Here is a 206,694-nt window from a genome sequence, read left to right on the forward strand (position 1 = left end):
GACGGCTGAACTATTAATTAGGGGGTTAGAAGAAGGACTAATAGATTGGAGAAATATCGTCAAAGAAAATGGTGGAAGCAATGGAAAATAAGAAGCTGCATGTTTTGGCATTTGGAGCCCATGCTGATGACGTTGAAATCGGCATGGGGGGTACGATTGCTAAACTAGCATCTGAAGGTAAACGAATTGGCATATGTGATTTAACAGATGCAGATCTTTCTTCCAACGGGAACGTAACCTTAAGAAAAGAGGAAGCAGCACAAGCGGCAGAAATACTGGGCGTAGAGTTCCGAACTTCATTGGGATTTCCGGATCGGGGCTTATTCCAGACGGAACAATACATACGTGAAATTGCAGGATTAATTAGAGCATACAAGCCTCGACTTGTCTTTGCACCTTATTTTGAGGACCGGCATCCCGATCACGGGAATTGCGCCCGCCTTGTCGAAGAAGCGGTTTTCTCTGCGGGGATTAAAAAATATCAGACAGATAAAGAAAATATACCCCACCGAGTGGAAAGGGTTTATTTTTATATGATCAACGGTTTCCATAATCCCGAATTTACGATTGATATTTCAACATTTATGGATAAAAAGCTTTCAGCTTTACGAGCCTATAAAAGTCAATTTGAAAAAACGGACGATAGCGTCGATACACCTTTGGTGAACGGTTATATTGAAACAGTAGAGGCTAGAGAAAAAATGTTTGGCAAGCTGGTAGGCGTAAATTATGCCGAAGGCTTCAAAACGAAAGTTCCTATCCTTTTGAATCGTGATTTGATAGGAGAATAAACAATGAAGAAACTAAAAATTGGAATAACATGCTATCCAACTGTTGGCGGTTCTGGTGTTGTTGCAACGGAACTTGGGAAAATGCTTGCGGAAAAAGGTCACGAAATTCATTTTATCTCATCGAGCATTCCCTTTCGACTAAATAAAATGTACCACAATATATACTACCATCAAGTAGAAGTGAACCAATATTCCGTTTTCCAATACCCTCCCTATGATATTGCACTTGCAAGCAAAATGGCTGAAGTAGCAAATCGTGAAAAATTGGATATCTTACATGTTCATTACGCCATTCCTCACGCTGTTTGTGCAATTTTAGCCAAACAAATGGCAGGAAGAGATCTTAAAATTGTGACAACCTTACATGGAACGGATATTACAGTTTTAGGATATGACCCCTCACTTACTGATGCCATTAAATTTGGTATTGAAAAGTCAGATTCTGTCACAGCAGTATCAAAAGCTCTTGTAAATCAAACATATGAACTTATTAATCCAGATAAACAAATTGAAACGGTTTATAATTTTATTGACGAACGAATCTATCAAAAGAGCAATTCTGACATTTTAAAGTGTGAATTTGGGATTAAGCAAGAAGAAAAGGTCATTATCCATGTTTCGAATTTCCGTGCTGTTAAAAGAGTGCAGGATGTCATAAAAACCTTTGCAAAAATTTCAACGTCAATGCCTGCTAAATTATTGCTGGTCGGAGATGGCCCGGAAATGACAATAGTTTGCAAACTAGTCAGGAAGTTAGGAATTGAGGACCAAGTTATTTTCCTTGGCAAGCAAGAGAATCTTGAGGAATTGTACTCGATTAGTGATTTAATGCTTCTTTTATCGGAAAAGGAAAGCTTTGGCCTAGTTGCTTTAGAGGCGATGGCTTGTGGTGTGCCTTGTATTGGAACCAATGTGGGCGGATTACCGGAAGTTATTAATCATGGTGAAACTGGGTATATTTGTGAGGTAGGAGATATTGAGGATATTGCTGCAAAAGCGATTGCCTTATTAAAGGATACCAAACTCCATGAACAATTATCCAATCGATCAGTGGAAACCGCAACAACAAAATTTAAAGCGGACAACATCGTAGAACAGTATGAACAAATATACTTTAAGTTGCTGAATTAAGGTGAAGGAAATGATTGAACCATTTTTATCTGCCGTTCCAGTACTAATGAGACTGGAAGAGGCGGGCTATGAAGCTTACTTTGTTGGGGGATCGGTTAGGGATTTTCTTCTAAATAAACAAATTAGTGATGTCGATATCGCTACATCCGCGACACCGGAAGAAGTGAAAAGGGTCTTCTCAAGAACTGTGGATGTTGGGATCGAGCATGGAACTGTCCTTGTTTTATTTAATAATGAATCGTATGAAATTACCACTTTCAGAACCGAAGCTGAATATTTGGATTTTCGAAGGCCAAAAGAGGTTGCGTTTATCCGGAGTCTAAAAGAAGATCTGCAGAGAAGAGATTTTACAATGAATGCTATGGCGATGGACCGGCAGGGCAAATTAATTGACCCTTTTAATGGCCAGCTGGCAATAGACGAAAAGGTCATTCAAACCGTCGGTTCAGCTATGGAGCGGTTCCATGAGGATGCATTAAGGATGATGAGAGCTGTCCGCTTTGTCAGCCAGCTCTCTTTTACGATTGAAAGTCAAACCGTTACGGCGTTAACTAACTTGATTCCCTTACTTGACAATATTGCTGTGGAACGAAAAAGAGCAGAATTTGAAAAACTTTTAGTCGGCGAAAATCGGAAAAATGCATTCAGCATCCTGTTAGATACTGAATTATATTCTTATTTGCCGGGCCTTAAAAATCAAAAGAATTATTTAGAGCTTTTATTAACCTATCAGTGTGAAAATCTGAATGTAAAAGAAATGTGGTCGTTACTTCTATTCTGTATGGAAATAAAAAATAATGAAGTCGATGCTTTTTTAAGAGCCTGGCGACTGCCGATTAAAGAGGTTAGGGATATTCAAATGACCTTAGCATACTTAGCCAAAAGACTTGAACAGAATTGGACGGTTTATGATTTGTATTCTGCCGGGTCGGATACCATTCAATCAGTAGAGAAGCTTTATCTAGTTTTAAAAGGAATAGAAAAAATTGAGTCTATTCATTATTGGCTGAAGGTTTATCAGGGGCTGCCAATAAAAGAGCGTTCAGAAATGAATGTAACAGGCAATGACCTAATGCAGTGGTTCGATAAAAGTGGAGGACCTTGGTTGAAGGATACCCTTTTTGAAATTGAACATGCAATTTTAATAGGAAAAGTAGCGAATAATCATCAACAAATTAAGGAGTGGCTTGTAGAGTGCAGTCAGAATTAAGAAAGGAACTGCTTGATGCTTTTACAAATGCTGGGGAAGATTATTTATCAGGGCAGCATCTAGCTGATTTAATTGGCTGTTCCAGGACGGCAGTCTGGAAGCATATTGAGGAATTGAGGAAAGAGGGCTTTGAATTAGAAGCTGTCAGAAAAAAAGGGTATCGGATTGTAAAAACACCCGAAAAAATAACGGCTGATGAAATTAGACTTGGATTAACAACGGATTTTATTGGACGGAACATTCATTACGAGGAAAGTGTAGAATCGACACAAAAGATAGCACACCGATTTGCGTCAGAGGAAGTACCAGAGGGTACGGTCATCATTGCTGAAGAGCAAAGGTCTGGAAAGGGAAGAATGAGCCGTAAATGGCATTCACCAAAATATACCGGTATTTGGATGAGCGTTATCCTTCGCCCGAATATCCCTTTGACAAAAACACCGCAATTAACCCTTTTATCGGCGGTTGCCATTGTTCAGGCAATTGAAGAATTTACGGGACTTACCCCTGAAATAAAATGGCCTAATGATATTTTAATCAACGGGAAAAAAGTGACAGGTATCTTAACAGAATTACAGGCCGAAGCCGACCGGGTTCATTCGATCATCGTTGGTATTGGGATTAATGTAAACCAAAAGAAAGAAGATTTCCCAGCTGAACTACATGAAACGGCCAGCTCCCTTTATATTGAAAAAGACGAACCAATCTCCAGGGCTGGTTTAATCAGAAGTATCTTTAAACACTTCGAGAAATTATATTTACTTTATTTAGAACAAGGTTTCCTCCCAATCAAGCTGCTTTGGGAAAGCTATGCAATCAGCATTGGGAAAATCCTAAAAGCGAGGACCCTGACAAATGTAATTGAAGGAAAGGCTTTAGGAATTACTGATGAGGGTGTATTAATGCTCGAAGATAAGTTAGGTACCATTCATCATGTATACTCTGCTGATATTGAGCTTTAAACAGTTCGATTATAATAAATATCCTTGTACACTTTTTAAATAATTTGTTATAATTTCTTTGGGCAGTATCCTAAGGAACTGCACCTTTTATGTAATACTAAAATTAAAAAGGTATCTGCCTAGATCCGTAGTACGGACCGGGACAGAGGGATGGAACAGTAATAAGAGTAACGTAGATCCTCTGCCTTCAGAAGGATCTTTTTATTTGCTCTTTAACTGTGTTTTATCACCTCTCCCAATTAAAAGGAGGGAATAAGGATGAAGCAAACAACAGATTTCTTAAAAATGAAGGAAAATCACGAAAAGATTGTGATGTTAACGGCTTATGATTACCCATCTGCCAAACAAGCAGAACAGGGAGGAATCGACCTTATTTTAGTTGGTGATTCACTTGGTATGGTGGTGTTGGGTTATGATTCCACTGTCCCAGTAACACTAGAAGACATGATTCATCACACAAAAGCTGTTAAACGTGGAGCAAAAGATACGTTTATTGTGGCGGATTTGCCCTTTTTAACTTACCATTTATCGGTTCGAGATACATTAATGAATGCTGGACGACTCATTCAGGAAACTGGAGCCCATGCTGTAAAACTCGAAGGGGCTGATGAAGTTCTGGAGAAAATCTCTGCACTTACTAAAGCAGGGATACCTGTCTGTGCTCACCTAGGACTAACCCCGCAATCAGTCGGTGTGTTAGGCGGGTATAAGGTACAAGGTAAAGATGCCGGGGCGGCTAAGAAATTACTGGATGATGCCATCAAATGCGAAGAAGCAGGCGCTTTTGCTGTTGTGCTTGAATGTGTTCCAAAACAGTTGGCAGAAGAAGTAACAAGGGCGTTATCTATTCCGGTAATTGGCATAGGGGCAGGTATTGATGTTGACGGCCAAGTTCTTGTCTATCATGATATTTTAGGCTATGGCGTTGAGCGTGTTCCAAAGTTTGTGAAACAATACCATTCAGTCAATCCTTTTATGCTTGAATCTATTCAAGCATATGTGTCTGAAGTAAAAAATAAACAATTTCCCGAAGATAAACACTCTTTTACCATGAAGGAAACGGAGTTAAAGGTTTTATACGGAGGTATAGAATGAAGGTCGTAACAACCATCCAAGAAATGCAATCGGAAATTCAGCAACAGAAGGAAAAAGGACATTCAATTGGTTTTGTTCCAACAATGGGATTTCTGCATGAAGGTCATTTAACATTGTTAAATAAGGCACGCAAGGAAAATGATATCGTGGTATTAAGTATTTTTGTCAATCCTTTGCAATTTGGCCCAAAAGAGGATTTTTCTACCTATCCCCGTAATTTTGAGCGTGATTGTGCTTTAGCTGAAGGTGAGAAGGTCGATTATATCTTTTTCCCCTCTGTAGAGGAAATGTATCCAGCTTCTCCTTCAGTAAAAGTGGTCGTTCAAGAACGTACAGATGTATTATGTGGAAAGTCAAGACCCGGCCATTTTGACGGAGTGGCCACGGTCATCACGAAACTATTTAATATCATGATGCCGACTCGGGCTTATTTTGGCATAAAAGATGCTCAGCAGGTGGCTGTCATTCATGGGCTAATTTCTGATTTTAATTTTCCAATTGATTTAGTTGCAGTTGATATCGTCCGTGAACATGACGGTCTTGCTAAAAGTTCCCGCAATGTCAACCTACTCCCTGAAGATAGACTTCAGGCAACCGTTTTATATAAAAGCCTGCAGGCTGCCAAGGAAGCCATTTCACTAGGTGAACGAGATTCTGGCAGATTATTTTACTTAATAAAAGAAATGATAACAAGTGAATCAAAAGGGGAGATCGATTATGTCGAAATTTTCTCCTATCCAGAGCTAAAGCCTTTGGAAGAATTAAACGGTAGGATTATCATTGCACTTGCGGTAAAATTTACGAAGGTTCGATTGATAGATAATTTGATTATTGATATAGAGTAACAATCAGGGGAGGAAAATAAATCAATGTTTCGCACCATGATGAACGGAAAAATCCATCGCGCAACGGTTACAGAAGCTAATTTAAACTATGTTGGCAGTATAACGATAGATGAAGATATTTTAGATGCTGTTGGCATGATTGCCAATGAAAAGGTGCAAATTGTCAACAATAACAATGGTGCCCGTTTAGAAACCTATATCATACCGGGAGAAAGAGGTAGCGGTGTGGTTTGTTTAAATGGTGCTGCAGCCCGCCTTGTACAGCCAGGCGATATCGTCATTATTATTTCCTATGTCTTTGTGGCTGAGGAGAAAGTGTCGGAGCATACACCTAAAGTGGCGATTATGGATGAGAATAACCGGATTAAAGAACTAATTCATGCAGAACCAGCACTAACCGTTATGTAGTAATCCCCGATATTTTTTCGGGGATTTTTCTTTTTTACTTTTTAGTCTTTTTGTGATACCGTTTAATGAACAGAAGTTCGGGGTGTTTATCAAATGTCAAATAAATTTGTTGTTATCGATTTGGAAACTACAGGGAACATTCCCAAAAAAGGCGATAAAATCATCCAATTCGCAGCTGTAGTCATCGAAAACGGAATAGTCCAAAATGCTTATTCATCACTTGTCAATCCACAAAAATCCATTCCAGTTTTTATCGAAGAGCTAACTGGAATCAATGATGATATGGTTAAGGACGCTCCTTTATTTTCTGAAATTGCCGGGCAAGTATCGGAACTTTTAGAAGGGGCATATTTTGTCGCGCACAATGTTTTGTTTGATTTGTCCTTCCTTCAGGAGGAATTAATTCAGGCAGGCTTCGAGGGATTTTATGGCCCAGTTCTGGATACGGTCGAAATGGCCAGGATTTTATATCCCACCGCAGATGGCTATAAACTAACTGATTTAGCAGAAAGAGAAAATCTTAATCACGACCGTCCTCATCAAGCTGATAGCGATGCCGAGGTAACTGCAGAACTCTTTCTAATTTTTTTGAAAAAATTATCTCAGTTGCCTTTAATCACAATGGAACAGCTTACACAACTTTCTGGAGGTTTGAAAAGTGACCTCCAACAGCTTCTTGATGACCTTCTGGAAAATAAAAAGATGGAACATGAGGAGCTTCCAAAGGGTATTGAGATATTTAAGAATCTTGCCTTAAAAAAGGATTTAAAGCATGATCAAGAAGAAAGCGAAAGTGGAATCGATTTCAAGTTTCCTTCTGATGATGTAGAGAAAATGGAACTGATTAAACATGGTTTTAATGACTTTGAGAATCGAACGGGCCAATTTACGATGATGGATGAGGTTCATAAGTCTTTATTCAATATGCACCATACTTTAATTGAAGCGGGAACTGGTGTAGGCAAATCATTAGGTTATCTCTTGCCAAGTGCCTATTTTGCCAAACAAAAAAATCTCCCAATTGTTGTTAGCACACATACCATACAGCTGCAAGAGCAGATTTTAAAGAAAGAAATTCTAATTTTAGACAAAATTCTTCCGTTTAAGATTCGTCCGGTATTGCTTAAAGGGAGGACCCATTATATTAGTTTAGAAAAGTTCTATCAAACACTTTTGGATGAAAACGATAATTACGATACCACGTTAACTAAAATGCAAATACTTGTTTGGTTGACGGAAACAGAAACCGGAGATAAGGATGAGCTTAATATTTCGAGCGGCGGGCTCATTTACTGGAATAAAATAAAGAATGAACCGACAGTATTTTCCCAAAACCGCGAATGGCAAGAGAAGGATTTCTACCAAAAAGCAAAAAGAGCGGCCTCGTCAGCTGATATAATCATAACCAATCATTCTTTATTATTAAGCGACATAAAGGGAGATAGCGCCATTTTACCCGAATATGACTATGTGATTATTGATGAGGGACATCATCTTGAAAAAGTCGCATCTCAGTTTTTCGGTTTAACCTTAGATTATTTATCAACAAGACTGTTATTAGGCCAATTTGGACTTTATGAGCAGAAACAGCTTTTTTATGAACTAGAAGGCTTGGTATCTTCTATTCGTATTACAAATGAGAAACTTGCTTCCCGACTTGAGCTGAATCAGCTAATCGTGGACCTAACCTATGAAATGGATGAATTCTTTAAGCTAATCGGTCTTTATACGAAAAAAATGCTGGCTAACAAAAAAGGTTTTTATCGTGCTAAAGTCCGCTTTTCTAAATCTGATGGAGGGAAAGAAACAAAGGGAATCCAACACAGTGCTGAAAGGTTTTCCTTTTTACTTAAAGACCTGCATGGATCTATTATGGAACGGCTTCAATTTTTAGAAAAACAGACAAATTTCTTATCAAATTCACAGAAAAGTAAAATGGAAGAAATCTTACTGTTTTCAAATGACTTAGCTATGCTAAGGGAAACGGTCATAAAGTGTTTTATAATTGATTCTCACGATGTTAAATGGATTGAGATGGATATCCGCTCGCCACAAAACGTAACAACCTTTTTGGCGCAGCCTGCATCCGTGGCCAATGCTCTAAAAGAGCAATTATTTCAAGTTAAAAAAGGGGTAATCATCACCTCTGCCACCTTAACGGTAAATAACTCATTTAACTATATAATTAAAGAAATCGGATTAGATCCAGTTTTGACGAAACAAATTATGATTCCTTCGCCATTTGAATATAAGCATCAAGTCAATCTTTTAATTCCTGAGGACTTACCAGAAATTAATGCGGTTACTTTGGATGAATATGTCATTGCAATAACTGAGCATATTATTACACTTGCAGAAGCGACAAATGGAAGAATGATGCTTCTTTTTACGGCCTATGATATGTTAAAGAAAACCTATGAATTAATTAAAGAAAGCGGTTTTCTAAATGATTATGTCATGATAGCCCAAGGTATTACGAGCGGCAGCCGTACGAGATTGACGCGGAATTTCCAGCGATATGACAAAGCTATTTTATTAGGAACCAGCAGTTTTTGGGAAGGGGTAGATATTCCTGGGGAGGATTTAACCTGTCTGGTGATTGTGAGACTTCCTTTTAGCCCGCCAGACGAACCGCTGACGGAAGCAAAATGCCAAGTGATCAAAGACCAGGGTGGGAATGCTTTTTCCGAATACTCACTTCCTGAAGCCATTTTAAAATTTAAGCAGGGCTTTGGGCGTTTGATCCGCACAGAGAACGATAGGGGAATTTTAGTTGTTTTTGATAGAAGGATTGTAACGACAAAATACGGAAGGGCGTTTTTGAAATCAATTCCTTCCGTGCCGGTTAAAAAAGGGCCAATAGATATGCTTGTAGAATTTATTCACGCTTGGTTATGATAAATAATGGTAAAATTGTACATTCTATTAGTATCTATGGGAGGAATGTGCATGAGAATTTTATTGCTTTTAATTACTATCATATTTCAAGCCACCTCGACTGTTTTTGCGACAAGTAAAATTGAAAATATTGATTTGAAACTGAAAGAACATGAGGTTGCCATTACCTTTTTGGGATTGTCTGCTGGAGAAGCAACACTTATACAAGGACCTAATGGCGGAAATGTTTTAGTGAATATCGGGAGAGAAGAAAGCAAAGCAGAATTGGAAAAATGGCTTAGCTTATATGATGTCAAGGAAATTTCTACGCTCATCCTTACTAATGATGAAGCTGAACCTCCAATTAATCTGATCAATCAGTTTCTTATAAAATATAAGATCCAAGAGCTCATTACAACACCTAAAATGGCAGCACTTCTTTCGAGAAGTTTAAATCCAGCACATCAGGTTTCAATTGTGGCTTGGGGAGTGGGCACGAAAAAAGAAATTCTACCTGAGTTGACAGCCCAAGTTCAATTTTTAGGAAGTATGCAGAATGAAGGTTTAGATTTTACTTTGGAGTTTTTTAAACATCGTATTTTCATGATGAATTCTTTTAGCAAACGCGCTGAACAAGCTCTTTTAACGCGGAACCTCGAGAATCTAAACGTTTTTAAAACTCCCCTTTTCGCTAAAGAGGATGCAATAACAGAAAAATTAATCGAATTTTTTAATCCGCAAATTTCGATTCTTAATGCTGATGAAGGTGAACTCTTTGATAATGATATCATTCACGATTTACATGATATTTGGTCAGAGATATATTTTACAAAAAAGCACGGTACGGTGACAATTAAATTTACAGATTCAAGCTATGAAGTAATTCCCCTGCCAGTTGAAGCAGGTGAGTAAAAATATTCATTTAATTCTTCTAGCATTTCAAGTACGTTTCTCGCTTTAACCTGTTATAATAATTGAGTAGAATTTTTTATCGATTTTGTTTTATGGAGGAATTGGATGGAAAGTAAAATTGAAGTTTTATCAACTGTAAAAATCCAGCATAGTCCGGATTTATATAAAGTAGTTGATGCTCTAAATCGTACTTTGAAAGAAAATGACCTTATGTTTGGATTAGCCCTTGATCAGCAAGATAAAAATAAAGCGATTTTTACCATATATCGTACATAAAGAAGTGAATGAAAGTGAAAAAGTGGTTATTTGTTCTGGCATTATTTGTAATTGGTATTTTGGGTATCTTGATTAAGGTATATTTCTCAGCGGTTGAACCTGTAAAAGCGGCTGAAGAAAAAGCACTATTACTTGCTAATAAAAAGGTTAAAATCAGTAATGTAGAGGACTTTCATATTTACAATGGTTTAGAGACAGTAAATGTAATCGAAGGGAAAAATAATGAAGGCGAAAAAATCATTGTGTGGATTCCCGAAAAAAGTAAAAAAGTTATTGTAAAAAAAGCAAAGAATGGACTCACTAAAAATGAGGCCATAAAAAAATTATTACAAGAAAAAAAACCTAAGAAAATTATTTCAGTTCGGTTAGGTATGGAAAAAAATATCCCTTTATGGGAAATTTATTATCGTTCTGAAAATAATTTAATAAATTATTATTATGTACACTTTGAAACAGGCGAATGGCTGAAAAAAATTGAAAATCTATAGAGTGGATGGAGAATGGAGGAACAGGCATGGTAGTGGAGCTGGCTAATAGAGTAATGGCACTTACACCTTCTACCACTTTAGCAATCACCGCTAAAGCGAAGGAATTAAAGGAAAAGGGAGAAGATGTAATAGGTTTAGGGGCAGGCGAGCCTGACTTTAATACACCTAAACATATTTTAGATGCTGCAGTAGAATCGATGAATGTAGGCTATACAAAGTACACCCCTTCAGCTGGTTTACCGGCATTAAAAAAGGCTATTATCAAGAAATTTGAACAAGACCAGGGATTAACGTATAAACCAAATGAAATAATTGTAGCCAATGGAGCCAAGCATGCTCTTTATACATTATTTCAGGTAATTCTCAATGACGGTGATGAGGTTATTATCCCTACTCCCTATTGGGTAAGCTATCCAGAGCAAGTCAAATTAGCAGGCGGTGTCCCTGTATATATTGAGGGTTTTGAAGAAAATCAATTTAAGATTACACCGGAACAACTACTAAAGGCTATTACGAATAAAACTAAGGCAGTGATTATCAATTCACCTAGCAATCCAACTGGCGTTCTTTATACAGCTGAAGAGCTTTTAGAATTAGGTAAAATTTGTTTGGAAGAAAATATCCTTATCGTTTCAGATGAGATTTATGAAAAGCTTGTATATGGCGGCGTCAAGCATGTATCGATTGCCGAGCTATCACCTGAGCTTAAAGAACAAACGATTGTCATTAACGGAGTTTCCAAGTCACATTCCATGACAGGATGGAGAATTGGTTATGCTGCCGGAAATAAAAATATCATTGAAGCGATGACAAATCTTGCCAGTCATAGTACATCGAATCCTACTACAACTGCACAATACGCTTCAATTGCAGCCTACAATGGTCCGCAAGAACCAGTAGAAGAAATGCGTCAAGCATTTGAAAAAAGATTAGAAATCATTTATGATAAGTTAGTTGCAATTCCTGGCTTTTCTTGTGTAAAACCACAAGGTGCATTTTACTTGTATCCAAATGTGAAAGCTGCTGCTGAAATGACTGGTTTTAATCAAGTTGATGACTTTGTAGATGCATTGCTTGTAGATGCAAAAGTGGCTGTCGTTCCTGGTTCAGGGTTTGGAACACCAGATAATATTCGCCTTTCCTACGCAACTTCGCTCGAGCAATTAGAAAAAGCCGTAGCAAGGATTCACCAGTTTGTACTAGAAAAAGCAAACGTTAAAAACTAATATAGTTACAACCTTTGATATTAACAAAAAGTCTGCTTTCTGCAGGCTTTTTGATTTCCTTTCCAATGCTGGATACCTAATACTCTTACTCGGATAAAATGTTCATGATATACTTATCAGGAGGTGTCCAAAAGATGAAAACAACATTATTATCATGGCTACAAGAGGGCAATATTTCGATACCAACACTATTATTTTCTGAATACCGCAATCTTAATTTAAACGAAACAGAGCTCGTTCTTTTACTAAATATACTTACTTTTTTAGAAAAAGGGAATGAATTTCCAACACCGGAAGAACTGTCGGCACGAATGACTATTTCTATTTCAGATTGTAATGAAATGCTAAGAAGGCTAATCCAAAGAGGTTTTATTGAAATCATGGATGAATATTCACATGAAGGAATCCGATTTGAAAAGTATTCCCTAAAGCCTTTGTGGGAGAAACTCGTCGAACAATTTTTAATCCAAAATCGAAATATGAGCGAAATGAACAAGAAGGCAGAAGAGACTGATTTATATACATGTTTTGAAAAGGAGTTTGGCCGGCCTTTATCACCTTTTGAATGCGAAACCCTTGGGATGTGGATGGATGATGATCACCATGACCCAGTTATTATTAAAGCAGGATTAAAGGAAGCTGTAATGTCAGGCAAATTAAATTTTCGCTATATTGATAGAATCCTTTTTGAGTGGAAGAAAAACGGTATTAAAACTATAGAACAAGCGAAAAATCAGGGACGAAAGTTTCGTCAAAAACAATCTCTGAAACCAAATGTTAAAGATGAATCTCAGTCTTCATCGGTTCCCTTTTACAACTGGTTAGAACAATAAAAGTTTTACGGACAAGCAGGTGAAATGTTATGCTGAATAATACTCAAATCCGATATTGTTTAGATCAAATGGGAGAGATGTTCCCAGACGCCCATTGTGAATTAACCCATTCAAATCCGTTTGAACTTATAATTGCTGTCTCATTATCGGCACAATGTACAGATGCACTAGTAAATAAGGTCACAAAGGAATTATTTAAAAAGTATAAAACACCGGAAGATTATTTAAAGGTTCCGCTTGAGGAATTACAAAATGACATACGATCGATTGGACTTTTCAGGAATAAAGCGAAAAATATTCAAAGTCTCTGCAGGATGATCTTAGATGAATATAGCGGAGAACTTCCAAAGGACAGGGACGAGTTAACTAAACTGCCGGGTGTAGGTAGAAAAACTGCAAATGTCGTGGTTTCAGTTGCCTTTAATGTCCCTGCAATCGCCGTTGATACACATGTAGAAAGAGTAAGTAAGCGTCTTGGAATTTGCAGGTGGAAGGATTCCGTATTGGAAGTGGAAAAGACTTTAATGAAGCGAATTCCAAAAGATGAATGGTCGGTAACCCATCATCGTTTAATCTTCTTTGGAAGGTATCATTGTAAAGCTCAAAATCCACAATGCCCATCTTGCCCATTATTAGAAATATGCCGTGAAGGTAAAAAAAGAATGAAGGGCAGTGCAGTTTCCCATGGATGATGGAGATCAAGACGTAACGAGGATCCTTAAGGAATGGGAGATAGTAAAAGGAAGACTGGATGAATTATTTTGCAGCCGAAGCCTTAAAGATACGAAAGAATGGATGGAGAAAGGGATTGAGCTATTCATTCAATTTATATTGATAACAAATGATAGGTCCTTTTTTCAAGGGCCGCTGCCATTTGACCAACTAGAGATAAAACCGGTTAATCTTGAAGAAAGATTGGCGTTTATTAAAGCGAGGCCCAATTTATATCATTCGTACCGGCAGCTCACAGAGCTGATGCATGAACAGGAAAAACATTTTGTGAAGAGAACCATCATAAAAAAATCGTCTAAGCCAAATAGCTAGACGATTTTTTTATGATAATATAAAATTTTATGTTCCACTTCGTGGTCCAGTACTTTGACCGCTCGACGGAGTCCCTGGAATGGTTATTGGCGGAATTGTTCCACCTGGATCTCCGGCATTTCCGTTACCACTACCATTTCCAGTATTATTTCCATTTCCGTCGCCATCCACATTCCCATTTCCATTTCCATTCCCATTCCCACCTTCATTGCCATTACCATTATCATTTCCATTGCCATTCCCATTGCCATTGCCATTGCCTTGATCATTTTCATTGGCAGGCTTTTGAATTTCAATGGAGGCTGTTACTGGGTCACTCTTTTTATTTCCGCTAATGGCAACAATAGCAAAAGTATATTTTGTGCCAGGTGCAGCAGGAATGCTCAATGTGTTCGTTTGAACAGGGAAATGGTTCACTCCTGTACCGTTATCGACGGATACGTCGAAACTAACATTTTCGGTTGCATTTTTATAGTCCCATGTCAATACAATATTTTGACCAGATTCATCTAATTTGGCAACAGGATTCGTTGGTGCTTCAAGTTTATTATATTTCTGAGATACTTTTTTAGGCGCATACCCTTTAAGAGCATATTCGGTCGTGATTTCACTATCTGGTGTGAATTCACTTGCCAAAACTGGAGGCATTGAGCCTTTTTCAATCCCAACCTTTTGGACACTATTTGGCATCGAAAAATCAGGTGTATCGATATCCTTAGAAACATAGGCCATTAAATTTTTAAAGATTAATTGCGCTAATCTTTGATTATTGCCAACAGCTGTTATTGGCGTGGTTCGATCCTTGTACCCGGTCCATATAGAGGCAGTATAGTTTGTCGTATATCCTGTAAACCAGGCATCCGGTACAGAACTGCTATTAATATTATATTTATTCATTTCATCAGTTGTATAATTTGTAGTTCCTGTCTTACCAGCAATTGGAAGTCCTGGTACTTTCGCTCTTACCCCAGTTCCAGGTGAAACCAATACACTTTTTAACATATCTGTGACCATGAAAGCTGTTGAGTCCTTCATTACCACTTTTGGTTCTGGAGCTGTATTAATCATTGTTCCGTCACGGAGCTTGATTTTAGTAATCGCATGCGGTTTTGTGTAGATACCCTTATTACCAAAGGCACTATAGGCACCCGCCATTTCAAGTGGCGAAACACCAATTGTTTTCCCGCCAAAGCCGCCAATAGCATAAGACTCATAAATTTCTTTCAATGGAATCCCTAAATTTAACGCAAAGTCTTTTGCTTTATCTAAACCAACCTGCTGAAGCGCTTGAACGGCAGGAGTATTACGTGATAACTGTAAGGCAGTTCTAATTGTCATAGGACCTTTGTATTTTTGATCCCAGTTTCCGAATTTCTTCCCGGTTGAGTAAGTAATTGGTTTATCCTCAATCATTTCATAGGTGCCCCAATTTAAGTATTCAATGGCAGGGCCATAATCGAGAACTGGCTTTATGGTCGAGCCTGGCTGGCGCTTTGTATCGATTGCATAGTTAAATCCGCGTTTTACCTTTGGATTCCGTCCACCGCCAATTGCCCGAATTTCACCAGTTTTCGTATCAAGGAGAGCGATTCCAGCTTGAATATTTTCATCAGGATAGGGGATGATATCTTTTGTGTTTAAAATCTTATCAACATAGGTTTGGGCATTTGGATCTAAGGTTGTATAGATGGTTAAACCATCTGTATTGATATCAAGATCGGTTGTTTCTTTTACTTCATCAATAACTGCGTCGACAAAAGAGTCAAATGGCTTTTCATCAATTTTCCTTTGATCTTCTTTCAAAACAGTAGAGGCAACAGATACCTTTTTAGCCTCTTCCATTTGTTGCTTTGTAATATATCCATGCTGATGCATTAATGATAAAACGATGTTACGTCTTTTCTCGGCTAAATCCGGATGATCAAACGGATTATAATTATTAGGACTTTGCGGCATTCCGGCAATTTGCGCAGCTTCTCCCAGGGTTAAATCTTTTAATTCTTTTCCATAGTAGATTTTTGCTGCTGTAGCAATACCGTGGCTATTTTCGGAAACATACACTTTATTGACATACATTTCGAAAATTTGGTGTTTCGTGTATTGCTGCTCTAGCTGATAGGAGAGCCAGGCTTCTTCCACTTTACGTTTTAACGTTTTTTCAGGGGTCAAAAATGAATTTTTAACAACCTGCTGTGTAATTGTACTAGCCCCTTCAGAACCAAATCCATGGCGAATATTAGCCAATACGGCACCGCCTAAGCGAATTGGATCGATACCATGGTGCTTATAAAAACGATAGTCCTCTGTGGCTAAAATGGCATTCTCGACTTGCTTAGGAATGTCCTTATAGGTTACATATTCACGATTTACGGCTCCTACCTCAGATATTAATTTTCCATCTTTATCTAAAACCTTAGAGGGGATTGGATCTTTTAATAATTTAGGATCAAGTTTGGGAGCATCCTTCACTAAATAGGCGAAAGTACCAACTCCAGCCAGAATACCAACGATACCAAGGACAACGAGAGATAGAAAGATTTTCTTAAATAATCCGCCTGGTTTTTTCTTGGCTTTTCCTTTTTGTGTTCCTTTGGCTTGGAGATTCTTTCGGCGCTCCTCTCGTGATTGATATTGGTCTGCCATAATGAAATTCCATCCTTTCAAACCTTTCAAAAAAGGTTAAAGTGTTTCTATTAATTTAATATAGTCAATTCTTGGCTGAAATCCAAGCGGTATGTAATGCCCTAGCTGTTCGATTTCTTCCATTGTAATTGATTTTCTGCCGCCATTAGCCATTCTTTTCCAAAAAGAAAAAAGATGTTTTGCTTCAAGCAAATAAACTTTCTCATATCTTGTAAAACGAAGGATAACGAAACAAATTCCTCCTTGGTTCATGACTTCTTCCATATGAGTAATTTGATGCTGATGGAAATTTTTTAATGGAAAAGAAGTTGGATTTTGTGTTTCTTTCGCTTCAAAATCGATATATTTTCCTTTATAAACGCCATTATAGTCGGTAGTGGAGGCTAGTTTAAAATAAGCCTCTTTTATAACAGCGGCACTTCTTTTCGGGTAATCCACTTGTACAATTTGCACTGGTGTTGGCTTTTTATGAATGACTGCTATTTTTCTTTCCCGATAATAATCATTTGTTTCATTTAGATCTTCCTCCAATGTCATACCTCTATTACTATAGGAGCCGTTTTTTTTATTGTCTGCTGTCTTTTCTTCTGGCAGCTCCCTAGGGGTATACTTCTTCCCATTTGGATAGTTAAAATTCATGATAAACACCTCACAAGCTAAACATATCATATCAAATCTTGGAGAAAATGGGGTGAATAAAATGAATTATCAAGCACAAGCTAATAGCAATTGTACCTTGATTGTCAAACAAAAAGCAGGATTCCATTTACGGATTGATTAAGGCTGCATTAGCTAATAATCTATTAAAACTCGTTAAGGGAAGATGAGTATGAATCATCTTACAATACAGGAACAAACCATCATTCGTCAAATTCGAAGTGAAACAAACAAGCGAAATATTGATAATATATCTAGAACCAATGCCTACTTTTCTTATTTTAATAATAATACGGATATTAGGTGGTCCTTCCTTGCCAGTATGGTTTCTCGAAATGGAGGATGGAATATGTGTGACTTGGAGGGGTCAGTTCTCCCTCATTTACTTACTCCGCAGGTTAGGAAACAGCTTTTTTTAACGTATGAAAAGGCCAATTGGCTTATTTTCCATGATGTTTTCCCCCAGTTATTGCTCTATCAATATTCGACGAAAATCAAACAGCCGATGTTTCATTTACTTCCTTTTTTTAATGTTTCCACATTTATTCAAAAGGAATGGTGGCGTTATTGGAAAGAAAGAGACAGAAAAAGGATGACCACGGCGTTAATTATTAACGAGCAAAATGTCATCCAAAAGCCTGTCATTGAACACCCAGTGTATAAGAAGAAGGTTTTTCGTTCGCTTATCTTTTCATTTCAAGACTGGCTGCATTTTAGCTGTGTATTGTTTCCGACATGCGGGGGAGAGGTTTATGGGGCTAGTGTGAACGGATTTTCTTCTCTTTCCAAGCGGATTGATTTAGGAAAAAGGCTTGCCAGCATTCTGTTTCATCCTCGTTTATTTCCTTATTTCTATGAATTTGCCGAAAAAACAACACATACTGGTTCAAGATTTGACTATGAACAGTATTTTAAAGTTAAAACGAAACGAAATACCCCCTTACTAAGGGCAGCCTTTCCCGTAATTGAACATGATCAGCATACATGCACTGATTGGAGTCAGCATCGAAGGATTTCTCCGACCTGGATGTATTTTCCGGCCCGTCATCGCCATCCCATTCATCTAACTGATTGGTATTTTGTTAAATCAAATCAACTGCAATTATTGCTATCCCTCCAAAAAGTACTCAACTTAAATAAATTCGAATAAAAAAAGCAAGGTGTTCCTTGCTTTTTCTTCGAAAATATTATGTAGAAGGACGATCAGGACCCTCTAGCTTTTTATCACCGTAGCCAACACTTTTACCCGATGCTGCTTGCTTTTGCTTGTTGGTTGGTTTAGTCTTTTTTGGCATCTTAACACCTCCATGCTTAGCTTGTGCCGTTTTTTATTTTTCATGCGAAATTGGGAATGTGTCGAAAAAATCTAAGTAAATTGCTATTTTGACACTTTCTTTGACGAATAGCTTCTAGTTTTGTCAAGGGGGGAGGAAGCCAAAAAAAGAAAGAGAATTATACCTTATAGATTAAGCGAGGAGGGTTTTAATTTAATGAATAAGCCAATGTCTGAAAAAGAAAAGCTGGTATCGATGCTGACTGAAATATATGATCAATTGGAAGAATTGGATTCTGTTCTCGAGGCATCTTTCTCCGACCTTCGCATTAGTTTAAACAAGGATGAGCAAACTAAAATAAATGACTCTGCATTGAAACTTTCATTCATAGAAAATAAAATCGATCAAGTAAACTTAGCATTTTTTGAAAACAGTCTTGAGTCAAGCAAAAACCCTGCTGCAAAACGGTTAGAACTTGAATTAGGTTTTTAAATACCGTTAAAATAATAATGAAGTAAAGTGGCAGCGAATATCAATGCTGCTTTTTTATTTGTAGAATGGGCTGTGTTAAGGTTATTGTTGTTTTTGAAACTCTGTTGATTGGAGCGAACCGCTCGCGCCTGGAGGGCAAATCAACAGCCAAGTTTAATAGCCATTGAATAAATAAGGGGAATTGGAAAAATGAAGACAGAAATTATCGACTTAACAGAAACACTTTTACAATATAATCGCCTCTTTCTTAAATACTACCAAGAAGGAAGGGAGCGAGGCATAAAATACGATTTTCACGAAACCATTAAACCGTTTGCAGATGAGGTAAAGATGGTTAACGATCAGTGGAAAGATGCCATTAAAGCATGGCTGAAAAAGGGGTCTCATAAACATATACATGTAAAGCAAATTGACACAACTTCAGAACACATTGCTCAACTCTCGATTCAATGTTTTTTTCCCGAATCAAGCAGGACAAGGTTTTTAAATACACATCGAACGATTGAATATTTTCTTTTGGAAATTTTAAAAGTAAACAAATAGAAAAGAGATGCCTTTTGCATCTCTTAAGTTAAGAGTTTAGGAATGTTCGATGAGGGAGTTTTCCTTATCAATTTCAGGAACAACCGCGCCTTGACTTTCAAGTTCGCGGACAAGAAGGCGATATTCTTTAATGCTAATTTCGTTATAAATATAGGTTTTCTTAGCAAAATCCATTAGTGCATTAACGTCATCTGTGGTGTAATCCCGACTTTGAATAAATCTGCTTTTTAATTCACGAATGTTCATATAAAGCTCCTCCTTCACCATTTTTTATATCGTATCACGAAAAAAAGAGATTTATAGTTTTTAAAATATTTAAACTTTAGACAAAATTCACGGGATTTTGACATAGATTGTCCTTTCCAATTAATCACCTTTCACGATATTCTTCATAAATTGTAGGAGAGATAAATGCGGAGGAGATGTTTGCCCATGTTTGGTAAAAGGCGGCCAAACCAAAACTTTCAAAATGGATATTCGGGGCAAATGATGCACCAGGGCCCGATTGCTCAGCAATGGAATCAGCCAATTAATGTACGTAATCAACCATTTCCATATCAGACTCCACCTGGAAATTATAATTGGAATGGATATCAACAACAAATCCCTTATAACCCGCAAGTTTTTCAGCAAATGGCCCAAAACTATCAGCCTGGATTCGCCCCACAAAATATCCCATATCCGAACCACAATTATTCACAAAAAGATTCACAATTCTTGTTTCAGAATCCATTGCAGCCACAGGATGATATGTATCATCAATATCAACCCATGGATGGATATCCAATGATGAACCCCTACCCAAAACAAAATGTTATACCTAAACAGCCTGGCGGAATGCAATCCTTTATGAATTCCTTTAAATCGCAGGATGGATCCGTTGATTTTAATAAGATGATGAGTACAGCAGGTCAAATGATGAATGCAGTAAACCAAGTTTCCTCACTTGTCAAAGGATTTGGAGGAATATTTAAAGCGTAATGAAAGAGACGGCTAATTTGTAGCCGTCTCTTTCATTACGCTGTTAACTTACTCTTCAATCTCAATTACTTTACCTTTTTCTTGTGGTATACGAATTTGTAATAAACCATCTCGATAGGATGCTTTAACCTTTTTTTCATTGATTGTCTGGGGGAGGGGAATCGTTCTTGAGGATTGCTGCCTAAACATTTTACGTGAATACATTTGGTTAACATCATCTTCCTGGGTTTCAATCTGGTTATTTTCAACAGAGATTGTTAAATAGTTGTCCGTCAAATTTAAATGAATCTGCTCTCTTTTTACACCAGGAAGTTCAGCTGTGATAATATATTCACCGCCTGATTCTAATGTTTCAACATGAAAGCCTCCCGTTGGAGGAAATGGATGTTTAAAAAACTCATCGATGGATTGTAAAAACCCCCTAATCGGTTTTTCGGTGAATAAGTCGTTCATTGATTTCACTAATTCACTAAAAGGTTCAGGTACGGGCTTTTTAGAGTTATTATTTTTATCACTCGGAAGCTTTGATGACATTTTGATACCCTCACTTTCGAAATTTCACATGATATCATATGAAATTAAGCATGGGTGGGTGCGGTTTAAAAAACAACCCGCAGCATTTTATTTTTGCTCCGGGCTGTTTTTTTAGATCAAATTAATTTCTTCCATTAGAATTTCGACATCTACAATCATATTTCCATCGTCGTCGACTTCAATTAATTCGTCTTTTTTCATTTTTGTCAGTGTCCGGCTAATGGTTTCTCTTGTTGTCCCAATCATATTGGCGAGATCCTTATTCGTGAATTCGGACCTTAGAAGGATCGTCCCGTCCTCCAGTTCCTTTCCATGCTTCTGGGCAAGCCGAATTAACAGTTTGACAATTTGTTCATATGTGTTGTTAAGAATTTGCTCCTCAAGCCGATTTTGCAGATCAACAATCTTCTCACCAAGCACTTTAAAGACCTTAATACAAAGTTCCGGATTTTCAATTAAAACGGATTCGAATTTTGATATGGGAATAGCAATAAGTGTCGATGGCTCAAGAACTTCCGCATAGGCAGGATAATCGCCTTTTCTAAAAAAGCCGACATGGGGAAACATCTCACCTTTCTTCGCGATGGCTACTATTTGTTCCCTTCCATTGACATCACTTTTGTAAATTTTGATTTTTCCATCATTAATAAAATACACATTTTCTAGAGGATCACCCTGAAGAAAAACATGGCTTTGCTTTTTCCACTCTCTAGCAATGGCTATATCGGTAATCTTGGTTAATTCGAAATCATTTAATTCACGAAAAAGCGAAAAATCAGAAAGGACCTGTTTTATTTCATCTATTTTCATTTGATCACCTTCAAATTAAATTCAATTACTATCATTGTATCAAATTAAGGGTTCAAAGTAATCTCTTTCTATTAAAGGAAAAAAATTCAGACCAGGACTTAGAAAAAATTTTGTATAAAATCTTTTGCAGCGAACGTTTATTCGCTAAAATAGAAGTAATGAGGTGAGAGTCATGTTGTTAAAAAAAAGCCTGCAAGATATTCTATCAGAATTAAAAATAAATAATGACATTAAAGAGAATATTGTTAAATGGCACACAATGGATGAAAAGCCTGCACAAACAGTTTCACTTCCCGAAGATTTACACCCTGTCTTAATACAATCTCTTCAAAGTAAGGGGATTGAGAATCTTTATACACATCAAAAGACTGCCTATGAAAAGATTATGATAGGTAATAGTATCGTAGCCGTTACCCCGACTGCTTCAGGAAAAACTCTTTGCTATAATCTTCCAGTGTTGCAAACGATTCTTTCAAATCCAAATGCGAGGGCCTTATACATGTTTCCTACAAAAGCGCTCGCACAGGATCAAAAAAGTGAAATCAATGAAATTATTCAAGCGGCTGGTGTAGATATCAACAGCTATACGTATGATGGAGATACACCGGCAAACATTCGTCAAAGGGTAAGACAAGCTGGGCATGTCGTTATTACAAATCCTGATATGCTTCATTCGGCCATCTTGCCACACCATACGAAATGGGTTTCTTTGTTCGAAAATCTTAAATTTGTCGTGATTGACGAACTCCATACCTATCGAGGCGTGTTCGGCAGTCATGTTGCTAATGTCATTCGACGGTTAAAACGGATTTGCCGCTATTACGGAAGTAATCCATTATTTATTTGTACATCCGCAACGATTGCGAATCCACTTGAGCTTGCGGAAAACTTAACAGAAGAAAAAATGCACTTAATCGATAATAATGGGGCTCCGAGCGGCAGAAAGCACTTCCTCTTTTATAATCCGCCAATTGTGAACAAACCGTTAAATATAAGAAGAAGTGCAACACTTGAAGTTCGAAAACTCGCTGGTCAACTGTTAAAAAATAAAATTCAAACAATTGTTTTCGCAAGAAGCAGGGTCAGAGTGGAAATAATTCTGACTTACTTGCAAGAATTAGTGAAAAATCAATTAGGCCCCAAATCGATTATGGGCTATCGCGGCGGCTATCTGCCTACGGAAAGAAGAAGGATTGAAAAAGGTCTTCGTTCTGGTGAAATATATGGCGTTGTTAGCACAAATGCTCTTGAATTAGGAGTTGATATTGGACAACTGCAGGTTTGTATTATGACTGGCTATCCAGGCACAATATCAAGTGCATGGCAGCAGGCAGGTAGAGCTGGAAGACGGCATGGCGAGTCCCTGGTTATAATGGTTGCCAGCTCAAGTCCGCTAGATCAGTATATTATTCAGAACCCAGACTATTTTTTTAATAAGAGTCCAGAAACGGCAAGGATTAATCCAGATAATTTGATTATTTTAATTGATCATATGAAATGTGCGGCCTATGAGCTTCCGTTTAAAGCGGATGAACAATTTGGCAGTGTAGGTACAGAGGAATTATTGGAGTATTTGACAGAGGAACGCGTGCTTTATCGAAATGGTGACAAATGGTATTGGATGAATGATTCTTTTCCAGCCCATAATATCAGCTTGCGCTCAGCTTCGCAGGAAAATGTAATTATCGTCGATCAATCTGATGTGGCCAATGTGAAGGTTATTGGTGAAATGGATCGTTTCTCCGCGATGACCCTTCTCCATGATGAAGCCATCTATTTACATCAAGGAACCCAATTCCAGGTTGAAAAATTGGATTGGGAAGAGAAAAAGGCGTTTGTGAGAGAAGTAGACGTTGATTATTTTACCGATGCAAATTTAGCTGTCCAATTAAAAGTGTTAGAGGTAGACAAGCTTAAGACTTTGGATGATGCTGAAATTGGTTATGGCGATGTCAGCGTCAGGGCAATGGCAACGATTTTTAAGAAAATCAAGTTTGAAACACACGAAAATATTGGTTCTGGTCCTATTCACCTCCCTGAGGAGGAACTTCATACGAATGCAGCCTGGATATCATTAAATAGCCCATTACAAGATATGGGCCATGATAGACTTGAGCAAGGACTTGTGGGTACTGCCCATGCACTTGGGTCTATCGCTCCTCTCTTTGTAATGTCCGATCCACAGGACATCCATGTGATTCCACAAGTCAAGGCCGACCATAATGAAAAGCCGACCATCTTTTTTTATGATCGCTACCCAGGCGGGATTGGCTTAAGTGAAAAAATCCACAGCGGAATGGCAACGGTTTTAGCAGAGACAAAAAAGATGATAAATCGTTGTCAATGTGAATCCGGATGTCCGTCATGTATCGGCACAGATACAGTAAGTGAAACAGCGAAAAAGGATGCCTTAAAAATTATTGATTCCTTTTTGCAGCCTTCAGTAAGTGACAAGGAAGTGTAACAATGTCATTAAAAAATAAATTAAATCGGCTAAAGCCGCATCTTACTGGAGGGAAACAGCCGGAAAAAATAGAAAAGCCACAGGTAGTTCCCACAATCGATGTTCCATTCCGGGAAAAATGGGCGAGCGAAAACATATTTCCATATTATATAGATCACGATTATTGCTTAATCAGGGAAGTGAAATATCCAATTTCCGAGAAGCATGGAATATATTATTTTCATGACTTTCTGACTGCAGTGGACGTATGGAACAAGCGGCCAGTCAATCATCCGTTATCCGCACAAGGCCATCAGCCAGGGGAATTATTCTTCTTTGATACGGAAACAACTGGACTTGGGGGAGGAACCGGAAATACTATTTTTCTATTAGGGTATGCAAGTATCGTCGGGGAAGAATTAATCTTAAGACAGCATATTCTACCGCACCCAGGGGCGGAGGTTCCTTTATACCAAAGTTTTTTAGAAAAAGTGAATTATAAAACGCTAGTAACATATAATGGAAAATCCTTCGATTGGCCTCAGGTAAAAACGCGCCATACTCTTGTAAGGGAACATGTCCCAAAACTTCCGGCCTTTGGACATTTTGATTTATTCCATGCTGCCAGAAGGCTTTGGAAGCACAAATTAGAAAAGATGAAGCTGGCTGTCGTGGAGAAAGAGGTTCTTGGGGTTGAAAGAGTAAATGATATTCCTGGATTTTTGGCTCCTATGATCTATTTCGATTTTGTTGAAAGTAAGGAACCAGAAGGGATGCTGGGAATATTAAAACATAATGAAATCGATATTTTGTCATTGATTACTTTATATACCCATCTAACTTTTCAAATCTGCGGAATTGACGAGAAGCAAACGCGAACAGAATCCTTTGAAGTAGGCCGATGGTTTTCGGGCTTAGGGGAGAAAAGGGAAGCGGAGAAGGTATTAAGAAACCTTGTTGAGGGCAGTGATTTCCCTTCGTATCAAGCAAAACTCATTCTCGCTTTGCAACACAAAAAAGACCATGATTGGGAAACGGCTCGGAAATTGTTTATCGATGTTGTCGATTCCGGGGATGAAAAATTAAGGCTTACGGCATGCTTAGAGCTTGCTAAATTTTATGAGCACAAAGTCAAGGATTATAAGAGAGCAATTTATTATTGTCATGAAGCGATTTTAATTGTTACTCAAGCTTCCAAACTAACTAAATTAAGCGGTGAGTATTCCTATGAAAAGCTCAAAAAAAGAAGTGAACGGTTAGATCGAAAATTCGCAAAATTTCCTGGGTAAGCGCAATTTTCGGCAAAAAATGTAAAAACTCTGCTTTTTTCGTCATGCTTCAAAATGTTGTCACAAAATCTTAATAATTTTTTATAAAAAAAACATATTTCCGTATTGTTAAACATAATTGAACACGGTAAAATGTTAAATTGTGTTGAGTTAAAACACGATAGAAACAATATGGAGTGGTAATATGTATAAAGCAATTTTGTTTGCCTTTTTTCTTGTTGTTTGTTTGACTGCCTTTGTTTTTACGAATTTAAAAGATAGCTTTTATTCGTTTTTATAAGATTAGCAAAAATAGGTATTTTCCTTAGTACAAGAGTAATCCCTTTAACATAGGCTGTTAATGTAAACAGAATATTTGAAGGGAGAGTAAGAAATGTTTTTAGGAACTAATTTTTTGCCGCCAGTTATTCATCCTACTCAGAACATTGTGAACCATACGTTCTCAAACACAGTGGTACCGCACATTCATCCAGTACACACTACAACTATAAATCATCATCTGTTTCAACATAAACACTATTGTCCGCAGACTGCATCATGTGCTGAAGAGGTATGCAATCAACAAATTAATTGCTGCAACCCATGTGCACCAGTAATGCCAGTATCGAATGCATTACCAAATGTTGTACCGGGCTATGGAGCAGGTGCTCCAGGATTTGGTCCAGGAGGTCCAGGATTTGGTCCAGGAGGTCCAGGATTTGGTCCAGGAGGTCCAGGGTTTGGCCCAGGAGGTCCAGGGTTTGGCCCAGGAGGTCCAGGATTTGGTCCAGGGTTCGCTCCAGGACCGTTTATGGGACCTAGACCTTAAAGGGGTTAATGTTAATTACAGGGGCTTTTTAGCCCTTGTTTTTTTATTGTTTACTATATGTTATGCTTTTAAAAAAAAAATGTTTGTCCATTTTTTAAATTTTTTAATGAGGAGAACTTCCTTGAGTAAAGTATTGGCAATATCAGGTTACAAGCCCTTTGAATTAGGTGTTTTTAAAAAAGACCATCCGTCAGTTTTCTATATTAAAGCGGCCATCAAAAAGACCTTAATGCCCATGGCAGAAGAAGGACTAGAATGGGTGCTAATTAGCGGCCAGCTTGGAGTGGAATTGTGGGCAGCCGAAGTTGTGCTAGAAATACAATCAGAATTTCCTGAATTAAAGCTTGCAGTCATTACACCATTTTTGGACCAACAAGCATCATGGAATGAAACTAATAAGGAATGGTATGAATCCGTACTCGCTCAAGCTGATTTTATTGATTCAGTTACAAAAAAAGGCTATGAAAAACCTTGGCAATTCCGTCTGAAGAATCAATTTTTCATTGAAAAAAGCGATGGCCTTCTTCTCCTTTATGATAATGAGAAGGAAGGAAGCCCAAAATATTTATATGAATTAGCTCAGCAATATCAAAAAAATCATTTGTATTCCATTACCCTGATTACCTTTTATGATTTGCAAATGATCGTGGAAGAAGAACAATTAAATCTAACGGATTATGAATGAAGATTGACAAAAACACTTATTTTTGAAAAAATAATAGGTAATGATTGGCTAAACTTGAGGTGATTTGAATGCTGTCAGATAAAGTGAAATTAACAGCAAAGGATATTTTAGAAAAAGAGTTTAAGACTGGAGTACGCGGGTACAGGCAGGAAGATGTTGATAAATTTTTAGATTTAATAATTAAGGATTATAGTACGTTTCATCAGGAAATTGAAGATCTTCAACAAGAAAATTTGCGTTTGCGTAAACAGCTTGAGGATACATCCAAAAGACAGCCTGTTGCCCAACCGGCAGGGACAACCAATTTTGATATTCTAAAACGTCTGTCCAATCTTGAAAAGCATGTTTTTGGCAACAAACTTTACGATTAACAGATTGTACCGACATTTCCTAATAAAAACCATTGAATAAACAGCATGAAATACATATAATAAGAAATGTCATCATTAATGACGTTCGGGTAATCGCTGCAGGAAGCTTTTGCGACTTGTAGAGGAAAGTCCATGCTCGCACGGGCTGAGATGTCCGTAGTGTTCGTGCCTAGTGAAATCATAAGCTAGGGCAGCAGGGTGTAACGCCTTGTTGACGGCCGGAAAAATACCTAAGTCCAATTGGATATGGTATGAGTACCTATAAAAGTGCCACAGTGACGATGCCTTTCCTGAAATGGAAAGGGTGGAACGGGTAAACCCCACGAGCGAGAAACCCAAATAATGGTAGGGGCACTTTCTCTGAGGAACTGAACAAGGAGAAGGACAGATTCATTGGAATCTGTAGATAGATGATTACCACCTCAGTACGAGACGTAACGGTCGCTTGAAGTACTCTGGTACAGAACATGGCTTACAGAACGTTATTAATGGGAATGTAAAGAGCATAAATAACGGCCTTCCTTTTAAGGAGGGCTTTTTATGTGTTCGATAGGACTCTGAATTTTTCAGCGATTTTTGCCAATAATGGATACTGTATAATTATGTGAGAGAGTTAAGGGTGAAAAAATGGGTAAATATCAACTAATAGCAACTGCTGCCATGGGGCTCGAGGCATTAGTAGCGAAAGAAGTGCGAGCCCTTGGATATGATTGTCAAGTAGAGAATGGGAAAGTTACATACACGGGGGACGAATCCGCCATTGTCAGAAGCAACTTATGGCTTAGAACCGCTGACCGGATTAAGATAAAGGTTGGTGAATTTAAAGCCTTTACCTTTGATGAATTATTTGAAAAGACTAAGGCCTTGCCATGGGAACAATTCCTTCCGGAGGATGCGGAATTTCCAGTCATTGGGAAGTCGGTCAAATCAAAGCTCTTTAGTGTTTCGGATTGCCAGGCGATTGTAAAAAAAGCCATTGTTGAACGGATGAAAAATCATTATAAAAGGAATTCCTGGTTTGAGGAAAGCGGGGCATTGTATCGGATTGAAATCGCGTTATTAAAAGATGTGGCAACTATCACGATTGATGCTAGCGGTCAGGGGCTGCATAAACGCGGCTACCGTACGGATCAAGGGGAGGCACCACTCAAGGAAACACTGGCTGCAGCCTTGGTTATGTTGACGAATTGGCGGCCTGATCGGCCCTTTATTGACCCGTTCTGCGGATCGGGCACGATTCCTATTGAAGCAGCAATGATTGGTCAAAATATTGCACCGGGTTTTAATCGAGAGTTTGTTTCAGAAGGGTGGAATTGGATTCCAGCCCAAGTTTGGGATAATGCCCGAAATGAAGCGGAAGATCTGGCCAAATACGATCAGCCGCTCGACATTACCGGATCAGATATTGATCATCGTATGGTAAAAATTGCTCAAGAGAATGCTTTTGAGGCAGGTTTTGCTGACTTAATTCAATTTAAGCAAATGCAGGTTAAGGATATATCTACAAATAAAGAATATGGTACGATCGTCGGCAATCCTCCGTATGGTGAAAGACTTGGTGATAAAAAAGCAGTCGAGCATATGTACAAAGAAATGGGACAGGCGTTTCAAAAACTCGATACGTGGTCTATTTATATCCTAACTTCAAATGAAGAGTTTGAGCAGTTTTATGGGAAGCCGGCAACAAAGAAAAGAAAACTGTTTAACGGTTTTATCCGAACAGACCTTTATCAATATTGGGGAAAAAAGCCTCCGCGTCCAAGTGAGGCACAAAATTAACAAACAACTTTTATAAGCGTCGTCTATGGCGCTTTTCTTTTTGGAGGGTTAACATGCAGCAAGGACTACCGTTTGGTGTTTCGAAATCGGAATCATTTTATGATAAATTGAGTGAATGGATTGGCGATTTATTTTATGATATTTTGCCGGAGGCCGGCTTTGAGCTTCGTGATGAACAAATTTATATGGCTTTCCAGCTTGAAAAAGCTTTCAAGGATAAAAAGGTGATGTTTGCTGAAGCGGGTGTAGGAACAGGAAAAACGATTGTATATTTACTTTACGCAATTATGTATGCACGCTATACAAATCGTCCTGCCATTATTGCCTGTGCGGATGAGACTTTAATTGAACAGCTTGTCAAAAAAGAAGGCGATATTGCAAAATTGGAAAAGGTCCTCGGTTTAGAGGTCGATGTGCGTCTGGCAAAATCCCGGGACCAATATTTATGTCTAAAGAAACTAGACCTCGCAAGGAGCGACGACTACTCAGAAAATATTGCAAATATTTATGAGCAATTGCCTGATTTTGTTCATGCCAGCGGCACCATGCAGAATTTTGAGAAGTACGGTGACCGACGGGATTATCCTGCATTATCAGATGAGCATTGGGGAAAAGTCAATTGGGATGCCCTTCAGGACTGTTTTTCCTGTGAAAAACGCCATCGCTGCGGCCTGACATTACACCGAGAATTTTACCGGCATGCTAAGGATTTAATAATCTGCTCCCACGATTTTTATATGGAGCATATATGGACTAAAGAGTCACGTAAGCGTGAAGGACAATTGGCCCTCTTGCCAGAGCATTCGGCAGTCGTTTTTGATGAAGGTCATCTTTTGGAATATGCGGCACAAAAAGCATTGAGCTACCGTTTTACTGATTATACTTTAGAGACGCTGCTTACCCGGTTAATGGAAAATGAAGTTCGGGAAAAAACCTTATATACGATTGAAGAAGCATTACTAGAAAACGAAGCATTTTTTGATGCGATTTCAAGCTTCTCCTCCTATTCCCAAGGTTCTGAAAAACAAATGATTACCAAACATTCATTAGTTTTAAAAACTTGCCGGAAATTACTTTCTACCCTTCAATCATTAGAAGAAGAGTTAGTGTTTGAGAGTGAATTATATGTAATCAATGAATATGACTTAAAAATTGTTGAGGAATATTTAGAGCAGATTACTCATTCACTAACGCTTTTTCTCCAAGAAGTAAATGGAATTACATGGTATGAAGAAAATGCAGGGGAACGGACGCTTGTCATCATGCCTAAAATGGTTGAAACGGTGATGAAGGAAGAAGTTTTCTCGCAGAAAAAACCATTTATTTTTTCATCGGCAACCTTGGCTAATCAAAAGTCGTTCGATTATATAGCTGCAAGCCTTGGAGTTCAGGATTATTTATCCTTTTCGGTCGCTTCGCCGTTCGATTATGAAGAGAAAATGAAGGCATATCTCCCAAAATTCAAAAATGAATCAATCAATGGAAAAATAGATTATCTAATCGCTCAAATTATGGAATCACAAGGTCGCGCATTGATTCTTTTAAATACGAAGGAAGAAATGCAGCAGATAAAACAAAGATTAAAAGGAGTAATTCCATATCCCGTTTATTTCGAAGGGGATGAAGAAATCAGCACCCTTGTTTCAAAATTTCAAAATGAAGAACATGCGGTCCTTTGCTCTATTCATCTCTGGGAAGGGCTCGACATACCAGGAAGATCACTCGAAAATGTTTTGATTTTTTCACTTCCCTTTCCTCCTCAAGATCCTGTCTTTACGGCAAAAAGAGAAGGTGTCGCGGATCCTTTTTCAGAGGTAGATTTACCCTACATGCTGCTGCGCGTTCGTCAGGGAATTGGGCGATTAATAAGAAGTGAACAGGATCAAGGGACGGTCCATATTTTATTAAATGAAAATATCGATTACAATGTACTAACGAAAATAAAAGAGGTTTTTCCAACTAAGGTAATTCAAGAATAAGAAAACGGAAGCACCAAATTAACGGTGCTTCCGTTTTTCTTATTACCGTCCGAGTAATCTAAGTCCTTCTGGTGTCATTTTTTCAGGGGACCAGGCTGGCTCCCAAACGAGATTAACCTCCACATTTCTTGTTTCCTCGATGCCATTTATGGAGTAGCGTACTCCGCTTGTTATACTGTCATGCAGCGGGCATCCAGGTGTTGTTAGTGTCATGGTAATCGTGACATCATTTTCCTCTGTAATCTCGATATTATAGATTAAGCCTAAATCCACAACGTTAATGTTTAATTCAGGGTCATAAACACTTTTTAACTGACTTTCAATCTTTTCTCTTAAATTCATTTTCAACACTCCTATTTTTTTACGACTCTTAATATACAAATGGCAATTAATATAAATATAATAGAAAGAATACACTGCCCAATGTTAATAAGCAGCGCAGATTTAAAAGCTAGTGAAGAAAATATAGCGGTCACTGCGATAATAAAACTTGAAAATAATGGAACCACAATTTTCTCATCCATCATTTCCTTCAAAGAAGGAACTTTTGATTTTCCGATTTCCTTACTATATTTGTAGGTCCACCATAAAAATGGAATAATTTTAAATAAGTACCCGACAATACTTAATACAATCCATAGGAGCAGATAAGCATATACAAGCGGTCCAACCAGAGTAGAAAAATGCGTGCTCCATATTAGGATAAAGGCAGCAAGATGAATGAGATTTCCAAAAATGATCGCTGTTAATGCAAAGGTAAACGGTTTATCGAGTTTTTTCTTTAAACGTTTTTTGATGATAATGCTGATGTGCCAGCTGAAAATCGAAAATCCTGCAAAAAGTAGGAAAAAACCAATTTTTAATAGAAAAGTAGAATCGTTAAAAAAGGAAATAGCTGTAATGGCTAAACCTGATACATAAATTCCATAGACGTATTTTGCATGAACCATTGGAAAGCCATGGGATAAAGAAAACATTGGGACCATTTTATAAGAAAACCCGAATATTAATAACGTAAACCAGCCAGTTACGCCCATTAATAAATGGGTTTTAAAAATGGATTGATAGTGATTGGCACCAACCCCTGTTTTTAAACAATAAATCAATGTTATCCCCATAAAGATAGTACCGAATAAACAAAACAAGGCAGTGCCGACAAAGGCAGTCAGGATATTGGGTTTTGCCTGCCTCCGTAATGTCATGACCATTTGGAATAAAAACATTAATATGCCCAAAAGCGTTAGAATTCCGGGTATTAGCGCTTTTTGCGGGGCCAAATAAAGCATGCCTGAAAAGCTTATTATTCCTGCTGCTGTAATGAAAAACTGTAAAAATCCGAATTTCTCATTCCAAATTTTTGTTAAGAAGGCAACAGGTACGAGCTGATACATGGCTCCCATAGCCGCCATTAATGCCCATCCGAGGACTAAAAGGTGAGCAGCTGACCAAATGGCAGGTATTCTAAAGCTGCCTCCTATCATCATTTGCCCCTTTATTAATAAAATAGACTGTGAAAGTACTAAGGCAATTAAACTAAAGAAAATAAATGAAAAAGGAAGCTTAATATTCGTTTCACTTCCCATGGTTTGAGGAAGCATAATATTCACCTTCTTAGCGGAAGATTTCGATTTTATAACTTCCGTCGTTTTGTTGTTCTGTTCGCTGCTGGTAACCAAGTTCTTCTAACTGCTCGTAGAGAAACATTGGTCTTCGGTCATTAATAATGGTCAGGACTTCGTCTTCGGCTAAGGTTTCTAAGGCTGCTAACGTTCGCATCATCGGCTGTGGCGGCTCTAAACCCCGATTATCTAATATCATCGCAAGCTCTCCTTTCTAGCTTTTTTTCCTAAAAATTACTTTCCAATGCTTTAATTCAAGTTCTTCTTCTTCATGTGTAAAACCTTTTGCTTTTAATACAGCAAAAAGGGGAACTGGTTTAAAGGAGGCATGCAGGATAAAAATATCATCATTTTTTAATTCTTTAACAGCTTCCATTATTTTTTGGAAGGGTTCGATTTTATTTTTTAAATCCTCACGGACATCTAATTCAATTATTCTTTGTTCCATTTAGAAAACAACTCCTTTTTATTATTGCTTTTATAAAACTAGTCTGTTGATTTCCGCTCCAGACACTTCGCTTTCCGCGGGCGGGACGGGGAGCCTCCTCGGCGCTTTGGCGCCTGCGGGGTCTCCCCAGTCCCGTACTCCCGCAGTAGTCTCGCGTCTTCCGCTCCAATCAACAGGGTGTTAAAAAATAAAAATGAGCTTTAACAAAGCCTTATTATTAATAAAATAGTTCCTGTTGGAGGGCATCACGGTTAATGTGATAAAAGCCGTCAAGGTCTTGGCTGATATATTCCTTCTTCTTAACATGATTAATGGCTCTGCTCACGGTCTCTCTGGAGGTTCCAATCATATTTGCAAGTTCACGGTTCGTAAATTGTGTCGTTAATTTATAGCGCTCCCCGATTTTTTCACCATTGGATTTACACAATCTAATAAGAAGTAAAATGATTTGTTCATAGGTATTATGAAGAACCTGTGCTTCTAATCTTCCTTGCAAGTCTACAATTTTCTCACCCAATACTTTAAATAACTTCACACAAAGCTCTGGATATGAAATGAGAATTTCTTCAAATTTGTCAATCGGGATAACAATCAAATTTGCTTCTTCAATGACTTCTGCATGTGCCGGGAAATTTCCCTGCCTGAAAAATCCAGCATGCGGAAACATTTCACCAGGCTCAAGTACCGAAATAATTTGTTCTTTGCCGGAAAGATCCGTTTTATAAATTTTGATTTTGCCGCTATGAATAAAGAAAACTCGATCTAGCGGGTCTTCCTGCATAAAAACATACATCTTATTCTTATAAAAACGGGTCTGAGCAATCTTAAGGAATGAAGCCAGTTCCTCGCTGGATAATTCTTTGAAAATGGGAACAGCAGCTAATCTTTTTTCAATGTCCTCTTGTTTCATTAACATCACCTTCATGTTAGTAATCTATTTAGTTACATTGTAGCAGTGATTTAACATTTAAAATGTGACCTCCGTCATAGCTGGGAAGATCCTTGTGAAAATAATTCTCAGTAGTGTGTTAAAAATCACAGTTCAAAGATGAGGAGATTCACTTTGTTACAGCCTTGTGAAAGTTACAATACGGACTGTAATAACACATGAGAGGATGAAGGGAATGGAATTACAGCGGGCGACCTCACCACAACAAGCGGTGAAGGCAAATAAAAATGCACTTTTGAAATCCGTATTAATTATTACTATTTTACTTAGCTTCACTGTTCTCCTAGCAGGCGGCTATTGGATCTTTAAGGAGCAGGCTCCTAGACCGTTAGAGGTTACGAATGAAAATGGTGAAGTGTTATTTACAAAAGCTTCAATTATGGGGGGCCAGGCAGTTTTCCAAAAATACGGCTTAATGGATTATGGTACTGTTTTAGGACATGGTTCTTATATGGGGCCAGATTATACTGCTGAAGCACTAAAGATTTACACTGAAGGAATGCAGGACTATAAAGCAAATGAAGAGTACGGCAAAACCTATGCATCATTATCAGCGGACGAAAAAACAATTATTAAAAATAAAGTAATAAAAGAAATGCGCAAAAACCGCTATGACAGCAGCAAGGATACAATGGAGCTGACAGCTGCTCAAGCTTTTGGTCTTGAAAAGGTAAGAGCATATTATAAGGAAGTATTTACAAATGGTGACGGATGGGGGTTAAAGGCCAATCTGATTAAAGAATCAGATCTCCCAAAAGGTGACCGTTCCTATGTAGCAAAAGGTGATCAAATCACGCAAATCTCAGATTTCTTTTTCTGGACAGCTTGGCTATCGAGTACCGTTCGTCAAGGCGACAAGATCACTTATACAAATAACTGGCCATATTATGAAGATGCAGGAAATCAATTATCGTTCTCTGCTATTTGGTGGAGCGGTGCTAGTATTACGATACTTATTTTAATGATTGGTGTTATCCTTTACTTCTTCTATCGGTATCAATTTGGGATGCAGGAAGCGTATAAGGAAGGAAAATTTCCGCATATTGATTTACGGAAAATGCCTGTAACTAGTTCACAGGTAAAAACAGGAAAGTATTTTACTGTTGTATCTGTACTATTCTTTGTTCAATGTATGTTTGGCGCGTTACTCGCACACTATTATATCGAGCCAGATAGTTTCTTTGGCATTAAGTGGATCCACGATATTCTTCCATTTAATATCTCAAAAGGCTACCACTTACAGTTAGCGATTTTCTGGATTGCCACAGCATGGCTTGGAATGGGGATTTATGTTGCACCGCTAGTAGGCGGCTATGAACCAAAAAAACAAGGCTTATTAGTAGATATTTTATTCTGGGCATTAGTTGTTCTCGTTGGCGGTAGTATGGTAGGAGAATGGCTTGGTGCGAATGGTAAATTAGGGAACCAATGGTTCTTATTCGGCCACACTGGCTGGGAGTACATTGAATTAGGACGTATTTGGCAGCTGATCCTAATTGTCGGCATGTTAATCTGGCTGTTTATTGTCTTTAGAGGTGTTAAAGCAGGTCTTAAGAGAGAAACCGATAAGGGCGGTCTTATCCATCTATTATTCTACTCTGCGATTGCAGTGCCAGCTTTCTATATTTTTGCGCTATTTATCAATCCAGGTACAAGCTTTACCTTTGCTGATTACTGGCGCTGGTGGATCATCCATCTATGGGTTGAAGGTATTTTTGAAGTTTTCGCCGTTGTAGTAATTGGTTTCTTATTAGTTCAATTAGGCTTGGTAACGAAAAAATCAACAGTCAGACAATTGTACTTCCAATTAATCCTATTATTAGGCAGCGGGGTTATCGGAATTGGACACCACTACTACTATAACGGTTCTGCAGAAGTTTGGCTTGGACTTGGTGCCGTGTTCTCAGCATTAGAGGTAATTCCATTAACATTGTTAATTTTAGAAGCATATGAACAATATAAAATGATGCGAGATGGCGGTGTTAACTTCCCGTATAAAGGAACTTTCTGGTTCCTAATCTCGGTTGCGATTTGGAACTTAGTAGGTGCCGGTGTACTTGGATTCCTCATAAACCTGCCGGCAGTAAGCTATTTCGAACACGGACAATTCTTAACACCAACACATGGTCATGCTTCCATGATGGGTGTATACGGAATGTTTGCCGTAGCCGTACTTCTTTACTCTTTAAGAAACATTGTAAAACCAGAATCTTGGAATGATAAATGGATCAAAATCAGCTGTATTTTATTGAACATTGGTCTAGCAGGAATGGTATTCGTTTCGTTACTTCCAGTCGGCTTCATGCAAATTAAAGAAGCGTTCTATCATGGTTATGCAGCCAGCCGTTCAAGCAACTTCCTCCAGAAGGATATTGTTCAAACCATCTTAACGTGGCGTGCGGTGCCCGACACCATTTTCCTTATTGGTGTATTGATTTTAGTTTTATTCTGTATAAAAGCATTGTTTAATTTACGGAAACCGACTCACAAAGACGAAGAAAGACTTCCTGTTAAGGATCTTTCCATTGACGAAGATTAATTAATAGAAGTAATCCGCAAAGGTTTAGCTTTGCGGATTTTTTTCCGTATTGGCAGTTTTAGCAAAACAATCAAAACAATAAATCTCTTTCTCCTCTGTTACGACACCGTTCAAGAATCCATCCAAACAATAAATCTCTTTTTTACAGCTAGTACAGTTTCCAACCAGTTCTGTCATATTTATCCTCCTTAATTAAATTTCAAGGACTATTAACAAAATCATGTATAAGGTGTGATAAGGTTCACTAGTTGTTTGTCATGCTGGTACTATAATAAAAGAGAATTAACAAACTAAAAGGAGTGATAATGATGCAAACTTACTCAAAAGTTATTCACGTTCCAGATTATCCGCCGCGTGAAAAACATCCAACCATCTTTAACGCATTTGACGAATTAGCATCTGGAGAGATAATGCAAATTGTAAACGATCATGATCCAAGACCGCTCTTATATCAGTTCATGATGGAAAGGACCGAGCAATTTACCTGGGAATACCTTGAAGAAGGTCCAGAAGTTTGGAAAGTCGTAATTAGCAAGAAGTAATTTTTTTAAACACTACACTCTCTCATTATCCATTTTATTTATTTTTCATTGAATCATCTCTATTTTCCTATAATCTTATTTTACAACAGAATTCGATTCTGTTGTTTTTTTTATAAACCTTAAAAGACTATTTTTCAGAAAAATATGATAAAATTTATCTGAAGGAAAAGGGGGAGTTACCATGACTGCACATTTAGAAAAAGAATTTTTAGAGCATGTAAAAAAAATGTCTGCCTACAATGAGACAATTGGCTTAATTTATTGGGATTTACGGACTGGTGCTCCAAAGCAGGGAGTGGATCAAAGATCAGAAGTAATTGGAATGTTATCATCCGAAGTCTTTAAAATGTCCACTTCCGAAGAAATGGCCGCCTACATAGCAAGGTTAACAAATGCGGAAATGTCTGAATCGACAAGAAAAATTCTTGAAGAATGTAAAAAGGAATATGAACGCAACAAAAAAATTCCTGCTGAAGAGTATAAAGAGTTTGTTATCCTTCAATCAAAGGCAGAAAGCATTTGGGAAGAGGCAAAAGAAAAGGCAGACTTTGATTTATTTAGGCCCTATTTGGAGAAATTGGTAGAAATGACAAAACGATTCATTTCCTATTGGGGAAATGAAAGCAATAAATATAATGTGTTACTAGATATGTTTGAACCGGGGGTTACTACTGATGTATTGGACAAAGTATTTGGTGAACTAAGGGAAAAAATTGTTCCCCTGGTCAAGGAAATTTCAGAATCTCCCAATAAACCTAAAACCGATTTTTTATTTAAAAACATTAAAAAGGAAAAGCAGCGTGAATTCAGTTTGGATATCCTTGCAAAAATGGGTTATAACTTTAATGCAGGCAGGCTGGATGAGACTGTTCATCCTTTCGCCATCGGTCTAAATCCTGGCGATGTCCGCGTTACAACAAAATATGATGAACAGGATTTCCGGACAGCGATTTTTGGAACAATCCATGAAGGCGGCCATGCTTTGTACGAACAAAATATTTCAAAAGACTTGGTCGGTACTCCGCTATGTTCAGGAACGTCTATGGGAATTCATGAGTCGCAATCTCTTTTCTATGAAAATATCGTAGGACGGAGCTTTTCTTTTTGGAAACAAAATTATGAACTGTTAAAGAAATATGCAAGTGGTCAGTTTGATCACGTTGAAATTGAAGAGTTTTATCGTGCGATAAACGAATCAAAGCCTTCATTTATACGAATTGAAGCAGATGAATTAACTTACCCGCTGCATATCATCATACGATATGAAATTGAAAAAAGGTTATTTAATGATGAAATCGAAGTGGGTGACTTGCCGAAGGTTTGGAATGACATGTATGAGGAATACTTGGGAATCCGTCCTATAAATGATGCCGTTGGAGTTCTTCAAGATGTTCATTGGGCAGGAGGAAGCTTCGGATATTTCCCATCCTATGCATTAGGATATATGTATGCGGCTCAATTTAAGCATAAAATGCTCGAGGATCTTCCAAATTTTGATCAATTGCTGGAAGAGGGAAATTTGCTTCCGATTAAAGAGTGGCTGACAAAGAATATCCACCAATTCGGGAAAATGAAAAAACCTTTAGAAATCTTGCATGACGTGACTGGTGAAGGGCTGAACGCTAAATATTTAATCGAATATCTCTATGAGAAGTATGGAAAGGTTTATCAGTTAAATTGACGAAGTCGCTTCCGATTGTGCTGATATCCACCAGTGCAGCATTATGGGGAATCATTGCAATTTTTATTAGAAAACTCTCTAGTTTTGGCTTTTCCCCAATGGAAATTGTGACATTGCGGGTTATCACTGCAGCGGCATTACTTGGGTTATTTGGGGCATTTAAATATCGCAGCCAATTAAGAATCGCCTTAAAGGATCTCCCGCTGTTTATTGGCACAGGGATTTGCAGCATTGTCTTATTTAATTGGTGTTATTTCTCTGCTATTAATCAAATGAATTTATCCATTGCTGTAATTTTACTGTATACCGCTCCTGCCTTTGTTACAGTTTTATCCTATTTTTTCTTAAAGGAAAAAATGAATTCAATAAAGCTCATTTCAGTTGCAGGGACGATATTGGGCTGTATATTGATAGCAGGTCTTAATTTAAATGATACGGCATCGATGAGCGGTGCGGGACTCTTAACGGGGCTAGGTGCTGGCTTCGGCTATGCACTTTATAGTATTTTTGGGAAGTTTGCCCTGAAGAAATATCCGCCCTACACTGTTACGTTTTATACCTTTGTTGTTGCCGCAATCACTTTGCTGCCTTTCACAGGATTATGGACTAAGGTAGATATCCTTTTTAATGGTGATGTTTTCTTTTATGCTATAGGATTGGGAATGTTTCCAACCGTACTCGCCTATTTACTTTATACAAAAGGCCTTGAGAAAATCGAAACAAGTAAAGCGGCCATTATTGCCACAGTTGAGCCAGTTGTCGCGACGCTTTTAAGCGTTTTTGTATATAATGAAAGTTTTGGTGCCGTTCAAGGCATAGGCTCTACAATTATTCTATTATCTGTTTTATTTATTAATCTTCCTGTCGGCTTCGAACGACGGATTCTAAAAGAAAAAGGCTTCAATCAAAAATGATTGAAGCTTTTCTTTTGAATTTACCACGTCTTGAAACCTTTAGATCCAGGTGGTGCATTTTGAATAATATCAATAAATGGTATTGTGTAAGCGAAAAGGATGAGGGCGGCAGTGATGCCAAGCCATAACTTCCAGTTTTCAAATACCATTGGTGCTGTTTCCTGTGGATTTTCGGCTTCACCTACAGGGAATTCTTCCTCGCCTTTTGGAGCAAAGAATGCTAGATTAATGAAGATAATTAAAATTAAGATAATGCCTAAGAATAAAATCGATCCGCCAACTGCCTGGGCAATTTGATAAGGGATCCATTCAGCCGCCTGCTTTGCTCCTCCATAAGTGGAGAAGGCAGAACGTCTAGGACCGCCAAGCAAGCCTTCGAAGTGCATTGCACCGGACATGAAGACCATACCAATAAACCAAACCCAGCCCTGGATAATTCCTAATTTATTCATCGCTTTGGTTAATTTGCGGCCTGTTAAATGTGGAATTAGCCAATAGGAAATTCCAAAGAAAGTTAATACAACAGAGGTTGCTGCTGTTAAATGAAAGTGTCCCGTAATCCAAATCGTATTGTGAACGACTTGGTCCATCTGGTTTGAAGCATTGATGATACCGCCTGCACCCGCAGGGATGAAGGAGGCCATTCCGATGAATGGAACAGTAAAACGTGCATCTCCCCAAGGAAGAACTCTAAACCAGCCAAAAAGCCCTTTTGCCCCTTTTGAACGTCCATACCTCTCAAAAGTAGCAAATAACGAGAAAGCTGTCATTAAGGATGGAATAACAACCATAAAGGTTAAAACTACTTGGAAGAACTTCCAAGCAGGATCAATTCCCGGTTCTGTTAATTGGTGATGGAAACCAACTGGAATAGAGAAGAGCAGGAACAAGATAAACGATAATCTAGCTAATGAATCTGAGAAGATTTTTCCGCCAATAATTTTTGGAATAATAGTATACCAGCACATATAGGCAGGCAATAACCAGAAATAAACTAACGGATGTCCGAAATACCAGAACAAAGTACGGCTGACTAAAACATCAACTGTATCAACTAATCCAAGTGACCATGGAAGTAATTGGAATAAAACGGTTGCCGCTACCCCTAAAGTAGCTACGATCCAAAGGACGGTATTAATAACGGCCATAAAGCTTAATAACGGACTAGGTTTTCCAGGATTATTTTTGCGCCATTTTGCATAGGTCATAATTTGTGCGGCACCATCAATCCAGCTGCCGACCACAACTAGCGTCAATCCTAAGTAAAAAATCCAATGTGCCTGCAACGGAGCATAGAAAGTATATAAAACAGTTGCTTTATTTAGTAAAACCATAGTCGCAGCCATTGCTGTTCCTGTAGTCATGGTCCAAAAGCCAATCCATCCCGTCCGTCTAGCTGCATTGGAATGAGTACCTGCTGTACGGCTTACTGCAGCGTATTGAAACCCCATAATAAAGAAGGTTGTTAATACTAGACCCATCATGACTCCATGAACGGTTAAGATTTGATAATAACCGATACCGCCAGGAAGTTCATATTTACCGGAACGGACTAGAGTTTGCAGCAACCCCATTAGCCCGCCAAGTGCAAGGGCTATAAAGGCAACATAAAAATGTGCCATTGAAAGCTTTGCATCACGCGGGTCAACTTTAATTTTTGTAACTGCTAAGTTTACCATTATTCTACCACCTCAATCTTCGAGCTCATTAAATGGTGACCTGTACCACAATATTCGTTACATACGATTAAGTACTCACCAGGTTTGTCAAACGTTGTTGTATATTCACTGACATAACCAGGTTCAAGCATCATGTTAATATTTGTTCCTGCCACTTCGAAGCCGTGAACGACGTCTTTAGTGGTAGCGATAACTCTTACCTTTGAGCCAAGCGGCACTTTAACTTGTGCAGGATTATAAGAGAAAGCTTGTGCTACATAGACTAATTCATAATCCCAATCTTTTCCCTCTACTTTATGTAGGCCTGGTTTGTCGAAGGGTTTAGTTTGATCCACTTTTTCTGGATTAACAGTTGTCAAACAGCTTGGCGGCTTATTCCCCAAATAGAAGGCGCTTACCCCCACGACTGATAAGAAAAAAATAAGACAGGTAATCCCGAAAATCAGCCAAATTTTTTCAAATTTATGCATATGCATAATTGTTTCCTCCTTAAATTTTAAAAACGTTCAACGAATAAATAGTAGACACTAACCCAAGTGACAATAATGAAGATTCCCAAAAAGAAAACAGATGCGAGTGTCCCCTTGAGAGAAGAGCTGTCTTCCATTTCAGTTTTATGTTTTGTCTTTAGTTCCGCCTTCGCCATCCCCTTGCACTCCCTTCAGAAAATTAAATAATAAATTTATTAGTTCTCTTTCATAATACAAAACAATTGTGAAAGGAAAATATGAAATATCGAAGTTCACAAATTGTTCATTCCTGAGATATCTACTATGTTAATGTTATAAACTTGATGCAACAGTGATTTATATCACAAAAGCCCGCTTGCAATTGTGAATAAAATGTGAATTATCACATCTAACCTGTGATAAAAGTAATTGAATATAGGGTATATGTGAAAGAATGAACAAATTCGAATAATAGTCACAAATTGGAAAATTGAAAATAAGATAAAAATAAATATCTAATTTTCCTTCAGAAAAGAGCGTGTTTTTTGTGGAAAAATATTATTGCGAGAATTGCCGTCTACTATACGATACGGTCGAAATTTGCAAGGTTTGCGGATCAGTGGCCAATAAGAAAATTAAAATTGAAGTTCAAAAACAACCGGATAAACAGTAAATTGGAAATGTTTATGCAATGTACGAAAACGATTTCCGAGTTATAATAAGAGAGCACAACAACAACCTTCAAAACGTTTGCTTCTCCGTATAGGGGAAGCTTTTTTTTATCTTTTTTTCTCTTCGCATAATTTTCTCTCTGCTGGAAAAAATACCCTTACATATGTCGAAGGAGAATGATAATGCCTACGATTATTTCCATTGCAGAGGCAATTCCCCCGTTTGAAATTAAACAAGAACAAGCATCAAAATTCGCGCGAGAACTCTTTACCGATTCATTTAGGGATATTGAACGATTATTAAAAGCGTTTCAAAATGGTCAAATTGAAAAAAGGCATTTTGTGAACAATATTGATTGGTTCCAAGAGGACCATTCTTTTGAGGAAAAAAACAATGCTTATATCGAGTCTGCCACCACACTTGGAATCGAAGCCATTGAAAAGTGTTTAAATAATAGCGTTTTTCTATCTGAAAATATCCCTTATGAAGAAATCGACGCAATTTTTTATATTTCCACTACTGGTATCGCTACACCAAGCATTGAAGCGAGAATTATGAATACCTTGCCCTTCCGTTCCCAGACAAAGCGGGTGCCAATCTGGGGGTTGGGATGTGCAGGCGGGGCTGCAGGTTTATCTCGGGCATTTGAATATTGTCTGGCCTTTCCAAAAGCAAAAGTTCTTGTTCTTTCTGTTGAGTTATGCAGCCTGACTTTCCAACGTAACGACCTATCAAAAAGCAATTTAATTGGTACTTCTCTATTTGCCGATGGCATTGCTTGTGCATTGGTTTGTGGTGATGATGTGGAAATGGAGGTTATTAGGAAAAAGGCGGCATCACCAATGATCCTCACTACACAATCCACGTTGATGCCTAATTCTTTGGATGTGATGGGCTGGGACCTTAAAAATACTGGCTTGTATGTCGTATTCTCACGTGATATCCCCCATATCATTGAAGATTGGCTTAAACCAAATGTTAGTGGGTTTTTGCTGGAAAACGAATTGACGCTTGAGCAAATTGACTATTTTATCGCCCATCCAGGTGGAAAAAAAGTTATTGATGCCTATGTAAAGTCATTAGAAATTCCCCCTAAAATGACGGAAGTATCTCTTGAAGTATTAAAACAGTATGGGAATATGTCCTCTGCAACCATTTTATACGTTTTAAAGCGTTATATGGAGATGGATATTTCTGAAGGATCCATTGGGCTCTGCACCGCCCTTGGTCCAGGATTTAGCTCAGAATTACTTCTATTGAGGTGGAATTAAATGAAGGATATCCTTCCTTTTTCACTGTTATTTAGCTTCATCATATTTCAACGGATTGTGGAACTCATGGTTGCGAAAAACAATGAATCTTGGATGATGCAGCGTGGAGCCATTGAATTTGGTGAAGGACATTACCGTTTTATGGTACTAATGCACAGCTTGTTTTTTATCAGTTTATTTTTGGAAAAGCTGTTATTCAATCGAGGATTGTCTATTGTTTGGCCGTGGATACTCATTATATTTGTTCTTGCCCAGTTTTTTAGAATTTGGGTTATCGCTTCATTAGGAAGATTTTGGAATACAAAAATAATTGTCATGCCTGATGCTCCAGCTATTCGGAAAGGGCCTTACCGTTATATGAAACATCCGAATTATTTTGTTGTCACAGTCGAATTATTAGTTATTCCAGCCTTGTTTTCTGCCTATTTGACAGCTTTTCTTTTTATGATTTTCAATGCCATTATGCTGGCTATACGAATTCGCGAGGAAGAAAATGCTCTAAAAAGTTTAACAGAATATGAAGGAACCTTTAAGGACTGCCATCGTTTCATTCCAAAGTTTGTTAAATAATTGTGACAATTCATAAGAGATATTGAAAATCATTATCAGCTATGCTACTATTTAATTAACGATGAAAATCATTCTCAGCTGAGAGTCTGTTAAGGAAGGTGTCACAAATGACTTTTGCTTTTGTGGGCGGAACTGTTTTAATTTATGCATTTGTCATGAAGCACGTTTTAAAAAATGTTACACATTAATAGGATTTAAAAGAAAGCCAAGGTGTTAGCCTTGGTTTTTTTTGTTTTTTCTAGTGTCAAGATAGGAAAAGTTTGAATTATCGTATAAAATAAAACTTATCATCATGATATTAAGGGGTATATAAGAAATGATTAAAACAGCTAATCCAAATGAAACGATGCAAACACTAAAACAAAAAATTGTTTCTATATATGAGTATTTATTGGGACAAGAGGAACTGCAGCATGCAGAAAAGGTGAAACAACTGGCCAACAAATTAGAAAATCGTGAGTTTACGATTGCCTTTTGCGGTCATTTTTCTGCCGGAAAATCGACGATGATCAACCAGGTCGTCGGCGAAAATTTGCTTCCATCAAGCCCAATACCAACAAGCGCTAACCTAGTGAAAGTAAAATCTGGGGAGGAATACGCCAAAGTCTTTTTCAAAAATGAAAAGCCAAGGCTTTATTTAGCCCCGTATGATTATGAATTGGTCAAAAACTATTGCAAAGACGGAGACAAAATTGAGGAAATTGAGATTAGCCACAGTGATTCCCATTTACCGCCTAATACGGTGATTATGGACACTCCTGGTATCGATTCAGCTGATGATGCTCACCGAATAGCAACCGAATCAGCGATTCATCTCGCCGATCTTATTTTTTATGTGATGGACTATAATCATGTCCAAGCGGAGTTAAACTTTTTGTTTACAAAAGAGCTTACCGAAGCTGGTAAAGAAGTATATTTGGTCATCAACCAAATCGATAAGCATAAAGATGAAGAATTAAGTTTTTCAGAGTTCCAAAAAAGTGTTGTCGATTCGTTTGCTTCATGGGGTGTAAAGCCTGCGAGGATTTTTTATACTTCCTTAAAGTATAAGGACAACCCATTAAATGAATTTCTCGATCTTCAGGAATTCATTGCTGAAAGATTAGCGGCAAAGGATCAATTTCTGCTCCCATCTATTTTTCATTCTTTGAAAAAAATCACCCAAGACCATCTTGAAGACTTAAAAAAAGCAGAAGAAGAGAAGCTTGCTCCGGCAATGGAATTATTAAGTGAGTTACCCGATCAAGAAAAACAGACATTGTCAGCATCCTATCAAAATATCACTTCCGATTTAAAGAAAATAAAAGGAGGAGTGGGTGATAAGGATGATGATTTCGATCATGAAATAGCCCAAATTATGAAAAATGCCTATCTCATGCCGTTTCAAACAAGGCATTTGGCCGAAGGCTATTTAGAATCGTGTCAGCCGGAATTTAAGGTTGGATTCCTCTTCTCCAAACAAAAAACCCAAGAGGAGAGGGAAGCAAGGTTGAACCGCTTTTATCAAGATATTCTTGATAAAACGAAATCCCAGCTTGAGTGGCATTTACGGGAATATTTACTGCGGACCTTGAAGGAAACCAAGCTTGATCATGGGGAACTTCTAAGTTTGGCTCAGGGATTTTCGGTCCCAGTCCCGCTTGAAAGTTTACAGAAAACAGTTAAAGCAGGTGCCCGTTTATCAGGAGAATATCTTCTCCATTATACAGAGGATGTCGCAAATGAAATTAAAAAGATTGCGAGAAATCAATTAAGTGAATTTAAGGCTCGTTACTTGGATTCTTTAACAGAACAAAATATCAAAATAAAGAACCAGTTCGAAAAGGAATATAGCAATGTTGAGAAATACGTAAACGCCTTATCAGAAATAACCAATTCTGAACAAACCTTGATGAGTATCGAAAAACTCATTTCAGAGAAGCTAACCCAATCAGAAGACCTAAAGGAAGATTTTTATCACTTGATTAGCCAAAGGGAAGTAGAAGAATACGAATTGATCAAATCTGAAGGAGAAACCATCGTTGTAAATAACAACACCAAGCCTGTCCCTTCAGTCCAGGCAGAGAATCTTCCTCTTAAGGAAGCAAAATCGTTTCAGCCAATTGCAGAAAATCGTTTGCAAGTTACCATTGATCGCTTGCACCATACTTCAAAGCTGATTCAAAATCTGCCCGGTTTTAACAAGCTCTCACTAGAATTAGTCGAAAAAGCAAATAGATTAAATAATAAGGGATTTACAGTAGCCTTGTTTGGTGCATTTAGTGCAGGAAAATCTTCTTTTGCCAATGCCTTGATGGGTGAAAAAGTGCTGCCCGTTTCGCCAAATCCGACAACGGCTGCCATTAATAAAATCAAACCAGTAACAAATGAAAACCCACATGGAACAGTATTAGTGAAATTTAAAGAAAAAACCACCATGCTCGATGATGTTAATCGCTCATTGAAGGTTTTTGAGTTTCATGCTGACAGTTTTGCAGAGGCCTCTAAGAGAATTAATCAAATTATGCTCGGAGAAGGTCAAGTAGGAGTTTTGGAAAAGACTCATTTTGCTTTTCTGCAAGCCTTTAATAAGGGCTATGATACATTTGTTAATCAACTTGGGACTATCATGGAAACAGATTTATCCGAGTTTCAAGAGTTTGTTGCAAAAGAGGAAAAATCCTGCTACGTCGAATGGATAGAGCTTTATTATGATTGCGAGTTAACACGGAAAGGCATTACTCTTGTGGACACTCCAGGAGCTGATTCCATTAATGCCCGTCATACAGGTGTCGCTTTTGATTATATTAAAAACTCAGATGCTATCCTGTTTGTCACTTATTACAATCATGCTTTTTCAAAAGCAGACCGTGAATTTTTGATCCAGCTCGGGCGTGTCAAAGAATCATTTCAGATGGATAAAATGTTCTTCTTAATTAATGCCATCGACCTTGCTGAAAATGAAGCAGAAAAGGAGGCAGTGGCCGCTTATGTAGGAGAACAGCTTGTTAAATATGGCATAAGAAATCCGCACCTCTATTCTTTATCGAGTCTGTTGGCTTTAAAAGAGAAAACCAATCCAACACATGATGGAAGCTCTGGAATGGCAAATTTTGAAGAAGCGTTTTATCAATTCATTACAAATGACTTAACAGAAATGACTGTTTCTTCTGCAGAAACGGAGTTATCTCGTGTTCAGAGTTTAGTGAACAAGCTCATTCAAAATTCAAAAGAAGACAAGTCAATTAAGGAACAAAAACGGCTTGAGATCGAAAAACAAAAGACAGTTATTCAGGGATTGTTTGAAAAACAAACAAATGAGGCTATTCAAGGCCGATTAAACCAAGAAGCGGATGAATTAGTTTATTACATCAAACAACGAGTATTCTTAAGATTTGGCGATTTCTTTAAAGAAGCATTTAATCCTTCAACTCTAAGAGACGATGGCCGCAATTTGAAAAAGGCATTGCAGGGTGCACTGGATGAATTTCTAGAAAGCCTTGGCTTTGATTTAGCACAGGAAATGAGGGCAACAACCGTAAGATTAGACAGGTTTATCGAAAAACGTTTTGTTGATTATCAATCAGCAGTTACCAGGAAGTTTCTTGAAGTAAATCAAGACCTTTCTTTTTCAACGTTTGAAATTGTGCATGGAGAGGATATTGATTTTCAAACAGCTTTTTCTCGCTTAAATAATCAGCAGCTTTCTAAAGCAATGTCGTATTTTAAAAATCCAAAATCATTTTTCGAAAAAAATGAGAAGAAGTTGATGAGTGAGGAGCTTTATAATACTTTAAATCCTCTTGCAGATGAATATCTAAAGCAGGAAACAATTCGTTTAAAGGGACATTATGATAGAAAATTAGCAATTGAATTTAGCCGTTTGTTAAGTCAAATGGAGGAGCAGGTAAAGGATTATTACCAAGGCCTCCTTGCAGCATTAGAAGGTGGAGTCTCCATTGAACTTTTGACCAGAATTCAGGAGCAATTACAAAAATAATATCAAAATGGGGGGAAGATCTTGAAGTTTATCCTGGATAAAGAATGGTTACAAAAAAATTTACAAGCTAGTAATGTAAGAATTGTGGATTGCCGGTTTTCATTAGCTGATACTGAGAAAGGAAGAGCAGAATATTTAGCTGGCCATTTACCTGGAGCTGTCTATTTTGATCTGGAAAAAGATCTATCAAGCCCTGTCTGTGAGCATGGCGGGCGACACCCACTGCCAGATTTAACTGAATTTGTCGATAAACTGGAAACTGCAGGAATTGATGGTGAAAAGGTGATTGTCGCCTATGATAATGGGGAAGGTGCATATGCTGGCCGGTTTTGGTGGCTTCTCCGTTATCTAGGACATGAAAAGGTTTATGTCCTAGATGGGGGCTATAAGCAGTGGCTGGAAGTTAATTATCCAACAACTACGGATCTGCCCTCATTTGAGAAAGAAAAGTTTCAAATCCAATTAAAGCCGGAAATAATGGCGGACATTGAGGAAGTGAAAGAAGTAGCTTTAGGGAAAAACGGAAAAGTCGTTTTAATCGATTCACGTGAAGAAAAGCGGTATTTAGGCATTGAAGAACCCATTGATAAGAAAGCAGGCCATATTCCGGGGGCAATAAATAAACCTTGGATGGCTGGTTTAAATAATGGAAGCTATAAAGGGGAGGAAGAACAAAAAGAGCGGTTCTCGGATGTTGGGGCAGACAAGAAAATTATTGTTTACTGCGGCTCTGGGGTAACTGCTACACCAAACTTTCTTTCTTTAATGGAAGCCGGGTATAACAATGTAAAGCTTTACGTTGGAAGTTATAGCGACTGGATTTCCTATGAAGAAAATAAAATAGAATAAATTTTGACCTTAGATTATGTTATAATGGTGAACGTGTTGTTTTTCTACCAACAATTTTAGGAGGTCAAAAATGAACAATATTCAAAAACCTTCACTTATGCTAGTTGATGGAATGGCCTTGTTATTCCGTGCTTTTTATGCAACGTCGGTTACAGGGCAATTTATGATAAATTCTAAAGGAATTCCGACAAATGGAATTCATGGCTTTGTTAAGCATTTATTTACCGCCGTATCTTCTTTTAAACCAACCCACCTTGCCATTTGTTGGGATATGGGCAGTAAAACCTTTCGAACAGAGTTATTTGATGCATATAAAGGGAACCGCGGCGAGGCTCCTGTTGAACTTATCCCGCAATTTGATTTAGTAAAAGAGGTCGTTGCCTCATTTGACATACCTAATATTGGACTAGAAGGGTATGAAGCAGATGATTGCATCGGAACCATTGCCAATCAAACCAAAGAATATGCACAGGTTTCGATTTTGACGGGTGATCAAGATATCCTTCAACTCCTTGATGAGAGAATCTCCGTCGTCCTGTTGAAAAAAGGCTATGGGAATTACCATGTACACACGCCGCAAACCTTTTGGGAAGAAAAAGGAATTACTCCAAGGCAGATGATTGATTTAAAAGCTTTAATGGGTGACCCTAGTGATAATTATCCAGGAGTTAAAGGAATTGGTGAAAAGACGGCATTAAAGCTATTGCAGGAATTTGAACATGTTGAGGGAATAATCGCAAACTTGGACAGGCTTTCTAAATCCAACAAAACGAAAATTGAACAGGATCTTGAAATGCTTCATCTATCGAGGAAGCTCGCAGAAATTAAATGCGATGTTCCTGTAAGCTGTACCCTAGAAGAAGCTGGACTGAGAATTGAAAAAGAAAAAGCTTTAAATAAATTAATGGAATTAGAGCTTCGTGGCGTGCAGCGTTTGCTTCCGCTTGATGAAGCATATGTTTCCTAAAAACAAGTAAGATTAATCTGGCTGCCTGTATGTGGGCAGCCAGATTTTTCATTATTTTGTATTTTTCTTCTTGGCTGCATTTTCTAATTTACTTTTCGGTTCCTCAGCAAATTCTGCATCCTGACCGTATCCTTGTGGATTCACACCGTGTGCTTTAACACCTCGACTTGCCCCGACTTTTTTACCCATAAACAATCACCTCCCATTTTGTTAGTATTTCCATAAGGAATAATAAAACTCAGGCTTCCTAACAATAAGGGCAGAGGTGATAAAATGAACAAAGGTGTTTATTTAGCCCTTTTTAGCATTGGACTAGCACAGGGTGTGAAAATTCCTATCCACTATTTTAAAAAGAAGGAATGGCGTCCTGAGCTTTTTTTTGGGACAGGCGGGATGCCTAGTTCTCATTCAGCGGGCGTATCAACCTTAACAACGTATATTGCCTTGCAGCGTGGTCTTCCTACGGTTGATTTTGCTTTATCCCTTGTGTATGGGCTGATTGTCATGTACGATGCCCAAGGGGTAAGACGGCAAACTGGGGAGCTAACCTTAAAGGTGAACTCAATGAATGATTTAATTGAAAAGATTCAAAAAGATGAAAGTGTAGAATTTAAAGAAGAGAAACCCAAGAAGCTGAAAGAAGTGTTAGGTCATCAGCCAGAAGAAGTAATTGGCGGAGCACTTCTAGGGGTATTAGTGGGAATTTTAGGCCATAAATGTACAAAAAAGAATAGAAAAATCCCCAAATTTACGTTAAGATTCTAAAGGGACGCTTTTAGACTGCAGGGAGAGGGATGGAACGTAAATGCGGACGGTGGAAGATTATTTACACTTCTTGAAAGGTAAGGGATTTCAGTTTCAAGAGGATGCCATTGGCTTTATTTTTTTCGGGAAACATTATACAAATGCTTCCGATGAAATCATCAATACGGCTATTGAAATGACTTTAAAAGCGCAAAAAAGCTTTGATGGCAGTTTTTATGTTTCATTGCTGGAAACATTAGCTTCAAATAGGATTAAAACCAGAAGCGGTGCCATAAAGTTTATTAAAGAAAAAGAACTGCTTGCTTTATAAAGAAAAAAACTCCCTTCCGAAATGGAAAAGGGAGTTTTTTCATCCTTCAATACTCTTATTCTTTTTAAGAAAAGGGATTTTGTTAACCGGCATCTCCGCAAAGATCATTCCCATAAAAATAAGTATGCAGCCAAACAATGCACTAACGGAGAGGCGTTCATCGGCCCATAGATAGCCAGCAATTGCAGCAAAAACCGGTTCCATTGCGAAAATTAGAGCAACCCTTGTTGCTGAGGTATATTTTTGGAAATTGGTTTGAATGAAAAAGGCCATAGCAGTGGCAAAAACACTTGTGATAATTAAAGCAAGGATCACTGAATTCGATAATAAACTAGTCATGTTAAAGGAATTTTGCCAATCCTCAAAAAGAAATGAGGAGATCATAGATAAAACGGCAACGGTTGTAATCTGAATGACAGTTAATAAAAGTGATGGATACTTGCTTGAAAATTTACCAGTAAAAATGATATGCATAGCAAAACTAATCGCACAAATAAAAACAAATCCATCGCCGATATTTAATGAACTTACATCCGTCATGGTCAGCAGAAACAATCCAAGTGTGGCGGTAATCACACCTAATAACGCATTCCGGCTGGGCATTTGCTTTAATAAAAACATTGAAAATAATGGAACTAATACGACGCTTAATCCTGTGATAAATCCAGCCTTTGAGGTGGTCGTATATAATAGGCCGATTGTTTGGGTCACATAGCCAAGGAACAGCCAAAAACCAATAAGAACCCCTGATTTAATTAATTTGAAATTCAAAAATTGTAATTGTTTTCTCTCAAAAATAAGCAGGCAAATAATGAGTAATATTGCTGCAATGAAGAATCGGATCCCGTTAAAAGCAAAGGGGGCGAGAAAGGTGATGGCATTTTGCACTAAAACAAAAGTAGTTCCCCATATTAATGTGACAAGAAGCAAACTTAAATCAGCATAGATAGGTTTTTTCATGGTGTTGATTACTCCCAAATTTCATTTTTTTGAATGCCCTGTCTGGCAAGCTCATCAGCTGTTTTGTTTTCAGCACTTGGTATCCACTTCATAAAAAATAAATCAATCCGTTTAGCTAATTGCAATGCCGTTTCAAGCAAAGGAGAATAAAGTTTGTTTTTGACAAATTCCTTTTCAACAGCCTTGTTAACTAATTCGGAGTCAGTCCGAAAGGAAACAACAGAGTCGGCAAATCCCTTTTCTAAGCAAACCTCTAACGCTTTAATAAAAGCGTGAAATTCCGCTTCATGATTTGACATAACTCCGAGGGGAATTGAATATTTTTCAACTATTCCGTTTTCTTTAATGAAAATACCTGCACCGCTAGGACCAGGATTACCGGCACTGGCGCCATCAATGTAGACCTCAATCAATTTACGATTCCTCCATCAATGTAATAATGAAATTTTACCATATATTAAAACAGTTCTGCAGGAAAATATTTTTTATATGGCACAAGTGGGTATGATAAAAAGGAATATATATAATGGTAAATGAAAATTTCATGAAGGACTGAAAACAATGAAATATAGGCTCGAGTGGTATCATAAATTAAAAAGTAATGAAAAAGTCCAATTCTCATCTGATTGGGTTTCTGGAGAAAATGCCATTGAGATAGGAGAGGATTTGGAGCGCTCTGGGAAAATAACGGATTTGTATTTTTATGATGAAAAAGGAACGTCTTGGATTTTAAAGGAAATGAGAAAACTGTTAACAGAAATCGAAGAGGATCCACATGATATTACTGTGTTTTTTGACGGCGGCTTTCAAAAGGAAACAAATGAAGCAGGTCTCGGAGCGGTTATCTTTTTTAATCAAGGGAAGAAGAAATATCGGATTCGCGCTAATGAGCGATTTAATGAAATGGAAACTAACAATGAAGCCGAATATGCTGCCTTTTATTATGCTTTAAATATTTTAGAGGATTTAGGCGTTAAACATTTATCCTGTGAATTCAAGGGGGACTCCCAGGTTGTGATAAAACAGCTTGAAGGGGAGTGGCCGTGCTATGAACCATCGTTAAACCGCTGGCTTGATCGAATCGAGGAAAAAATCAAAGCACTTGGTCTTATGCCAAGATACACGGTCATTCCAAGAAAAGATAATAAAGAGGCAGATAAACTGGCTACTCAAGCACTTGAAGGAAAAGAAATCTTTGCCAAAACATTAATCCTATAAGATTGGGGGTGCACGGAATTAGTGAAGGATCAAGCTAGAAAAGAGCTCTTAATTCAGGTCGAACACATGATAAATCATTACTGTGAAGGCTGTTTTTTGCATCATTATATGAAAAAAGAAGGCGGTCGGAGGGCAGCACACCGTTTTTGTATATCACAATGCACCGTTGGAGAAAAGCTGAAGGAGTATGGGAAAAAACTGACGAATTAAAAAGGCTGACGAAATCGTCAGCCCTGAATGGTTATTATTAGGATTATAGTTTTACAACGTTAGATGCTTGTGGTCCACGGTTTCCTTCAACGATTTCGAAAGAAACTTCTTGGCCTTCTTCTAATGATTTGAAGCCTTCGCCTGTGATAGCGCTGAAGTGTACGAATACATCGTCGCCGCCTTCAACTTCGATAAAACCAAAACCTTTTTCATTGTTAAACCATTTTACTTTACCGTTTTGCATGTACTTCTTCCTCCTAAGCCTTTCAAGACACCCCTATTGGTGCCAAAGATGAATATTATCATGTTCGGTTCATGATGCTTTAAATATACAATAAGGGAAATGGACAGTCAAGGAATGGCAGCGGTTTTTTATCCAATTCATAACATAAAATTCCTACTTTTTCATATGTTTAATTAATAAATTATACATGTTTGGTGGGGATGTCATGTATCGATTTTCGATTGACGGAGACGAATGGATCTTAAGATTCTCACCACAGATCACGATTGAGGCAGCTGAAAAACAGGCAGTTTTGATGTCCTTGCAGCAGATTAGTGATAAACTTGGAAATTTCTCGCATGGGGATGCATTTATTATGTTTAACAGGAATATCGGTGCGATTGTCTTTAATGTAGAAAGAATTCCATCATTTATATTAACCGTTTCAAATATTATTTCAGAAGAAAATTGGTATATTCAGTAGATCATGGATAAACGTAAATCTTTCCGGCTATCTCACCGGAAAGGTTTTTTTATGGATATGATTATTACTTTACGGGGATAGTTCGATATAGGTAAAATGAAAGCGGAGATGTTTAATCAAAAGGGGACAATTATTATGAAGCTAATTATTGCTGAAAAACCAGATCAAGGTTCAACGCTGGCTTCCATCTTTAAGCATAAAAAACAAAGCGGCTTTATTGAAATTTTTCCAAATGAACTTTTTTCAAATGGTGCCTATGTAACGTGGGCAATTGGCCACATTTGCCAATTAGTTCCTCCGGAAAAATATCAGCCTAGCTGGAAAAAGTGGTCCTTGGATAATTTGCCGATCATTCCAGAACAGTTTGAATATGAAGTTACGAAAGATAAGGCTAAACAATTTGCGGTTATTAAAAAGCTAGTTTCAAATCCTGCGGTAACGGAAATTATTCATGCCGGTGATGCTGGGCGTGAAGGGGAGTTGATTATCCGCAATATTTTAAGAATAACAAAATGCCATAAGCCAATGAAAAGGCTTTGGATTTCATCCTTAACCGCGAATGCCATTCGAGAAGGATTTAATAAGCTGCTCGATGAAAACGATACACGAAGCTTATTTTTTGAAGCCTATACACGTGCATGTGCAGACTGGGTGGTTGGGATGAATGCATCCAGACTTTACAGTCTGCTTCTTCAAAAACAAGGTTTTTCGGATGTATTTTCGGTTGGAAGAGTTCAGACACCTACATTAGCTTTAATCGTTAAGAAGGAATTAGAAATAGAAAATTTTAAGTCTGAACCGTTTTGGGAGGTTCTGGCTCATTTCTTTATAAATGAAAAAAGGTACATTGGGAAATGGCAGAATGATGGTGAAACTCGTGTAAATAAAAAGGATCTGGCCGAAAAGGTTGCTGCATTTTGCCAAGGCAAGCCGGCTGAAGTTGCGGACGTGATCTCCGAGCGAAAAGAATTTTTCCCGCCTTTGTTATATAATCTTTCTACTCTCCAGGCAGAGGCCAATAAATTATTTAAGTTCCCGCCGAAAAAAACGCTGGATGTTTTGCAAAAACTCTACCAAAAAGGAAATGTTTCTTACCCACGCTCTGACTCACGTTATGTGACAAAGGAGGAAGCGGGCACCTTCCCGGAAATTCTCAATAAATTGGGTCAGCTAAAAGATTACCAAGGCTTTTTCCCATTGCCGATTTCCTCAATTGCAGATAATAAACGATATGTAAATGAAAAAAAGGTGACAGATCACTATGCCATCATTCCAACAGAGCAAATTCCAAATATTGAAAAGTTAGACCCGGACGAGCGAAAAATATATGATTTAGTGGTTAAAAGTATTCTAGCAATTCATTACAAGAAAGCCATTTTCGAATATACCACCGTTTCAACCCTTGTAGATGGACGAGCAGAGTTTATCTCGAAGGGAAAGGTTCAAATTGAAGAAGGCTGGAGAAAGGTCCTAAAACCGAAAGACCATGATGATGACCCTGCCCTGCCGCAGCTAGCAAAAGGGGAGCAAGGAATTACCGAAAAAGTAGAAGTGAAAGAAAGCCAAACACAGCCTCCAAAGCGTTATACAGAAGGGCAGTTAATAACCTTAATGAAAACGGCTGGCAAACATATTGAGGATAAAGAATTAGAGAAAATTTTGGCGAAGACGGAAGGACTCGGGACTGAGGCAACTAGAGCAGGTATCATTACGATGCTGAAGGACCGGCATTATATTGAAGTAACCAAAAATTTAGTGTATGCCACTGCCAAGGCTAAAATATTAATCGGTGCCATTGGTCAAGAGGTACTTGCCTCACCGGAAATGACAGCAAAGTGGGAGCAAAAGCTAAAAGAAATATCAGACGGCTCCGCTTCACCGAAGCAATTTATGGAACAGACAAAAAAGATGGTATTGCACTTAATAACATCCGGAACTGGTCAAGCTAATAATTGGTCCTTTTCAGATGACGTGAAGGAAAATTTTACCCCAGGGAAGAAAACAACAAAGACCCGAAGTTATACAAAACTAGGTCCTTGTAAGAAATGTGATGGGTCGATTGTCGATAAAGGCAGCTTTTATGGCTGCTCTAATTATAAAAATAATAAGTGCGATTTTACCATTTCCAAAAAAATTCTTGGAAAGAACATAACCCAAAAGAATATTAAAATGCTTCTTAAAGAAGGCACAACAGAACTGATTGAGGGATTTACAACTAAAGATAAAACCTTTAATGCAAAGCTTTATCTCGATGAAAAGGAGCAAAAAATTAAATTTATTTTTGCTGAGCCTGCACCAAAATAAATGACCGTGGGATTTGTTTCAGAGATAAATAGCCTTGTCACTCGTTTTTATCTATAGTAAACTTTTAATGATGATGGACAATGGAGGGTAAGGGATGCCAACACCGAGCATGGAAGATTATATTGAACAAATTTATAATTTGATTGAAGAAAAAGGATACGCGAGAGTCTCTGATATTGCCGAAGCGTTATCTGTACATCCCTCCTCAGTAACAAAAATGGTTCAAAAGCTGGATAAAGATGAGTATTTGGTGTATGAAAAATATAGAGGACTCAGTTTGACCCCAAAAGGCAATAAAATTGGCAAGCGGCTTGTTTTTAGACACGAACTGCTTGAACAGTTTCTAAAAATTATTGGAGTTAAAGATGAAAACATTTATGTTGATGTCGAGGGAATCGAGCATCATTTAAGCTGGGATTCCATCGACCGAATCGGGGACTTAGTTCAGTTTTTTGAAGAGGATTCGAACCGGATGGAAGCATTGAAAGAAATTCAAAAACAAAACGAACAAAATTAAAAGAAGCACCTGGCCGAAGCCGGGTGCTTTTAAAATAAGTTCGGATAATCGTCGAATGACTGAGAGGACTCTGGTGTTAACGATATTGTTCCATCAGCACCTTGAACGGATGATATTCCATGGATTTGACCCGTTTCTGCCTCCAATAAAGCCTTCCGATAGGATATTATCCGTCCTTCAGAAGTGACAAAGCTGATAATCTCACCAGAATGATTACGATGCAATGCGACTATTGTCTCCACGATTATTCCTCCTTTTCGATATATTCTTTCTATATCTTACGCAAAATAAACCAAAAAGCACCGGCAAACGCCGATGCTTTCTAATCCCAATTAAATGGGGTTTCCTGATAGACATAATAATTAAGCCAATTTGAAAAGAATAGGTGGCCATGGGAACGCCAGCGGTTGATTGGCGGCTGGGTTGGGTCATTATTTGGAAAGTAGTTTTCAGGCATATGAATCTCTAATCCTTTGTGGAGATCGCGATCGTATTCCTGTGCAAGTGAATCAGATTCATATTCTAAATGACCAGTAATCATAACATGCTTTCTATCTCTTGAAGCAATTAATAAGGCCCCTGCCTGCTCGGAAGCAGCTAGCAGCTTTAGTTTCGGATTCCTTTTAATCGCTTCAATAGATACATCTGTATACCGTGAATGAGGGGCATAAAATTGATCATCAAACCCTCTAAGTAAAATATCATTTTGTTCGAAAATTCGATGAGCATAAATGCCAGAACATTTACGAGACAATTCAAATTTATCAATCTCATAATGGTGGTAAAGTGCTGCCTGCGCGCCCCAGCAAATATGTAAAGTGGAAGTTACATTTTTATTAGTCCAATCCATAATTTCTTTTAGTTCAGACCAATACTTCACTTGATCAAACTCTAAAAGTTCAACTGGGGCACCAGTAATGATCATCCCGTCAAATTTCTGGTTTTGAATTTGCGGAAAGGTAGTGTAAAACTGTTCAAGATGCTGTTTACTTGTGTTTGTAGATTCATAAGAGTCTGTTTTTAAAAATTTAACATTCACCTGAAGGGGTGAATTACCCAATAATCTTAACAGCTGTGTTTCCGCTTTTTCCTTTTCAGGCATTAAATTTAAAATGAGTATATTTAATGGCCTGATGTCCTGACTTGTAGCACGCTCATTGTCCATGATAAAAATATTTTCCTGCTCTAAAATTTCCCGTGCAGGCAGTTGCTGTGGAATGTTAATAGGCAAGTGACCAACCCCTTTATTATTAAAATAATATATTTATTATTACAACGGTTCACCGTTGTCCGTCAATGAATATTTAAAAAATTCATTATTTTTTATTATAAACATTATTATATATTCAGCAAAGATAATAATTTGTTCATAATTAACATTCGGTATGAAAACGCTTTTTTGATACAATATAGTCGTAGTTATTCTAAATGCTGAAATGTGGGGGATTATGGTGGTAATGAAAACAACAGTTAAGTCCGATATTGAAATTGCCCAAGAATCAAAAATGCAGCCAATTATCGAGATCGCCAAAAAAATTGGTTTAGAAGAAGATGATCTTGAGCTGTTTGGAAAATATAAGGCGAAAATTTCGAATGAAGCTTTAGCCAAAATCAAGACAAAAGAAAGCGGAAAAATTATTCTTGTGACCTCGATTAATCCTACACCGGCGGGTGAAGGTAAATCGACCGTAACTGTTGGATTGGGGGATGCCTTCAATCGTATTGGCAAGAAAGCAATGATTGCGATGCGCGAGCCATCATTAGGACCAACAATGGGAATAAAAGGCGGGGCCACTGGCGGAGGATATTCACAGGTTCTTCCGATGGAGGACATCAACTTGCATTTTACGGGAGATCTACATGCGATTACGACGGCAAATAATGCCCTTGCAGCTCTTATAGATAACCATCTCCAACAAGGAAATGAACTTGAGATCGATCAGCGGAGAATTGTTTGGAAACGGGCTGTTGACTTGAACGATCGGGCCTTAAGAAAAGTGATAATCGGCCTTGGCGGTCCTCTGCAGGGTGTACCGAGAGAAGATGGCTTTGATATTACAGTTGCCTCGGAAATTATGGCAGTCCTTTGTTTAGCTACTGATTTAAAGGATTTAAAATTACGCTTATCACGAATGGTCGTTGCCTATAAATACAATAGGGAACCTGTTACAGTGGGTGATTTAGGTGTTGAAGGAGCCTTAGCCTTGTTATTAAAAGATGCGGTAAAACCAAATCTTGTCCAAACCATTGAACATACTCCTGCCCTAATTCACGGCGGGCCGTTCGCAAATATCGCCCATGGCTGCAACAGTGTGATTGCTACAACGGCTGCGACCAATCTTGCCGATTATGTCATTACCGAAGCGGGCTTTGGTGCTGACTTAGGAGCTGAGAAATTTTTACATATAAAATCCAGAAGTGCCGGCATAAAACCGGAAGCGGTTGTCATTGTGGCGACAATCCGGGCTTTGAAAATGCATGGCGGTGTTGCGAAAACGGAATTATCGAAAGAAAACATTCCTGCTTTAACGCTTGGATTTGCGAATTTGCAGAAACACATTGAAACCATTAAAAGCTTTGGACTGCCAATTGTGGTGGCAATTAATAAATTTGTCTCTGATACTGACCAAGAGGTGGAGACTTTATTAGAGTGGTGTAAACGCGAAAACGTTCCGGTTGCCTTAACAGAGGTTTGGGAAAAGGGCGGGGAAGGCGGTATTGAGCTTGCTGAAAAAGTTTTATCCGTCATTGATAAGGAGGAAAATAAGTTCCACTCTTTATATGACCTCTCTGATTCCATCGAAAAAAAGGTAAGGGCAATCGTCCAGCAGGTATATGGGGGAAGGGATGTTGAGTTCTCCCCAAAAGCGAAAAAACAATTGCTGGATTTTGAAAAATTCGGCTGGTCCAGTTTAGCTGTCTGTATGGCAAAATCACAATATTCCTTATCTGACGATCCTTCCAAGTTAGGGAGACCAACGGATTTCACTGTAACGGTCCGGGAATTTAAACCATCAATTGGCGCTGGATTCATCGTTGCCTTAACAGGAGAAGTAATGACAATGCCGGGACTTCCCAAAAAACCAGCAGCATTGAATATGGATGTGGATGAAAACGGCAATGCGTTAGGCCTTTTCTAAAGGAGAGAAATGAGATGTTTGATCCTACTGCCTTTGATAATATCAAAGTAGTTATTGAAGGTGCGCTTTATGACTTTGACCTAAGCGGTGAAATCATTATTACAGACCGAAATGATATCATAAACATGGCAAAAATGTCGCGTTCGTTTGACCTATCCTTTCAATTGCCAGCAGGTACTGTTACTGCCAAAATTGAAATGGAATCCAAGCTTGTTAATCTGGCAGCTGAGCTCTTGCCCAGCTCACTGCCAGAAAAGCTTGCCGGAAGCTATGTTAAATTGCAATTTTTCCTCGAACATTTGGAAAATCCCTCAGATTTTCAAGCGATTGAAACAATATTTTTAGATATTTGGGGCGAAAAGAGGAAAATTACTCAATCTGTAGAATATAATCCTTTAAACAAACCTAGAAAAATCAAAAATACTATTGCGATTGATTTTGAAAGAATAATTGGTGAAGAGCAAATGGATGATTTGATTGAAATGACTGATTTTATGGTCACCACAATGGAACAGCTGCAGGCATTTGTGGTGACAGGAAATAGGGGGTAAAGGATGACAATTTATCAGTTTAGCGCTAAAACGATTGATGGACAAGAGATTTCGCTTAAGCAATATGAAGGGAAAGTTGTACTTATTGTAAACACGGCAAGCAAATGTGGTTTCACCCCTCAATTTAAGGACCTGCAAGAACTTTATGAAACCTATAAGGATAAGGGGTTAGAAATTCTTGGGTTCCCTTGTAATCAATTTATGAACCAAGACCCTGGCAGTGAGGAAGAAATTAAATCCTTTTGCGAATTAAATTATGGTGTAACGTTCCCAATGTTTGCAAAGGTGGATGTTAATGGGGTTTATACCCATCCATTGTTTAGATACATAAGGGAGCAAACTCCTGGTTTGTTAGGCCTTAATACCATTAAGTGGAACTTCACCAAATTTTTAGTCGATGCAAATGGAAACGTCATTAAGCGTTTTGCCCCTCAGACAAAACCAAGTGAAATTGCAAAAGATATAGAGACATTACTTTCAGTAAAACCGGCCTAATCAGCCGGTTTTATTTTTTATTATTGGCTGTGTTAAAGGTCACTGTTGATTTTTTAACACTGTTGATTGGAGTGGAAGGCGCGAGACTCCTGCGGGAGTACGGGACAGGGGAGACCCCGCAGGCGCTAAAGCGCCGAGGTGGCTCCCCAAACCGCCCGCGAACCGCTCGCGCCTGGAGCGGAAATCAACAGATTAATTTAACACATTAAATATTTACAATATTCAAAAATAAAGGTACGATGGTTTTAACTTAGTATTATGACCACATACTAATAATAGGGGGAGATGGCCTTGGTCAATACAGCATGGGTAACAGATAGCACTGCTTATTTAGATAGTGAATTAATAAATCATCCAGATGTGTATTCCATTCCATTATCGATTGTATTGGATGGAGAGGTGTATGCAGATGGGATTGATTTGACTCCAACACAGTTATTTGAAAGATTAAAACATTTAAAAAATCCTCCCACCACCTCACAGCCATCTATAGGTGCATTCCAGGCTTTGTATGAACAGCTTGAAAAGGATTATGATCAAATCGTCAGTGTCCATCTTTCAGGCAAACTAAGTGGTACAGTATCCTCAAGTGAGCAGGCAGCAAGCCTTGTAAATATTCCAGTAACAACCTTTGATTCGAAGATTCTTACTTATCCTATGTCGGCTTTACTCAAAAAAGGGATGAACCTGCTTGAAACGGGCACCGTGCTTGAAGAGGTCATTGAGGAAATGGAACGGATTAGGGATACGAATGAAACCTATGTTCTGGTTGGCAGCCTGGAACAGCTTCATCGCGGCGGCAGGATGACAGGCGTCCAATTTTTCCTGGGAAGCTTGTTAAACGTAAAGCCGATCATATCGATTGAAGATGGTGCGCTGAACGTAAAAGAAAAGGTCCGTAGTGAGAAAAAGGCAAAGGAAAAAATCCTCGATTACTTTAGGATGGCGTATGAGAAGCAACAATTTAAAGAGGTGTATATTCTTTATGGCCTACATGAAGAACATGCGGAGGAATGGAAAACTGAAATTGGTAAGCAATTTCCTGAATTAAACGTGGTTGGTTGCCCATTAGGTGCAGTCATTGGTGTCCATGCAGGTGAAAATACCTTGGGCATCAGCTGGCATAATGGTTTCAAATAAGATTGGATTGATAACCTCGAGCATTCGGGGTTATTTTTTATGGTTTATTCATGATAAAATAGCAAGGATGAAGGTAGGTGCTTTAAATGGTCATAAAACAAACCGAAGAATTTGTTCGACATGAATTAGGTGAAGATGCAACAGGCCATGATTGGTTCCATGTTGACCGTGTCCGTCGAAACGCTTTACATATTTGCACGGAAGAAAAAGCTGGAGATCCGTTTATCATCGAAATGGCGGCGCTTCTGCATGATATACCAGATGAAAAATTAAATGAAAGTGCGGAAAAAGGCAATCAAAAACTTGAATCCTTTTTAAGCTCAGTCTCAATAACGGATGCGGATAAAAATCATATCGTAAAAATTATTGAATCGATTTCATATAAAGGCGGAAGAAAAACCACGCTAGAATCTATCGAAGCAAAGATTGTTCAGGATGCTGATCGATTGGATGCCATTGGGGCAATTGGAATTGCCAGAGCGTTTGCATATGGCGGGAAAAAAGGACAGCCTATTTACGATCCTAACATTTCGGTAAGAAAAGAAATGAGTTTGGAAGAATATCGAAAAGGAAAATCGACAAGCATCCATCATTTCTACGAAAAACTATTGAAATTAAGGGATCTTTTAAATACAGAAGCTGCCAAAAATATGGCCTCAGGCCGTCACCAAATGATGGTCTTATTTTTAGAACAATTTTACCAAGAATGGGATGGGCAAGACTCATGAAAATGCTAACAGTTGAAAATGTGTCAAAAACCTATGGGGAGAAACAACTCTTTAATGATATTACCTTCACGATTAGTGAAAAGGAACGGGTAGGCTTGATCGGGATAAACGGGACAGGCAAATCCTCTTTATTAAAAATAATTGCAGGTGTTGACGTTGCTGACGAAGGTAAAATTATCACTGCAAAGGATTATTCCATTTCTTATTTAGACCAGCAGCCCGAATTGGATGCGGACAAGTCTGTCCTCGAACAAGTCTTCCATGGTGATGCGCCCATTTTAAAGTTAATGCGGGAATACGAAAAAACATTAATGGACCTGGATCAATCTCCAGCAGATACAAAGGTTCAGGAACAACTTTTTCAATTGCAAAAGCAAATGGATGCGCTAAATGCTTGGGATGCGAGTACGAATGCTAAATCGATTTTAATGAAATTGGGAATCGAGGATTTTACAAAGAAAATTGGTGAGCTTTCTGGTGGTCAGAAAAAACGTGTCGCCTTAGCACAGGTATTGATTGCTGAACCTGATTTACTTATCCTTGATGAGCCCACTAACCATCTGGATTTTGATTCCGTTAAATGGCTGGAGGATTATTTGAGCAGATACAGTGGTTCGATTTTGCTGGTCACACATGATCGCTACTTTTTAGACCGAGTTGCCAATCGGATGTTTGAATTAGATGGCGGCAATATATATAGCTACAAAGGAAATTATGCGGCTTTTTTAGAAGCAAAGGCGATTCGTGAAGAAAATGAAGCAGCTACCTTTGAAAAAAGAAAAAACCTGTTCCGGCGTGAGCTAGAGTGGATCCGGCGCGGCGCCAAAGCAAGAACAACGAAGCAAAAGGCGCGTATTCAACGCTTTGAAGCACTGGATGAAAAGCTTGCATCAGGTAAGCCTTCAAGCGAGAAACTTGATATTTCGTTAAATGGCAGCAGACTTGGCAAACAGGTTTTTGAACTGAAGGATGGATCCAAACGGTATGCGGAAAAAACAATCTTAAATCATTTTGATTTATTAGTGAAGCCGGGCGATCGAATTGGTATCATTGGCAGGAATGGTGCGGGGAAATCAACCCTTTTAAATATTCTCGCTCAAAGAATTCCCCTTGATAAAGGTGAGTTCATCATGGGACAGACCGTGAAAATCGCTTATTATACGCAGGAAAGCGAAGACATGGATGAAAATAAACGGATGATTGAATATATTAAGGAAACTGCTGAGATTGTGGAAACATCGGATGGCAAGACAATCTCGGCGGCCCAAATGCTTGAACGGTTCCTGTTTCCTCCGTTTACACATGGAACGCCTATACGTAAGTTGTCTGGAGGGGAAAAGCGTCGTCTTTACCTGTTAAAGCTTTTAATGACTGCACCAAACGTTCTCTTACTGGATGAGCCGACTAATGATTTAGATACACAAACCTTGACCGTCCTTGAAGACTATCTCGAAGAATTCCCTGGAGTGGTGATTACCGTTTCCCATGACCGCTATTTCCTTGATAAAGTAGCTGAGCAGCTGCTTGTTTTACGTGGTGAAGGGATCATTGATTCCTTTTATGGAAGTTACACAGAATATCTTGAGAAAGAAACGGCTCTTGAAGCAGAGAAAGCTGTGAAAGTTTCGGCACCAGCTCCTAAAGCTCCTGAAAAGGAAAAAAAGAAAAGAATGACCTTTAAAGAGAAAAAAGAATGGGAAGAAATTGATGAGGTCATTGCTAAAACCGAGGCAAAGATCGAAGAAGTTTCGGAGGAATTAGGGAAGTCGGGCAGCGATTTCACAAAAGCTCAGGATTTAATGAAACAGGAAGCAGAATTGAACGAAAAACTCGAATATTTAATTGAACGATGGTCATATCTAGCTGAATTTGCGGAAAACGAATAAAGAAATTTTACGAATAAGGTGATTTTGTTGAAAATAAAGGCGATTGAACCAACGCCAAGTCCGAATACAATGAAAATTATTTTAGATCAAGAACTGCCAATGGGGAAAAGCTATAATTTTAAAAAAGAAACGTCTACAGAGGCTCCTCCTGTCATTCAGGCAATCCTTCAAATAGAAGGAATCAAAGGTGTGTATCACGTTGCTGATTTCTTGGCTGTTGAAAGGAATGCCAAATTTGATTGGAAAGTATTGCTCCCTCAAGTCCGTCAGTCGTTTGGAGAAGCGGCAGGCGAATCTAACGAGACAGAAAACCGGGTAAACGAGCATTTCGGTGAAATTAAAGTAGAAGTCCAAATGTTTAAAGATATTCCCCTCCAAGTGAAGTTAACCGATGGCACGACCGAAAAACGCTTCGGAATGCCTGAATACTTCTTAAAGGCAAGAGAAAAGGCGCAGCTCCATGACGAAAACTATATTTTGTTAAGAAAATGGCGAGACCAGGGTGTCCGTTACGGAGACTTCGACCAAATAGGTCAGGACGTGGTGGAAGAATTAATTGCCGCCTATCCTCAAGAACGATTAGAAGCACTCGTTGAAAGTGCTCAGCAAAAAGATTCTATTACAAAAGCAAAACCAACCCTCACCCGGAAAAAGGTAACACTTGAAGCGCTGGCTAATCCTGACTGGCAGGTACGCTATCAGCTGCTAGAGCAAATGGATGATCCTGAGCTCGAGGATTTACCGGTCCTCGAAAAGGCATTAGCGGATGAGAAGCCATCCATTCGCAGGCTAGCCACGGTCTATCTCGGAATGATAAAAGACCGTGCAGTATTGCCGCTATTATTTAAAGCCCTGAAGGATAAGACTGTCACGGTCCGCAGGACAGCGGGAGATTGTTTTTCGGACTTGGGATTCCCTGAAGCAGCCGATGAAATGATATCGTCCCTTAAAGACTCAAGCAAACTTGTCCGCTGGCGGGCTGCTATGTTTTTATATGAAGAAGGGGATGAAAAGGCTCTGTCAGCTCTAAGAGCTGCTGAAAATGACCCGGAATTTGAAGTCAGCATGCAAATCAAAATGGCGATTGAACGAATCGAAGGCGGGGAAGAAGCCAAGGGGTCTGTCTGGAAACAAATGACCGAAGCAAGAAAATCAGAAAACTGATTTCAAAATTGCATTAGAAAGAGAAAATATAGTATTCTAACACTGGAAAACTTATAATTGGAGGGATTATTATGTCAATGGCATATGAAGAATACATGAGACAAATGGTTTTACCGATGCGACAAGAGTTAACACAGGCAGGTTTTCAGGAGCTTTCTACACCAGAAGAAGTAGAAAATTTTATGGAAAATGTTAAAGGTACATCACTAGTGGTTGTTAATTCTGTCTGTGGATGCGCGGCAGGCTTAGCACGCCCGGCAGCAACTCAGGCTGTATTAAATAGTGACAAAAAGCCGGATCATTTAGTGACAGTATTTGCAGGACAGGATAAGGATGCAACGGCAAAAATGCGTGAATATTTCGAAGGGATTGAGCCTTCCTCACCTTCAATGGCCCTGCTAAAGGACAATAAGGTCGTTCACTTCATCCCGCGTCATGATATCGAAGGTATGCCGCTCGAATTCATTATGGAAAATTTAAAGTCTGCTTTTGAAGCAAACTGCTAATGTGGATGTCAATTGACATCCTTTTTTTATAATTTAACCATTACGAGGTAAGAAATGTTTGTTACTACTTCAGGAAGACCAACACAACAATTAAATGAAAAAGCAATGAACATCGCCACTCGGCTCGAAGTTCCCTATATTCCAAGAAAGAAAAGGTCCGTCCAGCTTTTACAAGGAAACTTGGACAGCGATTGCCTGGTGGTTGGAAAAGAGCGTCTGGAATTATTTCAAAAAGGGGAACATGAACCTTTTTTCTTTCATCCAAATTCAGCGATGTTTCGGATCAAACGACTACTGCGAGGTGAACATGATCCATTTGCTGACGCAGCTAAGCTATCAAAGGGTATGACCGTCTTGGATTGCACATTAGGACTAGCCTCCGATTCGATCGTCGCAAGTTTTCTTGTAGGCAGAGAAGGTTCTGTTACGGGAACAGAAGGGCAAAAATACTTGGCCTATATTGTAAAAGAAGGGCTAAAAACCTGGGATACAGGGATTCCTCAAATGAATGAAGCAATGGAAAGGATCAATGTCATTCAAGCAGCTTCACTTGACTATTTAAAAGGTCTAAATGATGCCTCTGTGGACTGTGTATATTTTGATCCTATGTTTGAAGAGAGTATTATTGGGTCAGTTGGAATCAAGGCGCTAACCCATTTTGCCATTTATAACGATTTGGATGAAGAAACGATGGAAGAAGCTTTACGGGTGGCCAAATTTCGCGTGGTCCTTAAAGACCATTTTAGAAGCAGCCGATTCGAAAGATACGGCTTTCAAGTGTTTCGCAGACAAAATGCCAAATTTCATTTTGGTTATATTGAAAAATAAAACTGAGACAAAAGCCGGTCTCAGTTTTTCTATTTTTATTAACAATCTGTTCTTTTCCATTTTTGTGAAAATGGAAGTATAATAGTTTGTATAGGCAAATTTTAAATCAACAAAATTCTCAATAGAATTTAGGTGAAAGAATATGAAAAAATGGCTCCGTAAATCACTTTTTGTCACGGTATCTATTTTAACTTTCGGTCTCGTCACGCCAACACAGCTGATGAATGCCGTAAATGCAAACAACTTGAGCGAGCGGGATGTCTTCCAGACACCGGCCCCAGCCAACAGTTTCTCGCAAACTACCGCCTACCTAGAAGAATCAGAGTTTGATAGAGAAAAGTTTATGCAAAATTTATTGAAGCAGGCAGAATTACAATCATACCAAAAGTTTGGCAGCAAAATTAAACCAGTTATCGAAGATGAATTTCGTGAAATCATTTTACCTAATATTGAAATCGCCTTGAATCAAACAGCTGGCCAATTTCCTGAAGAGGATTTAATAAATCTCACAATCACTGAGCATCCCGGAACGGGACATTCGGAAAAAATATTTAATATAAAAAATGAAATTGATGGAAAAGATATTCTACGATTTCATGTTCGAAGAGATAATCCGCCGCAGGCAGGCTACTGGTTTAATTTTCATTACCATACTTATCATGATGAGTTTCAAAATCATAATGAACTAGGATCCATCTATTGGGATAAAAATACTCCGCCAAAATGGATGAGTTAACTCGAGTACATTTGCTAAATGGCAAAAAAAATATTTATATTATAAATGAAACTTTTTTAAGAAAGACTCGTAAATAGACTATTACCTAAAATGGAGGAATGAAAAATGGCAGTAAGTTTATCAAAAGGGCAAAAGGTTGATTTAACAAAAACAAATCCAGGACTAACAAATGTTGTGGTTGGACTTGGATGGGACACGAATAAATACGATGGTGGAAATGATTTTGACTTAGACTCTTCAGTATTCTTGCTCGGGGAAAATGGAAAAGTGACGAATGAAACCGACTTTGTTTTCTACAACAACCCTAAAGGTGCAAATGGTGCCGTTGTACATACAGGAGATAACCGTACAGGTGACGGTGATGGGGATGACGAACAGGTTACCATCAATTTAACGGCTATTCCTGCAAACGTTCAGCGTATCGCATTTACGATTACCATTCATGATGCGGCCAGCCGTAACCAAAACTTTGGCCAGGTTTCTAATTCATACGCCCGCATTTTTAATGAATCTACAGGTGAAGAACTTATCCGTTATGATTTAGGGGAAGATTTCTCAATTGAAACAGCTATCGTTGTCGGTGAATTATACCGTCACAATGGTGAGTGGAAATTCAGTGCCATTGGCAGCGGCTATCAAGGCGGTTTAGCAGCACTGGCAACAGACTTTGGATTACAGGTTGGTTAATTTTAAAAATTAAGAGACCCGGCGTTCGGCTGGGTCTTTTTACAAAATTTCGCATATAAACTAGGAGGAATTTCTTTAATGTCAGTTTTGCAGGGGATTATTGACACATATGCTCAATTTTTTGATTTGGATATGTGGGGAAAGGTATTAACCGATCCGGTCAGTTGGGGACTTATTGGTACACTTATTATATTAGAAGGGTTACTATCAGCGGATAACGCCCTTGTTTTAGCCGTCATGGTCAAGCATTTGCCGCCTGAAAAGCGGAAAAAGGCATTATTTTATGGTTTAATTGGGGCTTATGTTTTCCGTTTTATCGCAATTGGAATCGGGGTTTACCTCATTGAGCTATGGTGGGTGAAGGTCCTTGGCGCCGCATACCTTGCATGGTTATCAATTAAGTATTTTATTGATAAACAAAAGGGTGGAGAAGATGCCGGTGATGAGGAGGCAGAAGGAATTAACCAAAAAGGGTTATTGATTCGCCTGTTTGGTACTTTCTGGGGAACAGTAGCATCCGTTGAATTAATGGATATTGCCTTCTCCGTAGACAGCGTCCTTGCCGCATTTGGAGTGAGTAACGAAGTGTGGGTATTATTAGTTGGCGGTATGCTCGGTGTGTTAATGATGCGAGGTGTGGCCGGTGTATTCTTAACCTTGATTGATAAGGTACCTGAGCTAGAAACATCTGCTTATATCTTAATTCTGATTATTTCCGTTAAGATGTTCCTCGGTGTCTTTGATATTCATATTGAGTCACTTTACTTCTTTATCATCTTACTGTTAACATTTGGAGCGACATTTATTGTACACTTCATGAATAAGAATAAAGAAGGCAGCAAAGAAAGTAATTCATAACATAGTTGCTTTAATATTAGGGAGCTGACGAGAGTCCGTCTCCCTTATTTTTTACCTTTAAAGAGAGGTATTTAAAAATGAGGTTTTTTACATATTTTTATGATAATGAAATGGATCATTATTTTTATCAAAAGCCGCAAAGTTTTAGTAAATATTCAGAGCGTGAGCTGTTATCCTATGGTTTGGGAGCCACCCTCTATATGCCTGCAACCCGGCCGAATATACATCAGGAAATTCTCTCAAAAAAGCACGACGGGTTAACTTCGCTTGTGATTGACCTTGAGGATGCGGTAGGGGACAAGGAAGTTCATCGCGCTGAAAGACTGCTGATTAGGGAGCTGTTACATTTATTCGGAGAGTTGAATAAAGGGTTTTTAAACTTTGAAGATTTGCCGCTTATGTTTGTGCGGATTCGGGACCTTGAGCAGCTCAAACGAGTGACGGAACAGCTGGGCGATGCTATACGTCTTTTGACAGGAGTTGTACTCCCAAAATTTAATGCTGAGAATGCTGAAAACTTATTAAGCGAGGTGCAGCAGCTTCATACCGAGCAGCATCCATTTTATGCAATGCCCATCCTTGAAACAGCAAAGGTTATTCAAAAAGAAACAAGGATGGAAGAATTATTATCGATAAAACAGCAGGTCGACCGTTATAAGGAAAATATTCTAAATATTCGCATTGGTGCGACCGATTTTTGTGGATTATATGGGATCCGCCGAAGTGCTGATACGACAGTTTACGATATTGCGGTATTAAGAGATTGCATAACTGATATTATCAATGTTTTTCAACGATTCGACAGCTCTTATGTTGTTTCTGGTCCTGTTTGGGAATATTTTTCTGCAAAAAATAGAATGCTGAAGCCGCAGCTCAGACAAACTCCATTTCGTGAACGCTTTGGGGATGAAGGGCTTAAATGGAGAGCTAAATTAATCGATAATCATTTGGATGGACTGATTAGGGAAACGATAATGGATATCGCCAACGGCTTGACGGGAAAAACAATTATTCATCCCTCCCATATCAAGATTGTCCAGTCGCTAAATGTGGTTTCCTACGAGGAGTATATTGATGCAAGTAATATTGTAAAGGCGGCCACCGGTGAAATTGGCGTCATGAAAAGCGAATTCGCTAATAAAATGAACGAGATTAAACCTCATTATTATTGGGCAAAGAAAATCCTATTAAAATCACAGCTTTACGGGGTGTTACATGAAGAATTCACCAACATTGACCTTATTAAAAAAGAAGTATACGTTTCACGTCCTTGACGCCATTAATACGGAAATTGAAGTCACAGAAAATCCCTATCAACTACCTATTGATGCCCTTTTTACGATGGCAGCAAGGATAAATAAAAAACGCTCGTTTTTGTTTGTAAGCAAAGTACTTGGCAAACATTTGCCCATTGATGCAAATAAGGGGCTGGTCACAGCTGCACTTCTAGCAGCCAGATTTATAGAATCTATAAAAGGTTTGGAATTCCGTGAGAAGGAACGGCTTCTTTTCTCCTTTCAGCAGTGTGGAGACTTCGAGGATCATCCCTTTATACCGCCAAATATTAACCCGATTGTGATCGGGTTTGCGGAAACGGCCACTGCCCTCGGACACGCGTTTTTTTCATGCTTTCAAAATGCCGATTATTTTCATACGACGAGAGAAGAACTAGTAGGTCAAACACCTGGGATTACCTTCGAGGAAGAGCACTCACATGCTACTTCACACCGCTGTTATGTAGCGCGGGAACTACTTCAAAATAATAGGGAAATCATTCTTGTTGATGATGAAATGACGACCGGTAAGACGGCAATCAATATTATTCGATCGATTCACGAACAATTTCCACGTAAGGAATATACAGTTGTATCGATTTTGGATTGGCGTTCAGACGAGAACAAAGTGGAATTTTTTCGGTTCGAGAAAGAACTTGGAATTACGATTAAGGTGGTAAGTCTTTTATCCGGAACCGTAAAGGTCCAGCAGTTGATGGGATTGGAAGAACAATCCCATGATTTTAATCAGACTAATCAAATTAAGATGTCGATTGAAGAGGTACGACTAGCCCAACATTTTACATCAAGCCCATTTCATGATAGAAACAACGTTCCATATATAAACGAAACGGGTAGATTCGGGTTAAACAGTGCCGAGCACCTTTCGAATCAACAAAAAATGGCCAAAGCAGCTAAGTTTTTAAAAGAAAAACGGTCAGGTCAAAACACGCTTTGTCTTGGAACGGGAGAATTCATGTACCTGCCAATGAAATTAGCAGCGGGTATGGGGAAGGGCGTCTCCTATCATTCCACTACCAGAAGCCCTATTTATATTGAAGATAGAAAAGGGTATGGAGCAAGATTCGGCCTCACCTTTCCTAATCCTGAAGAATGGGATGTCACACATTTTGTTTATAATATACCGCCAGGATATTATGATGAATTATTTTTATTTTTTGAAAGAGAAGTAGATATTAAGAATCTTCAGCCGTTCTTGGATGCATTAGCACCATTACAAATAGAGTCTGTTAAGCTCGTCTTTTTTTCTAATGCAAGAGGTGAATAATATGCAAAAAACGATCAAAAAGCCAGCGCTTATTGGAAGTTATCGTGAAGATGATGTTCTTTTCTTATTAAAGGATTTAAGTGCCATTAAGCTTGAGGATTCGACCAAAAACCGGGAAGTTAGGATGCAATCAGGCGGTCATTATAGCGAATCGTTGCCAATTGAGTACCAGCCGCCAAAAGAGTATGTTGATTTATTTTGGAAAACCCTTCATGAGTATAAGCGGAAAGTAGCGTTATGTATCGGCATTGTGGCGGAGCAAATCTATCAATTAAAGGGAGAAAGAACAGTTCTTGTTTCCTTGGCCCGTGCCGGAACACCAGTCGGAATCCTCATCAAGCGGTATTTAAAAAGGCGTTACAATCTGTCCCTAAGGCATTATAGTATTTCAATTATCCGTGACCGCGGAATTGACGAAAATGCCATTCAATATATCCTTAACGAACATCCCGATGGAATCATTCAATTCGTGGATGGCTGGACCGGAAAAGGCGCGATTTCAATCGAACTGACAAAGGCCTGTCAGGAATTTGGACATAAGTATGGAATTACCCTAGATGATACGCTCGCGGTTATGGCAGACCCAGGATATTGCACCAAGCTTTTTGGAACAAGAGAGGATTTTTTAATTCCGAGCGCTTGTTTAAACTCAACTGTCTCGGGTCTTGTTAGCCGAACCGTTCTAAATGATCAATATATTGGTCCAGAAGATTTTCATGGGGCAAAGTTTTACAGGGAGCTTCAAGCAGAGGATGTATCAAATGAATTTATTAGGTTAATAGATGAGGAGTTTGCGTATATTGTTGCTGAAGCATATGAACTCTTTATGCAAAAAAGAGATGAGGAAATTGAAGCTGATTTTTTAGGGATGAAGGATGTTAAGAAAATCCAGGCTGAATTTGCGATTGAAAACACCAACTATATAAAACCAGGAGTTGGGGAAACCACCAGGGTATTGCTTAGAAGAGTCCCATGGAAAATATTGATGCGTGATTCTTCCAGTCCTTACGTCCAGCACATTCTCATGCTGGCAAAAGAAAAGGGTGTCGAAGTTGTCGATTACCCTGACTTAAATTATTTGTGCTGCGGTCTAATCAAATCAGTGAAGGAGAAAAATAGATGATTTTTGCCTCTGATCTTGACCGGACGCTTGTTTATTCAAAAAGAGCGCTTGATGAGCTTGGGATTCCGGAAGGGACTCTACTTAAACCTGTCGAAAAAAAAGATGGCAGGTGGGTTGCCTATATGACGGAATCCTCTTTTTTTACGTTAAAGGAGCTTTCCAGTCATAGTTTATTTATCCCAGTGACCACAAGAACGACAAAACAATTTAATCGATTTACAATTTTTACCGAAGATATTTCGCTAAAATATGCGATTACCACAAATGGTGCCAATATTTTATATCAAGGGGAACTTTTAGAGGAATGGTCAAATCATATTTTTCAAACGTTAGCAATGGAGTCGGCATCTCCGGAAGAATTGTTATCGATTGTCGAGAGTGAGGGGTACCATTTTGAGGGGCAATTAAAGCAAGTGGAAAATCTATTTTTCTATTACATATTAAATGGTTTCCCCGATTCCTTTATCAAAAGTGAATTAAATGAATTGGCCGCAAAGTATGGCTGGAGAATTTCCTTACAAGGGAAGAAGCTTTACTTTATGCCGATGGCCATTCGCAAAGGCGCCGCCCTAGAATATATTTGTCAGCTGGAAGGAATGAAGGCGATTGCTGGCGCTGGTGACTCGCTTTTAGATATGGACTTTTTAGATATCTGCCAATATCGTTTTGTCCCTAACCATGGTGAATTGGCCAGCGTGTCCAAGAAACCCGGACTTTCGTTAACCGGAAACTCAGGTGCTTTGGCAGGGGAAGAAATTCTCCAACAGTTTTTAAAGCACTGTTTTACTTTAATATCCGAGTGAAAACAAAATAATAGAGGGAAGAAAAAAGAATAAAGCAAGCAATAAAAAATATTATGGACAGTCCAATCGAATGGAGTACGGGTACCATCAGAAGTGTAAAGATTAAACTGAACACAAGTAAATCCAGATAAATAAAAGCGCTTGCACTCATCACTTCGAGGACGTCATTTATTTCCTCATCGATTAGTTTCATCTTCGGCCGCTTATATAAAAATCGCATTCGTGTCACCTACTTAAGTTTGAGTACTCAAATAATATGTAGGGACAAGGAAAAAGGTGAAAAAGGTGGAAATTGCTCTAAAAATGAAACATTTTTCGAACACTTTCGTATAAAGAAATGAACCATTTTTATAACTGTGATATGATGAAATAGTAACCTTACATAATTTACTAAGTTTGAAAAATCTTTCGCTTTCAGAGGAAGGGATCATGAATGCACCCATCATATAATCAGTTAATCGTCCGACCAATTGGGGCCCTTTCATTTGAAAATTGGCACGGATTATTAAAAAAAATGTTACCGGAACGGCCGGAATACTCATTAGAAAATGGAACAATTCAAATTGGGCAGGTCCTGGGGAAATTCTTTGGCGTACCCATTGATACAGATGAATACTATAACCAGCTTTTTGATTATGTGAATGCAAAGGAATGGGGCTTACAGTTGTTAAGTGAGGATTCACTTGATAAATCCATTAACAACGCCCACTTTCAAGCGATTCAAAAAGTGCTGAATATTCATCAGGAACAGAAGCTATCGATCAATCGCTTTACTGCTTTTCTAGATGGCGACCAGCTATTACTAAAATCACTGGTCCCGGCTATTCATCGAAAGCTGAGAGAGGCCATGATAGCAATGCTGGAATTATACGCAAGCATGGAGAATGACGGATTGAAAAATCACGAGCTAAGGCGGGTTCTCGTAGATGTGGTCAAGTGGTCAGTCAATCATTTGCAGCCCCTTCTCGAAACCGCCAATCCTGAAAAAGAAATGCCAAAGTTTTTGTGGTACGGTGATTTTAAAAAGAGTCATCAATATTTTTTATTTTATTTAGCAAAACTTGGCTGTGACATTGTTATTTTTCATCCGGAGGGTAAAGATGTTTTGGGAGGAATGATTCACGAACCCGTCTTCACCCATCAATATCCAAATCAGCAGCCGGCGGAACCCTTCCCTAAAGAAAAACGGAGCCGGAAAACGACAGTGGCATACAGGGCTTCAAAAGAGATTGAAACGATTCTTAATCAGGAGGGATCGGGTCTTTACAAGCCTTGGCAGTTAAGGGAGTATACTCCCTCATCCATTACGCTGAAGACGACCTATGATGAGCTATTTATCCTTGGTAAGGAACTGGCGATGATTCGACCAGATTTTTCTGTCGAGAATGGACATGTCAAGATCCCGTCCGTTTTTGCCAAAGTACTTGGAGTTAGTAAAAATCGAAAAGAATATTGGGACCGGTTGCAATCGCTTAGCCAATTCGATCAAAGTTTTCTCATTCGCCAGCTTCCTTTTGCGATATCCAGCAATAGCGATTTTCGCTACCATTATCGAAATGCATTGGGCCGGGATGGCTTAATTAGCCCGGATAAGATAATGCACTCCCATTATTGGCCATATTCTTTTTTACCAACAGGACTGCAAAAAGGAATGGCAAATGCAATCCGCGAAATATGCCATGAACCGGATTTAAAGCCATTGCCAATGGAAACCATGGAAGATGTTAAAATTTTTCTGTTTACTCAGTCAATGTTTATCCCGAAGAACGTGATTCAGTTATTGGAGAAGTTTGACTATTCCCAGCATGTTCCTAAATTAATTATTTTCAACAATGAATTAACTGGTATGCTTTCAAGGGCAGATGCAGCCTTATTACTTTTACTCAATCAATTTGGTGTAGATATCGTTTTCTATAATCCCACCGGGCACAATGATATCGAAAATTATCTTGATGACCGGTTATTTGATAAACACTGGCTCGAAGACATGGTATTTGATTTGGAATATAAAGAGCCTTCTCTTTTTAAAAAAGGTCTATTTCAAGGAATCTTAAAAAATTTAAGGGGAGATTAATGAGTGAATCTATCGCCAAATCCTTCAAGCGGCTTAACGCCGGCAGGAACTGATGACGTATTAACAGAAACAAAAGTATCGGATATAAAGCTGGCTCTTCGCAAAGAGCCTGAAATTCAAAATTTAGCACGCACCATCGATGAACGCGACCAGATTCAAGTTTTAGAGTTTGGGAAAGAACCAGCTGTACAAGTCTCACGGTTTTCCGATCAAATCCTCGCAAATATGCGGACAACAAAGGTGGAGGATTCCGGGGAACTTCTCAAACAGCTGGGCCGCATCATGGACCGTTTTGATCCAAAGGATTTTCAAAAATCATCTCCCGGACTTTTTGGCAAGCTGTTCAAAAAAGGCGAAAAGATGATCGAAAAGATTTTTGGCAAATATCAAACCATGGGTTCAGAAATTGATAAGGTCTATGTAGAAATTTCAAAATACCGTCAAGAGATGGTCGAATCGACTACAATGCTCGAGCAAATGTATGAACAAAACTATCAATTTTACTTAACGCTGGAAAAATACGTAGTGGCTGGCGAAATCAAGGTGGAGGACCTGAAGAACAACCAGCTGCCGCAGCTTGAAGCCCGCGCAGCCGCAGGCGATCAGCTAGCTTCCATGCAGCTCGATTCCCTTCGGAATGCCATCGAGCTTTTAGAACAGCGTATTTATGATTTAGAAATGGCCAAAATGGTAGCGCTGCAAACGGCACCGCAAATCCGGTTATTACAAAGAGGAAATACGAAGCTGATTGGAAAAATCAATTCAGCCTTTGTGACAACGATTCCAATTTTTAAAAATGGTTTAATTCAGGCAGTGGCGGCAAAAAGGCAAAAGCTTGTAGCAGATTCAATGAGTGAGCTTGACCGCCGCACCAATGAAATGCTCCTGAAAAACGCACAAAACATTTCCCAGCAAAGCACGGATATCGCAAGGCTTGCCGGCGGCCCAAGCATCAAAATTGAAACGATTGAAGAATCCTGGAACATCATCATAAAGGGCATGCAGGAAACAAAAGCGATTGAAGAAGAAAACAAACGCATGCGTTTAGAGGGAACAAAGCGGTTAGAGCAGCTTCAAGATAATTTCAAGAAAATGAAACAACAATAATTTAATGAGGTGATTGATGTGGCAATTAATTTACAAAAAGGTCAAAGAGTAGATTTAACAAAAGGGAATCCAGGGCTTGCGAAAATCATGGTAGGATTAGGCTGGGACCCTGTGCAAAGCGGCGGTGGCGGCGGTTTGTTAGGTTCTTTATTTGGAGGCGGCGGCAGCTCGGCTAACGTAGACTGCGACGCATCTGTAATCATGCTTGGTGCCAATGACAAGTTGCAAAATAATAAAGACGTGATTTATTTTGGCAATTTAAAAAGCAATGACGGCAGCGTTCAGCACTCTGGCGACAACTTGACAGGAGCTGGCGATGGCGATGACGAGCAAATTATGATCGACTTAAGCAGAGTACCTGCTCATATTCAAAAGTTGGTTTTTGTTGTAAATATTTATGATTGTGTAAAGAGAAAGCAGCATTTTGGCATGATCCGCAATGCTTTTATCAGAGTTGTAAATCCAACGAACAATCAAGAGTTAATCAAATATAATTTATCCGATAATTATAGCGGCCTGACATGTCTTGTTACCGGAGAAATTTATCGCAATAACAATGAGTGGAAATTTGCAGCAATCGGCAGCGGCACAAATGCAGCAAGCCTAAGTGAAGTAGTTCGAACATATTCATAATGAGGTGATACTTTTGGGCATCAACTTATCTAAAGGACAGAGAATTGACTTAACGAAAACGAATCCGGGCCTAACGAAGGCCATTATCGGTCTTGGCTGGGATACAAACCGTTATCATGGCGGCCATGATTTCGATCTGGATGCTTCGGCGTTTTTAACGGATGCAAACAGCAGGGTGACACAGGATTTAGATTTTATTTTTTACAATAATTTAGTTCATCCTTCCGGTTCTGTTGAACATACCGGCGATAACCGCACCGGTGAAGGTGACGGCGATGACGAACAAATCAAAATTGACTTCAGTAAAGTCCCATCGCATGTAAGCCGAATTGCAATTACGGTCACGATTCATGATGCCGAGGCAAGAAACCAGAATTTCGGGCAGGTCAGCAATGCCTTTGCCCGCGTTGTCGATGAAGAAACGAATCGCGAGATCCTTCGTTTCGACCTCGGCGAGGATTTCTCCGTAGAAACGGCTGTCGTCATTTGCGAGCTTTATCGCCATAACGGTGAATGGAAATTCAACGCAGTCGGCAGCGGCTTCTCAGGCGGCTTAGCTTCACTATGCCGCAACTTTGGGTTGGAAGTATAATTTTTTGAAAAGGAAAGCTGCCGAAATGGTAGCTTTTTCTTTTTGTAGATAATGACTGGAGGTTCATTTCCTGAGAGAGCAATATTTTAGTTGGTACGGTAAATGAAAGGGACTTTCATTGCCCAAGGGAGCTAAATTTTAGAGGGTATGGTAAATGAAAAGCCGATTCATTGCCCGAGAGAGCTAATTTTTTGTTGTCATGGTAAATGAAAAATCTCTTTAAAACCAAAAAAAATAGAAAAAACCTCCATTTTTACCTATGGAATTCCGAATCTACCATACTATTTACCATGTTATAATTCTCCTAATAACAAAAATAGACAAATTGGGGGAATCTGCATGCGTAAATGGGTCATTACTATCATGATGATGTGCTTGTTCCTATCCATAAATACCACATCCCAGGCGGCAATAGACGGTGTTAGACTTGTGGATTATCCGAGAAATTCTATCCTCTATCAATCTCTTACTACAAATAAATCGCTAGACCAACTTAATCAAATTATCATACTTCCAAAACAGCCCTTCGACCAAAAAGAAGCTGCGGCGATCATAAGAAGAATCGGTTCGCTTCCAGGTACTATTTTAGATAAAATCAATAAACAAGGCATTAATCTAAAACTTTTCAAAGGGAAACTAACCGACAACCCAACAGCAAGCAATCTAGCGGGACAAACACCGCGAGGCTATCAAAACAACGTTACGTGGGATGATGTCCCAGGAATAGGTGGTTCGAAAGTTGTTCTCGTGAAAATCGGTGCAAGCGAAAAGGGGAAAGGACACGGATCCGTTAACCTAGAGCTCCATGAAATGGCCCATTCCATTGACCGATATGTTTACAATGACATAAGCGGAACCACCCAATTTCATTATATTTGGGAAAAGGAACACAATCTAATTTTCCCTGATAACAGTTATTTCTTATATCCGGAAGAATATTTTGCTGAAAGCTTCGCGATGTATTATTTAAATTATGAAACGAAAGAGCTCCTGCGAATCAAAGCTCCACAAACCTATCAATTTATAAAAAATCTAGATTAGTATAGAAACAAAAGCCACTTTTTGGTAACCAAATAGTGGCTTTTTAAGTTCCTAATAGTTGTTACTTAAGCCTAATCAAGTAACGGTTGTTCAATAAATAAAATTATTGAAAGCTATCAATCCTATTTATTTAAGGAATTTGATCGCTTTTTATTTTTATATTGATCATCCAAAAAATTACAAGCGATTTTCCTCATGAAACTCTAATTTTCCCCAATTTACGATTTTTCTAATCTCAATTAAAATTTATATATATTTAAGTATTAAGAATTTGCATGTCTTCAAATATTATCACTTTTTAATATTAATACGAAATGTGGGATTACACTCATTTTATAATGATTTTACTATGTATTTCTTTATAAACAAACAGATTCCAAGGATAAACGGAATGATAAATTGTAAAGGTATGTGGATATAAAGCGGAACAATTTTCAATCCGATGTACAAATGCTCGATAAGGTTTTTCGATAATATAAATGTAAATAAAAAAGTTAAGATCGCCGCTGCCATAATTCGTCGATTCCGATTTGTTCTTGGAAAAAAGTGGGCCATAATCATCAACCCGCCGTACATAAAAACAAAAATTTTAATAAATCCGCCAATAAGGTTGAGAATGACAGCAAAAGTTTCAAAGTGCGGCAGAAATTCTAAGACGGTGGTAAGTTCCAAAGCCTTCACAAACGGAAATACATACATGGTAACTGTTTCTGAATTTAACAATCCAAGTATCATTTCTCCTGCTATGAGCAGGAGCACTCCTGTCGTACACACAGAAATAATACCATATTTCCGTAAAGATTGTTTATCGTTTGCAAACGGAAATAGCATTGTAAATACGATGAGTTCACCATAGGGAACGGTTAATCCGGTTGGGAAAACAGAAGAGAAAATATTTTTCCAGCTTGTTCGGAATATTGGTGTTAAATTTCTGAATTCAAAATAAGGAGACAGGTATCCAAAAACCATCAGAATCAAAATGAAAACGCCTGTAAAAACACATAAAATTACTGAACTTCTTGCCGCAGCCTCGATGCCAAGATAACAACTAAATGACACTACTAGAAGAAGCGTAAAAGAAATTACCACATAAGGGATGTTGTGAAACAGCACTTGACCGACAAAAAAAGAGAAATCTTTTAACACTTTTCCAGCGATGTATATAAAGTACAGACAATAAATGAATCCAAGTAGTTTCGAGATCCATCTTCCAAATCCAAGTTCTAAAAGTTGGATCAAATTTCCCCATTTTCCGATTGAATGAAGCATTAGGTAAAAATATAAAATCCCCACTCCAAAGACTAACGACAACAAGATGGTAATCCAAATATCTTGTTTCGTTTCGAAGTTCCAGCCTACGACAATAGCACTTCCCAGCAAAAAGTTGATCATTAAGGAAAATATTTCAATTGGCGCTAATTTGACCATCATTTCACCTTAGTCCTTTCAATGCAAAGAGTCCATTTTATTGCGATGAAATTTCTCCTGTATCTATAATATCAACCTTTACTTTTGTCCGAATAGGTAGAGTTGAATAGACGGAATCCCAATTATGTTTAAGGTGGTTCCACCGGTGTGGTTGTTTTCGATACAAAATATCTGCAAATCCATCGATATCGGTTTTTTTCTTTTGCGTTTTTGCTATCAGTTGATTAATCTGATTTTGAAGGTCAAGTTCTGCATCATGTTCCAATTGGGCAATAGCTTTGACTGTAGAAGAGTCCATATTGCACGACACATCCTCCAATTTACCCTTAATATGAACCTGAAGAAGATAAGAAGGTTCTCCCTTTTTATCCAGTATACGGATATCTTGTTTGCTTTGAACGTCTTTCCATGTCACAAATCCCGCTTTTTTTTGGCATTTCGTTACCAAAGAGGTATCGCGTATTTTCCCTCGGGTTAGTGCATACAGGTTGCTTTCCGAAGATGATAGCCAGTAGGATAATCGTTGATGCTGAAAAACGGCTAATCCATTTATCTCTAATATTGCATCAGGAGTCGCCTTTTCGATATTGCTTTTTGAAAGTCCCTTTGAAAGATTTCCCTTTAATGTGATATAAGGAATGGTTAGCTCTGTCCTATTCTGTTTTAGCATTCCTGCTACTTTATCGGCGGTCATGTTCGGCAGGTCTCCCCAGGATTCCCGTTTTCGATTCAGAATTTCTTCGAATCTGCTTCCTGAAATTTTTTGAACAGGCGTAAAGATTCGAAGCAGTTTATCCGGTTTTACTCCCTTCGATATGATAAACCTTATATTGGAAGGGAAGCTAGGTTCGCGCATTAGATAATGAGTAATAGAAGAAATTCCTTCGGATTTTGCTAAAGATTCCCCGATTAATGCCACTTCCGTATCATCTAAGAAAATAGACCGTGGTAATCGATTTTGAATACGGTCGATGGCTTCAGGTATCGTTCGACCATGTACACTGTACGTATACTGACCTTGTTCCTTTAATCCTTCTTTACTATTGGATGCTGGATTATAGATTTGTACGGTTGTGACGTAGCCTTTTTTACTTTTATCAATCCCGATTGCGGAAATAACGTATATTTTATCCAACATACTGTCTTGGGCAAATTTACCGACAATATTAGCGATGATTAGTCCAACAATGAGTAAGACGGTAATGTTTGAATTTCTATTTTTTCTTTTCATTCGTCTCCTCCATCGTTTCCTCCTTCATGAAATGAGACTCGTCGTTTGTCATTTCTTGCTGTGACAATTGAATCGCGCTGTCTTTTAAATCATGAGCAACAACTGGAGCAAAAGGCGATAAATAGGGGACACCGAAACTGCGCAAGGAACTTAAATGAAGCAGAAATACAATTGACATTAAAGCAATACCGTAAAACCCGAGAGCAGCGCCTGAACTAATAAAAATAAGACTGATCGTTACTGCAGGTATTCGTAAAGAGTAAATTGGGACGACACTCACTAAAATGTAGGTGATACAAACTACCACTAAGCTTGCTGGTTCGACTAATTGGGATTCAATCGCCGACTGGCCCAATACGATTCCTGCGAAAATGGACACCGTAATGGCAACATTTTGCTGCAATCGATTGGAACTTTCGTTTATCGCTATCACCACAATCATCAAAACAGAAACTTGTAACGATGTTGGAAATGGCACCAATTCCCGTTGTGAAACAAAGCCCAATAACAGTTTAACTGGCAATAAGTTTGCATGGTAAGTTAAAAACGCTACATAGAGCCCCGGAATATATAAAGCAATAAAATAGAGAAAGCAACGGAGAAGGCGCTGATTGATAAGACCTGTTTTCCCTATGTAATAATCTTCGGGTGTTTGGAAAAATTGGATAAGAACCGCAGGAGCGATTAGTACATAGGGAGTGCCGTCTACAAATATCGCGATTTTTCCTTCCAACAATTCGCCTGCTACTACGTCAGGTCTATCGGTATTCAACATAAGTGGAAAAAAAGACCTTGACTCCTTTGTCAGAACCATCTCAATGTAATTTGCTTCTAGTACTGCATCCAATTGTAGGTGTTCGAGGCGCTCATAGATTGTCTTCAATATTTGTTTATCCACGATATTCTCAATGTACATGACTGATACGTCTGTATGTGTATGTGTTCCATATTGCTTGGTCGTTATTCTTAAATCCGGATTTTTAATAATTTTACGTACAAGAGAGAGGTTTGTGGTTCTATTTTCCGAGAATCCAACATCAGGTCCCTTCGCGACACGTTGTCCCTTTGGGCTTTCTATGCTCCGCACGCTCCATTTGGTTGTATCAGTTGAGAGAAACGTATGAATTCCTTCCAATATGACAAGTGTTCTGCCTGCCAGCAAGTCATTTGTAGCAAGCGTAATATTTTCAACACGTGTAATATTTTTAGATTGAATCACAGCAGATTCCATAAAAGCAATCAGTTTTTCATCGGTTGTAAAATGCGGCAGATTGGATGTTAATAATGGTACTATTACGTGTTGCTGAACAGCATTGGAATCCACGATTTCATCGATGAATAGAACTGCTGCTTTTTTATTTATACTGTTCAAGTTGATTTCTCTTACTTGAAAATCAGAACTATTACCCAAAATAGCCTGTAAGGTTTGTATATTATAATGTAGCACATCTGAAATCTCGTTCATTTTTACCACCGGATTTTGTTGAAGTAGATAACTTATTTTTCCTCTAAAGGTAAATTTGTATGCAAATGAAGTTTACTAATGAAACCTTAAATTCAGGAGAGATTTCTTGATTGTAATTTTTTGTTTATTAAAATAAAATCTAATGTAAAATATTTTTTAATCTAATTATGTGATCAGTTGTCTAGGGGTGAAATAATGAATTTTGAACAAATGGAGTATATTGTCAATGTTGCACACGAAATGTCTATTACAAAAGCAGCTGAAAAATTATTTATTTCTCCTTCCGGTATGAGCCAATCCATCACACAACTGGAAAATGAGCTGGGCATTAAAATCTTTAACCGATCCAAACACGGAGTGACTCCTACCTTTGAAGGGAAATTGGTTATTTCCAAAGCAAGGACATTCCTAAACACCCTAAATGAACTAAAAAAAGAAATTTATGAATATAAAAATAGCAATCAAACCCATTTAAAAATCCTTACCGCGCCTACGTTTACTTTTTTACTTGAAGAAACAATAGTTAAGTTCAATCTGAAAAATCCAGAGGTTACATTTGAATTAGAGGAGCAAAAACGAACAAATATTATCCAGAATTTCAATCAAGAAAATTATGATTTTGCACTAATCCCTGCAACTGAAGATGAGTTGAAAAAAGAAAAAAATATTCGTTATGAACATATTCATAATGGGCATATATGTGCAGCTGTTGGCAAAAAATCACCAATTTGTTCTAAAAATTATGTAACGCTTAGTGATTTAAAAGATTCAAAAATAGCTTTGTATAATACATCCGATTATAAAATGATATTAAAACATATAAAGTTCGATCCAAATCAAGTATTAGTAAAATCGAATAGCAGCAGCCTTCTTTTCGAGTTGGTAAAAGGAAGCGAGGCCGTTTTATTAGTGCATGATTTTTCAATTAAAAATAGTTTTATGGTCAAAAATGGAGATATAAGTATTATCCCTTTAAAGGAAGAGAATCAATTTCTTATTGATTTCTGGCTTATTTATTTAGAAACGAAAGGGTTAACAAAGATAGCAAAGCAATTTATTAATGAATTGTTATTCAATTTTAAGAAAATTATTTAAACAGCCTGAGTTCATCTCAATGAATTCAGGCTGTTTAACGCTATTATTTTATTTGAGGTTAATTCGTATAAAACGTTAATAAAGATAGGAGAAAGGATGTAATGAGAATGGCTATTAGAGGGCGAATGGCTTTGGTACGCAGTTCTTTTAAACTAATATTTAATCCTAAGCCGGTCATAGACATGGTTAATATAAATGAAGTGACAGCTGAAATATCAGACATAATCTTCTTGGATAAAAAAACCTCGCGATCAATAATATAGCTCCCCATAAAACTCATAATGACAAACCCAATTAAAAACCATGGAAACTTAAATTTTGTCTCTCCCTCTAATTTTCCTTTCTTTTTCATCCAAAGCATGAGGATAAAACAAACCGGAACTAATAAGAATACGCGTACGAGTTTAGCAAGTAATGCGTGAGCTAGCGCATCCTTGCCTGCAGGGGCTGCGGCTAAAGCTACATGGCCAATCTCATGCAAACTGATTCCTACCCAATTACCGTAGTCTATAGGACTAAACGATAATATAGGAATTAATAATGTATAGATAATTGAAAATACTGTGCCAACTAATGCGATGATGCCGACACCCATGGCGGTATCATCATCTTTTGCTTTAATAATGGGCGAAACAGCGGCAATTGCAGCAGCACCACAAATCCCTGTTCCAACTCCTAATAATAAAGATAGATTAAAATCTGCTTTCAGCCATTTTGCAAGGATCATCAGGACAACAATGGAAAAAACAATCGTTCCGGCACCTCTTAGCAAAAGGGGCAATCCCTGATGGAAAATGACGGCCATATTAAGCTTTAAGCCATAAAGGATAATGGCCACCCTTAAAAGTCTTTTTGATGAAAATTGAATACCAGTACGCAGTCTTTCAGGATATCCAAAAACCTGTCGATAAATCATTGCAAGTAAAATGGCACACGCGAGTGATCCAATATGATTAAGACCTGGCAGTGCTGCCAAAATGAAGCCTAACAAGGCTATGATCAACGTAAAACTTATTCCTAATATCAAAGAAACATTTAGCTTTTTTGCATCTTTTTTATGCTCTTTAGAACTGGAGACGATTATAGCTTTTTGTTCCAATTTTTTTCATCCCCTCATTTTATTATCTAATATTATCGTATCGAATGATGTACAATAAGGAAAATAAATAATTGTTATATATATAATAAGTAAATACGATATAAGAGAGTGGAAAAATGGATCAACTATTAGCTGTATTTATATCTGTAGCCGATAAAAGAAACTTTTCCAGAGCCGCGGAAGAGCTTCATTTGACTCAGCCTGCCGTCAGCCAGCAAATACAACAATTAGAAAAATACATTGGCAGCAAACTTCTATTGCGAACAAACAAAAGTGTAGAGATTACTAAAGCGGGTAATATTGTCTACAAACATGCGAAAGAAATAACTGCTTTATATAAACGAATGACGATGTTGGTGAATGAATTAAATAACGAGCCAACGGGTCCATTAAAAATCGGTGCGAGCTATACATTTGGAGAGTATGTGTTACCACATATACTTGCAAGAATGAAAAATCTTTTTCCTAATATCATCCCTTCGGTGCAAATTGGCAACACAAGGGATATTGCCAAAGCAATCACCAGTCATGAGATCGATGTAGGGATTGTGGAAGGGGATATATCTCAGCGAAATATAGCTATCAAAACAGTTTCAACAGACCAAATGTATATTGTGGCAGGGGGAAATTATCAAAATTTCTCCAATATGGAAGTTTCACTAGAACAGTTGGAACAAGAAGATTGGATTGTCCGTGAAGAGGGTTCTGGTACAAGAGATGCAACAGAAAAATTATTTCAAGCTTTACAAATAAGTCCTCCGAGGTTGATGGAGTTTGGCAGCACTCAGCTTATTAAAGAAGCAGTTGAAGCAGGGCTTGGGATTAGTTACTTATCTGATCTTACTTTTAAAAAAGAAAGACAACTGGATACCATTCGAGCATTAAAGGTTAAAGGGACACCAATTAAGAGAAATTTTTCGGTTATAACTAATTCTCCTGAACTGCATACAAAATCTATCAATTTATTTATTGAGTTAATAGAAAATTATTTAAAAAATCAATAATAACTAGGGACAAAGCCTTTGCTACTGGGGATTTGTCTTTTTATTCAGATCTAAGGTAGATTTCGTATTTTGTTTCAAAATGTTATACTCTTTTTTTAGACATTTATCTTGAATTCATTTGGGTTAATAATCTAATATCATAAATATAAAATTTTTTACTGAATGCTATTTAAACTAGTTGTAAAAAGAAGAATACATACAGAGGGGAAATTATAAATGAGAGATTATCTAGAGTTGCTGGAAGATTTATTAGAAAATGGTGTGCAAAAAGGGGATCGTACAGGAACTGGTACTTTGTCTGTATTTGGCCGGCAAATCCGATTTGATTTAAGCAAAGGATTCCCGCTCTTAACAACGAAACGTGTGCCCTTTCGAATGGTAGCTAGTGAACTATTATGGTTTTTAAAAGGCGACACCAATATCCGTTATTTACTTGAACACAATAATAATATATGGAATGAATGGCCGTTTAAGAAATGGGTTGAAAGCGATGAATATCAAGGACCTGATATGACTGACTTTGGATTAAGAAGTCAGGAAGATGAAGAATTTAAAAAACTGTATGATCAAGAGATGGAAAATTTTAAGAAACGAATCATAGAGGATGATCAGTTTTCCGAAAAATATGGAGAGCTTGGCCCGGTATATGGATCCCAATGGAGAAAATGGGAAAAGAAAAATGGAGAGTTTGTCGATCAAATAGAACAGGTTGTGAACGAGATTAAACAAAACCCAAATTCTAGAAGACTGCTTGTCAATGCCTGGAATGTTGGTGAAGTGGATGATATGAAACTGCCTCCTTGTCATTATGCCTTTCAATTTTATGTTGCAGATGGCAAGCTATCGTGTATGTGGCAGCAAAGATCGGTCGATACCTTCTTAGGTCTTCCTTTCAACATTGCAAGTTACGCCCTTTTAACACATATGGTAGCCCAGCAATGTGACCTCGAAGTGGGAGAATTGATTTTTACTGGCGGAGATGTTCATTTGTATCTAAATCATCTTGAACAGGCGAGATTACAATTATCCCGTGAAGTGCGATCCTTGCCACAACTAAAGATACAAACCAGACCTTCATCGATTTTTGATTATAAGCTAGAAGATTTTGAAATCACAGGGTATAACCCGCATCCACATATTAAAGCAGAGGTAGCTGTTTAACGTGATTATCTATAACAAAGGAGGGGACAGCGCTTGATTTCATTTATTGTCGCCATGGACGAAAATAGAGTAATCGGCAAAGACAATCAATTGCCTTGGCACCTGCCAGAGGATTTAAAGTTTTTTAAACGGGTTACAATGGGGCATCCGATTGCTATGGGCAGGAAAACGCACGAATCCATTGGCAGGGCACTGCCAGGCCGGGAGAATATCATCATTACCCGTCAAAAAGGTTACGAATCCGAGGGGTGTACCGTTTTTTATTCAGTCGAGGACTTTGTTAAATACTGCCGCGAACAAAGCGATGAAATTTTTGTCATCGGCGGGGCCGAAATATTCAAAGAAACATTTCGATATGTAGACCGTCTATACCTTACCCACATATACGAAAACTTTGCCGGAGATACTTTTTTCCCTGAATTTGATCATGAAAAGTGGGTACTTACTTCCCGTGAAAAAGGGATAAAGGATGAAAAAAATCCTTACGATTATGAATTTCGGATTTATGATAGAAAAGAATAGCATAAAAATAAGCATCAGCTCATCGCTGATGCTTTTCTTAACCTTTATTTTAAAAATAGGATCCATTTATTTCATACTCTGTCAGTTTTGCAAGCATGCCTCTAAATTCATGTGGATGGCAAAATTCTTCTTCACGGAAATGTGCTTTGACCCAGGCGATTAATTCTTTTGGGCTATTAAAATATTCTCCACTCCGATCGCTTTTACGAATGGTGTATCTACCATTGTCATCATCAATGGTCACTTCCACTGGCAGGGCTCCGTCAAAACTACAAAGTGAAAATTCCAACCAACTCACATCCATTCCCTTACAAATTTCCATTAGTATATGTTCCTGATGCTCAAATTATATGCAAAAATAAAATAGTTGCCAAAATATTTTAAAAATTCTATTAAATAAATTGCCATTGACTATAAAACTGGTTATTGTTAAATTGTCTAAGGAGAGCTTTAAAACTTAGCAATTGGTAATTTTCACAAATATATTTTTTTTGTGGATTATGTGAATTTAATATGAAATATTGCATAAAATTTACCCAAATTGATTTTTCAGTACTATAATCGTAGTAGAAATTACAAAAGTTAAAGGGGATGTAGATCCATGTTTTCGAATATCGGCGTTCCAGGATTAATTTTAATTTTAGTGTTAGCACTGATTATTTTCGGACCAAAGAAACTTCCGGAGATTGGTCGTGCTTTTGGACAAACACTAAAAGAATTTAAAAAATCAACACGTGAATTAACAGAAGATGTAATGGAAGATATTAAGGATGATAAAGAAAAGTTGACTAAATAAGGTGTAAGATATGTGTCTTGCACCTTTTTCTTCTCGATATTTATTAAATCATATTTACCTTTAAAATTGGCAGGGGAAGTATATGGAAGATAAAGAATTACACTTAGTTGACCATTTAGAAGAATTGCGCAAAAGGATTATCATTACGGTAGTCTCCTTCGCCGTTTTTTTTATCGGTGCCTTTATTTACGTTGAGGATATCTATAAATGGTTTGTCGGAGATCAAAAACTGCAGGTTCTTGGACCAAGTGACATCATGTGGATTTACTTTATGCTCGCTACAGTTGTGGCCGTAGCTGTAACGATTCCTATTTTAGCATTACAAATTTGGTTATTTGTAAAGCCAGCGCTAAAACCGAATGAACAAAGAGTTACATTATCTTATGTGCCGGCATTATTTTTCTTATTTATAAGCGGACTAGCCTTTGGCTATTTTGTCATCTACCCGATGGTTTTAAAATTCCTAGTGAATATGGGACAGGGCATGTTTGTCACGAATTTCACTGCGGAACGGTATTTTAGTTTTATCATGAATATGACCCTTCCATTTGGGGTATTATTTGAGCTCCCAGTGGTCGTTATGTTTTTAACTTCATTAGGAATCATCAATCCGTTTGTGTTAGCAAAAATCCGAAAGTACGCGTATTTCGTTTTAATTATTATAGCGGTTGTAATCACACCGCCTGACTTTATGTCTGACTTTGTCGTAACGCTGCCGCTTTTATTGCTTTACGAGGTCAGCATCAACTTATCTAAGTTTGTTTATCGGAAACGGTTGAAAAAGCTGCAGGAAGAAGAATTAGTGGAAGCATAAATAAAAAGACCTTAAGAGAGTGGAATACCTCTCTTAAGGTCTTTTTTCACGTTCTATTACTTACTCATTTGTTCCTTCATCCAGGCTTGATATTTTATATAGTTAAGATATTCCCGGAAGTCTTCTTTTTTTAGTCCATCCTCCACAGCCCCTCTTATTAGCACAACCCATTCATCATCTAATTCAATGAGGGCCCCTTTTTCGGTGTGATCCTTCTCCAATAAATATTCAAGATTTGTCCCCAATGCTTTTGCGACCTTGTATAAGAATTGGAGCGAAGGATTGGACTGTAATCCTCGTTCGATATGACTTAAATACGATTTCGAAACATCTGCTATATTCGCCAGCTCACTAATAGAATAACCCTTTTCCTGCCTCATCTCCTTAATCTTAATCCCGATCATAATCCCAAACCCCTTTGATATTAATCCAATTTTAATCTTGATGTAAGTACATTATAGAGAACAATATACTCTTTATAAAACACAATTGCAATTAGTAAAAAAGAGAAAACAAGAGAAAAATCGTTAAAAACGGTTGAAATTAAGGGGATTTGCCATTTTACAAATATTTTTATAGTAAGAGATAATACTTTGTAGGTTTGTTCTTTATTAAGAATAAAAATGATTGAAGAAAAAATTTAAAAGGGGGAGAGAATCAAAACAATTTTTACAACTAAATAAGCCTAGTCAATGTGAGGGATGAAAGTGCGAAAGTACAAACTCATTTTCATGGGTGTTACCATCATAATATCAGCAGTCCTTTTAATTACTTTATTTCAGATAAAGAATATTAAAGCTAACGAAGAGTATAAAGTGGATATTTCCACATCCCCATCGGAAGTATTCTTTAATGTGGGCAATATGAAACCCGGGGATATGGTAACATCCATTTTAAAGGTAAACAATGATGGAAACCTGGATTTTAATTACTCAGTAAGCACTCGAAAGATATCTGGAGATGATTATTTATATAATCAGTTTATTTTAAGGGTATCAAATGCTGCTGGACCACTATTTGAAGGAAAATTCAAGGATTTCATTAATTTCCCATTAGGAACAATCGCTGCTTTTGAAAACAATGATTTAACTTTTTCGATGGAACTTCCTTATGAAACAGGAAATGAAGTTCAAGGAAAAGCATCAGAAGTAGCCTTCGATTTTACAGCCATTGGTCATGAGGAAAAGATTCCCATCGATGGACAATGCTTTGAACCACCTTTTAGCAATCGTGATTTTACCTTACACCAAAAGTCAACGGTGCCGATTAAATTTCATTTACGTGATTCCCATGGGGATCTAGAAAATGAAATATTACAAAATGTTCGTTTAGTAGTCACAGGCCCATCTGTAAACGGCGGGAGCGTTAACTATATATTTACTCCAAAAAATGGAACTATAGATTTTCAACGGGTAGATCCGCCTCACTATCATGCTCAATTCTCTACATTTGATTATCCAGTAGCAAATGATCAATGGTATACGGCGACAGTTTATGTTGAAAACAAGGAATACTGTAAAAAAACCTTCCAAGTTTTAGATCAAGGCAACCGTTCAAATGCACCTAAGTAAATTAATTAATCCCTAAAAACCTTGAGCCAAACCTCAGGGTTTTTTTATGTAAAAAAACACATTAAATATTAATTAGAGAGTCGTACATTAATAAGAACGAAATATTCGTTAATAAAAACGAAATAGTAAGGAAATAGGAGAAATATTGAAGAAAACTAGTAAAATCGTTCTATATTAAGAAAATTTCGCGGAATATGAGGTTTTTCAAGTTCTTTATTTTGGCATATACTCAACTTATAAGTTCGTTATAAGGAACGAAACGATGCTCAAAAGGAAGTTGATGAACATGTTAAAAAACGTCACCAACTTCGTTCTTAATATCCTACCTAAGGGGCTTATTCCATTTCATAGAACGAGTGAGGGAGGGAATACCATACGAAACACACGTTTGAAAAAGTTCAAGAAGAGAGGAAAAAATCTTGCCATAGCTGCTCAGTTAGTTGCCATTTGGTATCTTCTGATCCTATCAAGTTCGTATCTTACCTCCGATACTGGAGCTTACTTTAATGATGAAGAGCAGATTAGCGGCACCATTGGTGTTGCAGAAGACTTTTGTAAAGATGTAAAAAATGGCTCAGACTTCTGGCACAAATATTGTAAAGATAACTCCGGGGGAGGAAATGGTCCTGACTCACCTGATGAAAATACTGGGGAGGCAACTGATCCAGATAACCCTGGACATAATAAAGACGGTTGTGATGATCATACAAATGCACCTTGTTCTGAAGTAACCAAAATAAAAGAATCACATACTAGCAACTCTGTTACCTTAACTTGGGAAAATCCAAAATGGTCTGATGCAACATTTTCATCCGTTAAGATTTACAAAAATGATAGTAAAGATCCAGTCGGAAACAACATAAAAGACGGTCAATTTAAAGAAGAAAACTTGCAGCCTGATACCAAATATACCTACAAAATTACAACTGTAGATAGTTCAGGGAAGGAATCCTCGGGAATATCGATTGCTGTAACTACAAGCAAGAAATAAACAATTTAAAAAAGTGGTGGTGTTTTTATGACCGGAAAAAAAGTTTGGAAAATTACTAGTAATATAATTACCGGAATATTGTTTCTCGTACTAATCTTTATGATTGTTGTCGTAGTTTCATCAAAGGCTTTGGGAGGGGAGCCGAACTTCCTAGGGTACCAGTTGAAAACAGTACTATCTGGTTCCATGGAACCTACCTTTAAAACGGGCTCAATAATTGCAGTGAAGCCACTAAAGGATACTGAAAATCTTAAAAAGGGTGACATTGTTACCTTTAAAATGGATGAATCGAAACTTGTAACACATAGAATCATTAAAGTTATTAAAAATGAAAATCGAACCATGTTTGAAACAAAAGGCGATAACAATGAGGATAAAGATGTTAATCCTGTATTAGCCCAAAATGTTGTAGCTGAATATTCAGGATTCACCATTCCATATGTTGGGTATTTTATGGACTTTGCAAAGTCAAAAAATGGAACAGCATTATTGCTTATCCTTCCAGGATTGTTCCTTCTAGCGTACTCAGGTATAACGATTTTTAAGGCTATAAAAGCTATTGATCAGGGAAAAGGAGCACAAGTTTAACGGTTGCACTCCTTATGTAAAGCATAAGGGTTCAATATAAAAATACTACATACCTCAAAAAGAGGGAGAAAACAAGGAGGAATAATAATGGGTATTAAAAAGAAATTAGGTTTGGGAGCAGCATCAGCAGCACTTGGTTTATCATTGATTGGTGGAGGAACTTTTGCATACTTCAATGACACTGCTACAGTAAATAATCAGTTTGCTGCTGGAACTTTAAACTTGGATGTGTTAAAAGATAGTGAAGGTGCAATTAATTTTGATTTAAGAAACATGAAGCCTGGTGATACTGCAAAAAGATATTTTGTTCTAAAAAATAGTGGCTCTTTATCAATTAAGGATGTATTAATGGAGGTAACATCTTCTGATTTCGTAGACGGAATGGTGGCTAAAGGTAAACCAACTGATAGTAGTGTTACCCAATTTTTATCTCAATTTAAAGTAGAATTCTTCAGAGTTCAAAATCCAGAAAATGATCCAACATGGGCGGATCGTGTTGATTTGATAAATGGTAATGTTACATTAGCGGATTTAGTTGCTCATACTTATACTAATATTAAGCCTGGATATGCTGATGGTAATAGATTAAATATTGCACCAACAGGACTTCCTGTTAATGATTCTGATGGAATTGGCATACAAATTACCTTTATTAACCCAACCAATACTAATCAGAACCAATTCCAAGGCGATAGTGTAAAAGTTGCTTTTAATTTAGAAGCTAGACAAGAAGATGGTGTTGAAGTTAATAAAAATGGATATATTAAAACAAATGGAAACCATCCTTCAACTCCAGCAGATACTGATAATAGTGATAACAAAAATGTAACTGAAATTACTGATGCAAAAGACAATCCAAACGAATAATTTTTTTACGATTTAAAGTTAGATGGGCGGGGAGAGCACTCTCCGCCCTTTATAAAAATAAACTAACGTATTTAAACAATAACTTATTATTTTGAGAATAAGTTTTAAAATGAGGGAATGTATGAAAAAATATTTCATTTGTTTATTAATCCTTATTATCGTGCTCCCTAATAAAGTTTTTGGTTCAACAGAAGAAAATTTATTAGACTTAACGGTAGCTCCCAAAAAAGTCTTGTTTGATATACGTAATATAAAACCTGGTGATAGTTTTGAAAGAAAAATTATGGTTATGAATAATGGAGAGGAAAATGATTTTAGATATATTGTAAAAAGTAATTTTACAGAGGGCTCAAAAGAGTTCTTTGATCAATTAACCTTAAGGATTTATGATAGTAGGTTAGTAGTTTTTGAAGGTCGACTTCATGAATTTGAAAAACTGGATCCACGTTTACTTAAAAGTAAGTCAAAAGAGGATTTATATTTTTATATTACTGTCCCTTATGAATTAGAAAACAAATATCAGGGTTTGAATTGTAAATTTGTCTTGAAATTCTATGTTGAAGGTACTTTAGGCGGTGTCCTACCTGCAGATGGGCCAAAACTTCCAGTAACCGGAACTAATAGGTTTAATATTCTTATAACTGGTGTTGCCCTTATATTGACAGGATTATTCATACAATTTTTTCTAAGATGGCAAAGAAAGCTTGAGAAGCCTGTGTAAAAGGCCTTGAATTATGAACGTTGTCAATCAAGGTCTTTTTAAGCATTTTGAAAGATCCCCAAATTCATCTTCAAACAATTTAATCCTCTTCTAAATACCAGAAATGATTCCTTGACAAAACAATTTTATGTGCCAAGTTAGTCAGTACGTTTTTTATCGTTTAAATAGTAAGGTACAAAATCTCATAAAGAAAATGTCATTTAAAATGTTCACAAATTATTTTTCCACACAAGCATATTTAGACACATTTCGAGAAGTAAAAGATGTATAATATAGCCAAACGGGTGAAAAAGAGGATTGATATTTTGTTATTCAAAAGCCTAGAGTTCAAAAATGATATTGGACAGAAGGTTAAAGTCGTCGAAATTCCTGTATTGGGGGAAGATAGTGCTTATAAATTTATGATCCAAGTCCGTTTACAGACGTATATTACGTCAATCTGCAAGGAGCCAAGCCCGAAAAAATGCTACTCCTTTAAAGACTACTTGAAGAAGGTCATGAGATGGCCGGATTATGAACAATTATTTAAAGTGGCAGAATTAAAGAATAATGCTTAATGTAAGGGGAGCACCGGGAAACCGGTGTTCTTTTTGTTATTGGCTATATTAATGAGAGCTGACCCTTAGATCCAACTGCCCGCGAACTTTAGTAAAGGGAAATATTAGCTTGGCATAATGCCTGATAGCCTCCAAAAATTATAAAATGGTAATTAAGAATGGGCCATAATTCCCTGGAGTTCATAAAAAATGAAAAGACGGTAAATAAGAGACGCTCCTAATGCCCACAGGTTCATAAAAAATGAAGTGACGGTAATTAGGAGACGGTCCTAATGCCCAATAGCCTGTAAAAAATGAAGAGACGGTAATTAATAGTTGTTCCAAACACCGGGGTTCCATATCCCCTGTTTTAACAAAATGAATAACGAAAACCCTTGATTTTGTTCCAATCATTCCCCCAAACCTGTATAATACAAAGCAGTAACATTAGGGAAGTGAACATATGAGCAAGATTAAAATTGTAACCGATTCAACGTTAGATATCTCCAAAGAAACGGCCGAAAAATTAGGGATTGTCATCGTGCCGTTATCGGTAACGATAAATGGAGAAACCTATTTGGACCGAGTGAATTTAGATCCGGCGGAATTTATTGTAAATATGAGCGCTGCAGATGAATTGCCGAAAAGCTCCCAGCCTTCAACGGGTTCTTTTTTAGAAGTTTACGATCGCCTTGGCCAAGAAGGCTATGAAATCCTGTCTATCCACATGACCGGAAAAATGAGCGGTACGGTTCGCTCAGCAGCAAGTGCGGCCCAAATGTCAGAGTCAAAAGTGACCGTAGTCGATTCAAAATTTATTTCCAAGGCCCTTGCCTTTCAAGTTAAGGAAGCAGCTGAAATGGCAAAGCAGGGGAAAAGCATGGAGGAAATCCTTGAACGTTTAGAATCGATTCGCGATCATACGAAATTATATTTAATGGTGGATACGTTAGAGAATTTGGTTAAAGGAGGGCGGATTGGAAAAGGTAAGGCCTTCATCGGCTCTCTCTTAAATATCAAGCCGATTGCTTCACTTGAGGGTGCGGAATATACGCCCGTTACCAAGGTGCGCAGTCATTCCCAGGTTGTCAAATTTATGGTCAAGCAGTTTGCCGAGGATGTAAAAGGGAAGACGATTCGCGGCGTTGGAATTGCTCATGCCGAAGCATATGAACTGGCGGTAAAAATAAAAGAAAGTATTATTGAAATAACCGGCCTTCAAGACATCGAAATTGATTGCACTGGTCCAACTGTCAGTACCCATACCGGACCAGGTGCATTAGCCTTAATGTATTACGTCGATTAATAAAAGGATGGTGCCATCGGCGCCATCCTTATTTTGTCTTTACTGCTTTTTTGGGAGCTTCGAGAACCGATAAGCCTAATCTGTCCAGGTGTTTGCGGATGCCGCTCCGTTCCCATGTTTTAAGAATGGTATTTTCCAAACTTTTTTTGGGATAGAAAATTCCGATGCTTGTGAGTTCTTCAAACGAAAGTCCATCGCGGACATATTTCTCAATAGTTTGATCGCGCCGGTCAACGATTCCAAGAAATTTATCCATCGCCATATGAAAATCCTGCTTTGAAAAAATCCCTTTTTGGTGGCCGGTAATATAGGTTTCTGCATCAAGGGACAGCAGACGTTTACCGGAAGTGATAAAATCCTCAATATCCCCATCCGTACCGTTATACCATGGACCAAAAGAGGTCATATCGTAATCACCAGCAAATACAACGCCTTGCTCCGGGAAGTAAGGGCATGACAGCCCGCTTGTATGACCAGGTGTATGAAGAAAATGTACCTTCACGTTTCCAAAGCGATATTCCACTTCATAATCATAGGTTCCCGTTATTTCTCCGAGGTTTTTCACCCATTCCTGCGGGATATTCTTTTTCCATTCCTCCACACCAATCGGGCCCCATTCCTGATAAACGCCATTCGCCTTAGCCACCCCTTCAATAGAGCGTGACGTTTCAAATTCGATGGGGTTTATCCATTTTGTGATGTCCGTAAAAAAGTGGTTAAAGCGAGTGTGATCGGGATGGTAATGTGTATTGATAATTAAGTCCAGTCCGTAATCCTCATAAATCTCTTTTAATAGGTTAGGGTCTGCTCCCGTATCGATCAAAAGCTTTTCAGAATCATTGATAAATAAGCTTCGGGAATAAGGGACCTTGCTGTTATTTGGGCCTTCTAAAACCATGATTGGTCCAAAACGCTTCATGATAAACACCTCCATTAGTTAAAAGGTTCCAATTATTAAAATATGAATGAATACTCATTCATTGTATCATATCCATTTTCTGAATGAAACCAATGTATGCGCGGTTTTCTTTTGGGTATAATTTGGTTTTTTGGTAAAAATAAAAAAAACAGTCGGATTAAAGGTGTTGAATATGTTCAAGTGGAGATTAGATAAAAAGCAGGCAGAGGAACATAAATCGCATAGTTTAAATGTCGATGAACTTAAAAAGCAATTAGAAGAGGCACTTGCATCCTGCTCAGATGTCAGCTTTCGAACCATTAAAAAAGATGGGAAAAAGATTTTAACAAGCTTTTTAAGTAGTTTAATTGATAAATCCAGCCTTGATGAATTTATCCTTCAAACCTTGCAAACCAACTTTTCAAAGAATATGACGGTTGAAGAGGTTGCCCAAATTCTTCCGATTGCTCAATTATCTGCTTCCAATCAGCTTAATGAAATTGTCGATTCTATTATCGAAGGAAGTGTCTACATCTATGTTGATGGTGAACCATGCGGACTGCTGGCAAATGTAAGCAAGACAGCTGAAAGGTCCCTGGAAAAGGCAGAAACAGAAGCGCTCGTTTACGGACCAAAAATATCGTTTACAGAGTCTCTTCCGATTAATGTGAATATTTTGCGGAGTAATGTTAAGGATGGGCAATTATGCTTTGAGGATGTTGAAGTTAGTACAAGGGTAAAAGCAAGAATTAAGATTGTCTATATTAAAGATATCGCTGATCCAAACAATGTAGAAACCTTTAGGCAGAGAATTTCAAATTTAAAGGTTGACTATATTCCTGATACTACGGTTCTTGGGCAATTGATTGAAAACAATAGCTGGTCAGTATTTCCGCAATTAATGACCACGGAACTGCCGGACAGGATTTCTATTGCCTTATTAAGTGGTAAGGTTGCAGTGTTAATGGATCGCAGTCCTGCAGCTCTTTATGGGCCTACTCCTTTTTTTACCTTTTTTGAATCAACCGAAGATATATATATGCGTTGGAATATGGCTTTTTTCTTACGGATGCTCCGTCTAACAGCTATTTTTTTATCTGTGCTTTTGACCCCAGCATATGTATCCGTATTAACGTACCATTATGAAGTCATTCCTTCTCCATTGCTAGTTTCTTTAGGGCAATCACGGTCCAATGTCCCTTTCCCTCCTGTATTTGAGGCATTGCTGCTGGAATTTATTATTGAGATGTTAAGAGAAGCGGGTGCAAGGCTGCCTACTAAAGTAGGTCAGACGATGGGTATCGTTGGTGGTATCGTTATTGGGCAGGCGGCAGTGGATGCGGGATTTACGAGTAATATTTTAATTATTATTATTGCCCTTAGTGCCCTTGGGTCGTTTACAACACCGAGTTATTTAATGGGTACGGCCATTCGGATCATCCGGTTTCCGATTATTATTCTGGCCGGCTTTTGGGGTGGGATTGGTATAATGGTTGCCTTTTGTTTTTTCCTGATTCATCTATTAAGACTAGATTCGTTGGGACGGCCCTATTTATCTCCAGCATATCCACTGAGACTTTCGGATTTAGGATACAGTATGTTCAGGTATCCCCTTGAGTATCTTTCCAAAAGGCCTGCAACAAATCAGCCGATTGACAATGATCGGTTTCCTGTCAAAAAGGCAAAACAAAAGAAGGATGTAGATGAATAGGAGCGGGACGAAATGAAAGTGAATTTACATCCACGAGTAGGGCTTTTATTTAACGCTTATCTCCTTATTTTTTTTATTCATAAAGTGCAAACAGGGGTGGGAATAGTTGGACTTCCACGAATTGTTTATTTAGAGTCTAAACATGATGGCTGGATCTCCGTCTTTCTCGCGGGGGTGATTACGGGTATTGTCATATGGGCCATGTTTTTAATGCTTAAACAATATGACAGTGCAGATTTGTATGGAATTCAAGTTGATATGTTTGGAAAATGGTTGGGCAATTTTTTGAACATCATTTATATGATCTACTTATCAGCCTGCTTTTTTACTATTTTTATGAATTATATCGAGATTGTCCAGGTTTGGATCTTTCCAAATTTACCGACCTGGCAGCTCTCCCTTGTCCTAATTGCTTTGTCTGTATATGCTGTACAAGGGGGAGTTAGAATTGTGATCGGATTAGCTTTTCTTTCAGTATTAGGAACACTTTGGCTTGTCACCATTCTCATCGTACCGATGAAATATGCTGATCCGACGCACTTATTTCCTATTTTAAACGTTGATATCAAGCACCTAGTAAAAGGCATGTACGGTTCCTGCCTATCAATGATGGGATTTGAATTATTAATGTTTTTCTATCCCTTTATAAAGGATAAAAAAAATTCTCTGCTGTATGCACAATTAGGAAATTTATATACAACTATCCTTTTTAGCGTTGTCACACTGGTTTCCATTATTTTCTTTGCCGAAGATAGTTTGGCTCGTACCATATGGCCTGTTTTATCGATGTTTAAAATTGTTCGCCTTCCTAATTTAGAGAGATTTGAATTTATTGCCGTTTCCTTTTGGATGTTGATTATTTTACCCAATATGAGTGCGTATCTTTGGGCGGCATCAAAGGGATTTAGCAGGGTCATCAACATGAAGCAGAAATATGGAATATGGATCATTGGGATTCTTGGTTGGGCTCTGGCTTTTTTCGTACATACTCGGAGTCAAATGAATACAGTGACAGATTATGTCGCAAAGATGGGATTTGGCCTGGCATTTTGTTATCCGGTGATGCTGTCTGCCATGGTATTAATGAAGAAAAGGTTTATGAGGAGGAAAGCAGCCAATGCTCAAGGTTCATAAACGAATTTTCTTCTCTTTCTTGATTTTATTTGTTTTCAATGTTTCCGGCTGTGTCGAGCAAAAACAGCTTGAAAAATTGGGTCTCATAACAGCCGTAGGCTATGATTTGGAAAAGAAAAATGTGATTAAAGGAACTGTGGTGGTTCATCAGTTTGATCCAGTGGCACAAAACATTACAAAAATGATTACCACAACAGCAAATACGAGTAAAGGTTTAAGACAAGGTCAGAATCTGCAATCCAATCAAAAGCTAGTTTCTGGACAACTGCGCTGTGTTATTTATAGCAAGGAATTGGCAGAGAAAGGAGTCATCCAGCTAGTTGATGCACTCAATCGGGATTCAGCCGTCGGAAATATGGTATACCTAACAGTTGCTGATGGCTCAGCTCAAGAGATTATGGAAGTGGACAAAACAAACTCTAAAATCAGCCTTGGAACTTACCTATACAATTTAATCAAACAAAATGTTGAAAGTGAGCAGATACTTTCCCCCACGCTGCAGGAATTCAATCATAATTATTATGATATCGGAAAAGACCCGGTGCTGCCTGTTTTAATGGTAAAAAATCAAGATGTAATCATTAAAGCTTTAGCCCTTTTTAAGGATGACCGATATGTTGCCGAACTTGGCCCAAAAAAGCACTTTTATTTAAAAATTTTAACTGATAAGTATAACGCAGGGACCCATGAACTTGGTTTTAAACGTTCTGATTTTGAAAAGATTCGAATGAAAAAAGGAGAGCATTCGATTCGAGATGTGTACAGCAAATTGTTTATTGACATTGATAATATAAACAGTCATGCTAAGCTCAAACTAATTGACAAGAAAAATCTAAAATTCAAAGTAGAGGTAACGTTGGATTCTCGCTTATTGGAATCCACGGAAGCATTGGACTATTCGAATCCTGCCTCAGTTAAGTTTATTGAAAAAAAACTAAATCACGCGATGGAGAAGGACATCAAAGGATTAATGAAGTACTTTCAAAAACTAGGTGTGGACCCTGTGGGAATCGGAAATGAATATAAATCACATTTACGCGGGAAAAATCTGTCCAAAAAGGAATGGAGAGAAATATATAAGCGAGCAAGCTTTGAGGTGCATGTAAAAAATAGGATTGTTAAAACAGGAGTCATTGATTAAAGCGCCTTTTTCTTTCTTCTTTTTCTAATCTTTGTTAAACTATTCACGTAATGGAAAAGAAAAGGTTGTAGGTGAAAATATGAAGCTCCGATTGTCATTTGTCGTACTACTTATGTTAATGCTTTTACTTTCAGCATGTGGAAAAAAAGAAATAGAGGGTGCTGTTAACTGGCCAGTAAAAGATTTTTCTGCTACCAGCAATGACAATAAGTCATTTGGTTTGAAGGATTTAAAAGGGAAGATCTGGGTTGCGGATTTTGTGTTTACAAATTGTGCAGATGTTTGCCCGCCAATGACGGCAAATATGACCAAGCTGCAAAAAATGGTTAAGGACGAAGGCTTAAAAAATGTCGAGTTTGTTTCATTTAGTGTAGACCCAACGGTGGATACACCTGAAAAGCTTGGAAATTATGCAAAACAATATGGAGCGGACCTTCATAACTGGACACTATTAACAGGTTATTCTCAAGAGTATATTGAAAAATATGCCATGAATTCCTTTAAGACATTGGTGAAAAAACCAGTTGAGGGTGACCAAGTTATCCATCAAACGTATTTTTACTTAGTGGGTCCAGATGGAAAAATCAAAAAATCGTATTCTGGTTTTAAGGATGTTCCGTATGATGAAATCATCGATAATATCAAAACGTTGCAATAGATCTCTAAGGAGGTCTATTTTTTTGCCCTAAAAGGAAATTAGGGCATATTTGTTTTGAATTTTTCTCATCGTGTTATAATAACAATAATTTAGAAGGAAGGTGAATAAAGATGAAAAAGTTTTTCACCCCTCTAATTCTCTCGGCCTTATTTTTATCTTCTTGTTCTGGGTCTAATCACTTGACTCTAAATCCGGCAAAGCAAACGGCGGCGCAAGTCTTTGAGCCTGTTCCCGCTGATTTTTTACCGCGGAAATTAACGGTATTGTCAGCTGGAGATTCATTAACTCAAGGTGTCGGGGATAGTACCAATCAAGGTGGTTACCTGCCTTATTTAGACACTTTGCTGGAAAAAGAAAAAGGAATCCAACAAGTGGATTTCTATAATTATGGTGTCAAAGGCAATCGGACTACCCAATTGTTAAAAAGGCTCCAATCACAAGAAATGAAGTCTGACCTGCAAAAGGCAGATGTGGTGGTCATAACGATTGGCGGAAACGATATTATGAAAGTGGTTAGGGACAATTTATCTAATCTGCAACTTTCTGTTTTTGATAAGGAAGAAGAGACTTATCGGAAGCATTTAACCCAAATTTTCGAAACCATTGTCCATGAAAATCCAAATGCCTCAATTGTGTTAGTCGGATTATATAATCCTTTCTCAAAATGGTTTCCTGATATTGAAGAAATGGATACGATCGTAGCAGATTGGAATAATGCTGGAAGAACCGTGATAGCCAATTACCCCAATGCCTATTTTGTCCCCATTGAAGATGTGTTTTTAAATGCGAATGAAAATTTATTGTATACTGATAATTTTCATCCAAATGACAAAGGCTATGAATTGATTGCCGAAAGGTTGAACGATACCTTCGGTGAACAGGTAATCCCTGATCTTGAAAAGAAGCCCTATATGGTTAGTACAGAGGAGAATTAGATTTTATGAAAAATAAATGGAAAATAGGTTTTCTCCTCTTGTTAGGAATTAACCTTCTGTGCGTTATTATCGTGCTGTCGCTGATAATGATTCCGCCAGATGATAAAGAAAATGGAAAATTAAAAGGCCCAAGTGGAGATTATGTTTCCTTCGAGGTCAATTCAAACAAAAACGATTTAAATCGGTTGATCAATCATTATTTGCAGGAGGAAGCTGCCGATTCGAAGATTGATTATCGGGTTGTGTTAGGTGATGAAGTGGAGTTATACGGAATTCTGCCATTTTTTAGTGAAGAAATTAATTTGAAATTAACTTTTGAACCGAAGGCGCTTAAAAATGGGGACTTAGTCTTAAAACAAAAAACGATGTCCATCGGACGATTAAATCTCCCTATTTCCTATGTGCTAAACTTTATTCGTGAAAACTATAAGCTTCCTATGGGAGTAGACATTCGCCCGAATGAAAAAAAAGTGTATGTGAACATGCAAAATTTGAAGCTTAAGAGTGATCTCAAAATTAAAGTGAAAAAATTCAATTTAAAAAAGGATGATATCGCCTTTACGATATTAGTTCCCGTGAAATAGGTGCCTTGTTTGAGGCACCTTATTTTGTGTTCATGCATCTTTTAAAGTGATAAATTGTAGATCGGGCTCTTCCTTTAATCCGCCAACAAAAACAATCGTGTAGCTTTCATTTCCTTTAAACTGGACACTAGGCATTGGTAAAAGCACCATCCTGCTGCCTGCTTCTCTCACCTCTAGATCTACTGTCATTGGTGTTAGCCCTAAATACTCCGTTGCCTGCTTATAAGATACATTCGGGAAAATTACATCCCGATCTTTGACAGCAATATCAAGTCCCTTGGTATCCTGTGATAAGTGGATAAAGCGGACCTTTGCTTCATTTGCTGGTACTTCAGGATGATTTTCAAACATAAGAAGACGCATTTTTTTGACCGAGTCAATGGCAGCAAGGGTATAGGATTTACCCGGCTCGACCGTAATTGTTTTATTTAGGATGCTTTCCACTAAATTTCCGGCGGGATAAATATCTATATGGTATTTGCCAGCTTTTAAGGAATGTGGGTTACTTGCACTTTTGAATCCAAGCTCTCGGACTGCCCGTTGTCCATTAATATAAATATCAACTTCAGGGGAATCATAGGAAGTATGAACGAAACGGACCATAGCTTCTTCATGAGAATGATTCCTCATCATGTACAATGCTTTGTTCATGTATTTCACATGTTTTAAATAGTAATGAATATGAAGGCTTGGGTCAGTGTATTTATAAAACTGCGCCAGCATATCATACATCGCGGCCTTTTGAAGGTAATCGAAATGTGTTCGTTCTTCATACATACGATTCAGCTCCCAGCTAATTAATTACATCTTAATTTATTCAAACTTTCCTAGTCAGGTGCCTATCATCAAATTCCGCAAAATGGATTTTTTGCATTTTTTATAGACAAATGGATAATTTAAACATATACTAGTATCAAATATGCTGAAAGTGGGTGATGTGCAATGTTAATTGAAGTGAAGAATGTAATCCGTGATTTGAATATTGTTTGCACAGCCCAACACCAATCCATTTAGGTATTTATGTCTTTATTTTCGTATGCGAATAAAGCCATGGGCTGTGTGTGCCTATGGTTTTTTGTTTTGGAAAAATATTCGCTGGAGGAATAAAGATGAATTTAGAAATGATTGGATTAACCGAATCGATTAAAAAGAATTTTGAACTATTAAAAACAAATGACGAATGTCTTCTTGGCCGAGTGGCGCTGGAACATAAACGAATGTACAGAGTATGGACTGAGCAGGGAGAATTATTATGTGAGGTATCCGGGAAGTTCAGTTTTAATGCTCAGTTGAGAGAGGACTATCCTGCTGTTGGCGATTGGGTCAGCTTGAAGCCTAGATTTGCGGAAGGTAAAGGAACGATCCTGGCAATCATGCCGCGAAATAGTAAATTTTCACGAAAATCGGCAGGAGGTACGGCGGAGGAACAAATAGTGGCCGCCAACGTGGATACTGTTTTTCTTGTCAATTCTTTAAACGAGGATTTAAATTTACGTAGAATAGAACGTTATCTCTTATTAACATGGGAAAGCGGGGCAAACCCGGTTATCGTATTAAGTAAAGCCGACCTTTGCTCCAATGTAATTGAGAAAGCGGCTGAGGTCGAAGCGATTGCCTTTGGCGGGGTTCCGGTGATTCCCATAAGTGTTGAAGCGAATGAAGGCTTAGAAAAGCTGGAACCCTTTTTGCAGCATGGAAAAACGATTGCCTTGCTCGGCTCCTCAGGGGTTGGAAAATCGACTTTAACGAATCGATTGCTGGGTGAAGAAAAGCAATTGGTCCAAGAGATACGTACGGGCGATGATAAAGGGCGCCATACGACGACACACAGGGAACTGGTCTTATTACCGAATGGCAGTGTGTTAATCGATACTCCCGGAATGAGAGAGCTGCAGCTTTGGGAGAGTGCGGATGGCCTATCAGAAACCTTTTCAGATATTGAAGAATTAGCAGATTTATGTAAATTTCGCGATTGCCAGCATAAAGATGAACCAGGCTGTGCTGTTGTGCATGCCATTCATGAAGGAACCCTTTCTTTCGAACGCCTGACGAGCTATAACAAGCTGCAAAAGGAGCTCGCGTTTATTGAACGAAAATCAGATAAACGAGCACAAGCGGAAGTAAGAAAGCAATGGAAGAATATTAATAAGCAAATAAAGCAACGAAGTAAATATTAAGAGACTTTCAGCCGGATCAGCAATATGACTGATCCGGTTCTTTTTTATATTTCAGTCAGGGAATTTTATTTTTGGATTTGGATTTTGTATACTTTTAATCAAAGTAAATAAAGGGGTGGGCACATGGAAAGGACTAACCAACTAGCTACATTTGCTGGCGGCTGTTTTTGGTGTATGGTAAAACCGTTTGATGAACAGCCTGGCATTAAAAGTGTGATTTCCGGGTATACAGGGGGGACCGTGGCAAATCCGACGTACCAGCAGGTGTGCAGTGATACAACCGGGCATTATGAAGCGGTTCAAATAACCTTTGATCCTGAGGTTTTTCCGTACGAAAAATTGCTTGAGCTATTTTGGCAGCAAATTGATCCAACCGATCCTGGTGGTCAATTCTACGATCGCGGTCAATCGTATCAGACAGCGATTTTCTACCATGATGAGCAGCAAAAAAGACAGGCGGAAGAATCCAAACAAAAATTGCAGGAGAGCGGCCGCTTCAACAAACCGATTGTGACACCAATTTTACCGGCACAAACCTTTTATTCGGCTGAAGAGTACCACCAGCATTATTATAAGAAAAATCCAGCCCATTACGAACGGTATCATATTGGCTCAGGACGCGCCGGATATATTCAAAGTCACTGGGGAGGGAAACACGAATGAAGAATAAAGATTTGAATCAGTTAAAAAAAGATTTAACACCGATGCAGTTTGAGGTGACCCAAAATAGTGGGACGGAGCCTCCCTTTCGCAATGAATATTGGAATGAAACAAGAGAAGGCATTTATGTCGATATTGTTTCCGGGAAGCCGCTGTTCAGTTCCCTCGATAAGTTCGATGCCGGCTGCGGCTGGCCGAGCTTTACTAAGCCGATACATGAGGATGAAGTGACCGAAAAGCAGGATTTAAGCCATTTTATGATTCGCACCGAAGTGAGGAGCAAATCGGCAGATTCCCATTTAGGCCATGTGTTTAATGATGGTCCAAATCCAACAGGATTACGGTACTGCATTAATTCCGCTGCTCTTAAATTTATTCCGAAAGAAAGATTAGCAGAAGAAGGCTACGGGGAATATTCAAAACTATTTGAAGCAAAATAAAAAGCCGCGAGGAGCGGCTTTTTTTATGCATTTTTTCCATTTTGCTTACTTGATGAGGTCATCCCGCCAGATAGGACAAATTTCATCGCATCCTCCGCCTTCACATCAATCACTTCAACCTGCTCCTTTGGAATTAAAAAAGTAAAGCCGGCAACTTGAAAAGTTTGCGGAATATAAACCGCTACATGGTCTTTAAGCGGGTTATGGAAGGTTTCCAATTGATCAGATGTAATAAAACCAATGCTTTTCATTTCCGTTCCAGGAAGCGTGACAAGGGCAACCTTCGAAAAAGATTTCTTATCACCTAGAAACGATTGGACGGTGTCTTTAATCACGGAATAAATTGTTTTGACGACGGGGATTTTTTCGAGAAGCTTATCAATTAGTTTAATAAACTTCCCAGTTATATATTTCGTAGACATCCAGCCTAAAAGAGTTATTAATACGATAGTAGTCAGTAAGCCGATTCCAGGTATGTAATCATCTTTAAAATAAGGCTTAAGCGTATTTCCAAGCAGACTATCTAAAAACATAAAGGTTTTATAAATCACATAGACCACAAGAATGATCGGCACAATCGTTAATATGCCATTAATAAAATTTTTCAATATCGATTTCATCAATTCACCTACTTTATTTTCATCGTCTTTCATAATATAGGCGAATGCACAGACAGGTCAAGTACCCAGTTCATAAAGTAACAGAGGAAAGAATAATTTAGAACAATTTCTCAAGGAGTGATTCTTATATGTATTATGGTCATGGATATGGATATGATGGCTGCTGCGGTTATCCCGGAGTAGGTTATGGAGGAGTAGGATTTGGAGCAGGATGCGGGTTTGGAGGCTTTGCCTTAATCGTTGTTCTATTTATCTTGTTAATCATCATCGGCGCAAGCTGGGCTTATTAAAATGGAAAAAGGCTGACTCGAGGAGTCAGCCTTAGCTTTTGTTCTAACATTCAGATTAATAACCGAAACACGAACATTGTATACATAATATAAAAAATAGTTCGTATTTAATGTTGACGGAAGAAAAAATGCATGCTATATTTACCAATGTTGAGTAAAACGACTTTGGAGGTAATTGGACAATGAATACGAGATATGATGTGATTGTAGTGGGTGCCGGCCCTGCAGGGATCTTCGCCTGCTATGAACTTACACTAAAAATGCCGAACGCAAAGGTTTTATTAGTTGATAAAGGACATGATATTTATCGACGTAATTGCCCAATTTTACAAAAGAAAATTGAAAAGTGTCCACCGGCTGCTGGGAGGAAGGATTTTGCCGGATGCTTGCCTGCCTGTTCGATTACGAATGGGTTCGGTGGTGCCGGTGCATACTCGGACGGGAAGTTTAATATCACAAGTGAATTTGGCGGCTGGATGACGGACTATTTGCCCGACTCTCAAGTAGTGGATTTAATTCGCTATGTAGACGAAATCAATTTACAGCACGGGGCTACCCAAAGCATAACTGACCCGTTAACCGAAGAAGTAAAGGATATCGAACGCCGCGGCTTTGCTGCAGGACTTAAGCTGTTGCGAGCCCAGGTTCGCCATTTGGGTACAGAACAAAACCTCGAAATCTTGAAAAGAATTTTTGAATATTTAAAAGATAAGATTGAGATGCAATTTAAAACTGAAGTAGAAGATTTACTTACAGAAAAAACTCCTGAGGGTCATGTGGTTAAGGGAATTAAGCTAAAAAGCGAGCAAAATATTTACGCTGATAAAGTGATTATTACGCCAGGAAGAGATGGTTCTAAATGGCTTACCGATATTTTGAAAACCCGCAGATTAAAAATGATTAGCAACCAAGTGGATATTGGTGTCCGCGTGGAAACTTCTAATATTGTCATGCAGGAAATCAATGAGCATTTATATGAAGGAAAATTTGTTTTTAATACATCTGTTGGAACCAGGGTGCGTACTTTTTGCAGCAACCCATCAGGCCATGTCGTTGTTGAAAACCATTCCGGCATCATGCTGGCAAATGGTCATGCCTACAAGGATCCAAAGCTAGGCAGCCCGAATACGAACTTTGCCCTTCTTGTCTCGCACACGTTTTCCGATCCGTTTGATAAGCCGAATGAATATGCGCATGAAATTTCCCGCTTAGCAAACAGCCTATCGAATGGCGGACTAATCGTCCAAAAATATGGCGATATCTTAAAGGGCAGAAGATCAACGGAGAAACGGATTAAAGAGGGATTCTTAGAACCAACATTAAAAGAAGCGGTACCTGGTGACCTTGGATTAGTCCTTCCATATAACACATTAAAAAGCTTAATTGAAATGACAGAGGCATTGAATCAAGTAACACCTGGTCTTGCATCTGAACATACCTTGTTTTATGGTGTGGAAGCAAAATTCTATTCTGCAAGACCAAAATTAAATGACCGATTTGAAACAGAAATCAGCGGCTTGTATGTTGGCGGCGATGGTGCCGGTATTACAAGGGGTCTCGCCCAGGCAAGCGCCTGCGGTGTCTGGATTGCAAGGGACATTATCGAAAAAACAGCAACAGAACAAAAGAAAGAAACAGTAATGGCTTAAGCCCGCTTTTTAGCGGGTTTTTATTTTTTTTCTGGAATTCTCTAGGAATATCTAACATTTTTTAATATGCTAGACTAAAAGAAAAGGTTTCGAATGCAGAGGTGTACAATGACGATTACTAATCAACTTAAAGCCCTTTATGAACAAAAACAATTCTATCAGGCCCTTGAGGTATTAAATGGCGAAATTTCTCGTTTGAAATCTTTACGATACACTGATTTGAAAAAGGAACTTGAAAAAATAGAGTCCGAAGAGGATTTTAAAATAATACTTAAGTGTACTGACCATTTTTTAATGTACAACTATAGTGCCTTTATCGTCCGTTATGCCTACCGGCGCCTTCGGAATCTGTTAACGGCCTCCTGGTATTGTGAGGAATTATTGGATGGCGGGAGACCCCTTGAGGCAGAAGAAATTATTACACATGTCATAACTGAAAGTAAGGAAGATATTAGCGAAAGTGAAAGCCTGGAAAGCGCGTATTTTTCCAAGATTCGTTGTTTACTAGAAATGAAACGCTTCAAGGAGATTGATCCGTTACTTGAAAAACTCCAAGAATCTTCGAGGCCTATTGAGGATAAGCTTGGGTATATTCACTTGCAAATGGGGAATCGAGAAAAGGCAGAGGAATACCTGAAAATGGGCTTAAAGGATCCAGACCGTGGCCGTTACTGTTACTTACTATTATCCGATTTATATGCTGCCAATGGCCGCCCCATGGAGGCTTTAAAACTTATAGAGGAAGGGGAAGCACTGTATCCAGAAACGCCTACCTTCCTGGTGGAGAAAGTAAAACGCTACCGCGACCTTGGAAAGCCAAGGGAAATGCTAGAAGTAGTTAAGCAATTGAACAATCGCATTCCTGAGCATGTCTATCAAAAGTATTTCAGCCATTTGACAGGGAATGCTTTCTATCAATTAGAGGATTTTACACGGTTGGATGCCTTTATTCAAGAGGAAAACTTAAAATCTTCACTTTTTATACGGAAAAAAGAAGCTGGAGAGTTAATCAGGCTAAAGATTAGGCCCATCGTTCAAAAGAGCAATTATTGCGTCCCGGCCAGTTTAGAAATGATCCTTAATTATTACGGGATGACTATTACCCAGGATGAAATTGCCAGCCACATTTTTGATTTTACGGGCTCTAGATTGTCGACCACTGTTGCCTATCTTGAAGAACTTGGGTTTTCCTGCCGATACTTTATTGGTAACAAAGAGAGGTATGTACAGTTATTAAAGCAGGGAATTCCAATCCTTTTGAGTGTTGATTTTGAACATTCATCCCATGTACAAGTAATGACGGGCTATGACAGCCGCTTTGACTTTTATCATATCCAGGATCCAAACATGCTGGAAGGGATGTATGTTTCGAGCGAAGAGCTTCAAAAAGCCAATCGCGCAACCAGTTATATGTCAATTGTTGCAGTGCCTAATGAAAGAGCTAAGGAGATAGCCTTTCTTTCTCATGAAGAGGACACCTATTTTCGGACACTTCATGATTTCGGTGAAAAAATGGAAGAGGACGAAAGTAAATACAAGGAATCCTTTTTTCAATTCTTGCAAGAAAACATTGAAGTTCCGTACACTCCCATCTATGTTGTAAAGCATTTTTCTTTTGATGAATATGGAGATTTTATCATTGCATGTGCAGAAAAGCTTTTACTTGAATATCCAAAGAGTGATTTCTTCAATCTCCATATTGCACAGGCCTACTTAAGATTGTCGAAAATGGAACTTTCAGAGGGTCAGCTGGCCAAGACAACCCGGAAAACATTTAGTACCTTGTATCATTTTTTAAAGGGCAGAATTTCACTCTATTTTGACAAATCTGAAGAGGCCGCCCGTTCTTTCAGGAACTCGCTGCAGCTTGATCCAGATCAATATTATATTTGGAGCTATTTAGCACTTTCCTATCTATATCAAAAGGATATCGTCCAAGCCGAGTTTTTTTCAAAGATTAGTATGATGCTTGCTCCTGACGACCGTTTTATCCGAATGAACCATGCAGCAGTCTTAAAGGAAAAAAACGAGTATGAAAATGCCCGGAAGTTATATAATGCGCTCATAAAAGAGGAGCCCATGGATGCCCATGCATGGTATGAGAGAGCAAATCTGGATCAAAAATTAGGTAAACTCCGGAAAGCATTAAGAGGATACTTAATGTCTATGAAATTAGACAATGAAACCCCGTTTGCCTATCTTGCTGCCGCAGACCTGTTAGAGTTGGAATTTGATCAGTGGGAAAAAGCGGAGGAAATACTGTTATCTGGCATACATTCGGCAAAATCCTCTCAAGTATATGTCCGGCTGGGGGATTTATATAAGGACCAAGAAGAATGGTCAAAAGCTATTAATATCTATCAAACTTGTATAGGTTTATTTCCTGATGAGCGATTTGCCTATTTTGGAATGGCAGAATCGATGGCAAATGACGACCATAAAGAAGATGCTGTTCAATATTTAAAAAAGAATGAAGGACGTTTCGAAAAAGACAGTGAATTTTTAATTAACTGTGGCAGGATATTTGCTGACTGGGGAAAAGAGGAGGAAAGCCTTCCATTATTAGAGGATGGGTTAAGGCTTTTTGAAAAGGGAATGGAATTTATACACTCTAACCTGTATGATGCATTAGAAATCTATGTAGGTTTGGTGGAAGAAACAACCCTTGTCGACCGGGCGATTGAATTCCTCGGAGAAAAATCAGCCCAACATCCTAATATTATTGAATATACATGTTTTCAAGGGACTTTATATGAAGAAAAACAGCAATATGCTCAAGCGATTGATGCCTACAAATCCGCTTTAAAAGTTAGAGTAGATTCCTTTCCTTATTACCGTCTAGGTGCGGTTTACTTTAACCTGAATCAGCTTGATTTGGCAGAGGATGCCTTTAAAAAGTGTTTAGAGCTGGATGCAAAAGTCGTTCATGCCTATCTGAAGCTTGCGGAAATAGCATTATACCAGGAAAAGCATGAAGAAGAGGCGGACTATTTACTTCGTCTCTTGGAAATTGCCCCGATAAATGTAAATGTGGAATACTTGACATCAATTTTGGATGAGGATGGATTGCATAATTTATTAAGCAAGCTTGAAAATTTGCAAGGCTCATCCCCAGAGTCGTGGAGACTCGACATGCTTGCCTACACACACGGGGCACTTGGAAATATAGAAGCGGAAGAGAGTACTTTAATGGCTGCATTGGACATAGAACCAGAACAGCCAGAACTGCTTCACCACCAAGCCAAGCTGTTTATTAAACTGAAAAAGTGGGAAAAGGTATCTTTACGACTGAAACAACTTTTAAATAAGTATTACGAGGATGAAGATTTATTTAAGACGCTTATCCAATTTACCGCTGCTGCTAATCGATGGACGGCACTTGAGGAGTTCCTTCATCAATTTATCGGAACGAGCGAAGAAAAGGCTTTTATGTTCCAGCTGGCTGCAGAAGCTGTAGAGGAACATTTCAGGGAAGTTGACTGGTTTGAAGAGGATGAAGGGAATGTATTTACTAGGTTTGTTCGAAAGTTGAAAAATCGATTTAAACAAATGAAAATATTTGGAACAGCGATTGGGTTGTACGAAACGGCTATAAAATTGGATCCTCACAATCTGAATCTTGTAAGCCAATTTGCAAAGTTTTATGAGGATTTTGATTTAATGGATGACTCAATTAAGGTGTTGCGGAAGGCAATATCCACTGCATGGGATGATAGGCTTGCCTATCAATTAGGGCTGATCTATTTGGATTCCAAGGACTATCAAGCTGCATGGCCGTTGTTTGAAAAATGTTTACAGGAGGATCCTGAAAATTCCCATCTTCAAGCGGTTGCCGCCTTTATTATTGGTGAACAGGGAGACGTAGCAGAGGCTGAAAATAGAATGAGACAGGTAATTGCTGATAATCCATTTGAAAATCATGCCCATTCCCATTTAGGCGGATGGTTAAATAAACAAAGCAAATATGCTGAAGCTAAGGAATTACTGGAAAAAGGCATGGAAATTCATCCCTTCGACCCCTCCATTAAATTGCAGCTAAGTGTTACTTTGAGTTATTTAAATGAAAATGAAAAAGCTTTAGAAATGATTAATCGAGTTTTGGAAATGGAAGATGAAAACCTACTTGCTTATTACAACAAGGCTTGTTATTTAGCGTTACTCAACCGTACCTCTGAAGCGCAGCAAGTCCTAGACTTCGTAATCGAAAATGAAGAGACAGACTATTTCCGTCAGTTAGCAGAACAGGATGAAGATTTAGTTAAGTTAAAAATAGGATGAAACTAAAACTGTACTAAGTTAAATATCTATGGAAACAAATTATTATTTTGAATTGAGGGTGTCCCAAATGTATAACATATAGGGGCACTCCTTTTTTTGTATCGTTCTTTTAATTATGTCTGTTGATTTACGCTATAGGCGCTGCGCCTTCCGCCTCAATCAACAGATCGCTTAAAATTAATATAAAACGTTAACAAAAACAAGGAAATCACCCTTCATGAGGACAGAAATCTATGAACTCCAAAGAAAGTTGTCCACATGAACCCTCCATGAGGACAGAAATCTATGAACTCCAAAGAAAGTTGTCCACATGAACCCTCCATGAGGACAGAAATCTATGAACTCCAAAGAAAGTTGTCCACATGAACCCTCCATGAGGACAGAAATCTATGAACTCCAAAGAAAGTTGTCCACATGAACCCTCCATGAGGACAGAAATCTATGAACTCCAAAGAAATATGTCCGCATGAACCCTCCATGAGGACAGAAATATCTGAATTCCAAAGAAATATGTCCGCATGAACCCTCCATGAAGACTATCTTCACATAAATGTACAGAATCCTGACCTCATGGTGTCTGTTTTTTTTTCCAAAACGATTACAAAATAAGATGAAAGAAACAAATAGATGTTTCATACAATTTCTATGAGGCCTGACTTATTTTAAGAAGAAAGTGGTGTCCGCCCCATGGAGCGTTCTTTTTTAATTAAACCAATTCTTGATGAAACATACCCAGTGATTGATTATGGCAAAGGGGTCTATTTATTTGATAAAGATGGAAAAAAATATTTGGATGCTTCGTCTGGTGCTGTTACAGCTAATATTGGCCACGGTGTAAGAGAAATTATTGACGCGATGAATGAGCAGGCCAATAAAGTTTCCTTTGTCTATCGCTCGCAATTTACCAGTGAAGCGGCCGAAAAGCTGGCTGAGAAAATTGCTGAGCTAACACCTGAAGGGCTTAATTGGAGCTTTTTTGTCAACAGCGGCTCAGAAGCAACCGAGACAGCCATGAAAATGGCCATCCAATATTGGCAGGAAAAAGGAATTCAAACCAAAACAAAAATATTATCCCGCTGGGTCAGTTACCATGGAATCACACTTGGAGCCCTTTCGATGTCGGGGCATACTGGAAGAAGAGCAAGATTTGTCCCCCTCTTAGAAGAATTTCCCGTCATCAACCCTCCTTATTGTTATCGTTGCCCCTACAGCTTAGAGGCACCTTCCTGTAATTATTTATGCGCTCGCGAACTAGAAACCGCCATAACACGAATTGGTGCGGATAAAATAGCCGCTTTCATCGCTGAACCTGTGATTGGTGCTGCAGGCGGAGCCATCACGCCGCCAAAGGATTATTTTAAACAGATTAAAGAAATATGCGAAGCCAATGACATTCTCTTTATTGCTGATGAAGTGATGACAGGGTTTGGACGAACCGGGACAATGCTTGCTTGCGACCAATGGGGAGTTACGCCGGATATAGTCGCTTTAGGAAAAGGAATGGGTGCTGGATATGCACCAATAGCTGCCGCCGTTGCAAGCGAAAAGGTAATGGAGCCAATATTGGCTGGCTCTAAATCCGTGATGAGCGGCCATACCCTAAGCGCTAACCCCCAAACATGCGCTGTCTCCTTAGCCGTTCTGGAATATTTAGAAAAAAACGAGATTTTAAAAGAGGTAGATTGTAAGAGTACCTATTTAAAAAATCAGCTCGAAAAATTAAAAGGCCAATTTTCGTTTATTGGTGACATACGAGGTAAAGGATTGCTGCAAGGTATAGAATTTGTCGAAGAGGTTGGCGCAAAAACTCCTTTCCCAAGAAGTGCGCAAGTCACACAGAAAATCGTGTCCCTCGCCAAAGAAAAAGGGCTGCTCATTTATCCAGCAGGTGCGGGTATCGACGGTGTAAACGGTGACGCTATCATCGTCTCCCCGCCTTTAACAATCTCAAAAAGGGAAATCGAGGAACTTGCTGCATTATTAAAAGAAACATTTGAAGCTTTTTCAAACCAAATGAATCCATGAATGGCTGGTGATATGTAAATGGAAAATCCTTTCGGCAAAATTACGACGCTTGAGAATGTCATGGAATTATTCCATGACGGTATGTCATTGATGTTTGGAGGTTTTGGCGGGGTTGGATCGCCGCCGACCTTAATTGATGGAATTCTGGAAAAAGGTGTTACAAACCTTACCTTAATTGGAAACGACACTGGTTTTCCAACCATAGGAATCGGTAAATTGGTCAAAGCGGAGCGGGCCAAAAAAGTAATTGCCTCCCATATCGGCTCTAATCCCTTTGCCGGCCATCAGATGCACGAGGGAAAGCTCGTAGTTGAGTTTTCACCACAGGGAATCTTGGCTGAGAGAATTCGTGCCGGAGGAGTAGGTTTGCCGGCAATCCTTTCCGATATTGGCATGGATAATGAGATTGTGGCAAAGAATAAACCTCTTTTTACACTAAATGGAAAGAACTATCTTGTTGAAACCGCCTTAACTGCAGAGGTTTCAATCGTGTTTGCGAAAAAGGCAGATGAGTACGGGAATTTGATTTATGACAAAAGTGCCCGCAACACTAATCCACTTGTAGCGATGGCTGGGGACATTACGATTGCGGAAGTGGAAGAAATTGTTCCAATGGGAAGTCTGGCCCCGGATGAAATCATTACCCCAGGAGTGTTCGTCAATTATGTCATACCGTCGAAGGGGGTGAATTGGAAATGGGCATGGGAGTAGATATTCGGAACCAAATGGCTAGAAGGGCATCCGAGGAAATTCAAAATGGAATGGTCGTGAATCTGGGGATCGGCATCCCCTCTCTTGTCCCCAACCACCTATCTGAAGAAACAAAGGTGATGTTTCATGCTGAAAATGGCATAACCGGCATGGGACCAAGTCCGACTAAGGGTGAAGAGGATGAAAATTTATGCAATGCCGGAGGATTTCCTGTCACCCTCACCTGCGGAGGTTCCTACACAGATAGTGCCATTGCATTTGGGATGATCCGTAGAGGAAAAGTCGATATTACCATTTTAGGTTCTCTTCAAGTCAGTCAGAATGGCGATTTAGCGAATTGGATTGTACCAGGAAAAAAGGTTCCAGGAATGGGAGGGGCGATGGAACTTGCTCAAAAAGCAAAAAAAGTCATTGTAGTCATGAATCATTGTGATAAGAATGGCAATCCCAAAATTGTTCCAGCCTGTTCTTTACCGTTAACCTCATCCAAGTGTGTCGATCTGATTATAACGGAAATGGCCGTATTCAAAGTAACGGCAGATGGGCTGCTTCTGTCCGAATTATTTGCGCCATATAGTTTAGAAAATGTCGTCAATAAGACGGGCTGTGAATTTAATAAAAGTGAAAATATTCGTAGAATACCATACTAGCAAAATCTGTGCAAAAGGAGTGAATCACATGGAAAACAATAAAGTCCGCATTAAGCAGTGGCTAAAGGAAAATCGGGCTAGGGGAGCAAGACTGCTACAAATCCTTGTTCAAGAGGATAGTATAAGAGGAAATGAAAGCGGGACGCAGGCAATTGTTATCGAAAAATGCCGTCAGCTTGGCTTAACACTAGATATATGGGAGATTGGCGGCGATGAGCTTAAGAATCATCCAGCCTATTGTTGTGACAGGGAAAGTTTCGAAGGAAATCCTAATTTAGTCGCCGTTCTAAAAGGAACAGGTGGAGGTAAATCAATCATTCTGAATGGACATATCGATGTAGTGCCAGTGGGAAATGTAAGTAACTGGAAGCAGGACCCTTTTAGTGGAATGATAGAGTGCGGCAAGCTTTATGGAAGAGGAGCAACCGACATGAAGGGTGGGAATGTTGCTCTTATTATGGCGATAGAATCGTTAATAGCCAATGGAATAAAGTTAAAGGGCGATGTTATTTTTCAAAGTGTTATAGAGGAGGAAAGCGGCGGTGCCGGAACACTTGCTGCCGTACTCCGGGGATATCAGGCAGATGGGGCAATCATTCCGGAACCGACAAATATGAAAATCTTCCCAAAACAGCAGGGGTCGATGTGGTTCAGAATTACCGTTAAGGGAAGGGCTGCACATGGGGGCACGAGGTATGAAGGTGTCAGCGCCATTGAAAAATCCTTAATTGTTATTCAAAGATTACAACAATTAGAGAAAGATAGAAATTCCAGGATTTCCGATCCTCTATTCGAAAAAATTCCGATTCCTATTCCGATCAATATTGGAAAAATCAAAAGTGGTGAGTGGCCATCTTCTGTGCCTGACACCGCGATCATCGAAGGAAGAATGGGAGTGTCTCCCGAGGAAACGATTCAAACTGCCCAATTAGAAATGGAAACTTGTTTACGAGAATTGAATGAGAAGGATGAATGGCTTTGCCAAAATCCTTTGCAAATTGAGTGGTTTGGCGGCAGATGGCTGCCAGGAAGCCTTGAGGGTGATCATCCTTTGATAAAAGAGCTTACAAAGAGTTTCATAGAAGTTAAAGGAAATCAACCGGCCATAGAGGCAAGTCCATGGGGAACGGATGGAGGAATCCTATCAAATATAGGGAATACACCTGTCGTTGTCTTCGGGCCGGGAATTACGGAGACAGCCCATGATGCTAACGAACATATTAATTTAGAGGATCTATTTGCTGCTAGTGAGATTATTGCTTTTACTTTATTAGAATGGTGTGAAGTGGATGAGTAGTAACCAAAAGGAAACAAAAAAGAGCTCCATTCAATTGAACACAAAAATTCCCGGTCCGAAAGCAATTGAACTATTAACAAGGAAAGAACACAATGTACCAAAAGGACCCTTTAATACCATCCCAACCTTTGCGGTAAAAGGGGAAGGTGCATTAATTACCGATGTTGATGGCAATACCTTTATTGATTTTGCTGGTGCGATTGGCTCATTAAATGTCGGCCATTGTCCGCCAAAAATCGTTGAAGCACTACACCGCCAGATTGATGCCTATCTTCATCCGTGCTTTCACGTGATGATGTATGAGCCCTATATTGAGCTCGCTGAAACTTTAAACCGGATTACTCCCGGGAATCATAAAAAGAAAACCTTCTTTTTAAACAGCGGGGCAGAGGCTGTTGAAAATGCTGTGAAAATAGCTCGAAAATATACCGGTCGAAAAGCGATCATCTCATTTGAAAGAGGCTTTCACGGACGAACATATATGGCGATGTCCTTAACAAGCAAGGTCAAACCATATAAATATGAGTTCGGTCCTTTTGCACCCGAGACCTATAAGTGGCCATACCCTTATTATTATCGCTCAGAATTTGACTCCTCAGAACAGTTAGATGCTGCACTTCTCCAGCGTTTTGAAACCTTTTTCCAAAGTGAAGTTCCTCCAGAAGAAATAGCGGCTGTGATCATGGAAACGGTACAAGGTGAAGGGGGATTTGTTATCCCTTCTAAAGACTTTGTGAAAGGTGTCAAAGCAATATGTGAAAAGCATGGAATTTTGTTTATTGCTGATGAGATTCAAACTGGATTTGGCCGAACTGGAAAAATGTTTGCCATCGAACATTTTGATGTTGTACCGGATCTTTTAACGATGTCTAAATCAATCGCAGCAGGATTGCCGATTAGTGCCGTGACCGGCCGCGCTGAAATTATGGATTCTCCTAACGTTGGAGAAATTGGCGGCACATATGGCGGCAGCCCGCTTGGCTGTGTTGCCGGACTTGAAGTGGTGAAAACCATCGAGGACGATGGCTTATTAAGTAGAGCGGAATTAATTGGCAAGACCTTCCAGACTAGGTTAGATAAACTTAGAACCCATTATCCACAAATTGGTGAAGTTCGTCATCTCGGCGCAATGTGTGCCATTGAATTTGTCACGGATTCTAAATCCAAAACACCTAATAAAGACCTTGTTCAGGAAATCATTAAAATGGCCCATCAAAATGGACTTATTATCATGACAGCGGGATTATATGGCAATGTCATCCGCTTATTAACTCCACTTGTTATAACAGATGAGCAGCTGGATGAGGGGATGGAAGTGCTAGAAAAAGCCATTCGCCATTGTTGTCAAAAAAGTAAGACAATATAATTCCGCTTCTTTCAAATAGATTGGTGAAATAATGGTAAAGCAAGGGAATGGAGGATAATATTTTGAAACAGTCACTATGGATTGGCGGAAAATATCGTCCCGCAGCAACCTATTCGGAATTAAAGAACCCTTATAATCTTGAGCATATTGCGGATATCGCAGTTGCCGGAAAGGACGATGTCCTGGATGCTATCGCGTCGGCTGAGCAGGCTTTAGCAAAATTAGCATCGCTGCCAGCATTTGTCCGGGCGGAAATTTTAGAAAAAGTAGCAGGATTTCTAAAAGAAGAAAGAGAGGAATGTGCTAAGATCATTTCTCAAGAGGCTGCAAAACCGCTTAAAGCTGCCCGCGCCGAAGTGGAGCGGACAATCATGACCTATACCTTCGCTGCCCATGAAGCAAGAAGAATCCATGGGGAAACAGTTCCGATGGATGCAGCCCCAGGTGGGGAAGGAAGGCTTGCTTTTACGGTTAGAGAGCCCATTGGTGTCATCGCAGCGATTACGCCATTCAATTTCCCTATGAATCTTGTTGCACATAAAGTAGGACCAGCGATTGCAGCAGGCAATCCAGTGGTGTTAAAGCCAGCGAGCCAAACACCATTGTCGGCATATAAAATTGCTGAATTATTTCACCGGGCAGGGTTGCCGCAGGGAGCCTTAAACGTGGTTACCGGAAGCGGACGCAGTGTCGGCGATATTTTAATAAAAGATGAAAGAATAAAGATGATCACGTTTACGGGAAGCCCTGAAGTTGGCAGATATATCCGGGAAAACTCCGGTTTAAAGCGAGTAACCCTGGAATTAGGTTCAAACTCAGCTGTAATTGTCGACGAAGGGGTCAACCTTGAAAAGGTCATCCCAAGGATTGTCACAGGCTCGTTTTCCTACCAGGGGCAGGTTTGTATTAGCATCCAGCGGATATTTGTTCATGAAAACCTATTGGAAGTATTTACGGAACAGTTCGTAGAAGAAGCTAAAAAACTCAAAACCGGAAATCCATTGGATGAAGATACGGATATCTCCGCATTGATTTCAAGAGGAGATGTTGAGCGTACGAAAGAGTGGGTGGATGAAGCAGTTGCAAGCGGTGCAGGGATAAAAATTGGCGGCAGTATTACGGATGGAATTTATCAGCCAACCGTTTTGGTCGATGTAGACGCAAGCGAAAAAGTTTCTTGTGAAGAAATTTTTGCTCCTGTTGTTCATATCAATCGGTTTAGGACAATGGATGAAGCTATTGAGATGGTCAATGACTCAAAATATGGCCTGCAGGCAGGAATTTTTACCAATGACATCCATCATGGATTTCAGGCTGCGAAAAGATTGGAAGTTGGCGGTGTAATGATTAATGATATTCCTACGTTCCGCGTTGACCAAATGCCATATGGCGGAGTGAAGTTAAGCGGCATGGGACGAGAAGGAATCAAATATGCCGTTGAGGAAATGACCGAATTAAAATTAATTTGCTTTAAGATGGAATAATATCAAGATGTCTGGCTTAATTCTAGGCCAGACTTTTTTTCAAATAGTTTCAGGGTGTTAAAGGAGGGGATTGAATGAATCAAACATCAGAAACGATTTATTTGGAGGACAGACATTTTTTCCTGGAGGTCTATCTGGATCCTTTTAATAAACGAATTCGAGTGGATGATTATCGGGGGAATTTGAACCTGCTAGTAGCAAAAGCAGAAGAACTTGTTAAACAGCACCAAGCGGAAAAGCTGATATTTAAGGCGCGTACAGAAGATTCACTGAAATTACTCGAACATGCTCTTCAGCCTGAAGCGGTCGTCGATCGTTATTTTCTTGGATCCGATGCTCATTTTTTTTCAAAGTTTTATACACCAGAAAGAAAGAAAAACGACCATTGGATTACAGAAGACGGGATGATCCACAGTATTTATCAATTAGATACATCGGTCGAAAAGGCGATTCCTCCCAAAGAATATGAACTGAAAAAGGCAGACGAAAGCTATGCGGCAGAGCTTGCTGCCCTGTATGGCCAAGTGTTTCAAATCTATCCCACTCCGATGCATGATCCGGAATATATTAAAAAGACCATGAAGGATGGAACGATTTATTATGCATTTTTTTATCAGGGTAAAATAGTCAGCGCTGCCTCTGCTGAAATCAATGGTTTTTATAAAAATGCGGAATTAACAGATTGTGCGACCCTGACAGAACACCGGAAGTATGGATTAATGAAGCTTATTCTTCAAGAGCTTGAAGCTGAATTGAAAAGAAAACGAATCTTTTGTGCCTATTCGATAGCAAGATCCTTATCCTTTGGCATGAATGCTGTTTTATACCAGCTTGGGTATTCCTATAGGGGAAGGTTAATGAATAATTGCTATATCTTTGACAAGTTAGAAAATATGAATATGTGGGTAAAGAATCTGGCAAACTGCTAAATTTTCGGCTCAGGTATGACCATTTTTCGGCACCTTATCCTATTAAAAAGCCAGGTGAAATAAATGGCCCAATTAACCGCTTTAACGCAAGAAGTTCTAAGTGCTATTCTAAAGAGTATTGATGAAGGAATTCATGTGGTCAATACGAAAGGAAAAACGATATATTATAACGAAGTGGCAGCAAAGCATGATGGTATGACAGTAAAGGAAGTATTGGGGAAGCACTTATTTGACGCCTTTCCGTCCCTTTCAGAAGAATCCAGTACCTTGTTAAGGGTCATAAAAACAGGAAGGCCGATTTACAATCAAACTCAGGAATATATGAATTTGCATGGGACAAGAATTGATACGATGAATACGACTCTGCCAATCTTTTTAGGCGAAGAAATCATAGGTGCCGTTGAAATCGCTAAAGATTATTCAAGAATGAAGCTGTTTGCAGAAAGGTTACTAGACCTGCAAAAAGGGTTAAATAAAAGCAGCAAGAAAAAGTCTGCCAAGCAGGTTAGGTATACCCTTAGGGATTTATTGACGGTTAATCCGCGCTTCAACAGCTTGAAGGAAGAGGCGAAAAGGTTAGCAAAATCGGATTCTCCAATTCTTGTTTACGGGGAAAGCGGCACTGGAAAAGAATTATTTGTTCAGGGCCTCCATCATGAGTCACTGCGCTCAGATGGTCCATTCATAGCGCAAAATTGTGCGGCAATCCCCGAAACCCTGCTTGAAAGTATTCTTTTTGGGACAGCTAAAGGAAGCTACACTGGGGCGGTTGAACGCAAAGGTCTATTTGAGCTGGCAGATGGGGGAACCCTTTTTCTAGACGAGTTACATACGATGCCGGTCGAACTGCAGGCTAAGCTCCTAAGAGTGTTAGAGGATGGAATGGTTAGAAGGGTCGGGAGTTCAGAAAACATACTTGTGAATGTTCGTGTCATAGCCGCGATGAATATACATCCAAACGAAGCACTTCATGACCAGAAGCTCAGATCAGACCTTTATTACCGGTTAAATGTGTTCACCTTTTCCCTGATGCCGTTAAGGGAGCGAAAAGAAGATATTTTGTTTCTAACAGAACACTTTATTAAGGAATTCAACATTAAATTGGCTAAAAACATAAAGGGTATTAAAAATTCGTGTGAATCCTTTTTCATTGAGTATCAATGGCCAGGGAATGTACGCGAGCTAAAGCATACGATTGAATATATGATGAATATCTCTGGAGAAGAATATCTGACGGTCAAGGATTTGCCAATGATGTTGAAGCATCTTTCTGCACCTCAAGAAAGTAGTTTGGATTCAACTGGAGAGCTTTCACTTAGGAAAAATATTGAAAAGTTAGAGAAACGATTAATAAAAAATGCACTGGAGTTAAGTGATGGAAATATCAATCAAGCTTCTAAGCTATTAGAGATCCCAAGACAAACGTTACAATATAAAATTAAAAAAGTACTAGACTGAGGGCGCCGAATTTTCGGCGCTTTTATGTTCCTCCAAACGGGCGCTCAAGCTTTTAAGCATTGGCACGTTTCTTGCATATTATTAAGTAAAGGTCACGAATGGAGGAATTGTGATGAAACAATTTTTATATAAGCCAAAAAGGTATTGGAAGGATATTGAGCTTTGGAAAGATGTTACCGAAGAACAGTGGAACGATTGGCTGTGGCAGTTAACCAATACGATTCGAACGTTAGATGACTTAAAAAAAGTAATCAATTTGACACCGGATGAAGAAGAGGGTGTAAGAATTTCGACGAAAACGATCCCCTTGAATATTACACCCTATTATGCTTCTTTGATGAATCCAGATGACCCACGCTGTCCGATTAGAATGCAGTCTGTACCAATCTCTAAAGAAATTTATAAGACCAAATATGACCTCGAAGATCCATTATACGAAGATGAAGATTCCCCCGTTCCAGGGTTAACACATCGATATCCAGACCGGGTGCTCTTTTTAGTAACCAATCAATGTTCCATGTATTGCCGCTATTGTACAAGACGGCGCTTCTCCGGTCAAATTGGCATGGGTGTTCCGAAAAAGCAGCTGGATGCCGCGATTGGATATATCAGGCAAACCCCGCAGGTAAGGGATGTATTGATTTCTGGAGGGGATGGACTGCTTATTAATGATAATATTTTGGAGTATATTCTAAAGAACCTAAGGGAAATCGACCATGTAGAAATTATTCGGATTGGTACGAGGGCTCCGGTTGTATTCCCGCAGCGGATTACGGAAAATCTCTGTAACATATTAAAAAAATATCACCCAGTTTGGCTGAACACCCATTTTAATACATCCATCGAAATCACCGAGGAATCGAAACGTGCCTGTGAAATGCTCGCCAATTGTGGCGTTCCAGTCGGCAATCAGTCTGTTATTCTAGCAGGTATTAATGACAGCGTTCCAATCATGAAAAGACTGATGCATGACCTCGTGAAAATTCGTGTACGGCCATACTATATTTATCAATGTGATCTTTCAGAAGGTATCGGGCATTTCCGCGCTCCTGTTTCAAAAGGCCTTGAAATTATTGAGGGATTAAGAGGACATACAAGCGGCTATGCTGTGCCTACTTTTGTCGTTGATGCACCAGGAGGAGGCGGAAAAATTGCCCTTCAGCCGAATTATTTAATTTCCCAAAGTGCGGAAAAGGTTGTCCTACGGAACTTTGAGGGCGTTATTACTTCGTATCCTGAACCGGAAAACTATGTTCCAGGCAGAGCGGAAAACTACTTTAAAGAGGTCTATCCAGATATGGAAGAAAAACGCTCCCTTGCCGGGATAGCGGGAATTATGAATGACCAGCACTTTAATCTCGTTCCAGAAGGATTATCAAGGCTGAACCGGCGTAAGGATTACAATCAAGACCCTGCCCATTCATCGCTTAAAGATAAACGAAGCAAACGGGATGAATTGAAGGATAAGAAATTTAAGGCACAAACTGAAAAAGAAAAGGATAATAATGAAACAACTAATTCCAGCAACACGGCAGAGGGGGTTTAGAGTTAAATGGTATGTGAGTGGTGCAGCGGCACAAATGTTAAAAGAATGACAGGTTCGGTTTATTGGGAAATCCCTGATGGAACCAGGGCAATTGAAATCTCTGAGACTCCTACCCTGTCTTGTCCGGATTGTTCGATGGTCTATCAAAGTGAGCCGATTGTAAAAGAAATTGAGAATCAATTATATTTAATTGATTGCCGTAAGGTTGGAAAGGTAATTACATTTGAAGAATTAATGGCAATCCCGAGGCTATTAAAGAAAAATTACTTTGATTTCTCATCCTAAACTTTAGCAGCCTTAATGTCAGGCTGCTTTTGTTATGTGAAACTTTACGCTGCCAACTATATCCGTTATAGTATGGGATATAAATAAAACGGATTAGAAAGGCGTTAATCATGAGTAAATCATTTTATCATTTCCTAATGAAATATCGGCATCCCGCTCCAAAGGACGCAATCAGTATATTTGCGAATCATGCCTATTTAGATCATAGTTTTCCAAAAAATTCATCTGATTACCACGAATTAAGCTCGTATCTTGAATTGAATGGTCATTATTTGGAATCGATGTCTATTTTTGATGAGGCCTGGCAGATGTACATTATTTCGGAAAATAAAGTTTAAAAAGAAAATCGTCTCCGTGTTGGAGGCGATTTTTTCATTTTATATTTGTCATGCGCTTTTATAAATAGCCGCGCATATACTATTGTAATCAAAATTCACGACTAATCATTTGAGAGGATGGGAGGACATGGCAAAACGAAAAAAACCGAAGTACAAGATCGGTGATACGGTCGTGATTACAATATATGGTACTGTTGGCAGAGTCACAGATGTAAAATGGCTCGACGGAAAGTATGTGTACGAAGTGAATAAGAGTGATGGGCTGTTCATTGAGGAAGCCTTGCAATTACTATCTGAATATGACGGCACGATAATGGAACAGGAGCAAATTGATATAGAATATAAATTTTTTATCGGTGATTTGGTTCAAGTAGCCGGTTATGGAGCGGATTTATTTAAAGTGGTTGGCTTTCGAACCGAAATATGGCGCTATAAAGATGATGCATGGGAAGATGTTATTTATGAGCTATCCAGGGTAAGTGATGGGGAGTGGCTTGAAGCAGGAGAAGAGGAACTGACGCTTGTAGCGGATGCAGAGAGTGCAGACACATTTATACAAAAACTAGGCCTCTTATACTTAGTGAATAAGCAGGAAAAACCAACAAAAAATCCTAATTTGCAAAACATGGTAAGGAAAGCGGAATATGAAGAAATTGAGCGTAAAAAGGAAAAGAAGGAACTAATTGACAACCTCTTAGATATTTTCAACGATTATCGAATTTTATATGAATTATTTCATGATCAAGAATATTATCAAGTCATGCGCGTTATCCTCAGAAAATTAGAAAGCCTTGTAAGTAACGATGGCAAAAGCCATGTGTAGCCTATAAGCGTGTAACCGCAAACAGTAAATACAAAACAAAAGGAATTCCGGCCCACTTAATCAGAAAAAACATCGCTCCGAGGAAGTTTTCCATCATTCTGACAGTGAGCCCATCTTCTTTGTTAACATCTTCCATCAATGCCTCAAACTTTGTTTGTAAATTTAACATGATATCACCTCAAGTAGGATTATTTACTTCAACATATGCCTGTCCGATAAAAAAAAGACATGTTTCTTTTTTTAATAAATTGAAATAGCATGAAAAGGCCATGTACATCATACATTCTGTAAAAAGGGGGCGATGCTATGAGAGAAATTGAAGTATTTATTGATACAGAAGAAATTGCCGAATTTTTCTTTCATGAGCTTGTAAAAAGGGGATACGTTCCTAGCGAAGAAGAATTGGAAGAACTCGCTGACATTACCTTTGAATATTTAATTGAGAAAAGTATCATCGATGAAGAAGTAGAAGATGAATAATAAACAATGAATGAAAGAAGGGGAAAAGCTCTTCTTTAAATAGATGAAAACGAAAGACGAGCATTCTGTGCTCGCTTTTTGTTTGATTCGATAAAAGGAATTATTTTTTTTGAAATAGCGAAACCATTATTTTTTTTAGTCGTATATATTGGTACGAAGATGAGGAGGGATTGGGATGTTCAAAAAAATCCTAAAATCAATTATTAAGAGCAAGCTGAGCCATGGGCATCATAAATACAGTTCATCAAGTGGTGCCTGGAAGAAGATGAACCATTATAATCACAACCATCTAGGGCACCATCATTATAAAAAGAAGCATAAAAGCGGCAGTTTTATGTCTAGTTTCTTTAGCAGTTAAATAAATGATAAAAAAATTCATTTTATTATTATCGAATCTTTTCGAAAGACCATTCGTCAAAGAAAAGATTCTGGCTGACCGCTATCAGGTGATCAGCCACCTCGGCATGGGCAGCTATGGGCACAGCTATCTAGTTTTTGATTTGGTTACTCAAACGAAAAAGGTTTTAAAAGCACTTCGCCTTCACAAAAGAATGACCAAGGCTGGAAAACAAAGCTTTGAGTTAGAAAAAGTATTATTAAATTCGATTGATAATCCAGGATTTCCAACGTATTTTGAGGACGGGACATTTAAAAGAATCCCCTATTATACAATGGAATTTATTGACGGCAAGAATTTTGAACAATTGATTTTTGCTGAAAAAATGGTCATTCCTGAAAGTGCAGCGTTTAGGAGTGCTTTCGAATTATTAGAACATATTGAATATCTTCATTGTCGTAACCTTATCCATCGCGATATCCGTATTCCTAATGTCATTTTAGACGGATCTAAGATTAGGCTGATTGATTTAGGACTTGCAAGACCTTTGAATTTTAAAAGCAAGGAGAAACGCAGGGAACTGGATTTACGTAAAGAAGTGAACCAACAGGCGGATTTCTATGGACTGGGCCATTTTCTTTTATTTTTGCTTTATTCCAATTTTACCTTTCACGAAAATAAACCGGAAAAAAGCTGGGAAGAGGAATTGGAGATATCGGATCAAGCTAAACAAATCATTCGCAGGCTCCTGCAAATCGATATAGCTTATGACAATTGCGCTCATATAAAAGCAGATATTCAACAATTTATACTTAATCAAGGGAGAGAAAAAAATGTCGTTCTTTAACAAAGTATTTGCCAGTGTAGGGATTGGGTCTGCATCAGTAGACACAAAATTAGAAAAGGATACGTATATGCCGGGGGAGACCGTTAAGGGGGTTGTAGAAATTAGAGGCGGCAAAGTAGAGCAGCAAATTGATGAAATTTATTTAGCATTAAACACTACCTATTTAAGAGAATCTGATGACCGAAAGTATACGGTCACAGCTACTATCGACCGTTTCCGCTTAACGACACCCTTTACGATTAGGTCAAATGAGCGAAAAGAAATTCCGTTTACTTTCCAATTGCCCTATGATGCTCCTTTGACAATCGGCAGATCTAAGGTTTGGGTTTCGACTGGTCTTGATATTAAAGGTGGAGTCGACCCAAGTGATCAGGATCAGTTAAAGGTGGTCCCTAATCCGTTGATGACTGCAGTATTTAATGCTATTGATAATCTTGGCTTTAGAATAAGGGAAGCTGATTGTGAAGAGGCGCCAAGAAGATTGCGGGGACGACTTCCCTTTGTTCAAGAATTTGAATTCGTACCTACTTCCGGACCCTTCCGCGGCTGCTTAGATGAACTTGAAGTCGTATTTTTCCCAGCAGGTAATGGAGCCCTGGATATAATGTTCCAAGTCGATCGCCGGGCAAGAGGTCTATCAGGATTATTCTCTGAAGCAATGGGAAAGGATGAAACGAATGTGCGTTTATCGGTTACAAATGCAGATATTCCATATTTAGCACAAAAAATCCAAACGGTTATCGGTCGATATTCCTAAGCATTCTTTGTCAATTCGCTATTATTTCACATGAATCAGCGGTAAACAAGTAAAAAAATGGTATTCGACAAAAAAAGTGGAATTTCTTAGAAGGATTCGACACGGGTTATCGACAATTATTAGAATATAAAATTAATTCTAATAATTGGAGGTATATGATGATCAAAGTATTAACTAGAAGAGCAAGTATTCAATATGATGTGACGATCTTTCAAACTCCAAAGTACCGGGAAAATAAGGGGCATAAAGAGGTATATCGAACGACGATTTTAGCAAATAGCAGAGATCATTGTTTGCAGGAGACTTTCAGCTGCTTTAATGTGACGGACAGAATCCCTGCTGATTATAGTGGGAGATTTCTAACGACCGGTGATATCATTTTAATTGATGAAGGCCGCGGTGGTCAGCACTATTATCAATTAAAGCCTGGCGGCTGGTTTCCGATTAATCGAATCATGCTTCTATAAATAAGGACAAAACCTAAGGAAAACATCCTTAGGTTTTTTTCTTAGCTTTTGCGGCCGCCTGAGGCATTATGTTCCTTTGCATGTGCTTCATGTTCAGCTACGATTGCCTCTGCAGGGATATGATTATTTTTCTTTTGTCCGTTTACGCGGCTTCGATGTTTCTTTCCCAAAAAACTCAACCTCCTTTTAATTCTAGAAATAGCTTCCCACAATTTTAAAATTTCATGTCCGCTTCTAAATAAGCTTTTCTATTGAAAATTGTTTATGTTATATTGTCAATGGTGCAGAATAATACTGTACTACTTTTTGTTAGGAGGATTTTGAATGAGTGTACATATTGGTGCAAAAGAGAACGAAATTGCGGAAACGGTATTGCTTCCCGGAGATCCGCTTCGTGCAAAATATATTGCAGAAACGTTTTTAGAGGATGCAAAATGCTATAACGAAGTTCGAAATATGTTTGGCTATACTGGTACATATAAAGGAAAGAGAATTTCTGTTCAAGGAACTGGGATGGGAGTTCCCTCCATATCTATTTATGTAAATGAATTGATGCAAAGCTATAATGTCCAAAACTTAATTCGCGTTGGAACCTGTGGAGCTATTCAAAAGGATGTCAAGGTACGTGATGTAATTCTTGCTATGACAAGTTCAACTGATTCCAATATAAACCGTCTAACCTTTGGTCATGTTGATTTCGCCCCATGTGCAAGCTTTGATTTATTAAAGAAGGCCTATGATGCTGGTTTAGAGAAAGGGCTAAATTTAAAAGTGGGGAATATTTTTACCGCTGACTCCTTCTATAACGATAATGCTGAACTGGAAAAATGGGCAAAATATCAAATTTTAGCGATTGAAATGGAGACAACCGCACTGTATACATTAGCAGCTAAATTTGGTCGTAAAGCACTTTCTGTTTTAACTGTAAGTGATCATATTTTAACAGGAGAAGAAACAACTGCTGAAGAAAGACAATTAACCTTTAACGATATGATTGAAGTGGCTTTAGAAGCAGCCATTAAAGAATAATATTCAAACGCCTCTTCCGTAAAAGGAGGAGGTTTTTGTTTTTATGGAGAATTTAATATAAAGCAAAAACTAGTGATAGTGACAAATATCATCGAAAAACATAGGATGCCAGGGTACTGTATTAATTGAGGTGAACAAAGTGAAAGAGCAGCTAAAGTTAGATATATCAGGGATGACCTGTGCGGCATGTTCAACCAGAATTGAAAAGGTTTTAAATAAAATGGACGGTGTTGAAGCTAATGTTAATTTAGCAATGGAAAGTGCCGCTATTTTATATGAGACTGAGCTTGTTACTAGTGATGACATAATCGCAAGAATTGAAAGAATTGGCTATGGAGCCAAGGAGAAAATGCAAAGAGAGGAAAAAAGGAAGTTAAAGGAAGAAGAAATAAAACATAAGAAACAATTACTTATACTATCTATTATTCTTTCTTTTCCACTACTTTATACAATGCTTGATCATATACCAGTGGAACTCAACCTCCCAATGCCACACCTTCTGATGAATCCATGGTTTCAATTAATTTTGGCAACTCCAGTCCAATTTTATATAGGAGGACCATTTTATATAGCCGCTTATAATGCATTGAAAAATAAAGGTGCGAATATGGATGTTTTAGTGGCACTTGGAACCTCTGCTGCTTATTTTTATAGTCTTTTTGAAGGTTTAAAAACGCTAAATAATCACCAATATTCCCCTCATCTTTATTTTGAAACTAGTGCCGTGCTTATCACCTTAATCCTGCTGGGCAAATTGTTTGAAGCAATGGCGAAAGGAAGAACAACGGTTGCAATCTCCAAACTGCTTAGCTTGCAGGCAAAGGAAGCCATCGTCCTTCGCGAAGGGATCGAATTCAAAATTCCAATAAATGAAGTAATGGTGTCTGACCTTATATTAGTGAGGCCTGGAGAAAAAATTCCGGTTGACGGAAAAGTAATCCAAGGTAAAACTTCTGTTGACGAATCAATGATTACTGGCGAATCAATTCCCGTGGAGAAATCCCCTGGTGATACGGTGATCGGTTCGACGATAAATAAAAATGGAACGATCACAGTGACAGCTGTAAAGGTGGGAAAGGATACAGCGCTGGCGGGAATTATCAAAATTGTTGAAGAGGCTCAAGGAAATAAGGCACCAATACAACGGATTGCTGATATTATTTCAGGGTACTTTGTCCCTGTGGTGGTTACCATATCAGTCGTTACATTTTTTATTTGGTATTTGATTATTGATCCCGGGAATATCCCATCCGCATTAGAAACATCCATCGCTGTCCTGGTTATTGCCTGTCCATGTGCACTAGGGCTGGCAACTCCGACTTCCATCATGGTTGGAACTGGTAAAGGAGCGGAAGTGGGTATTCTCTTCAAAGGCGGAGAGCACTTAGAGGCTGCCCATAAAATTGACACGATTGTTTTGGACAAAACAGGAACGATTACAAAGGGACAACCAATCGTTACGGATTTTATCGCCTACCGTGATGAAAAAAAAGTCCTCCAATATCTGGTCTCTGCTGAGAAGTCTTCTGAGCATCCACTTGCAGAGGCGATTGTTAAGTTTGGATTGGAAAATAGGACAAGTACTCTACCAGTAAAGAAATTTTCGGCCATTCCAGGTTATGGAATTGAAGCGAAAATAGGCTATGAGGAAATTTATATCGGCACCCGGAAGCTTATGAATCTAAAAAGAATCCCCTATTCAGAGGTGGAACATGACTTGCATCGGTTTGAGAACGAAGGAAAAACAGCAATGTTTATTGCTATCAATTCCACCATTATGGGCGTCATAGCTGTTGCAGATACTGTCAAAGAGACAGCAAAAACGGCGGTCCATCAATTACATCAGCTAGGGATTGAGGTTTTTATGCTGACAGGTGATAATGAGCGGACAGCAAAAGCGATTGCTGCACAGGTAGGAATCCAAAAAGTAATCGCGGAAGTCTTACCTGAGGAAAAGGCTAATCATGTAAAAGAACTTCAGCTAAAAGGCAGAAAGGTTGCGATGGTTGGTGATGGAATAAATGACGCGCCTGCCCTTGCCGTTGCCGATATTGGAATTGCAATTGGAACCGGGACCGATGTGGCCATTGAAGCGGCCGATATCACCATTTTAGGCGGAGAATTAACCTTGATTCCAAAAGCGATTTCATTAAGCCAAAAGACAATAAAAAATATCCGCCAAAATCTCTTCTGGGCCTTAGTATATAACACGGGAGGTATTCCGATCGCTGCAATGGGAATGCTAGCTCCGTGGGTTGCAGGTGCTGCGATGGCGTTTAGTTCAGTATCGGTAGTAACGAATTCGCTTCGCTTGAAAAGAGTAAAGATTTAACGTAATGAAATATGTCAATGGCACCTTCCTTATGGAAGGTGCTGCTTTTTTAAGCTTTTAAGCATTTGCTCTTTTTTCTTTACTTTTTCTTTGTTAATTTTATTAAAAAGATGTTATTCTAAACACTAAGGGTTAAAATTAAAATGCTTAACTTGGACATTCATATTTTTTACGGTTAATGAAAGTGGTGAAGGCTTTGGAGGAAGAGAAAAAAGACCTTGAAAAGGTTGAACAGGAGCAAGTGACGGAAAATAGGTCAAGTTATATCCGTTTCAAGAAATTCCATTTTATTATGCTTTTGTTTTTTATCGTTTTTCTATCTGCAGGAATTACAACTGTTGCCTTCTCGTTTGGCAAAGAAAAGGTAGTGCCGGCTGCTAGCGATAGGCAGGAATTTAATAAGCTATATGAAGCTTATGATACATTGAAAGATAAGTACTATAAGGGAACAAGTCAAAATAAGCTGATCAATGGGGCCATCAACGGAATGGTTGAAGCTCTCGATGACCCTTACTCAGATTATATGAGTAAAGATGAAGCAAAGAGCTTTCATAGCAGCATTTCCTCGTCATTTGAAGGTATTGGTGCAGAAATTCAAGAAAAAGATGGGCATATTACAATCGTTTCACCAATCAAAGGATCACCTGCTGAAAAAGCGGGATTAAAACCGAATGACATTATCCTATCAGTGGACGGTAAGAGCCTGCAGGGTATGAACTCTACCCAGGCCGTGACAATGATTCGTGGTAAAAAGGGTACGAAGGTTGAATTATCTATTCAAAGACCTGGCACTGGTGCTCCAATGAGTGTACCTATTGTTCGAGATGAGATACCAATTGAAACTGTTTATGGTGAAATGGTGGATGACCAAATTGCCAAAGTCCAAATTACCAGTTTCTCAAGCAATACATCTAACGAGCTTGTTAAAACATTGAATGACTTACAAAAGAAGGGTATGAAGGGCCTTGTTTTAGACCTAAGGCAAAATCCTGGAGGATTATTGGATCAAGCTGTAACAATCTCCAGTATGTTCGTGCCAAAGGGAAAAGTTATTGTTAAAGAAGAAGACCGTAACGGTAAGATTACCGAAATACCTTCTGAAAATAAGGGTAATCCAAACCTTCCTTTAGTTGTCTTGATTGACAAGGGAAGTGCTAGTGCATCTGAAATTCTTTCCGCAGCCGTAAAAGAATCTGCTGGTGTTCCATTAGTTGGGGAAAAGTCATTTGGCAAAGGAACGGTTCAAACTGCTTCAGATTTTGCGGATGGTTCCAACTTAAAATACACCATCGCTAAATGGCTGACACCAAACGGCAATTGGATTCATAAAAAAGGAATTAAACCAGATTACGAAGTAGCCTTACCTGAATATGCAACATTGCCAATCATTAATCCAGATAAAGAGCTAGCGCTTTCTACTTCTTCAACTGAGGTTCAAACAGCGCAAAAAATGCTAAAAGCTATTGGGTACGATCCAGGTCGCGAGGATGGTTTCTTTGATGAAAAAACGAAAGCAGCTGTTATCGCATTCCAAAAAGCACAGAAACTCCCAGAAAATGGGGTGCTAAAAGGTGACTCTACCTTGAAGCTAATGGATCTTTTAAGAGAAAAAATCAAAACGAGTGATACTCAATTGCAAAAGGCAGTTGAAGTGTTAAAAGGCATCATGAAATAGCCTAAAAAACCCGACTCCAATAGGAGTCGGGTTTTTTAAATGTTCCAGTATATTTCTAAAGGTTCTATCCTAAAATGGACAGTAAATGAATGGAAGGAAGTAATAGAACCATGAGAAAGCTATGCATAGCTGTAATTTTATTTTCCTTTTTAGGCTACGGTCCTTTAAACTCGTTTTTTCATAACGGATTCAAATCTGAAATGGATTCCGTTATTCAAAAAATAAAAGATTCGGATGGATTATCGGAAGTAACGAATAAAAAGGTCGAGAATTTTTTAAATAATGCTGACAAATCAGTTGAAGAACTAGCTGCATTAGCACCGGTTCTTTTAAAAGAAGCAATTAACCTTTTTAAAAGCGGGTGATTTTTTCATCCGCTTTTTCAGCTATAATAAAAGAATCTTAGAAGGTAAGAAGGGAATTTATGATGAAAAAAGCTGAGGTTTATATATTATCTGGATTTTTAGGAAGTGGAAAAACAACGTTGTTAAAACGATTGCTTGAGGAGGAACAGAAAACTGGAAGAAAAGTAGCAGTGATGATGAATGAGCTTGGAAAGGTCTCCATTGATTCGGATGCCATTGATGACAATGATGTGTCCTTGAAGGAATTGTTGGGCGGCTGTATTTGCTGCTCGATTCAAGACAAGCTTGAGGCACAGCTGCAAGGATTGTTATTAGATGAGAAACCTGAGGTTATCTATATTGAAACAACAGGGGCTGCTCATCCTGTAGAGGTTTTAGATGCGATCCTTTCTCCGTTGTTTGCGGATAAGCTTGACATAAAAGGAATCATTACTACTGTCGATGGTACGAGATGGCTCAACCGAAAGTCACTAAGCCCGCAGCTGCAGCAGCTCATCCTTGAACAAGTAAGACATGCAGATTTCATTCTCATTAACAAAATGAATGAACTAACGGAGGGTCAGCAGGCTAATATTACTTTTGAAATGCAGGCTGTCAATCCAAAGGCAAGATGTCTCTTGACGAATTACTCTCAGGTTTCCATAACCCAACTTAGAAATCTTACTGTTTCGTTCGATAAAGAATCGCTTAAGATTCCGTTAAATTTAACCACGTTTGTTTACCAATTTACCACTTCGATAAGACAGACTGAATTTGAAGAATTTTTGAAAGGTTTGCCTGATTCGGTTTATCGAATTAAAGGATATATCAAGTTTGATTATTCAGACCATCCATTTCTTTTTCAATTTTCCTATGGCATGCCCTTGTACATGAAGGAATATATGAATTTACCGTTAAATCTTGTATTTATTGGTGAGAATATCGATTGGCCACAAATTCAAACACAGCTTTTTATCCTTGAAAATGATAAGAAAAATCGTTAAATCCATGAATGATAATTTCTTCTTCAGGTAACTCTTTAAATGTAGAAAAATTCACATTAAGGGGGGATTTCATGAAGAGAGAATCGATATTATTCGTATTAATTGTCATCCTCCTACATGGACAAGGTGTTCAAGCTTCCACAGATATTAGCTATAAAATAGAGATGTTAAATTGGAATGAAGTCAATCATATTTTACCTAAGTATACCAAATTCACTGTCATGGACATTGAAACGGGGAAACGATTTAAAGTACAGCGCCGGGCAGGTAGTCATCACGCTGATGTACAGCCTTTAACCGCAAATGATACAAAAATCATGAAGAAAATTTATGGGGGAAAATGGAGCTGGAAACGGCGTGCGATTATCGTAATGCATAAAGACCAATGGATTGGAGCTTCCATGCACGGAATGCCTCATGGAGCTGGAGCGCTTGAGAATAATTTTCCAGGACATTTTTGTATTCATTTTTATGGCAGTACAACACACCGAACCAACTCAATGGATTTATCGCATATGCTCATGGTGTTGAAGGCATCTGGGAAACTAGATGATTATTTAGGAAAAGCGAATCCATATGACGTAATAAATGCCTACATAGCCGGCTTTAAACAGCAGGATAAACAGATTACTGCTGAGGCCTCCCTGCAAAATATTAAGTGGAAGCCCATTTTAGTCAAAGTCGAAAATGTTAGAATATCTAGGATGGAGGAGCTGCCTCCAGAGGATTTAACTGAGGAAATTAGTTTAGATGTACCAGTCGTAGTGGATTGGTTTATTAAGAATAGGGGAAGTCAATCATTCAATGGGAACATTCACCTAATTCGCTTTTCCCCAGGAGATGCTTGGAAAGTGGATTCTGAGGACTTTTTAAAAGAAAACAGCTTAAAATAAACGAAAAACACCTTAAAAATAAGGTGTTTTTCGTTTATATTGGCTGCTCGCCAAACTTTATAAAGGTTCGTTCCTCCTCAATCAGACCGCATGCAGCGCATTGAATCCGATATTCAGGTCCGTTATAGGGGATGTGAAACGGCTCTAATTCATTATCTCCATATTCCCTGACAACCGCACCAGAATGAGGGTCAAGCTTTACTGAATGAGAGACTTGTTGAATAATATTAAAGCGGCTTCGATTTGTTTTGCAATTTGGGCATTTATATGGCGTAGTCATTGTTTTCTCCTTTCTTTATATTGTTAAAATCTATTTTTTGCAATAATGATAGTAAATATGTAACAATGGCAATGGCAGGAAAGAGGAGGGATATCTTTGCCTATAAATTTTGACGCTTTATTGGAACAATACCGCTCGATTTGGAACAATCGGTTATTAGCACCAGAGGAAAAAAGTAGTGAAGAAATATTACATGAGGCCATTAAAAGGGAGCTATTTGACGAAAACTCCCATCCTAGAATAAGGAAAAGCAAGTATGAAAAATACTACTCCGCCACTAAGAGAGTTATCGATTCTACAATTGCGGAGGAAGGTAAAATACAGTTAATCGCGCTTCATATTGAATTGATGGAAGAATTAAGTTAGGAGTGACCTATAATGAAAAAGCTTGTAATCGGTATTATTTCTATTCTATTCCTGATAGTGGCAGTTTCCTGCAGTAAAGAACAGGAGCAATCAGCCGATCTGCCAGAAATGGTGGAAGTGAATTTATCAATCAATCCTGAACCGGCAAAATTAAATCAGCCTGTCACTTTTGAAGCTAAAGTTTCTCAAGGAAAGGAAGCGGTTAATGATGCTGATGAAGTGATATTTGAGATTTGGCGTTCGAAGGATGAAAAGCATCAAAAAATCGCGATTAAAAACCCGAAGAACGGCATTTACCATCTTGAGAAATCGTTTGACCAAGAAGGTACGTACTATATCATTTCACATGTTACAGCCAGGGATATGCACAATATGCCTAAAAAAGAATTTGTTGTCGGAACTCCTAGTGAAAAAGAGGATCCAAACGCGAAAGATTCCATGGAAGGAATGAACATGGAGGGGCATAATGAGGGACATTAAAAGACAGCCGTAATGGCTGTCTTAATCTTCTTTTTTAGCTTTTAGGTTTACCTTAGCCTGTTTTGAAAGCTTCTCTGCAATTTTTTCATCGACTAATTTAGTAATATCGCCTTCATAGCTTGTGCCAATATTTAATTTACCTGATAAATCTTTAATTCCCAATTGACCAAAGTTATTGGCATAATCTAAATGTTCAATAATGATTTTATCAACCTGAAGGTGTTCAATTTTAATGGTCGGCTGGTTTTCTTTTTGGTTAGTTTCATCAGGGAAAGATTTAGATTCATTCAAATTGGCTTCCAGGATGGAAATCTTTTTTTCTAATTCCTTGATTTTTTGTGAAAAAGCTTTTTTGGAAATAAAAAAGCGAAATAGAAATCGCATAATAGCCCTCTATTCAGGATTGGATTGATCAAAGGTGATAGGGATATCCTCGACTTCCTCACGGTTCATAGGCATGGTTAAGGTTAACACACCATTGCGAAGTTCAGATTTTATCTGATGAACGAATATCGGATATGGTAAGATTAATTCCTTTTTGAATGAACGGCTTACACGTTCCTTCAAATAATATTTTCGATTTTGCTGTAAGGTTTTAAATTCTCCCTTGATTGTCAAGACCTGCTGCTGCACAGAGATTTGGAGGTGTTCCCTGTCTAAGCCTGGTATTTCGGCTTCGACAATAAGGTCACTTTCCGTTTCATATAAATCACATTTTGGGAAAAATTCATTCATGGCTGATAGGGGATTTAAGGAAAGATTGTTAGTTGAAGAGGGTCTATTATTATTTTCATTAAAAATTTGATTCCAAAATTTCTCGGATTGAAATTGCTGTGCCACATCTAACCATTTTTTTAATTTATCAACTTCCATCATACCACCCCATTTTTAATCATCCCTATTCTCATCTTATTTTTCCATGTCAAAAACATGCAAAAAAAATCGACGGCTACAAGATTTCTGTTACGTCGATTTGTGAATATTGCATATCAATATTTTTAGGAATTTTAATCTCAAGGACTCCATCCTTATAATTGGCTGCTGCCCCTTTCTTTCGAACAATTGCCGGCAAGGTTATGGTATGTTTATCTTCCTGCTCAGGAATATGTTCAATAATCAATTTGTTAGAAGTGTGATAAATGCGGAGTTGTTTGAGCCACTCTTCACTTTTAAGCGGAATTCTCACAAAAACAAAATCATGTGTTTCAAACGCAGTAGAATTTAACACTCCTGTCATTTGCGGTTGCTGTGAAACGGAAGATTGAAAACCGTTCATTAGGTCCTGAGGATTCATCATTCCCATCATGTTTTGGGGCATGATTTTTCGCATTAAATCCTGGACAAAATTTTCAATTTCTTCAGGCTTCATATTTTTCATGTTATCCTTCATATTCTTATTAAAAGGGAACATATTCCAAGGAAACATCTTTGTTCATCCTCTCTAAAGTCTAGAATTGAGCCGACATTGGGAAGGAAGGGTTCGCGATTTGATCTTGATCACTTACGTCAGGATCGACGAATCCATTAAAGGAAACGGAACTTGAGGGTGAGAAGTCTCCCAGTGCTAAATTCGCACCAATCCACTTTTGGTTGGCTGTATGGCTGTTTTGGACGGCAGGTCCCAGAGAAATATTGGCGTTATTAGAAATTGAATTTGTTTTAATATTGAAAACATTTATTTGAAAGGGCATTTTTTTCAGTCCTTTATCTCGGATTGCTAAAGACGTTCGACGGATTTGCGATATCTCCCATATCATTGACATCAGGATCAATAAAGACGTTTTCCATTGCGGCGTTCGGCGGTGCAAAATCACCATAAGCAGTATTTTGACCCTGTGCTTTTGTATTGGCAGTATGGGCATTATGAAGGGATTCACCGATGTTGACAGACCCGTTGTTAGAGACACTGTTAATTTTCAAGCTGAAAATGTTGATTACAGTCTGCATCCTGTCACATCCTTTTTATTGATATCTCACACTCATACTATGCAAACTCTCGCCCATCCGTTATTAAAACTTGTGCTGATTGTTTAAGGGTACATTTGTTTAAAATTTGCATATATAAATGAATCTTTTTAACATATAGTAAAGAGAGAAATTTTTTTTATAGTGAGGTAATGGTCGTGAAAATAAAAACGGCTTTGATTACAGGCGGAGCATCTGGCATCGGAAAAATGACCGCTTATAAGCTTGCAGAAAAAGGATATCAGGTTGTGATTAATTATCGTACAAGTGAATCAAAAGCTGTTCTGTTAGCACAAAGTTTAACCGAAAAGTTTGGTACGAAAAACATCGCAGTTCAAGGGGATGTTGCAAATAAGGAAGATTGCATCCGAATGGTTAATCAAATTCTTACTGAATATGGAACTGTGGAGATGATTGTTCATAATGCGGGGCCGTATATTCATGAGAGAAAGAAAATGACCGAATATACTTTCGAGGAATGGAACTACCTGCTGCAAGGTAATTTGAGTGCTGTTTTTTATTTATCAAAGCTGTTCATTCCAGGTATGAGACAGCAAAAATGGGGAAGGATTATTACGCTCGGGTTTGACCGTGTCGAAACCGCACCAGGCTGGGTGTATCGTTCCGCATTTGCAGCTGCAAAGGCAGGTTTAGCCTCACTAACGAGAACGATCGCAATTGAAGAAGCGGAAAATGGAATAACGGCCAATATGGTTAGTCCAGGAGATATCATTAACGAATGGAAGGAAAAGAAAATAGAGGAAGCGGTGTCGTCTGCCGAACAAAATACTGGTAAAAGGCAGGGAACAGGAGAAGATATCGCAAGAGTCATAGCCTTTCTCGCTGATGAAGAGTCTGATTTTATTACAGGAAGCATCATACCAGTTACCGGGGGGATAGACGTCCTCGGCAAAATACATAAGATCTAGGACCTGTTTAAATTCAGGTCTTTTTTTAATTGTTAAAGCATTTAATCTTTTGGAATGAAAAACGGTTATTTTGTGGATAATAGGAAATAATCATCGATGAAAGGAGCAAAGAAAATGAGTTTTAATATCAATAGAATTAATCCAAATCAAACTCAAATATTTTTTCATGATGGCCGTTTTGAAACATTAACCAATGAGGAATTAGAAGAATTTTTGCTCCAAATGGGTCTTAGCGAGGTAAATGAATCGCTGGAACAAAATGTAACGGATTAATATTATAACTTTATTACTAAAATGAATGACTAGGGCGTATATTACGTCTTGGTCTTTTTTATTGAAATAATAACTAAGTTGATTGGAGCGTAAGGCGCGAGACTCCTGCGGGAGTACAGGGCAGGGGAGACCCCGCAGGCGCATTAGCGCCGAGGAGACTCCCCGGACTGCCCGCGGAAAGCGAAGCGCCTGAAGCGGAAATCAACGATCTGGTTTTTATACAAATAAAAAAGCAATCGGTGTTAACCGATTGCTATTATGCTTCCAATAAATGTGAAGAATCGTCTTGAGAAGATCCGTTTCGAAGAAAATGCAGCGTATACAAGTCTTTTGGAATTTCATATAAATCATATACTTCCTCATTAGCATTCAATTGATCATAAAGTGATTTTCTTGATTCATTCGCCTTTATTACATAAGGAAGTTTTTCGGCAGCCTTAATAGACCTAATATTAATTTTTCGAATCCGCATAAAAACAGTTTCAATACCTAACTCATAAAAGAGTTCTTGGAAAAAGGCCTCTTTAGCAGGGCTGTTATAGCCTTGACCATGATAAGGCTTTCCAAGCCAGGTTCCCAAAAATCCAGCATTCTCTTCAATATCAAACAAATTTATAGTACCAATTGGAGTACCCCACTCATCAAGAATAGTCCGGGAAATTAATTCTCCGCGCTCTTCTGCTTCAATCGTTTGTTTTGTGATAAATAAGAATTCATCGTAGGAAGCCGCTTTTTGGCGAACGAAAGGGAAGACATCTGGATGCGTCATTAATTCATATAATGTATGGCTGTCATGTAGATCACGTTTCTTTAGCATGATTATCCCTCCATTAGGGCATACCGATCCCATGTCAAAAGAAGCGGCCCACCCTCGAAATTTTTTATAAAGTTGCGTAAAAAATTTCGGGGTGGGAATCGAACCCACTAGAACCAGAAAAACTGGTGGCGCACCATTTGCCTTCCCTATATCATTTTTTTTGTTAAACCGGACTGTCCATAAACCTCCAAATTATTCAGGACTTAAACAGACTTTCTTAGTGTATGATACTAAAAATAATCAAAAAAATAAATAGGTTTTTAGCACATTTTTAACAAGATTTTATTCCAATTTTCTACAATCTTCTACAGGTCTGAATAAATCATTTCACCTGCAATCATTGTCCATTTTGGCTTTGCTAAGTAATGGAAAGGATGATGGCTCCATAACACCAAATCAGCATCCTTGCCCACTTCAATACTGCCAACATGCTGATCTATTCTTAAATTTTTTGCCGGATTAATCGTAATACCTTCAAGTGCTTTTTGCTCGGGTAACCCTTCGCGTGTGGCGATACCAGCACATATATTTAAGTACTGGATTGGTGTATAGGGATGATCAGTCGTTATCGATACTTCAACACCATGATTAGTCAATTCTTGATAAGTTTTCCAGGTTTTGTTCTTTAATTCGACTTTTGACCTTCTTGTCAGGGTTGGACCTACAGACACTTTTAAACCAATTCCTGCAAGTTCTTCTGCTATTAAATGTCCCTCGGTACAATGTTCAATTCTTAAGTCCAGATTAAATTCTTCTGCAAATCGTAACGCTGTGATAATATCATCTGCACGGTGAGCATGTATTCGAACTGGAATCTCCCTTTTTAATGCCATGATTAATGGACTGATCCGTAAGTCATCAGGGTTATCAGTATGAATCGCTTGGTAAAAGGCCTCTCTAAGCATCCCCATGATACCCATTCGTGTAATGGAGTCACTATTGCCGTGGCTGTGTATTCTTTTTGGATTTTCACCTAAAGCAATTTTTAATCCGGCAATATCTTGGACAATCATTTTTTTGATATTTTTCCCAGATGTTTTAATGACGGAAGTAGTTCCTCCAATTACATTCGCACTTCCTGGCATAATATGGACCGTGGTGATGCCGTTTTTAATAGCGTCTGAAAAAGCGGGATCTAATGGATAAACGCCGTCCATTGCACGGATATGGGGAGTTAATGCTTCAGCGGTTTCGTTGGCATCATTACCTGCCCAACCTGTACCTTCATCGTAAAGTCCTAAATGAGTATGAACATCTATAAAGCCTGGAAAAAGAAATAACTCACTACAGTCCATGATTTTAACGTTTGAATTAGTAACAATATTTTTGCCAACTTTTTTTATTTTCCCTTCTTCTATGAGAACATCACCGTATTTGATCGGTTTTGATGTTATCGGATAGATTGTTGCATTTTTTAAAAGTATGTTCGTCATAATTTAGCCTTTCTGAAACTTAATATTAGTATTTTATCTATTTTACCAACTAGTGTGCCTAAGGGAAAGTAGGGAATTTTCGGCTTTTTCAAAAAAAGAGCGGAATTTGATTTGTTTAATGAAACCTTTAAAAGTGTACAGCGTAAATAGTAAGGTAGAGAGAAAAATACTTTTCAATGGGGGAAATAAAATGGTAAAGAGTGAAGAAAGGTTATTGGCCGCAGGGATATATGTGTTAAGTTTATTTTTTCCGGTTTTAGGGCCCTTAATAATTTGGTTAATAAAGAAAGATGAATCTTCATTCATCGATTATCATGGGAAAGAATATTTTAATTTTGCTATTTCTTATTTTGTTTACTCGGTCATATCCGGAATTTTAGTACTCGTTGTAATTGGCGTAGTCTTATTATGGGCAGTGGGAATTGCAGCTTTTATTTTCACGATTATTGCAGCCGTGAAAGCGTACGAGGGTAATCAATATCAATTCCCGCTAATTTTCAGATTGCTTAAATAAACTTAAATGGTGAACCCGGCAAAAAAAATTTGCCGGGTTTTTTGAACGTTTTTATAGTTCAAACGTCATATAAATGTATTTATCGAAAACAAAGGGGGAAATAAAAGTGGATGCTTTAGCCCAATATATACCAATCTTATTGCCAATCGTCATTATTCAACTTATTTTATTAATTGTTTCTATTATTGATTTGGTAAGGATTGAAAAAACCAATGGTCCTAAATGGCTTTGGGTGATCATTATTTTGTTTGTAAATATTATTGGTCCAATCCTTTATTTTTTGATTGGAAGGAGAAATAACTAATGCCCCTTATTCAAATATCTGGATTAAAAAAGAGTTTCCAGACCACAGAGGTGATTAAAGGGCTTGATTTTTCCTTAGAAAAGGGGAGATGTATTGCTCTTTTAGGACCAAATGGCGCAGGAAAAACAACCACATTAAGAATGCTATCCGGTTTGATGACACCCACATCCGGCACGATAACTTTTACCGATGCCAAAAAAGGTGAGGACATTCGTCGTTTCATAGGTTATCTCCCGCAGTTTCCTGTTTTTTATGAATGGATGTCAGGGCTTGAATTCCTAATTTATGCTGGAAAGCTTGCTGGATTAAAGCACAAACAGGTGAAAGAACGAGCCATAGAACTATTGCAGCTTGTTGGGATTATAGATGCTAAAAATCGGAGGGTTGGAAAATACTCGGGAGGAATGAAACAGAGATTAGGTATTGCCCAGGCACTTATCCACAGTCCAGAGTTGATTATGCTTGATGAACCGGTATCTGCCCTAGACCCATTAGGCAGAAGGGAAGTATTGGATCTGTTAGAGGGGTTAAAGAAAGAGACGACCATTCTATTCTCTACCCATATTTTAAATGATGCCGAAGAGGTTTGTGACGAGATATTGTTCTTACATAATGGAGAAATCGTGGAGTCCGGGACAATGAATGAACTTCGTGAGCGCCACCAGCAAGCAAAAATTGACTTAATTTTTAAAACCAAATCGGAGGAAATTGAAAATTATTTTGCCAATCATGAATTAACTCAATCAGTGGAAATTGATGGCAAACGGAACAGTGTATTCGTTAAGGATATTGAGAGTGCAAGACAAATCTTTTTGCAAGAAATTTTAGAGAAAAAGTGGCCGCTTGAAAAATTTGAACTTAGCAGCATGACACTAGAAGATGTTTTTATGGAGGTGGTGAGGAAATGAGCCAGTGGATGACGCTTTTGCAAAAAGAGCTGTTAGAAATGTGGAGAAACTTTAAATGGATTTGGATGCCAATTACTTTTATCTTAATTGGTGTTCAGAAGCCAATAATCACATATTACATGCCGCAAATCATTGATTCACTTGGGGGCTTGCCTGAAGGTGCTGTCATTAAGATTCCGACGCCGACGGCCCGTGAAGTAATTATGCAAGGACTGGGGGAATACACTACTCTCGGTGTTTTAATTATTGTCCTTTCAACCATGGGGATTATCGCTGCGGAAAGAAAAAGCGGTGTTGCAGCAATGATTTTGGTAAAGCCGGTTTCATTTACTTCCTTTATAACATCTAAATGGGCTGGGGGAGTATTGATAATGTGGATTTCCTTTTTTATGGGTAGTCTAGCAACATGGTATTATACAGGTTTATTATTTGATTGGGTTTCGTTTGGCGAATTTTTGCAAGCCTATTTCTTATATGCCTTGTGGTTTACCTTTATATTAACTGTGACTGTATTTTTTAGTTCTATGCTTAGAACGTCGGGAACCGCTGGTTTTAGCTCATTAGCTGTTGTTATTATTGTGAGTATAGTGTCAAGCACTTTATCTAGCCGGCTTGAATGGAGCCCCGCTCAATTAACGTCCTATGCGAATGAACTTTTGTTAGATAAAGGAATTTCGGAGTATCTTTTACCAGCAGGTTTGTTGGCGGGAGCTTGTATCATCATTTTGTTGGCATTAAGTGTTATGGTCTTTCGGAAGAAAGAGCTTGCTGCATAGCAGAGTCATTTGGTTTTGCAAAGAGGTGCATATATCTTATAATGACTATTATTATAGCTATGAATGAAAGGAAGAAGCAGTGTGATAAATCAAGTCGGTTTGGTATTAGAGGGCGGCGGGATGCGTGGAGTTTATACTGCTGGAGTCCTTGAATACTTTTTAGAGCAGGAGCTGTTTTTTCCCTATGTCATTGGCGTATCTGCTGGTGCATGTAATGCCGCTTCCTATTTGTCGAAACAAAAAGGAAGAAATAAGACTGTAACGATTGAATATGCTTCTGATCCTAGATATATTTCATGGAAAAATTATTTTAAGAATCGTCAATTTTTTGGGATGGATTTTATATTCGATGAGATTCCTAACCAACATGTCCCATACGATTATGAAGCCTTCTATAACAGTTCCACCGAATTTGTCGTAGGTACAACAGAATGTATGACTGGCCAGCCTGTCTATTTTAACAAGCAAGAATACGGGAAGGACTTTTTAACGGTATTACGTGCCTCAAGTTCACTGCCTTTTATTGCTCCAGAGGTACGATTTAAAGAAAAATTATTATTGGATGGTGGCATTACTGACCCAATCCCCATCAAAAAAGCACAGCAGGATGGTTTTTTGAAAAATGTGGTTGTTCTAACTAGAAATTCAGGCTACCAGAAAAAGCCTTCAAAATTTCACTTTCTTGTTGATCGGAAGTATCCTGAGTATAAAGGATTGCAACGATCGCTTAGGGAACGATATCAAGTTTATAATGAAACGCTTGCCTATCTCGAGGAAGAAGAGAAAAAGGGCAAGGTGCTGATTATTCGTCCTACCCAGCCGCTTAAGGTTGGCCGGATGGAACGAAATCCTGGAAAACTTGAAGAACTTTATAATCAGGGGTACGAGGATGCTCGAAAATCAATGAAAACCATCTTAGAATATATCCATAAAAAAGAAGAGTCCTAATCGGACTCTTCTTTTTTATTTAGGCTCTTTTCGTAAACTTTGTTGCTTTTGGAACTTAATAAGGTTCATTTACTAAGTTTCTGGGCAATTTTCGCAAATGTTCTTACGAAAAGATGCCTCGAAGCTACTAGTTATACGGGTTGATAAACTTATACGAAAAACAACAATTTATGCGAAAATAGCCTTAATCTATTAAAATCGAAAATCTCCTATCATTTTTTTAATAGTAGATAAATAAACTAGAATTAGGAATCGATAAGGGGTTTTCAAAATGAAAATATACGAATATTACCGTGATGCCGCCAAAATCCACTTAAATGGTAGTATTGCAGCTCTGTTACCCGCCAGCTTAATTGTTTTCGGAAATATTTCTTTTGTTAAAAATCAGCAGATAATGCTATTAACCCTTCCATTTATTATTTATAGTTTATTTAGTTTTCAGTTCTATCTTTATAAAATTCATCAGTCGATTGCCATTGCTCGGAACATGTCTAACTCTAAAAGCACTACCTATTCCTTATTTGAAGCAAGTGAATTATTGGTGCTTTTTATGAATACGCAATTTTCTGAATTACAACTCTATTTTCCGAATGGTCATTTAGCGGGCAGAATTAAAAAATACAGGCGGCAGAATTATGCTCTCTATAATGCAAATGAGGAAGTAATTGGTATTTATCAGGTTAAAAGAAGAATGCTGATTACGATAAATGTGTACGACCAATACCAAAACCACCTAGGCTGCCTCGAAATTAAGAAACAGCTATGGAGGAAAGGAAAGAAAGTATTGCTCGACAAATCAGGCAGAATGATTGGCGCTGTGAAAGGCTCTTCTGTTTTTATGGATGAAGAAGTTATTAATAATAATAATAAACAATTAGGGCGTCTTAGAAGGGGCTGGATGCCCTTTGAATGGAGTCCATTGTTTCCAAATCCTAATACCCCTGTGCTTACCTTAAGTGACCTTAAATCCGAAAGGGACAAGCTTCTGGGGATGGCATTTTTAATTCATGTATTCTTTGTCGAAAGATGATATGATACAATAAAATGCTATTGTGGGGGTAATGAATTTGGAAATTAACTTTATCAAGGGGCATGGATCTGGGAATGATTTTCTCATTATCGATGAAATAACCAATAACTATACATTCTCGGAAGAAGAGAGGGCGAATCTTGCGCGGTTATTGTGTAATCGGGAATCAGAATTAGGTGCAGATGGAATCCTTTTTGTGATGAAAAGTGACCATGCTGATGGGAGAATGCGGGTCTTCAATGCGGATGGTTCTGAAGCATCTATGTGTGGAAATGGGCTTCGTCTTGTAGCCCGATACATTTGTGAACTAAAGGGGCTAAATGAAGCGGTCGTTGAAACAATGAAAGTAGATTTAAAGGTAAGTAAACAAAAGGACTTGGTTCCGGAGGTTCATACCTATCAAGTGGAAATTTCCCCAGTCCTTTTTGAATTGTCGGCACTGCCATTAAATTTAAATCAAGCTACATTACGGAACGAAAAAATTGAGGAGCTTTCAAATGAATTAAAGTTTACGGCACTTGCAGTACCGAATCCACATTTAATTGCAATCGTTGATAAGGACCAGCTTCAGCTTGATATCCAAAAAGAACTTAGTGAAAAAGTAAATGGTCCTAATGAATTGTTTCCTGACGGAGTCAATGTCAGTTTTGTTAAACCGCTCGAGACAGGTTCCATTTATGTCCGTACCTTTGAACGGGGGGTTGGTTTTACAAATGCTTGCGGTACCGCGATGTCTGCTTCCACTTTAGTCACTTGTTTGCAAGGGTTAAATGAATTCGAACAGACGATTAAGGTCTATAATAATGGCGGACGGGTCCAATGTATTGTCCATCATGACAAGGGAACCTACTCCATTGACTTAATTGGCAATGCAACATACCTATTTACGGGTACAGTCAAGGCTGATCTGGATAAAGAGTCATATTCAATAACTTCAAGAAACGACTTAACGGAGCAAAATGCATACCAGATGCTGCAAGCTGATGCACAGCAATTTATACACGAAACACTAAAAGGATAAGGGAATCACCTTATCCTTTTTTTGCTGTTCCTTTTTTTAAAATTTCCAGAACTGGGCCAAAGGGCTGAATAGTCTTCGTTTGCTGATAATTCTTGAATGGGTCGATTTGTTTACGAATTCGGGCAAGGGCATTTTGCATAGTAAAGCTTTTTGGATCGAGTTTTTCATCTACTTCTTCCCAATAAAGAGGTGTCGCCACTCCGGCGTGTTGATTTCCCCGCATTGAATAGGGGGCAACAATGGTTTTGCCCTCCCCATGTTGAACATAATCAACGTATAACCGATTTCCTCGATTTTTTTTCAGCCTTTCAATCGTAAAAGAATCAGGGGCCTTTGAGATTAAATATTCAGCAATAAAGCTGGTAAACAGCCTTGTGTCCTCATAAGTAAACTCCCCTTCAGGCAATGGCAGGTATATTTGCAGCCCCTTGTTGCCAGACGTTTTGATAAAACCGATCAAATTTAACTGATCGAGTACTTCTTTGATAAATAAAGCCGCTCTAATTGCCAAATGAAATTCATCCTGAGAAGGTGGATCCAAATCGAAAACAATTTCACTGGGGCCCTTGCTGTTTATCGTTTGAAAGGGAACATGAAATTCAATCGCTATTTGATTTCCAAGCCATATCAAGGTTTTAAGATTATTGCAAAGAATATAGTCGATTCCATCTGTTAAATGTGTTTGAACAAATTCAGGAGCATACTCAGGGCAGTTTTTTTGATAAAAGGCTTCTCCAAACATACCATGTGGATAGCGGATTACCGTTAACAAACGGTTATGTAAAAATGGGAGCATATAAGGTGAAACCTCACGTAAATAAAGAATATAATCAGCTTTCCGAATTTCGAGTTTATCCCATAAGGGCTTTTCAGGATGAGTAATTTCCATGTTATTTGGTAAGTTTTTTTGGCCAAACATAAACTTTCCATAGGAACACTGCTCCGGTTCAACATCAAAGCGAAAACAGTCAAAGTGGGGCTCACGCAATTGGTTTTCATATAATTCTAAGTATTTCACCTCAATACAAATGGCGGGTTCTACATGGATAAATTGCCCATCATCACGAATCATATTTTGTTTTATGGTTTGCTGTAGTGCCTGTTTTTCTTCAGGTTTAAACCCAAACAGAACCTGGCCGATCGCTACAACTTCTTTATCCTTATAAACGCCAACATAAAAGTACCCATTTGTTTTTTCATAAGAGGTTATAAAACAAGTGACATATTTCCAATTCTTGTATTTTAACCATTGTAAGGAACGTTTCCCTTCCTCCCAAAAACTGTTTTTTTGTTTGGCAACAATCCCTTCCCCATCATATAAAATAACTTTTTCCCATAATTTATCAAAATCCTGATGAGCAATGACCGGCTGGAGAAGCGAGTCATTTTGCAGATCAGGTTCATGAGCAAGACCCATTGTTTGAAATAATTTCATAAGCTCTTCTTTCCGTTTAAAAAAGGCAGTTGCATAAAGTGATTTGCCTTTTAATAAAAGCAAATCAAAAACCATTAGGCGGCAGGGGGAAGATTCAGCCTGTTCCGTAATTTTATTGGCTGATTTTAAGCGGCCGCGAACTTGAATGGCGGCAAAATTTGCTTTGTAGGGAGTTTCAAGCCAAACCAGCTCACCGTCAAGCTGAAGCGGTAAAAAGGGCTGGAATTGTTTTTCATATTGAAGCAAAAAATCCTCTATTTCTGGGAATTGGGGCAATAAGGATTTTCCGTTTCGGCTTATTAATTGAATCCCGCTTGAAGTCCATTCCAAAATAGCCCGGAACCCATCATATTTAACCTCATAAAGCCAATCCAATTGATTGGGCAGCTCAAAGGTCAAACTTGGCAGCATAGGTTTCATTTGAACGTTCCTTTCGTTTTCTATTTAGTTTGCTATTAAATTTTTGACTTCATCCATTTCCAATTGTTTTAGGGAATGTTTAACCTGTGGTAACGAACAATAAAAATAAAAAGAATGGAGAATTAGTTATGCATACTATGTGGAAGGGTAGTATCAGTTTTGGGCTTGTCAACATTCCCATCAAGCTTCATACAGCTACAGAGGATAAAGATATTAAGCTTCGGACCCTTCATAATAAATGTCACGCCCCGATTAAGTATGAAAAGATTTGTACAGTATGTGAGGAGGAAGTAAAACCAGAAGATATTGTCAAGGCATATGAATATACAAAAGGAAAGTTTATTGTACTTGATCATGATGACCTCGAGAAACTGCGCAAGGAAAACGAAGATAAAGCAGTGGAAATTATTGATTTTGTCAGCATGGAAGAGATTGACCCGATTTATTTTGATAGAAGTTATTATATGTCCCCGAATGAAGGGGGAGGCAAAGCTTATTCTTTGCTGCGAAAAGCGCTTCAGGAATCACAGAAAGTGGGTCTTGCCAAAATTATTATTCGTTCAAAAGAACAAATGGCCGTGATCCGTGTATATGAAAACACATTGGTGATGGAAACCATCCATTATCCAGACGAAGTACGTAATGCAGGGGATGTACCAAATGTACCTTCAGAAGATAAGGTAACAAAAAAAGAATTGGATACGGCGATCTTATTAATTGATCAATTGACCTCCAAATTTGAACCTAAAAAATACACTGATGAATACCGAACAGCATTGTTGGAATTAATTGAATCAAAACGGAACGGAAAAGAAACAGTTACAGCAGCAGCGAAGGAAGCTCCTTCCAATGTGACTGATTTAATGGCAGCTTTGCAAGCATCTATTGATCGAACGAAGCCAAATAAAGCAGCTGTTCCAAAGAAGAAAACAACAGTAAAAATAAAGAAACAAGCATAAGATATGGCAGTTGCCCGATTCGAATTTTTCGAGTCGGCTTTTTTCATTCCGTTCTTACATATAGATAAACAGCATACTTTTTATATGTATTAGTTTAACTATGAAATCGGGGGAGTGGGTAATGGCCTATAATGTCCTGATGATTGCCGACCCAGGCATCGATGATTCCTTTGCGATTATGTACGCCTTACTAAATCCGAAAATAAATCTGGTGGGAATTGTAAGCGGCTATGGAAATACACCGAAAGAGCAATCGATAAAAAATACAGCCTATTTATTAAATCTGGGCGGCAGAGAGGACATTCCTATTATTGCAGGTACTGCGGGTCCATTATCTGGAGGACTAGTGCGATATTATCCGGAAATCCATGGCCCGGAAGGATTAGGCCCGATTAAACCTCCTGATACTATCAAAAATGTAAAGGTATATGATATTAATAAAATCCTAGAAATTGTTAATCAATATAAATGCAATATTATTATTGTATCGGTCGGAAGATTAACTGAATTGGCATTAATGTTTATTCTATATGGGAACCAGGCGTTAAAGGATGTATCAGCCTTCTATATTATGGGAGGAGCTTTTTTAGTCCCTGGGAATATATCAGCTGAGGCGGAAGCCAATTTTTTTGTCGACCCCATTGCCGCAAATATGGTCATGGAAAAAGCACATAATATTTACTTACATCCCTTAAATATTACCAATAAAGCCCTTATATCTCCCGAAGTTATTCAGTTTCTAGGTGAAAATAGCCCCACCTCTTTTAGAACATTATTAGTTCCAGCATTTGATTACTATTTTAAAGCTTATCAAAAAAATGTACCTGGAATTAAAGGGGCTCCGCTTCATGATGTCGTCCCCTTAATGGCTATAACGGAACCCGATCTGGTCAAATATATACCCAGGAGAGTAAGAGTGGAGGAGTTCGGAACGGCCAAGGGAAAGAGTATTGCTGATTTTCGCCCGCGACCGGAAAAAGAACCGCTAGAATCCCTTGATAACATAGGACTGGATGCGGATTTTCAAAAATTCACAGCCAACTTTATAGAAATATTTTTAAAAGGTAATTTTAATAAAAGGTGATTTTGATTGACAAAAGACAGGATTGGGTATAATATTAAATTACGCTTTAATGTTCGTTAAATATTTATTGGATTAAGTAGTCGTAACTGCACGAATGATGTGGGTGATGTCTATTGCCCCAAAAGTGCAATTGCGTCTTTTTTATTTAAATGTAAAATTAACTTAAAGTGAACAATTTTTTGGGGGTAATATCCATGAAAAACGGTAAAGTAAAATGGTTTAATGCAGAAAAAGGTTTCGGTTTCATTGAAGCTGAAGGCGGTCAAGACGTATTCGTTCACTTCTCAGCTATTCAATCAGAAGGCTTCAAAACATTAGAAGAAGGCCAAGCAGTTTCTTTCGAAATCGTTGAAGGCGCTCGTGGACCACAAGCTGCTAACGTTCAAAAAGCTTAATTTTGTTAATTAAAAGGGTGATGCACTGTTAGGGCATCACCTTTTTATCTATATTCACTTTTTTAAAGTACTAAAAACAAGGGGTGAAAGTTGTGGCATTTGGTAGAAGAAATGACGAAGAAATCAAATTAGAGGAAACAAAAATTTGGGTTTGTAGTTCAGAGGATTGTAAATGCTGGATTCGCGACAATTTTAAAAGCAGTGAAGAGCCCCGTTGTCCAATATGCAAAAGTGAAATGAAGCAAACAACAAAAGAGCTTCAGGTCATTCATAATCATAGTAAGAATTTTATGTAAACAGATTTAAAGCAGGGTAAATTGATACCCTGCTTTTTATTATTCAATAGCATTTTCTTTACAATATGTAAAAACCAGCTCTTCCTCATCTTCCTCAAGGGCAAAGTCCATCACCTTTTCGCTTCCTTTTTCGAAAAAATGATAGGTAGAAAGCTTTGATTCATTTTGATCCACAACGAAAATGACCTTTAAACCTACACCTTTTTCTGAAAAGAGTTCATCCTCTTCATCAATATCTAAATCTAGGAAAAATTCGTAGCGATCCCCAGATAATAAGCCGAATGGATCTTCTAGTTTTTCTACTGTATGGCCAGTAATGTTCAAGGGTATCATCCTTTATTTTTTATTAGTCCTTATTATTATACACATTTTTATTGAAAAGCCGAGAAGTTATCCTAGTTAAATCTTATTTTGGTGAAATAATATTTAGTAGCACCAACTTAACTGGTGCTTTTTTTATTGCTCTTTGTAAATAATTATCAAAAAACTTTCAAAAACAATCATATGATGAGTGTTTTTGAAAGAAAATGATTGATTTTTGCAATCGGTTTCAGTAATATAAAAGCAGGAAAAGAAATTTCAGGTGGTGATAATATGTTAACACCAGAACGACATCGCATAATTCTCCAATTATTAAAAGAGAAAAGTGTCGTGAAAATCCAAGAAGTTATGGACATAACTAATACCTCGGAATCTACAATCCGCAGGGATTTATCACAATTAGAGGAACAAAAGTTTTTAAAGAGAATTCATGGCGGCGCTTCAAGATTACAGGGCAAGCTCCAAGAACCAAGCATGATTGAGAAATCCTCCAAAAACCTTCACGAAAAACGACTGATTGCCAAGTATGCGGCAAGTTTGGTGGAGGAGGGAGATTCGATTTACCTTGATGCAGGTTCAACGGTAATTGAAATGATTGAATTCTTACCGCTCAAAAATATTGTGGTAGTGACCAATGGGTTAATGCATTTAAAACCGTTATTAAATAAAGGAATTTCTACTTATCTAATCGGTGGACTAATAAAACCGAATACCAATGCTTTTATTGGAAGAGGAGCTTTAGCCAGTCTTGACCAGTATCGTTTTGACAAATGCTTTATGGGAGTGAATGGCATTCACCCACAGTTCGGCTTTACAACACCGGATCAGGAGGAAGCTATGGTTAAGCAAAAGGCTATTTCTCTTTCAAGAGAAGCATATGTTATAGCCGATAATACAAAGTTTGCTGAAATATCATTCGCGAAAATTGCTGACATCCATGAAGCATCTATTATTACAAATGAATTAGAGGCAGAAACACAAAAACAGTATGTAAATAAGACATCCATAAAGGTAGTGACTACATGATTTACACATTAACGTTAAACCCATCTGTTGACTATATTGTTCAATTGGAAAGCTTCAGTCTCGGAGAATTAAATCGCTCGGTAAGTGAAGCAAAGTTTCCAGGCGGTAAAGGGATTAATGTTTCCAGGGTTTTAAAACAATATGGAGCGAAAAGTAAGGCGTTAGGCTTTATAGGCGGTTTTACCGGTGAATATATCGCGCAATACCTTAATAATGAAAACATTGAAACAGACTTTGTGATGGTTGCCGAGGATTCCCGCATCAATATCAAGCTGAAAACAGGCCAAGAATCTGAAATCAATGCCAATGGACCTACCATTACTGACCTAGATTTTCACCAGCTAAAGGATAAAATTCGTCAGTTAGGTTCAACGGATTTATTGGTTTTGGCAGGAAGTATACCTTCCTCTTTACCAGAAACGACATATGAAGAGCTAGTGAAGATTTGTGGGGAAACGGGAGTACAATTTGTTGTCGATGCAGAAGGAGACCTGCTAAAAAAAGTTCTCCCTTATAAACCGTTTTTAATCAAACCAAATCATCACGAACTTGGAGAGCTTTTCGACACTGCTTTTACTTTTGCGGAGGAAGTTATCCCATATGGGAAAAAACTTGCTGAAATGGGTGCCCAAAATGTAATTGTATCTCTTGCAGACAAGGGTGCTGTATTGATTAGTGAGAACACTGCCTATTTGGCTGAAGTGCCAAAAGGAGAGGTTAAAAATTCCGTTGGAGCAGGTGACTCGATGGTGGCAGGATTCCTTTCGGCTTACGAGAGAACTTCTGACCTCAAAGAAGCTTTTCGTTATGGTGTTGCATCAGGAAGTGCAACGGCATTTTCACTTGGATTATGTACTAAAGAAAAAGTAGAAGAGCTCCTCTCACAGGTGTATATAAAAGAAATTCTCTAAGGGAGAGAAAAGACGATGAAAATTACTGAATTGTTATCCCAAAATACGATTCTATTAAATATTGAAGGCAATCAAAAAGAAGAGACAATTGATCAACTTGTTTCAGTTCTATTCAAAGCTGGAAAAATCACCGATCAAGCAGAATTTAAAGAAGCGATTTTAAAGCGTGAGGCTCAAAGTACTACAGGAATTGGTGATGGGATTGCCATTCCTCATGCGAAAACAAAAGTGGTTAATGAAGCTGCCATTGTATTTGGTAAATCTGCTTCTGGTGTAAATTATGAATCCTTAGATGGGAAACCAGCACATCTCTTTTTCATGATTGCTGCCCCTGAAGGTGCAAATAATACACACTTGGAAGCATTGGCCCGTCTTTCCGGAATGTTAATGAAAGCCGAAGTACGTTACGAGCTTTTAAAAGCAACCTCAGCTGAGGAAGTTTTGGATACGATTAACCGGTTTGATAAAGAAGATAAACAGGAAACGGTAATTTCCAATAAGAAGGATCTAATCGTTGCCGTAACAGGCTGTCCTACTGGTATTGCGCACACCTATATGGCCGCAGATTCATTAAAAGCAAAGGCTGCTGAAATGGGAGTGGACATTAAGGTTGAAACAAATGGTTCAGGCGGAGCAAAGAATGTTTTAACGAAGGATGAAATTGAAAATGCTGCAGCTGTCATTATTGCTGCTGATATCAATGTGGAAATGGAAAGATTCAAAGGCAAACATTTGATTCAAGCTGCCGTTGCCGAGGGGATTCGCCGCCCGGAACAATTAATTAACCGCGCAGTAAAACAGGAGGCTCCGATTTATAATGGAAATGGCGGCCAAAGTGAAAAATCATCTGAACAAAAATCTTCACGAACAGGCTTTTATAAGCATTTAATGAATGGTGTTTCCAACATGCTTCCGTTTGTTGTCGGTGGTGGTATTTTAATTGCCATCAGCTTTATGTTTGGTTATAATTCCGCAAATCCGGATGATCCATCCTACAATCCAATTGCAGCAGTAATTAAGGCAATTGGCGGTGATAATGCTTTTGCACTTATCGTTCCTGTTCTTGCCGGTTTTATCGCCCTTAGTATTGCCGATCGTCCAGGTTTCGCACCAGGTATGGTAGGCGGTATGATGGCAGCCCATGGGGGAGCAGGCTTCCTTGGTGGATTGGTTGCCGGGTTCCTTGCAGGATACATTGTACTACTCTTAAAGAAATTATTTGCAGGACTTCCACGTTCACTTGAGGGAATTAAAAGTATCTTGATTTATCCTTTGTTAGGCATTGCGATTACTGGATTTTTGATGCACTATGTTGTTAATAATCCTGTGGCTTGGATTAACAAGGAAATTGCCAATTTGTTAACTGATCTTGGAACAGGTAATGCTGTTGTTTTAGGTATTGTCCTTGGCTTAATGATGGCTTTCGATATGGGTGGTCCTGTAAACAAGGCTGCTTACGTATTTGGGACAGGTTTATTGGCTAGTGGTGTTTACGGACCTATGGCCGCCATCATGGCTGCAGGTATGGTGCCACCTCTTGCAATTGCGATTGCCACAACAATCTTTAAAAATAAATTTAATGAACAGGACAGAGATGCAGGTAAAGCATGTTATGTAATGGGTTTATCCTTTATTACAGAAGGAGCAATTCCATTTGCAGCGGCTGACCCGATTCGTGTCATTCCTTCCATTATGGCAGGTTCGGCCATTGCGGGAGCGCTTTCGATGGCATTTGGAATCGGACTCCGTGCCCCGCATGGCGGTATTTTCGTTGTCCCATTAGTAGAAAATGGTGCTTTACTGTATGCAATGGCCATTTTAATTGGCTCAGTAGTATCCGCTCTTTTAATCGGATTCCTTAAGAAACCAGTCAAATAATTTTTGTTAAAAGCCGGCAAATCATGTTTGCCGGCAAATTTTTTTATATCATAAAACTAAAGCAGCCGGAATAACATCAGATTGGTATGGGTATTTTTACCTGAGGGGGCATTATCATGAATGATGATTTTGAGAAAACAGCACGTTTTGAGCACCGATTCTGGCTCCAAATATTAGGGGATCATTCCCGCTTTATTCTAGTGGCTTTAGCACCCGTTGAAAAAGAGGAAATCGAAAAAGCTGCAGCATTTATTCAAATTTTTGATAATCTTCTTGGGCAGGCAAAAACAGCAGATGTATTACAATTAACGATTAATGCTGAAACAGAAGTCCTAAAACTCCGGGAATTTAAATTAAGTCTAATTAAAAGGCATTTAATCGGTAAGATAAAAATACATCTGTCTCCGACTTTTCTAAATCATATGGTCAATGAATTAGAAGAATATTTACGAGTCATTGCGCACTTAAAAACAGGCAAGCTTCCGCCAGTTTATCATGAACTTCATCATCATCTCGTTTGGTTATTGGATGCTGCCGGGCATGCAGGAGCAATTTCTTCCAATTTAGACGGGGTGGAAAAAAGGCTGAAAGAAAAAAGTGATAGGTATACAAAGCATTTTGAAGATTTTTATTTAAAAGCAGTTGAATTAGCTGGCTATTTAAGGACGAACATTACCTCATTCCCAGCCTTGGATAAAATGAATTCAGAGACGGTCTTAGAAATCAAATTATTTCAAAATTTCCTCCGTGAAATTGAAGAATTAGAACTAAGTGCTCAAGCTCTAGGTACGTTTTCACCACTAATGGCAGATCATATGTCACGTGAAGAATGTTATTACCTCATGAAAATAGCTGAATCAGCAAACACAGAAATGCCAAATTGTGATCCAGCCAAACCAAGACTAAAAGAATAGGCTCTATTTAAGGCATTTAATGAATATTTAACACTGTTGATTGGAGCTGAGGCATATTCCTCAGCTCTCTTTCGGTTTAATGGCTTTCAATGCGACTAGGGCAGCCAAAATACTTAAACTGCTAAGAAGGATAAAAATCCAGTGATTAGAATGCTTCATAAACAAAGCAATAATCGGAGGCCCGGCCGCTACTCCGATAAATCTCATCGAACTGTATATGGATGTAATTGTTCCCCGTTCCTCTTTCTCAACCCCTTCAGTAATTAAGGCATCGAGACAGGGGAGACCAATACCAATGCCTACTCCGCTTATTAAAAACATCGTGAGCATATACCACAGATTAATGGAAAACCAGAGGGCAGCGATAGAGAATGCAGCAGCAACCATTCCGCCAAAGGTTAACCATTTCATTAATACTTTATTTTTTTTAATAACCTTGCCGCTAATAAATGATGATAAGCAAAGTGCCCCAAGCGGTAATGCTAAAAAGAAACCTTTTTTGATATCCTTTATTCCATATTTTGTTTCAAATATTTCAGACAAGTAGAAGAGAATTCCAAATAGGACGAGCATGAGAATGCCGCCAATAAAAAAGATGGCATAAAGCCAACGTCCTTTTTCCGTAAAGGTTTTCTTGATATTAATAAAAAAATCCTTAAATGGAACTTGTTTAGCAGATGTTTTGGGACATTTAACAAGAAAAATCATCATTAAAACTGAAATACCGCAAAAAACTGGAAAAGAGAAGAAAGGTAAAAACCAAATAAATCCAGCTAAAAATGCACCCAAAATCGGACTTAAAACTTTTCCAAAGGTGTTGGAGGTTTCAATTAAACCAAGTGTACAGCTGACATCGTCGTCTTTCTTAAACATGTCGCCGACGAGCGGCATGACAATCGGGGCTGCTCCAGCAGCACCCACACCTTGAAGTGCACGTCCAATTAAAATCAGCCAATAAGCATTATCAAATTTCCATGCTGCCCAGCCAGAAAGCAGTCCGCCAATTCCGGCGATGATAAGACTTGGAATAATGACCTTTTTCCTCCCTATATGATCAGATAAATATCCGGCAACTGGGATTAAAAAAATAGCAACAATTGAATATACCGTAATGATCATACTGGTTTGAAAAGAAGAAATCGATAATTTATTTTCCATTGTTGGTAAAACTGGAATTAACATCGAATTTCCTAAGGTCATCACTAATGGAATGGAAGATAGCGAGACAATCGCCCACTTTTGGCTTGAAACCTCATTGGACCTCTTTTGCCCTGTACGAGACTGTTTCTTTTTTGCAGCTCGTGGATTTTGGCCTAACTGTTCAATATGTTCCATTAATCTTCGATCCCGCCTTAAATTATTTTCTACTGTTAATATTCACTTAATCAGTTTTAAAAAACTAATCCTTTAAATGGAAGTTGATTTAAGTATTTTAAAGATGATTTTGAAGATTAAAAAAATTTACACTTGACAATGAAGGATGCATTGTAATAATATAATAAACAATAATATGAACGTAAGGCATTGACGAAGAGTAGTACCTTTAACGGATTCTCAAGAGAGCTGATGGTTGGTGTAAATCAGTGTTGACGTTTAAGGGAATGGACTTCCGAGCCTCCAAACCGAACCTCCTTGATTGGTCAGTAGGCTTTGGCGAAGATCTCATCGTTACAAGAGACAGATATTAAAGCTTTTTGCTTCGATATCAGTAAAGTGAGCTAATTTTTTAGCTAATGAAGGTGGCACCACGGGTCTTCCGTCCTTTTTTGGATGGAGGGCCCTTTTTGTATTTATAAATCAATATTGAAATATCGTTGAACAAGAGGAGTACACATTTTTATTTCTTTCCAGAGAGTCGGGGATGGTGAGAACCCGATAAGAAAGGATTTGTGGAATGGACTTGTGAGAGGCATCTTGAACAAAAAGTAGGGATGCACGGAATTCCACCGTTAAAAGGATAGGATATCGAATGAAAATATTCTGTATCCGAAAGAGGAAGCAGGTTTGTTCCTGCTTCAAATGGAGGTGGCACCACGGTCCGAGAATCGTCCTCTATATGCGCAATTTTTCCCTGCGCATATAGAGGGCGATTTTTTTTATTCAGAAGGGAGCTTGAACATGACGACTAAATCCAAATATATCGTACAGGAAATAAAAGGAGATACTCTTACACCGATTTCGATTTTACAAAAAATTAGCGGCAACAAGAAATTCTTGTTGGAAAGTTCTCATAAATACAATGACTCGGGCCGCTATTCCTTTATTGGCTCAGATCCAGCCTTTGAGCTTATTTCAAAAGGGGATTGTAATGAGATTTTCAATAGGATTGGTGAAAGAAAAGTAGTTCAGGGAAATCCAATCGAGGTTTTAAAGGAGCTTTTACCTCGTAAAAGCCTTAAAGAGATGCCTTTTCCGTTTATTGGAGGAGCAGTTGGATATGTAGGATACGACATTATCCGGCAGTATGAAATTATTGGCGAAGAATTCCCAAATGGAATGGAAATGCCTGATGTTCACTTAATGTTTTATGAGGAAGTTATCGTTTTTGACCATCTTGAAGAAAAGGTTATGATTTGTGGATGCCAGCTTTCTGAAGAGAATCCGATAACTGAAATAGAAAAACGGATTAATCAGAGAATTGAAGAACTAAAAAAGCCTACCTTCTATCAGAATGAGGAGCCATTTAAATTTACTGGATTTGATTCTGAAACAAGTCAAGAGCTCTTTATCAAAAATGTTGAAATAGCAAAAGAGCATATTTTAGCAGGCGATATTTTTCAAGTGGTCCTTTCGAGAAGAATGAAGTCAGCCTTTGCTGGAGACCCTTTATCCCTTTACCGGAAGCATCGAGCACATAATCCAACTCCGTATATGTTCTATATCGATTTTGATGACTATACCGTAATTGGATCATCACCGGAAAGCTTAATAAAAACAAGGGGGACTACAGTCATTTCCAATCCAATCGCTGGTACAAAAAGACGTGGCAGGACCAGTGAAGAGGATTCAAAAATAGAAGAGGAATTAAAAAATGATGAAAAAGAATTAGCTGAACATAAAATGCTGGTCGATCTTGGCCGAAATGATCTCGGGAAAATCTGTGAATTCGGTACCGTTCATGTTGATAAGTATATGGCAGTTGAAAAATACCGTCATGTGATGCACTTGGTATCAGAAGTGAGCGGGGTTCTAAATTCGGATAAAACAGCGATTGATGCCTTGGCAGCATGCTTACCGGCAGGGACTGTTTCAGGTGCCCCAAAGGTTAGGGCAATGGAGATTATCAACTCATTGGAAAAGTCAAAAAGAGGATTATATTCAGGTGCGATTGGATATGTTTCAGCTAGCGGAAATATGGATTTTGCCTTGGCCATCAGAACGATGATTTTAAAGGAGGGCTTTGCTTATATTCAAGCTGGTGCAGGGATTGTGTACGATTCGAACCCGGAATCGGAATATCAAGAAACGTTAAATAAATTAAATTCCTTTTTGGAGGGTGAGAAATGATTTTACTGATTGATAACTTCGACTCATTCACCTACAACCTTTATCAGTATTTAGGTGAAATTGGAGAAAAGGTTGAGGTAATTAGAAACAACCAGGTCACCGTTGACAAAATTAATGAATTAAAACCTAAAGCGATTATCCTTTCACCTGGGCCAGGTAAACCTGAGGATGCCGGAATTTGTATTGAAGTGGTTCAAACCTATTATAATCAGTACCCAATCTTAGGAATCTGCCTTGGCCATCAGGCGATTGGAGCGGCTTTCGGAGGGAAAATTCAAAGGGCTGAGTTAATCAAACATGGTAAAACATCCATCATTTCGCACAATGGTGAAGGGGTATTTAAAGATCTGCCGGACGTATTGGAAGTCATGCGCTATCACTCCTTGATTATTGAGAAATGCAGTATGCCTGAAGACCTTCAAAGTGTTGCAGAGTCAAGTGATGACCGAGAAATTATGGCGATAAAGCATCGGGAATATCCAGTCTATGGTCTGCAGTTTCATCCCGAGTCAATTGGAACACCCGCTGGAAAACAAATATTGAAAAACTTTTTACTTGAGATCGAAAGGATGAGGACGAATGAAGAATTATTTACTCCAGTTAGCTGAGCGTGAATCATTTTCTGAAAGCCAGATGAAAGAAGCAGTCGATTTCATCTTAGGTGAAGAAGTTTCAGAATCAGAAATAGCTGCTTTTCTAATGGGGTTGAAGTCCAAAGGAGAAACAGTTGATGAAATAACGGGTATTGTCAAAGCGATGAAGGCCAATACACTGAACTTTAAAACGAGATTGCCAGGTGTAATTGATAATTGTGGAACGGGAGGGGATGGTTCCTCAAGCTTTAATGTCAGCACAACCTCTGCATTTGTAATCGCTGGCGCCGGAATCCCTGTTGCTAAACATGGAAATAGGAGTGTTTCGAGCAAGACAGGAAGTGCCGATGTTCTAGAGTACTTAGGGGTGAACTTAAATCTGTCAGCAGAAAGAACTGAAGAAATTCTTCAAGAAATCGGATTATCCTTTTTATTTGCACCGAATGTCCATCCAAAATTGAAAAAAGTAATGACCGTTCGAAAACAATTGAAAATACCAACAGTGTTTAATTTTATCGGACCACTGACAAATCCGATTGATTTAGACTATCAATTGCTCGGTGTGTATCGAAGAGACTTAATAAATGTGTTTGCCGATGTTCTAAAGAAGCTGGGCCGTAAGCGAGCCATTGTCATTAATGGGGCAGGGTTTATGGACGAAGCTTCCCTCCAAGGAGAAAACTATCTGACTCTTTTAGAGGATGGAATCATAACGAGCCAATCCTTCCATCCAGAAGAGGTCAATCTCCCGCAATATGATAATAGCTGTATCAAGGGCGGGGATTCAAAGGATAATGCCGAAATATTAGTAAAAGTGTTAAAAGGTGAAAAAGGTGCTTACCGTGATACGGTATTGCTTAATGCAGGAATGGGGATTTTTACAGCTGGCAAAGCAAATTCCATTAAGGGCGGAATTCTAGCTGCTAGGGAAATTATTGATTCCGGTGCTGCTTATGAAAAATTAACTTGCTTAATTGAAAAAACCCAAGCATCCGGTAAGAAAGAGGCGATTTAAGTGGAAACAATCTTAGATAAAATTATTGCTCAAAAGAAAAAAGAACTTCCCCTACTCCTTCAGGGAAGAGAGTCATTGCATTCCGTTGAACGTCAGAGAAGGTCGTTTATTCAAAAGCTGCAATCAGCTGAAGAAATTTCCATTATATCCGAATTTAAGCGGGCATCGCCTTCTAAAGGAATTATTAACGATAAAATTCCACCAGCGATTCAAGCTGGTTTATACGAAGAATATGGCGCTTCCGCGATTTCTGTCCTGACAGATCAAACCTTTTTTAAGGGTTCATTTTCTGATTTGCTGGAGGTTCGAAACACGGTAAACCTGCCGATTCTATGTAAAGACTTTATTATTGATCAAATTCAAATTGATTTTGCTGCAGCTCATGGCGCAGACATTGTTTTGCTGATTGTTGCAGCATTGGACGAATTAAAGTTAATAGAACTTTTTCAATACGCAAAGGGCATAGGGTTGGAAGTATTGGTGGAGGTCCATAATCTGGATGAACTGGAAACGGCCCTGAAAACTGGTGCCAAGCTTATTGGCGTAAATAATCGCGACTTAAAAACCTTTCATGTCTCGCTGGAAGTTACAGAGAAATTAGCAACTGTTGTAAGAGATGCGGGTGCCTATCTCATAAGTGAGAGTGGAATCCATTATCAAGAAGATGTGGAACGGGTAAGAAATGCTGGTGCAAATGGGGTCTTAGTCGGGGAAGCTTTCATGAAAAGTGCGGACGTGAAACAATCCTTTTTGAATTTTCGCTTACCTTTGAAAGAAGGTGCACGAAGATGAAAGTAAAAATTTGCGGTATTTCCGATGTAGAAACAGGAATTGCGGCCGCCCAATTTGGGGCTGATGCCATTGGGTTTGTATTTGCAGAAAGTAAAAGGAGGGTTTCGATTGATAAGGCAAAAGAAATAGCTTCCTTTCTACCTAAAGAAGTATTCAAAGTTGGGGTATTTGTTAATGAAACAAAAGAAGAAATCGAACGAATTGCTTCCATTGTTGGCCTTACTCATATCCAATTACACGGTGATGAAACGGCTTCTTTTAGCGAATCACTTTCATTACCAGTAATCAAAGCTATTAGCTTTCAGGGAAATGAGAACTTAGAAACCTATAAGAATTTTCCGGGTGCCTATTTCTTACTAGACAGTCCTAAAGGAAAATATCGAGGTGGAAATGGCACTGCTTTTAATTGGAGCGAGGTCAATTTAAGTCTAATAAATCGTAAACGGGTCATTCTTGCCGGCGGATTGCACGCAGGCAATGTGGTAGAGGCCATCCATATTATTCAACCCTTTATGGTTGATGTGAGCTCTGGAGTAGAAACGGATGGAAAAAAAGATCTCCAGAAAATAAAAACATTTATTGAAAAGGTAAAAGGAAGCTTAATTGGAGGGATTACAAAATGAACACATATACATTACCAAATGAAAAAGGCCATTTTGGCATTTTCGGCGGAAGATTTGTACCAGAAACACTAATGAAGGCAGTTATTGAGCTCGGTGAGGCATATGATGATGCAAAGAAAGACCCTAGCTTTCACGCTGAAATTCAAAGATTATCAAAAGATTATGTAGGGAGAGAAACCCCATTATACTTTGCCGAAAATCTTACAAAGCATGCTCGTGGAGCGAGGATTTTTCTAAAAAGAGAGGATTTAAATCATACGGGTGCACACAAGATTAACAATGCGATTGGTCAGGCACTCCTTGCAGTACGAATGGGGAAAAGAAAGATTGTAGCAGAAACGGGTGCGGGGCAGCATGGTGTGGCAACGGCAACAGTTTGCGCCTTATTAAATCTCGATTGCATTATCTTTATGGGGGAGGAAGATATCAAAAGGCAGGCGCTAAATGTGTTTCGAATGGAATTGCTAGGTGCAAAGGTCGTTAGTGTTACTTCTGGTAGTGCAACCTTAAAAGATGCTGTGAACGAGGCCTTAAGGTACTGGGTTGCAAATGTCGATGATACCCACTATTTATTAGGGTCTGTAATGGGGCCGCATCCATTTCCGCAAATGGTTAGGGACTTTCAAAGTGTAATCGGCAAAGAAACAAAAGAGCAATTTTATAAGCTTGAAGGAAAGCTTCCTGCTGCAGTTGTCGCCTGTATTGGCGGCGGAAGTAATGCAATGGGCATGTTCCATCCGTTTATTGAGAATGAAGAAGTCAAGCTTTATGGCGTAGAAGCAGCTGGTCGAGGTGTTGATACAGAATATCATGCTGCTTCATTAACGAAAGGCAAACCTGGCGTATTACATGGGTCTTTAATGTATTTACTTCAGGATCAAAATGGTCAGATTCAAGAAGCCCATTCGATTTCCGCGGGTCTTGATTATCCTGGTGTAGGACCGGAACACAGCTATTTAAAAGATATCGGCCGGGCAAACTATCAATCTATCACCGATAAAGAGGCACTAGACGCCTTTCAGCTATTATCAAAGCTGGAGGGAATCATACCGGCACTTGAAAGTTCTCATGCGGTTGCATTTGCTGTAAAACTTGCGGCAGAAATGGAAACAACTCAAAGTATTGTTATCTGTTTGTCTGGACGCGGTGATAAAGATGTGGATGCTGTGAAAAAAAGGCTTGAAGGGGAGAAATAATCATGAATCGTATCGAACAAACTTTTACTTTATTAAATAAAGATCAAAGAAAAGCGTTCGTTCCTTATTTAATGGCAGGGGACGGTGGATTGGAGTGTTTAGTAGACCGCTTGGTTTTACTAGAAAAGTTCGGGGCTTCTGCCATTGAAGTAGGTGTCCCTTTTTCAGACCCGGTAGCCGATGGGCCTACGATACAACAGGCAGGGATTAGAGCATTAGAAAAAGGTACAACCTTAAAAGGAATTATTGCTGAAATTGAAAAAGCAAGAAAGATTGTTACTATTCCGATTATCCTTATGACTTACTTAAATCCTATTTATTGTTATGGGATCGGCGAATTTGTCCGTGATATTAGCAGTGCCGGCGTGGATGCCTGTATTATTCCGGACCTGCCTGTGGAAGAAGAGGAGCTTATTGCGCCCAAGCTTGAAGAAGCACAGGTGGAATTAATTCGTCTTGTTACCCTTACAACTCCAATCGAAAGGATAAAAACGATTGCTAGTAAGGGAAGGGGATTTTTATACTCTGTAACAATAAAGGGGATTACAGGAACGAGAAATGAATACGACAGTGAGTTGCATCAATTTTTAAAACAGGTGAAAAAAGTTAGTCCGATTCCTGTTTTGGCTGGATTTGGAGTTTCTAATGAACAACAGGCGTTAGAATTAACAGCTAATTGTGATGGTGTTATTGTCGGAAGTAAAATTGTGGAGTTATTTGAAAAAAATGATTTAGTAGAAATGGAAAAATTAATGTCTGTTTTTAAGCAAGAATCAAAAATTGGATAGGAAAAAGTGTTAAATGCTAGCAGGAATTTTGAAATTCTTGATAGCGATGATTATCTCCCTTATAATATGATTATACTCGTAATATATAAAATTTTTTTCTGCTGACAAACATTTGTACGAAACTTCCCATAGCGGAAGTTTTTGTTTGTTTTGATATTTATTTTACAGGGAGTGTAATATCTATGAAGGAAATAACTGTTGAAGAACTTATGACGATGAAGAATCCGATCATCATTGATATACGCTCGCCAATTGAGTTTAACGATGGTGCGATTCCTGGAGCAATCAATGTGCCTTTATTTACTGACGAAGAACGCCAAGAAATAGGGACAATTTATAAACAAGTAGGACAGGCAGCAGCAAAATGGAGAGCGATGGAGCTTGTTTCTCCCAAAATACCCGATTTACTTCAAACCATTAAATCCTTTAATACGGACGGAGAACTGATTATCCATTGCTGGCGCGGCGGAATGCGCAGCAAGGCAGTCGTAACCTTTTTAGAATTCGCCGGTCTTTATTCATGGCGTTTGGTCGGCGGATATAAAGCCTATCGTAATTATATCCTTGAGAAATTGCCAACGATGCTGCCAGACAAAGCTATCGTATTGCATGGATTGACTGGTGTCGGCAAGACAGAGGTTTTGAAAATTTTAAAACAGAAGGGATATGCTGTTTTGGATCTTGAAGAAATGGCCGGCCATAGAGGTTCGATTTTTGGTACCATTGGTCTAGGTGAAGGATATAACCAAAAAACCTTCGACGCTCTTCTTTTTAAAGGTTTACAAGAAATCCACGGTTCTGAGTATTTTCTGGTTGAGGCAGAAAGCAAACGAATTGGCAAAGCAGTCCAGCCGGAGGAATTAATGACCAGCAAGTTTAAAGGCATTAACATTCATCTTCATTCACCAATTGAGCAGCGAGTTCGGCACCTTGTTACCGAATATGTACTGCCTTATAGAGATCAGCCTTGGTATCGGGAAAAAATATCAGTTAGTTTAGAAAAGGTGTTAAGAAGGATAAAGGATAATGATATTAAAAAAGTACTTATGCAAACATTAGAGGATCAAAATTATCCTGAAATGATACGAATTTTACTTGAACACTATTATGACCCACGCTATGATCATGCGAGAGGAGATTACGAAGGAGAATTTTTTGAAATTATTGCCGAAAACCCCATTGACGCTGTGGATAAAATTACTTCAAAGTTAAAAGACTTTTCGGTAAACCCTCAGCTCGCTCTATATAATCATTTCTAATCTATTTTTAATGATATTTTCATTTATCTTTATGATTTCTCTTGTATGATATGGTTGTATGAATAATCTTTAGGAACCAGCTTGTGAATAATTCAGATTATTTAAGTTCATTTTGCTTAGGTTTGCGTCTTTCTTGCTGCTAAGAACAAGCCTAACCAAAATGATGGTTCCTATTAGTTAGCACACGTTTCGCGCGTGTGCTTTTCTTTATCATAAACATTTTTTTATTAGATTCTCATTTTCTTTTCATACTGCTTTCCTTTTTCAGCGCTATAATGGCTTCAATTCTAGCTTAAATACTTAGACTGCTGGAAAAGGAGGAATGCAAGATGCCTTGGGTTCGTTTAGTTATTGTTGGCTTCTTTTCACTAACCGCACTTTCTCTTATGTCATACCAGTCGATTGAAATTGTACACGCAGTAATTAATTTTTTTCATGACAAACATCAGTTAAAATAAAAGAAAATACATTGTGAGCGTGGAAGTATGCCTAAAATATTAATCATTGAAGATGAAAAAAACTTAGCCAGATTTATTGACCTTGAATTGAATTATGAAGGTTATGAAACAAAAGTTGCCTCAGATGGCCGTACCGGGTTGCAATTGGCCATTACTGAAACCTGGGACGCCATCCTGCTTGATCTAATGCTGCCTGAATTAAATGGTCTCGAGGTTTGCCGAAGGATCAGACAGGCAAATAAGACCCTGCCAATCATTATGATTACAGCAAGGGATAGTGTTCTCGACCGTGTCTCCGGCCTGGATAGCGGGGCAGATGACTACATTGTAAAACCATTTGCGATCGAGGAATTACTAGCTAGATTGAGGTCGTTGTTTCGAAGGGTTGAAGCATTAGGAACAACAGAATTAACAATAGTAACTTTTAAGGATATTGTGGTTGAACTGGAATCCTGTGTGGTTAAAAAAGGGGATAAGGTGATTGCTTTAACCAAACGCGAGTATGACCTTTTAGTGATTTTTATGACCAATATTAATATAGTTCTAACAAGAGAAGTACTATTAAATAAAGTTTGGGGTTATAGCACCGGGGTAGAAACTAATGTTGTGGATGTTTACGTTCGTTATCTGAGAAATAAAATTGATGATCTAAATGAAGCAAGCTATATCCAAACAGTGCGCGGAACAGGATATGTTATGAGATGAAAAAGAAAATAGGCTATTTTTTAAAACGGCTTCCCTGGCAGACTAAATTAGTCTTAAGCAGTTCTACAGCCATTTTTCTAACCTTTTTCTTGTTTAGCCTTTTAGAATATCATACCGTGTCAAAATGGATGTTGAATCGAGAAGAAATTGCCATAAATAGAACCATCACAGATATTGCTGCCTTTTATAAAGTTAAGCCGGGTCCTTTATCTCAACAGGATATAGAAAATAGTGAAGTCTTTTTAAGAAAAATGAACGATAAAGATCAGTTAATTAGGGTGTACAATCAAAAAGGAGAGCTGCTTGTTTCTGATAAAAATGGGGACTTTTCAGTGTTAGAGCCAACTCCAGCAAAAAATAGAACGATTGAAAGAGTGTCCATCGAAGGTAATGAAGCTATTGTTGCGAGATACCCCTTAATGAGTCAAAAGTTTAAAGGAACCCTAGAGATCGTTCGGCAATTAAACAATTATCATAAAATGATGAGTAATCTCTTTTGGGTCATGACGATATTTGGGTCAGCAGCCATTCTTTTTAGTGCTATTAGCGGGTTTTTTCTTTCAAAACAGCTGTTACGACCAGTCAGGGATTTGGCACGAGCCATGAAAAGGATAAAAGAAAATGGTTTTCAAGGAAGAATGGAATTATACGTGCATAAGGATGAATTAACAGACCTTACAAACGTTTTTAATGAAATGATGGATGAAATTGAGAAGTCATTCATGAAGCAAAAACAATTTGTAGAGGACGCTTCCCATGAATTGAGAACACCCGTTTCAATCCTTGAAGGGCATCTGTCATTATTAAATCGCTGGGGGAAAAAGGATCCTGCTATTCTTGATGAATCCCTTGATGCCTCATTACAGGAACTATCAAGGTTAAAAAAGCTAATAAATGATTTACTACTTTTAACACGTGCAGAAAATCCACGTGTAAAAAGTGGGGATAAGGCGGATATCCCTGCTGTTTTACAGCACTTGATTAAAAATATCGAGATTGTTCATCCCGAGTACCAGTTTAAACTTGAAATAGATCAGTCAATTCCTAAGGCTGCGATCGCTGAGCAGCATTTAGAACAAATCCTGATTATTCTCATCGACAATTCGATCAAGTATTCACAGGAAAATAAAACTATCTGGATTTCCGCCTTTCAAAGAGGTCGTGAAATATTGATATCTGTCGCCGACAGTGGAATTGGCATATCTAGTGAACATATACCGGAAGTATTTAATCGTTTTTATCGAGTAGATAAAGCGCGTAGCCGAGAAAACGGAGGAACGGGTTTAGGATTATCGATTGCCAAACGGTTAATTATGAAATACAATGGGTCCATTTCGATCGAAAGTAAAGAAGGCGTGGGAACAAAGGTCAGCATGATTCTTCCAATCGATTAATAGAGAAAAACGAAAAATAAACTCTAAAACACATAAGCACATATCTTTAAAATAAATTTTCCTTTAAAAAGGCTCTTTTCGTAAACTTTGTTGCTTTTGGAACTTAATAAGGTTCATTTACTAAGTTTCTGGGCAATTTTCGCAAAGGCTCTTACGAAAAGATGCCCCGACGCTTCTAGTTATACGGGTTGATAAACTTATACGTAAAACAACAATTTATGCGAAAATAGCCATTAAAAAGACCGGTTCGGTCTTTTTTTGTTGTGTATATGAAATTATTTGTTCAAAATTACACACACTAAACAGGGTCGTAAACGTAAAGATATATAGATTCATTTAAAGTCCAATAGGATACATACGTTTTAAGGGGGATTGATGAATGACCAGACAGAATGCAAATAAAAAAGCCTTCCTAAATAATTTTCTTGGGCCTAATCTTGGCTATTTAATGGAACAATTTGAAAAATATAAAGAGGATCCTTTGTCGGTTGAGCAGGATATGAGAGTTATTTTTGAACAATTAAATGAGGAGGATTTTATCGAAGCAGGAATTACAGTTCCAGTATCAAATCTGAAGGCGCCGTTAATTGAGAGTGAAAAGTTCCTTGCAGCTGTAAAGCTTGCTGAAAATATCCGTACTTACGGACACCTGGCAGCAAATATTTATCCATTAGGGAATCAAAAACCAGATGTAACCCACTTAGAATTAAAAAGCCATGGAATCAGTGAGGAGGATTTAATAAATTTACCGGCTGATATCATGACAAAAAATAGCCCATTATCTTATCAAAACGCACTAGAAGCGTTTGTATATTTAAAAGAGATTTATACAAAATCGATTACTTTTGAATTTGACCATGTACATGACGTCAGAGAGAAAAATTGGTTAATGGAAAGAATTGAGGACAGCCGTTTTCGTACGACCCTAACGAATGAAAAAAGAAAAAATATTTTAAAAAGGCTTGTGGAAGTCGAAGAATTTGAAAAGTTTCTTCATAAAACGTTTGTCGGTCAAAAGCGTTTCTCAATTGAAGGACTTGATGCAATGGTCCCACTCATTGATGAGGTTATTTCTGAGGCTGTTATAGATGGTGCTGAAAATATTAATATAGGAATGGCACATCGCGGCAGATTAAATGTCCTAGCCCATGTCCTTAATAAACCATACGAAATGATATTTGCAGAGTTTCAGCATGCCCCAAATAAAGAACTTGTTCCATCGGAAGGATCAACAGGCATCAACTTTGGCTGGACCGGCGATGTCAAATATCACCTTGGGCTCAACAGAGAGTTGGATGGTGGTCATTCTGTCAGGGCAAGAATATCGCTTGCCAATAATCCAAGCCACCTTGAATATGTTGGAGCGGTTGTAGAAGGATTTACAAGGGCGGCACAGGACGATCGAACAAAGCCTGGGTATGCTGAAGAAAATAGTAAATCTGCGGTAGCAATCTTAATTCATGGTGATGCAGCATTTCCTGGTGAGGGAATTGTTGCTGAAACACTCAATTTAAGCAGGTTAAAGGGATATCGTACAGGAGGCACCATTCATATTATTTCCAATAACACAATTGGCTTTACCACGGAATCGGCGGATTCACGCTCCACCAGGTATGCAAGTGACCTTGCCAAAGGATTTGAAATTCCCATCCTGCATGTAAATGCGGATGATCCAGAGGCCTGTATCGCTGCAGCTATTTTCGCCGCAGAATATCGCTATGTATTCCAAAAAGATTTTCTAATCGATTTAATCGGGTATAGAAGGTTTGGCCATAATGAAATGGATGAGCCAATGACAACCAGCCCGCAAATGTATTCGTTAATAACTAAGCACCCTACCGTCAAAGAAATCTATGCGAAGAGTTTAATGGATCAAGGCGTTATAAAACAAGACGAGTTAGCAGAACTAGAAAAACAAATCAGGGATAGATTAGCAAATGCCAATGAAAAAGTTTCAATGATTAAGAAAGATACGGAAATAAGTGTCCCTGAACCACCAAAATTCAAGAAGGAACATGAATCAATTATCACCAAAGTTCCTTTAAAAACACTTCAAAGTCTGAACAGCGAATTGCTTCAATGGCCAAAGGAATTCACCGTTTTCCACAAGCTGGAAAAAATATTGCAAAGAAGGTCAGAGGCACTTGAAGAAAATGGGAAAATCGAATGGGCCTTAGCTGAAACCCTGGCATTTGCGACGATTTTGGCTGAAGGAACGCCTATTAGGTTAACAGGACAAGATTCAGAACGCGGTACATTTGCCCATCGTCATCTTGTGCTCCATGATAGTCAAACAGGTGAAACCTATTCACCTCTTCATCATTTTTCGTCAGCAAAAGCATCATTTGCCGTTTATAATAGTCCCTTAACGGAAGGCGCTGTAGTTGGTTTTGAATATGGGTATAATGTCTTTTCACCGGAAACATTAGTGATTTGGGAAGCTCAATATGGTGATTTTGCCAATGCTGCACAAGTTATATTTGATCAATTCATCGCTGCCGGAAGGGCAAAATGGGGACAAAAGTCTGGTCTAATTTTGTTGCTCCCGCATGGGTATGAAGGGCAAGGTCCAGAACACTCAAGCGGAAGGGTGGAAAGATTTTTACAATCCGCTGCAGAAAAAAATTGGACGGTCGCAAACCTTTCAAGTGCTGCCCAGTATTTTCACCTGTTAAGACGTCAGGCTGCTATGCTAACTAAGGAAGAGATAAAACCGCTTATTATTATGGCGCCGAAAAGCCTTTTACGTAACCCGCTTGTTTCCTCGACGGCTGCTGACTTAAGTGAAGGAGAATTTAAACCGGTAATGGAACATTTCCAAACAGATAGGGACGATAAAAAGGTTGAAAAAATTGTCCTTTGTTCTGGAAAAATATCGATTGATATTGCAGAGCAGGTAAAAAATTCTGACAATTATGATTGGCTTCAGGTCATTAGACTTGAGGAAATATATCCATTCCCAGCTGATGAATTACGAGGAATTTTTGCGAAGTACGAGAATATCAAAGAAGTGGCTTGGGCTCAAGAAGAGCCAAAAAATATGGGAGTCTGGAATTTTGTGGAGCCGAGAATTAATGAAATAGTTCCAACCGGAATGAAAGTTGACTATATTGGCCGCCGCCGCCGGTCAAGCCCAGCGGAAGGGGAACCGAATGTTCATAAACTTGCCCAATCCAAAATTCTTCAAGCAGCCTTAACAAGGGCAGAAAAAGGAGGTTTACACCATGGCTGAAATTAAAGTACCGGAATTAGCAGAATCGATTTCAGAAGGAACGATTGCGAAATGGCTAAAAAATGTTGGGGAACATGTAGAAAAAGGCGATTATCTTGTCGAACTAGAAACGGATAAAGTCAATATAGAAATTATTTCAGATTTTTCAGGAACGCTTACTGAACAGAAATTTGCCGAAGGTGACACGGTGCGAGTAGGGGAAACGATCGCTGCTGTTGATGAAACCGGTCAAAGCAATACTGTCGTTGCAACTGAACAAAAACCGCCTGAGACAATTGCACAACCACCAATACAACCTATAGCAGCGACTGCCGAAGCTCAAGAAAAGAAAGAAGAATTAATTTCCCGTCCGATTGCTTCCCCAGCAGCCAGACGCCTAGCTAGAGAAAAAGGTCTCAATCTGAATGATATTCCTGCAGTGGATCCTCTAGGAAGAATAAGAAAGCAGGATGTTTCGTCCTATCAACATCCGGCCCAAAATAATACTCAAAAAGTGGGAAAAGCTGAAGAAATGGTGTCAGGTCAAAATGATTCTAAACCCATTTTATACGAGCGAATGTCGCGCCGGCGCCAAACAATTGCTAAAAGACTTGTAGAGGTACAACAAACCGCTGCCATGCTGACAACCTTTAACGAAATTGATATGACAGCAGTCATGGACCTTCGAAAAAGGAGAAAAGATAAATTTTTCGAGGAAAATGAGGTCAGGCTTGGCTTTATGTCCTTTTTTACCAAAGCAGTTGTTGCTGCTCTAAAGAAATTTCCTTATTTAAATGCGGAAATTCAGGGTGATCAACTGTTAATTAAAAAGTTTTATGATATAGGAATTGCGGTTGCCGCAGAAGAAGGACTCGTCGTTCCCGTGGTAAGAGATGCCGATCGGAAAACATTTGCGGAAATTGAAATGGATATCATGCAACTTGCCGAAAAAGCAAGAACCAATAAACTTTCCTTAAACGATTTACAAGGGGGAACTTTTTCGATTACCAATGGCGGGGTTTTTGGTTCATTACTGTCAACTCCAATATTAAATGGACCACAGGTTGGAATTCTTGGAATGCACAAAATTCAGTTAAGACCTGTTGCGATAGATAAGGAGAAATCGGAGAACCGTCCGATGATGTATGTTGCCCTTTCTTATGATCATCGTATTGTTGATGGAAAAGAGGCGGTAAGCTTCCTAAGTAAAATAAAAGAAATGCTCGAGGACCCTGAGAGTTTGCTTCTCGAGGGATAAGGGAAATTGAAAAACCGCTGAATAATGGTTCAGCGGTTTTTGGCGTGTTACGATTCATTATCGATTCTTAAATGGTCTTAATCCACGGCGTTGAATTTCATCCTTTAATATTTTAATCCATTCCTTTTCCTTACCAGACTTCAAAGCGTCCCGATACGTCACAACCAGCTGCTCATTACTCATAATTTTCAATGTGAGAATGCCTCCTTGGAAAATGGATTGAATATTCAGTTTTTACTATTGTAATGGTTTTCTTTTATTTTGAGAACCCCTTATTCTTAAAAATAAAAAGGTTCATAAATTGTTCATAGTTCGTTCACGGAAGAGAATTATATTTTAAAAATATTGAATATTCGTATAAATATGGTAACATACTTTTGAAAGCGTTTTATTGCATTTTTATGTACATAAGGGGGATGGGAGAATGTCGGTATTATTAAATGTTACCATTGGTGAGCTTTTAGAAGAAAAAGCAAAATTACAACCCGACAATAAAGCAGTGATATACTCAGATCGGGATTTAAGATGGACTTATCGCGAATTTAATGATATTTGCCGGCTTGCAGCTAAGGGTTTGATGAAACTCGGAATAGATAAGGGAGAACAGCTTGCTGCCTGGTCGACCAATACTCCTGAATGGCTGATTACGCAATTTGCAACAGGTAAGATGGGAGCAGTTCTAGTTACCGTTAACACTAACTATCGTACAGCGGAACTTGAGTATCTTCTGCAACAATCAGATTCCACAACTATTATTCTAATGGATGCATGGAAGGAATCCTCCTATATTGATATGCTCTATGAAATTGCACCAGAATTAAGTAACTCGGAACCAGGGAACCTGAAAAGCAGCCGTTTGCCATATCTAAAAAATGTCATAGTCCTCGGGGACAAACGCTATCCAGGAACCTATTCCTGGGATGATATAATGAAGCTTGGCCAATTGGTCTCTGATGAAGAATTAAATCAGAGAATGGATTCACTAGAGCCGGATGATGTCATAAATATGCAGTATACTTCTGGGACAACGGGTTTCCCTAAAGGTGTAATGCTTACCCATAATAATATCGTTAATAATGGCTTTAATATCGCCAGTTGTATGAAGTTGACCGCACGGGATAGACTTTGTATTCCAGTGCCATTTTTCCACTGCTTCGGTTGTGTTCTAGGAACAATGGCTTGTGTTTCAGTGGGAGCGACAATGGTTCCTGTGCAGGAGTTTAGCCCGAAACGGGTTTTACAAACAGTACAGGATGAAAAGTGTACAGGACTTCACGGAGTCCCTACGATGTTTATTGCAGAATTGAATGACCCTGAGTTTGAGAAATATGATTTATCAACTTTAAGAACGGGAATAATGGCAGGCTCGAACTGCCCCATTGAGGTTATGAAGGCAGTTATTGAGAAAATGGGAGCAACAGAAATAACGATTGCCTATGGTCAAACAGAGGCATCACCTGTTATAACCCAAACTAGAACGGATGACCCGATTGACTTACGCGTAGAGACCGTAGGAAAAGCCCTTCCGAACGTTGAGGTTAAAGTAGTTCAACCAGGTACATCACAAGAAGTTCCTTTTGGGGATCAAGGAGAACTTTGTACTAGAGGCTACCATGTGATGAAGGGGTACTATAAAAACCAATCAGCTACAAATGAGGCAATTGATGCTGAGGGATGGCTCCATACAGGCGATTTGGCTGTGATGGGTGAAAACGGCTATTGCAAAATAACTGGCCGGTTAAAGGATATGATCATTAGAGGTGGAGAAAATATTTATCCACGTGAAATTGAAGAATTTCTCTACTCTAATCCGAAGATTCTGGATGTTCAGGTGATCGGTGTCCCTGATGAAGTATATGGAGAAGAAGTGATGGCCTGGATCATTTTAAAAGAGGGCGAGGAGGCAACGGCAGAAGAAATCAGAGAATATTGCAGCGGGAAAATTTCAAAGTACAAAATCCCTCGCTACGTTGAGTTCACCGATGCCTATCCAATGACGGCCTCAGGAAAAATACAAAAATATCGTTTAAAAGAAAAAGCTATCGAAGCAGTTAAAAATTAATTTCAATCTAATATGGTGAGTTGTTGCACAATACAATCCCTTTTGATTATACTAGAAAATGGACAATGACTAATAGGGACGGTGGCAGCAATGATCCATTTATCTTGGCGTGAACGTGAAACTGTAAAAAAAGTGAAGTGTGTTCATACGGATGCAAAAAAATACCTAGTTCATAACGCGTTAACTGCTGGGAAAATCTATGATGTAAAAAATGAAACAGAAGAGTTTTATTACATTATTGATAATTCCGGGAAAGTTGGCGGTTTTTACAAAGAGTATTTTCAAGATGCATAAGATAAGGACTGCAGGGTATTGCCTGCAGTCTTTATTTTATATTATCGAGCATCAGGAAAAACACGGCGAATCGTTTTGGAGAATTCATCGATTAATCCTGAAACAGGTCTTCCATTCCGAATATCATTGGCATAGGTGTTCATCCGATCATAAAAGTCGGGATTAACCGATACATATACATTGTCAATATCCGGGTCAACAGATTTTACTTTTCGCGATATTTTATTTTCGATATCACTGGTTAATTTATTGCGGGATGAATTGTTCAGTTTAGCGGCAACAAAGGCGTTATTATCTGTAACAATGATATTGGCGCTGTCAACCTCAGACAGGCTGGTTACCTTGTCAGCAGCCTTATCAGCAATCCTCATTTTTGATTGATTATTCCCAACATTGTTACGGACATTTCGCATGTTCATATTTCGGTCAAGTTCAGAGTCACTAGTATCAACACCTGTGATAGCTGGTCCGCCATGATTCGGGTTTTGATAATTAACCCGTGCAGGTTCAATCTCATTTCTGTTCCGGTTGGCTACATCATTCACATTTTTATTTGCACAACCAGTTAAATAAAGACTAAAAAGTAAGGCAGATGTTAAGAATAACCCTTTTTTCATTTGATTTAGCACCCCTTTGTCTTAGTTGTACAAGAATAGCATTCCAAAATGGAAAGAAACTATCCTTAAGCACAAATAGGGAATAAAAAAGAAGCATCGGGAATCAATGCTTCTTTTAAGGAGTGAATTATTTTTGTTTCACAGCAACTTCTGCCGTTTTTTTCGATTGATACAGATTTCGACTTATCAATGTTTGAACGATAAGGAACGTTCCACCTACTACCCAATAAAGCGGAAGAGCAGCTGGGGCGCTAAATGAAAACATAACAATCATCAACGGTGATAATAACCCCATGTACTTCATTTGCGCCTGCTGGGCAGACGGCATATTGGATTGTGAAACTTTAAACTGGAAGTAATATATAAGCCCGGCGATGATCGTAATAAAAATGTCAGGGTGTCCAAGGCTAAACCATAAAAATTTATGGTGGGCAATTTCCTTTGAACCTCGAATTGCATAATAAAAGCCTGTCAAAATCGGCATTTGAATGAGGATTGGCAAGCATCCCATATTTAATGGATTAACGCCATGCTTTTTATAAAGCCCCATCATTTCAGCTTGAAGCTCTTGTTTTTTCTTTGGATCTTTTTCAGCCTTCATTTTATTTTGAATGGCGTCCATTTCAGGCTTTAAGACATCCATTTTTTCCTTCATATGCATCTGATTTTTATATTGTCGCAACATTAATGGCATTAATACAAGTCTGATAATTAGGGTAACAAGAATAATCGCTAAGCCATAATTCCCGCCAAAAAAATCTGCCACAGAGTGGATAATCGAGGAAAATGGATTTACAAGATAGGTGTGGAAAAATCCATTGTTATTACCACTTTGACTTTGGGAAGAACAGGCAGATAGAATTAGGGTTGTTAAAGATAATAAAGCAATAAGAATAAGTGAAGAACGTTTTGTTTTCATATTTCCTCCTATAAATGTGTTTTAGTATGCTAAGTTAAAAGGAAGGAAATAGGTTCCTCGGCATCGTCCTGAGAACATTCTTTTCTACGAATATATTTAACAATTCTAATCAGGATAAAACTCCCATTTAAACGGCTTTTTTTCTTATAAAAAAACCACGGGTGAATAATTTTTGTATTTGCAGGATTTGTCTGCGAGCCAATAAAGGAATATTCCACTCCCCAAGCCCATAGGTATTTCAGCATCATTCCTAAATAAATGCTGACATAAAGAGCCGTTAAGGCATTTATATCTGAATGATCAATAAGTAATTGGAACAAAAATTTTCACCTCGCATAAACAGCCAATGATAAGAGTATATAGGAGAATAGTTAAATAATCAATTTAATCCTTGCTAAAATACCAAAAGATGAAGAGATTGCTAATAGCCTTTTGTAAAAAGGAAAAAGCGGAATTGTTCCGCTTTTAATTCCAATGGGCTGTTAACATATGGTAGGCAGAATCTACTTTTTCCTCCGTTGGAGGTTCTACATATTTTAATGGATATTCATGTCCTAGAGCCTCCCATTTGTAAACACCGAGTTTATGATAGGGGAGAATTTCAATCTTTTGGACATTTACCAGTGTACCGATGAATTCACCGAGCTTTTGTAAATCTTCTTCGTCATCCGTAACGGTTGGAACTAGGACATGTCTTACCCAAATTGGTACATTAAGGCCGGATAAATATTTGGCAAATTCGAGAATATGATCATTTGCCATTCCAGTTAATTGGATATGTTTTTTTCGGTTGATATGTTTTAAATCTAATAAAATGAGATCCGTATATTGTAATAATTCTTCAAGCTGTTCAATAAAAAGCTTAGAATGAGAGTAACAGCCGCCAGAGGAATCGATAGTGGTGTGAATCCCTTTCTTTTTGCATTCCTTAAATAATTCGATGAGAAAAGGAATCTGTAACAATGGTTCCCCGCCGCTAACTGTTATGCCGCCTCCAGAGGCTTGAAGGAAGGGGAGATAACTCATTAAATCATCCATGATTTCGGAAACGGTCATTTGCTTACCTGTACCGATTTCCCAAGTATCCGCGTTATGACAAAACTGGCACCGCAAAAGGCAGCCCTGTGTAAAAACAACATAACGTATTCCTGGTCCGTCGACTGTTCCAAGTGTTTCGATAGAATGAATATTTCCAATCATGATGATGTTCCCCTTTCGTTTAAAAGCAGGAGCTCCACTAAAAAGAGCCCCCAAATAGTTAAATTACAAAGATTCATGAAAAGTACGGTTAATGACATCCAGCTGCTGTTCTTTTGTTAATTTAATAAAGTTTACTGCATAACCAGACACGCGAATGGTTAATTGCGGATATAGCTCTGGATGTTCCATCGCATCTAAAAGTGTTTCTCTGTTAAAGACATTAACGTTTAGATGATGACCGGTTTTCATTGCATAGCCATCTAGGATGGAAACTAAATTACATATCTGATTATTTTCTTCTTTTCCTAATGCCTTTGGTACGATGGAGAAGGTATTGGATATTCCGTCCATTGCATAGCTATATGGAAGTTTGGCAACGGAAGACAGGGAAGCTAATGTACCTTTTGTATCACGGCCATGCATTGGGTTTGCACCAGGTGCAAAGGGTTCCCCCGCACGGCGGCCATCGGGTGTGTTTCCCGTTTTCTTACCGTAAACAACGTTAGAAGTAATAGTCAAAATAGACATCGAATGCACAGAATTGCGATAAGTTTGGTGTTTCCGAAGCTTTTTCATAAAACGCTCCACGATTTCGACAGCAATACTGTCTACCCGATCATCGTTGTTTCCGTATTTAGGGAAGTCACCGAAAGTTTCAAAATCAACAGCGATCCCATTCTCATCCCGGATAACCTTCACTTGGCCATATTTTATGGCGCTGAGTGAATCTGCCACTACACTCAAACCAGCGATACCAGTTGCCATTGTCCTTATTATTTCTGAATCATGCAAAGCCAGTTCTATTCTTTCATAGCTGTATTTATCATGCATATAGTGGATGACATTTAAGGTATTTATATAAAGGCCTGCAAGCCATTCCATCATTAAGTCAAATTTCCCCATTACTTCTTCGTAATTTAATACTTCTGAGGTAATTGGCTGATACTCAGGCCCAACTTGAATTTTAAGCTTTTCATCTACCCCGCCATTAATCGAATAGAGAAGTGCTTTCGCTAGGTTCGCACGTGCCCCGAAGAACTGCATTTGTTTGCCGATTTCCATCGCAGAAACACAGCAGGCAATTCCATAGTCATCGCCGTATTCGGGACGCATAGTATCGTCATTTTCATATTGAATGGAGCTAGTCTTAATCGACATTTTCGCACAATATTGTTTAAATTTTTCAGGTAGCTGCGGTGACCATAAAACCGTTAAGTTTGGTTCTGGAGCTGGTCCTAAATTGTCTAAGGTATGAAGGAATCGGAAAGAGTTTTTTGTTACAAGTGAGCGTCCGTCTTGAGCCATTCCACCAATAGATTCGGTTACCCATGTTGGGTCACCGCTAAATAACTCATTATAATCAGGAGTCCGGGCAAATTTAACAAGTCGGAGCTTCATAACAAAATGGTCAACTAGTTCTTGTGCCTCAGCCTCTGTTAAGGATCCATTTTGTAAATCCCTTTCGACATAAATATCTAAGAATGAAGAAACACGGCCAAGGCTCATTGCAGCACCATTTTGTTCCTTAATGGCAGCTAAATATCCTAAATATAACCATTGAAAGGCCTCTTGTGCATTTTGGGCAGGGTTGGAAATATCAAATCCATAGGTAGTTCCTAGCTCTTTTAATTCATAGAGAGCACGAATTTGTTCCGCGATTTCTTCACGCAGCCGGATATTTTCTTCTGTCATTACCTTGCTGGTATTCTGTTGATCCTTTTTCTTTTCCTCAATTAAGAAATCAACACCATATAAGGCAACACGGCGATAGTCACCAATAATGCGTCCGCGCCCATATGCATCAGGCAGGCCAGTGATAATGGCAGCTTTACGGGCAAGCATCATTTCATCTGTATAAGCATCAAATACACCTTGATTATGGGTTTTACGGAATTCGGTAAAGATTCTTTCAATTTCAGGGCTTAATTGATAGCCGTAAGCTTCGCAGGCTGCTTTTGCCATACGAATCCCGCCAAAAGGCTGCATGGAACGGTTGAAAGGCTTATCAGTTTGAACACCGACTACTTTTTCAAGTTCTTCATCCAGGTATCCGGGGCCATGCGAGGTAATAGTAGAAACGGTTTCGGTATCCATCTCAAGAACTCCACCTTTTTCCCGTTCCTGCTTCGTGAGTTCCATAACCTGGGCCCATAATTGCTTTGTCGATTCTGTTGCACCAGATAGAAAGGAATCATTTCCTTCATATTGAGTATAGTTCTTCAAAATGAAATCCCGAACATTTACTTCTTTTGTCCAAACTCCCTTGGTAAAACCTTTCCATTGTTCCATTGTCTTTCACCTCTAAATTTAATAGTAATTTTATATAACAGTTTGAAGTGCTATCTATACCTTAAGTATAACAGCGTTAGTTTGTGTAACGATGAGCATATGTTAAGAAATTGTGAAATCTATATTTTTAAGGGGTTTTTGGGGTTAAATTTGAACGATTTTTGAACAACGAATAGATCTGTAATATAAAAATTTTTTGTATATTTAAATCTGTTATACAAGAGGAAGTCAATGTTATCAGCATATTTATAGGAAAAAGAAAAAAACAGCACAAAAAAACAGGAGAAAGACTCCTGTTCTAATCGACAACTATATAAGCGATCATCGGCCCATTATGTGACCGGTCCGAGTGGGTCTCACAAATTAGCCTATAAGTTCCTTCTTTTTTAAATTGAAGCGTGACTACTGTTTCTTCGCCTTTTTTCACAGTTCCCTTGATCTTCGTTCTTTCAATATGAAAGGGATGTGCTTCGCCGTTTATTCCACTAATATATAGTTTAACCTTTTCCCCTTTTTCTATAGAAATGGTGCCGGGATCCCAACGGTATGCCTCAATTTCTTTACCATTCTTCATCGTTGATTTAAATTCTCCCGTGACCATATGAATTTCTCGAATATCTTTATTCGCTTGTTGATTAAACACAGTCACGTCGCCTGCTTTTAACATAAACCAAGCAGAGATGGTGGCAAGAACGACACCCACAGCTAGAAAAAATAGAAGTGTTTCTTTCTTTAACACTAAAAATTTCAATTGAAACCCCCCTTGATAATTTGTCCTATTTAATACTTATGCGTAGGTGGTATGAAAACTTGTCTCTTTTTTTACAATATTAGATTGTTTTATAAACGGTTTAACGCTAAATAAAATGTCAACAATGTAGGTAGTAAGAATTAATTTTCTTTTATTTTTCCTATTGAAAAGTTTATAGTTAGATTAGGAATGAAAAAATAGGTGGTTATTTTATTGGGGATTAAAAAAGAAAAAATCTTAAAAGTAGTAAAGTTTATTTTCCCATTATTTTTATTAATTTTTGCCGTTGTTGAAATGAAAAAATTTACTGGGGATTTAAATTTACACTTACTTAAAAATGAACTTAGTCAACTCAATATTTTTACAGTATTATTAATTTTTGCTGTCACTTTCTGTGCTGTTCTGCCGATGCTTTTGTATGATGTTGTCCTTGTAAGGATTTTACAAATAAAAGTTCCAAAAAGGGAGCTGTTAGAACAATCCTTTATTGCCAATTCCTTTTCTAATTTAATAGGTTTTGGCGGATTGGTCGGAGCCATGTTAAGAACTTATTTCTTTCATAAGTTTGAGCATGATAAACGGCGGCTTTTAGGGGTAATTGCTTCCGTTTCCCTTTTTTATTTAACGGGAATCTCCTTTCTTTCATGGATTGTAGCTCTTGGTTATCATCATTTTCAGTTGTTTATTGATACAAAATGGCTCTATTTTGCTGTTTGGGGCGTTGGTTTATATCTTCCGGTTTTTTTATTTATACATATTTTAAAATCAAAAAAGGACAATCAGTCCCAATTTACTAGCAAATTAGCAGTTGAACTTGTCATCATCTCGATCATTGAATGGTTAGCTGTATTTATTGCGATATTTGTTTTATGTAATGTATTGGGGATAGGTATTTCCTTTGAACAGCTTTTTCCTGTTTATATTGTGGCAGCCTGTGCGGGAATCATTAGTATGATTCCTGGAGGACTAGGCTCGTTTGATTTGGTTTTTTTGTGGGGAATGCAAGAATTACATATCCCTGAAGAAAAAATTTTGGTCTTACTTCTTTTTTATCGAATTGGTTATTATTTCATCCCATTTTTCACCAGTTTGATCTTTTTTATTAAACTATATTGGGAAAAGTGGAACAAATCCTGGAACTATTTACCTAAGGCAATTATTCAGGGACTAAGTCATATTATCCTGACGATGCTTGTATTTTTATCAGGGTTAATATTGTTATTATCAGCGAGTGTACCTGGCATTATGTCCCGGTTAAGAATTGCACAGGAGCTGCTTTCTTTTCCGATTATAAATGTATCCCATCAGCTTTCGGTTGCTGCAGGATTTTTACTTTTGGGATTGTCTCGCGGGATCGAATACAGTGTGAAGCGGACTTACGATTTGACGATGTTTGCGTTGATCCTCGCTGCACTATTCTCCATTTTTAAAGGGATTGATTACGAGGAAGCGATTTTTTTAATTTTTGTAGCACTGTTACTAAGAATCTCTAAAGATCAATTTTATCGGGAGAGTTATGTGCTGACTTGGGGAAAAACGATTTTTGATATGACCATCATATTAATAATAACCTCAACGTATCTCATTATCGGCTATCTAAATTTACCTGAGGCAAAATTAGCTATTCCGACAAAATTTTTGCCGTATGTAATTCTTGATTACCGTGATTTATTTAAGAGTGCGAGTATAGGGCTTGTTATTGCTTTATTAATTCTTATCTCTGGCTATTTCATAAGCTTGCCGAAGAAATGGAAATTGGAAAGGTCTTCTGATTTTGAAGATGAAATCAATCACCATTTGACGAAATATCATGGAAAAATTTTATCTCACCTAATCTTTTTACATGATAAATACATCTTTTGGAATAAACATAAAAATGTTTTAATATCATTTCAAAAATATGCTGATAAGTTAGTGGTACTAGGGGATCCAATAGGGGAAAAGAGTGAATTATCGAGTGCGATAGAGGAATTCCAGGAAATTGCTGATCTCCATGGATTTACGCCTGTTTTCTATCAGGTAAGTGACGAGATGCTACCATTCCTTCATGGTCACGGGTTTGCCTTCTTTAAATTAGGAGAAGAAGCCTTTGTAGATTTGAAGGACTTCTCACTTTCAGGGAGCAAAATGAAAGGGCTGCGCGCACTTAGAAGTAAATTTAATCGCGACCAATACTCCTTTGAATTAATTCAGCCACCTTTTTCGAATGACCTTTTTGCTGAATTAAGAGAGATTTCAAATGATTGGCTTCAAGGGAGATCAGAGAAGGGCTTTTCCCTTGGTTTCTTTGATGAAGATTATCTAAATAGGGCTCCTCTTGCAATTGTACGTGATGAAAATAAACAAATTCTTGGCTTTATGAGCATCATGTATGTATACGATGACAAAGAGACCATTTCAGTGGATTTAATGAGATTTAAGCCGGAGGTAGAACCTGGAATAATTGATTTTCTTTTTCTATCTTTAATCGATTGGGCTAAAGAACAGGGCTATCACCGCTTTAATATGGGGATGGCACCTCTAGCTAATGTTGGCTTATCGAAGTTTGCGTTTTTAAGTGAGAAAATAGCCGCCCAAATTTTCCTTCATGGCCACTTTATTTATCATTTCCAAGACTTAAGAAAGTTCAAAGAAAAGTATACGAGTGTTTGGGAACCGAAATATTTAGCTTATCGAAGAAAAGCCTCTCTACCCTTAATCATGACCCAAATTACTTTACTAATATCGAAGAAAAGAACTTAACATTTTTTGACCTGTTACGATTACGGACAGGTTTTTTTTATATCCATTTTTTGAAAATACTATTTTTTTCTAAAAGGAATCTGGTAAAATCAAATAGGAAATAGTTTAAGTTAGGGTGTTTTGTATTGAAAAAGATATTTACTTATTTCATAGTTTTCCTTGTTGTACTTTCGTGGCAAATGAAAGCCTTTGCAGCAGAGGAGTCTCCATTAGAACTTAAAAGTGAGGCTGCCTGTTTGTTGGATTCTGAGACAGGTGCCGTTTTATATGCGAAAAATGCCGAACAAAAAATGTATCCTGCCAGCATTACTAAAATTGCAACTGCCATCTATGCGATTGAAAAAGGGGATTTAAACAGTATTGCAACGGTCAGCGCCAATGCAGTCAGACAAGATGGTACGAGGGTATATCTGGTTGAGGGGGAACAGGTCCCCTTAAAAAAGCTTATTCAAGGAATGCTGATTAACTCTGGAAATGATGCAGCCGTTGCCATTGCTGAACACTTAGATGGAAGTGTTGATCATTTTGCAGAAAATATCAATCAATATTTAAATACTACTATTGGTGTAAAAAATACTCATTTTACGAATCCAAATGGATTGAATGACGAGAACCATTACACGACCGCAATGGATATGGCACTCATCACAAATTATGCGATGAAAAACCCAATATTTAAAGAAATCTTTGGCACAAAAGAACTCATGTGGGTGGGACAAGCTTGGAGTACCAAGCTCGTTACACATCACCGCATGCTAAAAGGGGAACTCCCTTATCCAGGGATTACGGGTGGAAAAACAGGTTTTACCACTGAATCCAGGCAGACTTTGGCTACAACAGCTGATAATGCCAAAATTAAATTAACGGCTGTCGTCCTGAAATCAGAATTTAAAAATGATAAATATAAAGATACTGCAGCTTTGTTTGATTTTGGATTTAAACACTTTCAAAACGCTATTCTCAAACAAGGGGAAATCTATCAAAAAGATCAGAAACAATATTACCTGGATAAAGATACGGTCATTACAGAAGAGGTAAATGGGGCAACAAAGGAAGTGGACCAAAACGGAATTTTGATGATAAAAAATACAAAGGGGCAAATGGTCCAGGAGGTTCCTCTTCATTATAAGGAGCCAAAAACTGTTTCAAAGAAAACCGATTCACCTGCGCCATCCACTAAAGCTCAAAAAGCACATAATAACCAACTAACGGAGCTTAACGCTATTATGGGAGTTATAATACTTGGGATTGCTGTAATTTATATTAGCATGCGGAGAAAATTAACGAAAAAAAATTATTCATAAATAAAGCGATGGAGAGAAGGTGCCTCTCCATCGCTTTATTTTTGGGTAAAGTTTGTGGCTAATAGCATCAAAAAGGAGAGCAGCACCATTGCAATGACTAAAAACCAGGCTAATTTCATGTTTCCGGATTCCATGGCAATATAAATTGCGGTGGGGGCGGTTTGGGTTTTACCAGGAATATTACCAGCAAACATTAAAGTTGCACCAAATTCTCCAAGCGCTCTTGCAAAGCTTAAAATGATACCGGTAATAATTGATTTTGTTGATAAAGGAAGGCTGACAAATAAAAAGACATTCCATTCGTTCGCACCATCAACCCGTGCAGCTTGTTCAATATCTTTGTCAACAGATTGAAAACCTGTTTTAACCGTTTGATACATCAGCGGAAAGGCGACAATCGTTGACGCAATTACCGCAGCCCAAGGGGTAAACATGATGGTGCTTTGGAATATTTCCTCAATCAATATACCGGCAGGACTATTTCTTCCGAAGAAATAAATTAATAAAAAGCCTATTACGGTAGGCGGCAAAACAATAGGCAGTAACAGAAAAGTTTCTACAACTACTTTTCCTTTGAAATTAGTTTTGGTTAATTGTCTGCCAATAAGGGTACCGGAAATTAATACTAAAATAACAGAAAGGGAAGCCACTTTAAGGGACAATAAAATAGGAGGCCAAAATTCATTATGTATCAAGTTTATCCATCCAATACTTTAAGCTCTTAACCATTATAGCAAAAAAACTGCCTGGCGGCAGTTTTTGAGTCATGGTTTAAACAACACTGTTTTTTACAGAGGCACTATCAATGACATCTTGGTCTGTAATCGCCTGAATTGGGATATTGACAGGCGAAACGTCACCGTTCAATTCTCCAAATCCCTGATTCCGTTTTGTTGAAACAAATAAATCGATCTGTTGATTGGGACCCATGATGATATTAGACCCCTGATCGATAACATTGACTTTGAAACCAAGTAAATTGACAACCATTGGGGCAAATAACAAGATAGCTCACTCCTTTACAGTATTGATTGGTTGAGAGTCGAAGGAGGTTGGGGAGTCAATTTGATCCTTATCATCCACAAAACTTCTAGTTGCCACAAAATCACTACCATCACCAAAATTCTGTCCGAATCCCTGATTCTTTTTATCAGAATTATGCCACTCTGCTAAAAGGTTTTGCCCAATATTTACGGCAGAAGCATTTTCAAAGGAATTAATTTTAATCATGAATATATTTATATTAATATATGGAACTGGAGTTGGCATTTTATCTCCCTCCTTATACTTGCTTATAAATATATGCGGTTCAGAAATCTTTATGAGGTATAAAGAAAAGTTGGATTAATTTCTAGAGATAAATAGTATGATGGAAATAAGGATAAGGGGGTGTGGATCGATGGAAATGGATAAATTGAAACAATGGATGGAACTTGCCAAGAATATGCATGGCGGGGAATTCTGGACCAATATTTTTGATCAGGAATTTACAAAACAATTTATGATGAGTGACCAGCAATTTAATTCCCCTAGTGATGGAATAAATAGGAAAACAGGACAGGAGGAAAAGCTTCGCACCTATCCTATCATTGATATTTTAGAAGGTGAAAGTGAAGTTATTGTGTTGATCGAACTCCCCGGTGTCACGAAAGAAAATATTGAATTAGGGCTTAACGGAAATATATTAACTATAAAAGGCACCGCCTCACCACTTCATCCGCATTTAAAAAAGACCTATACAGAAAGATTTTATGGAGACTTTCTTAGGCAGATTACCTTGCCAGATACTATTGCTCCTAATCAACTAAGTGCAAAATTTTGGAATGGGTTATTATTTGTAAGTTATCAGCGAATCATTGAAAAAGGTGAAATCATACCCATTGACTAGCCGTTATTGATAATTGCGTCTAGAATATCAGAATCCTCAACGTAATTAATTGGTACAGATATGGTAGTAAAGTCAGCCAATTGCTGCCCGAATCCTTGGTTTTTTTTGTTCGTATTTTTCCGCGATATTAATTGTGCACTTCCAATGGTAAAGGTTGAGCCTAGGCTAACTCCTGTGATTTTTATGATCCCAAGATTACCTACTGTTGGAATAAAAAACATTTTTTGCATCCTCCTTTTTAGTTTGGACATGTTAAGTTGATTTCCCCATATACTTGAAAGTAAGGCAGGAAGTAAGGGAGCGTTTGTGAGCATGTCATTAAAAGATTTATTCCATATATTCGGTAAAAATGATTACGAAAAGGAATTAAAGAAAAAATTACTCTTTTTAGAAATGAATTTGGAAGAAATGAAAAAATCGCTGCAAACAATTCAAGAACAAATTCCAGCTGAATCAAAAGGAAAAAGCCAAGAGGCGCCTATTATTATTGAAAAAATAAATATAGAAAAAATCATTTTGGATAAATATGAGTTAAATAATAATTTTGGACAACTTGGAATCAAAGAGTTAAAGGGAAAACTGAATATTGGAGCTACATATGGAAGTGAATTTACTCCTGCGTTAAACGACGAAGAAAGTGGAGAAAAGCCGGGAGAATTGAAAAAAGCTTCAACGGAAACGAGCCCGCGGGTTAATATCCAGGCGAAAAAAGAAGTGTAAGAAAAAAGACTAAAGTTGTAACCTTTAGTCTTTAAAAAAATTATTGCAGTCTGCTTTCAACTTGCTGGCATACCTCATCAGCAGACAAGCCGTTCGCATCAATTACAGACGCTTTTGTTGTCGTATCCTGCATTCCCATTACGTTAGAATCAAGGCCGGAAATGACACAGCAATCACAGTTTTGAGCGTCTGACTCCTGCTTTAGATCCACAACATCATATCCTTTTTCCCGAAGAGCCTGTGAAATATTTGTAAGAGATTGTTCAACTCCAACTTTTGCCATTCTAAACACCTCCTCCTGTAAATTATCATGTCTAAGTTTCAAAGAAATATTCCGCATAAGTTGCGATAATCTTCCAAAAGCTAAAATGGGAGGTGTTTCAAGTGGGTAAACGAAGTAAGAGGAAAGCAGATCCATCTACAATTGGACTTAACTCACCACAGGTAGAAGGGCAAGGAACAACAATGACTGAAACAGGCTCAAGAGAAGAGCCTTCCTCAAGAAAAAAGCAGAAAAGAATGTAAATGAAAAAGGCACCATTCGTGGTGCCTTTAATTATTATTTATACATTTCTGCTACTTGTTTCTGAATTTCATCGTTTTCTAGGTATTCATCATAAGTCATTTGCTTATCAACTAAGCCATTTGGTGTTAATTCAAAAATACGATTTGCAATCGTTTGTATAAACTGGTGGTCATGGGAAGAAAACAGCATAGACCCTTTAAAGTTGATCAATCCATTGTTAAGTGCTGTGATTGATTCCAAATCCAGATGGTTTGTCGGCTCATCTAATAGCAGGACATTGGCCCCATTTAACATCATTTTTGAAAGCATACAGCGAACCTTTTCTCCTCCAGAAAGGACACTTGCTTTTTTTAGGACTTCCTCACCAGAGAATAGCATTCTTCCTAAGAATCCACGTAAAAAGCTTTCACTGTCATCCTTTGGAGAGAATTGACGAAGCCAATCAACAAGGGTTAAATCACTGTTTTCAAAATACTCCGAGTTATCCTTCGGAAAATAAGCTTGTGATGTCGTGATTCCCCACTTAAAAGTGCCGCTGTCCGCTTCCATTTCGCCCATTAATATTTTAAAAAGCGTCGTTTTAGCGATTTCGTTTGTGCCAACAAGTGCTACTTTATCGCCTTTATTCATAAAGAAACTGATATTATCAAGCACCTTTACACCATCTATGGTTTTTGTTAACCCTTCAACTCTTAATAAATCATTCCCAATTTCACGATCTGGTGTAAACCCAACGAATGGGTAGCGGCGGGATGATGGTCTTATATCATCCAGAGTAATCTTTTCTAAGAGTTTTTTACGGGATGTTGCCTGCTTCGATTTAGAGGCATTTGCACTAAACCGGGCAATAAAGCTTTGTAGTTCTTTAATTTTTTCTTCTTTCTTCTTATTGGCATCAGATGCCATTCTTGATGCTAACTGGCTTGATTCATACCAGAAGTCATAGTTCCCTACATAGATTTGAATTTTACTAAAGTCCAAATCCGCAATATGGGTACAAACTTTATTTAGAAAATGACGATCATGGGATACAACAATAACAGTGTTTTCAAAGTTAATTAAGAAATCTTCCAGCCATTGAATCGCTTTGATATCCAAGTGGTTGGTCGGCTCGTCCAAAAGTAAGACATCAGGACGGCCGAATAATGCCTGAGCAAGCAGGACCTTAACTTTTTCAGACCCTGTCAACTCGGCCATTTTTTTATAATGAAGATCTTCGCCGATTCCGAGTCCTTTTAAAAGAATAGCAGCCTCTGGTTCGGCTTCCCATCCGTTTAATTCGGCAAATTCACCTTCAAGTTCAGCCGCTTTCATGCCGTCTTCATCGGAGAAGTTTTCTTTCATATAAATGGCGTCTTTTTCCTGCATGACTTGGTAAAGTCTTGTATGACCCATAATAACGGTCTTTAAAACTTCGAATTCTTCATATTCAAAATGGTTTTGTTTCAAAACGGCCATCCGTTCATTAGGGCCTAATTGAACAGTTCCAGTTTGTGCTTCAATCTCACCGGATAAAATTTTCAAGAAAGTAGATTTACCGGCACCATTCGCTCCGATTAAACCATAGCAATTACCTGGAGTGAATTTAATATTCACATCTTCAAATAATTTCCGGTCACCATATCTCAAACTTACGTTACTTACAGTAATCATAATTAAAACATCCTCCAAAACAAAATATCTATTAATTATATCATTAAAATAAGGGAAGGGCGAATTCTATTGGAATGAAATGATGAGTAAGAAAAATTTTCTAAAAAATTTTCCCCGTTTTCACACTTTATTCATAAATTTGTTGTAGAATTGGTTTAAGAAGTATTAAAGAAGGTGATAAGTATGGCAAAAAAACAGCTTACTGATCTCGTTAACAAATTAAAAAAAGCAGGAATAAAAGCGAGTTTAACAAAACCAAAGTCAAATTACCTTTTATCTTTACAGCAAATTAAAAAATTTCCTTCATCCGTGAATTAAATAGGAAAATAGGTAATAAAAAGCGATTAAACCCACCAGGATTAACCGCTTTTTTTATTACTTTAATTCTTCCATGATTTTTTCGTATACTTCTTTTTTATTAAATTCTTTTCCCATCGGAAATTTTTCAATAAATTTATTGTTTTCATCTACTAAATAGGTAAAGGTTGAATGGATGAATTGGCCATTCCCTGGGTCTTTATATTGAAATTGTAGTGCCCCCGTGACCTGCTTTATTTTTTGCTGTTCTTCTTTGATTTTTTGTTTGTCTCCAGTTAAGAACTGCCAACTGTCATCATTATTAATTTCAAAACCCTTCATATAACCTTTTAAGATTTCAGGTGTGTCACGATATGGGTCAATTGTGATGGTGATAAATTCGATATCCTTTCCAAATACACCGCTTTTTACTAAATCGTTTTTTAAGCCCACCATTTTTTGCGTCGTTGTTGGGCAGATATCAGGACAATGAGTGTAGATGAATTCAACAAGTTTTAATTTCGTTTGATCTTTGCCAAAATTATAGTTTTCTTTATTTTGGTTAATTAGGGTCACATTTGCTGGTATTTTAGCGTTTGCATCGCGTATTAGAAAAAACGATATTCCCGCAGTAATACCAAGGAATACCGCAAGACCGCAAATAAGGTAAATCTTTTTCATTTTGAATCCCTCCTATCAAAAGGATAAAGAAGTTCACGGAAAAATGATATGGATAATTTGTGAACAAAAACCTATTTTGCCGAACATTTGTTGACAATCTATTCCAAATATCTTATTCTAAAGATGAATTTAAATTTTTAATTAGAAGGAGTATGTTTTATGTTAGGTGTCGTTCTTAACTAATCCAATCAATTGGATATTTTCATTCCATGGCGCTTGTCTGTTTTTTTAAAGAACAGAGTAGGCTTATTTATGCATGTTTGGAATGAAGTTAAGAACAATGGGCAAACATATGCATACATCTTTTACCAATGATGCTGTGTACACTCGTGTAGACAGTTTTTATTTTGGATAAATTTTGTATGAAAAAAATGAGTATTTTTAAACTCGTTTATTTCAGCCGCAATGACATTGTTCATTGCGGCTTTTTTTATTATTACTTGTAAAGGCTGGTTGTTGATTTTGAAACAATGTTGATTGGAGCGGAAGGTGCGAGACTCCTGAGGGAGTACGGTACAGGGGAGACCCCGCAGACGCTATAGCGCCGAGGAGGCTCCACGAACCGCCCGCGGAAAGCGAAGCACCTGGAGCGCAAATCAACAGGCAAGTTTAACACTGATTTATTATTAGGGAGGCTATAAAATTGGATCAACATACTTTTCAAACGTTAGAATTTCAACAAATAAAAGAAACGATTGCACAGTATGCGTTAACAAAAGAAGGAAAAGAAAAAATCCTGCAGCTGTCACCATCGACAAATAAAAACCAAATTGAGGCCTGGCTTGATGAAGTTTCCGAGGCTGTTCACATTTTAAAAAAGAGTGCCAGTGTACCCATTTCTGGGATGGATGGAATCGATGCGCTAGTAAATAATTTGAATAAAGGAGCAGCCTTAAGGCCTGATCAACTATCAAAGCTGTATGATTTTTTGGATTGCTGCGGAAAAATGAAAAGATACATGAAGGATAAGGAATTTTATGCACCAAGGGTTTCCGCATATGTCGATGCAATCGATGAATTGCCAGAGCTAGCAAGCGAGATTATTCGCTGTATCCGAAATGGAAGAGTTGATGACTATGCAACTAAAGAACTGCTAAAAATTAGAAAACAAATGGCCATTCACGAGGAACGGCTTAAAGAAAAAAGCATGCAGTTGATCCGCTCAAATAAATATAAAACCTATTTGCAAGAAAATGTAATCAGTCAGCGAAATGGAAGATATGTCATTCCAATTAAGAAGGAATACCGGAATAAAATAAAAGGAACGGTGCTTGATACATCAGCATCGGGTTCCACCCTTTTTATTGAACCTGAAGAAATGGCCGTTTTTCAGGATCAGCTGACATGGCTGCAAGCAGATGAAGAGATAGAAGTGCAAAAAGTGTTGTATTTCTTAACGGGATTAGTCGAAGAAAAAGAGCAGCAAATCCGCTTTGCAATCGAAATCATGGTGCATTATGACGTTTTATTTGCCAAAGCCAAGTATTGCCGTTCAATTAATGCGGTCAAAGTGGAAGTAAATGATTTAGATGAAATTGAGATCATTGATGCAAGACATCCTTTATTAGGTGATAAGGCAGTGCCATTATCGTTCAGATTAGGGCAAAATCAAAAAGCATTAGTGATTACAGGTCCTAATACCGGAGGAAAAACGGTTACCATTAAAACTGTAGGCCTCCTAACCTTAATGGTACAATGTGGTCTCCATATTCCAGCAGCGGAAGGAAGTAATATATGTATCTTTGAAAGGATTTTAGTAGATATTGGGGACGGTCAGAGCATTTCCGAAAATTTGAGCACCTTTAGTTCAAGAATCGTAAATATTATTAACATCCTTAAAGAGACAAATAACAAAACCCTGGCACTATTAGATGAACTAGGTTCAGGCACAGACCCAGGGGAAGGAATGGGCCTGGCCACAGCGATTTTGGAAACTCTTTATGAAAAAGGGGCAATCATCCTCGCAACTACTCACTATAGTGAAATTAAGGAATTTGCTGAAAATCACCATGGTTTTATTAATGGGTCAATGGAGTTTGACCTAAACACACTTAGTCCAACGTATCGCCTGAATATTGGCAGGGGAGGGGAAAGCCAAGCGTTTGCGATTGCTTTAAAGCTTGGTATCCATCCGAAAATAATTGAAAGGGCACATAGTATAACTTATAAGGAAGAAAAAAATTATACAACTGCCATAACAGATCCATGGAAACTTAAGGAAATTGAGAAACAGGTAATTATCAATAAATATCAGAACCGAAAAAAATCCATCAGAACAGAATTGGAAATTCCAAAATATCAACAGGGTGACAATGTCAAGGTTTCACCTGCTAATGAATTTGGCATCGTTTATCAGGGGCCAGATTCCCAGGGGAATTATGTAGTTCAAATTAAAGGGGAAAAAGTGTCTGTAAACCACAAAAGGCTAACCCTTTATATAGCGGCAAATGAACTATATCCAGAGGATTATGACTTTGATATTATTTTTCAATCAAAAGAGAACAGGAAAAAAAGTAAAATTCTTTCGAAAAGACACGAGGAAAATATTATTATCGATCATACGGAATAACGAATTTTGCTAGGACTTTGTATAAAGTTCTAGCTTTTTTCATTTGACTATATTAAAGGCTAATGTTGATTTTGACCTATGTTGATTGGAGCGGAAGGCACGAAGACTCCTGCGTGGTCTCCCCGGACCGCAAATCAACAGCATGTTGTTTGAAATCGCTTTATAAACTGTCAAATATCGTTCAAGGTTTACTTATTAACAAAAGGGAAATGGAGGTTTATGATGTTTATATAAATTATATGTGAATTAATTCACAATAAGGAGGAGTCTTTCTCATGGAACTTCAACCAATGGAACAAGTGATTAGTCTTGCATTAAAAAAGAAAAAAATACTTGATGAATCGGTCATTAAGTATTTAATAAGAGCAGCTCTGTCTGGCATTTATATTGGATTTGGCATTATGTTATCATTTCGCTTGGGGGAAGGTTTTTTTGATATTCACTCACCAGTGGCATCATTGATGACTTCCATCTTTTTTGGAATTGCCCTGGTTTTAATTATTTATGGCGGTTCCGAATTATTTACTGGTAATACTATGTATTTTACAGTGAGTACATTGAATAAACAAACTTCATGGAAGGATACACTCCAAAATTGGATTGCATGCTATACCGGAAATCTCATAGGTGCTGTTTTTTTCGCCCTGCTAGTGTTGTATTCCGGGATTTTTTCAACGCTGGATAATAGTCAGCTTTTAATGGAAACAGCGGCACATAAAATGGAATATTCAACTATGGAGTTATTTTTTCGAGCCATCCTTTGTAACTGGGTTGTTTGTTTAGCTGTTTGGATCCCTATGCACGTGAAAGGGGATGGAGGCAAAATAGCTGTTATGATGCTGTTGGTGTTTGCTTTTGTTGCTTCTGGATTCGAGCATAGTGTGGCCAATATGGTGACGTTTTCACTTGCCTTAATCCTGCCGCATCCAGATACCATAACCTTTGCAGGCGCATTTCATAATTTAATTCCTGTTACCATTGGAAATATTATCGGCGGAGGGCTCTTTGTAGGAGGTACCTATGTGTTTTTATCTACGACGTCAAATCAAAAGAATCAGCTAAAACTTACGAAAAAAGAATCAGTAAAACCTTCATATTTAAAAAAGGCAAAAGCATAGCCTTCCAGTTCAGGAAGGCTATCGTTATTAAATTCTTATTCCTTTATTGATATTCTTGATGTATTGTTCGGCCAATAACTGCTTTACTTCATTGTAGCTTAAACCTGACTGTGCATTTAAACTCTTTACTTCTTCAATATCTGTACCTGCAACCGTAAATCGTTTTGAGTTCAATTTCATGTTGTTTTATTCTCCTTTAGTAAAAAATTTTCTCGAAATGAAAGGTACTTTTTAGGACATACTATAAAAAAAGGAGGCGGTTCCAATTTTTTATGGTAAACGGGCAAAAGAAGAAGAAATTGAAACAATCTTAGTGGATACCGAAGTCTATTCCTGTATGGATGATTCATGTATTGGCTGGATGAGAAAGGATTTTGTTACAGACGATTTACTTTGTCCAATGTGTGGCAATCAGATGACACAGGAAATTCGTGAGCTTCCTAAAATATAATACATGTGTTTTTAAAAAGACTGTCTGTTATCGGACAGTCCTTTCTTTATTATAGATTCTCGTTTTGCTGGCCAATTTCACCTTCTGCAATAATGGTATTTGCTTCTTCAAGTGCCTCATGCTCGTCCACTGAGTCTCCGGGGACATTTTTTAAGTTAGGAAAAACCGCACCAGTATTAACAGTAATGAGTTTTTCTTTTGGTGCATTTGTGAGGTAATCTTCTTTTTTCGCCATTCGAATCAACTCCTTATGAACAGGTTTTGCTTCTTAAAAAAGGATTATGCTTACTTATTACTATTAAAAAAGGAATTTTTTGAAAACTGCTCTGTTAATTGAGTTGGCGATTTGCTTCAGGCGCTTTGCTTTTCGCGGGCGTGCCGGGGAGTCTTAGCGCCTTCCGCTCCAATCAACAATTTTAATAATCAACAATGGCCTTTTACATTGCCTTGAAAATAAAAAAACTCTCCTTCTCAGGAGAGTTTTCATTTTATTCCTCTTTTTTAGATAAACAGTGATCGCATTCCATTAAATAAGATTCAGCCTGCTCCTCCATATGCTGGCCGCATTCAGGACATTGTTTTTTGGGCAAATTACGAAAAAATTCAACCGGGCTCTTTAACATATTAAACTCCTCCTTTAATAATACAGATATGAGATTTATATTTGTTGTAGTACAGAAAAGGCAAAAATTATTCCTCTCTTTTTGACAAACAACGATCACATTCCATTAAGTAGGATTCAGCTTGCTCCTCCATATGCTGGCCGCATTCAGGACATTCCTTTTTAGGTAATGTACGGAAAAACTCTACTGGATTCATTAACATTTAAAACTCCTCCTTTATTAATACAGTTTATTTTTGATCCCCTTGTTATAGTACAGTATAAACAAAAAAACAGAAAATGTGTAGACCTTTTTTTGAAAAATTTGAACTATTTTAAAAATAAGACTTTTATCACGGTTGAGATTACCAATGAATTGATTTAAATCATGACTAAGGAGAAAAATGTTAAAATAAATTTTACTATAGGTTTTCTGCGAATTAGGACTTCCATAACCGATTTGATTACATTACAATCATAGTAGAAATAGACTAGAATAAAGGGGGAAGCTAGTTAATGAGTGCAATGGCAGAAACGTTTCACCCTTATTTTTTTATCATTGCGATTGGTTTAACCATAATGGCTTCATATACAGCAATAGACATGTTTACCTTAATCCGGTCATCGGATCAAAATAAACGGCTGTTGTTCCTTGGTGGGACAATTTCCATGGGCGTAGGAATATGGATTATGAATTTCATGGGGCTGATTGCATCTGATACAAGTTTGCTATCCAGTTATCATATTCCGTTAACCATTCTTTCCATATTTATTGGCATAGCTTTTACAGGGTTGGCCTTTATCCCGTTCTTTAGTAGAAAAATCCATTTTTACCATTTGATAATTGGGAGCTTTTTATTAGCACTTGCTGTAATCGCAATCCATGTTATTGGTATTTATGCAATGAACGTAACGATTAAATATAATGTACTTTTATTTATTTTTTCAGGCATATTAATTTTTACTTCCTTTTTATTTTCTTTATGGATTCTTTTTTCTCCAAAAAGCAATACATTTGGAAACCTAGTCTGGTTAAAACCAGTAAGTGCCATTATCATATCTGTGGCCATTGCAGAAGGGAATATTTTGTTAAAAAAATCTTCTATTATTGCCTCCACAACTAAAGTAATAAATGGGTCCTTTAAAGATAGTTCCTTTTTTATTTATTTAGTGATAATTGTATCAGTCCTTATTATCGGCGGCCTAATTGTCTCGAGCACCTTGATCAGCAAACAACTAGCTGCCTCAGACACAAATTTAAAGGACATCAAAGCAGCATTGGATGCTTCCGCAATTGTTGCCATTACAGACCCATATGGAACAATTATTTATGTTAATGATAAATTTGAAGAAATTTCCAAGTTTTCCCAGGATGAAATAATTGGTAAAAACCATCGGATATTAAATTCAGGGTATCATCCAAAAGAGTTCTTTACTGACTTATGGAAGACCATTCAATCAGGAAAAATTTGGCGAGGGGAAATAAGAAATAAAGCAAAGGATGGCTCCTTTTATTGGGTGGATACTACCATTGTTCCATTTTTAGATAGGCGGCGGAAGCCAGTCCAATATATCGCGATTCGTTCAGATATCACACAGCGCAAATTAGCAGAGAAGAGTCTTATAGAATCAACTAAAGAAGTTCGCGATATCACCTTTTCACTTGACCAATCATCCATCGTAGCCATTACGGATGAAAAAGGAAGGATTACCACTGTAAATGAAAAATTCTGTGAGATTTCCCAGTATAACCGCAATGAATTAATTGGTGAGGACCATCGAATTCTCAATTCCGGATATCACTCAAAAGAGTTCTTTATGGAACTTTGGAGAATCATCGGTCAAGGCAAGGTATGGAAAGGGGAAATTTGCAATCGTGCTAAAGATGGCACACTTTACTGGGTCGATACCACGATTGTTCCATTTCTAAATAGCAAGGGAAAGCCATATCAATATGTAGCCATTCGAACAGATATTTCCGATCGTAAACGTGCTGAGGAGCATTTAAAGGAAACCATCAAAGAAAATAATGATATAAAATTTGCCCTTGACCAATCTTCTATTGTAGCGTTTACTGATTCTCGTGGAATCATCACTAGTGTCAATGATAAGTTTTGTGAAATTTCAAAATATAGTCGTGAAGAGATAATCGGAAAAGATCACAGAATACTTAATTCTGGCCAGCATCCTAAGGAGTTTTTCAAAAGCCTTTGGAAAACCATTGGTGAGGGAAAGGTCTGGAAAGGTGAAATTCGAAATAAAGCCAAGGATGGAACGTATTATTGGGTGGATACCACGATTGTTCCATTTTTAAATGAGCAAGGAAAACCATATCAATATTTAGCGATCCGCAATGATATTACAGAAAGAAAGAAAACAGAAGAAGTTCTTCATCGCCAAGATAAACTGGCTGCTGTGGGCCAATTAGCAGCAGGAGTAGCACATGAAATTCGTAACCCGCTGACTTCTATGAAAGGCTATACGGAATTTTTGCAGTTAGATGAGAAGGATTCTGAGCGGTTAGAGTTTTTAAACATTATTCTCGATGAAATTGAAAGGGTAAATACCATTGTTGAGGATTTTATGGTTTTGGCAAAACCAAAGGCAGTCGAATTAGAAGAAAAAAATGTTGTCCTAGTTATTAAAAATGTGGTTTCCTTACTTGAATTTGAGGCAAGAAAGAAAAATGTCCGCCTGGATTTTGACTGTAATCAAGAAATTATTCAAATTGAATGTGATGAGAACCGTTTAAAGCAGGTGTTTTTAAATTTCATTAAGAATGGAATTGAAGCAATGCCAAACGGCGGTGATTTGCACGTCAAAACGATGATACATGAAAATAATGTTCAGATTTCGATTCAGGATACGGGTGTAGGGATTCCAAAGGATAAGTTAAACAAACTTGGTGAACCTTTTTACACTACCAAAAAAACTGGCAATGGTTTAGGTCTGATGGTAAGCTTCAAAATTATTGAAAGCCACAATGGCAAAGTCTTTGTTGAAAGTGAACTAAACAAGGGAACAACCTTTAATATCTTATTGCCAGCTAAAACAGCCTAAACTAAACGAGAGAAACCATTCTCTCGTTTTTTTATTCCCATTTTCGTCATTCATAAAATGTACAATATTTTTGAAAAAAAGAAATCTACAATCGTGATAAATAGATTAATATGAATATATAGGTATGTATCTTTTTATGGGAGGGAAGACAGTGGGAGAACCTAATTTTGTAAAAACGATTTGCGGGTATTGTGGTACTGGCTGTGGTTTAGTTCTTGAAGTCCAAGATAATAAAATTATGAAAATCCGCGGTGACAAGGAAGCACCAGTCAATAAAGGGCAAACATGTGTAAAGGGTGCCTTTGCTTATGAATATGTGCACGCCAAAAATAGGTTATCGTCTCCGCTTATTAAGAAAGCCGGTAAGCTTGTTGAAGCAACGTGGGAAGAGGCTTATCAATTAATAGGAGATAAGTTATCGGAAATTAAGACCAATTGGGGTCCCAATGCGATCAGCATGTTCGCTTGTGCGAGAAGTACAAATGAATCCAATTATATTACACAAAAATTCATGAGAACCGTAATTAATAGCAATAATATCGACGGATGTAACCGAACGTGACATGCTCCGAGCGTTGCCGGTCTGGCAACTGTTTTTGGAAGCGGTTTCCCCACTAATACCCTCGAAGACTTTGATCGGGCTGAAGTATTGCTGTTAATGGGTTCTAACACGACTGAAGCTCACCCGATTATTGCTAATCGTATTAAAAAAGCTGCAAAATCACGGCTTAAAGTAATAGTGATTGACCCAAGGAAAATAGATATGGTCAAAATCGCCCATCGTCATCTTCAAATCAATGTCGGCACAGATATTGCCTTAATCAATGCCCTTATTCATGTGATCTTAAAGGAAGGACTTTACGATCCACAATTTATCGAGCAATTTACAATCGACTTTGAAAAACTTGAACAACAAGTAGAGCTTTACACCCCAGAGTATGCAGCATCCATAACAGGGCTAGAAGCTAAAGATATCGTGGAAACGGCTAGAGAGTATGCGGGTTCGAGTGGGTCTATGATCGCCTATACCCTTGGAATTACAGAGCATCACTGCGGTGTTAACAATGTATTTGATATTGCCAATCTTGCCCTATTAACCGGAAACATTGGGAAGCAAGGTACAGGAATTATGCCCCTAAGGGGACAAAATAATGTTCAAGGAGCAGGGGATATGGGCTGTTTACCAAATCAACTTGCTGGTGCAATGAGCCTAACAAATGAAGAGTTTCGCACCCGTTATGAAAAAGAATGGAACGTTGTGCTCAATCCTCAGGCTGGCGATACACAAACACGTACTTTTGATCGCTTAGAAATGGGGGAGCTAAAAGCATTATATATTATTGGAGAAAATCCGCTTCTTGCCGATGTTCATATAAATCATACTAAAACATTATTTGAAAAGCTCGATATATTAATTGTCCAAGACATCTTCCTAACCGAAACAGCAAAAATGGCGGATGTAGTCTTACCAGCTAAGTCGTGGGGTGAGGTTGAGGGAACATACACAAATACAGACCGCAGAATTCAAAGGGTTCGTAAAGCGGTTGAGGCTCATCCAAATACAAAAGAAGACTGGGAAATTCTTTGCGAGCTTTCTACGTTGATGGGTTATCCAATGCATTATAACAACAGTGAAGAAATTTGGGATGAAGTCAGAAGGATTGCTTGGGAGATGTACGGCGGTATTTCTTATGAAAGGCTTGAGAAAGAGTACAGCATCCATTACCCATGTCCTGATGAAAAACATCCAGGTACCTTCATCATGCATGAAAGGTTCCATCGAGCTGAACCACTTGCTAAAAAATCACCATTTGTACCGGTGGATTATACGGCTCCATTGGAATTGCCAGATGAGGAGTATCCGTTTATGTTAACAACTGGCAGACGATATGAGTCCTATAATACACATTCTCAGACTCGTCATTATGCCCCAGGTGTGAAAATTAAACAAACTGAAGAAACAGTTGATATCCATCCAGATGACGCTGTGGCTTTAGACATTACCGATGGGGAGATTGTACAGGTACGTTCGCGAAGAGGAGTACTTGAGGTTAAGGCAAAAATTACGGAACAAGTTGTCCCTGGTCTTGTGTTTATGAGCTTCCACTGGAGTGAAACTCCAACGAATGTACTAACATTAAATGAATATGACCCAATCTCTGGAACAGCGGAATATAAAGCATGCGCTGTTTCGATTGCAAAAATAAGTTAGTCTGTATTAAGGAGTAGTGTGGATAAAATCTGCACTATTCTTTTTTTTTGATTTCAGACTATTCAGTTAATCAGAAATATTATCGTAATATAATTGCCATGCTTGTCATTTAATTAACATCTCCCTGTTCTTTGTTTCAGAAAATTTCATGTTACTATGAGTACAAGTTAGCAACGAGAGAACATGGGAGGAACAAACAATGATAAGTAAATTAAAAACATTCATCGCAGTTGCTGCACTCTCAGGAACTGTAGGCGCTAATGTACATGCGGCAGAATTAACTGTAAAAAAAGGAGATACCCTTTGGGATCTGTCAAAAGTACATAATACATCTGTAGAAAACATTCAAAAATGGAATCATCTTTCTACTGACCTGATTCATCCAGGAGATGTGTTAACGATTGCAACAGAAAAGCAATATACGGTAATAAAGGATGATACATTATGGGATATTGCTCAAAAATTCCAAGTATCGGTTACTCAAATAAAAGAATGGAATGAATTGAACACAGATTTAATTCATCCAGGTTTAAATCTCGTAATCTATCAAGGTTTGACCAATAAGAATATAAATAAGCCTGAGCCTGTTAAAACAGCTGCAGCAGTCAGACCGGCTAAAACTGAATCAGCTGCAGTAGTTAAACCGGTCGAAGCCAAAGCAGCTCCTGCTCCGGCTCCATCTGCGCCTGCTCCTAAGCCTGAGGCTAAGGTAAGTGAACCGGAGAAGACAAAGGAAATTACTGTTAAGGCTACAGCCTATACGGCCTCCTGCGAAGGATGTTCCGGCACAACAGCTACAGGTGTTGATTTAAACGCCAACCCTAATGCAAAGGTAATTGCAGTGGACCCAAAAGTCATTCCATTAGGAAGTAAAGTATATGTTGAAGGATATGGAGTCGCTACAGCTGCTGATACAGGAGGAGCAATTAAAGGAAATCGTATAGATGTGTTTATTCCTTCTGAACAAAAAGCGATTCAATGGGGCAAAAAGCAAATTACAATAAAAATATTAGATTAATAAAAAAAGAGTGTCAGCTACCGTCGCGGTGCCTGACACTCTTTTTTATTAACCAACTTGCTTAGCAATTGTTTTGGCCACAGTTGCTTTTCTTTGATAGAAGAACCAGTTAAGACCAAAGGCGACAACATAAAAACCGATGAAGAAATAGAAAGCTGTTACTGGAGTACCAGTTGCATTTACAGACCATCCAAAAAGTTTAGGAATAAAGAATGATCCATAGGCAGCGAAGGCCGCTGAAAAGCCAATTACCGGTGCTGCTTCTTTAGGAATGAAAATGCTTGGAATCATTTGGAATGTTGAGCCAGAACCAATACCAGTTGCAAGGAACAATACCAAGAAAGCCATTAAGAATCCTGCAAATTGTTTGCCATTTAAGAAATAAATAACTCCTGCTGCACCAATTCCCATGATTACTAATACATACGCAGTGACTTTTGCCCCGCCAAGTTTGTCAGCAAGCCAGCCGCCAACAGGTCTTGCAGCTGCGGCAACAAGCGCACCAAGGAAGGCAAGTGAGATATGTTCAGGAAATTGAGATTTTAGTAAAAGCGGAAATGCCGCAGAATACCCAATGAATGAACCAAATGTTGCCACATAAAGAGCGGTCATAATCCATGTGTGCTTACGTTTTACGATGACAAATTGATCTGCAACAGATTGTTTAGCGCCTGGGACATTATCCATTTTAAATAAAGCAAGGAGTGTCATTATTACGATTGGGATTACCCAAATAAATGCTGCATTTTGTAACCATACTTCCTGGCCGTTTGCTAATACTTGTTTGTCACCGACCAATGCGAAAGTTCCTGAAGTAATAATTAAAGGTGTTACGAATTGAACGACTGATACACCCATATTACCTAAACCGCCGTTAATACCAAGGGCTGTTCCTTTTTCCTTCTTAGGAAAGAAAAAGCTGATATTAGCAGAAGAAGAAGAGAAGTTACCACCGCCAAGTCCGCAAAGAGCTGCAAGCAAAAGCATGATAGAGAATGGAGTATCTGGATTTTGGACAGCGAAACCAATTCCAATTGCCGGTATTGCTAAAATGGCGGTAGATATTACTGTCCAGTTTTTTCCTCCTATTGAACCAACTGCGAATGTATAGACAAAACGAAGGGTTGCGCCGACTAGTCCTGGAACTGCAGCGAGTGTAAATAATTGTTCCTCAGTAAAATGGAAACCGATATCGTTAAGACGTACTGCAACAACTGACCAGATCTGCCAAACGATGAATGCAAGCATCAATGAAGGTACGGAGATCCATAGGTTTCTCCTGGCATGTTTTTTTCCTTCTGCGTTCCAGAACTTTTCATCTTCTGGATTCCAATAATTAATTCGAGCCATTTTTTATTCCCCCTAAAATTCTTTTAAAAATTATCTTTGAAAGAGTTAATGTTGTTTATGTTGTTAATATAAATCAGATGGTAACATGAATTTTGTGACGTACGTCACAAAAATGGTGAAGGAATTGTGAACTGAAGTGCAATGACAAAAAGTTGTAATATTTATCACATTTTTAACTAAAAACCAATGAAAAAGAGACCCTCAATTAGAGGGCACTGCAAAAAGGGCATAAATGCTATGCACTTTTAAATAAAAGCCCCTAGCTTATGAATTTTCATAAATTA

At 38.2% G+C, this 206,694-nt stretch carries 219 protein-coding genes, 1 other RNA gene, 1 pseudogene and 2 other annotated features; of the genes and pseudogenes, 160 read left to right on the forward strand and 61 right to left on the reverse strand.

The features are described 5' to 3' along the window. The first annotated feature begins 80 nt into the window (after positions 1 to 80). The 15 genes from bshB1 to AC59HZ_RS03280 all read left to right on the forward strand — a co-directional run bounded on the left by bshB1 (position 81) and on the right by AC59HZ_RS03280 (position 14,098). Entirely contained in the window at positions 81 to 791 is a 711-nt protein-coding gene (gene bshB1 / locus AC59HZ_RS03210; RefSeq protein ID WP_496544435.1) for a bacillithiol biosynthesis deacetylase BshB1, read from the forward strand. 3 nt (positions 792 to 794) lie between these two features. Continuing rightward, positions 795 to 1,922, forward strand: coding sequence for an N-acetyl-alpha-D-glucosaminyl L-malate synthase BshA (gene bshA / locus AC59HZ_RS03215; protein ID WP_496544436.1), 1,128 nt, complete (start codon positions 795 to 797; stop codon positions 1,920 to 1,922). 10 nt (positions 1,923 to 1,932) lie between these two features. Further along, positions 1,933 to 3,132 (forward strand): CCA tRNA nucleotidyltransferase, encoded by a 1,200-nt coding sequence (locus tag AC59HZ_RS03220; protein WP_496544437.1) that lies wholly within the window; start codon positions 1,933 to 1,935, stop codon positions 3,130 to 3,132. Further along, complete coding sequence (locus AC59HZ_RS03225; RefSeq protein ID WP_496544438.1) at positions 3,117 to 4,094, forward strand: biotin--[acetyl-CoA-carboxylase] ligase; 978 nt, start codon at positions 3,117 to 3,119, stop codon at positions 4,092 to 4,094. Before AC59HZ_RS03220 ends, AC59HZ_RS03225 begins: the two co-directional genes overlap by 16 nt. Before the next feature lie 258 nt (positions 4,095 to 4,352). Further along, positions 4,353 to 5,189 carry a 3-methyl-2-oxobutanoate hydroxymethyltransferase gene (gene panB / locus AC59HZ_RS03230; RefSeq protein WP_496544439.1) on the forward strand — a complete coding sequence of 279 codons (837 nt, stop codon included), beginning with the start codon at positions 4,353 to 4,355 and terminating at the stop codon, positions 5,187 to 5,189. Then, positions 5,186 to 6,034 carry a pantoate--beta-alanine ligase gene (gene panC, locus AC59HZ_RS03235; protein WP_496544440.1) on the forward strand — a complete coding sequence of 283 codons (849 nt, stop codon included), beginning with the start codon at positions 5,186 to 5,188 and terminating at the stop codon, positions 6,032 to 6,034. The genes panB and panC overlap by 4 nt, the downstream gene beginning before the upstream one ends. Before the next feature lie 24 nt (positions 6,035 to 6,058). Then, complete coding sequence (panD, locus tag AC59HZ_RS03240) at positions 6,059 to 6,442, forward strand: aspartate 1-decarboxylase (protein WP_496544441.1); 384 nt, start codon at positions 6,059 to 6,061, stop codon at positions 6,440 to 6,442. 93 nt (positions 6,443 to 6,535) lie between these two features. Then, positions 6,536 to 9,340 carry an ATP-dependent DNA helicase DinG gene (gene dinG, locus AC59HZ_RS03245; RefSeq protein ID WP_496544442.1) on the forward strand — a complete coding sequence of 935 codons (2,805 nt, stop codon included), beginning with the start codon at positions 6,536 to 6,538 and terminating at the stop codon, positions 9,338 to 9,340. Positions 9,341 to 9,391: 51 nt separating this feature from the next. After that, positions 9,392 to 10,231: a hypothetical protein gene (locus AC59HZ_RS03250; RefSeq protein WP_496544443.1), complete on the forward strand. Its 840-nt coding sequence runs from the start codon at positions 9,392 to 9,394 to the stop codon at positions 10,229 to 10,231. Positions 10,232 to 10,336: 105 nt separating this feature from the next. After that, positions 10,337 to 10,507, forward strand: coding sequence for a YpmA family protein (locus AC59HZ_RS03255; RefSeq protein ID WP_430062658.1), 171 nt, complete (start codon positions 10,337 to 10,339; stop codon positions 10,505 to 10,507). 8 nt (positions 10,508 to 10,515) lie between these two features. Then, positions 10,516 to 10,995, forward strand: a complete 480-nt coding sequence (locus tag AC59HZ_RS03260) for a cell wall elongation regulator TseB-like domain-containing protein (protein ID WP_496544444.1) — start codon at positions 10,516 to 10,518, stop codon at positions 10,993 to 10,995. A 32-nt stretch (positions 10,996 to 11,027) separates the two neighbouring features. Continuing rightward, complete coding sequence (locus AC59HZ_RS03265; protein WP_496544651.1) at positions 11,028 to 12,221, forward strand: pyridoxal phosphate-dependent aminotransferase; 1,194 nt, start codon at positions 11,028 to 11,030, stop codon at positions 12,219 to 12,221. 134 nt (positions 12,222 to 12,355) lie between these two features. Continuing rightward, positions 12,356 to 13,054 (forward strand): DnaD domain-containing protein, encoded by a 699-nt coding sequence (locus AC59HZ_RS03270; RefSeq protein ID WP_496544445.1) that lies wholly within the window; start codon positions 12,356 to 12,358, stop codon positions 13,052 to 13,054. Positions 13,055 to 13,083: 29 nt separating this feature from the next. After that, positions 13,084 to 13,746: an endonuclease III gene (gene nth, locus AC59HZ_RS03275; RefSeq protein WP_496544446.1), complete on the forward strand. Its 663-nt coding sequence runs from the start codon at positions 13,084 to 13,086 to the stop codon at positions 13,744 to 13,746. Further along, on the forward strand, positions 13,739 to 14,098 hold the full coding sequence (locus tag AC59HZ_RS03280) for a YpoC family protein (RefSeq protein ID WP_496544447.1): 360 nt from the start codon (positions 13,739 to 13,741) through the stop codon (positions 14,096 to 14,098). The genes nth and AC59HZ_RS03280 overlap by 8 nt, the downstream gene beginning before the upstream one ends. A gap of 27 nt (positions 14,099 to 14,125) precedes the next feature. Here the strand turns inward: AC59HZ_RS03280 and AC59HZ_RS03285 are convergent, their stop codons facing one another. Beyond that, the gene (locus AC59HZ_RS03285) at positions 14,126 to 16,741 is read right to left on the reverse strand and encodes a transglycosylase domain-containing protein (RefSeq protein WP_496544448.1); all 2,616 of its coding nucleotides are present in this window, start codon (positions 16,739 to 16,741) and stop codon (positions 14,126 to 14,128) included. Between the two features lie 36 nt (positions 16,742 to 16,777). Continuing rightward, entirely contained in the window at positions 16,778 to 17,380 is a 603-nt protein-coding gene (gene recU, locus AC59HZ_RS03290) for a Holliday junction resolvase RecU (protein ID WP_496544449.1), read from the reverse strand. A 190-nt stretch (positions 17,381 to 17,570) separates the two neighbouring features. On the opposite strand from recU, the gene AC59HZ_RS03295 reads away from it, so the two are divergent. The 3 genes from AC59HZ_RS03295 to AC59HZ_RS03305 all read left to right on the forward strand — a co-directional run bounded on the left by AC59HZ_RS03295 (position 17,571) and on the right by AC59HZ_RS03305 (position 19,707). Continuing rightward, positions 17,571 to 18,548 (forward strand): DUF2515 domain-containing protein, encoded by a 978-nt coding sequence (locus tag AC59HZ_RS03295; protein ID WP_496544450.1) that lies wholly within the window; start codon positions 17,571 to 17,573, stop codon positions 18,546 to 18,548. A 340-nt stretch (positions 18,549 to 18,888) separates the two neighbouring features. Next, positions 18,889 to 19,164, forward strand: a complete 276-nt coding sequence (locus tag AC59HZ_RS03300; RefSeq protein WP_496544451.1) for a hypothetical protein — start codon at positions 18,889 to 18,891, stop codon at positions 19,162 to 19,164. 189 nt (positions 19,165 to 19,353) lie between these two features. After that, positions 19,354 to 19,707, forward strand: coding sequence for a YppE family protein (locus AC59HZ_RS03305; protein WP_496544452.1), 354 nt, complete (start codon positions 19,354 to 19,356; stop codon positions 19,705 to 19,707). A gap of 36 nt (positions 19,708 to 19,743) precedes the next feature. Here the strand turns inward: AC59HZ_RS03305 and yppF are convergent, their stop codons facing one another. Then, positions 19,744 to 19,953, reverse strand: coding sequence for a YppF family protein (gene yppF, locus AC59HZ_RS03310; RefSeq protein WP_496544453.1), 210 nt, complete (start codon positions 19,951 to 19,953; stop codon positions 19,744 to 19,746). 186 nt (positions 19,954 to 20,139) lie between these two features. On the opposite strand from yppF, the gene AC59HZ_RS03315 reads away from it, so the two are divergent. After that, entirely contained in the window at positions 20,140 to 20,688 is a 549-nt protein-coding gene (locus tag AC59HZ_RS03315; RefSeq protein WP_496544454.1) for a YppG family protein, read from the forward strand. Positions 20,689 to 20,736: 48 nt separating this feature from the next. Here AC59HZ_RS03315 and AC59HZ_RS03320 read toward each other — a convergent pair whose 3' ends face one another. Then, positions 20,737 to 21,222 carry an Hsp20/alpha crystallin family protein gene (locus tag AC59HZ_RS03320; RefSeq protein ID WP_496544455.1) on the reverse strand — a complete coding sequence of 162 codons (486 nt, stop codon included), beginning with the start codon at positions 21,220 to 21,222 and terminating at the stop codon, positions 20,737 to 20,739. A 111-nt stretch (positions 21,223 to 21,333) separates the two neighbouring features. Next, positions 21,334 to 22,032, reverse strand: a complete 699-nt coding sequence (locus AC59HZ_RS03325) for a Crp/Fnr family transcriptional regulator (protein WP_496544456.1) — start codon at positions 22,030 to 22,032, stop codon at positions 21,334 to 21,336. A gap of 172 nt (positions 22,033 to 22,204) precedes the next feature. Between AC59HZ_RS03325 and AC59HZ_RS03330 the strand changes: the two genes are divergently transcribed. The 8 genes from AC59HZ_RS03330 (at position 22,205) to AC59HZ_RS03365 (ending at position 31,386) form a co-directional block, all read left to right on the forward strand. Further along, entirely contained in the window at positions 22,205 to 24,496 is a 2,292-nt protein-coding gene (locus tag AC59HZ_RS03330; protein WP_496544457.1) for a DEAD/DEAH box helicase, read from the forward strand. Positions 24,497 to 24,498: 2 nt separating this feature from the next. Further along, positions 24,499 to 25,764: a ribonuclease H-like domain-containing protein gene (locus tag AC59HZ_RS03335; RefSeq protein WP_496544458.1), complete on the forward strand. Its 1,266-nt coding sequence runs from the start codon at positions 24,499 to 24,501 to the stop codon at positions 25,762 to 25,764. Positions 25,765 to 26,137: 373 nt separating this feature from the next. Continuing rightward, entirely contained in the window at positions 26,138 to 26,572 is a 435-nt protein-coding gene (locus AC59HZ_RS03340) for a CotD family spore coat protein (protein ID WP_496544459.1), read from the forward strand. A 121-nt stretch (positions 26,573 to 26,693) separates the two neighbouring features. Then, entirely contained in the window at positions 26,694 to 27,257 is a 564-nt protein-coding gene (locus AC59HZ_RS03345) for an SLOG family protein (protein ID WP_496544460.1), read from the forward strand. A 68-nt stretch (positions 27,258 to 27,325) separates the two neighbouring features. After that, entirely contained in the window at positions 27,326 to 27,628 is a 303-nt protein-coding gene (gpsB, locus tag AC59HZ_RS03350; RefSeq protein WP_496544461.1) for a cell division regulator GpsB, read from the forward strand. Between the two features lie 81 nt (positions 27,629 to 27,709). Beyond that, positions 27,710 to 28,108: RNase P RNA component class B (gene rnpB, locus AC59HZ_RS03355), an RNA gene on the forward strand. Positions 28,109 to 28,255: 147 nt separating this feature from the next. Then, positions 28,256 to 29,407 carry a THUMP domain-containing class I SAM-dependent RNA methyltransferase gene (locus AC59HZ_RS03360; protein ID WP_496544462.1) on the forward strand — a complete coding sequence of 384 codons (1,152 nt, stop codon included), beginning with the start codon at positions 28,256 to 28,258 and terminating at the stop codon, positions 29,405 to 29,407. Positions 29,408 to 29,460: 53 nt separating this feature from the next. After that, the gene (locus tag AC59HZ_RS03365; RefSeq protein WP_496544463.1) at positions 29,461 to 31,386 is read left to right on the forward strand and encodes an ATP-dependent DNA helicase; all 1,926 of its coding nucleotides are present in this window, start codon (positions 29,461 to 29,463) and stop codon (positions 31,384 to 31,386) included. Positions 31,387 to 31,428: 42 nt separating this feature from the next. Here AC59HZ_RS03365 and AC59HZ_RS03370 read toward each other — a convergent pair whose 3' ends face one another. The 5 genes from AC59HZ_RS03370 to AC59HZ_RS03390 form a co-directional block, all read right to left on the reverse strand. Next, positions 31,429 to 31,728, reverse strand: coding sequence for a metal-sulfur cluster assembly factor (locus AC59HZ_RS03370; protein WP_496544464.1), 300 nt, complete (start codon positions 31,726 to 31,728; stop codon positions 31,429 to 31,431). An 11-nt stretch (positions 31,729 to 31,739) separates the two neighbouring features. Continuing rightward, positions 31,740 to 32,984: a hypothetical protein gene (locus tag AC59HZ_RS03375; protein ID WP_496544652.1), complete on the reverse strand. Its 1,245-nt coding sequence runs from the start codon at positions 32,982 to 32,984 to the stop codon at positions 31,740 to 31,742. 13 nt (positions 32,985 to 32,997) lie between these two features. Next, positions 32,998 to 33,204, reverse strand: coding sequence for a DUF2249 domain-containing protein (locus AC59HZ_RS03380; protein ID WP_496544465.1), 207 nt, complete (start codon positions 33,202 to 33,204; stop codon positions 32,998 to 33,000). A gap of 15 nt (positions 33,205 to 33,219) precedes the next feature. Continuing rightward, complete coding sequence (locus tag AC59HZ_RS03385; protein ID WP_496544466.1) at positions 33,220 to 33,453, reverse strand: DUF2249 domain-containing protein; 234 nt, start codon at positions 33,451 to 33,453, stop codon at positions 33,220 to 33,222. A gap of 217 nt (positions 33,454 to 33,670) precedes the next feature. Further along, positions 33,671 to 34,363: a Crp/Fnr family transcriptional regulator gene (locus tag AC59HZ_RS03390; protein ID WP_496544467.1), complete on the reverse strand. Its 693-nt coding sequence runs from the start codon at positions 34,361 to 34,363 to the stop codon at positions 33,671 to 33,673. A gap of 214 nt (positions 34,364 to 34,577) precedes the next feature. Between AC59HZ_RS03390 and AC59HZ_RS03395 the strand changes: the two genes are divergently transcribed. Then, the gene (locus tag AC59HZ_RS03395) at positions 34,578 to 36,941 is read left to right on the forward strand and encodes a nitric-oxide reductase large subunit (RefSeq protein ID WP_496544468.1); all 2,364 of its coding nucleotides are present in this window, start codon (positions 34,578 to 34,580) and stop codon (positions 36,939 to 36,941) included. A gap of 24 nt (positions 36,942 to 36,965) precedes the next feature. Here AC59HZ_RS03395 and AC59HZ_RS03400 read toward each other — a convergent pair whose 3' ends face one another. Next, on the reverse strand, positions 36,966 to 37,118 hold the full coding sequence (locus AC59HZ_RS03400; protein ID WP_496544469.1) for a hypothetical protein: 153 nt from the start codon (positions 37,116 to 37,118) through the stop codon (positions 36,966 to 36,968). Between the two features lie 131 nt (positions 37,119 to 37,249). On the opposite strand from AC59HZ_RS03400, the gene AC59HZ_RS03405 reads away from it, so the two are divergent. From AC59HZ_RS03405 to AC59HZ_RS03415, 3 genes are all read left to right on the forward strand, one after another. Further along, positions 37,250 to 37,483: a DUF2249 domain-containing protein gene (locus tag AC59HZ_RS03405; RefSeq protein ID WP_496544653.1), complete on the forward strand. Its 234-nt coding sequence runs from the start codon at positions 37,250 to 37,252 to the stop codon at positions 37,481 to 37,483. 181 nt (positions 37,484 to 37,664) lie between these two features. Further along, complete coding sequence (locus AC59HZ_RS03410) at positions 37,665 to 39,164, forward strand: carboxypeptidase M32 (protein ID WP_496544470.1); 1,500 nt, start codon at positions 37,665 to 37,667, stop codon at positions 39,162 to 39,164. Beyond that, positions 39,161 to 40,078 (forward strand): DMT family transporter, encoded by a 918-nt coding sequence (locus AC59HZ_RS03415; RefSeq protein ID WP_496544471.1) that lies wholly within the window; start codon positions 39,161 to 39,163, stop codon positions 40,076 to 40,078. Before AC59HZ_RS03410 ends, AC59HZ_RS03415 begins: the two co-directional genes overlap by 4 nt. Before the next feature lie 20 nt (positions 40,079 to 40,098). Here AC59HZ_RS03415 and AC59HZ_RS03420 read toward each other — a convergent pair whose 3' ends face one another. Genes AC59HZ_RS03420 through AC59HZ_RS03430 form a run of 3 tightly spaced genes read right to left on the reverse strand, consistent with a single transcriptional unit; the run spans position 40,099 to position 42,403 of the window. After that, positions 40,099 to 41,757, reverse strand: coding sequence for a b(o/a)3-type cytochrome-c oxidase subunit 1 (locus tag AC59HZ_RS03420; RefSeq protein WP_496544472.1), 1,659 nt, complete (start codon positions 41,755 to 41,757; stop codon positions 40,099 to 40,101). Beyond that, positions 41,757 to 42,233: a cytochrome c oxidase subunit II gene (locus AC59HZ_RS03425; RefSeq protein ID WP_496544473.1), complete on the reverse strand. Its 477-nt coding sequence runs from the start codon at positions 42,231 to 42,233 to the stop codon at positions 41,757 to 41,759. The genes AC59HZ_RS03420 and AC59HZ_RS03425 overlap by 1 nt, the downstream gene beginning before the upstream one ends. A gap of 20 nt (positions 42,234 to 42,253) precedes the next feature. Further along, the gene (locus AC59HZ_RS03430; protein ID WP_430062755.1) at positions 42,254 to 42,403 is read right to left on the reverse strand and encodes a cytochrome c oxidase subunit 2A; all 150 of its coding nucleotides are present in this window, start codon (positions 42,401 to 42,403) and stop codon (positions 42,254 to 42,256) included. A 657-nt stretch (positions 42,404 to 43,060) separates the two neighbouring features. Between AC59HZ_RS03430 and AC59HZ_RS03435 the strand changes: the two genes are divergently transcribed. The 5 genes from AC59HZ_RS03435 (at position 43,061) to AC59HZ_RS03455 (ending at position 50,514) form a co-directional block, all read left to right on the forward strand. Continuing rightward, positions 43,061 to 44,149, forward strand: a complete 1,089-nt coding sequence (locus AC59HZ_RS03435) for a type III polyketide synthase (RefSeq protein ID WP_496544474.1) — start codon at positions 43,061 to 43,063, stop codon at positions 44,147 to 44,149. Continuing rightward, positions 44,150 to 44,719, forward strand: a complete 570-nt coding sequence (locus tag AC59HZ_RS03440) for an isoprenylcysteine carboxyl methyltransferase family protein (protein ID WP_496544475.1) — start codon at positions 44,150 to 44,152, stop codon at positions 44,717 to 44,719. It abuts the gene before it with no gap. A 316-nt stretch (positions 44,720 to 45,035) separates the two neighbouring features. Then, positions 45,036 to 48,698 carry a dynamin family protein gene (locus tag AC59HZ_RS03445; RefSeq protein WP_496544476.1) on the forward strand — a complete coding sequence of 1,221 codons (3,663 nt, stop codon included), beginning with the start codon at positions 45,036 to 45,038 and terminating at the stop codon, positions 48,696 to 48,698. Between the two features lie 21 nt (positions 48,699 to 48,719). Continuing rightward, complete coding sequence (locus AC59HZ_RS03450) at positions 48,720 to 49,547, forward strand: sulfurtransferase (protein WP_496544477.1); 828 nt, start codon at positions 48,720 to 48,722, stop codon at positions 49,545 to 49,547. A gap of 70 nt (positions 49,548 to 49,617) precedes the next feature. Beyond that, complete coding sequence (locus AC59HZ_RS03455; protein WP_496544478.1) at positions 49,618 to 50,514, forward strand: 5'-3' exonuclease; 897 nt, start codon at positions 49,618 to 49,620, stop codon at positions 50,512 to 50,514. Positions 50,515 to 50,565: 51 nt separating this feature from the next. Here AC59HZ_RS03455 and sspL read toward each other — a convergent pair whose 3' ends face one another. Then, positions 50,566 to 50,703: a small, acid-soluble spore protein L gene (gene sspL / locus AC59HZ_RS03460; protein WP_496544479.1), complete on the reverse strand. Its 138-nt coding sequence runs from the start codon at positions 50,701 to 50,703 to the stop codon at positions 50,566 to 50,568. Between the two features lie 84 nt (positions 50,704 to 50,787). Here sspL and AC59HZ_RS03465 point away from each other — a divergent pair, with 84 nt between their 5' ends. Both AC59HZ_RS03465 and AC59HZ_RS03470 read left to right on the forward strand, forming a co-directional pair. Further along, the gene (locus AC59HZ_RS03465; protein WP_496544480.1) at positions 50,788 to 51,279 is read left to right on the forward strand and encodes a divergent PAP2 family protein; all 492 of its coding nucleotides are present in this window, start codon (positions 50,788 to 50,790) and stop codon (positions 51,277 to 51,279) included. A 40-nt stretch (positions 51,280 to 51,319) separates the two neighbouring features. Then, the gene (locus AC59HZ_RS03470) at positions 51,320 to 51,589 is read left to right on the forward strand and encodes a DUF6123 family protein (RefSeq protein WP_430061564.1); all 270 of its coding nucleotides are present in this window, start codon (positions 51,320 to 51,322) and stop codon (positions 51,587 to 51,589) included. 39 nt (positions 51,590 to 51,628) lie between these two features. Here AC59HZ_RS03470 and AC59HZ_RS03475 read toward each other — a convergent pair whose 3' ends face one another. Both AC59HZ_RS03475 and AC59HZ_RS03480 read right to left on the reverse strand, forming a co-directional pair. Beyond that, positions 51,629 to 52,549: a DMT family transporter gene (locus tag AC59HZ_RS03475; protein ID WP_496544481.1), complete on the reverse strand. Its 921-nt coding sequence runs from the start codon at positions 52,547 to 52,549 to the stop codon at positions 51,629 to 51,631. Positions 52,550 to 52,557: 8 nt separating this feature from the next. Continuing rightward, the gene (locus tag AC59HZ_RS03480) at positions 52,558 to 52,962 is read right to left on the reverse strand and encodes an RNase H family protein (protein ID WP_496544482.1); all 405 of its coding nucleotides are present in this window, start codon (positions 52,960 to 52,962) and stop codon (positions 52,558 to 52,560) included. A gap of 148 nt (positions 52,963 to 53,110) precedes the next feature. Here AC59HZ_RS03480 and AC59HZ_RS03485 point away from each other — a divergent pair, with 148 nt between their 5' ends. Both AC59HZ_RS03485 and AC59HZ_RS03490 read left to right on the forward strand, forming a co-directional pair. Continuing rightward, positions 53,111 to 53,767 carry a reverse transcriptase-like protein gene (locus AC59HZ_RS03485; protein WP_496544483.1) on the forward strand — a complete coding sequence of 219 codons (657 nt, stop codon included), beginning with the start codon at positions 53,111 to 53,113 and terminating at the stop codon, positions 53,765 to 53,767. 21 nt (positions 53,768 to 53,788) lie between these two features. Continuing rightward, on the forward strand, positions 53,789 to 53,977 hold the full coding sequence (locus AC59HZ_RS03490) for a zinc-finger domain-containing protein (RefSeq protein WP_496544484.1): 189 nt from the start codon (positions 53,789 to 53,791) through the stop codon (positions 53,975 to 53,977). A gap of 43 nt (positions 53,978 to 54,020) precedes the next feature. On the opposite strand, the gene cspD is transcribed toward AC59HZ_RS03490, so the two are convergent. Further along, positions 54,021 to 54,221, reverse strand: coding sequence for a cold-shock protein CspD (gene cspD / locus AC59HZ_RS03495; protein WP_430138384.1), 201 nt, complete (start codon positions 54,219 to 54,221; stop codon positions 54,021 to 54,023). 205 nt (positions 54,222 to 54,426) lie between these two features. Between cspD and AC59HZ_RS03500 the strand changes: the two genes are divergently transcribed. The 3 genes from AC59HZ_RS03500 to mntR all read left to right on the forward strand — a co-directional run bounded on the left by AC59HZ_RS03500 (position 54,427) and on the right by mntR (position 57,505). Next, a complete protein-coding gene (locus AC59HZ_RS03500; protein WP_430061554.1) occupies positions 54,427 to 54,684 on the forward strand; it encodes a hypothetical protein in 258 nt (85 codons plus the stop codon). Between the two features lie 135 nt (positions 54,685 to 54,819). Further along, entirely contained in the window at positions 54,820 to 56,988 is a 2,169-nt protein-coding gene (locus tag AC59HZ_RS03505; RefSeq protein WP_496544485.1) for a DNA topoisomerase III, read from the forward strand. A gap of 94 nt (positions 56,989 to 57,082) precedes the next feature. After that, entirely contained in the window at positions 57,083 to 57,505 is a 423-nt protein-coding gene (gene mntR, locus AC59HZ_RS03510) for a transcriptional regulator MntR (RefSeq protein ID WP_496544486.1), read from the forward strand. Between the two features lie 29 nt (positions 57,506 to 57,534). On the opposite strand, the gene AC59HZ_RS03515 is transcribed toward mntR, so the two are convergent. Further along, the gene (locus AC59HZ_RS03515) at positions 57,535 to 57,747 is read right to left on the reverse strand and encodes a DUF3892 domain-containing protein (RefSeq protein WP_496544487.1); all 213 of its coding nucleotides are present in this window, start codon (positions 57,745 to 57,747) and stop codon (positions 57,535 to 57,537) included. Positions 57,748 to 57,827: 80 nt separating this feature from the next. Beyond that, positions 57,828 to 58,736, reverse strand: coding sequence for a homoserine O-acetyltransferase MetA (metA, locus tag AC59HZ_RS03520; RefSeq protein WP_496544488.1), 909 nt, complete (start codon positions 58,734 to 58,736; stop codon positions 57,828 to 57,830). Positions 58,737 to 58,962: 226 nt separating this feature from the next. Here metA and AC59HZ_RS03525 point away from each other — a divergent pair, with 226 nt between their 5' ends. From AC59HZ_RS03525 to AC59HZ_RS03630, 22 genes are all read left to right on the forward strand, one after another. After that, the gene (locus tag AC59HZ_RS03525; RefSeq protein WP_496544489.1) at positions 58,963 to 60,645 is read left to right on the forward strand and encodes a formate--tetrahydrofolate ligase; all 1,683 of its coding nucleotides are present in this window, start codon (positions 58,963 to 58,965) and stop codon (positions 60,643 to 60,645) included. A 14-nt stretch (positions 60,646 to 60,659) separates the two neighbouring features. Next, complete coding sequence (locus AC59HZ_RS03530) at positions 60,660 to 61,196, forward strand: hypothetical protein (protein ID WP_496544490.1); 537 nt, start codon at positions 60,660 to 60,662, stop codon at positions 61,194 to 61,196. Between the two features lie 3 nt (positions 61,197 to 61,199). Next, positions 61,200 to 61,691, forward strand: a complete 492-nt coding sequence (locus AC59HZ_RS03535; RefSeq protein ID WP_496544491.1) for a glutathione peroxidase — start codon at positions 61,200 to 61,202, stop codon at positions 61,689 to 61,691. A 29-nt stretch (positions 61,692 to 61,720) separates the two neighbouring features. Then, complete coding sequence (locus tag AC59HZ_RS03540) at positions 61,721 to 61,900, forward strand: hypothetical protein (RefSeq protein ID WP_496544492.1); 180 nt, start codon at positions 61,721 to 61,723, stop codon at positions 61,898 to 61,900. Positions 61,901 to 61,982: 82 nt separating this feature from the next. Then, positions 61,983 to 62,831, forward strand: coding sequence for a DegV family protein (locus tag AC59HZ_RS03545; RefSeq protein WP_496544493.1), 849 nt, complete (start codon positions 61,983 to 61,985; stop codon positions 62,829 to 62,831). An 86-nt stretch (positions 62,832 to 62,917) separates the two neighbouring features. Continuing rightward, positions 62,918 to 63,559, forward strand: coding sequence for an HD domain-containing protein (locus AC59HZ_RS03550; protein WP_496544494.1), 642 nt, complete (start codon positions 62,918 to 62,920; stop codon positions 63,557 to 63,559). Further along, positions 63,556 to 65,445 carry an ABC-F family ATP-binding cassette domain-containing protein gene (locus tag AC59HZ_RS03555; RefSeq protein WP_496544495.1) on the forward strand — a complete coding sequence of 630 codons (1,890 nt, stop codon included), beginning with the start codon at positions 63,556 to 63,558 and terminating at the stop codon, positions 65,443 to 65,445. Before AC59HZ_RS03550 ends, AC59HZ_RS03555 begins: the two co-directional genes overlap by 4 nt. Before the next feature lie 27 nt (positions 65,446 to 65,472). Next, positions 65,473 to 66,609 (forward strand): conserved virulence factor C family protein, encoded by a 1,137-nt coding sequence (locus tag AC59HZ_RS03560; protein WP_496544654.1) that lies wholly within the window; start codon positions 65,473 to 65,475, stop codon positions 66,607 to 66,609. 71 nt (positions 66,610 to 66,680) lie between these two features. Beyond that, positions 66,681 to 67,115 (forward strand): BrxA/BrxB family bacilliredoxin, encoded by a 435-nt coding sequence (locus tag AC59HZ_RS03565; RefSeq protein ID WP_496544496.1) that lies wholly within the window; start codon positions 66,681 to 66,683, stop codon positions 67,113 to 67,115. A gap of 54 nt (positions 67,116 to 67,169) precedes the next feature. Then, positions 67,170 to 67,943, forward strand: a complete 774-nt coding sequence (locus tag AC59HZ_RS03570) for a class I SAM-dependent methyltransferase (protein ID WP_496544497.1) — start codon at positions 67,170 to 67,172, stop codon at positions 67,941 to 67,943. A 142-nt stretch (positions 67,944 to 68,085) separates the two neighbouring features. Next, the gene (locus AC59HZ_RS03575; protein WP_496544498.1) at positions 68,086 to 68,679 is read left to right on the forward strand and encodes a YpjP family protein; all 594 of its coding nucleotides are present in this window, start codon (positions 68,086 to 68,088) and stop codon (positions 68,677 to 68,679) included. 105 nt (positions 68,680 to 68,784) lie between these two features. After that, positions 68,785 to 69,366 (forward strand): TerD family protein, encoded by a 582-nt coding sequence (locus tag AC59HZ_RS03580; RefSeq protein WP_496544499.1) that lies wholly within the window; start codon positions 68,785 to 68,787, stop codon positions 69,364 to 69,366. Positions 69,367 to 69,444: 78 nt separating this feature from the next. Next, positions 69,445 to 70,224, forward strand: coding sequence for a TerC family protein (locus tag AC59HZ_RS03585; RefSeq protein WP_496544500.1), 780 nt, complete (start codon positions 69,445 to 69,447; stop codon positions 70,222 to 70,224). 77 nt (positions 70,225 to 70,301) lie between these two features. Next, positions 70,302 to 71,498, forward strand: a complete 1,197-nt coding sequence (locus tag AC59HZ_RS03590) for an HpcH/HpaI aldolase/citrate lyase family protein (RefSeq protein WP_496544501.1) — start codon at positions 70,302 to 70,304, stop codon at positions 71,496 to 71,498. Next, positions 71,440 to 72,786, forward strand: a complete 1,347-nt coding sequence (locus tag AC59HZ_RS03595; protein WP_496544502.1) for a phosphoribosyltransferase family protein — start codon at positions 71,440 to 71,442, stop codon at positions 72,784 to 72,786. Before AC59HZ_RS03590 ends, AC59HZ_RS03595 begins: the two co-directional genes overlap by 59 nt. A 1-nt stretch (position 72,787) precedes the next feature. Further along, on the forward strand, positions 72,788 to 73,909 hold the full coding sequence (locus AC59HZ_RS03600; RefSeq protein ID WP_496544503.1) for a cysteine protease StiP family protein: 1,122 nt from the start codon (positions 72,788 to 72,790) through the stop codon (positions 73,907 to 73,909). Further along, positions 73,906 to 74,712: an HAD family hydrolase gene (locus AC59HZ_RS03605; RefSeq protein ID WP_496544504.1), complete on the forward strand. Its 807-nt coding sequence runs from the start codon at positions 73,906 to 73,908 to the stop codon at positions 74,710 to 74,712. The genes AC59HZ_RS03600 and AC59HZ_RS03605 overlap by 4 nt, the downstream gene beginning before the upstream one ends. Positions 74,713 to 75,145: 433 nt before the next feature. Then, positions 75,146 to 76,786: a YceG family protein gene (locus AC59HZ_RS03610; RefSeq protein ID WP_496544505.1), complete on the forward strand. Its 1,641-nt coding sequence runs from the start codon at positions 75,146 to 75,148 to the stop codon at positions 76,784 to 76,786. Positions 76,787 to 76,789: 3 nt separating this feature from the next. Further along, the gene (locus AC59HZ_RS03615; protein WP_496544506.1) at positions 76,790 to 77,893 is read left to right on the forward strand and encodes a toxic anion resistance protein; all 1,104 of its coding nucleotides are present in this window, start codon (positions 76,790 to 76,792) and stop codon (positions 77,891 to 77,893) included. 18 nt (positions 77,894 to 77,911) lie between these two features. Next, on the forward strand, positions 77,912 to 78,526 hold the full coding sequence (locus AC59HZ_RS03620) for a TerD family protein (protein ID WP_496544507.1): 615 nt from the start codon (positions 77,912 to 77,914) through the stop codon (positions 78,524 to 78,526). Between the two features lie 13 nt (positions 78,527 to 78,539). Beyond that, positions 78,540 to 79,118 carry a TerD family protein gene (locus AC59HZ_RS03625; RefSeq protein ID WP_496544508.1) on the forward strand — a complete coding sequence of 193 codons (579 nt, stop codon included), beginning with the start codon at positions 78,540 to 78,542 and terminating at the stop codon, positions 79,116 to 79,118. Positions 79,119 to 79,457: 339 nt separating this feature from the next. Beyond that, on the forward strand, positions 79,458 to 80,159 hold the full coding sequence (locus AC59HZ_RS03630) for an anthrax toxin lethal factor-related metalloendopeptidase (protein WP_496544509.1): 702 nt from the start codon (positions 79,458 to 79,460) through the stop codon (positions 80,157 to 80,159). Between the two features lie 333 nt (positions 80,160 to 80,492). Here the strand turns inward: AC59HZ_RS03630 and AC59HZ_RS03635 are convergent, their stop codons facing one another. The 3 genes from AC59HZ_RS03635 to AC59HZ_RS03645 are packed head-to-tail and all read right to left on the reverse strand — an operon-like array spanning position 80,493 to position 84,283. Continuing rightward, positions 80,493 to 81,590: a GerAB/ArcD/ProY family transporter gene (locus AC59HZ_RS03635; protein ID WP_496544510.1), complete on the reverse strand. Its 1,098-nt coding sequence runs from the start codon at positions 81,588 to 81,590 to the stop codon at positions 80,493 to 80,495. 34 nt (positions 81,591 to 81,624) lie between these two features. After that, complete coding sequence (locus tag AC59HZ_RS03640) at positions 81,625 to 82,818, reverse strand: Ger(x)C family spore germination protein (protein ID WP_496544511.1); 1,194 nt, start codon at positions 82,816 to 82,818, stop codon at positions 81,625 to 81,627. Continuing rightward, positions 82,802 to 84,283 carry a spore germination protein gene (locus AC59HZ_RS03645; RefSeq protein ID WP_496544512.1) on the reverse strand — a complete coding sequence of 494 codons (1,482 nt, stop codon included), beginning with the start codon at positions 84,281 to 84,283 and terminating at the stop codon, positions 82,802 to 82,804. The genes AC59HZ_RS03640 and AC59HZ_RS03645 overlap by 17 nt, the downstream gene beginning before the upstream one ends. Before the next feature lie 195 nt (positions 84,284 to 84,478). Between AC59HZ_RS03645 and AC59HZ_RS03650 the strand changes: the two genes are divergently transcribed. Next, the gene (locus AC59HZ_RS03650) at positions 84,479 to 85,378 is read left to right on the forward strand and encodes a LysR family transcriptional regulator (RefSeq protein WP_496544513.1); all 900 of its coding nucleotides are present in this window, start codon (positions 84,479 to 84,481) and stop codon (positions 85,376 to 85,378) included. A 58-nt stretch (positions 85,379 to 85,436) separates the two neighbouring features. Here AC59HZ_RS03650 and AC59HZ_RS03655 read toward each other — a convergent pair whose 3' ends face one another. Then, entirely contained in the window at positions 85,437 to 86,477 is a 1,041-nt protein-coding gene (locus AC59HZ_RS03655; protein WP_496544514.1) for a YeiH family protein, read from the reverse strand. 116 nt (positions 86,478 to 86,593) lie between these two features. Here AC59HZ_RS03655 and AC59HZ_RS03660 point away from each other — a divergent pair, with 116 nt between their 5' ends. The 3 genes from AC59HZ_RS03660 to AC59HZ_RS03670 all read left to right on the forward strand — a co-directional run bounded on the left by AC59HZ_RS03660 (position 86,594) and on the right by AC59HZ_RS03670 (position 89,164). Further along, a complete protein-coding gene (locus tag AC59HZ_RS03660) occupies positions 86,594 to 87,481 on the forward strand; it encodes a LysR substrate-binding domain-containing protein (RefSeq protein ID WP_496544515.1) in 888 nt (295 codons plus the stop codon). 216 nt (positions 87,482 to 87,697) lie between these two features. Beyond that, positions 87,698 to 88,642 (forward strand): thymidylate synthase, encoded by a 945-nt coding sequence (locus tag AC59HZ_RS03665; protein WP_496544516.1) that lies wholly within the window; start codon positions 87,698 to 87,700, stop codon positions 88,640 to 88,642. Between the two features lie 33 nt (positions 88,643 to 88,675). Then, positions 88,676 to 89,164 carry a dihydrofolate reductase gene (locus AC59HZ_RS03670; RefSeq protein WP_496544517.1) on the forward strand — a complete coding sequence of 163 codons (489 nt, stop codon included), beginning with the start codon at positions 88,676 to 88,678 and terminating at the stop codon, positions 89,162 to 89,164. Between the two features lie 49 nt (positions 89,165 to 89,213). Here the strand turns inward: AC59HZ_RS03670 and AC59HZ_RS03675 are convergent, their stop codons facing one another. Then, a complete protein-coding gene (locus AC59HZ_RS03675) occupies positions 89,214 to 89,453 on the reverse strand; it encodes a hypothetical protein (RefSeq protein WP_496544655.1) in 240 nt (79 codons plus the stop codon). A 312-nt stretch (positions 89,454 to 89,765) separates the two neighbouring features. Between AC59HZ_RS03675 and tatA the strand changes: the two genes are divergently transcribed. Beyond that, positions 89,766 to 89,960, forward strand: a complete 195-nt coding sequence (tatA, locus tag AC59HZ_RS03680; protein WP_496544518.1) for a twin-arginine translocase TatA/TatE family subunit — start codon at positions 89,766 to 89,768, stop codon at positions 89,958 to 89,960. 82 nt (positions 89,961 to 90,042) lie between these two features. Further along, positions 90,043 to 90,774: a twin-arginine translocase subunit TatC gene (gene tatC / locus AC59HZ_RS03685; protein ID WP_496544519.1), complete on the forward strand. Its 732-nt coding sequence runs from the start codon at positions 90,043 to 90,045 to the stop codon at positions 90,772 to 90,774. Positions 90,775 to 90,830: 56 nt separating this feature from the next. Here the strand turns inward: tatC and AC59HZ_RS03690 are convergent, their stop codons facing one another. Next, a complete protein-coding gene (locus tag AC59HZ_RS03690; protein WP_496544520.1) occupies positions 90,831 to 91,178 on the reverse strand; it encodes a helix-turn-helix domain-containing protein in 348 nt (115 codons plus the stop codon). A gap of 459 nt (positions 91,179 to 91,637) precedes the next feature. On the opposite strand from AC59HZ_RS03690, the gene AC59HZ_RS03695 reads away from it, so the two are divergent. The 7 genes from AC59HZ_RS03695 (at position 91,638) to AC59HZ_RS03725 (ending at position 97,354) form a co-directional block, all read left to right on the forward strand. Continuing rightward, on the forward strand, positions 91,638 to 92,345 hold the full coding sequence (locus AC59HZ_RS03695; RefSeq protein ID WP_496544521.1) for a hypothetical protein: 708 nt from the start codon (positions 91,638 to 91,640) through the stop codon (positions 92,343 to 92,345). 388 nt (positions 92,346 to 92,733) lie between these two features. Further along, on the forward strand, positions 92,734 to 93,336 hold the full coding sequence (locus tag AC59HZ_RS03700) for a fibronectin type III domain-containing protein (RefSeq protein WP_496544522.1): 603 nt from the start codon (positions 92,734 to 92,736) through the stop codon (positions 93,334 to 93,336). Positions 93,337 to 93,363: 27 nt separating this feature from the next. After that, on the forward strand, positions 93,364 to 93,924 hold the full coding sequence (gene sipW / locus AC59HZ_RS03705) for a signal peptidase I SipW (protein ID WP_496544523.1): 561 nt from the start codon (positions 93,364 to 93,366) through the stop codon (positions 93,922 to 93,924). Between the two features lie 87 nt (positions 93,925 to 94,011). Next, the gene (locus AC59HZ_RS03710) at positions 94,012 to 94,791 is read left to right on the forward strand and encodes a TasA family protein (RefSeq protein ID WP_496544524.1); all 780 of its coding nucleotides are present in this window, start codon (positions 94,012 to 94,014) and stop codon (positions 94,789 to 94,791) included. A gap of 121 nt (positions 94,792 to 94,912) precedes the next feature. Further along, a complete protein-coding gene (locus AC59HZ_RS03715; RefSeq protein ID WP_496544525.1) occupies positions 94,913 to 95,512 on the forward strand; it encodes a cell wall protein in 600 nt (199 codons plus the stop codon). Between the two features lie 305 nt (positions 95,513 to 95,817). After that, positions 95,818 to 96,069: a DUF2535 family protein gene (locus AC59HZ_RS03720; RefSeq protein WP_496544526.1), complete on the forward strand. Its 252-nt coding sequence runs from the start codon at positions 95,818 to 95,820 to the stop codon at positions 96,067 to 96,069. 442 nt (positions 96,070 to 96,511) lie between these two features. Continuing rightward, positions 96,512 to 97,354 (forward strand): DegV family protein, encoded by an 843-nt coding sequence (locus AC59HZ_RS03725; RefSeq protein WP_496544527.1) that lies wholly within the window; start codon positions 96,512 to 96,514, stop codon positions 97,352 to 97,354. A 28-nt stretch (positions 97,355 to 97,382) separates the two neighbouring features. Here the strand turns inward: AC59HZ_RS03725 and AC59HZ_RS03730 are convergent, their stop codons facing one another. Further along, on the reverse strand, positions 97,383 to 98,273 hold the full coding sequence (locus tag AC59HZ_RS03730) for an MBL fold metallo-hydrolase (protein WP_496544528.1): 891 nt from the start codon (positions 98,271 to 98,273) through the stop codon (positions 97,383 to 97,385). A 172-nt stretch (positions 98,274 to 98,445) separates the two neighbouring features. Between AC59HZ_RS03730 and AC59HZ_RS03735 the strand changes: the two genes are divergently transcribed. From AC59HZ_RS03735 to AC59HZ_RS03760, 6 genes are all read left to right on the forward strand, one after another. Further along, on the forward strand, positions 98,446 to 99,963 hold the full coding sequence (locus tag AC59HZ_RS03735) for a spore germination protein (protein WP_496544529.1): 1,518 nt from the start codon (positions 98,446 to 98,448) through the stop codon (positions 99,961 to 99,963). Positions 99,964 to 99,975: 12 nt separating this feature from the next. After that, a complete protein-coding gene (locus AC59HZ_RS03740) occupies positions 99,976 to 101,097 on the forward strand; it encodes a GerAB/ArcD/ProY family transporter (RefSeq protein ID WP_496544530.1) in 1,122 nt (373 codons plus the stop codon). Beyond that, positions 101,081 to 102,238 (forward strand): Ger(x)C family spore germination protein, encoded by a 1,158-nt coding sequence (locus tag AC59HZ_RS03745; RefSeq protein ID WP_496544531.1) that lies wholly within the window; start codon positions 101,081 to 101,083, stop codon positions 102,236 to 102,238. The genes AC59HZ_RS03740 and AC59HZ_RS03745 overlap by 17 nt, the downstream gene beginning before the upstream one ends. A 79-nt stretch (positions 102,239 to 102,317) precedes the next feature. Then, on the forward strand, positions 102,318 to 102,896 hold the full coding sequence (locus AC59HZ_RS03750; protein WP_496544656.1) for an SCO family protein: 579 nt from the start codon (positions 102,318 to 102,320) through the stop codon (positions 102,894 to 102,896). Between the two features lie 110 nt (positions 102,897 to 103,006). Further along, entirely contained in the window at positions 103,007 to 103,831 is an 825-nt protein-coding gene (locus tag AC59HZ_RS03755; RefSeq protein WP_496544532.1) for an SGNH/GDSL hydrolase family protein, read from the forward strand. 5 nt (positions 103,832 to 103,836) lie between these two features. After that, positions 103,837 to 104,415, forward strand: coding sequence for a YpmS family protein (locus AC59HZ_RS03760; RefSeq protein WP_496544533.1), 579 nt, complete (start codon positions 103,837 to 103,839; stop codon positions 104,413 to 104,415). A gap of 30 nt (positions 104,416 to 104,445) precedes the next feature. Here the strand turns inward: AC59HZ_RS03760 and AC59HZ_RS03765 are convergent, their stop codons facing one another. Further along, a complete protein-coding gene (locus AC59HZ_RS03765) occupies positions 104,446 to 105,192 on the reverse strand; it encodes a DUF4397 domain-containing protein (RefSeq protein WP_496544534.1) in 747 nt (248 codons plus the stop codon). 332 nt (positions 105,193 to 105,524) lie between these two features. Here AC59HZ_RS03765 and rsgA point away from each other — a divergent pair, with 332 nt between their 5' ends. The 3 genes from rsgA (at position 105,525) to msrB (ending at position 107,692) form a co-directional block, all read left to right on the forward strand. Beyond that, the gene (rsgA, locus tag AC59HZ_RS03770) at positions 105,525 to 106,592 is read left to right on the forward strand and encodes a ribosome small subunit-dependent GTPase A (RefSeq protein ID WP_496544535.1); all 1,068 of its coding nucleotides are present in this window, start codon (positions 105,525 to 105,527) and stop codon (positions 106,590 to 106,592) included. Positions 106,593 to 106,715: 123 nt separating this feature from the next. Then, positions 106,716 to 107,255 (forward strand): peptide-methionine (S)-S-oxide reductase MsrA, encoded by a 540-nt coding sequence (gene msrA, locus AC59HZ_RS03775; protein WP_496544536.1) that lies wholly within the window; start codon positions 106,716 to 106,718, stop codon positions 107,253 to 107,255. Beyond that, positions 107,252 to 107,692 carry a peptide-methionine (R)-S-oxide reductase MsrB gene (gene msrB, locus AC59HZ_RS03780; protein WP_496544537.1) on the forward strand — a complete coding sequence of 147 codons (441 nt, stop codon included), beginning with the start codon at positions 107,252 to 107,254 and terminating at the stop codon, positions 107,690 to 107,692. Before msrA ends, msrB begins: the two co-directional genes overlap by 4 nt. 23 nt (positions 107,693 to 107,715) lie before the next feature. On the opposite strand, the gene AC59HZ_RS03785 is transcribed toward msrB, so the two are convergent. Beyond that, complete coding sequence (locus AC59HZ_RS03785; RefSeq protein ID WP_496544657.1) at positions 107,716 to 108,312, reverse strand: DUF502 domain-containing protein; 597 nt, start codon at positions 108,310 to 108,312, stop codon at positions 107,716 to 107,718. A gap of 128 nt (positions 108,313 to 108,440) precedes the next feature. On the opposite strand from AC59HZ_RS03785, the gene AC59HZ_RS03790 reads away from it, so the two are divergent. From AC59HZ_RS03790 to yodN, 15 genes are all read left to right on the forward strand, one after another. Then, positions 108,441 to 108,602, forward strand: a complete 162-nt coding sequence (locus tag AC59HZ_RS03790; protein ID WP_496544538.1) for a YjcZ family sporulation protein — start codon at positions 108,441 to 108,443, stop codon at positions 108,600 to 108,602. Between the two features lie 182 nt (positions 108,603 to 108,784). Continuing rightward, positions 108,785 to 110,251, forward strand: a complete 1,467-nt coding sequence (locus AC59HZ_RS03795) for an NAD(P)/FAD-dependent oxidoreductase (protein ID WP_496544539.1) — start codon at positions 108,785 to 108,787, stop codon at positions 110,249 to 110,251. 108 nt (positions 110,252 to 110,359) lie between these two features. Further along, positions 110,360 to 114,529: a tetratricopeptide repeat protein gene (locus tag AC59HZ_RS03800; protein WP_496544540.1), complete on the forward strand. Its 4,170-nt coding sequence runs from the start codon at positions 110,360 to 110,362 to the stop codon at positions 114,527 to 114,529. Positions 114,530 to 115,216: 687 nt separating this feature from the next. Then, positions 115,217 to 116,554, forward strand: a complete 1,338-nt coding sequence (locus AC59HZ_RS03805) for an aspartate aminotransferase family protein (RefSeq protein WP_496544541.1) — start codon at positions 115,217 to 115,219, stop codon at positions 116,552 to 116,554. Between the two features lie 18 nt (positions 116,555 to 116,572). Continuing rightward, positions 116,573 to 117,265 (forward strand): CoA transferase subunit A, encoded by a 693-nt coding sequence (locus tag AC59HZ_RS03810; protein ID WP_496544542.1) that lies wholly within the window; start codon positions 116,573 to 116,575, stop codon positions 117,263 to 117,265. Continuing rightward, complete coding sequence (locus AC59HZ_RS03815) at positions 117,250 to 117,915, forward strand: 3-oxoacid CoA-transferase subunit B (RefSeq protein ID WP_496544543.1); 666 nt, start codon at positions 117,250 to 117,252, stop codon at positions 117,913 to 117,915. Before AC59HZ_RS03810 ends, AC59HZ_RS03815 begins: the two co-directional genes overlap by 16 nt. 28 nt (positions 117,916 to 117,943) lie before the next feature. Continuing rightward, positions 117,944 to 119,212: a peptidase gene (locus tag AC59HZ_RS03820; RefSeq protein ID WP_496544544.1), complete on the forward strand. Its 1,269-nt coding sequence runs from the start codon at positions 117,944 to 117,946 to the stop codon at positions 119,210 to 119,212. Continuing rightward, positions 119,205 to 120,578, forward strand: a complete 1,374-nt coding sequence (gene gabT / locus AC59HZ_RS03825) for a 4-aminobutyrate--2-oxoglutarate transaminase (protein ID WP_496544545.1) — start codon at positions 119,205 to 119,207, stop codon at positions 120,576 to 120,578. Before AC59HZ_RS03820 ends, gabT begins: the two co-directional genes overlap by 8 nt. A 47-nt stretch (positions 120,579 to 120,625) precedes the next feature. Then, positions 120,626 to 122,062: an aldehyde dehydrogenase family protein gene (locus AC59HZ_RS03830; protein WP_496544546.1), complete on the forward strand. Its 1,437-nt coding sequence runs from the start codon at positions 120,626 to 120,628 to the stop codon at positions 122,060 to 122,062. Positions 122,063 to 122,136: 74 nt separating this feature from the next. Then, positions 122,137 to 122,991, forward strand: a complete 855-nt coding sequence (gene ablB / locus AC59HZ_RS03835; protein ID WP_496544547.1) for a putative beta-lysine N-acetyltransferase — start codon at positions 122,137 to 122,139, stop codon at positions 122,989 to 122,991. Positions 122,992 to 123,054: 63 nt separating this feature from the next. Next, positions 123,055 to 124,449: a sigma-54 interaction domain-containing protein gene (locus tag AC59HZ_RS03840; protein WP_496544548.1), complete on the forward strand. Its 1,395-nt coding sequence runs from the start codon at positions 123,055 to 123,057 to the stop codon at positions 124,447 to 124,449. Between the two features lie 112 nt (positions 124,450 to 124,561). After that, a complete protein-coding gene (kamA, locus tag AC59HZ_RS03845) occupies positions 124,562 to 125,995 on the forward strand; it encodes a lysine 2,3-aminomutase (protein WP_496544549.1) in 1,434 nt (477 codons plus the stop codon). Between the two features lie 6 nt (positions 125,996 to 126,001). Continuing rightward, a complete protein-coding gene (locus AC59HZ_RS03850; protein ID WP_430061442.1) occupies positions 126,002 to 126,280 on the forward strand; it encodes a YokU family protein in 279 nt (92 codons plus the stop codon). A 110-nt stretch (positions 126,281 to 126,390) separates the two neighbouring features. Then, positions 126,391 to 126,618, forward strand: coding sequence for a YozE family protein (locus AC59HZ_RS03855; protein WP_496544550.1), 228 nt, complete (start codon positions 126,391 to 126,393; stop codon positions 126,616 to 126,618). Between the two features lie 127 nt (positions 126,619 to 126,745). Further along, the gene (gene yodN, locus AC59HZ_RS03860; RefSeq protein ID WP_496544551.1) at positions 126,746 to 127,441 is read left to right on the forward strand and encodes a germination protein YodN; all 696 of its coding nucleotides are present in this window, start codon (positions 126,746 to 126,748) and stop codon (positions 127,439 to 127,441) included. Between the two features lies 1 nt (position 127,442). Here yodN and AC59HZ_RS03865 read toward each other — a convergent pair whose 3' ends face one another. Beyond that, on the reverse strand, positions 127,443 to 127,610 hold the full coding sequence (locus AC59HZ_RS03865; protein ID WP_430061437.1) for a hypothetical protein: 168 nt from the start codon (positions 127,608 to 127,610) through the stop codon (positions 127,443 to 127,445). 137 nt (positions 127,611 to 127,747) lie between these two features. Between AC59HZ_RS03865 and AC59HZ_RS03870 the strand changes: the two genes are divergently transcribed. The 5 genes from AC59HZ_RS03870 to AC59HZ_RS03890 all read left to right on the forward strand — a co-directional run bounded on the left by AC59HZ_RS03870 (position 127,748) and on the right by AC59HZ_RS03890 (position 130,329). After that, positions 127,748 to 127,921 carry a YozD family protein gene (locus AC59HZ_RS03870; RefSeq protein ID WP_066088900.1) on the forward strand — a complete coding sequence of 58 codons (174 nt, stop codon included), beginning with the start codon at positions 127,748 to 127,750 and terminating at the stop codon, positions 127,919 to 127,921. A 175-nt stretch (positions 127,922 to 128,096) separates the two neighbouring features. Next, positions 128,097 to 128,279: a hypothetical protein gene (locus AC59HZ_RS03875; RefSeq protein ID WP_430061435.1), complete on the forward strand. Its 183-nt coding sequence runs from the start codon at positions 128,097 to 128,099 to the stop codon at positions 128,277 to 128,279. 4 nt (positions 128,280 to 128,283) lie between these two features. Then, positions 128,284 to 129,105, forward strand: a complete 822-nt coding sequence (locus tag AC59HZ_RS03880) for a serine/threonine-protein kinase (protein WP_496544552.1) — start codon at positions 128,284 to 128,286, stop codon at positions 129,103 to 129,105. Further along, a complete protein-coding gene (locus tag AC59HZ_RS03885; RefSeq protein WP_496544553.1) occupies positions 129,092 to 129,862 on the forward strand; it encodes a sporulation protein in 771 nt (256 codons plus the stop codon). Before AC59HZ_RS03880 ends, AC59HZ_RS03885 begins: the two co-directional genes overlap by 14 nt. A gap of 155 nt (positions 129,863 to 130,017) precedes the next feature. After that, entirely contained in the window at positions 130,018 to 130,329 is a 312-nt protein-coding gene (locus AC59HZ_RS03890; RefSeq protein WP_496544554.1) for a hypothetical protein, read from the forward strand. Between the two features lie 41 nt (positions 130,330 to 130,370). Here the strand turns inward: AC59HZ_RS03890 and yoyE are convergent, their stop codons facing one another. Further along, positions 130,371 to 130,499 carry a protein YoyE gene (yoyE, locus tag AC59HZ_RS03895; protein WP_263297846.1) on the reverse strand — a complete coding sequence of 43 codons (129 nt, stop codon included), beginning with the start codon at positions 130,497 to 130,499 and terminating at the stop codon, positions 130,371 to 130,373. A gap of 154 nt (positions 130,500 to 130,653) precedes the next feature. Here yoyE and deoD point away from each other — a divergent pair, with 154 nt between their 5' ends. The 6 genes from deoD (at position 130,654) to AC59HZ_RS03925 (ending at position 137,606) form a co-directional block, all read left to right on the forward strand. Further along, positions 130,654 to 131,358, forward strand: coding sequence for a purine-nucleoside phosphorylase (deoD, locus tag AC59HZ_RS03900; protein WP_496544555.1), 705 nt, complete (start codon positions 130,654 to 130,656; stop codon positions 131,356 to 131,358). 130 nt (positions 131,359 to 131,488) lie between these two features. Further along, entirely contained in the window at positions 131,489 to 133,690 is a 2,202-nt protein-coding gene (locus AC59HZ_RS03905) for a heavy metal translocating P-type ATPase (RefSeq protein ID WP_496544556.1), read from the forward strand. A gap of 178 nt (positions 133,691 to 133,868) precedes the next feature. After that, positions 133,869 to 135,365, forward strand: coding sequence for a lmo1851 family serine protease (locus tag AC59HZ_RS03910; RefSeq protein ID WP_496544557.1), 1,497 nt, complete (start codon positions 133,869 to 133,871; stop codon positions 135,363 to 135,365). Between the two features lie 110 nt (positions 135,366 to 135,475). Further along, entirely contained in the window at positions 135,476 to 135,730 is a 255-nt protein-coding gene (locus tag AC59HZ_RS03915; RefSeq protein ID WP_496544558.1) for a hypothetical protein, read from the forward strand. Positions 135,731 to 135,792: 62 nt separating this feature from the next. Next, positions 135,793 to 136,713 (forward strand): CobW family GTP-binding protein, encoded by a 921-nt coding sequence (locus AC59HZ_RS03920; RefSeq protein WP_496544658.1) that lies wholly within the window; start codon positions 135,793 to 135,795, stop codon positions 136,711 to 136,713. Positions 136,714 to 136,784: 71 nt separating this feature from the next. After that, the gene (locus tag AC59HZ_RS03925) at positions 136,785 to 137,606 is read left to right on the forward strand and encodes a hypothetical protein (RefSeq protein ID WP_496544559.1); all 822 of its coding nucleotides are present in this window, start codon (positions 136,785 to 136,787) and stop codon (positions 137,604 to 137,606) included. A 34-nt stretch (positions 137,607 to 137,640) separates the two neighbouring features. Here AC59HZ_RS03925 and AC59HZ_RS03930 read toward each other — a convergent pair whose 3' ends face one another. Then, on the reverse strand, positions 137,641 to 137,886 hold the full coding sequence (locus AC59HZ_RS03930) for a DNA alkylation repair protein (RefSeq protein WP_496544560.1): 246 nt from the start codon (positions 137,884 to 137,886) through the stop codon (positions 137,641 to 137,643). A gap of 96 nt (positions 137,887 to 137,982) precedes the next feature. Between AC59HZ_RS03930 and yoyC the strand changes: the two genes are divergently transcribed. Both yoyC and AC59HZ_RS03940 read left to right on the forward strand, forming a co-directional pair. Continuing rightward, positions 137,983 to 138,252: a protein YoyC gene (gene yoyC / locus AC59HZ_RS03935; RefSeq protein ID WP_496544561.1), complete on the forward strand. Its 270-nt coding sequence runs from the start codon at positions 137,983 to 137,985 to the stop codon at positions 138,250 to 138,252. Between the two features lie 12 nt (positions 138,253 to 138,264). Next, positions 138,265 to 138,732 carry a FixH family protein gene (locus AC59HZ_RS03940; protein WP_496544562.1) on the forward strand — a complete coding sequence of 156 codons (468 nt, stop codon included), beginning with the start codon at positions 138,265 to 138,267 and terminating at the stop codon, positions 138,730 to 138,732. Positions 138,733 to 138,753: 21 nt separating this feature from the next. Here AC59HZ_RS03940 and AC59HZ_RS03945 read toward each other — a convergent pair whose 3' ends face one another. The 5 genes from AC59HZ_RS03945 to AC59HZ_RS03965 form a co-directional block, all read right to left on the reverse strand. Beyond that, the gene (locus AC59HZ_RS03945; protein WP_496544563.1) at positions 138,754 to 139,023 is read right to left on the reverse strand and encodes a hypothetical protein; all 270 of its coding nucleotides are present in this window, start codon (positions 139,021 to 139,023) and stop codon (positions 138,754 to 138,756) included. Between the two features lie 102 nt (positions 139,024 to 139,125). Then, a complete protein-coding gene (locus AC59HZ_RS03950; RefSeq protein ID WP_496544564.1) occupies positions 139,126 to 139,608 on the reverse strand; it encodes an Hsp20/alpha crystallin family protein in 483 nt (160 codons plus the stop codon). A gap of 73 nt (positions 139,609 to 139,681) precedes the next feature. Then, on the reverse strand, positions 139,682 to 140,122 hold the full coding sequence (locus tag AC59HZ_RS03955; RefSeq protein WP_496544565.1) for an Hsp20/alpha crystallin family protein: 441 nt from the start codon (positions 140,120 to 140,122) through the stop codon (positions 139,682 to 139,684). Positions 140,123 to 140,180: 58 nt separating this feature from the next. Beyond that, the gene (locus tag AC59HZ_RS03960; protein WP_496544566.1) at positions 140,181 to 140,423 is read right to left on the reverse strand and encodes a spore germination protein; all 243 of its coding nucleotides are present in this window, start codon (positions 140,421 to 140,423) and stop codon (positions 140,181 to 140,183) included. Positions 140,424 to 140,436: 13 nt separating this feature from the next. After that, a complete protein-coding gene (locus AC59HZ_RS03965; RefSeq protein ID WP_496544567.1) occupies positions 140,437 to 140,679 on the reverse strand; it encodes a spore germination protein in 243 nt (80 codons plus the stop codon). Positions 140,680 to 140,855: 176 nt separating this feature from the next. Here AC59HZ_RS03965 and AC59HZ_RS03970 point away from each other — a divergent pair, with 176 nt between their 5' ends. Both AC59HZ_RS03970 and AC59HZ_RS03975 read left to right on the forward strand, forming a co-directional pair. Continuing rightward, on the forward strand, positions 140,856 to 141,626 hold the full coding sequence (locus AC59HZ_RS03970; RefSeq protein WP_496544659.1) for an SDR family oxidoreductase: 771 nt from the start codon (positions 140,856 to 140,858) through the stop codon (positions 141,624 to 141,626). A 114-nt stretch (positions 141,627 to 141,740) separates the two neighbouring features. Further along, on the forward strand, positions 141,741 to 141,899 hold the full coding sequence (locus tag AC59HZ_RS03975; protein WP_430061402.1) for a hypothetical protein: 159 nt from the start codon (positions 141,741 to 141,743) through the stop codon (positions 141,897 to 141,899). A 256-nt stretch (positions 141,900 to 142,155) separates the two neighbouring features. On the opposite strand, the gene AC59HZ_RS03980 is transcribed toward AC59HZ_RS03975, so the two are convergent. Both AC59HZ_RS03980 and AC59HZ_RS03985 read right to left on the reverse strand, forming a co-directional pair. Beyond that, positions 142,156 to 142,716, reverse strand: a complete 561-nt coding sequence (locus tag AC59HZ_RS03980; protein WP_430061400.1) for a GNAT family N-acetyltransferase — start codon at positions 142,714 to 142,716, stop codon at positions 142,156 to 142,158. Positions 142,717 to 143,021: 305 nt separating this feature from the next. After that, positions 143,022 to 144,149, reverse strand: coding sequence for an amidohydrolase (locus AC59HZ_RS03985; RefSeq protein ID WP_496544568.1), 1,128 nt, complete (start codon positions 144,147 to 144,149; stop codon positions 143,022 to 143,024). 190 nt (positions 144,150 to 144,339) lie between these two features. Here AC59HZ_RS03985 and AC59HZ_RS03990 point away from each other — a divergent pair, with 190 nt between their 5' ends. The 7 genes from AC59HZ_RS03990 to dapF all read left to right on the forward strand — a co-directional run bounded on the left by AC59HZ_RS03990 (position 144,340) and on the right by dapF (position 149,650). Next, positions 144,340 to 144,663 (forward strand): DUF4870 domain-containing protein, encoded by a 324-nt coding sequence (locus AC59HZ_RS03990; RefSeq protein WP_496544569.1) that lies wholly within the window; start codon positions 144,340 to 144,342, stop codon positions 144,661 to 144,663. Positions 144,664 to 144,769: 106 nt separating this feature from the next. Further along, entirely contained in the window at positions 144,770 to 144,967 is a 198-nt protein-coding gene (locus AC59HZ_RS03995; RefSeq protein WP_496544570.1) for a PLD nuclease N-terminal domain-containing protein, read from the forward strand. Beyond that, on the forward strand, positions 144,967 to 145,875 hold the full coding sequence (locus AC59HZ_RS04000) for an ABC transporter ATP-binding protein (RefSeq protein ID WP_496544571.1): 909 nt from the start codon (positions 144,967 to 144,969) through the stop codon (positions 145,873 to 145,875). The genes AC59HZ_RS03995 and AC59HZ_RS04000 overlap by 1 nt, the downstream gene beginning before the upstream one ends. Then, positions 145,872 to 146,651 carry an ABC transporter permease gene (locus AC59HZ_RS04005; RefSeq protein WP_496544572.1) on the forward strand — a complete coding sequence of 260 codons (780 nt, stop codon included), beginning with the start codon at positions 145,872 to 145,874 and terminating at the stop codon, positions 146,649 to 146,651. Before AC59HZ_RS04000 ends, AC59HZ_RS04005 begins: the two co-directional genes overlap by 4 nt. Positions 146,652 to 146,732: 81 nt before the next feature. Further along, positions 146,733 to 147,599 (forward strand): patatin-like phospholipase family protein, encoded by an 867-nt coding sequence (locus tag AC59HZ_RS04010; protein ID WP_496544573.1) that lies wholly within the window; start codon positions 146,733 to 146,735, stop codon positions 147,597 to 147,599. A gap of 271 nt (positions 147,600 to 147,870) precedes the next feature. Continuing rightward, on the forward strand, positions 147,871 to 148,629 hold the full coding sequence (locus AC59HZ_RS04015; RefSeq protein ID WP_496544574.1) for a hypothetical protein: 759 nt from the start codon (positions 147,871 to 147,873) through the stop codon (positions 148,627 to 148,629). A gap of 37 nt (positions 148,630 to 148,666) precedes the next feature. Beyond that, complete coding sequence (gene dapF, locus AC59HZ_RS04020; RefSeq protein WP_496544575.1) at positions 148,667 to 149,650, forward strand: diaminopimelate epimerase; 984 nt, start codon at positions 148,667 to 148,669, stop codon at positions 149,648 to 149,650. A gap of 10 nt (positions 149,651 to 149,660) precedes the next feature. Here the strand turns inward: dapF and AC59HZ_RS04025 are convergent, their stop codons facing one another. Then, positions 149,661 to 151,505: a DNA ligase D gene (locus tag AC59HZ_RS04025; RefSeq protein WP_496544576.1), complete on the reverse strand. Its 1,845-nt coding sequence runs from the start codon at positions 151,503 to 151,505 to the stop codon at positions 149,661 to 149,663. Positions 151,506 to 151,633: 128 nt separating this feature from the next. Here AC59HZ_RS04025 and ku point away from each other — a divergent pair, with 128 nt between their 5' ends. The 4 genes from ku (at position 151,634) to AC59HZ_RS04045 (ending at position 154,239) form a co-directional block, all read left to right on the forward strand. After that, positions 151,634 to 152,464 (forward strand): non-homologous end joining protein Ku, encoded by an 831-nt coding sequence (ku, locus tag AC59HZ_RS04030; RefSeq protein ID WP_496544577.1) that lies wholly within the window; start codon positions 151,634 to 151,636, stop codon positions 152,462 to 152,464. 121 nt (positions 152,465 to 152,585) lie between these two features. After that, the gene (locus AC59HZ_RS04035) at positions 152,586 to 153,548 is read left to right on the forward strand and encodes a nucleoside hydrolase (protein WP_496544578.1); all 963 of its coding nucleotides are present in this window, start codon (positions 152,586 to 152,588) and stop codon (positions 153,546 to 153,548) included. Between the two features lie 194 nt (positions 153,549 to 153,742). Next, a complete protein-coding gene (locus AC59HZ_RS04040; protein ID WP_335443164.1) occupies positions 153,743 to 153,943 on the forward strand; it encodes a cold-shock protein in 201 nt (66 codons plus the stop codon). Between the two features lie 92 nt (positions 153,944 to 154,035). Then, entirely contained in the window at positions 154,036 to 154,239 is a 204-nt protein-coding gene (locus AC59HZ_RS04045; RefSeq protein WP_430061376.1) for a cold-shock protein, read from the forward strand. Between the two features lie 39 nt (positions 154,240 to 154,278). Here AC59HZ_RS04045 and AC59HZ_RS04050 read toward each other — a convergent pair whose 3' ends face one another. Next, complete coding sequence (locus tag AC59HZ_RS04050) at positions 154,279 to 154,572, reverse strand: DUF6509 family protein (RefSeq protein ID WP_496544579.1); 294 nt, start codon at positions 154,570 to 154,572, stop codon at positions 154,279 to 154,281. Between the two features lie 261 nt (positions 154,573 to 154,833). On the opposite strand from AC59HZ_RS04050, the gene AC59HZ_RS04055 reads away from it, so the two are divergent. The 4 genes from AC59HZ_RS04055 (at position 154,834) to AC59HZ_RS04070 (ending at position 159,289) form a co-directional block, all read left to right on the forward strand. Continuing rightward, complete coding sequence (locus AC59HZ_RS04055) at positions 154,834 to 155,586, forward strand: DeoR/GlpR family DNA-binding transcription regulator (protein WP_496544660.1); 753 nt, start codon at positions 154,834 to 154,836, stop codon at positions 155,584 to 155,586. Then, entirely contained in the window at positions 155,583 to 156,497 is a 915-nt protein-coding gene (gene pfkB, locus AC59HZ_RS04060) for a 1-phosphofructokinase (protein ID WP_496544580.1), read from the forward strand. Before AC59HZ_RS04055 ends, pfkB begins: the two co-directional genes overlap by 4 nt. A gap of 15 nt (positions 156,498 to 156,512) precedes the next feature. Continuing rightward, positions 156,513 to 158,375, forward strand: coding sequence for a PTS fructose transporter subunit IIABC (locus AC59HZ_RS04065; RefSeq protein ID WP_496544581.1), 1,863 nt, complete (start codon positions 156,513 to 156,515; stop codon positions 158,373 to 158,375). Positions 158,376 to 158,491: 116 nt separating this feature from the next. Further along, on the forward strand, positions 158,492 to 159,289 hold the full coding sequence (locus AC59HZ_RS04070; RefSeq protein WP_496544582.1) for a DUF2935 domain-containing protein: 798 nt from the start codon (positions 158,492 to 158,494) through the stop codon (positions 159,287 to 159,289). Positions 159,290 to 159,349: 60 nt separating this feature from the next. Here AC59HZ_RS04070 and bcbE read toward each other — a convergent pair whose 3' ends face one another. After that, complete coding sequence (gene bcbE, locus AC59HZ_RS04075; RefSeq protein ID WP_496544583.1) at positions 159,350 to 160,624, reverse strand: bacillibactin exporter BcbE; 1,275 nt, start codon at positions 160,622 to 160,624, stop codon at positions 159,350 to 159,352. Positions 160,625 to 160,804: 180 nt separating this feature from the next. Continuing rightward, positions 160,805 to 161,056: a binding site (T-box leader), on the forward strand. A 38-nt stretch (positions 161,057 to 161,094) separates the two neighbouring features. Next, positions 161,095 to 161,345 (forward strand) — a binding site (T-box leader). Positions 161,346 to 161,407: 62 nt separating this feature from the next. Here bcbE and trpE point away from each other — a divergent pair. The 13 genes from trpE to odhB all read left to right on the forward strand — a co-directional run bounded on the left by trpE (position 161,408) and on the right by odhB (position 176,088). Next, positions 161,408 to 162,796, forward strand: coding sequence for an anthranilate synthase component I (gene trpE, locus AC59HZ_RS04080; RefSeq protein ID WP_496544584.1), 1,389 nt, complete (start codon positions 161,408 to 161,410; stop codon positions 162,794 to 162,796). Continuing rightward, positions 162,793 to 163,404, forward strand: a complete 612-nt coding sequence (locus AC59HZ_RS04085) for an anthranilate synthase component II (protein WP_496544585.1) — start codon at positions 162,793 to 162,795, stop codon at positions 163,402 to 163,404. The genes trpE and AC59HZ_RS04085 overlap by 4 nt, the downstream gene beginning before the upstream one ends. Further along, complete coding sequence (gene trpD, locus AC59HZ_RS04090) at positions 163,376 to 164,404, forward strand: anthranilate phosphoribosyltransferase (protein WP_496544586.1); 1,029 nt, start codon at positions 163,376 to 163,378, stop codon at positions 164,402 to 164,404. Before AC59HZ_RS04085 ends, trpD begins: the two co-directional genes overlap by 29 nt. Next, positions 164,405 to 165,196: an indole-3-glycerol phosphate synthase TrpC gene (gene trpC, locus AC59HZ_RS04095; RefSeq protein WP_496544587.1), complete on the forward strand. Its 792-nt coding sequence runs from the start codon at positions 164,405 to 164,407 to the stop codon at positions 165,194 to 165,196. Further along, a complete protein-coding gene (locus AC59HZ_RS04100) occupies positions 165,193 to 165,819 on the forward strand; it encodes a phosphoribosylanthranilate isomerase (protein ID WP_496544588.1) in 627 nt (208 codons plus the stop codon). The genes trpC and AC59HZ_RS04100 overlap by 4 nt, the downstream gene beginning before the upstream one ends. Then, positions 165,816 to 167,015, forward strand: coding sequence for a tryptophan synthase subunit beta (gene trpB / locus AC59HZ_RS04105; RefSeq protein WP_496544589.1), 1,200 nt, complete (start codon positions 165,816 to 165,818; stop codon positions 167,013 to 167,015). Before AC59HZ_RS04100 ends, trpB begins: the two co-directional genes overlap by 4 nt. A gap of 2 nt (positions 167,016 to 167,017) precedes the next feature. Then, the gene (gene trpA / locus AC59HZ_RS04110) at positions 167,018 to 167,803 is read left to right on the forward strand and encodes a tryptophan synthase subunit alpha (protein WP_496544590.1); all 786 of its coding nucleotides are present in this window, start codon (positions 167,018 to 167,020) and stop codon (positions 167,801 to 167,803) included. A gap of 182 nt (positions 167,804 to 167,985) precedes the next feature. Then, the gene (gene mnmH / locus AC59HZ_RS04115) at positions 167,986 to 169,062 is read left to right on the forward strand and encodes a tRNA 2-selenouridine(34) synthase MnmH (RefSeq protein WP_496544591.1); all 1,077 of its coding nucleotides are present in this window, start codon (positions 167,986 to 167,988) and stop codon (positions 169,060 to 169,062) included. Positions 169,063 to 169,391: 329 nt separating this feature from the next. Then, positions 169,392 to 169,520 (forward strand): hypothetical protein, encoded by a 129-nt coding sequence (locus AC59HZ_RS04120; RefSeq protein ID WP_496544592.1) that lies wholly within the window; start codon positions 169,392 to 169,394, stop codon positions 169,518 to 169,520. Positions 169,521 to 169,547: 27 nt separating this feature from the next. Continuing rightward, the gene (locus AC59HZ_RS04125; protein ID WP_496544593.1) at positions 169,548 to 170,225 is read left to right on the forward strand and encodes a response regulator transcription factor; all 678 of its coding nucleotides are present in this window, start codon (positions 169,548 to 169,550) and stop codon (positions 170,223 to 170,225) included. Beyond that, a complete protein-coding gene (locus AC59HZ_RS04130; RefSeq protein ID WP_496544594.1) occupies positions 170,222 to 171,619 on the forward strand; it encodes an ATP-binding protein in 1,398 nt (465 codons plus the stop codon). Before AC59HZ_RS04125 ends, AC59HZ_RS04130 begins: the two co-directional genes overlap by 4 nt. Before the next feature lie 379 nt (positions 171,620 to 171,998). Continuing rightward, positions 171,999 to 174,851, forward strand: a complete 2,853-nt coding sequence (locus tag AC59HZ_RS04135) for a 2-oxoglutarate dehydrogenase E1 component (protein WP_496544595.1) — start codon at positions 171,999 to 172,001, stop codon at positions 174,849 to 174,851. After that, positions 174,844 to 176,088: a 2-oxoglutarate dehydrogenase complex dihydrolipoyllysine-residue succinyltransferase gene (gene odhB / locus AC59HZ_RS04140; protein ID WP_496544596.1), complete on the forward strand. Its 1,245-nt coding sequence runs from the start codon at positions 174,844 to 174,846 to the stop codon at positions 176,086 to 176,088. Before AC59HZ_RS04135 ends, odhB begins: the two co-directional genes overlap by 8 nt. A gap of 57 nt (positions 176,089 to 176,145) precedes the next feature. Here the strand turns inward: odhB and sda are convergent, their stop codons facing one another. After that, positions 176,146 to 176,271 carry a sporulation histidine kinase inhibitor Sda gene (sda, locus tag AC59HZ_RS04145; protein ID WP_420491584.1) on the reverse strand — a complete coding sequence of 42 codons (126 nt, stop codon included), beginning with the start codon at positions 176,269 to 176,271 and terminating at the stop codon, positions 176,146 to 176,148. A 241-nt stretch (positions 176,272 to 176,512) separates the two neighbouring features. On the opposite strand from sda, the gene AC59HZ_RS04150 reads away from it, so the two are divergent. After that, on the forward strand, positions 176,513 to 178,150 hold the full coding sequence (locus AC59HZ_RS04150) for an AMP-binding protein (protein WP_496544597.1): 1,638 nt from the start codon (positions 176,513 to 176,515) through the stop codon (positions 178,148 to 178,150). Positions 178,151 to 178,240: 90 nt separating this feature from the next. Then, a complete protein-coding gene (locus AC59HZ_RS04155; RefSeq protein WP_496544598.1) occupies positions 178,241 to 178,444 on the forward strand; it encodes a DUF6501 family protein in 204 nt (67 codons plus the stop codon). A gap of 41 nt (positions 178,445 to 178,485) precedes the next feature. On the opposite strand, the gene AC59HZ_RS04160 is transcribed toward AC59HZ_RS04155, so the two are convergent. The 6 genes from AC59HZ_RS04160 to AC59HZ_RS04185 all read right to left on the reverse strand — a co-directional run bounded on the left by AC59HZ_RS04160 (position 178,486) and on the right by AC59HZ_RS04185 (position 184,220). Next, positions 178,486 to 179,061: a YhcN/YlaJ family sporulation lipoprotein gene (locus AC59HZ_RS04160; RefSeq protein ID WP_496544599.1), complete on the reverse strand. Its 576-nt coding sequence runs from the start codon at positions 179,059 to 179,061 to the stop codon at positions 178,486 to 178,488. Between the two features lie 127 nt (positions 179,062 to 179,188). Then, positions 179,189 to 179,980 carry a membrane protein insertase YidC gene (gene yidC, locus AC59HZ_RS04165; protein ID WP_496544600.1) on the reverse strand — a complete coding sequence of 264 codons (792 nt, stop codon included), beginning with the start codon at positions 179,978 to 179,980 and terminating at the stop codon, positions 179,189 to 179,191. A 29-nt stretch (positions 179,981 to 180,009) separates the two neighbouring features. Further along, positions 180,010 to 180,300 (reverse strand): hypothetical protein, encoded by a 291-nt coding sequence (locus AC59HZ_RS04170; protein ID WP_496544601.1) that lies wholly within the window; start codon positions 180,298 to 180,300, stop codon positions 180,010 to 180,012. Between the two features lie 145 nt (positions 180,301 to 180,445). Beyond that, on the reverse strand, positions 180,446 to 181,180 hold the full coding sequence (gene pflA, locus AC59HZ_RS04175) for a pyruvate formate-lyase-activating protein (RefSeq protein WP_496544602.1): 735 nt from the start codon (positions 181,178 to 181,180) through the stop codon (positions 180,446 to 180,448). Positions 181,181 to 181,243: 63 nt separating this feature from the next. Next, a complete protein-coding gene (gene pflB / locus AC59HZ_RS04180) occupies positions 181,244 to 183,469 on the reverse strand; it encodes a formate C-acetyltransferase (protein WP_496544603.1) in 2,226 nt (741 codons plus the stop codon). A gap of 298 nt (positions 183,470 to 183,767) precedes the next feature. Further along, entirely contained in the window at positions 183,768 to 184,220 is a 453-nt protein-coding gene (locus AC59HZ_RS04185) for a cupredoxin domain-containing protein (protein WP_496544604.1), read from the reverse strand. A 213-nt stretch (positions 184,221 to 184,433) separates the two neighbouring features. Between AC59HZ_RS04185 and mprF the strand changes: the two genes are divergently transcribed. Continuing rightward, positions 184,434 to 186,962, forward strand: coding sequence for a bifunctional lysylphosphatidylglycerol flippase/synthetase MprF (gene mprF, locus AC59HZ_RS04190; protein ID WP_496544605.1), 2,529 nt, complete (start codon positions 184,434 to 184,436; stop codon positions 186,960 to 186,962). Between the two features lie 125 nt (positions 186,963 to 187,087). After that, positions 187,088 to 188,266, forward strand: coding sequence for a D-alanyl-D-alanine carboxypeptidase family protein (locus tag AC59HZ_RS04195; RefSeq protein ID WP_496544606.1), 1,179 nt, complete (start codon positions 187,088 to 187,090; stop codon positions 188,264 to 188,266). Positions 188,267 to 188,301: 35 nt separating this feature from the next. Here AC59HZ_RS04195 and modB read toward each other — a convergent pair whose 3' ends face one another. From modB to AC59HZ_RS04210, 3 genes are all read right to left on the reverse strand, one after another. After that, positions 188,302 to 188,958, reverse strand: a complete 657-nt coding sequence (gene modB / locus AC59HZ_RS04200; RefSeq protein ID WP_496544661.1) for a molybdate ABC transporter permease subunit — start codon at positions 188,956 to 188,958, stop codon at positions 188,302 to 188,304. Positions 188,959 to 189,037: 79 nt separating this feature from the next. Continuing rightward, positions 189,038 to 189,271, reverse strand: a complete 234-nt coding sequence (locus tag AC59HZ_RS04205) for a hypothetical protein (protein ID WP_496544607.1) — start codon at positions 189,269 to 189,271, stop codon at positions 189,038 to 189,040. 6 nt (positions 189,272 to 189,277) lie between these two features. After that, positions 189,278 to 189,535 (reverse strand): hypothetical protein, encoded by a 258-nt coding sequence (locus tag AC59HZ_RS04210; RefSeq protein WP_496544608.1) that lies wholly within the window; start codon positions 189,533 to 189,535, stop codon positions 189,278 to 189,280. 130 nt (positions 189,536 to 189,665) lie between these two features. On the opposite strand from AC59HZ_RS04210, the gene AC59HZ_RS04215 reads away from it, so the two are divergent. Further along, entirely contained in the window at positions 189,666 to 190,154 is a 489-nt protein-coding gene (locus AC59HZ_RS04215; RefSeq protein WP_496544609.1) for an Hsp20/alpha crystallin family protein, read from the forward strand. Here the strand turns inward: AC59HZ_RS04215 and AC59HZ_RS04220 are convergent. Continuing rightward, on the reverse strand, positions 190,151 to 190,405 hold the full coding sequence (locus AC59HZ_RS04220; protein WP_496544610.1) for a hypothetical protein: 255 nt from the start codon (positions 190,403 to 190,405) through the stop codon (positions 190,151 to 190,153). The genes AC59HZ_RS04215 and AC59HZ_RS04220 overlap by 4 nt on opposite strands. Positions 190,406 to 190,466: 61 nt before the next feature. Here AC59HZ_RS04220 and AC59HZ_RS04225 point away from each other — a divergent pair, with 61 nt between their 5' ends. Then, entirely contained in the window at positions 190,467 to 190,874 is a 408-nt protein-coding gene (locus AC59HZ_RS04225) for a hypothetical protein (protein ID WP_496544611.1), read from the forward strand. Between the two features lie 40 nt (positions 190,875 to 190,914). Here the strand turns inward: AC59HZ_RS04225 and AC59HZ_RS04230 are convergent, their stop codons facing one another. Then, positions 190,915 to 191,157: a YkuS family protein gene (locus AC59HZ_RS04230; RefSeq protein WP_496544612.1), complete on the reverse strand. Its 243-nt coding sequence runs from the start codon at positions 191,155 to 191,157 to the stop codon at positions 190,915 to 190,917. Between the two features lie 101 nt (positions 191,158 to 191,258). On the opposite strand from AC59HZ_RS04230, the gene AC59HZ_RS04235 reads away from it, so the two are divergent. Next, entirely contained in the window at positions 191,259 to 191,399 is a 141-nt protein-coding gene (locus tag AC59HZ_RS04235) for a YuzL family protein (RefSeq protein ID WP_496544613.1), read from the forward strand. 34 nt (positions 191,400 to 191,433) lie between these two features. On the opposite strand, the gene AC59HZ_RS04240 is transcribed toward AC59HZ_RS04235, so the two are convergent. Continuing rightward, entirely contained in the window at positions 191,434 to 193,053 is a 1,620-nt protein-coding gene (locus tag AC59HZ_RS04240; protein WP_496544614.1) for an ABC-F family ATP-binding cassette domain-containing protein, read from the reverse strand. A 183-nt stretch (positions 193,054 to 193,236) separates the two neighbouring features. On the opposite strand from AC59HZ_RS04240, the gene AC59HZ_RS04245 reads away from it, so the two are divergent. Continuing rightward, entirely contained in the window at positions 193,237 to 193,371 is a 135-nt protein-coding gene (locus tag AC59HZ_RS04245) for a hypothetical protein (protein ID WP_430061302.1), read from the forward strand. A 57-nt stretch (positions 193,372 to 193,428) separates the two neighbouring features. On the opposite strand, the gene AC59HZ_RS04250 is transcribed toward AC59HZ_RS04245, so the two are convergent. Next, entirely contained in the window at positions 193,429 to 194,031 is a 603-nt protein-coding gene (locus tag AC59HZ_RS04250) for an SCO family protein (RefSeq protein WP_496544615.1), read from the reverse strand. Between the two features lie 643 nt (positions 194,032 to 194,674). Here AC59HZ_RS04250 and AC59HZ_RS04255 point away from each other — a divergent pair. Beyond that, positions 194,675 to 196,600 carry an endonuclease MutS2 gene (locus AC59HZ_RS04255; RefSeq protein WP_496544616.1) on the forward strand — a complete coding sequence of 642 codons (1,926 nt, stop codon included), beginning with the start codon at positions 194,675 to 194,677 and terminating at the stop codon, positions 196,598 to 196,600. A 275-nt stretch (positions 196,601 to 196,875) separates the two neighbouring features. Continuing rightward, positions 196,876 to 197,718, forward strand: a complete 843-nt coding sequence (locus AC59HZ_RS04260; RefSeq protein WP_496544617.1) for a formate/nitrite transporter family protein — start codon at positions 196,876 to 196,878, stop codon at positions 197,716 to 197,718. A gap of 27 nt (positions 197,719 to 197,745) precedes the next feature. Here the strand turns inward: AC59HZ_RS04260 and AC59HZ_RS04265 are convergent, their stop codons facing one another. After that, entirely contained in the window at positions 197,746 to 197,898 is a 153-nt protein-coding gene (locus tag AC59HZ_RS04265) for a hypothetical protein (RefSeq protein ID WP_496544618.1), read from the reverse strand. A gap of 85 nt (positions 197,899 to 197,983) precedes the next feature. On the opposite strand from AC59HZ_RS04265, the gene AC59HZ_RS04270 reads away from it, so the two are divergent. Continuing rightward, positions 197,984 to 198,169, forward strand: coding sequence for a cold-inducible protein YdjO-related protein (locus AC59HZ_RS04270; protein ID WP_496544662.1), 186 nt, complete (start codon positions 197,984 to 197,986; stop codon positions 198,167 to 198,169). 49 nt (positions 198,170 to 198,218) lie between these two features. Here the strand turns inward: AC59HZ_RS04270 and AC59HZ_RS04275 are convergent, their stop codons facing one another. The 3 genes from AC59HZ_RS04275 to yhfH (AC59HZ_RS04285) all read right to left on the reverse strand — a co-directional run bounded on the left by AC59HZ_RS04275 (position 198,219) and on the right by yhfH (AC59HZ_RS04285) (position 198,994). Continuing rightward, positions 198,219 to 198,404: a hypothetical protein gene (locus tag AC59HZ_RS04275; protein WP_496544619.1), complete on the reverse strand. Its 186-nt coding sequence runs from the start codon at positions 198,402 to 198,404 to the stop codon at positions 198,219 to 198,221. Between the two features lie 253 nt (positions 198,405 to 198,657). Next, entirely contained in the window at positions 198,658 to 198,792 is a 135-nt protein-coding gene (gene yhfH, locus AC59HZ_RS04280) for a protein YhfH (RefSeq protein WP_496544620.1), read from the reverse strand. 67 nt (positions 198,793 to 198,859) lie between these two features. Next, positions 198,860 to 198,994, reverse strand: a complete 135-nt coding sequence (gene yhfH / locus AC59HZ_RS04285; protein ID WP_090757656.1) for a protein YhfH — start codon at positions 198,992 to 198,994, stop codon at positions 198,860 to 198,862. Between the two features lie 292 nt (positions 198,995 to 199,286). Here yhfH (AC59HZ_RS04285) and AC59HZ_RS04290 point away from each other — a divergent pair, with 292 nt between their 5' ends. The 4 genes and pseudogenes from AC59HZ_RS04290 to AC59HZ_RS04305 all read left to right on the forward strand — a co-directional run bounded on the left by AC59HZ_RS04290 (position 199,287) and on the right by AC59HZ_RS04305 (position 205,060). Beyond that, positions 199,287 to 201,830: a PAS domain-containing protein gene (locus AC59HZ_RS04290; protein ID WP_496544621.1), complete on the forward strand. Its 2,544-nt coding sequence runs from the start codon at positions 199,287 to 199,289 to the stop codon at positions 201,828 to 201,830. Between the two features lie 136 nt (positions 201,831 to 201,966). After that, positions 201,967 to 202,140: pseudogene (locus AC59HZ_RS04295) on the forward strand (hypothetical protein); the annotation flags it as partial. Positions 202,141 to 202,146: 6 nt separating this feature from the next. Next, a complete protein-coding gene (fdhF, locus tag AC59HZ_RS04300) occupies positions 202,147 to 204,042 on the forward strand; it encodes a formate dehydrogenase subunit alpha (protein ID WP_496544663.1) in 1,896 nt (631 codons plus the stop codon). Between the two features lie 199 nt (positions 204,043 to 204,241). Further along, complete coding sequence (locus AC59HZ_RS04305; RefSeq protein WP_496544622.1) at positions 204,242 to 205,060, forward strand: 3D domain-containing protein; 819 nt, start codon at positions 204,242 to 204,244, stop codon at positions 205,058 to 205,060. Positions 205,061 to 205,108: 48 nt separating this feature from the next. On the opposite strand, the gene AC59HZ_RS04310 is transcribed toward AC59HZ_RS04305, so the two are convergent. Next, positions 205,109 to 206,410, reverse strand: a complete 1,302-nt coding sequence (locus AC59HZ_RS04310) for a NarK family nitrate/nitrite MFS transporter (protein WP_496544623.1) — start codon at positions 206,408 to 206,410, stop codon at positions 205,109 to 205,111. Positions 206,411 to 206,694 lie beyond the last annotated feature (284 nt).

The organism is Neobacillus sp. DZ-9 (assembly GCF_059587065.1).

Coding starts and splice junctions, on each gene's coding strand:
- bshB1 (WP_496544435.1), top strand. CDS start 81: ATGGAAAATAAGAAGCTGCATGTTTTGGCATTTGGAGCCCATGCTGAT.
- bshA (WP_496544436.1), top strand. CDS start 795: ATGAAGAAACTAAAAATTGGAATAACATGCTATCCAACTGTTGGCGGT.
- AC59HZ_RS03220 (WP_496544437.1), top strand. CDS start 1,933: ATGATTGAACCATTTTTATCTGCCGTTCCAGTACTAATGAGACTGGAA.
- panB (WP_496544439.1), top strand. CDS start 4,353: ATGAAGCAAACAACAGATTTCTTAAAAATGAAGGAAAATCACGAAAAG.
- panC (WP_496544440.1), top strand. CDS start 5,186: ATGAAGGTCGTAACAACCATCCAAGAAATGCAATCGGAAATTCAGCAA.
- panD (WP_496544441.1), top strand. CDS start 6,059: ATGTTTCGCACCATGATGAACGGAAAAATCCATCGCGCAACGGTTACA.
- dinG (WP_496544442.1), top strand. CDS start 6,536: ATGTCAAATAAATTTGTTGTTATCGATTTGGAAACTACAGGGAACATT.
- AC59HZ_RS03250 (WP_496544443.1), top strand. CDS start 9,392: ATGAGAATTTTATTGCTTTTAATTACTATCATATTTCAAGCCACCTCG.
- AC59HZ_RS03255 (WP_430062658.1), top strand. CDS start 10,337: ATGGAAAGTAAAATTGAAGTTTTATCAACTGTAAAAATCCAGCATAGT.
- AC59HZ_RS03260 (WP_496544444.1), top strand. CDS start 10,516: ATGAAAGTGAAAAAGTGGTTATTTGTTCTGGCATTATTTGTAATTGGT.
- AC59HZ_RS03270 (WP_496544445.1), top strand. CDS start 12,356: ATGAAAACAACATTATTATCATGGCTACAAGAGGGCAATATTTCGATA.
- nth (WP_496544446.1), top strand. CDS start 13,084: ATGCTGAATAATACTCAAATCCGATATTGTTTAGATCAAATGGGAGAG.
- AC59HZ_RS03280 (WP_496544447.1), top strand. CDS start 13,739: ATGGATGATGGAGATCAAGACGTAACGAGGATCCTTAAGGAATGGGAG.
- AC59HZ_RS03285 (WP_496544448.1), bottom strand. CDS start 16,741: ATGGCAGACCAATATCAATCACGAGAGGAGCGCCGAAAGAATCTCCAA.
- recU (WP_496544449.1), bottom strand. CDS start 17,380: ATGAATTTTAACTATCCAAATGGGAAGAAGTATACCCCTAGGGAGCTG.
- AC59HZ_RS03295 (WP_496544450.1), top strand. CDS start 17,571: ATGAATCATCTTACAATACAGGAACAAACCATCATTCGTCAAATTCGA.
- AC59HZ_RS03300 (WP_496544451.1), top strand. CDS start 18,889: ATGAATAAGCCAATGTCTGAAAAAGAAAAGCTGGTATCGATGCTGACT.
- AC59HZ_RS03305 (WP_496544452.1), top strand. CDS start 19,354: ATGAAGACAGAAATTATCGACTTAACAGAAACACTTTTACAATATAAT.
- yppF (WP_496544453.1), bottom strand. CDS start 19,953: ATGAACATTCGTGAATTAAAAAGCAGATTTATTCAAAGTCGGGATTAC.
- AC59HZ_RS03315 (WP_496544454.1), top strand. CDS start 20,140: ATGTTTGGTAAAAGGCGGCCAAACCAAAACTTTCAAAATGGATATTCG.
- AC59HZ_RS03320 (WP_496544455.1), bottom strand. CDS start 21,222: ATGTCATCAAAGCTTCCGAGTGATAAAAATAATAACTCTAAAAAGCCC.
- AC59HZ_RS03325 (WP_496544456.1), bottom strand. CDS start 22,032: ATGAAAATAGATGAAATAAAACAGGTCCTTTCTGATTTTTCGCTTTTT.
- AC59HZ_RS03330 (WP_496544457.1), top strand. CDS start 22,205: ATGTTGTTAAAAAAAAGCCTGCAAGATATTCTATCAGAATTAAAAATA.
- AC59HZ_RS03335 (WP_496544458.1), top strand. CDS start 24,499: ATGTCATTAAAAAATAAATTAAATCGGCTAAAGCCGCATCTTACTGGA.
- AC59HZ_RS03340 (WP_496544459.1), top strand. CDS start 26,138: ATGTTTTTAGGAACTAATTTTTTGCCGCCAGTTATTCATCCTACTCAG.
- gpsB (WP_496544461.1), top strand. CDS start 27,326: ATGCTGTCAGATAAAGTGAAATTAACAGCAAAGGATATTTTAGAAAAA.
- AC59HZ_RS03360 (WP_496544462.1), top strand. CDS start 28,256: ATGGGTAAATATCAACTAATAGCAACTGCTGCCATGGGGCTCGAGGCA.
- AC59HZ_RS03365 (WP_496544463.1), top strand. CDS start 29,461: ATGCAGCAAGGACTACCGTTTGGTGTTTCGAAATCGGAATCATTTTAT.
- AC59HZ_RS03370 (WP_496544464.1), bottom strand. CDS start 31,728: ATGAATTTAAGAGAAAAGATTGAAAGTCAGTTAAAAAGTGTTTATGAC.
- AC59HZ_RS03375 (WP_496544652.1), bottom strand. CDS start 32,984: ATGCTTCCTCAAACCATGGGAAGTGAAACGAATATTAAGCTTCCTTTT.
- AC59HZ_RS03380 (WP_496544465.1), bottom strand. CDS start 33,204: ATGATATTAGATAATCGGGGTTTAGAGCCGCCACAGCCGATGATGCGA.
- AC59HZ_RS03385 (WP_496544466.1), bottom strand. CDS start 33,453: ATGGAACAAAGAATAATTGAATTAGATGTCCGTGAGGATTTAAAAAAT.
- AC59HZ_RS03390 (WP_496544467.1), bottom strand. CDS start 34,363: ATGAAACAAGAGGACATTGAAAAAAGATTAGCTGCTGTTCCCATTTTC.
- AC59HZ_RS03395 (WP_496544468.1), top strand. CDS start 34,578: ATGGAATTACAGCGGGCGACCTCACCACAACAAGCGGTGAAGGCAAAT.
- AC59HZ_RS03400 (WP_496544469.1), bottom strand. CDS start 37,118: ATGACAGAACTGGTTGGAAACTGTACTAGCTGTAAAAAAGAGATTTAT.
- AC59HZ_RS03405 (WP_496544653.1), top strand. CDS start 37,250: ATGCAAACTTACTCAAAAGTTATTCACGTTCCAGATTATCCGCCGCGT.
- AC59HZ_RS03410 (WP_496544470.1), top strand. CDS start 37,665: ATGACTGCACATTTAGAAAAAGAATTTTTAGAGCATGTAAAAAAAATG.
- AC59HZ_RS03420 (WP_496544472.1), bottom strand. CDS start 41,757: ATGGTAAACTTAGCAGTTACAAAAATTAAAGTTGACCCGCGTGATGCA.
- AC59HZ_RS03425 (WP_496544473.1), bottom strand. CDS start 42,233: ATGCATATGCATAAATTTGAAAAAATTTGGCTGATTTTCGGGATTACC.
- AC59HZ_RS03430 (WP_430062755.1), bottom strand. CDS start 42,403: ATGGCGAAGGCGGAACTAAAGACAAAACATAAAACTGAAATGGAAGAC.
- AC59HZ_RS03435 (WP_496544474.1), top strand. CDS start 43,061: ATGCCTACGATTATTTCCATTGCAGAGGCAATTCCCCCGTTTGAAATT.
- AC59HZ_RS03440 (WP_496544475.1), top strand. CDS start 44,150: ATGAAGGATATCCTTCCTTTTTCACTGTTATTTAGCTTCATCATATTT.
- AC59HZ_RS03445 (WP_496544476.1), top strand. CDS start 45,036: ATGATTAAAACAGCTAATCCAAATGAAACGATGCAAACACTAAAACAA.
- AC59HZ_RS03455 (WP_496544478.1), top strand. CDS start 49,618: ATGAACAATATTCAAAAACCTTCACTTATGCTAGTTGATGGAATGGCC.
- sspL (WP_496544479.1), bottom strand. CDS start 50,703: ATGGGTAAAAAAGTCGGGGCAAGTCGAGGTGTTAAAGCACACGGTGTG.
- AC59HZ_RS03465 (WP_496544480.1), top strand. CDS start 50,788: ATGAACAAAGGTGTTTATTTAGCCCTTTTTAGCATTGGACTAGCACAG.
- AC59HZ_RS03470 (WP_430061564.1), top strand. CDS start 51,320: ATGCGGACGGTGGAAGATTATTTACACTTCTTGAAAGGTAAGGGATTT.
- AC59HZ_RS03475 (WP_496544481.1), bottom strand. CDS start 52,549: ATGAAAAAACCTATCTATGCTGATTTAAGTTTGCTTCTTGTCACATTA.
- AC59HZ_RS03485 (WP_496544483.1), top strand. CDS start 53,111: ATGAAATATAGGCTCGAGTGGTATCATAAATTAAAAAGTAATGAAAAA.
- cspD (WP_430138384.1), bottom strand. CDS start 54,221: ATGCAAAACGGTAAAGTAAAATGGTTTAACAATGAAAAAGGTTTTGGT.
- AC59HZ_RS03500 (WP_430061554.1), top strand. CDS start 54,427: ATGTATCGATTTTCGATTGACGGAGACGAATGGATCTTAAGATTCTCA.
- AC59HZ_RS03505 (WP_496544485.1), top strand. CDS start 54,820: ATGAAGCTAATTATTGCTGAAAAACCAGATCAAGGTTCAACGCTGGCT.
- mntR (WP_496544486.1), top strand. CDS start 57,083: ATGCCAACACCGAGCATGGAAGATTATATTGAACAAATTTATAATTTG.
- AC59HZ_RS03525 (WP_496544489.1), top strand. CDS start 58,963: ATGAAAACAACAGTTAAGTCCGATATTGAAATTGCCCAAGAATCAAAA.
- AC59HZ_RS03530 (WP_496544490.1), top strand. CDS start 60,660: ATGTTTGATCCTACTGCCTTTGATAATATCAAAGTAGTTATTGAAGGT.
- AC59HZ_RS03535 (WP_496544491.1), top strand. CDS start 61,200: ATGACAATTTATCAGTTTAGCGCTAAAACGATTGATGGACAAGAGATT.
- AC59HZ_RS03550 (WP_496544494.1), top strand. CDS start 62,918: ATGGTCATAAAACAAACCGAAGAATTTGTTCGACATGAATTAGGTGAA.
- AC59HZ_RS03555 (WP_496544495.1), top strand. CDS start 63,556: ATGAAAATGCTAACAGTTGAAAATGTGTCAAAAACCTATGGGGAGAAA.
- AC59HZ_RS03565 (WP_496544496.1), top strand. CDS start 66,681: ATGTCAATGGCATATGAAGAATACATGAGACAAATGGTTTTACCGATG.
- AC59HZ_RS03570 (WP_496544497.1), top strand. CDS start 67,170: ATGTTTGTTACTACTTCAGGAAGACCAACACAACAATTAAATGAAAAA.
- AC59HZ_RS03575 (WP_496544498.1), top strand. CDS start 68,086: ATGAAAAAATGGCTCCGTAAATCACTTTTTGTCACGGTATCTATTTTA.
- AC59HZ_RS03580 (WP_496544499.1), top strand. CDS start 68,785: ATGGCAGTAAGTTTATCAAAAGGGCAAAAGGTTGATTTAACAAAAACA.
- AC59HZ_RS03585 (WP_496544500.1), top strand. CDS start 69,445: ATGTCAGTTTTGCAGGGGATTATTGACACATATGCTCAATTTTTTGAT.
- AC59HZ_RS03590 (WP_496544501.1), top strand. CDS start 70,302: ATGAGGTTTTTTACATATTTTTATGATAATGAAATGGATCATTATTTT.
- AC59HZ_RS03595 (WP_496544502.1), top strand. CDS start 71,440: ATGAAGAATTCACCAACATTGACCTTATTAAAAAAGAAGTATACGTTT.
- AC59HZ_RS03600 (WP_496544503.1), top strand. CDS start 72,788: ATGCAAAAAACGATCAAAAAGCCAGCGCTTATTGGAAGTTATCGTGAA.
- AC59HZ_RS03605 (WP_496544504.1), top strand. CDS start 73,906: ATGATTTTTGCCTCTGATCTTGACCGGACGCTTGTTTATTCAAAAAGA.
- AC59HZ_RS03610 (WP_496544505.1), top strand. CDS start 75,146: ATGCACCCATCATATAATCAGTTAATCGTCCGACCAATTGGGGCCCTT.
- AC59HZ_RS03630 (WP_496544509.1), top strand. CDS start 79,458: ATGCGTAAATGGGTCATTACTATCATGATGATGTGCTTGTTCCTATCC.
- AC59HZ_RS03635 (WP_496544510.1), bottom strand. CDS start 81,590: ATGATGGTCAAATTAGCGCCAATTGAAATATTTTCCTTAATGATCAAC.
- AC59HZ_RS03640 (WP_496544511.1), bottom strand. CDS start 82,818: ATGAAAAGAAAAAATAGAAATTCAAACATTACCGTCTTACTCATTGTT.
- AC59HZ_RS03645 (WP_496544512.1), bottom strand. CDS start 84,283: ATGAACGAGATTTCAGATGTGCTACATTATAATATACAAACCTTACAG.
- AC59HZ_RS03650 (WP_496544513.1), top strand. CDS start 84,479: ATGAATTTTGAACAAATGGAGTATATTGTCAATGTTGCACACGAAATG.
- AC59HZ_RS03660 (WP_496544515.1), top strand. CDS start 86,594: ATGGATCAACTATTAGCTGTATTTATATCTGTAGCCGATAAAAGAAAC.
- AC59HZ_RS03665 (WP_496544516.1), top strand. CDS start 87,698: ATGAGAGATTATCTAGAGTTGCTGGAAGATTTATTAGAAAATGGTGTG.
- tatA (WP_496544518.1), top strand. CDS start 89,766: ATGTTTTCGAATATCGGCGTTCCAGGATTAATTTTAATTTTAGTGTTA.
- tatC (WP_496544519.1), top strand. CDS start 90,043: ATGGAAGATAAAGAATTACACTTAGTTGACCATTTAGAAGAATTGCGC.
- AC59HZ_RS03690 (WP_496544520.1), bottom strand. CDS start 91,178: ATGATCGGGATTAAGATTAAGGAGATGAGGCAGGAAAAGGGTTATTCT.
- AC59HZ_RS03695 (WP_496544521.1), top strand. CDS start 91,638: ATGAAACCCGGGGATATGGTAACATCCATTTTAAAGGTAAACAATGAT.
- sipW (WP_496544523.1), top strand. CDS start 93,364: ATGACCGGAAAAAAAGTTTGGAAAATTACTAGTAATATAATTACCGGA.
- AC59HZ_RS03710 (WP_496544524.1), top strand. CDS start 94,012: ATGGGTATTAAAAAGAAATTAGGTTTGGGAGCAGCATCAGCAGCACTT.
- AC59HZ_RS03715 (WP_496544525.1), top strand. CDS start 94,913: ATGAAAAAATATTTCATTTGTTTATTAATCCTTATTATCGTGCTCCCT.
- AC59HZ_RS03725 (WP_496544527.1), top strand. CDS start 96,512: ATGAGCAAGATTAAAATTGTAACCGATTCAACGTTAGATATCTCCAAA.
- AC59HZ_RS03730 (WP_496544528.1), bottom strand. CDS start 98,273: ATGAAGCGTTTTGGACCAATCATGGTTTTAGAAGGCCCAAATAACAGC.
- AC59HZ_RS03735 (WP_496544529.1), top strand. CDS start 98,446: ATGTTCAAGTGGAGATTAGATAAAAAGCAGGCAGAGGAACATAAATCG.
- AC59HZ_RS03740 (WP_496544530.1), top strand. CDS start 99,976: ATGAAAGTGAATTTACATCCACGAGTAGGGCTTTTATTTAACGCTTAT.
- AC59HZ_RS03745 (WP_496544531.1), top strand. CDS start 101,081: ATGCTCAAGGTTCATAAACGAATTTTCTTCTCTTTCTTGATTTTATTT.
- AC59HZ_RS03750 (WP_496544656.1), top strand. CDS start 102,318: ATGAAGCTCCGATTGTCATTTGTCGTACTACTTATGTTAATGCTTTTA.
- AC59HZ_RS03755 (WP_496544532.1), top strand. CDS start 103,007: ATGAAAAAGTTTTTCACCCCTCTAATTCTCTCGGCCTTATTTTTATCT.
- AC59HZ_RS03760 (WP_496544533.1), top strand. CDS start 103,837: ATGAAAAATAAATGGAAAATAGGTTTTCTCCTCTTGTTAGGAATTAAC.
- AC59HZ_RS03765 (WP_496544534.1), bottom strand. CDS start 105,192: ATGTATGAAGAACGAACACATTTCGATTACCTTCAAAAGGCCGCGATG.
- rsgA (WP_496544535.1), top strand. CDS start 105,525: ATGAATTTAGAAATGATTGGATTAACCGAATCGATTAAAAAGAATTTT.
- msrA (WP_496544536.1), top strand. CDS start 106,716: ATGGAAAGGACTAACCAACTAGCTACATTTGCTGGCGGCTGTTTTTGG.
- msrB (WP_496544537.1), top strand. CDS start 107,252: ATGAAGAATAAAGATTTGAATCAGTTAAAAAAAGATTTAACACCGATG.
- AC59HZ_RS03785 (WP_496544657.1), bottom strand. CDS start 108,312: ATGAAATCGATATTGAAAAATTTTATTAATGGCATATTAACGATTGTG.
- AC59HZ_RS03790 (WP_496544538.1), top strand. CDS start 108,441: ATGTATTATGGTCATGGATATGGATATGATGGCTGCTGCGGTTATCCC.
- AC59HZ_RS03795 (WP_496544539.1), top strand. CDS start 108,785: ATGAATACGAGATATGATGTGATTGTAGTGGGTGCCGGCCCTGCAGGG.
- AC59HZ_RS03800 (WP_496544540.1), top strand. CDS start 110,360: ATGACGATTACTAATCAACTTAAAGCCCTTTATGAACAAAAACAATTC.
- AC59HZ_RS03805 (WP_496544541.1), top strand. CDS start 115,217: ATGGAGCGTTCTTTTTTAATTAAACCAATTCTTGATGAAACATACCCA.
- AC59HZ_RS03810 (WP_496544542.1), top strand. CDS start 116,573: ATGGAAAATCCTTTCGGCAAAATTACGACGCTTGAGAATGTCATGGAA.
- AC59HZ_RS03815 (WP_496544543.1), top strand. CDS start 117,250: ATGGGCATGGGAGTAGATATTCGGAACCAAATGGCTAGAAGGGCATCC.
- AC59HZ_RS03820 (WP_496544544.1), top strand. CDS start 117,944: ATGGAAAACAATAAAGTCCGCATTAAGCAGTGGCTAAAGGAAAATCGG.
- gabT (WP_496544545.1), top strand. CDS start 119,205: ATGAGTAGTAACCAAAAGGAAACAAAAAAGAGCTCCATTCAATTGAAC.
- AC59HZ_RS03830 (WP_496544546.1), top strand. CDS start 120,626: ATGGAGGATAATATTTTGAAACAGTCACTATGGATTGGCGGAAAATAT.
- ablB (WP_496544547.1), top strand. CDS start 122,137: ATGAATCAAACATCAGAAACGATTTATTTGGAGGACAGACATTTTTTC.
- AC59HZ_RS03840 (WP_496544548.1), top strand. CDS start 123,055: ATGGCCCAATTAACCGCTTTAACGCAAGAAGTTCTAAGTGCTATTCTA.
- kamA (WP_496544549.1), top strand. CDS start 124,562: ATGAAACAATTTTTATATAAGCCAAAAAGGTATTGGAAGGATATTGAG.
- AC59HZ_RS03850 (WP_430061442.1), top strand. CDS start 126,002: ATGGTATGTGAGTGGTGCAGCGGCACAAATGTTAAAAGAATGACAGGT.
- AC59HZ_RS03855 (WP_496544550.1), top strand. CDS start 126,391: ATGAGTAAATCATTTTATCATTTCCTAATGAAATATCGGCATCCCGCT.
- yodN (WP_496544551.1), top strand. CDS start 126,746: ATGGCAAAACGAAAAAAACCGAAGTACAAGATCGGTGATACGGTCGTG.
- AC59HZ_RS03865 (WP_430061437.1), bottom strand. CDS start 127,610: ATGTTAAATTTACAAACAAAGTTTGAGGCATTGATGGAAGATGTTAAC.
- AC59HZ_RS03870 (WP_066088900.1), top strand. CDS start 127,748: ATGAGAGAAATTGAAGTATTTATTGATACAGAAGAAATTGCCGAATTT.
- AC59HZ_RS03875 (WP_430061435.1), top strand. CDS start 128,097: ATGTTCAAAAAAATCCTAAAATCAATTATTAAGAGCAAGCTGAGCCAT.
- AC59HZ_RS03880 (WP_496544552.1), top strand. CDS start 128,284: ATGATAAAAAAATTCATTTTATTATTATCGAATCTTTTCGAAAGACCA.
- AC59HZ_RS03885 (WP_496544553.1), top strand. CDS start 129,092: ATGTCGTTCTTTAACAAAGTATTTGCCAGTGTAGGGATTGGGTCTGCA.
- AC59HZ_RS03890 (WP_496544554.1), top strand. CDS start 130,018: ATGATGATCAAAGTATTAACTAGAAGAGCAAGTATTCAATATGATGTG.
- deoD (WP_496544555.1), top strand. CDS start 130,654: ATGAGTGTACATATTGGTGCAAAAGAGAACGAAATTGCGGAAACGGTA.
- AC59HZ_RS03910 (WP_496544557.1), top strand. CDS start 133,869: ATGAAAGTGGTGAAGGCTTTGGAGGAAGAGAAAAAAGACCTTGAAAAG.
- AC59HZ_RS03915 (WP_496544558.1), top strand. CDS start 135,476: ATGAGAAAGCTATGCATAGCTGTAATTTTATTTTCCTTTTTAGGCTAC.
- AC59HZ_RS03920 (WP_496544658.1), top strand. CDS start 135,793: ATGAAAAAAGCTGAGGTTTATATATTATCTGGATTTTTAGGAAGTGGA.
- AC59HZ_RS03925 (WP_496544559.1), top strand. CDS start 136,785: ATGAAGAGAGAATCGATATTATTCGTATTAATTGTCATCCTCCTACAT.
- AC59HZ_RS03930 (WP_496544560.1), bottom strand. CDS start 137,886: ATGACTACGCCATATAAATGCCCAAATTGCAAAACAAATCGAAGCCGC.
- AC59HZ_RS03940 (WP_496544562.1), top strand. CDS start 138,265: ATGAAAAAGCTTGTAATCGGTATTATTTCTATTCTATTCCTGATAGTG.
- AC59HZ_RS03950 (WP_496544564.1), bottom strand. CDS start 139,608: ATGATGGAAGTTGATAAATTAAAAAAATGGTTAGATGTGGCACAGCAA.
- AC59HZ_RS03955 (WP_496544565.1), bottom strand. CDS start 140,122: ATGAAGGATAACATGAAAAATATGAAGCCTGAAGAAATTGAAAATTTT.
- AC59HZ_RS03960 (WP_496544566.1), bottom strand. CDS start 140,423: ATGCCCTTTCAAATAAATGTTTTCAATATTAAAACAAATTCAATTTCT.
- AC59HZ_RS03965 (WP_496544567.1), bottom strand. CDS start 140,679: ATGCAGACTGTAATCAACATTTTCAGCTTGAAAATTAACAGTGTCTCT.
- AC59HZ_RS03975 (WP_430061402.1), top strand. CDS start 141,741: ATGAGTTTTAATATCAATAGAATTAATCCAAATCAAACTCAAATATTT.
- AC59HZ_RS03980 (WP_430061400.1), bottom strand. CDS start 142,716: ATGCTAAAGAAACGTGATCTACATGACAGCCATACATTATATGAATTA.
- AC59HZ_RS03985 (WP_496544568.1), bottom strand. CDS start 144,149: ATGACGAACATACTTTTAAAAAATGCAACAATCTATCCGATAACATCA.
- AC59HZ_RS03990 (WP_496544569.1), top strand. CDS start 144,340: ATGGTAAAGAGTGAAGAAAGGTTATTGGCCGCAGGGATATATGTGTTA.
- AC59HZ_RS04000 (WP_496544571.1), top strand. CDS start 144,967: ATGCCCCTTATTCAAATATCTGGATTAAAAAAGAGTTTCCAGACCACA.
- AC59HZ_RS04005 (WP_496544572.1), top strand. CDS start 145,872: ATGAGCCAGTGGATGACGCTTTTGCAAAAAGAGCTGTTAGAAATGTGG.
- AC59HZ_RS04015 (WP_496544574.1), top strand. CDS start 147,871: ATGAAAATATACGAATATTACCGTGATGCCGCCAAAATCCACTTAAAT.
- AC59HZ_RS04025 (WP_496544576.1), bottom strand. CDS start 151,505: ATGAAACCTATGCTGCCAAGTTTGACCTTTGAGCTGCCCAATCAATTG.
- ku (WP_496544577.1), top strand. CDS start 151,634: ATGCATACTATGTGGAAGGGTAGTATCAGTTTTGGGCTTGTCAACATT.
- AC59HZ_RS04035 (WP_496544578.1), top strand. CDS start 152,586: ATGGCCTATAATGTCCTGATGATTGCCGACCCAGGCATCGATGATTCC.
- AC59HZ_RS04040 (WP_335443164.1), top strand. CDS start 153,743: ATGAAAAACGGTAAAGTAAAATGGTTTAATGCAGAAAAAGGTTTCGGT.
- AC59HZ_RS04050 (WP_496544579.1), bottom strand. CDS start 154,572: ATGATACCCTTGAACATTACTGGCCATACAGTAGAAAAACTAGAAGAT.
- AC59HZ_RS04055 (WP_496544660.1), top strand. CDS start 154,834: ATGTTAACACCAGAACGACATCGCATAATTCTCCAATTATTAAAAGAG.
- pfkB (WP_496544580.1), top strand. CDS start 155,583: ATGATTTACACATTAACGTTAAACCCATCTGTTGACTATATTGTTCAA.
- AC59HZ_RS04065 (WP_496544581.1), top strand. CDS start 156,513: ATGAAAATTACTGAATTGTTATCCCAAAATACGATTCTATTAAATATT.
- AC59HZ_RS04070 (WP_496544582.1), top strand. CDS start 158,492: ATGAATGATGATTTTGAGAAAACAGCACGTTTTGAGCACCGATTCTGG.
- bcbE (WP_496544583.1), bottom strand. CDS start 160,624: ATGGAACATATTGAACAGTTAGGCCAAAATCCACGAGCTGCAAAAAAG.
- trpE (WP_496544584.1), top strand. CDS start 161,408: ATGACGACTAAATCCAAATATATCGTACAGGAAATAAAAGGAGATACT.
- AC59HZ_RS04085 (WP_496544585.1), top strand. CDS start 162,793: ATGATTTTACTGATTGATAACTTCGACTCATTCACCTACAACCTTTAT.
- trpD (WP_496544586.1), top strand. CDS start 163,376: ATGAAGAATTATTTACTCCAGTTAGCTGAGCGTGAATCATTTTCTGAA.
- AC59HZ_RS04100 (WP_496544588.1), top strand. CDS start 165,193: ATGAAAGTAAAAATTTGCGGTATTTCCGATGTAGAAACAGGAATTGCG.
- trpB (WP_496544589.1), top strand. CDS start 165,816: ATGAACACATATACATTACCAAATGAAAAAGGCCATTTTGGCATTTTC.
- trpA (WP_496544590.1), top strand. CDS start 167,018: ATGAATCGTATCGAACAAACTTTTACTTTATTAAATAAAGATCAAAGA.
- mnmH (WP_496544591.1), top strand. CDS start 167,986: ATGAAGGAAATAACTGTTGAAGAACTTATGACGATGAAGAATCCGATC.
- AC59HZ_RS04120 (WP_496544592.1), top strand. CDS start 169,392: ATGCCTTGGGTTCGTTTAGTTATTGTTGGCTTCTTTTCACTAACCGCA.
- AC59HZ_RS04125 (WP_496544593.1), top strand. CDS start 169,548: ATGCCTAAAATATTAATCATTGAAGATGAAAAAAACTTAGCCAGATTT.
- AC59HZ_RS04130 (WP_496544594.1), top strand. CDS start 170,222: ATGAAAAAGAAAATAGGCTATTTTTTAAAACGGCTTCCCTGGCAGACT.
- AC59HZ_RS04135 (WP_496544595.1), top strand. CDS start 171,999: ATGACCAGACAGAATGCAAATAAAAAAGCCTTCCTAAATAATTTTCTT.
- odhB (WP_496544596.1), top strand. CDS start 174,844: ATGGCTGAAATTAAAGTACCGGAATTAGCAGAATCGATTTCAGAAGGA.
- sda (WP_420491584.1), bottom strand. CDS start 176,271: ATGAGTAATGAGCAGCTGGTTGTGACGTATCGGGACGCTTTGAAGTCT.
- AC59HZ_RS04150 (WP_496544597.1), top strand. CDS start 176,513: ATGTCGGTATTATTAAATGTTACCATTGGTGAGCTTTTAGAAGAAAAA.
- AC59HZ_RS04155 (WP_496544598.1), top strand. CDS start 178,241: ATGATCCATTTATCTTGGCGTGAACGTGAAACTGTAAAAAAAGTGAAG.
- AC59HZ_RS04160 (WP_496544599.1), bottom strand. CDS start 179,061: ATGAAAAAAGGGTTATTCTTAACATCTGCCTTACTTTTTAGTCTTTAT.
- yidC (WP_496544600.1), bottom strand. CDS start 179,980: ATGAAAACAAAACGTTCTTCACTTATTCTTATTGCTTTATTATCTTTA.
- pflA (WP_496544602.1), bottom strand. CDS start 181,180: ATGATTGGAAATATTCATTCTATCGAAACACTTGGAACAGTCGACGGA.
- pflB (WP_496544603.1), bottom strand. CDS start 183,469: ATGGAACAATGGAAAGGTTTTACCAAGGGAGTTTGGACAAAAGAAGTA.
- AC59HZ_RS04210 (WP_496544608.1), bottom strand. CDS start 189,535: ATGCCAACTCCAGTTCCATATATTAATATAAATATATTCATGATTAAA.
- AC59HZ_RS04215 (WP_496544609.1), top strand. CDS start 189,666: ATGGAAATGGATAAATTGAAACAATGGATGGAACTTGCCAAGAATATG.
- AC59HZ_RS04220 (WP_496544610.1), bottom strand. CDS start 190,405: ATGTCCAAACTAAAAAGGAGGATGCAAAAAATGTTTTTTATTCCAACA.
- AC59HZ_RS04225 (WP_496544611.1), top strand. CDS start 190,467: ATGTCATTAAAAGATTTATTCCATATATTCGGTAAAAATGATTACGAA.
- AC59HZ_RS04230 (WP_496544612.1), bottom strand. CDS start 191,157: ATGGCAAAAGTTGGAGTTGAACAATCTCTTACAAATATTTCACAGGCT.
- AC59HZ_RS04240 (WP_496544614.1), bottom strand. CDS start 193,053: ATGATTACTGTAAGTAACGTAAGTTTGAGATATGGTGACCGGAAATTA.
- AC59HZ_RS04245 (WP_430061302.1), top strand. CDS start 193,237: ATGGCAAAAAAACAGCTTACTGATCTCGTTAACAAATTAAAAAAAGCA.
- AC59HZ_RS04250 (WP_496544615.1), bottom strand. CDS start 194,031: ATGAAAAAGATTTACCTTATTTGCGGTCTTGCGGTATTCCTTGGTATT.
- AC59HZ_RS04260 (WP_496544617.1), top strand. CDS start 196,876: ATGGAACTTCAACCAATGGAACAAGTGATTAGTCTTGCATTAAAAAAG.
- AC59HZ_RS04265 (WP_496544618.1), bottom strand. CDS start 197,898: ATGAAATTGAACTCAAAACGATTTACGGTTGCAGGTACAGATATTGAA.
- AC59HZ_RS04275 (WP_496544619.1), bottom strand. CDS start 198,404: ATGGCGAAAAAAGAAGATTACCTCACAAATGCACCAAAAGAAAAACTC.
- yhfH (WP_496544620.1), bottom strand. CDS start 198,792: ATGTTAAAGAGCCCGGTTGAATTTTTTCGTAATTTGCCCAAAAAACAA.
- yhfH (WP_090757656.1), bottom strand. CDS start 198,994: ATGTTAATGAATCCAGTAGAGTTTTTCCGTACATTACCTAAAAAGGAA.
- AC59HZ_RS04290 (WP_496544621.1), top strand. CDS start 199,287: ATGAGTGCAATGGCAGAAACGTTTCACCCTTATTTTTTTATCATTGCG.
- AC59HZ_RS04305 (WP_496544622.1), top strand. CDS start 204,242: ATGATAAGTAAATTAAAAACATTCATCGCAGTTGCTGCACTCTCAGGA.
- AC59HZ_RS04310 (WP_496544623.1), bottom strand. CDS start 206,410: ATGGCTCGAATTAATTATTGGAATCCAGAAGATGAAAAGTTCTGGAAC.